At 36.0% G+C, this 197,562-nt stretch carries 163 protein-coding genes and 11 tRNA genes (1 of these 174 cut by a window edge); 57 read left to right on the forward strand and 117 right to left on the reverse strand.

Annotation, left to right across the window (positions count from 1 at the left end; genetic code table 11):
- Window positions 1-652, forward strand: the 3' portion of a protein-coding gene (locus tag ACLMCG_RS06890; RefSeq protein WP_413959292.1) for an ABC transporter ATP-binding protein. The gene continues 221 nt to the left of window position 1, outside the view; 652 of the gene's 873 nt are visible here — the last part of the coding sequence; its start codon lies off the left edge, out of view; its stop codon occupies window positions 650-652.
- Between the two features lie 2 nt (window positions 653-654).
- A complete protein-coding gene (locus tag ACLMCG_RS06895) occupies window positions 655-3,822 on the forward strand; it encodes a M1 family aminopeptidase (RefSeq protein WP_413959293.1) in 3,168 nt (1,055 codons plus the stop codon).
- 133 nt (window positions 3,823-3,955) lie between these two features.
- Here ACLMCG_RS06895 and ACLMCG_RS06900 read toward each other — a convergent pair whose 3' ends face one another.
- Window positions 3,956-6,229 carry a polyribonucleotide nucleotidyltransferase gene (locus ACLMCG_RS06900; protein WP_413959294.1) on the reverse strand — a complete coding sequence of 758 codons (2,274 nt, stop codon included), beginning with the start codon at window positions 6,227-6,229 and terminating at the stop codon, window positions 3,956-3,958.
- A 441-nt stretch (window positions 6,230-6,670) separates the two neighbouring features.
- On the opposite strand from ACLMCG_RS06900, the gene ACLMCG_RS06905 reads away from it, so the two are divergent.
- Window positions 6,671-8,092, forward strand: a complete 1,422-nt coding sequence (locus tag ACLMCG_RS06905; protein ID WP_413959295.1) for a sugar MFS transporter — start codon at window positions 6,671-6,673, stop codon at window positions 8,090-8,092.
- Window positions 8,093-8,213: 121 nt separating this feature from the next.
- A complete protein-coding gene (locus ACLMCG_RS06910) occupies window positions 8,214-8,573 on the forward strand; it encodes a DUF4260 domain-containing protein (protein WP_223600511.1) in 360 nt (119 codons plus the stop codon).
- Between the two features lie 387 nt (window positions 8,574-8,960).
- On the opposite strand, the gene rpsO is transcribed toward ACLMCG_RS06910, so the two are convergent.
- Complete coding sequence (rpsO, locus tag ACLMCG_RS06915) at window positions 8,961-9,230, reverse strand: 30S ribosomal protein S15 (protein ID WP_045494446.1); 270 nt, start codon at window positions 9,228-9,230, stop codon at window positions 8,961-8,963.
- A 173-nt stretch (window positions 9,231-9,403) separates the two neighbouring features.
- Here rpsO and ACLMCG_RS06920 point away from each other — a divergent pair, with 173 nt between their 5' ends.
- The 7 genes from ACLMCG_RS06920 (at window position 9,404) to ACLMCG_RS06950 (ending at window position 13,847) form a co-directional block, all read left to right on the forward strand.
- Window positions 9,404-9,952: a pyruvate decarboxylase gene (locus tag ACLMCG_RS06920; protein ID WP_223600512.1), complete on the forward strand. Its 549-nt coding sequence runs from the start codon at window positions 9,404-9,406 to the stop codon at window positions 9,950-9,952.
- Window positions 9,953-10,281: 329 nt separating this feature from the next.
- Complete coding sequence (locus ACLMCG_RS06925) at window positions 10,282-10,422, forward strand: bacteriocin-like protein (RefSeq protein ID WP_223600513.1); 141 nt, start codon at window positions 10,282-10,284, stop codon at window positions 10,420-10,422.
- A 32-nt stretch (window positions 10,423-10,454) separates the two neighbouring features.
- The gene (locus tag ACLMCG_RS06930) at window positions 10,455-10,601 is read left to right on the forward strand and encodes a bacteriocin-like protein (RefSeq protein ID WP_413959296.1); all 147 of its coding nucleotides are present in this window, start codon (window positions 10,455-10,457) and stop codon (window positions 10,599-10,601) included.
- Between the two features lie 152 nt (window positions 10,602-10,753).
- Entirely contained in the window at window positions 10,754-10,903 is a 150-nt protein-coding gene (locus tag ACLMCG_RS06935) for a bacteriocin-like protein (RefSeq protein ID WP_156106369.1), read from the forward strand.
- Window positions 10,904-11,246: 343 nt separating this feature from the next.
- The gene (mgtE, locus tag ACLMCG_RS06940) at window positions 11,247-12,569 is read left to right on the forward strand and encodes a magnesium transporter (protein ID WP_149388215.1); all 1,323 of its coding nucleotides are present in this window, start codon (window positions 11,247-11,249) and stop codon (window positions 12,567-12,569) included.
- Window positions 12,570-12,595: 26 nt separating this feature from the next.
- Window positions 12,596-13,336 (forward strand): ABC transporter substrate-binding protein, encoded by a 741-nt coding sequence (locus ACLMCG_RS06945; protein ID WP_223600515.1) that lies wholly within the window; start codon window positions 12,596-12,598, stop codon window positions 13,334-13,336.
- 43 nt (window positions 13,337-13,379) lie between these two features.
- On the forward strand, window positions 13,380-13,847 hold the full coding sequence (locus ACLMCG_RS06950; RefSeq protein ID WP_413959297.1) for a cupin domain-containing protein: 468 nt from the start codon (window positions 13,380-13,382) through the stop codon (window positions 13,845-13,847).
- A gap of 102 nt (window positions 13,848-13,949) precedes the next feature.
- Here ACLMCG_RS06950 and ACLMCG_RS06955 read toward each other — a convergent pair whose 3' ends face one another.
- Both ACLMCG_RS06955 and ACLMCG_RS06960 read right to left on the reverse strand, forming a co-directional pair.
- Complete coding sequence (locus ACLMCG_RS06955) at window positions 13,950-14,399, reverse strand: GAF domain-containing protein (protein WP_223600517.1); 450 nt, start codon at window positions 14,397-14,399, stop codon at window positions 13,950-13,952.
- A gap of 13 nt (window positions 14,400-14,412) precedes the next feature.
- On the reverse strand, window positions 14,413-15,840 hold the full coding sequence (locus tag ACLMCG_RS06960; RefSeq protein WP_223600518.1) for a TonB-dependent receptor: 1,428 nt from the start codon (window positions 15,838-15,840) through the stop codon (window positions 14,413-14,415).
- A gap of 54 nt (window positions 15,841-15,894) precedes the next feature.
- Between ACLMCG_RS06960 and ACLMCG_RS06965 the strand changes: the two genes are divergently transcribed.
- Window positions 15,895-16,662, forward strand: coding sequence for an MBL fold metallo-hydrolase (locus tag ACLMCG_RS06965; protein ID WP_413959298.1), 768 nt, complete (start codon window positions 15,895-15,897; stop codon window positions 16,660-16,662).
- A 93-nt stretch (window positions 16,663-16,755) separates the two neighbouring features.
- Window positions 16,756-16,835: transfer RNA gene (locus tag ACLMCG_RS06970), tRNA-Leu, on the forward strand.
- Window positions 16,836-16,873: 38 nt separating this feature from the next.
- Here ACLMCG_RS06970 and ACLMCG_RS06975 read toward each other — a convergent pair.
- Both ACLMCG_RS06975 and ACLMCG_RS06980 read right to left on the reverse strand, forming a co-directional pair.
- The gene (locus tag ACLMCG_RS06975) at window positions 16,874-18,589 is read right to left on the reverse strand and encodes a S41 family peptidase (protein WP_413959299.1); all 1,716 of its coding nucleotides are present in this window, start codon (window positions 18,587-18,589) and stop codon (window positions 16,874-16,876) included.
- 101 nt (window positions 18,590-18,690) lie between these two features.
- Entirely contained in the window at window positions 18,691-19,386 is a 696-nt protein-coding gene (locus ACLMCG_RS06980; RefSeq protein ID WP_413959300.1) for a VIT1/CCC1 transporter family protein, read from the reverse strand.
- Window positions 19,387-19,604: 218 nt separating this feature from the next.
- On the opposite strand from ACLMCG_RS06980, the gene lgt reads away from it, so the two are divergent.
- The gene (gene lgt / locus ACLMCG_RS06985; RefSeq protein WP_413959301.1) at window positions 19,605-20,441 is read left to right on the forward strand and encodes a prolipoprotein diacylglyceryl transferase; all 837 of its coding nucleotides are present in this window, start codon (window positions 19,605-19,607) and stop codon (window positions 20,439-20,441) included.
- Between the two features lie 78 nt (window positions 20,442-20,519).
- On the opposite strand, the gene ACLMCG_RS06990 is transcribed toward lgt, so the two are convergent.
- Window positions 20,520-21,275 (reverse strand): SDR family oxidoreductase, encoded by a 756-nt coding sequence (locus ACLMCG_RS06990; RefSeq protein WP_413959302.1) that lies wholly within the window; start codon window positions 21,273-21,275, stop codon window positions 20,520-20,522.
- A gap of 725 nt (window positions 21,276-22,000) precedes the next feature.
- Between ACLMCG_RS06990 and ACLMCG_RS06995 the strand changes: the two genes are divergently transcribed.
- Window positions 22,001-22,423, forward strand: coding sequence for a cold shock domain-containing protein (locus ACLMCG_RS06995; protein WP_047420468.1), 423 nt, complete (start codon window positions 22,001-22,003; stop codon window positions 22,421-22,423).
- Between the two features lie 250 nt (window positions 22,424-22,673).
- On the opposite strand, the gene ACLMCG_RS07000 is transcribed toward ACLMCG_RS06995, so the two are convergent.
- The 8 genes from ACLMCG_RS07000 to queG all read right to left on the reverse strand — a co-directional run bounded on the left by ACLMCG_RS07000 (window position 22,674) and on the right by queG (window position 32,165).
- Window positions 22,674-24,125: a TolC family protein gene (locus ACLMCG_RS07000; RefSeq protein ID WP_413959303.1), complete on the reverse strand. Its 1,452-nt coding sequence runs from the start codon at window positions 24,123-24,125 to the stop codon at window positions 22,674-22,676.
- On the reverse strand, window positions 24,106-27,228 hold the full coding sequence (locus ACLMCG_RS07005) for an efflux RND transporter permease subunit (protein WP_413959304.1): 3,123 nt from the start codon (window positions 27,226-27,228) through the stop codon (window positions 24,106-24,108). The genes ACLMCG_RS07000 and ACLMCG_RS07005 overlap by 20 nt, the downstream gene beginning before the upstream one ends.
- A gap of 28 nt (window positions 27,229-27,256) precedes the next feature.
- Window positions 27,257-28,345, reverse strand: coding sequence for an efflux RND transporter periplasmic adaptor subunit (locus ACLMCG_RS07010; protein ID WP_374200549.1), 1,089 nt, complete (start codon window positions 28,343-28,345; stop codon window positions 27,257-27,259).
- 59 nt (window positions 28,346-28,404) lie between these two features.
- Window positions 28,405-28,737, reverse strand: a complete 333-nt coding sequence (locus ACLMCG_RS07015) for a hypothetical protein (RefSeq protein WP_414136867.1) — start codon at window positions 28,735-28,737, stop codon at window positions 28,405-28,407.
- A 291-nt stretch (window positions 28,738-29,028) separates the two neighbouring features.
- Window positions 29,029-29,481 carry an SRPBCC family protein gene (locus tag ACLMCG_RS07020; protein WP_223600527.1) on the reverse strand — a complete coding sequence of 151 codons (453 nt, stop codon included), beginning with the start codon at window positions 29,479-29,481 and terminating at the stop codon, window positions 29,029-29,031.
- Window positions 29,482-29,533: 52 nt separating this feature from the next.
- On the reverse strand, window positions 29,534-30,181 hold the full coding sequence (locus ACLMCG_RS07025; RefSeq protein ID WP_413959305.1) for a murein L,D-transpeptidase catalytic domain-containing protein: 648 nt from the start codon (window positions 30,179-30,181) through the stop codon (window positions 29,534-29,536).
- A gap of 3 nt (window positions 30,182-30,184) precedes the next feature.
- Entirely contained in the window at window positions 30,185-30,868 is a 684-nt protein-coding gene (locus tag ACLMCG_RS07030; RefSeq protein ID WP_223600529.1) for a TIGR02117 family protein, read from the reverse strand.
- A gap of 358 nt (window positions 30,869-31,226) precedes the next feature.
- Complete coding sequence (gene queG / locus ACLMCG_RS07035; RefSeq protein ID WP_413959306.1) at window positions 31,227-32,165, reverse strand: tRNA epoxyqueuosine(34) reductase QueG; 939 nt, start codon at window positions 32,163-32,165, stop codon at window positions 31,227-31,229.
- Between the two features lie 175 nt (window positions 32,166-32,340).
- On the opposite strand from queG, the gene ACLMCG_RS07040 reads away from it, so the two are divergent.
- Both ACLMCG_RS07040 and ACLMCG_RS07045 read left to right on the forward strand, forming a co-directional pair.
- A complete protein-coding gene (locus ACLMCG_RS07040) occupies window positions 32,341-32,640 on the forward strand; it encodes a rhodanese-like domain-containing protein (RefSeq protein WP_047420452.1) in 300 nt (99 codons plus the stop codon).
- A gap of 63 nt (window positions 32,641-32,703) precedes the next feature.
- Window positions 32,704-33,285, forward strand: coding sequence for a hypothetical protein (locus ACLMCG_RS07045; protein ID WP_413959307.1), 582 nt, complete (start codon window positions 32,704-32,706; stop codon window positions 33,283-33,285).
- Between the two features lie 87 nt (window positions 33,286-33,372).
- Here ACLMCG_RS07045 and ACLMCG_RS07050 read toward each other — a convergent pair whose 3' ends face one another.
- The 9 genes from ACLMCG_RS07050 to ACLMCG_RS07090 form a co-directional block, all read right to left on the reverse strand.
- Complete coding sequence (locus tag ACLMCG_RS07050) at window positions 33,373-34,143, reverse strand: alpha/beta fold hydrolase (RefSeq protein ID WP_413959308.1); 771 nt, start codon at window positions 34,141-34,143, stop codon at window positions 33,373-33,375.
- 15 nt (window positions 34,144-34,158) lie between these two features.
- A complete protein-coding gene (locus ACLMCG_RS07055) occupies window positions 34,159-35,148 on the reverse strand; it encodes an NAD(P)H-dependent flavin oxidoreductase (RefSeq protein ID WP_413959309.1) in 990 nt (329 codons plus the stop codon).
- A gap of 136 nt (window positions 35,149-35,284) precedes the next feature.
- Window positions 35,285-36,652 (reverse strand): peptidylprolyl isomerase, encoded by a 1,368-nt coding sequence (locus tag ACLMCG_RS07060; protein ID WP_413959310.1) that lies wholly within the window; start codon window positions 36,650-36,652, stop codon window positions 35,285-35,287.
- A gap of 86 nt (window positions 36,653-36,738) precedes the next feature.
- Window positions 36,739-37,662 (reverse strand): PfkB family carbohydrate kinase, encoded by a 924-nt coding sequence (locus ACLMCG_RS07065; protein WP_413959311.1) that lies wholly within the window; start codon window positions 37,660-37,662, stop codon window positions 36,739-36,741.
- A gap of 27 nt (window positions 37,663-37,689) precedes the next feature.
- Window positions 37,690-38,247, reverse strand: coding sequence for a gliding motility lipoprotein GldD (gene gldD / locus ACLMCG_RS07070; RefSeq protein WP_047377138.1), 558 nt, complete (start codon window positions 38,245-38,247; stop codon window positions 37,690-37,692).
- Window positions 38,248-38,291: 44 nt separating this feature from the next.
- On the reverse strand, window positions 38,292-39,326 hold the full coding sequence (mutY, locus tag ACLMCG_RS07075) for an A/G-specific adenine glycosylase (RefSeq protein WP_413959312.1): 1,035 nt from the start codon (window positions 39,324-39,326) through the stop codon (window positions 38,292-38,294).
- Window positions 39,327-39,402: 76 nt separating this feature from the next.
- Window positions 39,403-39,864, reverse strand: coding sequence for a hypothetical protein (locus ACLMCG_RS07080; RefSeq protein ID WP_223600536.1), 462 nt, complete (start codon window positions 39,862-39,864; stop codon window positions 39,403-39,405).
- A 78-nt stretch (window positions 39,865-39,942) separates the two neighbouring features.
- Entirely contained in the window at window positions 39,943-41,304 is a 1,362-nt protein-coding gene (locus ACLMCG_RS07085; protein ID WP_309432700.1) for a DUF5458 family protein, read from the reverse strand.
- 20 nt (window positions 41,305-41,324) lie between these two features.
- A complete protein-coding gene (locus tag ACLMCG_RS07090; protein WP_223600537.1) occupies window positions 41,325-41,771 on the reverse strand; it encodes a type VI secretion system contractile sheath small subunit in 447 nt (148 codons plus the stop codon).
- Between the two features lie 350 nt (window positions 41,772-42,121).
- On the opposite strand from ACLMCG_RS07090, the gene ACLMCG_RS07095 reads away from it, so the two are divergent.
- On the forward strand, window positions 42,122-43,168 hold the full coding sequence (locus ACLMCG_RS07095; RefSeq protein WP_413959313.1) for a hypothetical protein: 1,047 nt from the start codon (window positions 42,122-42,124) through the stop codon (window positions 43,166-43,168).
- A gap of 62 nt (window positions 43,169-43,230) precedes the next feature.
- Here ACLMCG_RS07095 and ACLMCG_RS07100 read toward each other — a convergent pair whose 3' ends face one another.
- The 4 genes from ACLMCG_RS07100 to ACLMCG_RS07115 form a co-directional block, all read right to left on the reverse strand.
- Window positions 43,231-45,327: a M13 family metallopeptidase gene (locus ACLMCG_RS07100; protein ID WP_413959314.1), complete on the reverse strand. Its 2,097-nt coding sequence runs from the start codon at window positions 45,325-45,327 to the stop codon at window positions 43,231-43,233.
- Between the two features lie 312 nt (window positions 45,328-45,639).
- Window positions 45,640-47,697 (reverse strand): M13 family metallopeptidase, encoded by a 2,058-nt coding sequence (locus tag ACLMCG_RS07105; protein WP_374200550.1) that lies wholly within the window; start codon window positions 47,695-47,697, stop codon window positions 45,640-45,642.
- 76 nt (window positions 47,698-47,773) lie between these two features.
- The gene (locus ACLMCG_RS07110; protein ID WP_413959315.1) at window positions 47,774-51,172 is read right to left on the reverse strand and encodes a polysaccharide deacetylase family protein; all 3,399 of its coding nucleotides are present in this window, start codon (window positions 51,170-51,172) and stop codon (window positions 47,774-47,776) included.
- Between the two features lie 89 nt (window positions 51,173-51,261).
- The gene (locus ACLMCG_RS07115; protein ID WP_413959316.1) at window positions 51,262-52,512 is read right to left on the reverse strand and encodes a CinA family nicotinamide mononucleotide deamidase-related protein; all 1,251 of its coding nucleotides are present in this window, start codon (window positions 52,510-52,512) and stop codon (window positions 51,262-51,264) included.
- A 115-nt stretch (window positions 52,513-52,627) separates the two neighbouring features.
- Between ACLMCG_RS07115 and ACLMCG_RS07120 the strand changes: the two genes are divergently transcribed.
- Window positions 52,628-53,101 carry a hypothetical protein gene (locus ACLMCG_RS07120; RefSeq protein WP_413959317.1) on the forward strand — a complete coding sequence of 158 codons (474 nt, stop codon included), beginning with the start codon at window positions 52,628-52,630 and terminating at the stop codon, window positions 53,099-53,101.
- 70 nt (window positions 53,102-53,171) lie between these two features.
- Here ACLMCG_RS07120 and ACLMCG_RS07125 read toward each other — a convergent pair whose 3' ends face one another.
- From ACLMCG_RS07125 to ACLMCG_RS07145, 5 genes are all read right to left on the reverse strand, one after another.
- Window positions 53,172-53,714: a lipocalin family protein gene (locus tag ACLMCG_RS07125; protein WP_413959318.1), complete on the reverse strand. Its 543-nt coding sequence runs from the start codon at window positions 53,712-53,714 to the stop codon at window positions 53,172-53,174.
- A 72-nt stretch (window positions 53,715-53,786) separates the two neighbouring features.
- On the reverse strand, window positions 53,787-54,521 hold the full coding sequence (locus tag ACLMCG_RS07130; RefSeq protein ID WP_213278401.1) for a LytR/AlgR family response regulator transcription factor: 735 nt from the start codon (window positions 54,519-54,521) through the stop codon (window positions 53,787-53,789).
- A gap of 96 nt (window positions 54,522-54,617) precedes the next feature.
- On the reverse strand, window positions 54,618-55,034 hold the full coding sequence (locus ACLMCG_RS07135; RefSeq protein WP_413959319.1) for a DUF6326 family protein: 417 nt from the start codon (window positions 55,032-55,034) through the stop codon (window positions 54,618-54,620).
- Window positions 55,035-55,046: 12 nt separating this feature from the next.
- Window positions 55,047-55,739 carry a DUF4386 domain-containing protein gene (locus ACLMCG_RS07140; protein ID WP_413959320.1) on the reverse strand — a complete coding sequence of 231 codons (693 nt, stop codon included), beginning with the start codon at window positions 55,737-55,739 and terminating at the stop codon, window positions 55,047-55,049.
- Window positions 55,740-55,844: 105 nt separating this feature from the next.
- The gene (locus tag ACLMCG_RS07145) at window positions 55,845-57,638 is read right to left on the reverse strand and encodes a histidine kinase (protein WP_413959321.1); all 1,794 of its coding nucleotides are present in this window, start codon (window positions 57,636-57,638) and stop codon (window positions 55,845-55,847) included.
- A 134-nt stretch (window positions 57,639-57,772) separates the two neighbouring features.
- Between ACLMCG_RS07145 and ACLMCG_RS07150 the strand changes: the two genes are divergently transcribed.
- The 3 genes from ACLMCG_RS07150 (at window position 57,773) to ACLMCG_RS07160 (ending at window position 60,866) form a co-directional block, all read left to right on the forward strand.
- A complete protein-coding gene (locus tag ACLMCG_RS07150; RefSeq protein ID WP_413959322.1) occupies window positions 57,773-58,690 on the forward strand; it encodes an SIMPL domain-containing protein in 918 nt (305 codons plus the stop codon).
- Between the two features lie 112 nt (window positions 58,691-58,802).
- Window positions 58,803-59,483, forward strand: coding sequence for an SIMPL domain-containing protein (locus ACLMCG_RS07155; RefSeq protein ID WP_223600547.1), 681 nt, complete (start codon window positions 58,803-58,805; stop codon window positions 59,481-59,483).
- Window positions 59,484-59,675: 192 nt separating this feature from the next.
- Window positions 59,676-60,866 (forward strand): VWA domain-containing protein, encoded by a 1,191-nt coding sequence (locus tag ACLMCG_RS07160; RefSeq protein ID WP_413959323.1) that lies wholly within the window; start codon window positions 59,676-59,678, stop codon window positions 60,864-60,866.
- 360 nt (window positions 60,867-61,226) lie between these two features.
- Here the strand turns inward: ACLMCG_RS07160 and ACLMCG_RS07165 are convergent, their stop codons facing one another.
- A complete protein-coding gene (locus ACLMCG_RS07165; protein ID WP_413959324.1) occupies window positions 61,227-62,432 on the reverse strand; it encodes an NAD(P)/FAD-dependent oxidoreductase in 1,206 nt (401 codons plus the stop codon).
- Between the two features lie 115 nt (window positions 62,433-62,547).
- Between ACLMCG_RS07165 and ACLMCG_RS07170 the strand changes: the two genes are divergently transcribed.
- The gene (locus ACLMCG_RS07170; protein ID WP_223600550.1) at window positions 62,548-62,928 is read left to right on the forward strand and encodes an STAS/SEC14 domain-containing protein; all 381 of its coding nucleotides are present in this window, start codon (window positions 62,548-62,550) and stop codon (window positions 62,926-62,928) included.
- 78 nt (window positions 62,929-63,006) lie between these two features.
- On the opposite strand, the gene ACLMCG_RS07175 is transcribed toward ACLMCG_RS07170, so the two are convergent.
- Window positions 63,007-64,209, reverse strand: coding sequence for an MFS transporter (locus tag ACLMCG_RS07175; RefSeq protein ID WP_413959325.1), 1,203 nt, complete (start codon window positions 64,207-64,209; stop codon window positions 63,007-63,009).
- A gap of 182 nt (window positions 64,210-64,391) precedes the next feature.
- Between ACLMCG_RS07175 and ACLMCG_RS07180 the strand changes: the two genes are divergently transcribed.
- Window positions 64,392-65,291 (forward strand): AraC family transcriptional regulator, encoded by a 900-nt coding sequence (locus ACLMCG_RS07180; RefSeq protein WP_413959326.1) that lies wholly within the window; start codon window positions 64,392-64,394, stop codon window positions 65,289-65,291.
- Window positions 65,292-65,516: 225 nt separating this feature from the next.
- Here the strand turns inward: ACLMCG_RS07180 and lipA are convergent, their stop codons facing one another.
- Entirely contained in the window at window positions 65,517-66,383 is an 867-nt protein-coding gene (gene lipA / locus ACLMCG_RS07185) for a lipoyl synthase (RefSeq protein WP_034692098.1), read from the reverse strand.
- Between the two features lie 115 nt (window positions 66,384-66,498).
- Between lipA and ACLMCG_RS07190 the strand changes: the two genes are divergently transcribed.
- The gene (locus ACLMCG_RS07190) at window positions 66,499-67,131 is read left to right on the forward strand and encodes a hypothetical protein (RefSeq protein WP_413959327.1); all 633 of its coding nucleotides are present in this window, start codon (window positions 66,499-66,501) and stop codon (window positions 67,129-67,131) included.
- Between the two features lie 161 nt (window positions 67,132-67,292).
- Here ACLMCG_RS07190 and ACLMCG_RS07195 read toward each other — a convergent pair whose 3' ends face one another.
- Window positions 67,293-67,853: an RNA polymerase sigma factor gene (locus ACLMCG_RS07195; protein ID WP_047377164.1), complete on the reverse strand. Its 561-nt coding sequence runs from the start codon at window positions 67,851-67,853 to the stop codon at window positions 67,293-67,295.
- A gap of 187 nt (window positions 67,854-68,040) precedes the next feature.
- On the opposite strand from ACLMCG_RS07195, the gene tyrS reads away from it, so the two are divergent.
- Window positions 68,041-69,336 carry a tyrosine--tRNA ligase gene (tyrS, locus tag ACLMCG_RS07200; protein ID WP_413959328.1) on the forward strand — a complete coding sequence of 432 codons (1,296 nt, stop codon included), beginning with the start codon at window positions 68,041-68,043 and terminating at the stop codon, window positions 69,334-69,336.
- Between the two features lie 77 nt (window positions 69,337-69,413).
- Here tyrS and ACLMCG_RS07205 read toward each other — a convergent pair whose 3' ends face one another.
- Window positions 69,414-69,815 carry a hypothetical protein gene (locus ACLMCG_RS07205; RefSeq protein ID WP_413959329.1) on the reverse strand — a complete coding sequence of 134 codons (402 nt, stop codon included), beginning with the start codon at window positions 69,813-69,815 and terminating at the stop codon, window positions 69,414-69,416.
- Between the two features lie 215 nt (window positions 69,816-70,030).
- Here ACLMCG_RS07205 and ACLMCG_RS07210 point away from each other — a divergent pair, with 215 nt between their 5' ends.
- The gene (locus tag ACLMCG_RS07210) at window positions 70,031-72,004 is read left to right on the forward strand and encodes an ATP-binding protein (RefSeq protein WP_413959330.1); all 1,974 of its coding nucleotides are present in this window, start codon (window positions 70,031-70,033) and stop codon (window positions 72,002-72,004) included.
- Entirely contained in the window at window positions 71,994-72,632 is a 639-nt protein-coding gene (locus tag ACLMCG_RS07215; RefSeq protein ID WP_223600557.1) for a response regulator transcription factor, read from the forward strand. The genes ACLMCG_RS07210 and ACLMCG_RS07215 overlap by 11 nt, the downstream gene beginning before the upstream one ends.
- Before the next feature lie 47 nt (window positions 72,633-72,679).
- Here the strand turns inward: ACLMCG_RS07215 and ACLMCG_RS07220 are convergent, their stop codons facing one another.
- Window positions 72,680-73,111, reverse strand: coding sequence for a hypothetical protein (locus ACLMCG_RS07220; protein ID WP_223601703.1), 432 nt, complete (start codon window positions 73,109-73,111; stop codon window positions 72,680-72,682).
- A 246-nt stretch (window positions 73,112-73,357) separates the two neighbouring features.
- Here ACLMCG_RS07220 and ACLMCG_RS07225 point away from each other — a divergent pair, with 246 nt between their 5' ends.
- From ACLMCG_RS07225 to ACLMCG_RS07235, 3 genes are all read left to right on the forward strand, one after another.
- Window positions 73,358-73,996 (forward strand): alpha/beta hydrolase, encoded by a 639-nt coding sequence (locus ACLMCG_RS07225; protein ID WP_413959331.1) that lies wholly within the window; start codon window positions 73,358-73,360, stop codon window positions 73,994-73,996.
- Between the two features lie 120 nt (window positions 73,997-74,116).
- Window positions 74,117-75,436, forward strand: a complete 1,320-nt coding sequence (locus tag ACLMCG_RS07230; RefSeq protein ID WP_413959332.1) for a PDZ domain-containing protein — start codon at window positions 74,117-74,119, stop codon at window positions 75,434-75,436.
- A 4-nt stretch (window positions 75,437-75,440) separates the two neighbouring features.
- The gene (locus ACLMCG_RS07235; protein WP_413959333.1) at window positions 75,441-75,968 is read left to right on the forward strand and encodes a hypothetical protein; all 528 of its coding nucleotides are present in this window, start codon (window positions 75,441-75,443) and stop codon (window positions 75,966-75,968) included.
- Here the strand turns inward: ACLMCG_RS07235 and ACLMCG_RS07240 are convergent.
- The 4 genes from ACLMCG_RS07240 to ACLMCG_RS07255 form a co-directional block, all read right to left on the reverse strand.
- The gene (locus ACLMCG_RS07240) at window positions 75,961-77,004 is read right to left on the reverse strand and encodes a L,D-transpeptidase (protein WP_414136868.1); all 1,044 of its coding nucleotides are present in this window, start codon (window positions 77,002-77,004) and stop codon (window positions 75,961-75,963) included. The two genes, ACLMCG_RS07235 and ACLMCG_RS07240, sit on opposite strands and share 8 nt — an antisense overlap.
- Window positions 77,005-77,188: 184 nt before the next feature.
- Window positions 77,189-78,025, reverse strand: coding sequence for an XAC2610-related protein (locus ACLMCG_RS07245; protein WP_413959335.1), 837 nt, complete (start codon window positions 78,023-78,025; stop codon window positions 77,189-77,191).
- A gap of 9 nt (window positions 78,026-78,034) precedes the next feature.
- Window positions 78,035-78,322, reverse strand: a complete 288-nt coding sequence (locus ACLMCG_RS07250; RefSeq protein WP_413959336.1) for a hypothetical protein — start codon at window positions 78,320-78,322, stop codon at window positions 78,035-78,037.
- Between the two features lie 13 nt (window positions 78,323-78,335).
- Window positions 78,336-78,758 carry a hypothetical protein gene (locus ACLMCG_RS07255; protein ID WP_223601710.1) on the reverse strand — a complete coding sequence of 141 codons (423 nt, stop codon included), beginning with the start codon at window positions 78,756-78,758 and terminating at the stop codon, window positions 78,336-78,338.
- A gap of 180 nt (window positions 78,759-78,938) precedes the next feature.
- Here ACLMCG_RS07255 and ACLMCG_RS07260 point away from each other — a divergent pair, with 180 nt between their 5' ends.
- The 3 genes from ACLMCG_RS07260 (at window position 78,939) to ACLMCG_RS07270 (ending at window position 84,171) form a co-directional block, all read left to right on the forward strand.
- On the forward strand, window positions 78,939-79,988 hold the full coding sequence (locus ACLMCG_RS07260; protein WP_413959337.1) for a helix-turn-helix domain-containing protein: 1,050 nt from the start codon (window positions 78,939-78,941) through the stop codon (window positions 79,986-79,988).
- Window positions 79,989-80,123: 135 nt separating this feature from the next.
- On the forward strand, window positions 80,124-82,970 hold the full coding sequence (locus ACLMCG_RS07265; protein WP_413959338.1) for a TonB-dependent receptor: 2,847 nt from the start codon (window positions 80,124-80,126) through the stop codon (window positions 82,968-82,970).
- Between the two features lie 19 nt (window positions 82,971-82,989).
- A complete protein-coding gene (locus ACLMCG_RS07270; protein WP_413959339.1) occupies window positions 82,990-84,171 on the forward strand; it encodes a phosphatidylinositol-specific phospholipase C domain-containing protein in 1,182 nt (393 codons plus the stop codon).
- 237 nt (window positions 84,172-84,408) lie between these two features.
- Here ACLMCG_RS07270 and ACLMCG_RS07275 read toward each other — a convergent pair.
- From ACLMCG_RS07275 to ACLMCG_RS07460, 38 genes are all read right to left on the reverse strand, one after another.
- Window positions 84,409-84,482 (reverse strand) — tRNA-Asp (locus tag ACLMCG_RS07275).
- A gap of 406 nt (window positions 84,483-84,888) precedes the next feature.
- Window positions 84,889-86,076, reverse strand: a complete 1,188-nt coding sequence (locus tag ACLMCG_RS07280; protein ID WP_413959340.1) for a glycosyltransferase family 4 protein — start codon at window positions 86,074-86,076, stop codon at window positions 84,889-84,891.
- Entirely contained in the window at window positions 86,076-87,209 is a 1,134-nt protein-coding gene (locus ACLMCG_RS07285; RefSeq protein ID WP_413959341.1) for a glycosyltransferase, read from the reverse strand. Before ACLMCG_RS07285 ends, ACLMCG_RS07280 begins: the two co-directional genes overlap by 1 nt.
- Window positions 87,206-88,015, reverse strand: coding sequence for a hypothetical protein (locus tag ACLMCG_RS07290; RefSeq protein WP_413959342.1), 810 nt, complete (start codon window positions 88,013-88,015; stop codon window positions 87,206-87,208). Before ACLMCG_RS07290 ends, ACLMCG_RS07285 begins: the two co-directional genes overlap by 4 nt.
- The gene (locus tag ACLMCG_RS07295) at window positions 87,969-89,192 is read right to left on the reverse strand and encodes an O-antigen ligase family protein (RefSeq protein ID WP_413959343.1); all 1,224 of its coding nucleotides are present in this window, start codon (window positions 89,190-89,192) and stop codon (window positions 87,969-87,971) included. The genes ACLMCG_RS07290 and ACLMCG_RS07295 overlap by 47 nt, the downstream gene beginning before the upstream one ends.
- Entirely contained in the window at window positions 89,182-90,321 is a 1,140-nt protein-coding gene (locus ACLMCG_RS07300) for a glycosyltransferase family 4 protein (RefSeq protein WP_413959344.1), read from the reverse strand. Before ACLMCG_RS07300 ends, ACLMCG_RS07295 begins: the two co-directional genes overlap by 11 nt.
- A gap of 6 nt (window positions 90,322-90,327) precedes the next feature.
- On the reverse strand, window positions 90,328-91,464 hold the full coding sequence (locus tag ACLMCG_RS07305; protein ID WP_413959345.1) for a polysaccharide pyruvyl transferase family protein: 1,137 nt from the start codon (window positions 91,462-91,464) through the stop codon (window positions 90,328-90,330).
- Window positions 91,454-92,008, reverse strand: a complete 555-nt coding sequence (locus ACLMCG_RS07310) for an acyltransferase (protein ID WP_413959346.1) — start codon at window positions 92,006-92,008, stop codon at window positions 91,454-91,456. The genes ACLMCG_RS07305 and ACLMCG_RS07310 overlap by 11 nt, the downstream gene beginning before the upstream one ends.
- Window positions 92,005-93,474 (reverse strand): oligosaccharide flippase family protein, encoded by a 1,470-nt coding sequence (locus ACLMCG_RS07315; protein WP_413959347.1) that lies wholly within the window; start codon window positions 93,472-93,474, stop codon window positions 92,005-92,007. The genes ACLMCG_RS07310 and ACLMCG_RS07315 overlap by 4 nt, the downstream gene beginning before the upstream one ends.
- 8 nt (window positions 93,475-93,482) lie before the next feature.
- Entirely contained in the window at window positions 93,483-94,604 is a 1,122-nt protein-coding gene (gene wecB, locus ACLMCG_RS07320) for a non-hydrolyzing UDP-N-acetylglucosamine 2-epimerase (protein WP_413959348.1), read from the reverse strand.
- Between the two features lie 27 nt (window positions 94,605-94,631).
- Window positions 94,632-95,798 (reverse strand): nucleotide sugar dehydrogenase, encoded by a 1,167-nt coding sequence (locus tag ACLMCG_RS07325; RefSeq protein WP_413959349.1) that lies wholly within the window; start codon window positions 95,796-95,798, stop codon window positions 94,632-94,634.
- Between the two features lie 11 nt (window positions 95,799-95,809).
- On the reverse strand, window positions 95,810-97,105 hold the full coding sequence (locus ACLMCG_RS07330; protein ID WP_413959350.1) for a nucleotide sugar dehydrogenase: 1,296 nt from the start codon (window positions 97,103-97,105) through the stop codon (window positions 95,810-95,812).
- Window positions 97,106-97,148: 43 nt separating this feature from the next.
- On the reverse strand, window positions 97,149-99,488 hold the full coding sequence (locus ACLMCG_RS07335) for a GumC family protein (RefSeq protein WP_413959351.1): 2,340 nt from the start codon (window positions 99,486-99,488) through the stop codon (window positions 97,149-97,151).
- A 3-nt stretch (window positions 99,489-99,491) separates the two neighbouring features.
- Window positions 99,492-100,211 carry a polysaccharide biosynthesis/export family protein gene (locus ACLMCG_RS07340; RefSeq protein WP_413959352.1) on the reverse strand — a complete coding sequence of 240 codons (720 nt, stop codon included), beginning with the start codon at window positions 100,209-100,211 and terminating at the stop codon, window positions 99,492-99,494.
- A gap of 271 nt (window positions 100,212-100,482) precedes the next feature.
- A complete protein-coding gene (locus ACLMCG_RS07345) occupies window positions 100,483-102,393 on the reverse strand; it encodes a polysaccharide biosynthesis protein (RefSeq protein WP_413959353.1) in 1,911 nt (636 codons plus the stop codon).
- Window positions 102,394-102,716: 323 nt separating this feature from the next.
- Window positions 102,717-102,790 (reverse strand) — tRNA-Asp (locus ACLMCG_RS07350).
- A 33-nt stretch (window positions 102,791-102,823) separates the two neighbouring features.
- Window positions 102,824-102,897 (reverse strand) — tRNA-Asp (locus ACLMCG_RS07355).
- Between the two features lie 33 nt (window positions 102,898-102,930).
- Window positions 102,931-103,004, reverse strand: a tRNA-Asp gene (locus ACLMCG_RS07360).
- 33 nt (window positions 103,005-103,037) lie between these two features.
- A tRNA-Asp gene (locus tag ACLMCG_RS07365) sits at window positions 103,038-103,111 on the reverse strand.
- A 125-nt stretch (window positions 103,112-103,236) separates the two neighbouring features.
- Entirely contained in the window at window positions 103,237-103,554 is a 318-nt protein-coding gene (gene trxA, locus ACLMCG_RS07370) for a thioredoxin (RefSeq protein WP_047380983.1), read from the reverse strand.
- Between the two features lie 83 nt (window positions 103,555-103,637).
- Entirely contained in the window at window positions 103,638-104,813 is a 1,176-nt protein-coding gene (locus tag ACLMCG_RS07375) for a cysteine desulfurase family protein (RefSeq protein ID WP_223601725.1), read from the reverse strand.
- A gap of 2 nt (window positions 104,814-104,815) precedes the next feature.
- A complete protein-coding gene (locus ACLMCG_RS07380) occupies window positions 104,816-105,283 on the reverse strand; it encodes a hypothetical protein (protein ID WP_413959354.1) in 468 nt (155 codons plus the stop codon).
- A 24-nt stretch (window positions 105,284-105,307) separates the two neighbouring features.
- Window positions 105,308-105,895 carry an HAD family hydrolase gene (locus ACLMCG_RS07385; protein WP_223601727.1) on the reverse strand — a complete coding sequence of 196 codons (588 nt, stop codon included), beginning with the start codon at window positions 105,893-105,895 and terminating at the stop codon, window positions 105,308-105,310.
- Window positions 105,896-105,902: 7 nt separating this feature from the next.
- Window positions 105,903-106,628 carry an SDR family NAD(P)-dependent oxidoreductase gene (locus ACLMCG_RS07390; protein WP_142719026.1) on the reverse strand — a complete coding sequence of 242 codons (726 nt, stop codon included), beginning with the start codon at window positions 106,626-106,628 and terminating at the stop codon, window positions 105,903-105,905.
- Entirely contained in the window at window positions 106,628-107,947 is a 1,320-nt protein-coding gene (locus ACLMCG_RS07395; protein ID WP_413959355.1) for an FAD-binding protein, read from the reverse strand. Before ACLMCG_RS07395 ends, ACLMCG_RS07390 begins: the two co-directional genes overlap by 1 nt.
- Window positions 107,944-108,831, reverse strand: a complete 888-nt coding sequence (locus ACLMCG_RS07400; protein WP_309432609.1) for a decaprenyl-phosphate phosphoribosyltransferase — start codon at window positions 108,829-108,831, stop codon at window positions 107,944-107,946. Before ACLMCG_RS07400 ends, ACLMCG_RS07395 begins: the two co-directional genes overlap by 4 nt.
- 107 nt (window positions 108,832-108,938) lie before the next feature.
- A complete protein-coding gene (locus tag ACLMCG_RS07405) occupies window positions 108,939-109,628 on the reverse strand; it encodes an OmpA family protein (protein WP_223601730.1) in 690 nt (229 codons plus the stop codon).
- A gap of 25 nt (window positions 109,629-109,653) precedes the next feature.
- Complete coding sequence (locus ACLMCG_RS07410; protein ID WP_149835625.1) at window positions 109,654-110,145, reverse strand: lipocalin family protein; 492 nt, start codon at window positions 110,143-110,145, stop codon at window positions 109,654-109,656.
- Window positions 110,146-110,269: 124 nt separating this feature from the next.
- Window positions 110,270-111,952: a S8 family serine peptidase gene (locus ACLMCG_RS07415; RefSeq protein ID WP_223601731.1), complete on the reverse strand. Its 1,683-nt coding sequence runs from the start codon at window positions 111,950-111,952 to the stop codon at window positions 110,270-110,272.
- 86 nt (window positions 111,953-112,038) lie between these two features.
- Entirely contained in the window at window positions 112,039-112,656 is a 618-nt protein-coding gene (locus ACLMCG_RS07420; RefSeq protein ID WP_413959356.1) for a WbqC family protein, read from the reverse strand.
- A gap of 11 nt (window positions 112,657-112,667) precedes the next feature.
- Window positions 112,668-113,342 (reverse strand): signal peptidase I, encoded by a 675-nt coding sequence (gene lepB, locus ACLMCG_RS07425; protein WP_413959357.1) that lies wholly within the window; start codon window positions 113,340-113,342, stop codon window positions 112,668-112,670.
- Entirely contained in the window at window positions 113,342-114,985 is a 1,644-nt protein-coding gene (gene lepB / locus ACLMCG_RS07430; protein ID WP_413959358.1) for a signal peptidase I, read from the reverse strand. The genes lepB (ACLMCG_RS07425) and lepB (ACLMCG_RS07430) overlap by 1 nt, the downstream gene beginning before the upstream one ends.
- Before the next feature lie 125 nt (window positions 114,986-115,110).
- Window positions 115,111-115,812, reverse strand: coding sequence for a 4-hydroxy-tetrahydrodipicolinate reductase (gene dapB / locus ACLMCG_RS07435; RefSeq protein WP_047374207.1), 702 nt, complete (start codon window positions 115,810-115,812; stop codon window positions 115,111-115,113).
- 61 nt (window positions 115,813-115,873) lie between these two features.
- Window positions 115,874-116,512, reverse strand: coding sequence for a DUF5683 domain-containing protein (locus ACLMCG_RS07440; RefSeq protein ID WP_413959359.1), 639 nt, complete (start codon window positions 116,510-116,512; stop codon window positions 115,874-115,876).
- Complete coding sequence (locus ACLMCG_RS07445) at window positions 116,512-117,402, reverse strand: ParB/RepB/Spo0J family partition protein (RefSeq protein ID WP_413959360.1); 891 nt, start codon at window positions 117,400-117,402, stop codon at window positions 116,512-116,514. The genes ACLMCG_RS07440 and ACLMCG_RS07445 overlap by 1 nt, the downstream gene beginning before the upstream one ends.
- Window positions 117,403-117,471: 69 nt before the next feature.
- Window positions 117,472-118,245, reverse strand: a complete 774-nt coding sequence (locus ACLMCG_RS07450) for a ParA family protein (protein ID WP_047420649.1) — start codon at window positions 118,243-118,245, stop codon at window positions 117,472-117,474.
- A gap of 164 nt (window positions 118,246-118,409) precedes the next feature.
- On the reverse strand, window positions 118,410-119,252 hold the full coding sequence (locus ACLMCG_RS07455; RefSeq protein WP_413959361.1) for an energy transducer TonB: 843 nt from the start codon (window positions 119,250-119,252) through the stop codon (window positions 118,410-118,412).
- A gap of 730 nt (window positions 119,253-119,982) precedes the next feature.
- Window positions 119,983-121,269 carry an adenylosuccinate synthase gene (locus ACLMCG_RS07460; protein ID WP_223601739.1) on the reverse strand — a complete coding sequence of 429 codons (1,287 nt, stop codon included), beginning with the start codon at window positions 121,267-121,269 and terminating at the stop codon, window positions 119,983-119,985.
- 161 nt (window positions 121,270-121,430) lie between these two features.
- Between ACLMCG_RS07460 and ACLMCG_RS07465 the strand changes: the two genes are divergently transcribed.
- The 4 genes from ACLMCG_RS07465 (at window position 121,431) to ACLMCG_RS07480 (ending at window position 123,810) form a co-directional block, all read left to right on the forward strand.
- The gene (locus ACLMCG_RS07465) at window positions 121,431-121,895 is read left to right on the forward strand and encodes a hypothetical protein (protein ID WP_413959362.1); all 465 of its coding nucleotides are present in this window, start codon (window positions 121,431-121,433) and stop codon (window positions 121,893-121,895) included.
- The gene (locus ACLMCG_RS07470; protein ID WP_413959363.1) at window positions 121,879-122,205 is read left to right on the forward strand and encodes a TIR domain-containing protein; all 327 of its coding nucleotides are present in this window, start codon (window positions 121,879-121,881) and stop codon (window positions 122,203-122,205) included. Before ACLMCG_RS07465 ends, ACLMCG_RS07470 begins: the two co-directional genes overlap by 17 nt.
- 96 nt (window positions 122,206-122,301) lie before the next feature.
- Window positions 122,302-123,228 carry an alpha/beta fold hydrolase gene (locus ACLMCG_RS07475; RefSeq protein WP_413959364.1) on the forward strand — a complete coding sequence of 309 codons (927 nt, stop codon included), beginning with the start codon at window positions 122,302-122,304 and terminating at the stop codon, window positions 123,226-123,228.
- A gap of 42 nt (window positions 123,229-123,270) precedes the next feature.
- Complete coding sequence (locus tag ACLMCG_RS07480; protein ID WP_413959365.1) at window positions 123,271-123,810, forward strand: AAA family ATPase; 540 nt, start codon at window positions 123,271-123,273, stop codon at window positions 123,808-123,810.
- Between the two features lie 152 nt (window positions 123,811-123,962).
- Here the strand turns inward: ACLMCG_RS07480 and ACLMCG_RS07485 are convergent, their stop codons facing one another.
- The gene (locus tag ACLMCG_RS07485) at window positions 123,963-125,552 is read right to left on the reverse strand and encodes an ABC-F family ATP-binding cassette domain-containing protein (RefSeq protein ID WP_413959366.1); all 1,590 of its coding nucleotides are present in this window, start codon (window positions 125,550-125,552) and stop codon (window positions 123,963-123,965) included.
- 397 nt (window positions 125,553-125,949) lie between these two features.
- Here ACLMCG_RS07485 and hpt point away from each other — a divergent pair, with 397 nt between their 5' ends.
- From hpt to ACLMCG_RS07515, 6 genes are all read left to right on the forward strand, one after another.
- Entirely contained in the window at window positions 125,950-126,504 is a 555-nt protein-coding gene (hpt, locus tag ACLMCG_RS07490; RefSeq protein ID WP_047380929.1) for a hypoxanthine phosphoribosyltransferase, read from the forward strand.
- 132 nt (window positions 126,505-126,636) lie between these two features.
- Window positions 126,637-127,215 carry an adenylate kinase gene (locus ACLMCG_RS07495; RefSeq protein ID WP_047374143.1) on the forward strand — a complete coding sequence of 193 codons (579 nt, stop codon included), beginning with the start codon at window positions 126,637-126,639 and terminating at the stop codon, window positions 127,213-127,215.
- 63 nt (window positions 127,216-127,278) lie between these two features.
- Window positions 127,279-128,262 carry a GTPase ObgE gene (gene obgE, locus ACLMCG_RS07500; protein WP_047374141.1) on the forward strand — a complete coding sequence of 328 codons (984 nt, stop codon included), beginning with the start codon at window positions 127,279-127,281 and terminating at the stop codon, window positions 128,260-128,262.
- Window positions 128,263-128,599: 337 nt separating this feature from the next.
- On the forward strand, window positions 128,600-129,088 hold the full coding sequence (locus ACLMCG_RS07505) for a DUF6438 domain-containing protein (protein WP_309876975.1): 489 nt from the start codon (window positions 128,600-128,602) through the stop codon (window positions 129,086-129,088).
- 95 nt (window positions 129,089-129,183) lie between these two features.
- Window positions 129,184-129,822: a porin family protein gene (locus tag ACLMCG_RS07510; RefSeq protein WP_413959367.1), complete on the forward strand. Its 639-nt coding sequence runs from the start codon at window positions 129,184-129,186 to the stop codon at window positions 129,820-129,822.
- A gap of 178 nt (window positions 129,823-130,000) precedes the next feature.
- On the forward strand, window positions 130,001-131,305 hold the full coding sequence (locus ACLMCG_RS07515) for a DEAD/DEAH box helicase (protein WP_413959368.1): 1,305 nt from the start codon (window positions 130,001-130,003) through the stop codon (window positions 131,303-131,305).
- A gap of 47 nt (window positions 131,306-131,352) precedes the next feature.
- Here the strand turns inward: ACLMCG_RS07515 and ACLMCG_RS07520 are convergent, their stop codons facing one another.
- From ACLMCG_RS07520 to ACLMCG_RS07555, 8 genes are all read right to left on the reverse strand, one after another.
- On the reverse strand, window positions 131,353-132,498 hold the full coding sequence (locus tag ACLMCG_RS07520) for a hypothetical protein (RefSeq protein ID WP_413959369.1): 1,146 nt from the start codon (window positions 132,496-132,498) through the stop codon (window positions 131,353-131,355).
- A 3-nt stretch (window positions 132,499-132,501) separates the two neighbouring features.
- Window positions 132,502-133,269, reverse strand: coding sequence for a TatD family hydrolase (locus ACLMCG_RS07525; protein WP_413959370.1), 768 nt, complete (start codon window positions 133,267-133,269; stop codon window positions 132,502-132,504).
- A 4-nt stretch (window positions 133,270-133,273) separates the two neighbouring features.
- Window positions 133,274-133,795 carry a DUF4269 domain-containing protein gene (locus ACLMCG_RS07530; RefSeq protein WP_413959371.1) on the reverse strand — a complete coding sequence of 174 codons (522 nt, stop codon included), beginning with the start codon at window positions 133,793-133,795 and terminating at the stop codon, window positions 133,274-133,276.
- Window positions 133,796-134,746, reverse strand: coding sequence for a GSCFA domain-containing protein (locus ACLMCG_RS07535; RefSeq protein WP_413959372.1), 951 nt, complete (start codon window positions 134,744-134,746; stop codon window positions 133,796-133,798).
- 76 nt (window positions 134,747-134,822) lie between these two features.
- On the reverse strand, window positions 134,823-135,794 hold the full coding sequence (locus tag ACLMCG_RS07540; protein WP_110010795.1) for a polyprenyl synthetase family protein: 972 nt from the start codon (window positions 135,792-135,794) through the stop codon (window positions 134,823-134,825).
- A gap of 99 nt (window positions 135,795-135,893) precedes the next feature.
- Window positions 135,894-137,036 carry an anion permease gene (locus ACLMCG_RS07545; protein WP_413959373.1) on the reverse strand — a complete coding sequence of 381 codons (1,143 nt, stop codon included), beginning with the start codon at window positions 137,034-137,036 and terminating at the stop codon, window positions 135,894-135,896.
- 13 nt (window positions 137,037-137,049) lie between these two features.
- A complete protein-coding gene (locus ACLMCG_RS07550) occupies window positions 137,050-137,688 on the reverse strand; it encodes a DUF47 domain-containing protein (RefSeq protein ID WP_042723220.1) in 639 nt (212 codons plus the stop codon).
- Window positions 137,689-137,840: 152 nt separating this feature from the next.
- On the reverse strand, window positions 137,841-139,553 hold the full coding sequence (locus ACLMCG_RS07555; protein ID WP_413959374.1) for a DEAD/DEAH box helicase: 1,713 nt from the start codon (window positions 139,551-139,553) through the stop codon (window positions 137,841-137,843).
- Window positions 139,554-140,122: 569 nt separating this feature from the next.
- Between ACLMCG_RS07555 and ACLMCG_RS07560 the strand changes: the two genes are divergently transcribed.
- From ACLMCG_RS07560 to ACLMCG_RS07570, 3 genes are all read left to right on the forward strand, one after another.
- Window positions 140,123-140,788, forward strand: a complete 666-nt coding sequence (locus ACLMCG_RS07560; RefSeq protein WP_413959375.1) for a DUF2461 domain-containing protein — start codon at window positions 140,123-140,125, stop codon at window positions 140,786-140,788.
- 255 nt (window positions 140,789-141,043) lie between these two features.
- Window positions 141,044-141,838: an FkbM family methyltransferase gene (locus ACLMCG_RS07565; RefSeq protein WP_223601754.1), complete on the forward strand. Its 795-nt coding sequence runs from the start codon at window positions 141,044-141,046 to the stop codon at window positions 141,836-141,838.
- A gap of 9 nt (window positions 141,839-141,847) precedes the next feature.
- Window positions 141,848-143,347, forward strand: coding sequence for a lipopolysaccharide biosynthesis protein (locus tag ACLMCG_RS07570; RefSeq protein WP_213278341.1), 1,500 nt, complete (start codon window positions 141,848-141,850; stop codon window positions 143,345-143,347).
- Window positions 143,348-143,389: 42 nt separating this feature from the next.
- Here ACLMCG_RS07570 and ACLMCG_RS07575 read toward each other — a convergent pair whose 3' ends face one another.
- The 4 genes from ACLMCG_RS07575 to ACLMCG_RS07590 all read right to left on the reverse strand — a co-directional run bounded on the left by ACLMCG_RS07575 (window position 143,390) and on the right by ACLMCG_RS07590 (window position 147,985).
- Window positions 143,390-144,430 (reverse strand): hypothetical protein, encoded by a 1,041-nt coding sequence (locus ACLMCG_RS07575; RefSeq protein WP_413959376.1) that lies wholly within the window; start codon window positions 144,428-144,430, stop codon window positions 143,390-143,392.
- 112 nt (window positions 144,431-144,542) lie between these two features.
- Complete coding sequence (locus ACLMCG_RS07580) at window positions 144,543-145,397, reverse strand: glycosyltransferase (protein WP_413959377.1); 855 nt, start codon at window positions 145,395-145,397, stop codon at window positions 144,543-144,545.
- 89 nt (window positions 145,398-145,486) lie between these two features.
- Complete coding sequence (aspA, locus tag ACLMCG_RS07585) at window positions 145,487-146,887, reverse strand: aspartate ammonia-lyase (protein WP_413959378.1); 1,401 nt, start codon at window positions 146,885-146,887, stop codon at window positions 145,487-145,489.
- 72 nt (window positions 146,888-146,959) lie between these two features.
- Entirely contained in the window at window positions 146,960-147,985 is a 1,026-nt protein-coding gene (locus tag ACLMCG_RS07590; protein ID WP_413959379.1) for an N-acetylmuramoyl-L-alanine amidase, read from the reverse strand.
- A 136-nt stretch (window positions 147,986-148,121) separates the two neighbouring features.
- On the opposite strand from ACLMCG_RS07590, the gene ACLMCG_RS07595 reads away from it, so the two are divergent.
- The 6 genes from ACLMCG_RS07595 to ACLMCG_RS07620 all read left to right on the forward strand — a co-directional run bounded on the left by ACLMCG_RS07595 (window position 148,122) and on the right by ACLMCG_RS07620 (window position 151,943).
- Window positions 148,122-148,206: transfer RNA gene (locus ACLMCG_RS07595), tRNA-Ser, on the forward strand.
- A gap of 14 nt (window positions 148,207-148,220) precedes the next feature.
- Window positions 148,221-148,295 (forward strand) — tRNA-Pro (locus ACLMCG_RS07600).
- A gap of 32 nt (window positions 148,296-148,327) precedes the next feature.
- Window positions 148,328-148,401: transfer RNA gene (locus tag ACLMCG_RS07605), tRNA-Arg, on the forward strand.
- A gap of 590 nt (window positions 148,402-148,991) precedes the next feature.
- Window positions 148,992-150,266: an erythromycin esterase family protein gene (locus ACLMCG_RS07610; RefSeq protein WP_413959380.1), complete on the forward strand. Its 1,275-nt coding sequence runs from the start codon at window positions 148,992-148,994 to the stop codon at window positions 150,264-150,266.
- Window positions 150,266-151,168: an ABC transporter ATP-binding protein gene (locus tag ACLMCG_RS07615; RefSeq protein WP_413959381.1), complete on the forward strand. Its 903-nt coding sequence runs from the start codon at window positions 150,266-150,268 to the stop codon at window positions 151,166-151,168. The genes ACLMCG_RS07610 and ACLMCG_RS07615 overlap by 1 nt, the downstream gene beginning before the upstream one ends.
- Window positions 151,161-151,943, forward strand: coding sequence for an ABC transporter permease (locus ACLMCG_RS07620; protein WP_413959382.1), 783 nt, complete (start codon window positions 151,161-151,163; stop codon window positions 151,941-151,943). Before ACLMCG_RS07615 ends, ACLMCG_RS07620 begins: the two co-directional genes overlap by 8 nt.
- A 104-nt stretch (window positions 151,944-152,047) precedes the next feature.
- Here the strand turns inward: ACLMCG_RS07620 and ACLMCG_RS07625 are convergent, their stop codons facing one another.
- From ACLMCG_RS07625 to ACLMCG_RS07640, 4 genes are all read right to left on the reverse strand, one after another.
- A complete protein-coding gene (locus tag ACLMCG_RS07625) occupies window positions 152,048-152,578 on the reverse strand; it encodes a thermonuclease family protein (protein WP_413959383.1) in 531 nt (176 codons plus the stop codon).
- A 141-nt stretch (window positions 152,579-152,719) separates the two neighbouring features.
- Window positions 152,720-153,193: a hypothetical protein gene (locus ACLMCG_RS07630; RefSeq protein WP_413959384.1), complete on the reverse strand. Its 474-nt coding sequence runs from the start codon at window positions 153,191-153,193 to the stop codon at window positions 152,720-152,722.
- 1 nt (window position 153,194) lies between these two features.
- Window positions 153,195-163,457, reverse strand: coding sequence for a SpvB/TcaC N-terminal domain-containing protein (locus tag ACLMCG_RS07635; RefSeq protein ID WP_413959385.1), 10,263 nt, complete (start codon window positions 163,455-163,457; stop codon window positions 153,195-153,197).
- Between the two features lie 8 nt (window positions 163,458-163,465).
- Window positions 163,466-164,794 carry a T9SS type A sorting domain-containing protein gene (locus ACLMCG_RS07640; RefSeq protein WP_413959386.1) on the reverse strand — a complete coding sequence of 443 codons (1,329 nt, stop codon included), beginning with the start codon at window positions 164,792-164,794 and terminating at the stop codon, window positions 163,466-163,468.
- Window positions 164,795-165,372: 578 nt separating this feature from the next.
- On the opposite strand from ACLMCG_RS07640, the gene ACLMCG_RS07645 reads away from it, so the two are divergent.
- Together ACLMCG_RS07645 and ACLMCG_RS07650 are read left to right on the forward strand one after the other, a co-directional pair.
- A tRNA-Pro gene (locus ACLMCG_RS07645) sits at window positions 165,373-165,447 on the forward strand.
- A gap of 32 nt (window positions 165,448-165,479) precedes the next feature.
- Window positions 165,480-165,553 (forward strand) — tRNA-Arg (locus tag ACLMCG_RS07650).
- A 585-nt stretch (window positions 165,554-166,138) separates the two neighbouring features.
- On the opposite strand, the gene ACLMCG_RS07655 is transcribed toward ACLMCG_RS07650, so the two are convergent.
- From ACLMCG_RS07655 to ACLMCG_RS07690, 8 genes are all read right to left on the reverse strand, one after another.
- On the reverse strand, window positions 166,139-166,978 hold the full coding sequence (locus ACLMCG_RS07655; RefSeq protein WP_413959387.1) for an SH3 domain-containing protein: 840 nt from the start codon (window positions 166,976-166,978) through the stop codon (window positions 166,139-166,141).
- Between the two features lie 25 nt (window positions 166,979-167,003).
- Window positions 167,004-167,831 carry a 50S ribosomal protein L11 methyltransferase gene (gene prmA / locus ACLMCG_RS07660; protein ID WP_413959388.1) on the reverse strand — a complete coding sequence of 276 codons (828 nt, stop codon included), beginning with the start codon at window positions 167,829-167,831 and terminating at the stop codon, window positions 167,004-167,006.
- A 511-nt stretch (window positions 167,832-168,342) separates the two neighbouring features.
- Window positions 168,343-169,056 (reverse strand): 3-ketoacyl-ACP reductase, encoded by a 714-nt coding sequence (locus tag ACLMCG_RS07665; RefSeq protein ID WP_413959389.1) that lies wholly within the window; start codon window positions 169,054-169,056, stop codon window positions 168,343-168,345.
- 351 nt (window positions 169,057-169,407) lie between these two features.
- Window positions 169,408-170,994 carry a calcineurin-like phosphoesterase C-terminal domain-containing protein gene (locus tag ACLMCG_RS07670; RefSeq protein WP_413959390.1) on the reverse strand — a complete coding sequence of 529 codons (1,587 nt, stop codon included), beginning with the start codon at window positions 170,992-170,994 and terminating at the stop codon, window positions 169,408-169,410.
- A gap of 46 nt (window positions 170,995-171,040) precedes the next feature.
- Window positions 171,041-172,489 carry a SusD/RagB family nutrient-binding outer membrane lipoprotein gene (locus ACLMCG_RS07675; RefSeq protein WP_413959391.1) on the reverse strand — a complete coding sequence of 483 codons (1,449 nt, stop codon included), beginning with the start codon at window positions 172,487-172,489 and terminating at the stop codon, window positions 171,041-171,043.
- Between the two features lie 11 nt (window positions 172,490-172,500).
- Window positions 172,501-175,461 (reverse strand): SusC/RagA family TonB-linked outer membrane protein, encoded by a 2,961-nt coding sequence (locus ACLMCG_RS07680; RefSeq protein ID WP_413959392.1) that lies wholly within the window; start codon window positions 175,459-175,461, stop codon window positions 172,501-172,503.
- Window positions 175,462-175,954: 493 nt separating this feature from the next.
- The gene (locus tag ACLMCG_RS07685; RefSeq protein WP_223601778.1) at window positions 175,955-176,701 is read right to left on the reverse strand and encodes a glycerophosphodiester phosphodiesterase family protein; all 747 of its coding nucleotides are present in this window, start codon (window positions 176,699-176,701) and stop codon (window positions 175,955-175,957) included.
- Window positions 176,702-176,869: 168 nt separating this feature from the next.
- On the reverse strand, window positions 176,870-179,953 hold the full coding sequence (locus tag ACLMCG_RS07690) for a carboxypeptidase regulatory-like domain-containing protein (RefSeq protein WP_413959393.1): 3,084 nt from the start codon (window positions 179,951-179,953) through the stop codon (window positions 176,870-176,872).
- 324 nt (window positions 179,954-180,277) lie between these two features.
- On the opposite strand from ACLMCG_RS07690, the gene ligA reads away from it, so the two are divergent.
- On the forward strand, window positions 180,278-182,281 hold the full coding sequence (gene ligA, locus ACLMCG_RS07695; protein ID WP_413959394.1) for an NAD-dependent DNA ligase LigA: 2,004 nt from the start codon (window positions 180,278-180,280) through the stop codon (window positions 182,279-182,281).
- Window positions 182,282-182,381: 100 nt separating this feature from the next.
- A complete protein-coding gene (locus tag ACLMCG_RS07700) occupies window positions 182,382-184,880 on the forward strand; it encodes a T9SS type A sorting domain-containing protein (RefSeq protein WP_413959395.1) in 2,499 nt (832 codons plus the stop codon).
- Window positions 184,881-184,955: 75 nt separating this feature from the next.
- Here ACLMCG_RS07700 and ACLMCG_RS07705 read toward each other — a convergent pair whose 3' ends face one another.
- The 11 genes from ACLMCG_RS07705 to ACLMCG_RS07755 form a co-directional block, all read right to left on the reverse strand.
- Window positions 184,956-185,414: a hypothetical protein gene (locus tag ACLMCG_RS07705; RefSeq protein WP_413959396.1), complete on the reverse strand. Its 459-nt coding sequence runs from the start codon at window positions 185,412-185,414 to the stop codon at window positions 184,956-184,958.
- A 34-nt stretch (window positions 185,415-185,448) separates the two neighbouring features.
- Complete coding sequence (locus tag ACLMCG_RS07710; RefSeq protein WP_413959397.1) at window positions 185,449-185,952, reverse strand: hypothetical protein; 504 nt, start codon at window positions 185,950-185,952, stop codon at window positions 185,449-185,451.
- 89 nt (window positions 185,953-186,041) lie between these two features.
- A complete protein-coding gene (locus ACLMCG_RS07715) occupies window positions 186,042-186,506 on the reverse strand; it encodes a hypothetical protein (protein ID WP_413959398.1) in 465 nt (154 codons plus the stop codon).
- A 76-nt stretch (window positions 186,507-186,582) separates the two neighbouring features.
- Complete coding sequence (locus ACLMCG_RS07720; protein WP_413959399.1) at window positions 186,583-188,298, reverse strand: ATP-binding protein; 1,716 nt, start codon at window positions 188,296-188,298, stop codon at window positions 186,583-186,585.
- A 5-nt stretch (window positions 188,299-188,303) separates the two neighbouring features.
- A complete protein-coding gene (locus tag ACLMCG_RS07725) occupies window positions 188,304-189,413 on the reverse strand; it encodes a sensor protein KdpD (protein ID WP_223601786.1) in 1,110 nt (369 codons plus the stop codon).
- 57 nt (window positions 189,414-189,470) lie between these two features.
- The gene (locus ACLMCG_RS07730) at window positions 189,471-190,556 is read right to left on the reverse strand and encodes a porin (protein ID WP_413959400.1); all 1,086 of its coding nucleotides are present in this window, start codon (window positions 190,554-190,556) and stop codon (window positions 189,471-189,473) included.
- A 70-nt stretch (window positions 190,557-190,626) separates the two neighbouring features.
- A complete protein-coding gene (gene kdpC / locus ACLMCG_RS07735) occupies window positions 190,627-191,184 on the reverse strand; it encodes a potassium-transporting ATPase subunit KdpC (RefSeq protein WP_413959401.1) in 558 nt (185 codons plus the stop codon).
- Between the two features lie 10 nt (window positions 191,185-191,194).
- Window positions 191,195-193,234 carry a potassium-transporting ATPase subunit KdpB gene (gene kdpB, locus ACLMCG_RS07740; protein WP_413959402.1) on the reverse strand — a complete coding sequence of 680 codons (2,040 nt, stop codon included), beginning with the start codon at window positions 193,232-193,234 and terminating at the stop codon, window positions 191,195-191,197.
- A gap of 177 nt (window positions 193,235-193,411) precedes the next feature.
- Entirely contained in the window at window positions 193,412-195,106 is a 1,695-nt protein-coding gene (gene kdpA, locus ACLMCG_RS07745) for a potassium-transporting ATPase subunit KdpA (RefSeq protein WP_413959403.1), read from the reverse strand.
- Between the two features lie 6 nt (window positions 195,107-195,112).
- Window positions 195,113-195,190 carry a potassium-transporting ATPase subunit F gene (locus ACLMCG_RS07750; protein ID WP_077415921.1) on the reverse strand — a complete coding sequence of 26 codons (78 nt, stop codon included), beginning with the start codon at window positions 195,188-195,190 and terminating at the stop codon, window positions 195,113-195,115.
- 353 nt (window positions 195,191-195,543) lie between these two features.
- The gene (locus ACLMCG_RS07755; RefSeq protein WP_413959404.1) at window positions 195,544-196,866 is read right to left on the reverse strand and encodes a sigma-54-dependent transcriptional regulator; all 1,323 of its coding nucleotides are present in this window, start codon (window positions 196,864-196,866) and stop codon (window positions 195,544-195,546) included.
- Window positions 196,867-197,562 lie beyond the last annotated feature (696 nt).

Consider the following 197,562-nt stretch of genomic DNA (forward strand, 5'->3'; position numbering starts at 1 on the left):
CAAACAGAATCTTGGGTTTCTACCTCAGGATTTTGGAGTGTATCCAAAAGTATCTGCTTATGATCTATTGGAACATATAGCCGTATTAAAAGGGATTACCGACAAAAATAATCGTAAAAATCAAATTCTGGGTCTTCTTGAAAAAGTCAACCTTTCTGATTTTGCTAAAAAAGAAGTACACACCTTTTCCGGAGGAATGAAACAGCGTTTCGGCGTAGCTCAGGCATTATTGGGAGATCCGAAAATTATTATTGTGGATGAGCCCACTGCAGGATTGGATCCCGAAGAACGTAACCGGTTTAATACATTGCTTAATGATATCAGCCAGGATGTGATCGTCATTCTATCCACTCATCTCGTTGAGGACGTCAGAAACCTTTGCTCAGAAATGGCAGTGATGAATCACGGACAGATCCTCAGAAAAGGAAATCCGGGAAAATTAATCGCAGAGCTGGAAAATAAAATCTGGTCAAAACCGATTGACAAAACCGAACTGGAAACCTATGGTTCCAGCTATGAAATCATCAGCAGACAGCTTCTTGAAAGAGCACATCACATTACTGTATTTTCTGAAGAATCGCCAAAAGATTTCAGTTCCGTAACTCCTTTACTGGAACACGTTTATTTCCATACGCTCACTCAAAAACCTTAATCATGAACACTATATTTTTATTTGAAGCCGGACGCTCTTCCAAGCACTGGCTCACCTATCTTGTGGCCTTACTTCTGATAGCTCTCGGTATTTTTTGCGGAAGCCAGTTCAATCTTTCAGTAGGAGAAGGAATTTATTTAAACTCACCCTATACCATCGGTTTTATGACCGGAATGCTGAGTCTTGCCGTTATTTTTTTCGCTACTGTATATGCTTTACAGCTCTTGTTTAAAGATCAGGATTCAAAATTTGGCCATATCCTGTTTTCATTTCCGATTTCAAAATCTACTTATCTGAAAGGAAAATTCATTGCTTATTTTCTTCAGACATTTGTAAGCTTTTCTTTTCTGATGATCGGATTTCTCATAGGACAAATCATGCGTACCGGAAGTGAAATGCAGGAAAGCTTTACCATTATCCATTACCTCTATCCTTTATTGATCTTTGGCCTTATCAACAGTTTATTTATCTGCAGTTTTCTGTTTCTCATTTCATTTATTGTCAGGAAAAAACTGTTAGTTGTAGTGGGCGGGTTGCTTTTGTACGTCTTTTATATGGTTATTTTATTATTTTCCAATTCACCTTTTATGGCTGGAAGCTTGCCTCAGTCTCTGGAAACACAGCGGTTTTCAGCTTTGATTGATCCTTTTGGACTGTCTGCTTATTTCATGCAGGCCCGTGATCTTAGTTCTCATCAGAAAAATATTCAGATGGTTCCTTTTACGGGGTATCTGTTGTTCAACAGAATCTTATTTATCCTAATATCAGTTGGATTTCTTTTTCTCTCACTCAGATTATTTTCATTCTCCAATTTATCAGGAAAGAAAGTAAAAGCATCAGGAATTATTCAGCCATTATCGGAAACGAACAGATCAGAATATTCAACTGTTTCAGCTAATTTTGGTGGGCTCTCTTCTTTTCAGGCTGTATTTTCTTTTGTGAAAACTGATCTTACTTATCTGTTCAAAAGTATTGCTGTTCCTGCAGTTTCTATCCTTCTATTATTTTGTGTCGGCATGGAAATGTATGCCGAGATTGAAAAAGGGATTCGTCTTCCCCAGAAATATGCGGGCTCGGGACTTATGGCAACAACTATTTCAGAGAATTTTCATCTGCTTGGTCTCCTTATTTCAGTATATTTTCTGAATGATATTTTCTGGAGAAGCCGAACTTCCGGATTTTTTCTGATTGAAAACAGTACTTATTTCTCAAAAAACAAATTAACAGGACATTTTATCTCCATCTGCCTTCTGTTGTTTTTCTTTACTGGAATTTTAATTGCCCAGGGAATCGTTTTCCAGGCCGCTTATCAGTATTTTCACATCGACTGGAAGGCGTATCTCGGTGTTTTCCTTTTCAACACTTTCCCTCTGATGCTGTTTTCCGGATTGATCCTTTTGATTAATGACAGAATTCCTAATAAATTCATTGCACTCGGAGTTTCCATTCTCGCAGTTTTTGTATTGTCCGGTCCTGTTTCCGGGAAAATCATCTCCTACCCTCTTTTCAGAATATTTTCTGATTTTAAAGGTACTTACAGTGATTTTAACGGCTATGGAATCTATGAAAAAGCATTTGCCCAAAGACTTCTGTTTGGAACAGCTATCATCTGTACTTTATGGATGTTTAATCATTTAATCAGGAGTAAAAAAATATCTGTTGTCTCTTCCATTTTAAGTATTCTTCTTCTGATTTCAGGAATCTTTGCCGGAATATTTTTTATGAAAGGATATATTCCTGACAATGAAGACCAAAACCTCTTAAGCTCAGCAGAATATGAAAAAAATCTCAGGAAATATGAAAATCTTCCACAGCCTGATATTACTGATGTTACCACAGAAATTAAGCTGTATCCTTCAGAAAATGCCTATCAGATTGTAGGAAAATACACCCTAACCAATCAAACTGATCAGCCCATCAACAAAATACTCGTCAATTTTAATGAGGATTTAAAGCTTGAATCTGCTGCATTGACATCAGGCCCCGAAACAATGAACATTGATAAAAACACTACAGAAATTGTATTAAAACAGGCTATTCTTCCAGGTAAAACAGCTTTTCTGAATTTCAATCTGTCTTATCAATGGTTTGCTGTGAATCGTCATCAGTCTTTTAATGCTATTATTGAAGATGGATCTTTTATGAGGATCAGCAGATATTATCCCACCATTGGATATCAAAAGGATTATGAAATTCAGGATGAAAAGCAACGCAGCCAGTTCAAATTGGGAAAACTTACGGAACTGAAGAAACCGGAAGCTCCTGAAGTGGTAAAAAAGGATTTTATTAATCTCAACATGACTGTTTCTACTGAAGGGAACCAAACAGCCATAGGCACAGGAGATCTGGTAAAGAAATGGACAAAATCAGGGCGTAATTATTTTGAGTATAAAGCAGGTCAAATCCCCTTTCGTTTTGCCGTTTCTTCAGCTAACTATGAAATAAAAAGTGAGCATTATAAAGGAATTACCATCAATATCTTTTATCATCAAAAACATTTTGAAAATGCAGATCATCTTCTGGAAAATGCGAAGTTTACTTTAGAGTACTGTCAGCAGAATTTTGGGAAATATCCTTTTAGAACCATCAATTTTGCAGAGATTTCTTCTTTTACCAGAGGTTTTGCCGCAACAGCCTATCCTTCCGCCGTCTTTATGCCTGAAGATATGATTTTCCATGCTAATATACAGGCAGACAAGAAACAGGATGTCATCAATGAACTTGCAGGACATGAACTTTCACATCTCTGGTGGGGAAACAGCCAGATCAATCCTGACGACAGAGAAGGGGCTTTAATGCTTACCGAAACACTGGCTATGTATACGGAAATGATGCTTTATAAGAAAATGCACGGCAAAGAAAAAATGATGGAAAGAATCAAAGTGCATGAGCAGATCTATGACAATGAAAAAGGATTGTCTGAAAATGTTCCCATCTATAGAGCTACGGGTGATGCTCCTCATATTTCTTATTCCAAAGGCGCTGCAGCCATGGTAGAATTGAGTAATTTAATTGGTGAGGAGAATGTCAATACAGCCTTAAAAAGCTTTCTGAACAGTAATCAATATCCTAAGAAACCCTCTTCACCGGATCTGATTAATGAGTTTTATAAGGTAACATCAGATCCTTCAGTCATAAAACAGATCGACAGATTATTTAAAACCATTTAAAATTTGAGTTTTACCCTATGATTCCCAACGTAAAAAATTGGAATAGATTGGTTCACCTTTGGTTCACAATAAAGATATAAAAAGCAAAAATCCCTCAAATTGAGGGATTTTTTATGTTTAAGAATGAATCTTATTAAGCTTCGTTAGAAGGAGTCTGGTTTTCTACTGGCTTTTCGCTTTGTGGCTTTTCAGCTTGTGGCTTCTGTCCTTCAGGTCTTCTTTGTCCCTCTGGTCTTCTTTGCCCTTCCGGTCTTCCCTGTCCTTCTGGTCTACCTTGTCCTTCCGGTCTTGGAGGTCTTGGTAAAAGAACTTTTCTTGAAAGCTTCATTTTCTTACGGTCATCATAACCCATGAACTTCACTTCTACTTCATCACCTTCTGCATAAGGAACTTTGTCCAGACGAGCCCATTCAATTTCAGAAATGTGAAGAAGTCCTTCTGTACCTTTAGCAATTGCTACAAATGCACCAAAGTCCATTACTTTCACTACTTTACCTTTGTAAACTTCACCTACAACCGGTACGAAAGTAATTTCATTGATCTTAGCAACCGCAGCATTGATTTTCTCTCTGTCTGTTCCTGCAATCTCGATACGTCCGATTTCTCCGATTTCTTCGATAGCAATAACAGTATCGGTATCTTTCTGCATCTGCTGAATGATTTTTCCTCCAGGTCCTATTACAGCTCCAATGAAGTCTTTAGCGATTTCCATTACTACCATTTTCGGAGCGTGAGGCTTCACGTCTGCTCTTGGTTCAGAAATTGTTTCAGTGATTTTATTTAAGATGTGTAATCTTCCGTCTCTGGCCTGCATCAAAGCTTTTTCCATGATATCCATAGAAAGTCCCTGGATTTTGATATCCATCTGACAAGCAGTGATACCGTCTGCAGTACCTGTTACTTTAAAGTCCATATCTCCAAGGTGATCTTCATCTCCTAAGATATCAGAAAGTACCGTGAATTTACCTGATTTTGCATCTGTGATCAATCCCATTGCAATACCGGAAACAGGTTTTGTAATCTGTACCCCGGCATCCATTAGTGCCAATGTTCCTGCACAAACTGTTGCCATTGAAGATGAACCGTTGGATTCCAGGATATCAGAAACAATTCTGATCGTATATGGATTTTCTTCAGGAATTACAGCCTGCAATGCTCTCTGAGCAAGGTTACCGTGTCCTACTTCTCTTCTTGAAGTCCCTCTTAAAGGTCTTGCTTCACCTGTAGAGAAAGGAGGGAAGTTATAATGTAAGAAGAATTTTTCGTCGTGCTGCGTGATTACGCTGTCTACCATGTTGGCATCTTTCACAGAACCTAAAGTTACTGCTGTTAAAGACTGAGTTTCACCTCTTGTAAACACTGCAGAACCGTGAGCTCCCGGAAGGTAATCAATTTCTGACCAGATTGGACGGATCGTTTGAGGATCACGACCATCAAGACGGATATTGTCTTCAAGAATCATCTGACGCATTGCTTCTTTTTCTACATCATGATAATATACTTTTACGAAAGGTGTTACTCTTTCCAATTCTTCTTCATTATCAGCATATTGAGCAAGGAATTCTTCACGAACTGCTTTGAATTTCTCTCCTCTCTCCTCTTTTCCAGATGGAGTTCTTGCTACTTCATATACTTTATCGTAAGTTTCTTTCCACACTTTTTCACGAATTTCTTCGTCATGAGTTTCATGAGAATATTCTCTCTTAGGGAAAGCTTTTCCTACTTTTTCTGCTAATCTCTCCTGAGCTTCAATTTGCTTTTTAATTTCAGCATGACCAAAATTAATAGCTTCTAACATTTCCTGCTCAGAAATTTCTTTCATTTCACCTTCTACCATTACGATGGAATCTTTAGTAGCTCCAACCATGATGTCTAGCTCAGAATTTTTCAATTCTTCATAGCTTGGGTTGATAGAAAGTACTCCGTCAAATCTTACAACTCTTACTTCAGACATTGGTCCGTTGAAAGGGATATCAGTAATAGCAATAGCTGCAGAAGCCGCCAAACCTGCTAAATCATCAGGAATTGTTTTTCCGTCATAAGAAATTAATGAAATCATCACCTGAACTTCAGCATGGAAATCTTCAGGAAAAAGCGGACGTAAAACTCTGTCCACCAAACGCATTGTTAAAATTTCCTGATCAGAAGGTCTTGCTTCTCTACGGAAGAAGTTTCCAGGAATTCTTCCACCTGCATAGAATTTTTCTCTGTAATCAACTGTTAATGGTAAAAAATCTACACCAGGATTTGCTTCTTTATTGGCTACAACAGTTGCTAAAAGCATTGTTCCACCCATTTTTACTACCACAGACCCGTCAGCCTGCTTGGCCAATTTCCCTGTTTCGATAGTGATTTCTCTGCCATCAGCAAGAGTAATCATTTCTGTAAACGCTTGAGGTATACTCATAAATTTGTCTTCTTAATACTCCGTATTGAGTATGAATTAATATTTAAACTCTTTAAATTTCGTGTGCAAAGGTACTATATAATAATGAAATATTAAATTTTTCACTTGCATAAATAGGCTGTCAAAATACAAAAAATTGGCTATCAGTTGATGAAAGATTCAAAAATTTATAGCTGTAATCTCAACTTATTCGTTATTTGTGAAAACAAAAATGCGTTTTTCTGAAGATAATGCATTGAAAAATGCTGGTGTTTTTGTATTATTGTCTCAAAAAATGAAAATAACATTCTGAATTGAAAAGAAGTATACATTTCATTATAAAAACCATTAAAATTATTGCAAAAACATAGGTTGATCCCTATATTTGCCTTACTTCACAAAATGCAATGCTGTGGGCAAAAAAAGTTAAGGACTTATCCTTATACAGATAAATAAATGTTTATGATTAATAAAGAAGTACAATCGCAAAGCAGGAATTATACGGTTCCGTTGATTACCATCACCCTGCTGTTTTTTATGTGGGGATTCATCACCTGTATGAATGATATCCTGATCCCCTATCTAAAGCAACTTTTCAATCTTACCTTTTTTGAATCCATGCTGGTACAGTTCTGCTTCTTCGGGGCTTACTTCATCGGATCGCTGATTTATTTCCTTGTCTCTATTACAAAAGGAGATCCTATCAATAAATTAGGCTATAAAAAAGGAATCCTGTTCGGAATTTTTCTCGCAGCTTTTGGCTGTGTCCTGTTTTATCCCGCAGCTACGTTTTCGTATTATCCGTTGTTTTTAGGAGCCTTATTTATTTTAGGATTAGGCTTTACGGTATTGCAGATTACTGCCAATGCATACGTTTCGTTACTGGGAAGTGAAGAATCTGCTTCCAGCCGACTGAATATGACACAGGCGTTCAATGCATTCGGAACTACGATTGCTCCTGTGCTTGGAGGTCACCTTATTTTTGAATTTTTCTCATCTCCGGATGGATCATTCAGTGCGGTAGCAACGAGAATTCCGTATCTTATTTTCGCGGGTATTCTCCTGTTGGTAGCTCTATTAATTTCCAGAGTTAAACTTCCATCATTCCAGATGGGTGAAGAAGAAGTAGTAAAAGGCTGGGGAGCGCTTGAGTTCAGCCATCTTAAATTCGGGGTATTTGCTATGTTCTGCTATGTGGGTGGAGAAGTAGCAGTGGGAAGTTTCATCATCAGTTTCCTGGAACAGCCTCAAATTATGGGTTTCAATGAAATCATCAGTAAAAATTACCTTTCCTTGTATTGGGGCGGTGCCATGATCGGCCGTTTTCTTGGAGCTATCTCTTTGAACCAATCTTTAAGCCAGAGTAAAAAGGCCGTTTATATGCTTGGGGCAGCAGGAGCTGTTTTTCTTGTCATCTTCAGCATTGTAAATCTTACGTTCGCTCAGATCAGCTTTTTCCTTGTATTTATCGTTCTGAATTTTATTGCCTTTTTCATTGGTAAAGCGGCTCCGGCAAGAACGTTATCAATCTTTGCAGCGATCAATGTCGTATTATTGATTTCAGCCATGGTCAATCATGGAGAACTGGCTATGTACAGCATTTTAGGAATCGGAATTTTCAACTCTATCATGTTCTCTAATATTTATACACTGGCTATTTCAGGATTGGGTAAATATACCAGTCAGGGGTCTTCCTTAGTGGTAATGGCTATTTTAGGAGGTGCTATTGTTCCTATTTTCCAGGGATATCTTGCAGATCAGTTTGGAGTACAGCATTCATTCATTATTCCTGTATTCTGTTATCTGGTTATTCTGATCTTCGGCGCTTACTGTACCAAATATCTTGGCCATGTGGAAACCACTGAAGCCAAATCAGGGCATTAAAAATCAATCATATCAAAATGTATAAGCGGAATATCTCAAAGGTGTTCCGCTTTTTTTCGATCTTAAAATGTAACTTTCTACCATAAAAAAGAACTTATCTAATAATTAACACCAAATTATTATGAAAATACAATTAAAGCTTGAATACGCAGCATTTCTGTTGTTAGGGATCTATGCTTTTGCCCAAACGGGATATTCATGGTGGTGGTTTGCCGGACTATTCCTTGCGCCGGACATTTCAATGCTGGGGTATACGGTGAATACAAAGGTTGGAGCATTTTTCTATAATCTATTCCATCACTTTGGAGTAGCTGTGATTGTTTATTTTGCCGGAACAGCTTTATCTCTGCCCTATTTGCAGATGATAGGAGCAATTTTATTTTCTCACTCAGCTTTTGACAGAATTCTGGGCTATGGATTGAAATATCCGGATAGTTTTCAGAATACGCATTTGGGTAAGATTGGAAAGAAGGCTGAATAGGTATGTTGTAAACCACCCCGTCAAAAATTCAAAGAATTTTTGCCACCCCTCAAAGGGAGGGGAATTTTCACTCCTTCGGTTGATATTTTTGTCAGGATTGAATTTCTGTTGATGCTTTTCTTGTTGGATTAATGTGTCTGAATTCCTATGGAATGACACAATTGTGATGATGGTCTATCCATGCAGTTTGTCATTCCGTAGGAATCTAAATATCCTTTTATTATAACATGAAAATCAAAGACTTTAAGGAACTTAAGTATTCTTCTCAACCATTTAGTAATTTCTTAAAAAACTTTTGTGGCTTTTGCGGTTAAAAATCCCTTGTTATGTAAAAACAAAAAAGCAACCTCTTTCGAAGTTGCTTTTTATTTTGAAAATCTTTATAGATTATTTTCTTAAACCTAATGCAGCAATAATAGCTCTGTATCTTGCGATATCTTTCTTTTTAAGGTAATCTAATAAACTTTTTCTCTTACCTACCAATTTCACTAGAGATCTCTCTGTGTTGAAATCGTGACGGTTAGCCTTCAGGTGTTGAGATAAGTGGTTGATTCTGAAAGTGAAAAGAGCGATTTGTCCTTCTGCGCTTCCTGTGTCCTGTGCAGATTTTCCATGTTGTGCGAAAATTTCCTGCTTTTTGTCTGTTGTTAAGTACATTCCAATATTGTTTAATGATTATTATGTAACGGGTGCAAAATTACGACTATTTTTTGATTCTGCAAACATTATTGATTTCATAAATCAAATTTGATAGAAAAAAATGTTAAAAATTTCTTAATAAATTTTATGCAATCCAACGAAAAGGCAGTAATTTTGCATTCGAATTACAAATGAAAAAAATTATATTCTTTACAGCAATTACTACTTTTTTATTCATCAGCTTTACTTCGGTAAAAGCCCAGAAAACTGCTGATGACAAAATAAAAAAAGTTCTGTACTTCAATCCTGAAGTAGAGCCTGATGTTGATGAGATAAAAGATCCCACCAACAATGCGTTCTTTGACGCTGTTTCCGATAATTTCAGCAACAGAAAAAATAAAATGCTTCGTGCAGAAGTTCAGGTTCCGTTTGACAGCATAGATAAGCAGACTATCGTAGATTACTGTCTCAATAATGATGCAGATTTTGCGATTGTTTCCAAAGTGAGATATTTCAAAGTTGGGTTTGGAAAATATGTTTTCTCCAATCAGGTGGTTGTGAGCATGAAACTTTTTGGTTCTGACGGAAATCTTGTCACGGAAACGGACTATGATACCTACCGAAAAAATATGCGTCTGCTGGGTTCAACAGTCAATTCCATTAAAATTGGAACCGAAGGAGCGATAAAGGGAATCATCAAAAAACTGAGAAAGCTGAAGCCAACGGAAGCAGAGCTTTGAGTTTAAAGTTTAAAGTTTAAAGTTAGAATATAAGACCTTTGACATCAATGGTCAATTTTGCTTCGCAAGTCAATCGTGAATTTTTATTCCGCTGTTCAATTAGCTATACCAGAAAAATTCATCATTCATCATTCATAATTCATAATTCATAATTCATAATTTTTACAAAGTATTTTCTTGTTAAATAAAGCACTTATTCGCACTTCTGGGATAGGTACTTTCAGTTTAAATACATCATAAATAACTGATTAACAATTAAATATTTTCACCAAATAAGGATTTATTAAATATTTTTTACTATTTTAGTCTGACATTAAAACCAAAATATCATGAAAAATCTAAAGAAACTCAGCAGAGAAAAAGCAAAACAAGTTAATGGAGGATCCATGGAACGATGCAGCGAAACCAATCCTTGTAGTGTTGGATGGTGCTGCTTCGGAATCTGTTCACCCTTCATTTGTATCGAATAAAAAATAAACTAACTCACATAAAATCAAATCTCATGAAAAATCTAAAAAAACTCAGCAGACAAGTTCAAAAGGAAATCAAAGGCGGCGGACCTTTCAAAAGATGTACAGAACATTATGAATGTCCGGGCGGATCATGTTGTCATAACATCTGTGTTGTGGATCCATGTCCCCTGGAATAATATATGATCATTACGGACACCTGCAATTGTAGGTGTTTTTTATTTAAAACTTAAATAAAATATTGATTTATAATAAAATATTTTCACCACCAAATGAATAATATGAAAATATTTATTATTTTAGTCTAACATTAAATCTAAACTATAACTATATGAAAAATCTAAAAAAACTTAGCAGAGAGGCTGCGAAACAAATTAATGGCGGTATAGGGCCGTTCAGATGCAGTATAACAAGACCATGTTCTGTGGGATATTGCTGCAATGGAGAATGTCTTGATCATGACTGTATGATAGAGCCTTAATCTTAAATATTGATCACCATGAAAAATTCAAATCTTAAGAAGCTGAACAGGCTGGAGCAGAAAAATATTAAAGGAAGCGGAATAAAAAAGTGTGGGGACAACTCAGATTGTGGACCATACCAGTGCTGTACAAATGCTGTTTGTACGTACATCCCTACCTCGGAATGTGAACCAATTTAAAGAATATTGGAATTTAAATTTAATTTTTGAACATCTGCTTCGGCGGGTGTTTTTTTTGCCCTTATACTGAAGTGATAAACTTTAATTAATCCTTAATTTTGCCACTTTATTGCTCAGTCTTAAAAATTTGAATTATTTTTGCATATCCAAAAAATTTCACGTTTTGAATTCTAGAGACGAACTTATCTTCAACCCTGCCGATATTGCCGAAACTCTCAGCGAACTTCCTGCTGATGAGAGGCTGCTCGCGTTTCTGAAGGTTCCGAAAGAATACAAAGCAGAGGTTTTTTCACATCTTGATCCTGATTTCCAGGAAGATACAATCAGAAGTATCGGAAGCGATGAAGTTTCTGAAATTCTGAATGCCATGACTCCGGATGACAGGACTGCTCTTTTCGAGGATTTCCCGGATGAGCTTATTAAATATTCTATTAATCATCTTAATCCTCAGGAAAGAAGAATTGCTTTAAAACTTCTTGGGTACAACTCAGACTCTATTGCCCGTCTGATGACTCCTTATTATATTCAGATCCGTAAGGAATGGACGGTAAAGAGATGTCTTCAACAGATCAAAAAGGTAGGAAAAAGAGTGGAAACCATGAACTACCTGTATGTGGTGGATGAAAGAAACCGTCTGATTGATGACCTTGCTATCGGAACTTTACTGTTGGAAGAGGAAGATACTTTGGTTTCTGATATCACAGATAATCACTTTGTAGCGATTACCACCACGACTTCCAAAGAGGATGCGGTAACGTATTTCGAAAAATATGACCGTGGCGCTCTTCCAATTATTACGGAAGCTGGTGTTTTGGTTGGTATTGTAACGATAGATGACATCCTGGATCAAATTGAACAGCAAAACACGGAAGATATCCAGAAATTTGGGGGATTGGAAGCGTTAGACCTTCCCTACATCCAAACTTCATGGACTGAAATGATCAAAAAAAGGGCAACCTGGCTGATTATTTTATTCGTTTCGGAAATGCTGACTGCTTCTGCAATGGGGTATTTTGATAAAGAAATTGAAAAAGCGGTTGTTCTTGCCTTGTTTGTTCCGCTGATTATTTCCAGTGGAGGAAATTCCGGATCGCAGGCTGCTACGTTGATTATCCGTGCGATGGCACTGCAGGAAATCAGCCTGAAAGACTGGTGGTATGTCATGAAAAAGGAAATTATCTCCGGATTATGTCTTGGCGCTATTCTGGGAGTTATTGGATTTATAAGAATCATGCTTTGGCAGCAGATTGGGCTTTTTGATTATGGCCAATATTGGGTTTATGTTGGGCTGAGTGTTTCCGTTTCCCTGATTGCCATTGTGTTGTGGGGAACATTATCCGGATCTATGATTCCATTTGTTTTAAAGAAATTAAACCTTGACCCTGCCACTTCTTCTGCTCCGTTTGTAGCAACATTGGTGGATGTGACGGGGCTTATTATCTATTTTAGCGTAGCCGGGGCTTTCTTAACCGGAAAACTTTTGTAATTTTAGGCATCATCTAACATGCCAATATGAAAATCGTTTCACTTGTACCCTCTATTACCGAGGCTTTATTTGACCTTGGACTCACCGAAAATGAAGTTATCGGGAGAACAAAATTCTGCATTCATCCTCAGGATAAAATAAAAAATGTAGCAGTAATCGGTGGGACCAAAAATATCAATATTGATAAAATAAAAGCGCTACAGCCGGATCTTATTCTTGCCAATAAGGAAGAGAATGTAAAAGATCAGGTAGAAGCCCTGATGGGTGATTTTAAAGTAACCGTAACCAATGTTGAAACGATTGAAGACAATTATTATCTGCTTAAAAATCTCGGGAAACTTTTGGGAAAGGAAGAAAGAGCCCAACTTTTCAATCTTAAAATATATGAAATCCTGAATCAGGCCAAGCTGGAAACTCCTGTGAAAGCAGCTTATCTCATTTGGAACAATCCTTATATGACGATTGGATCAGATACATTTATCCATAGAATTTTATCAGAAATTGGTTTTGAGAATATCTTCAAAGATAAAACACGCTATCCTCAGATTACTGCTGAAGATCTTGCGGATGCGGACGTTATCATGCTGTCCTCTGAGCCGTTTCCGTTTAAAGAAAAACATATTGAGGAACTGCAGGCTTTTTACCCTGATAAAAAGATTATGATTGTAGATGGCGAAGCATTTTCCTGGTATGGAACTCATATTGCGAAATGTGAGAATTATTTTAAAGAATTGCTGGCTGAGATTCATCTGATGCAGCAAAGCTGATTTTTTGACCAACTTTAAACTCTAAACATTAAACTAAACTTACATGTCTGATACAGTTATATTATCTGAAGGAGCAGAATTTGATCACGTTATTCAGGAAGTTTCAAAATACATCAATCTTTATGTAATGGCTTTTGAAAAGAATGAAAGGGCTATCACGCAAATGGATAAACGTGAAAATATGTATGGTGGAAACGGAACTGTATATATGTTACAGATGTTTGATCAGAAAGAATTAGCCAATAATCGTCTGGCGGCGTATATGGTTTTATTGAATAAAGGAGATGAGTCCGGATTTCATACACACAATCAAAGAAATGAGCAGGAACTGTACGTAGTAGTGCATGGAACCGGAGAATATCGTGAAAGAACCGGCGTTGAAGGTCCTATACGAAAGAAAATTCTCAAGAAAGGAGATATTACAGCGATCAGTTCTATAGGGTATCATTCTATCGAAAATACAGGAGATGAACCTTTAATCATGTTTGTCATTACCACTTATAATCCATAAAAAGTAAAGATGGGAATCTCCGGATTATATTTCATTTCAATATTTATAAAAAACTCCGACTATAAAAGCCGGAGTCTATATTGTAATTGCATTGGAGTTCTATTATAAAACCTTAGAAACTTCGTTACAAAGCCATTCTAATAATTCACGGTCTTCATTGGTAAAAGGATCTACCGTATGGGAATCAATATCAATCTGACCGATGTTTTTTCCATCTTTAAAGATAGGAACTACAATTTCGGCTTTTGTATCAATGGAGCAGCTTAGATAATTGCTTTCTTCGTTCACATCAGGAACTACAAATGTTTCATTGGAGACCGCAACCTGTCCGCAAATTCCTTTACCGTAAGGAATAATGGTATGATCTGTTGGTGCTCCTACATAAGGGCCTAAAATCAATTCTTCCTTATCTCCGTTTTTGAAATAGAAACCTGTCCAGTTGAAATAAGAAATTTCCTGATCCAACAAGTGGCAAACTTTTTCAAGTTTTTCTTCTGTATTATGTTTAGGACTTTCAAGAATTGAGGAAAGTCTTTTCTTTAATTCTGACATTGTATATATTTTTTTAAGAGAATTGTTTTAGGGAAAGTTCTTCTTTATATCCGAACATTCCACGCTCTTTAATCATTTCTGCTACGCCTTCCGGAACCTGAGTTTCCCAGCCTTTAACACAACATGCAATTTTTCTCAAAATTTCTCTCGAGTAGATTTCCAAAAACTCCGGATTATAGTTCGTAATATCTACAATACGATTGTTATGTTTGAAATATTTATATAATTCTTTCAGGTTTTCCTCTACTTTCAGGTTTGAAGAATCCAGCAACTGATGTGTTTCGGGATCTTTATAAGGATACAGATATACTCTCATCCCGTTTCTGAAAAACTTCCCGAATGCTTCAAGGATTCCACCGGACATATTTTTGTAATATTTCTCATCAAATACCATCAACAGGTTATTTACTCCCATCGCTACTCCGATATCACCGGTTGTATAAGATGCAAAATAATCGATCAGTCTGTAATATTCAGAGAAATTGGAAATAATAACGGTGTATCCCAGTTTAGCCAGAATATCAACCCTGTCAAGGAAATCTCTTTCGTCAATATCTCCGTCTGCTCTCAGATTGGAAATAGTGATCTCGATAAGGACTTCTGTTTCTTCATGGGTACAGATAGCGTCTTTGAAAAACATATCCATCCCATTTTTAAGCATATCAATGTTTACTTTCGTTACCGGTCTGAAACTTCCCCTTACCGCGAAAATATTTTTCTTGTACAATACATCTGCCGGAAGCATATTACTACCCTGAGAATTGAAAATAACCGCATCGGTCATCCCATTTTTCACCAGCTGAAGTGACATCAGTCTGTTGTCAACATACGCAAAAGCAGGCCCGCTAAAATCAATCATATCAATTTCCAGGTTGTCTTTCGCAACATCATCATACAAAGATTCTACTAAAGTTCTTGGGTTGTCAAAATAATTAAAAGCTCCGAAAATAAGATTTACTCCCAGGTTTCCTAAAGTTTCCTGCTGAAGGGTAGCATCATTTTCTTTGAATTTTACGTGAATCACGATTTCATTGTAATCTTCATTTTCTTTGGTCTGAAAACGAATTCCTACCCAGCCGTGGCCTTTTACAGTCTTATCAAAATTGATGGTTGTTACCGTATTGGCATAAGAAAAGAATTTTCTATCAGGATTATTATCTCTTGAAATTCTCTCTTCAATCAACGCTACTTCATACCGAAGCATTTTGCGAAGCCTGTTTTGGGTAACATACCTGTTTTTTACTTCCTTTCCGTAGATGGCATCACTAAAATCTTTGTCATAAGCAGACATCGCCTTAGCAATCGTACCGGAAGCTCCCCCTGCTCTAAAAAAGTGGCGAACAGTCTCCTGCCCTGCTCCAATTTCTGCGAAAGTACCATAAATAGTAGGATCTAGATTAATTGTTAATGCTTTTTGTTTAGGAGTTAGTTTCTGATACATTAGGACATGAAATTTTTTGTAAATTTACCAAAATTAAACCAACCTCAAAACAAAATGAAGTTGAAATTTTTAGGAACCGGTACTTCTCAAGGTGTACCCGTTATTGGCTGTACATGTGAAGTGTGTACTTCTGAAAATCCCAAAGACAATCGTTTGCGTTCTTCCGTGATGGTGACTACGGAAGAAAATAAAAAAATACTGATCGACTGCGGTCCGGATTTCAGGCAGCAAATGCTTACCAACCACGAACATACCGTAGATATTGCGTTGATAACTCATGAGCATAATGACCACGTAATCGGGCTGGATGATATGCGTCCACTGATTTTTAAGAGCGGAAAAGATGTTCCCCTGTATTGCTATTCAAGGGTTGCTCATGAAATAAAAAACAGATTTCCTTATGCTTTTGCTGATGTAAGATATCCCGGAGCACCTGCTTTTGAACTTCATGAAATTGAAAATAAACCTTTTCATGTACTGGATACGGAAATCACCCCAGTAGAAGTGATTCACTATAAAATTACTGTCTTCGGATACAAATTTAAAAACCTTGCCTACATCACAGATGCCGGATTCATTTCTGAAACGGAAAAGGAGAAACTGAAGAATCTGGATGTTCTGATCTTAAACTGTATCAGGAAATTTGATCCCCATCCTGCCCATTTTATTCTTCCGGACGTCATCAAACTGTTTGAAGAGTTAAAACCGAAGAAATTATTTTTAACACATATCAGTCATCATTTAGGATTGCATAATATTGAAGATAAGCAGCTTCCACCCGGAATACACCTTGCTTACGATGGTTTGGAACTGAGCTTTTAAAAATTTTTCTTCAAAAAGCTTTTGAACATTGAAAAAAGTTCCTATATTTGCACACCAATTTGAAACAAACATTATGTTTGAAGTAAACATCAAGCCCAGGTGGCGGAATTGGTAGACGCGCTGGTCTCAAACACCAGTTCTTAGGAGTACCGGTTCGATCCCGGTCCTGGGTACAAAAAACCTCTGAAAATTTTTCAGAGGTTTTTATTTTTTACAGATTCTTTAAAATTCTTTCAAGCTCCAGATCACGTTTCTGAATAATATCATCATCAGAATATTCAATAAATTCATTAATCCTCACTCCTACCTTTTGGGTTTGAAAACCATCATAATAGAAAATACCATTCCCTGTGAATTCAAGATTGTAGCCACCAGGAAGTTTTATTGTTCTGATATCGCCATCCGCACCAGCTGTTCTTTGGCCAATGGTTTTTGATTGAGGAAAAACATTCTGAAGATTCATGGTGTTCCACTCGCTCATACTAAGAGTTTCAGGATTAACGATCATAAAAACTTTCCCTTTGTAGGGATGAACGTTTTTATTTTTAATATCAGAATAATAAGTCCCAAAATCTTCATAACTGATTGGAATATAAGTTCCGATATTTTTCACATTGGGCTTATAATATTTTCCAAAATGATTCTCTACGGGTGAGAAGTATTTATAGACATAATGAAATACAAATCCTCCCCAATCCGGATATCCGCGCATATCAAAGACGATGGCTTTTTTTGATGAAGCTTCTTTAAAAACAGCATCCATATGAGCATCCAGCTGGTCATCCGGAATATTTTCTGTAAGGCCAAAAACATCATTGATCTTAAAATAGGCAATATCCTTATGAACAATTTTATACTGTTGCTTCAGTAGATTTTTCCTTTGTATGTATTCTGTCACAAGATCCCGTTGCTGTTTGTCTGCAAAATTGACAAACTCAGTATTTACATTGTAGGTTTTGTTATCTTTTGAATTTATTTTTAAATCTTTACGAGGCTGGTCATCTGGCCAAATAAGGTTTCTCTGGTAATCTGACATCAGATACAAAAGTGTTTCAGGATTGGATACAGAAAGCAAACTTTTCTTTTCTTTAATAATCTGAAGAATGCTCTTACCATTGACCTCCATTATTCTATCTCCGACATGTATATTAGCTTTGGAACAGATATCAGGCAAAAGAAGCTGAGTTACCAGAAGATGGTCATTCAATATTACATAATCAAAGGGTGGATAATACGATCTGTGGAAAATTTCATTTTTATAATTCAACTGATCATAAAATCTGAAAGAATGGGTATCTTCCATTGTAGAAACTACTTTTGCCAGAATAATCTCAAAGTCTTTTCTTGAGGTGCAGCGAATAGTTTGGTCTACTAAATCTGAGAAATGAGCTTCGGCATTTTTCTCCATCAGGTATTTATGCGGATACAAATAATCAATTGTTCCCTGCAATTTAGCCAATGCCAGTAAGCGGTTGGCTAACGGCAGGTTTTCATCTTTTTTAAATTCGTTTGTTTTAAAATCAGATATTTTTTCTTTCTGATCAGCTTCAGCAATGAATCTATGACTATAGATATCATTCAGCAATATTTTGTTTTCTGAAGTGACTTTTTTATTTTTCTGATACCATCTGAAGTTTTGATTGGCAGAAAGAACATCTTTCGGGGCATCAATAATAGGAGTACCGGAAAATTTATGATTCAGATTTTGTGATAAAAGGGTAATGATTGCATTTTCATCGGATTTCTCATTTACTTTCCCAATAGTCTCCAAAAACAAACTGTCTGCATCTTTTTTCCCGCCGGCAATATCTGGATGGTAATATTTTAAGAAATTCCAGGTCTTCATATAATAGAGATAATTCTCTTTTTGAGCATGAACTGCTATATGTATTGCAATCACAAAAAACAAAATAAAAATATTCTTCATTTATTTAAATTTGTGATGTAAAATACACTTTTTAAGACAAATAAGATGTAAATAATTTTATAACTTTTCCCCCTCTGGCTCAAACATAAACGTCACAGTCTTTACGTTATATTGACCCCAAAAACATGCCCTACCAATGCTGTAATGCCCATTGCAACAGTTCCCCAGAAACAGATCCTTAATACCGCTACTTTAATACTGGAACCTCCCGCTCTCGCAGAGATTGCACCCAAAAGCATTAAAAATATAATTGAAAATCCGTACTGAAAATATACCATTTCTTTAAGGGGTGCCAAAAGAGAAACGCTAAACGGCAATAAAGCACCCACCGCAAATGAACCGAAAGAAGCCATTGCTGCCTGTAAAGGTTTTGCCTGTGTTATTTCATTAATTCCTAATTCATCACGGGCGTGGGCTCCCAATGCATCATGCTCTGTAAGTTCAATGGCAACCTGCATCGCTGTTTCTTTGGTACAGCCACGTTTTTCATATACTTTGGCCAGTTCTCTAAGTTCTATTTCCGGCATTTCTTCAAGTTCACGTTTTTCACGAAGTAAATCTGCTTTCTCTGTATCTTCCTGTGAACTCACGGAAACATATTCCCCAGCAGCCATAGACATGGCACCTGCAATCATACCTGCCAGTGCCGCAAGAATAATGATATGCCGGTCTGGTTCTGCGGCTGCAACCCCGATGACAATACTTGTAGTGGACAATAACCCGTCATTCGCACCCAATACAGCTGCCCGAAGCCAGCCTACTCTGTTTACATAATGTTTCTCCAACTGATGATGCATAGCTTGTTGTTTTGGTGGTATGCTAAAGTTACCAAATGTTTCATCAAGAATCATTTTAAATTATGTTCATTCTTACCTCAGATAAAGACCTCTTATGATCGGAAACAAAATTCTATCTGATGTATAAAATCAACTCATAGCATTCTGAAAATCAAATTAAAAAACACCGAAATACTTTCATTCGGTCCGGAAATTCCTATTTTCTTATCTTTGCAGGAATGAATTTATTATATATCAATTGGGATGTGAATCCCGAAATCGTCAATATTCTTGGATTTCCTTTAAAATATTACGGACTGCTATTTCTTGCAGGGCTGGTTTTATGTTTAAATATTTTAAAACGTATTTACAAAAAAGAAGGCCTTAGTTCACAGGCTCACGAAGCTTTATTTTCTTATGCTCTTATAGGAATTTTATTAGGTGCCAGACTTGGACACTGTCTTTTTTATGATTTTGATTATTATTCCCAGCATCCACTTGAAATCTTATTACCTATTCAAAAGGGAGTGGACGGAAGTTATCATTTTACAGGATTTGCAGGACTTGCCAGTCATGGTGGTGGTATCGGATTGGTGATTATGCTTCTTATCTATGCGAGAAAATTTTCTATCCCGTTCATGACGGTTTTAGATGCAATAGCGATTGTACTTCCTTTGGGTGGTACTTTTATAAGACTTGCCAATCTGATGAATTCTGAAATCATAGGAGTTCCTACGGATGTTCCATGGGCCTTTATATTCCGTCAGGTAGATAATCTTCCAAGACATCCTGCCCAGCTTTACGAAGCGATATCTTATTTTATTATCTTCCTTTCTGTCTATTTTATTTACAGGAAAAACATATTTAAAATCGGAAGAGGGTTTTATTTCGGAATCAGTATTCTGTTGATCTTCATTATGAGAATTCTGATTGAGTTTATCAAGGTAGACCAGGTAGAATTCGAGCATGGAATGAGTCTGAATATGGGCCAGCTGTTAAGCATTCCTTTTGTTCTTCTCGGTTTATTCTTTATCATCAAAAGTATAATGGAAAAAGGAAAGGTAAAAACCACTTAATTCCTGATTCCTTCTAAAATAAAAACTCACTGAAAGCTGTTTTCAGTGAGTTTCTTTTTTAATGGATGCTCCAATAAATTATCTTGTTGTATATCCTCCGTTAGCAAAGATGGTCTGCCCGGTAATCCACCAGCCTTCTGTTACCAGAAATTCTACCAGCGGGGCGATATCTTTAATATCTGTAAGTCCTCCCAATGCTGATGCTGATTTATGATAAGCAACCGCATCATCCGTTTCCTGTCCATAGAAGAAAGGAGTATCCATTGGGCCAGGTGCTACAGCAGTTACAGAAATCCCTCTTGCTCCGAATTCTTTAGAAGCAGCTCTTGTAAAATGCTCTACGGGTGCTTTTGCTCCTGCATAAGTAGAATACAATCCGGTGTAAGCAGCCAGTAATGACGTGACAATAGTACAGATTTTCCCCTTATCGTTCAGTTTTTTACCAGCTTCCTGTAAAAAGAAGTAAGCCGATTTTGAATTGACATTGAACATGGTATCGTATTCTGCTTCTGTAGTCTCTGAAAATGGTTTTTTCAGTACCATTCCCACCGTATTGATCGCAATATCAATCCCTCCAAAGCGGGAAATCGCTTCATCAAAGAATTTTGTAATATTATCTACTTGGGTAAGGTCTCCCTGGAACAAAAATGCTTCCGCTCCTAATGCCTGTACCTCAGCAAGGGTTTTCTCGCTATCTGCTCTTGAGCTTTCACTGTTGTAATGTATTGCCAGTTTTGCCCCTTTTGCTGCAAAATCTCTACTTAAAAGCCCTCCCAGGTTTTTACCTCCTCCGGCAATTAAAACAACTTTTCCTTTTACATTTTGTGTTGACATCGATTTTATTTTTAAATGTTAATGAGGCAAAGATGGATAATAAAAACAGTCTCAACATGGTGAAGTTTTCGGGAGTTTTATTTAAAAAAAGTATTATTCTGATTCTAATTTTAAATGAAGACAAAAACATTTATATTTTTTTTATATAAACAATGTTTTTTAATAGAATGCTATTTACCAGCCAGATATGACCTGAAACACCCCTATTATATTAAACAAAGCTATATAATTCACTATTACGCATCAATTTTAGGCATAACATTTGATACTTTCACAGCCGTATTATACACCACTTCATTTTTATAATATATTTTTTTATAATCCTCAGTATTCTGAGGATTTTTTTATACACTTATTCTGACTCTCATTATCCTCTTACACTCAGACTATAAAGGTATCCTGACATATCAGCCGTAAAACCATTTCTGATAATCAATCATTTAAAACCGGATAATTCATTTTATTGTTGTATATTTGTACATTAAATAACCAAGTCTATACTTTGTTTTCTGTAACGACCCGAATATTTTTTATTCAGTCTTTGCTTTTTGAGCAGCCATATTTTAAACTTTTATTCTTCTACTAAGAACAATACTTGTCGGAATTTTAAAGCTCTGTATGATTGGGAAAATCTAAAACAGAAAACATAGCCAGGCTTTATAGGGGTCTAAAACAGACCAGATTGAACCAATTAATTTATAGAAACTAAATACTAAAAATAATTTATGGCAGATTCTTTTTCTAAAAAGGAAAATTTCAAGAAAAAAATTCAAAAGCAAAAAGAAAAGGCGCTAAGACGCGAAGAACGTAAAACGAACAACAACAAAGGAGCGGAGGATGTCTTCATGTATGTAGACGAATTCGGAAGATTAACTTCTACTCCACCTGAACAAAGACAGGAAGTAAACCTTGATGATATTCAACTGGGTGCTGCTCCTATTATTGAGGAAGATCCAAGAAAAACAGGAATTGTTACTTTCCTTAGTGAAAAAGGATACGGTTTCATCACTGAAGACAATTCTAAAGAGAATATCTTCTTCCACAACAACAACTGTGTAGAGCCGGTAAAAAAAGGAAACAAAGTATCTTTCGAAAAAGAGAAGTCTCCTAAAGGATTCTCTGCTGTTGAAATTCAGATTGTTAAATAATATGTACTTATAAAATGTTTCTGCGGTACAAGCAGATTCGTTTTAAACCATATACAAAGAGACTGCCCTATTGGGACAGTCTCTTTTTTTGGAACATATAAAAAAAAGTTAACTCAACTTATATAAAGTTAGAATCTAACGCAATATCCCTTAATTATCTCAATTACCATTACGGGAACCCGTAGAACAGCATTAAAATATAAAAGAAGCTGCCTAAAAGACAGCTTCCTTTCGTAAAAAAAAGTAAAAATTAATCCAGTTTCCCGCCCAGTGCTTTAAACAGCAGGACGTTATTTCTGGTATTCTGGTGCTGGAATTGTAATAAATCCAGTTCAGCAGTCAGTTTGCTTTTCTGAGAGTTGATCAGCTCAAAATAATTGGCATATCCTGTCAGATAGAGATCGTTGGAAACCTCTACGCCGCGGTCCAGAAAACCTACTTCTTCTGATTTCAGCTTCAAAACCCGTTCATAGATCTTAGTCTGTTTAAGAATCGACTGAAGTTCATTAAAAGCAGTCGTAATACTTTTCTGGTAGTTTAAAAAAGCAATTTCCTGCTCTTTACTCGCTACTTTGAATTCATACTTCAATTGTCCTTTATTAAAAACAGGTACCATCAATCCACCCAACAATTGCCCAGCCAATGAACTTGGTTTAAAGAATGTTTCTACAGAAAAAGAATTGAGTCCAAAACCGGCTCCAAGATCAATTTTAGGATAAAAAGCAGCTCTCGCAGCCTTTGCATCAGCCTGGGAAGCCTCTAAAACATAATAATTCGCCGCTACATCAGGTCTGGAATGGATAACTCCTTCTACATTAATTGTTTTATTTAAAACTTCCATATTGGTAGGCATCAATATTTTTCCGCGTTTTACCTCTCCGCCATAGCTTCCTGTCAACGTAGTAATAGCCTGTTCTACTGTAACGATTTCTACTCTGATATGTTCAATCTCTGCCAGCCAGTTGTTATTCTGTGCTTTGAACTGCTGTACCGCCAATTCTGTAGCTTTTCCAACCTCACGTTGTGCCAGAACAATTTCAAATGCTCTTTGCTGAAGGTTGTAGTTCTTCTGGTAAATGGCAAGACGGTTATCTAAAGCCACCAGCTGGTAATATAGATTGGCAATATCCGTGAAAAGTTCTACCTGTAATAATCTCAATCCTTCTGTGGAAGCCAGATATTTCTTCTGAGCGGCAATCTTTTTATTTTTCAACTTGCCCCATGCATCAATTTCCCAGCTGCTTCTTGCACCCAGCCAGTAATTAGGGGTAAAATCCCTGTTAATTTTCTGGTTTTCTGTAATATTAGGAGAAAGGTTGGTATCATAGTTTCCTACTCCTTCCATTGTATATTTTCCATATCGGTCGCCGGAAGCCTGTACTCCCACTTCAAGAGAAGGCAGTAAATCCATTTTTGATCTTTGAAGGAAACTGTTGGCAATTTCCACTCTTTGCTGTGCAATCTGGAAATCCGGATTTGCCTGTACTACTTTGTCAAAAAGCTCAAGCAGCTGCGGATCTGTAAAGTAAGCCTTCAGATTGATCTGCTGAAATTCATCCGAAGTTTTATTTTTATCCGTTTTGATGATTTCATTGGGTAGCTCCTGCGCTTTTTTCAACTCAGTTACTTTGGGAACAGCACATGAAACCAGACTCAGTGAGGCAATTCCGTATATTATATTTCTATGATTTAATCTTTTCATCTTTCTTCTTATTTTCAAGTTTTGCAAAGAATATATACAGTCCCGGAATCACTACCAATCCGAAGATAGTTCCTATCAACATTCCTCCCGCCGCGGCTGTACCAATGGAACGGTTACCTATTGCACCCGCTCCTGATGCAATACATAATGGAATAAGTCCTGCCACGAATGCAAAAGAGGTCATCAGGATAGGTCTCAGACGTTGTCTTGCTCCTTCAATTGCTGCCGGAATGATATCGTATCCCTGTTTATTTCTTGCTACTGCAAATTCTACAATCAGAATGGCATTTTTAGCCAAAAGCCCGATCAACATGACCAATGCTACCTGTGCATAAATATTATTATCCAATCCCGCCAGCACCAATGCGATATAGGAACCGAAGATCCCCGTTGGAAGGCTTAATAATACAGGCATAGGAAGAAGGAAACTTTCGTATTGTGCAGCCAGTAAAAGATAGACGAATAAAAGGCAGATCGCGAAAATGTAAATAGTCTGGTTTCCAGATAAGATTTCTTCTCTCGTCATCCCTGACCATTCAACATCAAATCCTCTCGGCAGTGTTTCTTTGGCAACACGCTCTACGGCAGCAATGGCATCTCCCGAGCTGTAACCGTCTGCAGGCTCTCCATTAATCATCGCAGACATATACATATTGTACCTCGTCAGTACTTCGGGGCCGTACACTTTTTCAATAGTGATGAAGGTAGAGAAGGGAACCATTTCGCCTTTATCATTTTTTAAATATAAATTCAGAATGCTTTCAGGGGTATCTCTATGCTCCGGACTCGCCTGTACCATCACTTTATACATCTGGCTGAAACGGATAAAATTCGTGGCATAATAGGATCCCAGCATTGTCTGTAATGTAGACATCGCATTGTCTACTGAAACTCCTTTCTTCGCTGCCATATCATAATCCACATTGATCATATATTGTGGAAATGTAGCATCAAAACTGGTAAAACTGTTCTGTAATTCAGGAGCTTCATTCAGTTTTTTAACGAAATCCTTCGTGATCTTATCTGTATTCTCAATGGTTCCTCCGGTTCTATCGAGCAAACGCAATTCAAAGCCGCTGGTATTACCGAATCCGGGAACTGTGGGCGGTGCAAAGATCTCAATCTGGGCATCAGCTATGCTTTTTGTTTTGTCAGAAAGCTCTGTGATCAGATCGTTCACAGAAATATTTCTTTCTTTCCAGTCTTTAAGGTTGATCATCGCCATTCCGTATGATGAGCCTGCGATTTCCGTTACAATACTGTAGCCTGCAAGTGTGGTTACATTTTCAACTCCTTTAATCTTCTTGGCAATAACAGTGACTTCATCCAGTACTTTTTCAGTTCTTTCTACCGTTGCTCCCTGTGGAGTGGTCACACTTACATATACCATTCCCTGATCTTCCATGGGAATAAATCCGGTTGGCAGGAATTTACTGGTCACAAAAGTCAATCCAACAAATAAAAACAACAGTCCGAAAGTAACCGTAGTTCTTGTCGCAAATTTTGATAAAATACCTACATAACCATTGGTCAGTCTTTCAAAACCTGTATTGAAACTCTGGAAAGCCCTGTCAATAATTGTTTTCTTCTTATTGTGGTCATGAGGTTTTAAAATAATAGCACAAAGCGCCGGGGTAAGCGTCAATGCATTCACTCCGGAAATCACAATACTGATTGCCAGTGTCAATGAAAACTGACGGTAAAATACACCAACCGGACCATCAAGGAAGGCCACAGGAATAAATACGGCTGACATTACGATGGTAATGGCGATTACTGCTCCTGCAATTTCTTTTGTTGCGCTGATGGTTGCATCCATAGCATTCATTCCTTCTTCCATTTTCACGTGAACGGCTTCAACGACGACAATAGCATTATCAACCACAATTCCAATGGCCAGAACCAATGCAAACAATGTTAAAAGGTTGACAGAGAAATCAAGCATATTCATGAAAGCAAAAGTTCCTACAAGCGCTACCGGAACTGCTAACACAGGAATCAATGTGGAACGCCAGTCCTGAAGGAAGATAAATACCACAATTCCTACCAGAATAAAAGCTTCAATAAGGGTTGTCAATACCGCACTGATGGAAGCATCCAAAAACCTGGAAACATCATAAGCCATATTATACTCCATTCCGGGAGGGAAAGATGTTACTTTTAATTCTTCCATCTTTGCCTTTACACTTTCAATAACCTCGGAAGCATTAGAGCCCGGACGTTGTTTCATCATAATAGATGCAGAGGGTCTTCCGTCTGTTTTGGAAACCATTCCGTAGTTCATCGCTCCGAATTCAACTTTAGCAATATCCTTAAGCTTTAAAATAGTTCCGTCAACATCAGATCTGATGGGAACTTCTTCATATTGTTTAGGCTCAAAAAATTTCCCTTTATATTTGATCACATACTGAAGCTGGCTGGAAGTTTTCCCTGACGTTTCTCCTACTTTTCCGGGTGCTGCGGAAATATTCTGTTTTTGTAGTGAAGTAATCACTTCATCCGCAGAGATATTGTAAGCGGCCATTTTCTGTGGGTCCAGCCATACTCTCATCGAATATTCTTTCTGCCCCATGATCTCGGCACGCCCCACTCCATCAATCCGTTTCAGCTCCTGAAGGACGTTAATATCCGTAAAGTTATAGATGAACTGCTCATCCTGGCTTGGATCTGTACTCGTGATATTGAGGTACATCAGCATACTGTTCACCTCTTTTTCAGTGGTAACTCCGGCTCTAATCACCTCTTCAGGAAGCTCATCAAGAATAGTTGTCACCCTGTTCTGAACATTTACTGCTGCTACGTCAGGGTCTGTTCCTACTTCAAAGAACACCTGAATAAGAGTAAGACCGTCATTGGAAGTAACCGTAGACATATACGTCATTCCCGGAACTCCATTGATTGCCCTTTCGAGAGGAAGAGCTACCGCATTGGCAGATACTTCGGCATTCGCTCCTGTATATTTTGCCGTAACGGTTACTGAAGGTGGTACGATGTCTGGAAACTGGGTAATAGGCATCTTTAATAAAGCCATTATTCCCAGCAGTACAAATAATATGGAAATAACCAACGAAAGAACCTTTCGTCTTATAAACATTTCTACCATAATAAATAGATTTAAAGATTATGAAAGGTTAATACTTCTTTTTGATTTTGATAATATCACCGTCTTTTAAAGACTGAGTACCTTCATAAATGATTAAATCTCCTTTTTTAAGACCGTTTTCTACCATATAAGAATCCCTTAAGGTAGTTCCGATCTTAATGCTGGTCATTTTCACTTTATTCTGTTTATCCACTACAAAAACATAAGTCTTATCCTGAATGGAAAAGGTTGATTTCTGTGGGATAAGAATTGCGTTATTCTGTTGCTCAGAAATAATAAGCTTTCCGGAAGTACCATGTTTGATCAGACGGTCCGGATTCGGGAACAGTACTTTATAACGGATGGAACCTGTAGCTCTGTCGATTTCCCCTTCAGCGGTTTTCAAAGCCCCGTTGAACTGGTAATTGACCCCGTTCGGCAGTGTCAGTTCTATCTTTTGGTGACTTCCGATCTTATCGTTAGCCAAAAGCTCAAAATATAGATTTTCAGGGATTGAGAAATACGCATATACTTCATTCAGCTGAGACAGCGTAGTCAGCAACGTACCGTTTTCTACCAAACTTCCGTCTTTATGAGGAATCACATCAATTACCCCATCAAAAGGCGCCGTGATTCTTGTAAAGCTTATTTTCTGAAGAACTGTTCTCTTTTCCGCATCGGCGAAAGCATGTTTTGCTTTAGCAGAAGACAGCTTTGCCTTCACCATTTCCAGCTCGTTGTTGGCCACAAATTTTTTAGCATGAAGACTCTGAATCTGTTTCAGTTCTACTTCTGCAATACGAACATCAGCTTCAGTCTGCTTTAATGCCGCATTGGCTTTCAGAAGTTCCATCTGCAGCTCGGCATCATTGATTTTAAATAAAGCCTGCCCCTGATGTACAAATTGTCCCTCATTTACATAGATATGCTGTATAATACCTCCGATTCTGGAACGCATCTCAACATTCTTTTTAGCCTGGATATCAGTGACAAACTGGTTGCTCACCAATGTATCTTTTTCTTTGATTTCCAGTACGGGAACTTCTTTGTCTTTTTTATTATTTTTCTCCTTGTCTTTACTGCATGACACAGCGAATAATGTTGCCAAAAGGCAAATTATTACAGTTTTAAAATACATTTTTAAATGTTTAAGTTATAAAATTTCGTTAAAGTAATTTGATTTTCAATAACTTAAATCTAGTACAATTGGAGGAGATGGAGAAAGGATTTGACTCCACAAATAGTAGATACAGCAATCTCCGGAAGGGTGATTTTCGGAATAACTTTTAAAATTCCTGAAAAATCTGCAATTGCAGAATCGCTTTTTTTGACGGAATGTTTTACAATTTTAGCAGCAGCAGGCAATGCATGCGTGTTCATATCTGCCTCTTCGTAAACATCCAGAACATGAATGTTAGTAACAGGAGGAACATGAGGAATATTCCGCAATGATTTTTCTGCCCAATTCGAATTGAAAAGGGTAAAAACCAGCATGATATAAAATAAGAAAAATGACCTCAGACCTGCCATGTCAACCAGAACACATTAGTTTTTTAGTAAAAACGATAACGCTGCAAAAATAGGGATTTCTATTGGGAAATACGGCCATTGAACTGTTAAAAAAACTTAAACAATGGATGAATAATTCCATTATTTGGAATTTGGATTCCTATGGAATGACAAGAGACTGCTAAATTTATGCGTGTATTTGTCATTCCGTAGGAATCTAAAATAAGTCATTAAAGATTTTGGCTAAAGCCGTTGAAGGGTTTATTTATCTGAACGGGCTAAAGCCCGTTCCTATTGAATGATTATGTATGACTAGAATAATTTACTAAGAACCCTGAAACGATAATCAAAGATATGTTCCAGTTTCTTTTTAACGAAAAGACGATGTGCAATTTCTCCTAAAAACCCCATCGGAAGTTCATAATCTATGGTATCTCTCATCAGAACGCCTTCTTCATTAGAAATAAATTCATGATGGTGGTTCCATAGTTTGTACGGACCTTTTTTCTGAAAATCAATAAAGCTTTTTTGAAAATCAACGTGGGTGATCTCCGTCTGCCATTTCATTTTAATACCGAACAAAGGGGAAACATAATAGTCGATGAGCATTCCTTCATAGATTTCATCATCTTCCATTTCCGTCAATACAATAAAGCCCATGTCTTTCGGGGTAATCTCTGAAAGATTATTGGCTGAAGAAAAGAATTTCCAGGCGGTTTCTATATCACAATTGAGCTGTTGTTCGCGGAAAAGGGTATGTTTCATAAGGAGGAATCAGTTAACATGATTGTTATGAAAACAAAGGTATAACAAAGGTTTAATTATATATCCACATCAGTACAGGTTTCTTTGAGTACTGAATCATCGGATCAATTTCTTTCATAGCATTGTTGGAAACGGTAGGACAGCCCCATCCTTCGGGAGATCCTTTTGGAAAAACTTCATCATCACTCATCATATCCCAGGAATGAAAGACAATAAACCTTTTTAAAGCATTACTGTTTGTTTCTTCAAAGCCGTGCATCAGATATTTTATGTTGATTCCCCAGTCGCTGTACCCTCTTCCTTCAAGCTTATATTTTCCTAAGGATGAAAGGTGGCTTCCATCCTCATTACTGAATCCAGGATTTGCTTTAGAGTCATCTTTACTCCATGAATTGGAACCACAGCCATGACCTACCAGGTATTTTTTTGAGATTTTATTATTTTTAAAATCCCAGACAAAAAAGCGATTCACCCCGGAATGGAGACTCATATCGATAAGGATACAGAAATCATTATTAAGATCCTTTGAATTACAGAACCTCAATGCTTCTTCAGCTTTCATTTTAGTTCTGGAAAGGTCAGCATCAGGTTTCCTTTCGGCCACAGCAGGTATTTCAGCAGTATGCATGATACTGTTTTTTTTCTCATGAGAACATGAACACAGCCAAAGCGCAATGAAAAACAGATAAATCCCTTTCATGAATTATTTATAGTGCTGAAAAATTCCGAAATCTGATGGAGTCCAAAGCGCAGCTTTCTGTCCTGCAGCTTTTAAAGCATTATTTGACCACGTATTGCAAGTATAAAGAAAGCTATAAGTACCTTTTGCATCATAAAAGGCATCATTATCACTGTATACTGCGTTTGTAGGAATCAACATGAAGTTACCATTCTGATCTCTGTCAAATTTATCTTCTACAAATTTTACCAGGTTCTCATACTGGCTTCTGCTGATCATAATCATTTTACAGTCATCTCCTTCTTTCATGGTATTATAATAAGTACAGTGCATTGCAGAATCACTTAGCCAGAATGCAGCTTTCACAGCGGTTGAAAATTTCAGATCTGCCCAGGTAGGTGTATCAAGATAGAATCCTTTGTCGCCCCAGCCTATTCCGATGTACTGATAATCTGTTTTTTTTGATTTTGTATTGGCAAAAGGAATTTTCAGGCTCCAGTCCTGCAGATCATTTTTCACAGGCATTACTATATCTGTATGCACTCCGTTGGTATAGATATAAATCGGAATTTCTTTCTTCTGTCCATCATCTTTAGCCGAAACCGGAATATAGGGAATCAGCAATCCAAGAATTACATAAATCACTACAATTCCTAAAATAATTCCTACCACTTTCAGGAGATACATTAATATAGTTTTCACAGTCATGTTTTAATAAAATTTAATCTTTATTTTTTAGTAAAAGTATTTGTTTTAATCGAAAAATTAGCTATATTTAGTTACGAAATATTCACAAATATGCGTAAAACTATCAAATCCCAAAAAAGGTTTAAAGTAAGAGTAAAAACAGCTCCTAAAAGAATACAAAAAAAACGTTGATTTTCGGTGAGATTCTGATCTCCTGAAAATCAATTTTTCTTTATAGGAAAGGTTTTTCAAGTAACTTATTGGTATAAATCTTTACCTCCTTAGAACCAAAAATTTAAGGAATGGTCGATTATCAGCTCTGGTTTGGAACTACAAAAAATTCCAAAGGAGGGATTGTCACCGAAAGTTCCGGGAAAAATCAATCAGAAGATCTCTTTAAAAACTCAATATTTCTCTTCAAACCTGCAAATTTGGTCCTTTTTACGGGGGACTTTCTGAAGATTTCCGAGAAAATTTCCTGGGTAATTTCTTTCCATTCTCCTTTTTTGAAGTTTTTCAAAGCTTCATTGGGCTGGAAACGGCTTTGTTTGTTAGGTGCTGAAAAACGGTTCCATGGGCAGACATCCTGGCAGATATCACAGCCGAACATCCAGTCTTCCATTTTATCTTTAAAGTAATCAGGAATTTCATTTTTGAGTTCGATGGTTGCATAAGAAATACAACGGCTTCCGTCAATAATTTTCTCAGAAACTATAGCATCTGTGGGGCATGCATCAATACATTTTCTGCAGCTTCCGCAATGGTCTGTAGTGGTATGATCGGCAATCAGTTCTAAATCACATATAATTTCAGCCAGAAAATAAAAAGAACCATTTTGTTTGGTAATGAGGTTTGCATTTTTTCCTACCCAGCCAATTCCGGATTTTCTCGCCCAACTTCTTTCCATAATGGGTGCAGAATCTACAAAAACACGGAACCCGAACTCCCCTATTTCTTCCTGCAGCTCTGCAACCATTTCCCGGAGAATCTCTTTGATTACTTCATGATAATCTTCTGCATACGCATATTTTGAGATCTTATAATTTTCTAATATTGAAATTTTTTCCTCGGGAAAGTAGTTGTATGAAAGTGAAATAACAGATTTGGAGCCCTCAACCAAAAGTCGGGGATCAAGTCTTTTATCGAAATGATTTTCCATGTACTTCATTTCGCCGTTATAATTGTTCTTCAGCCACTTTTCAAGATGAGGAGCATCTTCTTCCAAGAAATCAGCTTTAGAAATGCCACAACTCTGGAATCCAAAACTTTTTGCTTTGGACTTTATCAGTTGGGAATATTTTTCAGCGCCTGCATTCATAATTTCACACTGCAAAATTAAGATTATTTTATCAATCTTCAGATTTCTGTGGAGCTTCGTCCGAACTCCTGTTTCTATCCTGCTTCTTTTCTGAAAAATTATGTTTTAATTAGGATTTTTTTCAAAAAAAAATTGCGTAATTTCGTTTCTAATTTAATGTTTAAACCCAACAACTATGTCTTTAATAGAAGTAATACAATCCGGAAACTATGAATTAATAGACGTTCGTGAGCCAATGGAGCTTGAAATGGACGGTAATATAGATGGTGCTAAGAATATTCCTCTTGGTGAAGTAGAAGATAGACAGGATGAGATTCTATCTGTTGAAAAGCCTGTGATCTTATTCTGCAGAAGTGGAAACAGAAGCGGAAAGGCATTGGATTATCTTAATGCTCAAGGATTAAAGGACGGTTATAACGGCGGAGGCTGGGCTGAGCTGAAGGCTGTTCTGGAAGCAAATCAGGGAACTTTTTAAAAGTTCCTTTTTTTATCCCTTATTTCTATGAATCTGAAAAATCAATTTGACAAGCTTTGTTGTTTGTTTACAGAAGATGAGCAATTGATTAACAATCTTTGGAAGGAGATTGAAACTAAATATTCTGAAAAAGGAAGACATTATCACAATCTTCTTCATCTTGAAAACATGTTCAGTGAACTTGAAGCGGTGAAAAGTAATATCTCAGATTTTACGGCTATTTCTTTTTCAGTCTTTTACCATGACGTTATCTACGATGCAACTTCCAAAATTAACGAAGAGAAAAGTGCGGACAAAGCAGAAAAAAGGCTTGCCGAACTTCATTTAGATAAGAATAACATTTCAATTATTTCGGAACAGATTCTTGCCACAAAATCGCACCAGAAGTCTGATCGTGAGGACACCAATTATCTTTTAGATGCTGACCTTTCTGTGTTGGGAAAAGATTTTAAAACCTATTTGGAGTACACTAAGAATATAAGGAAGGAGTATTCTATTTATCCTGATTTTCTTTATAAACCGGGACGAAAAAAGGTACTCAAGCATTTTCTGGAACTCGAAAGCATCTTTAAAACAGATCATTTTAAGGAGAAATATGAAGCCCAGGCAAAGGAAAATATTGCTGAGGAACTTCAGTTACTTTAATTCAATAGTATATCTTTAAGCTTTCCCATTGAAAAAGACATCCTGATTACAAGATGTCTTATCAATATTGTTACAGCTAATTCTCTATTAAAAAAATTTACTGATAAATTCTGCTGCTTTCTTCAATGCAAGTTCAGGAACTTCTTTATGCGGTGTATGCCCGATACCGGGAATAATATATTTTTCAGCATAACCACTTACCTGAGATACAGTTTTTTCAACCTGATCCAATGTTCCGTATTCATCGGCTTCTCCCTGTATAAATAATAATGGAGCTACGATATTTTTCAACAGATATTCAATATTCCAGGTTCTGTAGTCTTCACGTGTCCAGGTTTCCGTCCATGCTCTGAAAAGTGTTTCTACTTTATCCCCATGGTATTTCTGTAAGCGTTCCGGAAGATTGGTTGTTTTGTAAGCGTCCCAGGCATCATACACTCCTTTTAAAGTAACGTCTTCAACAAATATATGTCCTGCTTCACAGATAATAGCTTTTACTCTTTCGGGATATTTGGCAGCGGTAATTAAGGCTATTGTTCCTCCATCGCTGTGTCCGAAAAGAATAGCGTTATCAATATTTAATTCAATCAATAAGTGATTCAACAGATCAGCTTCCTGTTCCATATAATTTACCGGTCTTTCATGAGTAAGCATCGGATTTGATTTTCCATAGCCCAGGCGGTCATATGTCAGAGTGTTGCATTGTGTCGTTTCGGATAATTTGGCTGGAAAGTCTCTCCAAAGCTGCACTGAACCTAATGAATCATGCAGAAAAACAATGGTAGGTCTGCCTTCAAACGGATTACTGTGTTCTATATATAATTTTTTACCCTTTACATCAATTATTCTTCCCTCCATTGAATAAAATTATATTTAAAAAGTTGGCATTTTTACTTCTTCAAATTCTTTCAACAAATGATTGAAAACAGTTTCCACCGGAAGAACTTCATCAATCAGGGCAGAAACCTGGCCAATTTCCAGCTCGCCATCTTCCATATCTCCTTCAAACATTCCGCGTTTAGCTCTGGCTCTTCCCAATGAGGCAACCAAAGCCTCTTTATTTCTTCCGATCTGATAGATGTCTTCCAGTTCACTGAAAAATTTATTTTTAACCATTCTTACAGGTGCCAGCTCCTTCAAAGTAAGATGAGTGTCACCTTCCTGCAGTTCTGTGATTTTCTTTTTCCAGTTTTCATGGGCACTGGCTTCTGTAGTGGCAGCAAAACGGGAACCGATTTGTACACCGTCTGCCCCAAGAATCATAGCAGCCTTAATTTGTGAACCTAAAGCAATTCCTCCTGCAGCAATTAACGGCTTAGAAATATGTTTTTTTACATTTGGAATCAGACAGAATGTTGTTGTTTCATCTCTTCCGTTATGTCCACCTGCTTCAAAACCTTCTGCAACAATAGCATCTACTCCGGCATCTTCACATTTTACAGCAAATTTGGTAGAGGAAACTACGTGAGCTACTTTTATTCCTTCTTTCTGAAGGGTTTCTGTATAAGTTTTCGGGTTACCTGCTGATGTAAATACAATCTTTACTCCTTCTTCAAGAATGATCTGAATGATTTCTTCAATATTAGGGTATAACATCGGTACATTTACACCGAAAGGTTTATCTGTAGCCTGTTTGCATTTCTGGATATTTTCTCTCAGGATATCAGGATACATACTTCCTGCTCCAATTAAACCCAATCCACCGCAATTGGAAACCGCAGAAGCCAGTCTCCATCCGGAATGCCAGATCATACCTGCCTGAATAATGGGATATTTAATATTAAAAAGGGTTGAAATTCTATTTTGGGTAGCCACCATATCATGAAGTTTTTTTGCAGCGTTAAAATCTATAAAATTGCTCATGTGTAAAAATACTAAAAACAACGGTTTTCAAGAGAATATACGGTAATATTTTCATTAAGAATTTGAATGCAGCTTAAAGCAATCATCTTAGATAAAAGGCATAAAAAAACCTTCAGAATTTCTGAAGGTTTTTATTTTATTTTGCCATGGATTGTTTCTTCCAGTTAGACTTAAAGCTACAACTGTCGTAACGTCCGTCAATAGAGATAAAAGTTGTTGGTAACTTAGAGTTGACAAACTTTTCAACCATTTCACTTTTCTTTTTATTCAATGCCATCTGCTTGATTCTGCTGAAGTCAGTTTCCAGTGTAATCTGGTGAGAAGGAATCACATCTTCAATTTTAATGATCTTGATCTCCTTTCTCTTATTTTCTTCATCTTCAAAAGCTGTAGTGATGTCTCCTTTGTTCAATCCTGCTAATTCGTAGCTGATTGTTCCCGGAATACTTTCTCTTTCAATTTTATCAGAACCATCTGCTCCAGGAATTACCCCTGCATTGAATTTTGTTCTTTTATCATCTGAGAATCTAAAAGCAGCATCTTTAAAAGTCATTTTACCATCCACGATAAGACCTCTGATACTGTCTAGTTTTGCTTTTGCAGTTTTAAGCTCATCATCAGTAGGTACTCCTTTTAACAAGATATGTCTTGCATCGTACACTTTACCTGATCTTTTCAGCAACTGAATAATATGGAATCCGAATTCTGATTCAATAGGATCTGAAATTTCATTTTCCTGAAGGTTCAGTGCAGCAGCCTCGAATGGCTTTACCATCTGCCCTTTGTTTATATTTTTATATAATCCTCCGTTAGCAGCTGACCCTTCATCTTCAGAATAGATTCTTGCCTGGCTCTCAAAAGTTTCCCCTCCAAGAATATCCTGCTTGATCTTTTTCAATCTGTTGATAAGCTCTTGTTTGTGTGCTTCCGTTAAAGTAGGATAGATCATAATCTGAGCTAAAGTAACTTCATCTTTTACCTGTGGCAACTGTGATTTATACATGTTATAGAAGTCAGTAACCTCATTTGGAGTTACGTCTGCTTTCTCAGTAACTCTCTGATATTTTGCCTGTCCGTAATACTGGTCAGTATCTATCTTTTCGATAGCATTTTTCATTTCATAAGCATTTCTGAACTTATACGCGGCAAGCAATGTTTTTTCATCCGGAAATTGAGAAAGCAACTGACGGTATTTTGCATTAGCCTGTTCTTTGATTGCTGCAGAACGGTTTTCAATTAAGGTATCTTTTTTTGCTTCATATACAAGAAGCTTGTTGCTGATAAGGTTTTCCAGGAACTCACATTTATCTGTGTTGGCAGCCCCCTGCTGTTTCCCATAATTCATTTGCTCAAGTACATCAGATTCCAAAACAATCTCATCCCCGATAACAGCTGCAATACCATCCACCAAATCTCCTTGTTTTAGCTGGGCATTCATCATATTTGAAGAGAATATCATGATGAAAATCCCAAGAAGAAAAGTGATTTTTAGTTTATTTGTCATTTTACTATTTTAACAAGTTGCAAATTTAGAATTCTTAACGAATTTCACTCAATTTTTTATTATAAATATTTCTTAAAAAGACTTATTTACTGCAGTTCAACATCAAAAGTCGTTAATTCTTTGAATTGTCTCAATCTGCTGAACATATCTGCTTCGCTTACCTCCTCTATTCTTTCTGTTCCGAACTTCTCTACAGTGAATGAAGCCATAGCAGATCCTACGATAAGAGCGGATTTCATTGTATCGAAATCTATTTTCTCTTTTTTAGCAAGATAAGCCGCAAAACCTCCTGCAAAAGTATCTCCAGCTCCTGTTGGATCGAAAACATCTTCCAGTGGAAGTGCCGGGATAGCAAATACTTTATTGTCATGGAAAAGCAAAGCTCCGTGCTCTCCTTTTTTGATGATTACATACTCAGGTCCCATTGTGTGGATCTTTTTTGCTGCTTTTACTAAAGAATATTCTCCTGAAAGCTGTCTTGCTTCTTCGTCATTGATCGTAATGACGTCTGTTTTCGCAATCATATCCATTAAGATATCCCATGCAGAATCCATCCAGAAGTTCATGGTATCAAGGATAACCAGTTTTGGACGGTTGTTCATTTTTTCAAGTACGGATAACTGAACTCCAGGGTGTAGGTTTCCAAGTAACAAAATTTCGGCATCCTGCATAGAATCCGGGATTTTCGGATCAAAATTCTCAAGTACATTTACTTCTGTAGCCAGAGTATCTCTTGTGTTCAGGTCATTGTGGTATTTTCCAGACCAGAAGAAAGTTTTTCCTTCTTTTACGATTTCAATTCCTTCGATATTTACATGTCTGTCTGTGAACATATCCAGATGTTCTTGTGGAAAGTCTCCTCCTACTACAGAAACAATTCCGGATTTAACGCCTAAAATTGATGAAGTGATTCCGATATAAGTGGCTGCACCTCCTAAAATTTTGTCCGTTTTACCAAATGGTGTTTCAATTGCATCAAATGCAACACTTCCTACAACTAAAAGTTTCATATATTTTTCAATGTATATTAAAAGTAATTATTTTTTCCATTCAAAAGTGTCCAGCATGTGTTTCATATCATTTTTGATATAGTTCACAGCAGGCGCAAGAGAATCCGGTTTCGGTCTCGTATTAAAGTATAAGTAAGCAGTAACGAAGTGTTTCGTACTGTCCGTAATGTAAAACTGAAGATTAGAAGCACTCTGCCCTTTCAGTTCATAGAAATTCCCGTATACTTTCTTTTCAGGGTATTCAAAGGATTTTGTATCTATAGAACTGGCTTTGATGGTATGTTCATATACCATTTTTTCAGCTTCTTTGATATGGTCTGCAAAGTCATTTTGTATAGGGTAATAGGTAACGAAAAGCTTTGCCTTCATTTTAGGATAATTCACATAGAACCAACAAGGTTTTTTAGCAGGGGCAATAGAAGCAAAGTCCGAGTACTCAAAGGTATAGGCACAATCGTTTTCAAACTTTTGGTATTTCGGTGCAGGATATTCAAGACGCAGTTCTCCATAAGGTTTTGGTGAAGGGTCTTTTCCACATGAAATTAAAAGCAGTGATACAAAAATAAAAATGACTTTTTTAATCATTTTGCAAAAGTACAAATTAGATTTCAGATTTCAGAAGACAAATTTCAGTCTTTCAGAGAGTTTTGAATGTAATTTTCCAAAGGCTTCGGAAACGATTTTTCGTGAGAGCCTTCAACATCTGTAATCAGGTATTGATTTTCAGCGATAAAATCATTCCATATCTTTTGTGAAGTAACCTCAACATTCAATATTTCAATGCTTAAATTCTTATGGGTAAGTTTATGAGCAACCGTCTTTGAACCCGTAATGAATGATTCCATATCCGAAGAAATGGCTGCAGGAAACTCAAATAACTTCTTCCATATAAAATCATCTGCTCTCTGACGGATCAGAAACTTTCCGTTTCTGTGAACAAAATAATAGGTCAAAGCAAGATCTTCTGCTTTTACTTTTTTTGTTTTTACCGGATAATCTGAAATTTTCTGCATAGCAAATGCCAGACAGTCTTCATTGATGGGACATTCTGTGCAAAGTGGATTTTTAGGTTTACAGATTTCTGAGCCTATATCCATCATCGCCTGGTTAAAATCACCTACATTTTCCGGCATCACCAAAGCAGCCAGCTCAGAAAAATAGGTGAAAGCTCTTGAATTAGAAATATCAAAATTATCGGCAAAAAGACGGCTCAGAACACGATAAAAATTCCCGTCAACAGCAGGCATTTTCCCACCAAAACATATGCTTGAAACGGCGGCTGCTGTATATTTCCCGACTCCTTTAAGTTTTAAAATTTCTTCGTATTGTTCAGGAAAAATACCCTGATAATCATTCATGATCTGCCGGGCTGCTTTATGGATATTGATCGCTCTGGAATAATAGCCTAATCCTTTCCAATATAACAGCACTTCATTTTCTTCAGCTTCTGCCAACGTTTTTACGTCTGGAAACCTTTTAATGAAATTATTATAATGATTCAATCCCTGATTGATTCTCGTCTGTTGAAACACAATTTCACAGATCCAGATTTTGTAGGGATCTTTTGTCTGTCTGAAAGGCAAATCTCTTGCATTATTGCTGTACCATCCCAGAATTTTGCTGCCAATGTGTAGAAAATCTGAATTTCTGCTATCCTTCTTCAAAAATTTTTGTTTTGCTTTTTATGTGATACCTCATGAACTTAGATTACGAAGTATTTTCAATTGGCAAAGATAAAATTTATTTATCAGCTTTCACAGAGTATACCGGAGCAGCTTTTAGCCACTGATAATTAAGGTTTCTGTCTTTCTTTAAAAAACGGTATCCTTCCAGATTCTTCAGGTAAACGTACATGGAATCTGTGTTTTTTATCTTTAATTTATATTGGGATAAAAACAACATAGGCATTTCTACGGTGGAATCTCTTACTGTTTTTAATACTTTTCCAGATCTTACTTTGTAAAGGTAGAATGATTTACCACGGCCTTTTGAACTGTCTGCCAGTTTTACGTCTGAACTTGCAATGACCAGTTCACTGCCATCAAAGCATTCATCTTTATTCATGATGTATGCCTTTCCTTCCTGGCGTTCATCTGCAAAAAGATCATTTTCGTATTGGCCGGGACTTTGGTATTTTTTCTCACAGCTTATCAAAAGTACCATCAATATAGCGGGTAAGCCAATGATAAGTTTCTTATTCATATTAAATTTCATAGGTGTTGGTTGAAAAAAAACCGATGTAAAATTGCATCGGTTTTTGTTATATGAAGTACGTTGATGTTACTCCTGAGTATATTCTGCATCCCATTCGTTACCGTCATCTCCCTTGTGTCCGTCAAGTTTAATAACGAAACTTTTTGTAGGGAAATAAGGCGTCATACGGATATCCAGCCATACTCTGTCTTTGTTTACTCTATCCTGCTCGAAACGAACAATTTTGAATTTTTCAATCAATTTGTCTGGTCCTTTGATATTATCAAGGAAAGTTACGATCTGTCTTCTCAAATCGTCTTCGTTTTTAGCATTCCAGTTTTCAAAAGCTCTTCTGTTCAGGAAGTCCAGAAGTACTTTGGTTACGTAATCGAATACACGAACTACGGAATACGTCTGAAGACCGATATTGTCTCCTGTAAATAAGGTCTTTGCTGAGAAAGCCATAATTTTTCCGTACTCATTTACCATTGGTACAAGACCCATTTTTTCCAACTGAGAAATTTCACTTTTCTTCAATTCAAATTTTACAGCGTCTACTTCGTTGATATTCCCGTGTTTTTTACCTGCTGCTACCTGAGACATCAGGGTTTTATGGATTTTTCCTGCTAGTGAAGTAGAAGGTGGAAGTTCTACGTTTTCTTCTTCCCCTACTTCTTCAGCTTTACCACGTCCTACCAGCCAGTTACACGTCATAATAACGTTACTTCTGTGAAGTTCTCCTCCTGTAAGATTGGCAGAGTGGAATAAGTCTACTACGTCATCCGGCTTATCAAGGTTGGCGAAGTCTGTAACCATCATTACTTTGTTTTCGTTACAGATTTTTGCCCATTTCTCGATGACCTTATTGGATCCTAAATATCCTGGTATTGCAAGGATTGAATAGTTATCTCTAAGGTCAAGACGGTCGTAATAATTTTTGAATTCTTCTGAGATTGCATCAATGAACAAAGGATTATCCAGATCAGAAACCTGATCAAGGCTTGCATTTACGATACTTACGTTATCCACTTTATCCAATTCTGTATTTTTGTAGAATTGAGCTACTGTTCTATAGTTGGTTTCCAACAGACGAACGGCATCCAGTGTATTTTTTAAGTTTGTTTTTAGGTTTTGATCGGCCTGTTGTGCTTTACTTTTGCATGTATCGGCCATTTTATCTGCAGATTCGCTTCCTTCTAAAAGGTTTACCCAAAGATTGATCTTCTGAAGAAGTTCTTTTCTTTCGTCTGCTTTATTGCTGTCATTCAGGAAGATTTCTTTTCTTGCCTTTCTTGTTGGGTTCATATTGGCAATACCGTCTACAACGGATTCAACAAAGCCAAATCCTCCCATTTTATTGAGCTCTGCAAGCGGGTTGCCTTTCGGTTGTCCCGAGTGCTGCTGCTGACCCTGCTGCTGGCTTTCTTGTGCCTGTAATTTGCTATCCATGATTTAATGTAAGTCTTTAATTATTTTTCAAGTTCTTGTGCCACTTCTTTCAATACCTCTACGAACGCTGCTCTTGTCTGATCGTTCTCCAGCATATTGCGTAGAATTTTGTTTGTTTTCAGCTGACGTACTATTTTATTGTACTGCTCCTGCTCCATGCTCAGCTGCTGCAGATAATCTGACTTCTGAGTAAGGCTTTTAGGGGTAAAGTCTCCAAGGTTTTGAAAACGGAATTCTTCTTCTACCATTCCTCCGTCTTCTGTTTCGTGTTGTACCGATATTGAAGGCTGAAAATGTTTGAAAACGTCTTCCACTGTTTTTAATCCTGTTACGATTTCAGGAGTATAAGACTCTTCTGTTGTAAGCTGGCTTACTATCAGTGATTTATTTTCCTGTATTTCCTGAATAGCTTCATTAGCGTCTACTTTTACTTCGTTTCCGCCAACACCATAATTAAACATTGCCATATTATTGTTATTTTGAGATTTCTTATTCTGGTTTGGATCTGTCTTTGAGTAATTTACAGATGAATCAAATAAATTACCAATCCAGTGTTTAAATTTAAAAAAAAACTGTAACATAAAAAATTTTACTAAGATTTTTCTTGGATCATCTAAATTTATCTACATTTATTCAACATAAAATCACCATATTACGATATCACTAAGCTATGAAAAAATAAATAAAAAAATTCAAGAAAAAATAAATAAAATTTTGTCCGCTCTGTTCTTATACAAAAGTATCCAATGAATGTTAAAATAAGGATTCCTCAATGATTACAAAAAAATCTTTATATTTAATCAAAGTGAACTGTGTCATGAAAGATGTAAAAATAGCGTTCAGAAAACCCATATTTCCAGTTTCAGAAGCATTACAGAAATATCTGGAAAAATATAACAGAACAACGCAGATCAGGTTTCTGTATGAAGACCTCTTAAGGTTTAGCGATAGTGTGAGCATTCTGGATAAAGACGGTAAAGATACTTTGTGGCTTGGAGTATTGTATCCTGAATATGAGTTTAAAGAAATAGAGGCTAATTTAAATAAGATTTACACTCTTCTCCATTCTGATGGGGATACTGCTACTCTGCCTTATCTGAAAGTGGATACGATTGACTTTTGTACCTTCGGAAATTCTAAACCGTTTCGGGTTCGGGTAAGAAATATACTTAACGATAACTATACTAATTTTTATATTAAACAGGCGGATGCTTCCCGAATATTCGGACTGGAACTTGAGGATTTGCTTTCTCCCAACCGGATCAACTTTCTGGTTTACAAAAACACTTTGATTGAAGAGCATATTTTAGGAATTCCCGGTGATGTTTTTATTAAGAAACACCTGCACAACTGTACGGAACTGGAAAAGGCACAGATTTCCAAGGAATTTGTAAAATTCAATGAACGTTGTCTCATCGGGCTTCTTGGCGATATGAGATCTTATAATTATGTTGTAATTCCAATACATGATTTTGACCAGGTCATTTACAGAATTCGTCCCATCGATTTTGATCAGCAAACTTATGAGGGGAATCTGAAAGTTTACCTTCCGCAGTACTTCAAGGAAAACAGTCAAATGGTAAATATGGTACTGGAAAAACTGAAGCCAAGTTCTATAGAGCAATACCGTAAAGAAGTACGTTCGCAGATCGTAAAAAGAGTGACCAGCAGCAAAACCAGATTTGATGAACTTATTTCTATTATGAAAAAAGACAATATTGCACCGGAAGCCAATGTTACAGAACTAAAAACTGCTTTACAAAAACTCACCTACGATGTCAATTTCAAGTACTGTAAAAGCATGGGAGACATTATAGAAACCGGAATAAAGTTTGTTATCCGGAATTATAAGAAAGAATATTAAAAAAAAGAGAATCCGTCTTATGCAGACGGATTCTTTCTTTTCTAACAATTTCTAAGGTAAAATTACCAGATTTTTATTCTGTCCTGAGGAGCTTTATATAGTTTGTCCCCTTGTTTGATATCAAATGCTTTAATAAATGAATCCTGATTGACCAATGGACCAAAAGCTCTGAACATTCCCGGAGAGTGCGGGTCTGTTTTCACCTGATTGATCATATACTGATCAGTTGCTTTGGTTCTCCAAACGGTTGCCCAACTCATAAAGAATCTCTGATCCTGAGTAAATCCGCTGATCTTTCCCGGGTTTCCTTTATCTTTTAAATACATCTGAAGGGCATCGTAAGCAACAGCTACTCCACCTAAGTCACCAATATTTTCTCCACTTGTAAATTTACCATTTACAAAACTTCCTTTTACAGGTTCATAAGCACTGTACTGAGCTGCCAGCTGACCTACTTTTGCATCAAAGTTTTTACGATCCGCATCTGTCCACCAGTTGTTAAGGTTACCATCACCATCGAAACGTGAACCGCTGTCATCAAATCCGTGAGAAATTTCGTGACCGATAACGGCTCCGATTCCTCCGAAGTTCACTGCTGCATCAGCTTTAGGATTGTAGAAAGGCGGCTGAAGGATTGCTGCAGGGAATACAATTTCGTTGTTTGATCCGCTGTAGTATGCATTTACAGTTTGTGGAGACATTCCCCATTCTGTTTTGTCAACGGGCTTTCCTACTTTATCTAAGCTTCTCTGATACTGCCATGCTGCTACATTCTGAAGATTAGAATAAAGCGTTGCACCCTCTTTTGGTGATTCTACTTTTAACTGTGTATAATCTTTCCATTTATCAGGGTAAGCAATTTTTACGGTAAACTTGGATAGTTTTTCCTGAGCTTTTACTTTGGTTTCAGGTGACATCCAGTCTATGTTTGCGATATGGGATTTGAATGATTTTAAAAGGTAATCAATATAGGTTTCCATCTGCTTTTTAGCTTCAGGAGTAAAGTATTTGTCTACATACAATTTCCCGAAAGCTTCTCCAAGAACACCATTTACAAGGGTAAGCCCTCTTTTGTTCATTGGACGCTGTTCTTTCTGTCCCTGTAAATATTTCGCATAGAAATCAAATCTGATCTGTTCTAAGCTGTCATTCAGATTGCTTGCGTTTCCGTTGATGATATGGTATTTCAGGTAGTCTTTCAATAAAGGAAGATTTTTCTGTGTTACAAACTGATCCATATTCTGATAATACTTCAGTTCACCAATAATCACTCTGTCTGTATTTACACCAGCATCTTTCAGATATTTTGCAAGGTCAACATTTTTCACAAGGCCAGATAACTCAGATACATTTTTAGGGTTGTATCTTAAGTTGGCATCTCTGTTCTGCTCAAGCGTCAATAAGTAGTTGGCAAGCTGCTTTTCAAAGTCTACTACATTCTGTGCAGCCTGAGTAGAATTTTTATAACCTAACACTCCGAATAGTTTTCCAACATAGGTCTGATATTCCGCCAGTGTTTTGGTGTTTGCTTCGTTTATTTTCTGGTAATAATCTCTTCCCAATCCCAGATCCGGGCCACCCAGATACACCGCATTCATATTAGAATTCTTCATATCAGCACCCACTCTCCATCCGTAGAAAGAGTTATCACCTAATTTTGTTGCGTCCAAAAGGTATTTCTGAAGATCGTTAAGGCTTTTAATAGCATCTACTTTAGCAAGATCAGCCTTGATAGGAGCCAGCCCTTCTGCATTTCTCTTATTGGTATCCATAAAAGAGGCGTACAAATTCTGGATTTTCTGTCCTTCTGATCCGGCAGGATATGATTCTGTAAGGATTTTGTTTAATATATCTAATGAAGCATCATCCACATTTTCTCTCAAAGCATTGAAAGAACCCCAGTTTGCTTTGTCGGAAGGAATCTGAGTAGTTTTCACCCAATTTCCGTTCACGTAGCTAAAAAAATCATCCTGCGGGCGGACACTGGTATCCATATACGATAAATTGATTCCCTCTTCCTTTGCTTCTTCTTTTACCGGTTCAGCCACTTTTGCCGTAGCTTCTGTTTTATTCTCTGTCCCTGCAGTCTTTGCTGCACCACACGAATTAAGAAATACAATACCTGAAAGGGCAAGTATTCCAATATTTAGCTTTTTCATTAAAGATAATTTTTGATTTTACACAAACTTATCAAATATACAAACTTTAATGATATGTGATGAATGGTAATTGATAATTCAGGGTTTAATGTTTAATGTTCATTGTTCAAGGTTTAATGTTTAATGTTTAATGTTAGTTTAGAACCACCCCGTCAAAAATTTTTTGAATTTTTGACACCCCTCCGAGGGAGGGGAATGATGAAAGCCGTTATTACGAATAGAAGTCTTCCTATCTCCTAATCCCTAATCCCTAACTCCTATCACCTGCTACCTAAAAAAACAAAACCGCCCATTACTGAGCGGTTGTTATTTTTACCAGATTTTAATTCTTTCTTCTGGAGTTTTGTATAATTTGTCTCCTTTTTTCACATCGAATGCTTTGTAGAAAGCGTCAACGTTGATAAGCGGACCAAAACTTCTGAAATATCCCGGAGAGTGTGGGTCAGTTTTCACCTGATTTACCATATATTTCTCACTGGATAATGTTCTCCAAACCGTTGCCCAGCTTAGGAAGAATCTCTGATCCTGAGAGAATCCACTGATTTTCCCTGGATTTCCTTTATCTTTTAAGTACATCTGAAGAGCGTCATAAGCAATATTTACTCCTCCTAAGTCTGCGATATTTTCACCGTTTGTGAAAGTACCGTTTACAAAAGTTCCTTTTACAGGCTCGTATTTGTCATATTGAGAAGCAAGAGCTTTTGTTGCTTTTTCGAAGTTAGCTTTATCTTCCGGAGTCCACCAGTCTACTAAGTTACCATCAGCATCAAACTGTGCACCTGAATCATCAAATCCGTGGCTCATTTCGTGACCGATAACAGCACCGATACCTCCGAAGTTTACAGCAGCATCAGCTTTAGGGTTAAAGAATGGCGGCTGAAGGATTGCAGCAGGGAATACAATCTCGTTGTTTACCGGGTTGTAATATGCGTTTACAGTCTGTGGAGTCATTCCCCATTCTGTTTTATCCACTGGCTTACCGATTTTAGCTAAATCTTTATTGTACTGCCATTCTCCGATGTTCTGAAGGTTTTTATATAGATTTCCACCTTTTGCTTCAGAAACGATATTTAATTTTGAATAGTCTTTCCATTTGTCAGGATAAGCAACTTTTACTGTAAATTTGTTCAGTTTCTGCATTGCTTTTTCCTTAGTTGTTGAAGACATCCAAGCTAAGTTATTGATATGAACTGCAAAGCTTTTCTTTAAATAGTCGATCAATTCTACCATCTGAGCTTTTGCTTCAGCAGGGAAATATTTCTCAACATATAATTTTCCGAAAGCTTCTCCCAAAGAACCGTTAATCAATTCAAAACCTCTCTTGTTAAGAGCTCTTTGTTCCTGCTGTCCTCTAAGGTATTTACCGTAGAAAGCAAACTTCATATTTCCTAAGTTTTCACTTAAGTAAGAAGCGCTTCCGTGGATCATGTGGAATTTCAGATAATCTTTAATTACAGAAAGATTCTGAGCATTCACTAATTTATCGAAATCTTTATAGAATCCTAGTTCACTGATAATTACTTTATCTGTATTTACTCCTACTTTTTTAAGATACGCTGGAAGGTCAACTCCTTTTACCAAAGCAGAAAGTTCTGCCATCGTTTTAGGGTTGTACTGAAGCGTGTTATCACGGCTCTGCTCGTTTGTCAGATAAGTCTGTGCGATGCTTTTTTCATAATTTACGATACCTTTTGCTGCTTCATCAGCATTTTTGTACCCTAATTCTTTTAGCATCGAAGCTACATATTTCTGATATTCAGCAATAGCTTCTGTATTTTTCTCGTTTACTTTCTGATAATAATCTCTTCCTAAACCTAAAGAAGGATTTCCTAAGTAAACGGCATTCATTTTAGAATCTTTAAGGTCTGCATCTACGCCCCATCCGTAGAAAACATTCTCCCCTTCTTTTGTTACAGAAGTAAGGTAGTTCTGAAGATCAGCCATGTTTTTAATAGCATCAATCTTATTCAGATTTTCCTGGATAGGCTTGATTCCGTCTGCATTTCTCTTCTCCATATTCATGTAAGTAGCATACAGATCCTGGATTTTTTTCCCTTCACTTCCGTCAGCAAATTTATCTTTCAGAAGAGAGTTCAGGATTGTCATGGAATTGTTATCCGTATCCTCAGCCAGTTTATTGAAGCTTCCCCAAGTTGGTTTATCAGATGGAATTTTGGCAGTTTTCATCCAGGTTCCACTCACGTAGTTGTAAAAATCATCCTGAGGGCGCACCGAAGTGTCCATCAAGCTAAGGTCTAAACCTTTATCTGTGTTGTTCACTGCTACTTTAGCAGCTTTAGCTTGTGCGCTCATAGTAGTCTGAGTGCAGATCCCTGCTATTAAAAACAAAGAAAGCGTTATTTTTTTCATTATGATAACAATTTTTAGAATATGTATGATTTATTTGAAATTTGTTACTTTTCAAGGAAACAAATTTAAACAAATATTAAGAAGTTGCTATCTCTTTTACATTCCCAGTCCTTTTCAGGAACCCCCAGGACTGCATTTCGCCTTTCAATGCCTTTCTTAAACTTTTAAACAAAACAATATACATCAGCCATCTGTACCCGAATCTCTGTGGAATAATATACAGCAGATTGATTAATTTTTCGCGCTGCATAATAAATGCTACTAAAGCTAAAGAGGCATCCACCAAAAGAAAAATCAGATAATAGGTGAATATTTTATCTCCGTTTCCAGACAGAATTCCAAAAAACATAATCACATCTGCCAGCGGTGAGAAAAATGGAATAATATATTGGAATAATAAAATATTCGGCATTGCCCAAAGTCCCAATCCTTTATATTTGGGGTTAAGGAAAGTCTGTCTCTGTTTCCAGAACATCTGCATGATTCCGTAGGTCCAGCGGAAGCGCTGTTTTAAGAACTGATTCGCCGTTTCTGGAGCTTCAGTAACGGCAACCGCTCTGTTTTCATTGGCGACTGTATATCCTGCTTTTAAAATTTTCACGGTAATATCACAATCTTCAGCTAAGGTATCTGATGAATAGCCTCCAGCCTCAATAATTACAGCTCTTTTGAATGCACCAATAGCACCCGGAATTACGGTAATCGCATTGATATTCGCATACGCCAGCCTGTCAAAATTCTGACTCGTTGTATATTCTATAGCCTGCCATCTGGTAAGCCAGTTGACTCTGTTTCCAACTTTCACATTTCCTGCTACGGCAGCAATCTTTTCTTCCGGATCTGAATTTAAAAATCTAGCAACCAGATATTTTACGGCATCCTGCTGCAGTTTGGTATCTGCATCAATACACACTACATATTCTGCATCCGTCTGTGCTATTCCGAAGTTTAAAGCCGTTGCTTTTCCACCATTTGTTTTGGTGAATATTTTCAGTTTCGGATGATCAGGGAATGCTTCTAATACTTTTTCATAAGTGGAATCCTTACTTCCGTCATCTACCATAATAATGTTGAAATTCGGATAGGTCTGCTTCAACAGATTCTGAAGCGAAGAAACAATATTCACTTCTTCATTATAAGCGGGTACAATAATGGAAACTTTAGGATAAGATTCCAAGACTGGAAATCCGCCAAGTTTTTTCTCTTTTTTTCTTTCTTTAAAAGCCCAATATGCCATCAGCAATAGTCTGACTAATCCTAATACAATGAAAATGGTAAATAATGCCACCAGAAAATGGCTTATTCCGTAAATTACAGTGGCCAGCACAAGGTTAAGTTGCATGATGTAATATGACTTTGTTTTCGGAACTTCAGGCATCAGTTCGCTTCTGGTTTTATGCAGAATACTGGTCAGATTTGTAAAGTGATAGCCTTGTTTCTGAAGTGTAGGGATCAGAATTTTTAAAGCTTTCACCGTTTCTTCTCTGGTATCTCCACCTGCATCGTGAAGAAGAATGATATTTCCTCTCTCTTGTTTAAGCCCGGCCATTACACGTTTTACAATTTCATCTGCTTTTATTCCCGGCTGCCAGTCTTCAGGGTCAATATTTTCTCCGATATCAAGATAATTTTGTTGTCTTGCCAGTGCTACCGGAATGATCTCTTCTGAAGTGGTAGGCTCAGAATCGGCATTATACGGAGCTCTGAACAGAATTGTACTGTGTCCTGTTACACATTCTATCAGTAATCTTGTAAGTTTCAGTTCCAGTAAAGCTCTTTCAGGGCTTACTTTTGCTACATTTTCATGAGTGAAAGTGTGGTTTCCGATCTCATGCCCTTCACGGTAAATCCTTTTAACAAGCGGAAGATTCTTTTCTGCATTTAAGCCTACCAAAAAGAATGCTGCCGGAACGTGATACTTAGAAAGCACATCCAATATCTGCGGAGTGTATGTTTCGTCCGGACCATCATCAAAAGTCAGCACCAGTTCTTTTTGGGGAGCGCCTCCATATTTTTTCACTTCGTAAGAACTTGGATAAGTGATGTAGTTTTCGTCTGTAATTATTTTTTCTTTCGGATCAGTTTCCAGTGCAATTTTTCCGTCATGAGGAGTATTCAGAACATCCAGCACTTCTCCATCTCCGATATAATCTACCATGGTCTGCCCTTTTACATTTTCCAGGGTTTTCAGATTCAGTTTGGAAAGGCCGGCAAACGTAAGGTCTTTATCATAGAAATTCCAGACTCTGCTGTCTTCACTTCCCAGTCTCCAAAGTGCTGTTCCTGCCAATGGATATTCTGAGGAGAAACGCATTGTATTGAAAATAGAAGCCGCATCATTGAAAAATACGGTGTGGGTGAGATTTTTAGAATCTGTATAAGAATAATTTAAATTAAACGTATTGTCATTAAAATCAATGACCGCTTTACTGGCGCTGGCTTTGGTAATCGCCTGCATATAAGTTACAGACGTATTATCATCTTTATTGGAGCTCCAGTCGTAGCCATAAGCACCAAGACCCAAAATAATTTTTTGCGGAGAAGTTTGTTTTACGATTTTTCCGGTCTGTTCTTCGATCCATTTTTGAGAAGAAACCGGCCCGGCATCACTTCCGGCAGAATATTCATCGTAAGCCATCAAAACAAAGTAATCTACATAAGGATTTAATCTTGGTATGTTGTAATCATCATTATCCGTCATGATATCCATCGTCACCAGCAGCTGATTCTTTTTGAAAGTTTCTGAAAGCTCTTTCATAAAGGCAATCAGGTTTTCATCAGAATTCAGGTTCATATCCTCAAAGTCAATATTGATTCCTTTGAAATGGTATTTTTTACACTGTTGAGTAATTTTTTGGATCAGATGGGTTCTTTTCTGAGGATCATTAAGAACTTTTACCAATCCCTCTGAATGGAATTCCTGATCAGAGTTGTTACTCAACATTGGCATTGCGGCAACTCCTGTTCTTTTAATCACTTTGTATCCTTCCGGATCTACATTGGTTTTCAGATCTCCTGTTTTCGGATCAAGGAAAAACCATTCCGGGAAAACCAGATTAACGTGTCTTATATTTCGTTTCAGGGACATGAGAGACTGAGGATCCCATGCTACATAGAATGCAGACCGGATTCCACCTGGAAACTGAGCCCAGTTTCTGTTCTGATTTTTATATCTTTCTTCCCTCGCCTTCTGAATTTTGTCGAGATTGGTATGAATTGTTTTTTCCGAAATAAAGCTTCTGAAACCTTTATACTCTTTGGAAATTTTATTCTCCTGAAGATAGGGCTTATTGGCGGTAATTACGGCTTTATAATCTTCTTGAAAAGGAATTTTAGGACTTCTGTCCAGGGTCATCATCAGCCCCAAAGCAAGCAAAAGCAATATTCCTACAAATATAAAAATACGGCTTCCCCACTGTACACTTTTCCAGCGTTTTTTGCTGTTGGTCTGAAAGATCTGTTTGGAATTTTCCACGATTTTTGAAATTTATTGAATGGCTCTCAAAAAGTGTGAAAAACTCTATTAAAATTAATTAAAAAAAAATTAAAAAAACAGAAATGTATCTAACTGTTTATAAGGAGACTTACAAGATCCTGAATCACCTTTTGTGAAACGAAATTCATAAAATCTACTCTTTCCAGATGCGGCATATATAATTTAAATGTTTCTGCTTTGTCATTAATCCTTATCGTATAATACACCGTTCCGATATCTTTCCCATCTTCTCCTTTTCCAGGGCCGGCCACACCGGTTGTAGAAAGAGAGATATGGGTTTCAAATAACTCCTGACAGCCTTTTGCCATTTCCTGAGCAACCTCTTCACTTACCACCGTAAACTGATCTACGGTTTCTTTAGAAACATTTAAAATTTTAATCTTCTTTTCGGTGGCATAAGGTACTATTCCGCCATGGAAATATTTTGAACTGCCGGAAACTGAAGTGATCATTTTTGCCAGTTCACCTCCGGTACAGCTTTCTGCTGTGGAAATAGTCAGATTTCTTTCGGTAAGCATTTCTGCCAGAATATTCTCGATTTTATCCTCAGATACAGCAATTACGTGACCTTCTACTAAAGGAAGTAATTTCTGAATTTCTTCTTCTGTGATTTGCTTCAACTGTTCTTCATTATCACCGGAAGCCGTCAGACGAAGTTTCACACGGGTTCCTACCGGAAGATAAGACAGTGCAATATTTTCCGGAAGCGCCAGTTCCCAGTCTTCAATTTTGTCTGCAAGGATACTTTCAGGAATTCCCACCACGGAAACAATCCTGGTATGGATATAATGAAGTTTGAATCTTTCCTGTAAATAAGGAATAATCTGGTCTTTGATAAGCGGTTTTACCTCATAAGGAACTCCCGGAAGACTGTAAGACAGTTTACCGTTCAACTCCATCATCATGCACGGAGCCGTCCCGTAATGATTCTGAAAAACAATGGATTTGGTAGGTACAAAAGCCTGCTCTTTGTTTCTTTCGAGAATATCTGCTCTTCCTCTTCTCTCCATATATCCTTTAAGATGATTGAATGTCACCTCATCCAAAGCAATTTCATCATTGAAATACTCTGCCAGTGCCTTTTTGGTTTTGTCATCTCTGGTTGGCCCAAGTCCCCCCGTTGTAATGACTAAGTCACCTGCTTCAAAAGCAGCATTCAATGCTTCTTTAATGGTTTCAATTTCGTCTGAGATTGTAAGAATCTGAGTAACTTTTATTCCTATGTTTTTAAGTTCAGCAGCAATAAAATTAGAATTGGTATCTACCGTGTTTCCGGAAAGGATTTCATCACCAATGGTAATCAGAACAGCTTTTTCCATATGCTTTTTTGTTGAAAAAAATTCTATGCAAATGACGGAAAATTCTGTGGCTGCAGCAATATAAATTGATTTTTTCTATTTTTGACGAAATTTATTTAAAACTACAATACAAATTATGTCTAAATATGATGATGCTTCATGGCATTATGGTGGTGATTTTCCTGAGGGACTTCCTCAGAAGAACGGAGCAACGCATACAGGAATGTTCCTGAACTGGTGCATTCAGAATGATCTGATTTCTGATGAATTGAAAGAAGATGGTGAAGAGGAAATTGAAAAATTAAAGCGCAGAGAAATCACTGGTGCAGAATTCATTATGGATTCCTGCGACGGAAAATTTTCTGAATATGACCTGAACGAGCTTGGAAATCTTTTTGCAAAGGATTATTATGCGGATGATACCGATTTCGGAAACAGATACAGCTCATTTGCTGATGATTACGTTAATATTTTCGATGCAAAAGCTGAGGAAAGTGATTATGAATATGAAACCTTCTACCACATTGAGGATACCTACGAAAACTATGATCTGATGAAACAGGTTATTGACCACCGTTTTGAGGAATGGAAAGAGTATATTAAAGACTAAAAAGCGAAAGGGTAAATTTGCAAATCACTGAAAATCATTAGTTTTTCGCAAATTTACCCTTTTACCTTATCTATTGATTATGTTTTATCCAAATCAATTCATCGGTATTATAACCGATTTTTCTTGCTTTCTGAAGGAAACGCTGGCGGATACTTTCAGGAATATTAGTGGTACGGGAAAGAATCCATAAATATTTTAAACTGCTTCCTGCCACCAGAGCATATTGATAGTCTTCATCAATATCTATAACGTTATAACCAGACCATATTGGTTTAAAAAATGAAACTTTCAGACGGGCTTCTTTCGGGTCTTTTACAAACTTTGCTTCCCCGATCGATTCATTCCATACTCTTTTAATGTAGTCGTACCCTTTATTTCTGACCTGAACTGTTCCATCCGGATTCTCTGTATATTCTGCAGTAACATTATCCATATTTTTCTCGAACCTGTAATCAAAACGGGCGATCTCATACCATCTGCCAAGGTATTTTTTAAGATCAAAATTCTTTACCGCAGAAGCACCTCTGGGAATTCTTACAGAATATGAATTGAAAACGATAAGCCCTAAAGCTCCCAATGAAACGGGAAGTATAATTTTATGAATGGTTTTCATGACAGAAATATTTTGGTGGTTATCATAAAACGTCAAAAATAATGCCTTTGGTCTGTTAAGGACCCATAAATTCTATGAAAAGACTTTCAGGAAATTATCTTTAAAGCTTCCTGAAACTTCAATTTCCGTATCATCAGACAACATTACGGTTCCGCTTTTATGGTAAGATTTCACAAATCCTGTATTGATGATATGGGAACGGTGAACTCTCACAAAAGGGCTTTCCAACAGGTCATCAAAGTGTTTTAAAAAGCGGCACACCATTTTCTTTGAACCATCGGTAAGATAAACCTGTGTAAAGTTTCCATCGGCTTGTAATCTGACAATATCTTCAGTCTTTACAACATCAAATCCCTGCAGGGTTGGAAGAATCAACTGCTGTTTTTCAGGCTTTAATTTCAGGTTTTCAAGAAGAATCTTATTTCGGTTGAGTTCTTCTTTTTTCTCAAGACTTTCTACTACTTTATTCACTGCAAGAATCAGCTCCTGAATATCAATAGGTTTTAAAATATAATAACTTGCCGATTTGTTTAAAGCCTGTAATGAATATTGTGAAAACGCAGTAATGAAAATGGTTTCATAGGAAAATGCTTTGGTAGCTTCCAATACGTCAAAGGCATTTCCGAAGGGCATTTCTACATCCAGGAACACCAGCTGAGGCTGCTTTTCAGCAATCAATGGCACTGCTTCTTTAATATTTTCAGCCTCACCAAGAATTTCCACCTGTGGACAGTATTTGGTAAGATAGCTTCGTAAAACTTCTCTTGCGATGAGTTCATCGTCTACAATTACGGCTTTTATTTTCATTATATCAGATATTAGGTGGCAGGTAATAGGTTGCAGGTGCAAATTAGGAATATTTCATCAACTTTACAATCTTACCCAGCCCATGGTGAATAAAGATTATACTTTCTTCCAGTACCATGCATACTTTATGATTAATATTGTAATTATGCACTCTACCATGGCAAGGAAAACATAAAACAAATACCAATCCGAAAAAGAAATAACACCAATAAACAGCATGACCAAAGTAAAAAAAATACCAAAGATGAGGTTAAGCATCCTGTTCAGTGCCGGTTTTAGTATCAGGGAAAGAAATACCATCACCGCTGGAATTGCCAGAACAACGGAGGCAAGAAATAATTTCGGCGGGGAATCTAATAAATTGGTTCCTTCCACCAGACCACGTGCTTTCCCCGGAGTATAAAGCTCGAAATAATCACCGTACAGATAGCACAGAGTAACTGAAGCCCAAAGACCTGCCAATATGATTTTCACATTGATCTGTACATCTTCAAATTTTGTAGAATTGTTCATGGTTATGATTTTTTAATTAACTTTTTTATTTCGTATTCCAACCAACAGCAGCCAAAAACAGATACCTATTTCTCCTATTGTTGCCGGTAATGTAATATAACCTGATATCAGATAGTCTGAAAAATGAGGAACAGCAGTTCTTCCAAAAACGTTGATCAGATATCCAAAACACCCCAACATTAAGAAGATGCCCAAAACTTTGGGTAAGAATCCGGACTTATACACCAGATATCCAAAAGGAAAAAGCCACAATCCCCAAAAGATCTGCGCAATAAGGAGTCCCTTATTATAATTGCTCAGCAGGAACATTATCTGTGCCTGCAGCTGTTTCAGACCGAATATTTTCAGGTAATCGGCTCCTTCAATAATCGTAAGAACAGAAAATTTGTTTTGAAGATTGATAAAAGAAATAGGGATACTGATAAGAGCAAGAATAACCATCAGTTTTGCATAATGATCATCCACATCTTTCAATAATTTATACAGAACCAATGGGAGTAAAGTAAAAGCAATATAACAAATAATGCTGCTTACTATACTTAATCTGAATAACTGTACTGCAGAAGAAATATGTTGAAAAGTCAATGCTGGATTTTCCCAAATGATCAGCTTTGACGGAACATACATTAAACTGAAAAATCCGGTTACGATAACAATGAGATAAAAAAATCCCGCGAGTCTGGCTGTTTTAGTTGTTGTATTCATTTTGGGTTATGTTTTTATCTGTTAAGACAATAACTTAATCAAAATGGTTACAGAATTTTTTAACGGGGAGTAAAAGACAATAGGTAAAAGACTATTTTCAGGGGTTTATGGCATTTTTATTTTTATAGTGACAAGAACTCCGTTATTACTTACCTTATCTTTTACAGAGCAGCTAATATCTTTTTTGTATAGATCATTCAGAAGCTGAATTCTTTCCAGCGTATTTTTCATTCCTCTACCCTCTCTTGTTTTTTGATGCTGGGTTTTCTGTTTTTTGCTTTCTTCAATGCCTATTCCGTTGTCTTCAATAAGGATTTTAAGGTACAATTCACTTTTCTCAAAGTTTAGTTTTAAAAAACCTTTTTCTGTTCTGTAACGGAGTCCGTGCCATATTGCATTTTCCAGAAACGGCTGTATGAGCATTCCCGGAATCTGCAGGTTTTGCATATTCAGACTTTCATCTACATCGATTTCGTAATCGAATTTATCAGCAAAACGCGTTTTTTCAAGGGCAAGATAATTTTGGAGAAGGTCAAGTTCCTGCTGGAAAGGAATAAAATCTTCAGTAGAATTTTCCATCACGCCACGCATCAGTTTGGAGAACTTTGTAAGATACTGATTGGCTTCCAGCTCATTATTGGTCGCAATAAAGTGGTTAACACTATTCAGGCTGTTAAAGATAAAATGCGGATTCATCTCTCTGCGCAAAGACTGAAGTGCAATTTTTTTATTCTTTATCTGAACCTTTTTCAATGTTCTGAAAATAAAAACAATCAATCCGGTAAGCAGAACCAAAGCTCCGATCAAACTATAGTTGAATACATTTTTCTTGCGTATAAGCTCATCTTTTAATTCTCTTTCTTTTTCCAGCTGTGAAATTCTCTGTTCAGTATCTTCCAGGATTTTATTGTCTACCAGACTTCTGTCCTTGGAAACAAGATTGGGAAGTTTCCCTAGAAAATCTCTGTACAACTGAACGGAAGCATCTATATTTCCTGAGATGGCATAAAGACTGTCCAGTTTTTTTACACTTCTCTGAGCTTCCAGCGTATGACCTTTGTCCAAAGCAATTCCGTAGGCATTTTTTAACAGGTCTACTGCTTCTTTCGGATCATTTTTTTTAATATAAATATCCGCCAGTTCCTGAATCTGATTGACTTTTTCCTGCGAATTTTCTTTTACAAAATCTTCTTTCAGCACCTTCTTTTTAGCTTCAATAGCTTTTTCAAAGTTTTTGTTTTCAACGTAAAGATCTGCCAGTTTCTGATTAATAGCCAACGCTTGCTGCGGGGCTTCTTTTTTAGAAATTTTATAGGCTGTATTCAGATTTTCTTCAGCACTGGAAACATCTTTCTGCTTCAGATTAACATCAGCCAGCTGACTGTAGCTTTCTGCAAGATCACCTTGTTCGTTTTCTTTTTTACTTAAGTTAATATTACTCTGGATAGCTTCTGCCCTAAGCTCTGGTGTAGGAGAAGAAAGCCTTGTAACATCATTAGAATTAACGGCCTTACTCTTTTCACTGTAACCCATTTGTGCCACTCTGCTATAGTTGCTGATGGCAGGGGTTATTTTATTTTGCTTTTCCTGTGACTGGGCCAATCTGCGGGTTGCTTTTTCAATATTTGGCTTGTCATTGAGTTTTTCATACAGGTTTTTCGCTTTGGTATAATATTCTTCACTCTTCGGAAAGTTCCCGCTGTTAAAGAAAGTTTCACCAATATTATAATAAGAATCTGCCTGGACAGGTTCATTTTTTGTGTCCATTGCTTTTTTCAGCTTCTTTGTCTCCACCTGTACATCTTCCACCGCAGCAGAGGTAGTATTAGTGGTTTGGGAAGACATTGTGTTTCCCCAAAGCATCAGTAAAAAGATTGAAAGAAGTGTAAACATTTTCATAAAACAAAGATATACATATATATAGTGTATTCAAAAACTATTCACCAAGCGAAAATCCCCTTTCACCAAGTTTAGTCTTTGATAATGTGAGCGTAAGGCTAAGTTTGGAGCAAAATAATTCAAATTTAAAAATCATGAAAAAATTAACTCTTACTTTTTTACTCATTACGATATCTTTTTTGAGTCTTTCAAAAGCACAGGTCGGAGGAAACCAGATCTACAGAGACAGAAATAACAACGACTATTCCACTCTCAGAAATTTACCTGAATTCATCAACACCAATACCTATTTTGCTACCGATTCAACCTTAATTATCACCGTAAAAGTATTGATGAACAAAACGGCAGATCAATATAAACTTACACTGGGTTTGAATGAAGAAGCAGCCACTCCAAAAATTGCCATTGAAAATATCAACAGGAGAATCAGCGGTTTTATGAAAAGAATATCCTCAATGGGCATCAAAGACAATGATATTTTTGTAGACTTTATCTCTCAGACCAAAATCTATGACTACAACGTTAATAAAGATTCACAGACTGCTGTCCAGAAAATGGATGGATTTGAAACCAAGAAAAACATCATTATTACGGTAAACAAACACTCAATGATCGAAAAACTGATCTCTGAAGCTTCAGACTTCCAGATCTATGATGTTATTAAAGTAGATTATATCAGCAGTGATATTGATAAAATCCAGGAAGAACTTCTCAAAGAGGCTTATTCAGTTTTCGACAAAAAAAAGGAAAATTATTTTAAACTGTTTAAAAAAGAAATTATTGGAAATCCTACCGCTTCTTCAGGTTTTACTTATGTTTTCCCCAAAAGCCAATATCAGAATTATACGGCTTTTGAAAGTGCCAATGTTACGTATGGATATGATTCCAAATATGTCAGAAAGGAAGAAAGAAAATCTAAAACCTTTTATTATGATGGGACAGATTATACCGGCTTTGATAAAGTAATCAATAATGCTGATCCGGAAGTGGGTATACAATATATCATGAACCTCAACGTAAAATATGATCTGAAAAAGAATAAAGGAAACTAATCATTTTTCGGAACTCACCAAGTGAAAGCTCCGTTTCACCAAGTCTCCCGGTTTCGGGCTTCTAATCGGCGTAATTTTACATCAGTAATTAAAAATTTAAAAACAGGAAATTATGAAATTGAAACATTTTTTATTAATCGGAATTTTAACTCTTGGAAGCTTTGTAAATGCTCAGACACAAGAAGTAAAGAAAAATGCAATTGAAGTAACTGGTGTTGCGGAAATGGAAGTAGAACCGGATGAAATCATCTTCAGCATCGGAATAAAAGCAGATAACAAAAACGACCTGGCAGATAATGAGAAGAAGTTATTTGAAACCTTAAAAAATGCAGGAGTAAAAAACGAAGACATTAAGTTCAAATCAATGTACCAGAATATCTATTCTAAAACAGCCAAGTTTACTAAAAGTTATCAGTTTAAAGCCAGTACAAAATCAAGTCTGAGTAAAATTTTTGAAGACCTGAACCAAAAATGGGTAAGCAGCCTGAACATCGCAGAGGTAAAGAATACCAAAATTGCAGATTTCAGAAAAGCAGTTAAGATCAACGCTTTAAAAGCGGCTAAAGAAAAAGCAGATTATTTATTGGAAAGTATGGGCAAAAAGACCGGAAATGCTCTTGAAATTGTGGAGATAGAAGATTACACCAGTGATACAATTATGCCAGTTGCTTACAGAGGAAAAGCAAGCAATATCCAGTTGGAAATGGCTGATGCTCCGGTAGATTATTCTTTCGATAATATTGAAAATATCAAACTGAAATACAGCATCAAAACAAGATACGAAATCCTTTAAAATAACAGATGTAAAAGACAGTTCCTTTGGGAGCTGTTTTTTATTTTTTACCTCCAGCAAAACTCACCAAGTCAAAAGGCCAATTCACCAAGTTGCCTGATTTTCAACCTTAAATAGGGATAATTTTACTCTAGGAATTTAAGATGAAACGTTAGCCAATTACAATAAACAACTCTTATAAAAAATAACAATATGACAACTCTAAAAATCTTAGCACTTGCAGCGGGAACAGCTTTTTTAAGCTCCGGTAATATTCCGAAAAACCACTCTACAAAAAGTAATGTTGAAAGCCATTTACCGACACAAAAAGTAACATTGATTCCGGCGAACTCAACCATAAAGGACAATAAAATTCAGGTCGCTCTTTTACTGGATACCTCCAATAGTATGGACGGGCTGATTGATCAGGCAAAATCCAGACTGTGGAATATTGTGAATACATTGACCACTCTCAAGTATAACGGAAAGGCTCCCCAGATTGAAATTGCCCTGTATGAATATGGAAATGACGGAATTCGTGATGAAAATTACATCCGCCAGGTTACTCCTCTCACTCAGGATCTTGATCTTATTTCCGAAAAGCTATTCGCTTTGAGAACCAATGGTGGCAGTGAATATTGCGGTGCTGTTATTCGTGATGCTTCTGCCAACCTGAACTGGGACAGCAATGATAAAAGTATGAAACTGATTTATATTGCAGGAAATGAAGCTTTCAATCAGGGAAAAATAAATTATAAGGACGTTATTTCAAAAGCAAAGGATAAAAATATTTATACCAACACTATTTTCTGCGGAAGCCGGGAAGAAGGAATCCAGACGTTCTGGCAAAACGGAGCGTCTTTGGGAGGTGGAAAATATTTCAATATCGACAGTGACAGAAAAGTACTCTATATTGAAACGCCCTACGACAGCAAAATTTCCGAATGCAATGCAAAGCTGAATGATACTTATATCTACTATGGAAACCACGGTTCGGAATACAGACTAAAACAGATCACTCAGGATAAAAACGCTGAGTCACAATCAGCATCCAACTTAGTGGAAAGAGCCGTTGCCAAATCTAAAAAGAATGCCTACAAAAATGACCACTGGGATCTGGTAGATAAAGCTGAAAAGGATGCCGGATTTATTGCCAATGTAAAAGAAAGCGAACTTCCTGCCGAGCTGAAAGGAAAAAGCAAGGAAGAAATTCAAAAAACGATCACGGCAAAGTCTGCCGCACGTGATAAAATTCAGAAAGAAATTGAAGAGCTTTCCAAAAAGCGCCAGACCTATATTGACGGAGAAATGAAGAAGCGGGGTACTGATGATTCTGACGATCTGGGAAAAGCAATTGAGAGTTCTATTGTTGAACTGGCTAAAAAGAATGGGTATAGTTTGTAGTTGAACAGGCAGTCTTAAAAAAGACTGCCTATTTTTTTACCACCCCGTCAAAAATTCTTTGAATTTTTGCCACCCCTCCGGAGGAGGGGAATTGAGCCCTTTCTATTGAACTATTTGGCAAAGTATCTTTTTACTACATTTTTTAAAATAATTTAAGCAGGATTCCTACGGAATGACACAATTGGAATAGCGGTTTATTCAGGTACTTTGTCATTCTGTAGGAACCTAAGCAGTTTGCATGTATAGATTAAAAATCGAAGGTTTTCAAAAACTTAAGTGTACTTCTTAAACATTGAGTAATCTCTTAAATAACTTAAGTGTTTAAAAACTTTTGTGACTTTTGCGGTTAAAAAAACAGGATTATCTCCCGAATTTAAAATACCTTGATAGCGGATGTTTTTTGTTCTTCATAAATAGAGAAGCCATCTCCATTCCTGTTACTGAAAAAGTAATTCCGTTTCCTCCAAAACCTAATACAAAGTAGGAGTTTCTCATTTTTTTATGTTCTCCGATGTAAGGCAGACCATCTTTAGTCTCACCAAAAGTTCCTGCCCACACAAAATCAGGGTAAAAATGATAATCAGGTTTTATTTTCTTCAGATTTTTAAGGATTTCTTTTTCTTTTTTATTGAGCAGAGCATCCCGTTTTCCAGCATCATAAAAGTCTTCATCTCCTCCTCCGATCAGCATTCTCCCGTCATCGGTAGTCCGCATGTAGAGATAAGGATCATCGGTATTCCAGACCAACGTACTGCTGATATTTTTAAACTTGTCTTTATCTATTTCAGAAACAATGGCATAAGTACTTTTCAGATTCACAAAATTTTCTTTCAGCAAGTTTTTACTTTCATAACCAATGCAGTAAATGATCTTTTTTGCTTTGATCTGATATCCACTGTCTACGGTAACCAGATTAAAACCTTTATGCTCCTCCACTGCTACCATTTCTGTCTTATCAAAGATCTTCAGTCCTTTTTTTATATTGTACATAAAAAGTTCATGGGCAAACTGAAAAGCATCAATACTGGCTCCCTGCCTGGATAATATTCCGCCGTATGTGTTCTCAAATTCAAATTTCTTCAGAATCTGTTCCTCTTCCAGCCACTGCACTTCAAATCCGTTTTCTTTTCTTGCTTGATATTCTTTCTTCAGCCATTCTGCATCCTTCTTTTTTGAAGCAAAATACAAGGATTTCTTTTTTTTAAATCCGGCATTTGATTTAACCATTTTTGAAAGTTTCTCCAGTGTATCAATGGCATCACTACAGGCTTTATAACTTAAAACAGCTCCTTTTTTGCCTATTTTTTCTATCAGCTCATAAAGAGGAACATCTATTTCGTACTGCAGCATTGAAGTGGTAGCAGAAGTGCTTCCATTACAAAGTTCTCTTTTATCAATAAGAATGGTATTATATCCATCTTCTATCATTTGATGAGCAATCAGACTTCCGGTAATGCCACCTCCCACAATGAGAACATCACATTTTTCATTCGATTTTAAAGAAGGATAAGAAGCTAACAGTCCGTTTTTTAAAAGCCAAAAAGGTTCATTTGATTTAAGATCCATATTAATATTTTACACTGAAAGTAACAATATTTATACCTTTTTTAACAATTTTTCATCAAATTATGGTGCAATTATTGTTATTATTTAAAACTCAAACCACCATAAAATATTTATTATGATAACAATTATTCCAGAAGCCCCGGAAAATGTTGCAGCATTCAATGCAACGGGAGAAGTAACGAAAGAGGATTTTGAAAGACTGGTAATTCCGCGCGTAAAAGAGAAGGTAGAGCAATTCGGTGAGCTGAATTACTTATTGTATTTGGATACCGATCTGGATAATTTTACCATGGGAGCATGGCTTGAGGATTTGTTGTTAGGATTGAAAAATCTTACCAACTGGAATCGGTCAGCCATTGTTACTGACAAAGAAGGTATACGTAATTTTACCAGCATTTTCAGTGTTCTGATGCCGGGAGAGTTTAAATCTTTCCCCAAAGAAAATTTATACAATGCCCTCTATTGGTGTAAAAATGGAGATGAAGTAGAGGCATAAAAACTTATTTTTATACAAAAGAGCCTGTTTCAATCAAAAACAGGCTCTTTTTTTATTTCAATAGTAAGAATTATCTTATTACTTATCACAAGATACACATTCTGCAGCGACTTCCTCTTCATTTTGAGTTCTTGAACCGTACAGATACATATACCTTACACTTATAACCACTCCTATAAAAGTCATTCCCACTCCCACCAGCGATGGATAGTTGAATGAATACCCGTATTCCAAAGGAATTCCTCCAAAGAAAGCTCCCATTGCATTAGCAATATTAAAACCAGCCTGCATAAAAGCAGCGGCCATCATTTCGCTTTTTGGAGCAGCTTTCATCATCATAATATTGATAGGTGATGCAATAGACATCGATAAAGCGCCACACATAAACGTCAATACCAAAGCAATATTCTTATGTTCTGCAAGGAAGAAAACACCTCCAAGAGACAGCATCATTAAAAAGATCAGAAGGGCACATGTTTTTTCAGGTCCTAATTTATCTGAAACAATCCCACCTACCAGGTTTCCAACTACCATTCCGGCCCCTGCAAGAACCATCACATAAGCCATTTGGCTACTTTTGATTCCGGCAACAACAGTCATCAAAGGGGTAATATAACTTAACCATGTAAAAAGACCTCCAAATCCAATTGCTGTAATGGCAAGTACCATCCACGATTGTTTATTCTTAAGGAATTTCAACTCTTCCATGAAGTGGGTATTTTGGTTGGATTCCATGGCGGGAAGCCACAGTTTCAAAAATAATATGGCAAAAAGACCAATAGCCGCTACAATAGCAAAATACAGTCTCCAGTGGAATGTATGCCCGATATAGGTGACCAGAGGAACCATGGCCAGGTTGGCGACCGTAAGCCCTGTAAACATCATCGATATATAAAATGCTTCTTTCCCTTTTCCTGCCATTCTTGAGGCAACTACTGTTCCTACACCGAAGAATGCTCCGTGAGGAAGTCCGGACAGAAAACGGATAACCAACATACTGTTATATCCGGGAGCAATTGCAGAAAGACCATTAAATAGGGTAAAAAGGATCATAAAAGCTATCAAAACTTTTTTAGGAGGGAACTTCACCGAGTACCCGATCAGAATCGGAGCTCCGATAACTACTCCCATAGCATACGCAGAAATTAAATGTCCGGCCTGCGGGATTGTAATCTGTAATGTTTTTGCAATATCCGGTAACAGTCCCATTACGGTAAACTCCGTAGTTCCTATTCCCAAACCACCGATAGCCAGTGGTATTATTCTTTTATCAATCTTCATTATATCTAAATCTTTTTTCTGAATTAATTTCTCTCAAATTAAAAATACCTGAGTTTCTTCATTTTGAAAGTGCAAAAGTCGCAAGAAAGTTTGAATTTCACTCCTCTTTGAATGATAAAAATTTGCTCCATATTAACCTTTTTATTTAATTTTATATTCAGAAACAATCAAATGAGAACAAGATGAAAATCCAGAAAGAAATTATTGAATTTGAAAAAGGGAAATCATTCAAACTATTTGCCCCTTCCCTGAAAAACTGTTTTTTCTGGCATTATCATCCGGAAATTGAACTGGTCTATGTAGAAGCGGTGAACGGAATCCGGCATGTAGGGAAAGATATTTCTGCCTTTACAGACAGTGATCTTTTATTGATTGGATCTAATGTTCCCCACCTTAATTTTGATTATGGTATTCAGACTGAGTGTCAACAGCTTGTGCTGCAGATGCGGGAAAGCTTCCTTCAGGATATTATTCTTCCTGTTCCTGAATTTGAGAACATCAAAATTCTTTTAGAACGGTCATATCTTGGACTGTCATTTTCCGGAGAAACAAAAAATACAGTGGTTAAAAAACTACAGATCATTAAAGATAAAAACTCCTTTGAATCCCTGGTAGGATTAATTGAAATTCTGCAGATTCTCGCTGATTCAACGGAAGTAAAGGAACTTAACAAGGAAGATACCAGAATCAAGTGGTTTTTGAATGATAAAATCAGAATGGGAACCATCTACGACTATATCCACGAAAATTATGACAAGAAACCCAATGTCAATGAAATTGCCAAAATTGTAAGTCTGAGCACTCCTGCTTTCTGCCGTTATTTTAAAAAGCAGACCAATATGACCTTTACAGATTTTGTTAATAATTACAGAATCAATCAGGCTAAAATATTTCTGCTGAAGGATTATTCTGTGACCGAAGTTTGTTTTCAGGTAGGATTTGAAAGTCTTTCTTACTTTAATAAGCTATTCAAACAACATACGGGAGAGACGCCTTCCGAATTTAAGAAGAAACATTTTAAACCGATTGAAATCAATGGCCGGATTGGAGTGATTACAAAGGAAACGGCTTGTAATAAGTAGGATGTACATGATGTAATGTAAGCTATTGATGGAACAACTAAACCACCCCGTCAAAAATTCTTTGAATTTTTGCCACCCCTCCGGAGGAGGGGAATTATGGCAGCCGTTATTGTAAATGGAGTTTTTTCAACTCCTTAATCCCTGCAGCCTAACATCTACTACCTACCTCCTAACATCTGCAGCCTACCCTAAACAAAAACCGCTCATTATTGAACGGTTTATATTTTAATGAATATGTTTTTCTGCGTGGTAAGAACTTCTTACAAGAGGAGAACTTTCAACGTGTCTGAAACCTAAGCTTCTTGCAAAATCCCCAAACTCATCAAATTCTTCAGGAGTGATGAATTTTTTTACAGGAAGATGTTTTTTAGTCGGCTGCAGATATTGTCCAAGAGTGATAACATCCACATTAGCGTTTCTGATATCTTCAATCGTTTGGAAAACCTCATCTTTAGTTTCACCTAATCCAAGCATTACCCCGGTTTTGGTTCTTCTTTGTCCGGCTTCTTTCAGGTATCTTAATACTTCTAGGCTTCTTTCATATTTTGCCTGGATTCTCACTTCTCTGGTAAGACGTTTTACCGTTTCCATATTATGAGAAATCACTTCCGGAGCTACATCTACTAATCTGTCAAGATGCTTTGTAAGCCCCTGGAAATCCGGAATCAAAGTTTCCATAGTGGTTCCCGGAGAGATTCTTCTTACAGCATTCACTGTTTCACCCCAAAGAATAGATCCCATATCTTTCAGATCATCACGGTCTACAGAAGTAAGAACGGCATGTTTGATCTTCATTAATTTGATTGATCTTGCTACTTTTTCAGGTTCATCCCAATTTACATCGAGGGGTTTTCCTGTTTTTACGCCACAGAATCCACAGCTTCTAGTACAGATATTTCCTAAAATCATGAAAGTTGCTGTACCTTCACCCCAACATTCTCCCATGTTCGGGCAGCTTCCGCTCTGGCAGATTGTATTTAATTTATATTTATCAACCAAAGTTCTCAGCTCTCTGTAATTCTTTCCGGTAGGAAGTTTTACGCGGATCCATTTTGGTTTTTGAACGGTAGTGTCTTGAACTGAATTTTCCATTTCTAAAATTGAAGTTCAAAGTTAAGGAATTTTTAATGGAAACCATCAACCGGAGATATTGATGAAACTTATCATTCAAAATTTCATTTGTATATTTGATCTTCAAAATATTTTTATGAGAAAAACATTCTTCCTTTTGTTCGCGGTATGCGGAGCATTCTGTCTTGCCCAAAAACAATTTCAGCCAGCGGGTTCTACCCTTCTGGAAACGGTAGACGGAGATCTTGATGGTGATAAAATTCCTGAAAAAGTACTCATTTACACCACAAAAGATGATGGTGAACTGGGAAAAATCCGTGAGATTCAAATTCTGAAAAATGCAGGCGGAAAATGGACTCTTCTTGAAAAATCAAGAAATGCCATTCTTGAAAGTGGTGGAGGCGGTATGATGGGTGATCCTTACGGAGAAACTAAAATTGAGAAAGGAATTCTCATCATTTCTCAAATGGGCGGAAGCAGCTGGAAATGGGATGTTACAGACAAATACAGATTTCAAAACGGACATTTTGAACTCATAGGAACTTCCTCCACGTATGGAAGACCCGGAGATTACTGGAAAGATGTAGATTTCAACCTATCAACAGGGCAGCTAAACTATACAAACGAGGTAGAAAATACAGCTGAATATGGTAAATCTTCAAAGGAAACCTATATTCATAAAGGTATAAAGATTAATCTTCAAAACAGAAATCAGGAAAAGCAAAGAAAAATTATTCTTCCGAAGACAAAAGAAGAAGTTTATTTCTAGGTAATAAGTTTTGGCTAAAGCCAATTTTGAATCTTGTCATTCTGACGAAGGAAGAATCTTATTAATGAATAAGTTTATGAGATTCTTCACTACATTGCATTTCATTCAGAATGACATTTGAAAGCCCGTTTCTATTGAATATCCTGTATTGATTTATAGGTTTAATGATCATCAAATTCATTATTCTTCAGCAGTTCGGCTAAGACTTTTTTAGCACGCATTACCCGTACTTTTGTATTGGCAACGGAAATCCCCAGTTCTTCGGCAATTTCTTTGATGCTTTTTTCCTCAAAAAACCTCAGCTTGATAATATCCTGATAGTTGGCATCCAAAGATTCTATGGTTTTGATGATTTTCTTCTGTTCTTCTTCAGAAATCAGAAGTTCTTCCGGAGATTTGGCATATTGATTTTTGACTTCATCAAGATTTTCAACGGCATCTTCGTTTTCACGGTTCTTTTTTCTCCAGAAATCAATAACAGTATTCTGTGCAATGGTCAATATCCAGGTTTTAAACTGAAAATGAGGATCAAACATATCCAGTTTCGACAATACTTTTGAAAAAACATTTACGGTGATTTCATCGGCATCGTTTTCATCCCTCACCTTTTTCATGACAAAAGAGAAAACATCCACCCAAAAAACATTGATGAGTTTAGTCTGGGCCTTCTGATCTTTATCCTTGGCCTTCTGTATGAGCAGGAATAGCTGTTCGTCATTCATTAATAACAAATATAGCTTATTTGGGGCACAATTGCAAAAGGGAAAAACATCAAATCTGCTCAATGTCGGCAAAGTTATCATCAAAGTATTTTAGGTTTTTATGAATTTACTTATTTGCGGTTTCTCCTTTTTCTCTTCCTTCTGAATTTACTATCTTTGCTTCTTAAAATTTTAAAGTTAACAATCAATGAATTCCTTTATAGAAGAACTGAAATGGCGTGGTCTGTTTGCCGATATGATGCCTGGAACCGATGAACAATTGAATAAAGAGGTAACTACTGCATATATTGGTTTTGATCCTACTGCCGATTCTTTACATATCGGAAGTCTTATCCAGATAAAAATTTTAGCTCACTTCCAGCAGCATGGCCACAAACCAATTGCTTTGGTAGGAGGAGCTACAGGAATGATCGGTGACCCTTCCGGGAAATCAGCTGAGAGAAATCTTCTGGATGAGGAAACTCTTTTACACTACGTTGACTGTTTAAAAAATCAGCTTTCAAAATTCTTAAATTTTGATGGAAACGAGCCCAATAAGGCTGAATTGGTGAACAACTATGACTGGATGAAGAACATTTCTTTCCTTGATTTTGCTAAGAATGTCGGAAAGAATATCACCGTCAACTATATGATGGCAAAAGATTCTGTGAAGAAAAGACTTTCCGGAGACGCGGGTGTTGACGGAATGAGTTTTACAGAATTCACCTATCAGCTAATTCAGGGATATGATTTCCTTCACCTTTACCAAAATAACAATGTAAAACTACAAATGGGAGGTTCTGACCAGTGGGGAAATATCACTACAGGAACGGAACTGATCCGTAGAAAAGCTCAAGGTGAGGCCTTTGCATTAACGGTTCCTTTGATTACAAAAGCGGATGGTTCCAAATTCGGAAAGTCTGAAAGCGGAGAAAACTATTGGCTGGATAAAAAGAAAACATCTCCTTATAAATTCTATCAGTTCTGGCTGAATGCTACTGATGATGATGCTGAAAGATTTATCAAGTTCTACACTTTCCTTGGAAAAGACGAAATTGAAACTTTGATCGAAGAGCATAAAACAGCGGCACACGAAAGAAAGCTGCAAAAGAAACTTGCCGAAGAGGTAACAGTTTGGGTGCATGGAAGAGAAGAATATGAAAAGGCACTGAAAGCTTCTGAAATTCTTTTCGGACGTTCTACTGCTGAAGATCTGGTAAGCCTTGATGAAGAAATATTCCTTGAAGTTTTTGACGGAGTTCCTCAGAAAGAAATTGCAAAGTCTGATGTTTTAGGAGTGAATATTGTAGATCTTCTTTCTGAAAAATCAGGATTCTTAAAATCTAAGAGTGAAGCCCAAAGAGAAATTAAAGGAAATGCAATCTCTGTCAATAAGCAAAAAGTAAATGATACTTTTACGGCTAATGAAACTGATCTTATTGACGGTAAATTCTTATTGCTGCAAAAAGGTAAGAAAAGCTACTTTATTGTTAAGGTAGATTAATCTTAATACCATAGTAAATATAAAAACAGGCGCTGAGATCAATCCCAGCGCCTGTTTTATGTCCTAAAAATTTGATATTAAAATGTATAGCTTGTAGAAGCTGATAAATACTGTCCGCTGGAAGTTCCTTCTTTCTTAAGCTCTCCATCTACCCAGATCTGAACCTTCAAAGTAGCAGAAGCATCCGGTCCGATAGCATTTACTGCAACATTGGCACTGTATGCTCCCGATTCTGATGTCACCTCAGGGCTGCTCCACGTTGATCCGCTAAGACTTGATGCTGTAGTGGGGTTACCGTCAATTCCGTACACCGCTACATCAATATTACTGCCTGATGAAGCGATTGCCTTAAAAACTACTTTATGACTTTTTCCTGCTCCATTCACATTGTCATCACCATCTTTACTGCATGATGCTGTAAATCCAATAAGCATTACTGCTATTACTGCAACGAATGCTCCTCTTAACAGTTGATTCATTCTCATTTTTTTCATAATCTTTTTGTTTAAATTTTAGTTACTATATTGAATATTCTATGATTAATGATTTGATGTCTGCAAAGCTATGAGCATCACTTATGTCTATCAATCCTGAAAAATCAGTAATTTTTTCTACCTAAATTCAGGTATTTTTTATGCTAAAATTTTTAATTAAATTGAGCGTTTAAAAAAATATTTTTCAGATTTGATTTATAATGAAGAGATTACTTGCCCTACTAAGCCTATTCTTATTTTTTAAATTGCAATCCCAGCAAATCATTCCGCTTAATGAGAAATCTTATATAGACAGCTTACAAAGCATTATAAAGGGAAATCTTCCGGATACTTCAAAAGCAACGGCTTTTTTTCTTTTATCTAATTATTATAGAAACAGTGATTCTGTTTTGAGTAAAAAATACCTTGAAAATGGGAAGATACAGGCCCGAAACAATCCTTTCTTTTCAGCAAAATATTATTATTACGAGGGACAATACAACCTGGACAGAAACAAAAGGAAAGCGGGTATTTCTTATCAGCAGGCTATCAAATCTTTATCTAAATTTAAAAACGAAGAATCCGATTTTTTTCAGGCACTGGCCTGGTATAGCTATGGAGTTACCCAAAAAGACAAAGAGGGATATATTCCTTTAGTCAAAATCATGCTTGAAAAAAGTATTCCCCTGGTTGAAAAATATGAAAACAGTAGAAATTTAGGTTTCTTATATACACAGCTTGCAGTGATTCTTACTTATAATGCACAGTTTAAAAAGGCAGAAGATTATAATAACAAAGCATTGAAAATTCTTGAAAAACAATATCCGGAGTCAGCCGAATTATTTTTCACTTACCTCAATTCTGCCAACAATTTCTGCTATCAGGCCAATGGAGATAAAGCTGAAAAGTTTTTATATAAAGCAGAAAAACTCATCAGTCCCTATCCGGAATCTTCCTCCAATGCATTCTATTATTACAGTAAAACCCTTTTGTATATTACCCGCCAAAAAAATGCAGAAGCACTCCCGGTGATAGAAAAAGGGATTTTTTATGCAAAAAAATTCAATCAGAATCTTCTGGCTCAGATGTTTTATTTCAATAAGTATGATATTTTAAAGAAACTTAAAAGGTATAACGAAGCCAAGACTACTTTAGAAGATGTTTTAGCAGAAAAGTCCTTGGCCATTGATCTTAACAACAGAAAAACTTTTTATAAGCAGCTTTCTTTACTTAATGAAGAAACAGGAAATACCAAAGAGGCACTCTTATGGGAGCAGAAATATTCTAAACTCAACGATAGTCTGAATACAGAAAATGTGAAGCTGGAAATCAACAAACTTGAATCTAAGTTCAATACAGCTGAAAAGGAAAGAAAAATAGCGACTTTAAATGCTGAAAAAAATCAAAAAAATCTGGAGGTAAATAAGAAGAACTCTTACTTATGGGGAATGGGTCTTGTTTTATTGCTGGCCCTAAGCCTTCTGGGCTTTCTTTTCATCATTTTCAGAAAAAATAAAAAAATAAGCGAGCAGAAGATAGAAGATATCAAACAAAAGGAAGAATTATCACTTACCAAAGCCATTCTTGATGGTGAAGAAAGAGAAAGAGAGCGTATTGCAAGAGACCTTCATGATGGTCTGGGTGGAATGCTGGCGGGAGTTAAAATCAATTTTTCTACATGGTCGTCCAATCATCTCCACCCTGAAAAGGATCAGGAATTTTATAAAATCTTGGGCCAGCTGGACAACTCTGTGAGTGAACTCCGGCATGTAGCCAGAAATCTTATGCCTGAATCATTGCTTAATTTTGGTTTGGAAACTGCTTTACATGATTTGTGCGAATTTTACATCAGGAAAAACCTCGACATTGATTTTCAAGCGATTGATATTAGTAAAACATTACCTCTAAATATTCAGCTTAATATTTACAGAATTGTCCAGGAGTTATTGGCCAATGCCATAAAACATGCAGAAGCCAGCAGCATCTTGCTTCAATGCTCACAATCTGGCGAAAATTTTATGATCACGATTGAAGACAACGGAAAAGGTTTTGATAAAAATATAGAAAATACCACCAAAAGTATGGGACTTCGTAACCTGAAAAACAGGGTTAATTACCTGAAAGGAACAATGGAAATACATTCTGATAATCAAGGAACAGCGATTAATATAGAACTCAACATCCATGGAGAATGAGAAAATAAATATCATCATCGTAGACGACCACCCTATTGTCATTGAAGGTCTTAAAATGATGCTGAACAGCCAGCCTTTTTTTAATATAGCGGGAAGTTTTACTTCCGGTGCAGAAACGATCAGTTTTATTCAATCCGAAATGGTAGATATCATCCTCCTTGACATTACTCTGCCCGATGCCAATGGAACGGAACTCTGCAAAGAAATAAAGAAAATTTCTCCGAATACCTCTGTAATTATGTTCAGTAACCGCTCTGAGCGAAGCATCATCATGCAGTCTATACAAAACGGTGCAAGTGGTTATCTTCTCAAGAATACTTCTATTGATGAACTTGTAATATGCATCAAAGGGGCTCTTTCCGGAGATATTGTTTTCTGTAATGAGACAAAACAGATCATCAGCCGTCCTTCTCAGCACGATCTTCCAATGCCACGGCTTACCAAAAGGGAAAAACAGATCCTGCAGATGGTAGCGCAGGGAAAAACAAGTAATGTGATTGCCGAAGAACTGTTCCTAAGTCCACTTACTGTAGACACCCATCGCAAGAATCTGCTTCAGAAATTCCATGCAAAGAATTCAACAGAATTGATTAATCTCGCAGTACAGCAACAATTGATTGAAAAATAAAAAAACCACTCTTAGAGCGGTTTTTTGTATATAAATATTGCAATATTTTATGGTTCTAAGAAACTGTAATCGATAGAAGCAACTAATACTCCTTTTCCTTTTTTCTTAACAGTTCTTGCAACTTCTCCATCTATGTAAAGATTGATCGTTAACTCAGAATTATCATCCGGCATTGACGCATTAGCATCAAGATTCAACTGTGCCTGGCTGGAGTTCACAAAGAATTCCCCACTTGTCCATGGTGAAGTTACCGGTGACTGCGGAGTATTGTATATAGTGTTCTGAGCTGTGCCCACCTGTGTTACAACACTTATAATGTTTCCTCCTGTAGTGGTCTTCACTTCAAATTGAACCACATGATCCTTAAATTCTTCATCGTCATCTTTTTTACAAGAATTAACAACGGTAATTACAGAAAATAATAAAACGAATAAAAAAGAAAGTCTAAGTAAACTTTTTGAATTGTAAAATTGCTTCATTTCTCCAAATAGATTTTTTAATGTTTCAAATATAAGTTTTTTATTAATATAAAAATAACTTTTATGAAAATTTTCCAACAAAGATTTCCAAATAATATCAAATCAACAAAAATAAAAACCTACCTCTAAAGTCCAAAAATACACTTCAAAGAACCAATCCTTACACATAAAGCATCATCCGGCCAAAGTTCATTGTATGAATAATAAAAGTTAAGATTCTGAATGTAATTTAATTATCTTTGCTGTATGAATTTAGATTATCTAGTAAGGGAACCGGAAAACATTACTTCCAATACCCCTATTCTTTTTATGCTTCATGGCTACGGCAGTAACGAACAGGATCTTTTCAGCTTTAGGGAAACACTTCCCAATGACTGGATTATTGTAAGTTTCAGAGCTCCGCGCGATACTCAATTTGAAGGATATTCCTGGTATGATATTAATTTCAACGATCCCGAAAATTTTATTGATGTTCCTCAGGCAAAGGAGTCTTTAAATGCTGTATTGGAAAGTATGCTCAAGATCATCAACCATTATGGACTTACAGAAAGTAAAGCTCATCTGTGCGGTTTCAGCCAGGGAGGAATTCTATGTTATGCTTTGGCTTTAAAACATCCTGACCTTTTCAATTATGTTGCCTGTCTAAGCAGTTATCCTGAAGATAAAATTCTGGACGGTATTGTAAAAGATAAAAAGAAACTGGAAGGACTTCGTTTCTTCATTTCACATGGTTCGGATGATGCTGTGATTCCACTTGAATGGGGAAGAAAAGCAGCTGACCTTCTGTATGATCTCAGCTGTTACTTCACGTTCAGAGAATATATGAGCGGACATGGTGTCAATCAGAAGAATTATATGGATCTGATGGAATTCTTTTCCAAATAACCACAACCCGATTTGAAATAAATTCAACAAAAATCCTCACTTCATTGTAGTTTATATAAACATTTCAGCTTTTGGAATGTTTTTTTGTTAACATATTGATAATTTCAGTAAATTCAGTAAATGAAATTTAAATTGCTTTTACTGGGATTATTTCTAAGCATTTTTATAAGTGCCCAGAATTCTTTTGAGTTGATCAATACGAAAAAAGCGGTGATTCCTTTTCAGTTTATCAACAATCTTATCTTTATTCCTATCAATGTCAATGGCGCAGAACTTACCTTTTTGCTGGATACGGGAGTTTCGGAGACGATTCTTTTCAGTCTGGAAAATAAAGAACTGAAACTAAGTAATGTTGAAAAAGTTAAATTTTCAGGTCTTGGGGGAAGTTTAAGTATTGACGGCTTAAAATCTGAACGCAATTTGGGCAAAATAGGAAATGAAATTGTTAACACATCCATGTCTCTCTATATTATTATTGATGAAGAATTTAATATTTCGCCCCACGTAGGAATTCCTGTAAATGGAGTAATCGGATATCATTTTTTTAAAGATCATCCTATTTATATTGATTATGCCTCAAAGAAAATAACGGTTTATGAAAATGCTGATCTTCTAAAAAAGAAAACTAAAAGATTTGAAGAATTCCCAATCACGATTGAAAAAGACAAACCTTATCTGTATGCTGGTGTAGAAATGACCAATGAGAAGAAAGATTCAAAACTACTGATTGACCTTGGAAACAGTGATGCTATATGGCTCTTCCCTACTCTTATTAAAAACTTTGTCTACAACAGGCCCAATATTGATGATTTTCTCGGGCGTGGTTTCAATGGAGATATTTATGGTAAAAGAAGCCGTATCCATAATTTCTATCTTGGAAATTTTAAGTTTGAAAAACCTCTTACGGCTATGCCAGATGAATTTTCTATCCAGCATGTAAAATTGGTAGAAAGCAGAAAAGGTTCTGTGGGAAGCGAAATTATGCGAAGGTTTACCGTAGTTTTTGATTATCCCAACCAAAAACTGTATTTGAGGAAAAACAGATATTTTGACGACCCTTTTCATTTTAATATGAGTGGTCTCGATTTCAAACAAGATGGCCTGGAATGGCAGGAAGACAAATTAAAAATTGAGACCCAAAAATCCAACATGGCAACAACTGAAGTTTATAAAGACGCTTTCCAGTATAAGTTCAGTTTGAAACCCATATTTTCCATTGCAGGAGTAAGAAAAGATTCTCCCGCTTATGAAGCAGGTCTGAAAAAAGATGACAAAATTATAAGCATCAATGGAGAGCGAACATCAGATATGACTCTGGAAAAAATTGTAGAACTCATGAAATCCAATGAAGGAAGAAATATTACCATGATTGTTCAAAGAAAAAATAAAGAAATAATATTGCGCTTCATGCTTGAAGACCCCATTCCCTATCAAGAATAAAAATATGAATACTGAAGAAAGCACCTTAGACAGAATAAGAACCCGGCCAAGATTTAAAATGTTTACTCATCTCACGAAAGAAGAGTACGCTGAAAATCTGAAAAAATATATGGAGGAGCATAAAGATGAATTTTCAGGCAATATCAATAAAGAAGTTGCTACTATCTGGATAAAAACAGAATACGATAGCTACTGGAAACCCTGCCTTGCCTTACGGATAGAAATGGAAGATGAGCATACAGCAATACGCGGGGTATTTGGTCCGAGTTCTGCGGTATGGACGTTCTTCATGTTCCTGTATTTTTCTTTTTCTATTCTCTGGATGACTTTCTTCACAATGTATTACGTAGAAAAGCAAATAAAAAGCGCTGAATACCCTTGGGCACTGAGCGCTTCTTTTATCATGTTATTTTTTATTCTTCTTACTTATATTGCTGCAAGATTCGGGCAGCATAAAGGTAAAAATGAAATGCTTAAGCTGAGAAAGTTTGCTGAAGAATCTACTTTACAGTTTGAAAAGAAAATTAATTAGACGGAGATTCTACAGGCTTTTCATTCTGAATAGGTGTAGCCATTGCTTTTGCTGTTTTGATAGAATCTGCTACTTTTTCTCTGTTGCTTTGTTCTTTCAGCATTTTCGGAACTTCAGGCTCAAGAAGCTTGGTAAGTTCTTCAACAGATATATTGTTGGCATTAGGATCATCTAAAAGCTTTCTCCATGGTTTTCTTCCACCCCACTTATAATCCCCGAATACCATTACCGCCGTACCTTTGGCCTTCGTTGTAGCACCACCAGGATTCAGTATCCAGGTATCTGCATAGGAATACAGCCATTGCGCGTCTTTCCTTAGCAATCGAAGACATGAGTGTGAGGCAGGATATCCAGGAAGCGTGTATTCATGCCATCCGATCCCTCCAATATTGTGAATATTGAAATTATACGGAAGTTTCCATTCAGTGCTTACTGTGGAAATAGCCAGTTTCTTTTTCCAGTTGGCAAAAGTAAGTCCTCTTGTTGTTTGGGCTGCCTTTTTACCCATACTTGTAGGTCCCCATTTCACAAGGCTCCCATTGGAATATACCGCAAAAGCTTGTATCGGATATGAGAATATGACAAACTTTTTCACTCCGCTTAATACATCTAACTGCATTGGGAATGGTGAATATGCCATCAATGTTGTATCTATTTTCGCCGGAACTACCAGTGTATCGGCATTCCATTTACTTTTAGAATCCAGCCTGTTCAGAGCTAAAATAGCGGTACGTTCTTCTACATTGTATTTCTTGCTGTATTCAGCATAGATAGAATCACGCATCTTTTTATCCTTTGGAAGAACAAAAGCATTATAAAACCCATTCTCCTGCATGGCAGGTGGAATAGATTCTTTTTTTACTACAGGAACAGAGTCCTTCTTTATAGAATCCTTTTCTGCCTCCTGTACTTCAGAAGAAGAAACGGTATCTTTAAAGGTATCGCTTATTTTATCTATTTCTTTTTTACAGGAAACAAGAAAAACGGCGCATAAACAAGCATAAAGAAAGGATTTTTTCACAGATATGTTTTTCATAAATAAATCGGCCATTTAGTTTGGCTACCCAGTACAAATATCAGACCTAAAATTGAATCCTAAAAGACATTATTAAAAATACCGTAAAAAAACGGAGGTTTTATCACTGTAAATGAGGAGTTATGACTGAAAAATTTCTTAAGTTTATTGATTTTAAAGGAATTTTCACATATTTAAAAGAAGATTATTCTTCAGACTGTTCCTTCGTTGTAACCCACTCTAAAGTTCCATTTTTCCCAAAACGGTAGATATCCTGATGCCATCTTGCACCACCTCTGCATCCTGTTTTTAAAAGTTTCTTACTTTTTTCTACAGTCACATCACAAAGACATGAACAGCTTGAGCGGGAATAATCCGGTTCTTTAAGTTTTTCAAAACGTTTGCTTCCCGGATTGTACAAATAAATATCAAACATTCTGTAAACACCCATTCCTTCATCAGGAACAGAGAATGCGATATCATCATAACCGTCGAAATTATAATCATCTATAATGCTCTGTCTGGCAAAAGAAGGTTTATCAGGTGCCGGAAGTTCGATTGCCGTCTTTTTTCCGTCAGGATAAGTAATGTTAAAATCATTATTATAAAAATGATTAAAAGCAAGTAAAGCCCCATGCAGGAAATATTTTCCACTTCCGTCGTATTTTTCATCCTCTACTATTTCCAGCCTAAACTTTCTGTTGTCTTTTGCTCTTGTATAAGTAATGTTTGAAGCCTGATGCTGCATGATTTCAAACTCGTATACTCCATTGATCTTCCCTCCTATCATTTCATTCCAGATATAATACTCAATATCCGGTTGTCCGTCACTTCTCCCATCCGTATCAACTCTAAAGCTTTTTACCTGTAAAGGAATGATTTCTTTCTTTCCGGAATATTGCACAAAAGCTCCTTTTCCCTGAGCGCCGTAATAAAGAGTAAGCCTGAACTCTTTTGCTTCTCCTGTGGATTTCAGGGTAAAAGGCTGTGCGGAGTATACAGCGGAGATCATCATAATACAGAATAGCAACAATTTTCTCATAGGAATAATTTATATAACCAAATTAACCACAAATCTTACCATCCATAATAAGACAATCAACAGAAGTATTGAAAACTGAACTTTATTGACGTTTTTATTTCCGAACTTCCATACCAGGATTCTATCAATGATAATCACTATTAATACAGGAACCAGACTGAATAGTAAATACATTCCGAACAGTGCATCCGGAGCTGACGGTCCTGTCATCAGAATAATAGACGTAATCAACATTGTAATGATTGCAAAAATTCCTGCAATAAAAAAGAGAGTCCAGTTTTGAAATTGTTTTTTCATAAATAATATGGTATCAGTGGTTGGATATATTGAAATGGATATTGAATCTGTAATAATAAAACATCCAAAAAGCCAGCCATGGCAGATTCATAATCAAAAAAACAACGACTTCTTCACCACCAATCTTTCCATCTGTAATGGTAAAAAATGAAAATGCAGAAGCTGTAACAGGCAGCAGAAACCAACAGACTATCGTTTGTATTTTCCCATGAAATGGTTTTAAAAGAGAAAGCAGGCTGCTTACAGATAATATACTCAGAAATAATATCCAGAAAATGGTAAACCCATAAACCAGTCCGCTCATATCACAATTTCTGGGCACTTCTTTTACTTCTCTGGTAGTATTTAAAAACAAGATCAGAAGCACAAAGGAAATCAGTGTGGAAATCAGCCAGGTCTTAAGGATTGAGAATACAATAAATTTTCTTTTGGACATGCGTTGTATGCTTATGAGCTAAAATAGGAATAACCACTCAATATACAAAACCGGGAAATCCCTGAAAAGCTGATCAGAATTTACATTTTAATCCCCTGCATATTTCTAGACTCATATTTAATAATTTGTTAAAGATACCATGCCCATATTATCTATAATTTTGGCAAAATATCAGTTATCATGTTATATATCATTATGGTAGTTGTACTACAGGCACTTATCACCCTTACGCTGCTTATGTCCCTCATTAAAAACAGGGAATCTGTACTGAATATGTTACTATTGTACATTGGAGTGGTCGCACTGGATATGGGCTATGAATATTTTATCATCCAAAGATTTGGCTATGAATCTGTTTTGTATGAAATTCCGGGAAGCCTTCGTGTTTTTAAAGGTCTTATTTTCTTATATATCACTACGCATTTAATCCATGCAAAATGGAGAGACAAGCTTAAATATCTTATCATTCCGCTGACTTTGGTGGTTATTCATCATGCGATTGCAACTTCTGCCAAAATGCTTGATCTTTCCTGGGCGGATCTGGCGATCACATCTTACAAATCCTATTTTGTTTATTACAGTTATTACTGGATCGTCTGTCTTGTTTTGTGTATTTATTTACTGATAAGATACCGCAAAAACATTACACATCCTGTAGCCGGTAATTTCCGTTATCTGGTTGGTTATGTATTATTAGGAGTATTAATTTTCTGGATGGTCTATCAATTAGGTTGGGATACTCTGATCTATCAGAAGATCTACAGCCTTCTGTTTCTCTTTCAGTTCGGGTGGATTTTGTACGTTTATATTTTAACGTACCAGCACAAACTGCAGGAACAGCAGAATACAGCACAATTTTCTGCTCCTAAAGAAACCTATCAGTATAAAGATCTTTCAAAAATAGATTTCAATTCTGTGCAAAGTGCCATTATTTCTTTCTATCAGGAGAGTCACGTATATCTGGATGAGGAATTTACCTTAGACCAGCTCTCACATCATCTGAAAATAAGCAAAGCTGATTTAAGCATCACTTTTAATAAACATCTTCATTCCAATTTCCACGAATATACTAATAGAAGCCGTATCCAGCACTTTAAACAGATTCTGTCGGAAGATCCTTCAGCCAGTGTTACAGATCTGGCTTTTCAATGTGGTTTTAAATCCAAATCTACTTTTTATAAATATTTTAAAAAGGAATTTGACTGTCTTCCTTCTCAGCTTGTTCATTAGTTACAATTATTTAATATTAGTAATTTGTTGATTTACAACACGGTTCGCCTCGAACTCAATAGAAGGAGTTGCATAAAATTTAAATGAACCAAAACTTTTGAAGGAGCTGACATCTTTGCACCAAACTTTATAAGGATGTCACGAGAAAGACTTTTTTTAACAAAAGCAGTATTTTTTCTTCTTGGGCCATTGGCCTTTGCACAAACCACCATACACGGAACCGTAGTAGACAGTCAGGGAAACCTCCCAGATGCCCTGGTTTACATTGAAAACAGCGGACAGAAGGTAACTTCCAATACCGATGGTTCCTTTGTTCTCAGTACTATTTATGACGGCAGTTATAAGCTTGTTGTAGAATATAAGGGATATGATAATGTTTATATTCCTTTCACCATTAAGGATAAAAGGGAATTAGATCTTGGATTAATTAAATTCGGAGCCAAGTTTAAAGAAAACAACCTTCAGGAAGTAGTCGTTACCAGTGTGTATAAAGCATCACAGGCCAGAGCAATTACCATGAAGAAAAATTCCAATACGATTACTGAAGTATTGTCTGCCGATGCTATCGGAAAACTGCCGGATCGTAATGCTGCAGATGCCGTACAGCGTATGCAGGGTGTTTCCATTGAAAGAGATATGGGTGAAGGACGTTTTGTAGCGGTAAGAGGAACGCCTATACAATGGACTGCTTCCACTTTGAATGGTAACAGAATGCCGAGCGCCAGCGGTGACAATGCCAACCGTGGAATTCAGATGGATATTTTCCCTTCGGAACTTATTCAGAATGTACGTTTGTCTAAAGCTTTAACCCCTGATCTTGACGGAGATGCCATTGGCGGAAATGTGGATTTTATCACGAAAACTTCACCCAATAAAGAAACTCTGGCTATAAGTATGGCTACGGGCTATGTCAATATGTCCAAATCCCCTACTTATAACACATCCATTGTCTATGGAAATAAAATTACCGATAAGCTGAAATTCATTACCTCAGCAGTGATCTGGGAACGTTCTACCGCCATTGACCAAATGAGGAATATTTACAACTATGGACTGAAAGATAAAACAGCCTCCTACTCCATCAATCAGCTTCAGCTTCGCGATTACCTTGCGAACCGACGAACTTTGGGATTCAATTTAGGATTGGATTATGAGATAGACAGCAGGAATAAATTATATGCAAAAGCATTATACAGCCAGTATAAAGACGGCCAGTCTGTAAGGGAAACTTATTTTAATTTTGACAGTAAAAATGTACTTCTTCAGGCTCGCCATGCGGATTATCTTACGGATCTGTATTCTATGCAGCTGGGGGGTAATCATCAGATGGGACAGCGTATGGAAGTCAATTGGTCCGTATCCAAGGCACGTTCTGAGTTTAAATTCAATTCTCCTGACAACCTTGATCCTCATGAAAGAGGTTATCCTATGGTCAACTTTATGCAGCCAATGACTTATGGAAATCTTTCTGCTGACGGAAGAAAATATATGGCAATGGATGCTCCGGACGGCACTGGTGATACCGGAAGATATACTCTACCTTATAACCAGCAGACCATCGCAGCGGATAAACTTAAATTGAATCAGATTATTTTAAGCCAGAACCGCAATAGCGAAACTGATCTCAGAGGGCAAATTGATATTAAATATAAAGCAGCTGATAATTTTGAACTTAAATTTGGGACCAAATACAATAATAAAAACAAAATCGTCAACAGCTCTCTGCTTGTCTGGATGCCCAAATCATCATTGGGAATTCCCGGAACTCCGGTAACTTACCTGAATCAGCTTGAGCGTGAAGCTTTTCAGTATAAAGGAGGTTTCATGAATCCATTGGGGAATCCTTACAATGCGGTGATCATCGATCAGATTATCAACGCACAGATTGATCAGATGTACAACCCAGCCACACAAAACAGCTTAGGATTGATGCAGGTAAGCGGTAAAGACAGCAACTCAAATATTACAAGTTCCTACAGAGGTACTGAAAATGTATGGGCGGCTTACCTGATGGCAACCTGGAAAATTTCAGACCAGATTCAGATACTGGGAGGTTTCAGAAATGAATATAATGACGTTACCTTCTGGGGCAAAAAAGTTACCTCTGATAAAGACAGTAAAACGGAAGACATTAAAGATAATAAAACCTATAATGTAGTGCTTCCTATGGTGAATATGAAGTGGAATATCAGCAGTGACAGAATCCTGAGACTTGCCTACACCCGCTCTTTTGCAAGGCCGGACTTCAATGATCTGAATCCAGGAACCATCGTCAATGATATTACCAACACCATTACTCAGGGAAATACCAAGCTGGATCCTACGTTTTCAAATAATTTTGATCTTATGTTTGAAAACTACTTTGGAAAACTGGATCTGATAACAGCCGGAGTATTCTATAAAGATATCACCAATCTTATCTACAAAGACCAGTCTGTAGTAGATCTCGCAGGAAGAACGTATACTTTTACAGCTCCTAAAAACCTTGAAGCAGCCAAACTGTTCGGTTTTGAATTCGGTATCTCCAAACGTTTTGAAAGTCTTCCCGGCTTTTTGAAAAACCTCGGTTTTGAAGGAAACTATACTTATATCTCTTCCAAAATGAATATGCCGGTGTACGAAAATGGCAAACAGACCGGAACGATGTCAACTACGATCCCCAATCAGGCCAAACATATTTTCAATACCATCCTGTTCTATGAAACCAGCAAGCTGATGGTGCGTATTGCCGGAAACTACAAAGGAAATTATGTAAGCGAAATCAGAGCGGCTGCGGGTGCAGATCATTATCAGTATTTTGATAAAAACTTTACAGTAGATCTTTCTACTTCTTACAGTCTTACAAAGAAAATCCGTCTGTTTATAGAGCTTAACAATATTCTTAATGAACCCAACCGCTTTTATATGGGAACGAAAGACCGTGTGGAAAATATTTCTTATTCAGGAGTGCGCGGACAACTGGGATTCAACTTCAATTTTTAATCAAAAGTTTTTTATTCATATGAAAAAGTATATTTATGGAGCTGCATTTTGTATGACAGCCCTGCTGCAGGCACAGGATAAATGCCAGAATGTAAGAATCAATCAACTGCAGATTCTAGGAACTCACAATTCATACGCTAAGCCGGCAGACCCTAAAGTACTGGATCTGGTAACTCCTATCATCAACGGAATGATGCAGAAATACAGCAGTATGATGTCTGAAGAACAAAAAGCCAAATTTAAAGAGTATCACCCTTACGGAATGGATCTGAAGGAAGGACTGAATTATAATCACCCTGATTTCACAGAACAGCTCAACGCCAATCTGAGAGGTCTGGAAATAGATGTCTATTATGATCCTGAAGGTGGCAGATTCAGTCATCCTGCCACATACGAGATATTAGAAGCAAAGGGAGTAACAGACCTGGCCCCTTTCAATACAAAAGGGCTGGATCAGCCTGGTTTCAAAGTACTGCATATGGCAGATATTGATTTCAGAACTCATTATCCTACTTTAAAAGATGCACTTACAGCTCTTAAAACATGGTCTGATCAACATCCTGATCACACTCCGGTCTTCATGATGATTGAAGCCAAAGATTCCGGTTTCCCGATTCTTGAAAACAGTACAAAAGTCCTTTCTTTCGATAAAAAAGCTTATGATGATCTGGATGGAGAAATTGTAAAATACCTCGGAAGAGACAAGATTATTACTCCAAAAGAAGTTCAGGGTAAATACCATACACTCAAAGAGGCTGTAACCAATAATAACTGGCCTAAACTGAACGACAGCAAAGGAAAATTCATTTTTATGCTGCTTCCCGGAAGTGCAGGAACTTTATCTTCAAAAAATAATCCTTATCTCATAGATGGTTCATTAAAAGAAAGAGTTATGTTCCTGAACAGTGAGCCTGATGATTCTTTTGCAGGGTTTATACTACGGGATAACGCCATCGTAAGACAGAAAGAGATACAGGATCTGGTAAAGCAGGGTTTTATGGTCAGAACCAGATCAGATATTGAAACCTATGAAGCCAAGACCAATGATCTTACGCGATCTAAGGCAGCTTTCAGCAGTGGTGCTCAGGTAATCTCCACCGATTTTTTCCGCTCGGGAAATACTTATGGAACACCTTATTTTGTGCAACCTCCGCAGGGGAAGGATTATCTTAATAACCCTTTGAATTCTTCATGCAAATAAATAGCAAGCCGGTTCTGTTCAGAATCGGCTTTTTAATTTAATAATTATTTTATCCGAAGATAAAATAATTATTAAGTTTTATATCAAACTTTCCAATTGTTGAAAAAGGAAATCACAGCCTTTCCTTTTTTAGTAAGATTATATTCTATGTGCAAAGGTTTCTGTCTGACGACCAATCTCTACGATAATCCCATCTTTTATAAATAAAAAAGTCTCCTATTTCTAGAAGACTTTTTGCGATCCGGACGGGACTCGAACCCGCGACCTCCGCCGTGACAGGGCGGCATTCTAACCAGCTGAACTACCGGATCAATTTTTTTAAGATAAATTGACAAAACTTTTACAATCCGGACTGAACTTCTGACTTTCAGGAAAGTCCTATCCATCTGCTTTAAGATACTCTCTTATTTAGTAAGTAATCAAATAAATCACTTTCATAAACAATCTAAGAGTGCTTGTTTTTAACTGGTGCAAATATATAGCTTTTTTTAATTTTTCCAAAGGAACCTATTCCTTTTCTTTTAAAGCTGTTTGTAAAATACACGTTTTCAAATATAAAAATTTCAGATATAACTGCTCTGAATATCTTTTTTTAAAGATTTTACTTAGAACATTTAAGAAAGTCGATTATAAACACACACAAATCAACATTCTTATTATTTTTAAATACTTATTTCAGAGATATTTTCTGTATATAGGATCTACTCTTTCTCCTGATCATAAATTTTGCTCAATAACTTCAACAAATTTTTTAGACAAAATGGATTTGTCATAAACTGTTTCAGCTAATTTTCTTGCATTTTGTCCCATTTCCTTTACCAATTCAGGATTGTCTTTCAGATAGAGTACTTTTTGTACAAGTTCTTCCGGACGATTTGGGTTTACATAATATCCGCATTGGTATTTTTCGGCTATATCTTTCGTCCATCCGGCAGAGTTTACAATAATCGGTTTTCCTGCGGACAAAGAATCAAAAAGTTTGTTTGGAGAGTTGGTATATAAAATCGGGATATCTAAAAAGGAAATCATAGAAACATCCGAAAAATTGACAATCTCAGATACGTCAGTCATAGGAAACTTTCCGAGAAATTTCACATTGTTAAGATTGTTTTTTTCCACTTCGTCTATCAAAGCTTTTTCAGTAGAACCTCCTCCTACAAACAAAAATTCTATATCTTCTCTGTTGCTTAATAATTTGGCGGATTCAATAATTGTCTGAGCTCCATTTGCTAACCCCAGAGACCCAAAATGAATAATTTTAAAGGAATCTTTTTTTAAACCGAGCTTTTCCATCAGTTGATCATTTTTTCCCCTAGGCCAGAATTCGTCCATTTTAGCCATATTAGGAATCATTGATGTTTTTTCTTTTGGAATATATTTTACGACTCCATCCTGCATACCAGGAGAAAGTGCAATGACACGGGAAGCGTTTTTATAAATCGTTTTTTCCAGCAGACGAATCGTTTTTATTGTCCAACTGTTTTTTATCGCTCCCATCTGTATTGGCACTTCCGGCCAGAGATCCCTTACTTCAAAAACAAAAGGTTTATTTTTAAACCACTTTAATATAAGTGCCGGAATACCTATTGTAAGAGGAGTAGATGTAGCAATCACCAAATCGATATCTTTTTGTTTCAATCCTACCACAGACGATTTGTACATAAATTTCAGGAAAGCCTTTAACCTTCTGGAAACACTCATATTCTGGTCGTAGTCTTCTTTTATATAAACGACTTCAATACCATCAATTTTCACAACTTTAATATCCTCTGAAAATTTGGATGATGAGGTGAGCATGGTAACTTTATGCCCGTTTTTAATAAGTTCTTGTGCCAGCCAATACGACCTGGTTCCTCCTGGTTCCTGGGGAGTTACGAAATATTGGTGGATGTATAATATATTCATTATTTTTTTTCTGTATATAATTGTTGATATACTTCAGCTATTTTCTTCCAGTCATGATTTTCTAACAATTGTTCAATATCAAAACTATAATGATCTCGTTTTTGGATTAAACGTTCAAGCCCTCGTTCGATCGCAGAAACAGAAGTGTCTTCTACTTTTTCCCCGATAGAATCATCATAAAACCCGTCGATCCCTTCATTTTGCGTGTACATCACTGGTAAGCCCTGCAGAAGCGCTTCTATATAAACCAAGCCAAAGGTTTCAGCTTTGGAAGGCATTGTAAAGAAGTCGCTTCGCTCGTAGTAGGATTTTAAAACAGGCAGACTGTCTACTTTTCCTACAAACTCAAAGGAATGATCGTTTTTAATAGAATCCAGGATTCTTTTCTCATCATTTCCTCCTCCTCCAATCAGTGTTAATTTTATCCCATCCGGAATTTTGTGATTATGATTTTTAACAGCATTAATAAGGTTAAAAACATTTTTTCCCTTATTAAATTTCCCTATATAAAGCAACTGAATGCTTTTTTCACTCTCAACAATTTTCCTCTTTACAATCCTTGATTCTATCCAGTAAGGGTCTACACCGTTGGGGATCACCATTACTTTTTGCTGTACATTATTCATGATATTAGAGAGACGCGGATCTTCCAGTATTCTTTTTTTATAGACTGCCGAAATCGTTATGATCTTATCTGCATTCTGAAGTATTTTTTTACCGTAGCCTCTTTCGTGCAGAAAATATTTCAAAAATACATTAAGATCCGTATTGCGCACTGCCACTATGTATGGGATATTATATTTTTTATGAAGTTCATAGGCCACCCCGCCATCGCTATACCACGTGTGAGCATGGATAAAACTCACGGACTTGAGATCTATTTTTGCTTCAATGTCTTGTACTATTTTTTTTATTTTTTTCTGGTACAAAACCCGATCTGCATATTTTGATAAAATATGACTGTAGATAATTTGAGAACGGCTACTTTTAAAATTTATTTTATTTTTTCCTAGTCTGGAAGCTTCCCGAAACGGATTATATACAATTTGCTCTACCCCGTTATTATCCAGTTCCCTCACTAAATTTTTATAAACTGCGGATCCTGAATAATCGTTTGTAATGTGAAGTATCATTTATCTAAAATTTTTAATGTACTATTTAGTTTCTCACTGATATTAATTGTTTCTTTCGAGGGTTCCCAATAAATAATACCACTTACTTTCTTTCCTTTATAGCTATAATCTTTTATCAGTTTTAAATAAGTATCATATAAATTCTCGCTAACTACACTACCGCCTGAAATTTTATTATAAGGGTGAATTTTATACCAGATAAATGGTAACACAGGCTTTTGAACTTTTTCTGCCATTTGAAAGTTCAGATCTAAATTATTTGTGATATAGTCTTTAAAATAATTATCACCCCTTTCAAAATTAGAATACATTAGATATAATGAAGGAGCAAGATAGTCTACACTGTTTAGTAACGGCTTTAGTTTTTCAAAATCATTAAATTTCTTTTGAAAATCATAGTTGAAGTTAAACGGAACGCCATATAATACAACTTTTGCATTAGGTCTGATTTTTTTAACAAGATTTACCATATCTACCAGCTTCTTTATATTTGAAGGGTAATTAACATCAAATCTGCTTTTCTGTTTGACATCCTGGTAAATCTTATTTTCAATATCCAGTACGATTAAATCGGTACTTTGTTTATTAGGTATAATATTATTGATACCCTGAGTTAAGGTATTAAGATCAATGATATTTTTTTTATTATTATCAATGTAATGTTGTCCAAAAAAATAATAGTTTTTTATACAATTTTTACATTGTACATTATACCTTTTATTTTGCGTATATACATAAAAATCTTGTCCATTAAACCAACTAGGCGCTAAGCATAGAAGCACGATGAGCATTAAAATATTTTTCATATCTAAAAGTAATAATTGTTAAAATCAATAAATACCACAGCAAATTGTTGGAATAAATATTATTTGAAAACATACTGAAAATAAAAAACTGACAAAAAATCATCGGAATCCAACCTGTTGAATGATCATTTTGTATAACATACTTACCCTTTATAAAAAGAGTTTTGATAAATAGTATTACAAGTATCATTCCGATAAAAAAACCTGTTGCCATAAAAGCTTCGACAAAAAGGTTATGTGGATAAGAGCCTATGTATGGTTTTGTTTGTATTAAAAAATTCTTTCCAAAAAAAGGATTATCCATAAACTCTCTTAAAGCGACCTTAAATAATTTTTCACGCTCATTATCCTTTTCAAAAGTTGAAACCAATCTATCTAAAAAATTACTTTTAAACAGACTTCCAAACAATTCCATAATTTGAAAAAAGAAAACAGAAATCAAAACAGCAGGTATACTTAAATAAAAAACTCCTTTCGTTCCTTTTTTAATAACAAAGAAAAAAATTGTTGACAAAATCAAAGCTATAAATGGACTTCTACTTGCCGATACGAAAATAATTAGCGCCCCTAAAATTATACCAGCTATATAAAGAATAGAGAAAACACCCTTTTTCTCATTTGCTAGCTTATAAATCGACAATAATGCTAACATAGTACCATATTGTCCATATACAAGGACTCCTATTTCAAGATCTCCAACGTCTCTTCCAGTAATATTACTGTTATTTCTTGATAATAATGATGTAAAGAGTAAAGCATATATAGTATAATAAATTATGTTGAGTATTCTCTTAAAGTTTAATTTCTTAAAGTCTAATACCATAAAAGCGAAACAAGGTATTAACACAACTCCAAATGCAAACTGAACATATTCTGAGTAAGACTTATTAGAAGTAAGTCTTATGGGCTCAATATAAATATCTTTTAATAGGAATAAAGAGTAAATTACCCAAAAGATTATAAACAGTTTGTAAAAGCTAAAAGTTTTAAAATTAAATTTTTTGGAAAATATATTGCTAATGATAATTATAAGGCTAAAAGACAGGACAAGTACACGATAGATTATATTAATACCCTGCCCCTGTATTTTCAAAATAGAAGGTAAGAAGCTAGATATTAAAAAACCAGCTAAACAAAAGATTACATAAAAATTATAAAACTTTTTTTTAATTTGCATTATGGACTTTATTAATAAAATTGATCCAACTTATTTCCCATTTTTGTTCATTGAAAGAATACTCTACTGTTTCTTTTGCTTTTTCTGAAATTCTTTTCAAAATATCAGGATTTTCAATCAAAAAACTTATTTTCTCAATAAAATCTTTGCTATCAGGATTCATAATATATCCATTATAATCATCTAGAATAATATTGGTCATTCCCCCAACATTTGAAACAATAGGTACAGCCCCCGCAGCCATTCCTTCTAATAATGAAAAGGAAGTTCCTTCACTGCCATAAGTTGGCACTAAAGTAATATGGTGTTGCAGATTGAACCGCTCAGATTCCCCAATACCATATTTAGTAATTGTGACATTTGAGAAAGAACCGATTTCTTTTATTAATTCATTTTTTAATGGTCCTTCTCCACATATTGTAAATTCTACATTATCATATTTTGCCGTGATACTTTTTACTATATCTATCAAAATATGTACACCTCTCATCATCTCAAACCTTCTTGCAAAAAGAATTTTAATTTTATCACCAGAAATCTGATTGATGCTGATTTCCTGAGAAGTGGTGGCATAATTAGGTATTACTACCGTATTTTCTGAATAATTTCGAGGCAAAATTGTTCTTATCCAGTTTGTAAAATTATAATCTACACATACAACGTTTTTACATATAAGAAAGTCTTTTGCATTTTTGTAACATTGTAAGAGTTTATAGAAGATACCTACTATATTCTTTTTAAAGAATGTAGGAAAGGCATTATATGAAATATAATCAAATGAAATCCCATGTTGAATAGAAATTGTTTTTGAATATCCTTTTAACTTAAACGCGATCTTATCTGTACCAAAAACAATTATATCATTAACCGAAATATTATCTTTAACCTGGCTAAAAACATCTTTCGTTTGTTTTTTTAATGATTCCTTCGGATTATTTTTCTTACCTATAATATTTATCCCTTTATATTTTGACACAAAGTTTTCATCTGCCCCCTGGTAGATTACCACCTCATATCCTGCATTTTTTAAAGCTGTACCTAGACCTATTAAATAATTCTGAATACCTCCAACCGTAATCTGCTTACCCAAACGATCCATTACTGCTAAATAAAAAATATGTATTTTCATCTGATATTATTGTAATTGATTATAATATTCTTTTAATTTTAAAAACATTTGATCAGATAATGTTTTAAATGTAAGCATCTTCTGCGTTAAATATGTTTTTCGTTGTTCATAGTTTTCATTGAGTAAAGAAATCTTGGAATACAAATCTTCTACATCGAATGGATTTCCCCAACAATATGAACTTTCATTATAGGTTTCTGAAATAAACTTTAATTTCTGTTCAACTTCAATTGTTATAAATGGAGTATGTAATAATGAAGCAAAGATAGCTCCGTGAAAACGAGCCGTAATAAATAAATCACATTCTGAAATTTCTTCCAAAAAAGAATCAAATTTATCCTTTTCAGGGTTCCAAATGATCATATCCAATTTATCTTTTTTGCTATACCAATATGAATCAGATTTCGCATCAAAAAGTATGTACTTTATCTCGTATCCGTCTTTTATGAGCGTTTCTGTGGCTTGCTGTAATTTCTCATAGTATTCTCCTCCTCCATTTGCATAATCCCAGTCTCTTACAATAACTCCTATCTTCTTTATTCCCTTAGCTTCGTTTGTATATGAATCTAAAAAATGACTCTTAAAAGAATAACAAATATCAGGTGAAAGAATTGGTTTTTTAACCCCCCAATCTCTTGATTTTTTTAATGCAAATTCATCTCTTACTCCTACAAATTCTGCTTTAGCAAATAATTCACCGGTTTTTCTCTCTATGGTTGAATTTTCTATATCAAATGGTCCTACACCTACACCAACCAATGCAATATGTGAAGCATAATTGCTGATTTGGAATTTGTTTTCAATAAAGCTTCTTTTTAATATTCTTTTATTAATATAGTTTTTGATATGGTTAATATTAAATATCTTATCTTTTAATCCTTTGCTGAAAGTATTTTTTTTAAAATGATAAAATTGTGTTCCCCCTCCATACACTAATAGCTTTGTATTTACAGGTTCTTTAAGTTTATGATAGTCCACAACTTTAATACCAGGCAAGACATTATTAATATAAGAAGCAGACTGGCAAAGCATTACAATATCATTGGAAACCTCATTTAATTCCTTTACAATAGTATACATTAAGGCATCATCACCAAAATTGCCAAAACCATAACCACCTCTTATAACTATATTAGTTTCCATTTTTTTGTTTTAAATAAATATTATCTAATTCCTTATTCTTTAAATAATCGCTTATATTAGATCTCTCTTTTATTAGTTTTGCGGGATTTCCTCCCATAATAGAAAACTTTGGAACATCTTTAACAACCACACTTCCTGCAGCAATAACTGAACCTTCTCCAATAGTAACTCCAGGCACAATAATCACGCTATCACCGATCCATACATTTTCTTCAATCATAACATCCTTTATAAGTAATTCTTTATCGTAAGGTATAGCCTTAATATCATTAATATAATTATGATTTGCTGTATAAATTACTACTCTAGGGCCTATGATAGTACCCCTTTTTATTGTAATTTTTCCAAAACTTGATAAAAATGAATCACGCCCCATATATACATAATCTTCTATATGTACATTTTTAATATTCGTAAATTTAAAACCCGTGGAAATTTTACATTTTTTACTTATATTACTGCTGCTTAGCACTTGTTGAATTCTATAAGTGTGTATTTTTCCATCTATAAAATTCTTTATATGAAATAAAATTTTACCTATCATTTTATATATACTTTATACCATTTATAAAAAGTAAAGAGACTTGCTGTTAATAAAAGAACAGTGATTATAATTCTTAAAACAATATTATCTACACAGATAAAAGATAAACAACCTAATGAAATAATAATTATCAAAACAAAATGTTCCTTAGAAAGAATTAGCTTTTTACTGATAAGCTCTTTTTTCAAGTAAAAAGGAATAAAAATAACTGTATTGACAAAGTACCCTATTAAAAATCCTACAGCTCTTCCTATTGCTCCATAACTTATTAAAAAATTACATACGATTATTGTAGTTACAGCCCAGGTCATATTAGAAAAAACGCTGAACCACATAAAATTTCCTGCTGCAAAGTTTCTGGCAATACCCTGTCTTTGTGCTATAATGATCGTTGATAAAGAAACAAATAGTAATGTTAAATACATATCACTATTCTGATATTTACCTCCATACAATTGAGAAAACAAATCTGGCAAAACTAAAATTGGCAGAAAAAGTACAACTCCAATTACATAGGATTGGTTAATATTAAAGAAGTCAAACCTTTTGTTATTTTTACCAAAATTCTTCATTGTAAGTGGGTAAGTAACTTGTCCAATTACTCCAAGTAATAGAGTACCTACCTGAGAAAAATTAAAAGTAGCATTATAAATTCCTAGTTGATAGTATCCATGTACATGATTTTTTATCAACATAGAATTACAAATCAGTACCACCGGGCTTAGCATCATACTGCTTATAAAAGATGGTAAAGTGAAATTATATACTGTTTCTAAATGTTTCTTCTGCCCTTTGATTGTGAACTTTATTTTTTTTAAGTTTAATTCTCTTTGTAATAATACTGCTGAACATAGCCAAATAGAAAAATTAATTATTACAAGTGAAACAACCACACCATAAATTCCAAATTTATAAGCAGAAAATAATATCAGTGGTAAAGAAAGAATACCATTTACCATATTAACAAATGATATGCTTTTAAAATTTTCAAGACCAGCAAGAGCACCAGTTTGCAATCCGTTAAGAGATGAGAAAAAAATAGCAAAGGCACAAAGTAATACTTCCTTAGACATATTTTGATTTCCCACTATATACTCACCTACCTGTTTATTAAACACCAATGAAAGAACTAGTATCGTTACTGCTAAAAAGAATACCGACAATCTTGTTAAAGAATAAATTTCACTGGCCTTTTTCTTATCGCTCTCTGCATACAAAGCAAGATATTTTGTAGCAGTTACACCAAAACTTGCAAGACTGAATGTAGTAAATGTATTAATGTACGATTGCAATAATCCCAACTTCCCATATTCGTCTACTGTTAATATTCTTGCAACTAAAAAAAGCGCTATAAAAACAAATCCTTTAGATATAAGAGTTCCTAAAAAAGACCAAAATACTCCCTTTATTATCTTTTGTTGGTTTCCCGTTCCTAAAGCTTTCTTATATAATGATTTTATATTCACCTTTTAATTTATTTGGATGATATAAAGTCTACGATTCTTTTGCACGCCTTCCCATCTCCATATGGGTTATGAAGCTCACTCATTGATTGATAGCGTTCAACATTATCGAGTAAACTTTGTGTTTCTGAAACAATTTTATTTTTATCAGTTCCTACCAAAATAACTGTTCCGGCATCTACCGCTTCCGGACGCTCAGTTGTATCCCTCATTACTAAAACGGGTTTACCCAAACTTGGAGCTTCCTCTTGAACCCCTCCTGAGTCCGTAATGATCATATAAGACTTATTCATAAGCCAGACAAATGCAGGATAAGCAAGAGGAGATATTAAATGAATATTATCAATCCCTGATAAAATTTTATAAACAGGCTCTTTTACATTTGGATTTAAATGAACAGGATATATCACTTGTACATCTGAATTCTCAATTGCGATTTCCTTAAGTGCTTCACAAATATTTATAAATCCTTCTCCGTGATTTTCACGTCGATGACCAGTTACCAATATGAGTCTCTTTGAGGGATCAACGATATTTTTCAAATAATCGATTTCATTATTGGATATTGTATTGACTCTTTCAGTACTATCTAATAAAGCATCGATAACTGTATTACCTGTTACGAGAATATTTTCATTTTTTATATTCTCATTTAATAAATTTTGTTTCGATTGTTCAGTTGGTGCGAAATGATAGTCTGATATACGTCCGGCAACCTGACGATTTATTTCTTCCGGAAATGGTGATCTTTTATTATGTGTTCTTAATCCTGCTTCTACATGGCAAACTTTAGCTCCAGCATAAAAAGACGCTATACTTGCAGCCATTGTAGTTGTTGTATCTCCGTGAACATACACAAAATCAGGTTTAAACTCCTCCAGAATAGGACGAAGTCCTGTGATAATATCGGCTGTAAGAGTGTATAGATTTTGATTAGGCTTCATTAAGTTTAAATCATAATCAGGCTTTATTTCAAAAAAATCAAGTACTTGATCCAACATTTCTCTATGTTGAGCAGTCACACAGACTTTTGTTTCAAAATCGTCACATTTTAAAAATTCCTTTACTAAGGGAGCCATCTTTATAGCTTCTGGACGAGTTCCAAATATAATTAGATGTTTTGTCTTAATCATTAAATTAGTTTTAATGCAGTTATATTTTTAATCATTACCAAATAGATCCCTTGTGTATACTTTTTCCAGTACATCAGCAAGTTCCGATGCTTTACGATTAGAAATAATTACATCGCATTCTTTCTTGAAAAGTTCTAAATCTTTTACCACTTTGGAACCGAAAAAGGACTCGTCATTAAGTGCCGGTTCAAATACTTCCACTTCCACTCCCTTAGCTTTAATCCTTTTCATTACTCCCTGTATGGCAGATGCTCGGAAATTGTCGGAGCCTGCTTTCATGATCAGACGGTAAACACCTACCTTTTTGGGTTTTTTGGCTAATACAGAGTCTGCTATAAAATCTTTACGGGTCCTGTTTGCATCTACAATTGCCTGAATAATATTATTGGGAACAGCGTTATAATTTGCCAAGAGCTGTTTGGTGTCTTTAGGCAAACAATATCCTCCGTATCCAAAAGACGGATTATTATAATGTGAACCAATTCTTGGATCAAGACCAACACCTTCTACAATCTGGCGGGTATCCAGCTCATGAATCTGCGCATAACTGTCTAATTCGTTGAAATAAGCGACACGCAATGCTAGGTAGGTATTTGAAAACAATTTAATTGCCTCTGCTTCGGTAGGATTTGTAAATAAAACTGGAATATCCTTTTTTATGGCACCTTCTTTCAGTAATTCTGCAAAAATTTTTGCTCGCTCACTCTGTTCCCCTACAATAATTCGGGAAGGATATAAATTATCATATAAAGCTTTGCCTTCTCTCAAAAATTCAGGAGAAAACACAATGTTATTTACATTCAGTCTGCTTTTTAACTCTGCAGTATATCCCACAGGAACTGTAGATTTAATAATAATTACAGCTTCAGAATTATATTCTGCAATTTCCTTTATTACATTTTCAACACTGCTTGTGTCGAAATAGTTAGTAGTAGGGTCATAATCTGTTGGAGTGGCAACAATAATATATTCAGCTTTATCATAAGCCTCTTTTTTATCTAAAGTAGCTTTGAAATTAAGCGGTTTCGTACTTAGAAAAGCGCTGATCTCTTCATCCTCAATAGGAGATTTTTTAGAATTAAGTAATTTTACTCTTTCCTGAACAATATCTAAAGCTACAACTTCATTATTTTGGGCCAATAATACGGCATTAGACAAACCTACATATCCTGTTCCTACTACTGCTATTTTCATTTTCTAATTTTTTATAAACGATTATCGTATTTCTCTAAAATTCCTTTAACATCATATATAACTCCATCTTCTTTCAGATAACGGGAAAGATCGATATTAAGGAATTCATCATGAGAAACTGTGAGAACAACTGCATCAAATTTCTCTTTCACATCTTCCAGAGAATTTGTAGATTTTATACCATACTCATGTTTCACTTCTTCTGGGTTTGCCCATGGATCGTACGTTGTCACCCCGATAGAATAATCTTCCAGTGCAGTGATAACATCTGCTGCTTTCGTATTTCTTACATCCGGACAGTTTTCCTTAAAGGTAATCCCAAGATTCAGGACTTTAGCATCCGTAATATTGATTCTTTTCTTAATCATCGTTTTTACAACCTCGGAAGCTACAAACTGCCCCATAGAATCATTCAGTCTTCTTGCTGTAAGGATCAGCTCAGAATAATATCCTACATCCTGCGCTTTCTGTGCAAGATAGAAAGGATCCACCCCTATGCAATGTCCTCCCACCAATCCGGGCTTGAATTTCAGGAAATTCCATTTGGTTCCTGCTGCTTCTAAAACTGCATGTGTATCGATATCCAAAAGATTAAATATCTTTGCAAGCTCATTTACAAAAGCAATATTAATATCACGTTGTGAATTTTCGATTACTTTTGATGCTTCAGCGACTTTGATGGTAGGTGCCAAATGTGTTCCTGCTGAAATAACAGATTTATATAATTCGTCTACTCTTTTCCCGATTTCCGGTGTAGAACCTGAAGTTACCTTTAAAATCTTCTCTACGGTACGTTCTTTATCACCTGGGTTGATTCTTTCAGGAGAATATCCTGCAAAAAAATCTTCGTTAAATTTCAATCCTGAAACTTTTTCCAACACAGGGATACATTCTTCCTCCGTCACTCCCGGATATACCGTAGATTCATAAATGACAATATCATTTTTTTTCAAAACCTTTCCAACAGTTTCCGAAGCTTTATATAATGGCGTTAAATCTGGACGGCTATGTTTGTCTACCGGTGTAGGAACTGTAACGATGTATATATTAGCATCTTTAATATCCTCAAGATCTGAAGAACAAAACAATCCTTTTGAAGATCCCGTAAAAGGATTTTCTGTTACCAAAACCGTTTGAAGGACATCATCTTCAACTTCAAGTGTAGAATCTTTTCCTTCTTTTAATTCTGCGATTCTGCTCTGATTAATATCAAATCCCACTACAGCATATTTGGTAGCAAATAGACGAGCTAAAGGCAGCCCTACATATCCCAATCCTATTATCCCGATTTTATTCTGTATACTCATATTCTATGATCTGCTTACTTTTATGTTTATTAATTTTTGGTATTTATTTTTTCAAAAGTTTCTGCCACCAACTTTTCTTTTTATCCACGGTATATCCATAACCGTAGCCATAGTTGTAGCCATAACCTCCGACATTTTTAGCAACATCATTGATCACGAAAGAAACGTTTGATATTTTTGATTCTTTAACCAGTTTATTTGCAAATTCTATTAATATCTTTCTTGATACTCCCGATCTTACTACATATAAAGAAGCATCAGCTGTATCGGAGATACTCAATGTATCTGAAACCAGCATCAGAGGAGCCGAATCGATCACAATATATGCATAACGTGACGACATCTCACTGATAAGTTTCTGATAACGACCGTTGGAAAGAAGCTCCTGAGGATTTGGAGGGATAGATCCTGCATAAATTACATCACATTCCGGATTGGTATCTGATGTATGTATAAGATCTGCTATATTAGTCGTTTCATCATATAAATATTCCGTAAGACCAGCATTCTTAACATGCTCATCATCATATCTTTGTATCTGTGGATTTCTGACATCGGAACCAATAAGCAATGATCTTCCGTTTTTATTTCCTAACGTCAAAGCAAGATTCACTGAAACAAGGGTTTTACCTTCCCCTTTAATTGAAGAAGTTACCAATATAACTTTCGCTGAATCTTTTTTAGGAAGTATAAATTTCAGATTAGAAACCAATATTCTGAATGCTTCGGCTAATTCTGAGAAATCGTTTCTCTGTACAAGATGATTCTCAGCATCTTTAAGAGCAGGAATATCTGCCAATACCCCAAGTGATGAACTTTCAGAAATATCGGTACGGTTATAGATTTTATCGTCCCACATAAAGAAAAGATAAAATATTCCCGCAGGTACAAGCAATCCTAATAAAACCGCAGCCAAAAGAATAATATTCTTCTTAGGAGACACAGGTGCATCAATCGTATAAGCAGGGTTTACAATCTTAGCTTTTGGTACATTGACTGAAAGATTGATTGCGTTTTCTTCTCTTTTTTGTAATAAGAAAAGGAAAAGCTGTTCTTTAAGATTCTGCTGACGTTCAATGCCTCTATAAACCTTCGACTGTCCCGGAACTTTTTCTATCATTCCTGTATTAGCAGAAATCTGGCTGTTTAACTGAGCAATAGATGCCTGAATGGTTGCCTTTTGCTGGTTTATATTATCTCTTACAATTTCTTTCAATGAAGAAATTTCCTTATTCATTTCTATTACCGCAGGGTTTTCATTGGTTGCCTGCTTTAAAGTCTTGTTTCTAGTGATAACAAGAGTATTATATTGTGAGATAGCTTGTTCCAAAGAAGGATTTAGGCCTAAATTAGAAGGCATCAGCTGATTAGCTCCCTTTGAAGCTTCAGATTGAAGAGAGTTAAGAAGATCCAGCTGTGTCTGTTGCTGAAGCAATGCTTTAGTGTTCTCATTCGTATTTTGAAGAGCCATTTGTGCCTGCGCTTCTATGTCTACAATACGATTACGGTTTTGGAAATCCTCTTTTTGATTTTCAACTCCTGAAAGATCACGCGAGATCACCTCCAATCTTTTATCAATAAACTCCTGAGTGTTCTGTGCCTGTAAATTTTTATCTTTAAGCCCGTCCAGATTATACTGTTTCGTTATTTCGTTAAGAATTGCTTCTGATTTTTCAGGTACGGTACCTACAATACTAATATCCATCAGCATTGCTTTCTGGTCAGGAAGTTCAACCAGTATCTTTTTTTCCAAAGATTTTACCTTTTCTATAGGATTCCAGAAGACAATTTTATACTTATCTTTAAAAATATGTCCCGGAACTTTTTGAAGAACTACAGTTCCGAAATTAAGAACCAGATTTTTATTGAAACTACCTTTTACTGTTTTCTTATCTTTATCCTCTAAAACAAAATCATTTCCATTGACTTCTTTCACAAGATATTCTGATGAAACAAATTTCTTGACATCAGTTTTATAAGATATAATTTTAGCTTCAATAGGTACTTTTGTGAATAATTCAGAATCCCTGATTTCACCAGAATTATAATACTGTACGTTGAGATTAAGGTTTTCAACAACATTCATCAGGATAGGCCTGGAACTTACTACAGCAACCTCACTTTTAAGCTCATCTGCATTTCCCAAACCAAGCCCAAGGTTGTCAAGATCAATCAAAGCCCCGGTTAAATCCGATTGTTTTTTATCAAATTTTAGAGTTGTAGTAGACTGATACTGAGGTATAGCGTACCGAAGATATACCAAAGTTGCAATAATAAATAATAAGACAGATGCTATAAACCAAGGCCATTTGCCTAAATACTTTCCAATGATCTTTCTTAAATTCAAAGACTCTTCACTTTCCTGAAATTCTATCTTCTGCATATTTTATCTTCGTGTTAAAGCAATAATAAGCGTACCCGCCGTTAATAATGCACCAATGATCTGGAATGTCAGCGCTCTGTTTGGATTCGAGTTGGCCTGAACCTGTTTGTTTTTGTCCGGCTGTACATATAATATGTCATTTTGTTTCATATAATAGTACGGAGAGCTTACAATATCAGATCTGGTAAGGTCAACATTAACAATCTGATCAGTACCATCGTCTCCTGTACGGATAAGCTTTACATTGGTACGGTCTCCAAAATCTGTCATATCACCTGCAAGACCTAGTGCCTGAAAGATGTTAATCTTTTGAGAAACACTTTCTTTCTGCCCCGGATCTTTTACTTCACCTAAGATACTCACATTGAAATTTTTCAAAGTAATGCTCACCATAGGATCTGTAAGATACCTCTTAAGTCGAGCCTCCAGGTCTTCTTTCAACTGCACCTGCGTCATTCCTTTAGTATATACATTTCCTAAAACCGGAAAAGAGATATAACCTTCTTCATTTACAATATATTGACTTGGTTCTACATATTGGTTAATTCCCCTACTATTATCCCCTCCTACCTTGTTTGCAGTATTAAGGTTAAAAGGTTTCACAGCAATTTCATCCAGTGCAGAAACAAGAATTAAAAGTACATCCCCTTCCTGAATATGTAAGCCCTGGAACTTTGCTTTTGCAACTTCCTCTTCCATATTATGTTTCGATATATATACCATATTTTGCTTCGGTCTACATGATAGTAAAGTAACCGACAACAGTAATATATATGCAATAATAGTTTTATTCATATGTTTTTGTTCTAAGTCTACTTGAGTTAACTTCAATTTTATTTAAGATTCTATGATATTAGTTTTTATTGATGTGAAGTGTATTTTAACACCTATATTTAGATCAATTCTTTTTCTAGCAATTTTCATTCCGTTTGAAAAAAAAATAACGAAAATTATTATTTTTCACTATTTTTTTCATTAATTTCATTCATATACTTTACTCATATATCTCACGCTCAGATATTTTATCCAGAACTTCAAATTCCGAATTATTGCTTATAAATTCCGGTACAATGATTTTTAATATTTTAACGATTTGTAAACTGTCTTTATTCATTGCTGACAGAATAATCTGCTGACACAAAGTATCTATATCTTCAAATTCCATTAATGGATCCCTGGATATCATAATTTTCTCATGATGGGTAGGAATAGTTGTGGAATTATCAGTTAAAAGCTCTTCGTATAACTTTTCACCAGGTCTTAAGCCTATAAAATCAATTTTAATATCAACACCCGGGGTATACCCTGATAATTTGATCATTCTTTCTGCCAAATCCAGGATTTTAACAGGTTTACCCATATCAAAAACATAAATCTCACCGCCTTCTCCCATTGTGCCTGCCTGAAGTACCAGTTCGCAGGCTTCCGGAATAGTCATAAAATAACGAATAATATCAGGATGAGTAATCGTAACCGGACCTCCTTTTTCAATTTGTTTTTTGAAATGTGGTATTACAGAACCATTAGACCCTAGTACATTTCCAAAACGTGTGGTAATAAATTTTGTTGTGTTCTCAGGAGAATTTTGCAATGACTGTACAAAAAGTTCAGCAGCCCTTTTAGAAGCTCCCATTACGTTAGTTGGGTTTACCGCTTTATCTGTAGATACCATTACAAAACGATTAACGTTATATCTTTTTGATAAAAGAGCTAAGTTTTTAGTTCCTCCAATGTTCACAAAAATAGCTTCATGAGGATTATCTTCTATTAAAGGTACGTGTTTGTATGCTGCAGCATGATAAACTATTGAAAACTGATGATCATCAAATAGTTTTTCGATTCTGGAATAGTTTGAAATATCCGCCAGTACAAATTTGAATTTTTGGTTCGGGAATCTCTCCAACAATTCAAGCTGCAATTCATATAAAGGAGATTCCGCCTGATCAACTACCACAATAAGCGAAGAATTCAATTGAGAAACCTGCCTTACAATTTCGCTTCCTATAGACCCGGCTCCTCCGGTTACTAAAATAGTTTTATTAACATGGAAACTTCTTACCTCTTCCCCTTCTATTTTAATGGCCGGACGATTGAGTAAATCTTCAATCTTAAGCGGGCGAATACCTCTTACAACATCATCTTCCTTTATTATACTGGCTACAGGCGCTTTTAACACTTTCAACCCATTATCCAATGCTAGGGCTGTCCATTCTTCCATTTCCCGCTTTGTCATCATATCTTTGATCAAAACCGCATCAAACTGTTCTCTCAGATTATCGCTTTTAAGAAACTGCTTTTTATTATAAATCTTATGACCTAGCAGCATTGCTTTCTTAGAATCTGACCTCGCACTAATAAATCCTGCCAGCTGGTATGGATGATCGGGATTATGAATAATAGCATTCGCTAATGAAACAGAAGCACCTCCTATCCCTACAACAGCAACCCTTTCTTTGGACGAAACATCTTTAGGAATAAATATTGAAAAAATCTGTTTAGTTATCATTCTGAAAAAGAACATCAGAAAAATAGAAATCAAGAAAAATAAAAACAGAACCGGATATAAAAAAACAGGCTTACCCAATGCCAGTCCGGATATAAAATTAAGTCCCAGTAATGTAATAAGAGCACAACCCGAAGACCATAAAATTTTACAAAAATCAAAAAAAGTAGAGTGCCTTATAATTCCCGCGTATGTTTTGAACAGGAGTATAAACAGAATATTAACAATAATTACTGAAAATATTTTTTCATTTTGATACTCAATAAAGTTAAGTTTTACCTTCAGACTTTTTAAGAACAAATATGAAATTAAAACAGAAAAGAAAATGACTGAGATGTCGATAAAAAAAACCGACCATCTGGGTATATACCTTAACTCCCTGATTTTAAAAATGTCCCCCATATACAAATAAACCTAAAATACCATTTTCATTAATTCAACACTCAGTGGCTTTTATTATTGGGCGAAGGTAACAATTATTATTAATATTTTTAGTACTACAAGTTAATTTTTATTTAAAATATAAATTAACATTTTGAAACAAATTTCCAAAAATAAAAACATTAAAAAGGTTTGCAAACCAACCGCGATATACGGATACTATTTCCCTTCCAACGTTTTGTACCTGATCAATTTCCCACTTTTTTGAGCCCCATATAAAAACAAAAAAAATACTGTAAAACATACGTTTTACAGTATTTTATACTACTTTCATATGGTAGTTGCGATCCGGACGGGACTCGAACCCGCGACCTCCGCCGTGACAGGGCGGCATTCTAACCAGCTGAACTACCGGATCAATTTTTTTAAAGTAAATTGAGAAAAACTTATGCGATCCGGACGGGACTCGAACCCGCGACCTCCGCCGTGACAGGGCGGCATTCTAACCAGCTGAACTACCGGATCAATTTTTTTAAAGTAAATTGAGAAAAACTTATGCGATCCGGACGGGACTCGAACCCGCGACCTCCGCCGTGACAGGGCGGCATTCTAACCAGCTGAACTACCGGATCAATTTTTTTAAAGTAAATTGAGAAAAACTTATGCGATCCGGACGGGACTCGAACCCGCGACCTCCGCCGTGACAGGGCGGCATTCTAACCAGCTGAACTACCGGATCATTTTTTTAAAGAACGTCGTTTCTTTTTCGTGGTTGCAAAATTACACCTTTTTTTGTTATCTGCAAATTATTTTAGAAAAAATGCCTTCCAATACTGGAAGGCATTCATTATCAAACTTATTTTTTTATAAGTGAGCGCTTAATTTTTCAGCGATTACCTCTTTTGGAGCTACACCTACTAATTTATCTACTACTTCTCCGTTCTTAAAAATAAGAACTGTAGGGATATTTCTGATACCATACTGCATAGAAATCTCCTGATTGTTATCAACATCTACTTTCCCAACGATTGCTTTTCCTTCAAAATCTGATGCAACTTCTTCGATGATTGGTCCTAAAGTTCTGCAAGGTCCGCACCATACTGCCCAGAAGTCTACTAATACCGGTTTGTCTGATTTTAAAACCGTATCCTGAAATGAGCTGTCTGTAATTTCTAAAGCCATTTTTGTTTCTTTTATTTTAATTAATATTATTTTCTTTTAATCCTTTATCGGATGTTCAAAATTACGATATTTAGCGCACAAGACTATCTATGCTCAACATTAGTTTTTTCTATAGTATAGTCACTTGAAATTTCTTTCAAAGCATTCACTAATGTATCAATATCCGCTTTAGTCGTCATATGACTGAAAGAAATTCTCAATGGCGTACAATGATCCATTTCGTCTTCAGAAAGCACCATCATCATCACCATTGAAGGTTTTGAAGCTCCTGATGAGCATGCACTTCCCTGAGAAATCGCAATTCCTTTCATATCAAGCTGAAGTCCTATCAATGGATTTTTGTATGGCAATAACGCACTTAAAACTGTATAAAGACTGTTTTCTTTTTCAGCACTTCTTCCATTGAATTTAATTCCTTCGATTTCGGCAGAAAGTCTTTCGATTGCGTAATTTTTAATATCCTGCATATGGTTGGTATATTCATCCATATGGTTCAGAGAAAGCTCTAGTGCTTTACCCAATCCTACGATACCACTCACATTTTCGGTTCCGGCTCTAAGGCTTCTTTCCTGAGGCCCTCCGGTAATGATTCCTTTTAAACCTGTTGCTTTTCTGATAAATGCAAATCCCGCTCCTTTTGGCCCGTGAAACTTATGGGCACTGCAGGAAGCAAAGTCTACAGGAATCTCAGAAAAATCAAGATTCATATGAGCCATAGTCTGTACAGTATCCGAGTGGAAAAGTGCATTATGCTCTTTACATAGCTGGGCAACTTGTTTAAGATTGATGATATTTCCGATTTCGTTGTTGGCGTGCATTAAGCTTACCAACGTTTTTTTATCTGAAGCTTTTAACAGCTCTTCTAATTTCGTAAGGTCAATATCTCCTTTTTCATTCGGACGAATGTAGTTTACTTCTACTCCTTTTCTGCTTTTCATGTCCAAAATACTTTCAGAAACACATTTATGTTCCAGGGGAGAGCTGATGATTCTTTCTACTCCAAGGTGTTCTACCGAGGATTTGATGATCATATTGTTGGATTCGGTTCCACAAGAAGTAAAAATGATTTCAGCAGGAGTTACATGAAGATAGTCTGCAACCTGTCTTCTTACATTTTCAATAAGGATTTTTGCTTCCTGTCCAAAGCTGTGCGTTGAAGACGGGTTTCCGAAATTCATCTTCATAGTGCCCACCATTGCATCTATAACTTCTTCTGCAAGCGGAGTGGTTGCGGCATTATCTAAATATACTTTATCCATTATTATTTTGAATATTTTAATTCTACGGAGGTAAACTTGTAATCTGTGGGAACAGTGAAAATAAACCATGGGTTGGAGATCACCTGAATTTCCATTCCACCAGAAGGTTCTCCGGCCGGAACTTCTACATAGAGAATCTGATTTTTCACAGTTACTCCTTTGACTTCTTCAATTTTGTGGCTTCCTGATCTGAAGGTTCCCAAATTGTATAAAACGACTTTCTTATTTTTCGGAAACTGAGGATATTTGATATAAGATTCTTTTCCCAGATCTGCGATACCAAAACTTCCCTGAATAATATTACGAAACTCTTTTTCGTCATTGATTATCTTAAAACCAGGTTTATCAGTTCCTCCCTGAGATTCAGAAACAAGGAGTTCAGTATTTCCCTGCACAGCAGAAGACTTCTGAGATGAAGTGCTTGCACAGCTCATAAAGATTACTGCACATGCAATTAACAGGCTTTTCATTTTTTACAATTTTATCTCCCAAAATTAGTGAAAAAATTGGTAATGTCCCTCATTTGCCCATTTCAACATTGGCCGATCTCCTGAGGTATCCCCAAATGCAATAATTTTATCGTACTTAGAATTGTTTATTTCTTCTTTAATTCTTACCAGTTTTTCTTTCCCATTGCAGTTTTTTCCTACAAAATTTCCTGTAAAAATTCCGTTCTTAAACTCTGCCCGCGTAGAAACAAGCTCCATTTTAAGTTCCTCAGCGAAAGGCTTTACCCAAATATCTAAGGAAGCGGTTACCAATAAACTTTGTGTATTATTCCTATCGATATTTTTTATAAAGTCTAATGCATTTTCCCTCACAATTTTAGGATAGTGAAGTTCAAAAAACTGTTTAGACTTCATTTCAATCTTTTCCTGAGTCTGTCCTTTTAAAATAGATCCGATAAAACTTTTTTTCACTTTTTCCGTTTCGGCAAGCTTTAATTTCAACAGGATAAAGAGGGGTACATGTCTTAAAAATTGTATCCGGTATCTTGTAGAATCGTAGAATTTAAGATACATAAACATAGTATCCTTATAGGTCAAAGTTCCGTCAAAATCAAAACAATACAATTTTTTCATTTTCTCTTTAAAGCTTTAATTTTTTGAATATAAATTCAGGTATATTTCTGATAATCATCATAATAATACTCCAAACCGGCAAAACATATGCCACGTTTTTCTCCTTTTTAAAGGCTTTATAAATACAGGCAGCCGCTTGTTTCGGTGTTGCTGTCAGTTTCGGATTTAAGGGCAGACCTTCAGTCATTTTAGTTGCCATAAACCCAGGTTTTATCGTAAGAACGTGTACTTTTTTATCAAAAAGATAATTTCTCAAACCACTCAGATAGGCTGTAAATGCTGCTTTTGCACTTCCATAGATAAAATTACTCTGTCTTCCCCTGTCTCCTGCTACTGATGAAAGCCCAATGATCGTTCCGGATCTTCTGCTTTCAAATTTATGAGCAAAATAGTTCATTACAGGAACCAGTTTTGAATAATTAATATCTATGATACGTTCCGTATTTCTGTTATCATACAGTCCTTCTTCCGTTCCTTCTCCCAAATATCCTACGGCACAAAATAATACATTTGAATTGATATTATCAAATCTGTTGTAATCAATTTCTTTGGTCAGATCCAGTTCAATGACTTCCGCCTGCTGCAGAAATTTCACATCAATATGCCTTGCGAACCGTTCTGTAGTTTCTTTATTTGAGGTAAAAAGATAGATTTTTTCAAACTTTTCTCCTTCCTGAAGTGCTTTTTCCACAAAAGCCTGTGCCACTTCAGATGTGCTTCCCAAAACTATCATTATGAGTTGTTGTTTATGATTCTTTTGTGCTGTAAAGACACAAATTTAGGATTTTGAATATTTTTCAGATAATTGGTAAGTGATGATCTGCTCATACTGTCTTTGGTAAGATAAATTCTTCCTCCGAACTCCTGAACAATTGCATCAAGCTGGTCTACCAATTTTTTCAGTTTTGAATTGACTTTAAAATCCAAAGCCAGTGTATACCCTTCCACCGGAAATGAGTTGTAAGCCTCCGGATTATGTTTTCCAAAAAGTTTTAAAACTGCCAGGAATGATCCGTTTCCGCTCTTCGCAATCGTCTCAAGGATTCTTTTCATCCCTTCTTTTCCCGCTTCTTTAGGAATCACCATCTGATATTGTATAAAACCGGATTTTCCGTAGATTTTGTTCCAGTCATTAATAGCATCCAAAGGATAGAAAAATGTTTCGTAATCAATAAAGTTTTTAACTTCTTTCTTAGACTGTTTTTTATAGTATAGCCAGTTGAAAATTTTTACCGTAAGGGCATTCAGCACAAATCCCGGAAAATAAAAAGGAACTGTAGGCTGTAATTTTTTCTTTAATCTTAAAGGAGTTTTCGAAAACTTCTGGGGAAGCTCATGTTGAAAGGCATGCTCACCTCTCATCAGAATACTTCTTCCAATATTTTTTCCTTTCTGAAGGCAATCGATCCATGCAACGGTGTAAGTCCAGTTTTCACTTTCATCAAACAGTTTAAAGATTTCATCCAGATTATCTGCTTTGATACTTTCCTGACGAATGTATGCGGATTCTATATTTTTAAGCTTAAATTTTGCCGTAAGAATAATCCCTGTAAGTCCCATTCCACCAATGGTAGCCCAGAACTTCTCTGAATTTTCTTCTCTGGAACAGGTAATAATTTCCCCGCTCTCAGTCATGAGTTTAAATTCAATCACATATTCTGAGAAACATCCTTCTGCATGGTGGTTTTTTCCATGAACATCGGAAGCTATAGCACCTCCTACTGATACAAATTTTGTCCCCGGGGTAACATACAGAAAATATCCCTGTGGGACAGCAATTTCCAGAACATCTGAAAGCAGCACTCCGGATTCACATTCTATCACTCCGTTTAAACGGTCAAAATTGATAAACTTATTTAATTTTTTTGTTGAAAATATAGATTCTCCCAACGAAGCATCTCCATAGCATCTTCCGTTTCCTCTGGCAATAATCTCGTTGTGATTGAGTACAAATTCTTTTATTTTTTTGAAACTGTCCTCTGATCTCATTTCTTTCTCCACTACCGGGAAATTCCCCCAGTTTGTAACTTTCTGTGTGAAATTCGGCTTCATTTCTTAAAATAAATTTGAATTAAAAATGCAGCTACCCAGAGTACCAGGGTAACTTGTATATAGCGATCCCGGTACACAATTTTTGTAGGAGATTCCGTTCTGTTGTAAACCAAGGTCTGCTGAAGGTATCTTAATAAGGCAAAAACCACAAAGATTACCGTATAAAAAACTCTTTCATGGAATCTTTCCTGAACTTCCGGTGACAGGGTAAACATTAAGTAGCACACAATAGCCAGTGTAATAGAAATGGATAATGCAATGTCTGCAAACTGAACATTATACCCATCCAATGCTTTTCTTGTTTTTCCTGAAACCTGTGCGTTGATCAATTCTCCTCTTCTTTTTCCAATTGCCAGTACAAGTGCCAATACAAACGTTAAAAGAATAGCCCATTGTGAAATACTGATTCCTGTAATATAACCTCCAGCCAATACACGCAGTACAAATCCTATAGCGATAATAAAAATATCAATGATAGGAACATGTTTCAGTCTAAATGTATATGCCAGATTCATCACCACATAGAAACCTATGATGATGGCAAACTTCCAAAGCAACTCATGGAAGTAGAGCTGTGTGAAAAATACAAGAATAATGTCTGTAATGACCAGACCGATAAGAATTCCTATAGCTGTTGCTTTTGAAATAGCTCCACTAGCTAAGGGTCTTCTCCTTTTTTCAGGATGTTTTCTGTCTGCTTCGATATCATTGTAGTCATTCAGGATATACACAACACTTGCCGCAAGCGAAAATATAACAAATGCGAAAATGCTTTTGGTAAGCAGATCAATGTTGGTAATATTACCTGAAAAGAAAAGAGGGACAAATACAAAAAGGTTTTTCACCCATTGCTCTACACGGAGCAGCTTTAAATATTTCTTCATTTATGTTGTTTCAAGTACAAAAATAATAAATTCAAAATTTCTAGCATAAAAATACAAAAAAAACCGCCGGGGCGGTCTTTTACGAAAATATTTATATGTAAAATTAATTACTGCCCTTGCTTGGCATCATTAATCATTTTTTCATTTGCAGTGATCGCAAACTCAACTCTTCTGTTTTTAGCTCTTCCTTCATCAGTATCATTGCTTGCAACCGGCATATTTTTACCTTCACCTTTTGTGAACATTCTGCTTGATGCAATTCCTTTTCCTACTAAATAAGTTTTTACAGCATCAGCTCTTCTTTGAGAAAGTGCCATGTTGTAAGCGTCTTTACCTACGCTGTCTGTGTGTCCGTAGATATTGATATTGGTATCAGGGTTGTTTACTAATACTTCAGCCAGCTTATCAAGGTTAGTCTGTGCAACAGAAGTAAGGTTTGAAGAGTCAAATGCAAAGTTAACGATGCTTTCATTCATTGTTACTTTAATACCATCTCCTACTCTTTCTACCTGAGCACCTGGTAAAGTTTCTTTAATATCTCTGGCCTGCTTATCCATTTTGTTACCGATAACATTACCAGCTACACCACCGATAATACCACCTAATACAGCACCAATAGCTCCGTTTCCTCCTTTTCCTACATTGTTACCCAGGATACCTCCAAGTACTGCTCCTGAAGCAACACCTACTGCTGTACCTCTTTGTTGGTGATTTGAATTCTGAACTGCCTCACAGCTTGTCAATAATAATGCTGATGACAAGAAAAGGGCTCCTACGTATGTTTTATTAAAATTCATTTTTTTGATCTTTTATGTTGATAAATTATTTCATCCCTGTTCTCTGGAAGTTGTAAACTACTTTTACATTACCTCCTTCAAAAGGAACATCTTGCTCAAGTGAAAACTGATCTGTAGCCTGGTTGATTAACGTCATTGTATACCCTGCAGTATTTTGTTTTGCTTTAGTACCTGAAGCAATTTTTTTAAACATAAACGTATTACCACCTTTTACTTCAAATTTGATAGGTTGTGTAATTGCCGGGCAATCTCCACCACCGTTTAAAGTATACGCTCCTGTCCAGTTATTAGGAATCAGTCTCCAGTGGCTTCCCACGAAACACTGTGCGTCTGCACCTTCGTCAAAAGGTTTAATTTTATAACCTTTATCATAATCTATGCTTACAATCTGCCAGTCTCCTTTCATTTTCAGGAAGTCGGCTCTTTGATTTTGAGATGTAGCTGCTTTGTTAACAGAGGAACACGAAACTGCAAAAAGTGATGTTCCCAACATCCCTGCAAGTAGTAACTTTTTCATTTTGTTGTTTATTATTTTGTTACTATAAAGTTACAAAAAACCGTGCCAAAATTTAAAATAAAAAATAAAAAGTCCGAAAAAATTCGGACTTTTTATGGTTTCTCCTTAAAAACAGGGAGATAAATTATTTTTTAACAGCCTTTTTTACAGATTTCGAAGGCTTAGCAGTGCTTGACGGCTTTCCTTTGTAGAAATTGGTATAAGCATATTCTGCAGCTTTTTTCAGGTCGATAACACCTCCTGCCTGCGATTGATCTGTGAATCCGTTTGCAGTACTTGCATTGCTGCTTTTCACAAGCGCTTCAATGATCTGATAAGGTTTCAGATCCGGCATATATGCTAATAAAACTGCAGCTCCTCCAGCTACCACAGGGGAAGCCATAGAAGTTCCCTGAAGGTATTTGTATTCGTTTTTAGGAACGGTAGAATAAATTTCTTCACCCGGGGCGAAAACATTCACCATTTTTTTATTATAGTTAGAGAAATCGGCTCTCAAAGCACTGTTTTTATTGGTGCTTGCTCCTACTACAAGAACGTTGCTTACAAATGGTTTTTCATCAGTAACATTTTTAAAGTTGGTAGGATATGCCAAATGTTCTGCAACATCTTCATTTTCGTTACCGGCAGCTTTTACTAAAAGCACACCTTTATCTTCAGCATATTTAAAAGCATCCCAAACTACATTTTTACCTGGAGAAACAGGTTTCCCGAAGCTCATATTTAAAACTTTTGCTCCGTTATCTACTGCATATCTGATAGCGTTAGCTACATCTTTATCTCTTTCATCACCGTTTGGAACTGTTCTTACAGACATAATCTTAGCAACTTTTGAAGCTACACCGTGCTGAATTTCTTTTCCTTGCGGCAATCCAGCGATAATTCCTGCTACGTGAGTCCCATGCTCTGCATCCGGTCCTTCGTAATGGTTGTTACCATAACTTTTTTCAGAATAGTCATCATAGTTATCACCTACAATTTCTTTTCTGGTATCATAGGAAAGGTCATATTGTTTTGCTGCCGGAGCAAAGTGATCTATTGCCTCCTTCATTTCTTCTTTCATCTTCTTTTCAAATTCAGCGGAAGATTTTCCTTTGAATTCAGGGCTTTGAGAAATCTGACCCAGGAATTCCAGTGCGATTGCATCTTTTTGATCTGTAGGGGCTTTAATTGCTGAGAGTGTCTCAGCGGTTACAGGCTTACCTCCTAATAATTTTACCATATTAGGAATCAGCTCGTTCAGCATAGAATAGGTTCTGAAATTCTGTTGAGCCTCGATACTTTTCTTATTGAACATATCTTTGGCCTTCATATACATATCAAACTCATCTTTCATTTGAGCCTGATTTGCTTTATTTTTAGTGGAATCAGTTCCTTCAAAAACAGGTTTGTATTTGGCAACGACTCTTGTGACTTCCATATTATCGATATCAACATCACCGTTTTTACCTCCTATGAAGTTCCAACCGTGTACATCATCAATGTATCCGTTTCCGTCGTCATCTTTACCATTTCCGGGAATTTCATTAGGGTTTGACCAAAGGTTATTTACCAATCCGGGATGGTCTACCTGTACTCCACTATCCAAAACTCCTACCACAACGGTTTTAGGCTTTAGCCCTTTAGATTCCAAGTATTTATAAGCATTTGCTGTATTTACCCCATAAACTTTTGAAGTTGCAAAATCTTTATGATACCATGTCATCAGATCTTTATCTTCGTTTGGATCAATACTTTTAGCTTTAGATTCCTGTGCAAAAGAGAAACTAAAACCTGCTAAAAAAACTGCAGCTAATAATACCTTTTTCATATGTTGAAATTTATTTTTTTTAAAAGATACACCAATCACCAACTTCTTCTGTTCTATACTGAAATTTCACTAATAGCGATTGTATGCTAATATGATTGTTTTATATTTTTTATATACACCAGCGATTCAGGGCCTTTATTACAAATAAGGTCAAGAACCGAAAGGTCTTCCAAAAAGCCTAATTTATCAGAAAATGTCTGGTAATATTCTTCCATTTGAAACTCTGACGGAAGTTTTGCCGAAAACTTTTCTCTGAAATTAATACTTTCAGGATTTTTGATATATTCTTCATTCAAAGAGTGTGCCTTTTCTGTTTTCAATATCTGTTGGATGATTTCTATCCCTTTAAGGTTAAAATCAAGAAGGTATTTTTCCTGAAGCTCAAATATTTTTCTGAACTTATCTTCATAGTATTCAAAATAAGGAGAACTCTGATATGCCGTCTTGATTGATTTCCAATGAAGGGATCTCCAATCTTCGCGGTAAGAGATTTCAACATCTTTAAATTCTCTTTTCCCGTTATGATGGATAGGAATTATTAAAGACAATTTTCCGTTGGCTCCATAAATGTTTGCTCTGTTTCTGTAAGTCTGCTTGGGGAAACTCTCAAACTGTTCCAATGTAATTTCATTCTCAGGATTTAACAATACTGAAAACCATGAAATTGGGGGCAAATAAAATGCCGGTAATAAAATATTTTGCATAATAATATAATCTAGTTTCTAGGGTAAATTACCCGTCCTACGGCATCTTTCTCATCAATAAAGCCTAAATAACGGGAATCTAAACTTGCATTACGATTATCTCCTAAAAAGAATAATTTTCCACTTGGAACTTTTATTGGTCCAAAGTTATCTGCATTCCAATCTTTATGATAAATTTTGCGAATATCCTGATCTGTATTTGGATTTATAAACCTTTCATGGAAGAAATTATCATTAAGTTCTTTATCACTTAACTGAGTAATGAAGTAATTATCATCAATCTGAAAGACTTCACTTTCTTTAGTACCTTTAAATAGGAGATCATTTGCATAGCCTCTGTCTATTTTATAAGAATGCTTCACATTAAACTTATCTATCAATGTATTATTAACGTATAATTTTCCATCCTTAATTAAAATCTCATCATTTTCCGTTCCTATTAATCTTTGCACATAGACACCTTGAGGATAATCTAAATTATTCTGATTGTAAGCAATCATTTTAAACTTGGCATAAGGAAGGATGTTAGTCATCACAATAAATGACTTTTTTTTGATGGTAGGTTCATTGCCTGCCGTTGGTACAAAAGCATATTGCAAAACCCCGGAGAGTTTTGCAATAATAAAAAGAGTTACAATAAAGCTGCCTATTAAAAGGACTCTATTAAATATTTTACTTTTAAACACTATTCTTCAGTTTTTTTCTTTCTGAATAATTTCACGAAATACTCCCATCCGAAGAATAAGATTAAGATCATTGCTGCAATCCACCAGTAAGAGGTTTTATTGGCTTCTCCTGTATTGGTTGCTTTGAACATTCTTTCCCAACGGATTTTGAATGGTGCCTGATAAGTAGAACTGCTGTCTGCAAAAGCACCCTGAAGGCTCATCCATGTAAACATCGGCTTTCCTACAATATTTTCTTCCGGAACGAAACCAAAGAATCTTGCATCTAACGAAGCATCTCTGTTGTCTCCCACCATCATATAATAATCCTGCTGAATAGTATACTGGGTTGCTTCTTTTCCGTTGATAAAGATTTTCCCGTTCTTTTTCTCTAAGCTGTTGTGCTCATATTCAGAAATGATCCACTGATAAGTTGGAAGTGTTTCCTGATTGATTGCCACAACATCTCCTTTTTTAGGAATTCTAAGCGGGCCGTACCAATCCTGATTCCAAGGTTTGTTGATCGGGAAAATAGACTGTGTAGTATCAATTTTAGTTTTGGCTTCGTCTCTGTAATATACTGCAGCTTCACCTTTTGCTGAAACTTCTTCTTTCATATCAAGAACATGAGGAAGTTCTTTAATTTCTTTAGCAGTCTTATCCGTTAGACCTTGAAAACCATAAATAAATCCTCCGTTATCCTGTTGAAACTCCTGAACCGGTAAAAATCCATAAGCTTTATATAAGGTTGGGATATCTAATTGAGCATCGGTTGTTACAATATATCTGTGCTGTACTTCCTGATCTCCTAAAACAGTTTCCGGCTTTCCGTTTACGAAAAGTCTTCCGGCTCTCATTTCAAAAGTATCACCTGCTGTAGCAACGCAACGTTTTACGTAAGGATCTTTTCTATCGATCGCTGTATGTACAGAATCCTGAGGATAGTTGAAAACAACTACGTCATTTTTCTGAGGCTTGTTGAATTGTAAAATTCTTGTGTAGGGAAGTTTTACTCCGTCTACGTAAGATTTTGGATCATCTTTCGGGTTACCTTTCTGTCCTGTATCCATAATTGTTCCCTGAAGGAAAGGTATTGCTACCGGACGCATCGGAAGTCTGTAACCGTAGCTCCATTTGTTTACAAAAAGGAAATCTCCTACCAGTAATGTTCTTTCCATGGATCCTGTAGGAATCCCGAAAGGCTGTGTTACGAAAACGTGGATAATAGTAGCGAAAACTACCGCAAAGGTAATAGACCCAACGAATGTATCTTTCTTTTTCTCGTTTTTCTCTTCGTCTGTAAGAAACAGATCGTTTGCGTTTTCATCTTCTAACTCTACATCTTTAGAATAGTTGATCACCGCCAGATAAATAAATGGCAGGATCACGGCAAGAATCTGATCCTTGAAAAGGGTCTTCCCAAACTTTTTCACGAGATAAAGGTGGAAAACAGACATCATGATTGGCCCTACAATCGGAAGATAAGACAGGATTGCCCACCATTTCGGATGCTTTGTTTCTTTCAGAATAATGAAATAGTTATAGAAAGGGATAAAAGCAAATAAAGGGCTATAGCCCATTTTCTTGAACAGTTTCCAAGATGAAATGCCCATCAATACGGATAGTATGAGGACATATACTGTATAAGTTAAAAAATAATTCATAAATTTTTGTGCCTATTCTTATGATAAAATGATGAGTAATAAATGATAAAAGCAGTCCGCTGTTTACAATTCACTATTCATCATTTTCTGTTTATTGGTCTGCAATTTACAGAATTTGTTACAAATTAAAGTCCCAAAACGTCTTTCATTGCGAAGTTTCCTTTTTTATCTTTAATCCATTCGGCAGCTACCACAGCTCCCAGCGCAAAACCGTTTCTGTTGAAAGCAGTATGCTTGATCTCGATTTCGTCTACTTCACTTCTGTAATATACGCTATGAGTTCCCGGAACTTCATCTTCACGTACCGCAAAAATTCCTAATTGTTTACCTTCTGTCTCTTCCAGCTTCCAGGCATCGAATTTAGGATTGTTCTGAATGATTCCTTCTGCAATGGAAATAGCAGTTCCGCTTGGAGCATCTTTTTTATGGATGTGGTGAATCTCTTCCAGCTGGCAAGAGTATTCATCTACGTTTTTCATCAGATCTGCAAGCTTCTCGTTTAAAGCAAAAAATAAATTGACTCCTAAACTAAAGTTGGAACCGTATAGGAATGCTGTACCGTTTTCTACAGCCAGTTTTTCTATTTCTTCTTTCTGATCCAGCCAGCCTGTAGTTCCACAGATTACCGGAATTTTATTTTCAAGACAAGCTTTGATGTTTTCAAATGCCACTTCAGGCAATGAGAATTCAATCACAACATCCGGATTATTAAGATTCTCAGCAGTTGGGGTTTCCTTAAGACGGGCAACTACTTCATGACCTCTTTTCTGCGCGATCTCATCAATGATCTTACCCATTTTACCGTAACCAACTAATGCTATTTTCATATAATCTTTTTTATTTTTAAATATTGCTTCCCACTAAAGTCTTCTGCAAATATGTTGTCTTCTAAAATCTATAACTTAAACTGAATCCTGTTTTTGGAGCACTGTACCCATACTGATCCTGAATAACAGATGGTTTAAAAACCAAATCCGGGTCATGACGGCTTTCGTAAAGGTGCGCATCTACTACGGCATCTACAATATTCAGAATATAAATAAGTCCTGTAATTGCAATGGCATAATCTCTCTGTCTCTTCGCTCTGTCCTGCGCGTTCCCCAATGCTCTTTTATCTAAAAACGGATGGCTGTCCACAAATTCATTAGGAGTACCATTAAGTTTCGCCATGTAGTATTCACGATATTTTTTGTACTGGTTATCATTCCATACAGCAATACCAACTCCAGCTCCTACCGCTCCCCAGACAATGGGAATCTTCCAGTATTTTTTGTTATAAAACTGTCCCAATCCCGGTAAAACAGCAGAATACAATCCTGCTCTGGTGGGATTCAGTTTTATGGTTTTTATTGTAGGACCATTAGCTTTTTCAAGATCTTCAATGATCTTTGCTTCTGTTTTACCTGGTTTCACCACACGGGGTTCCTCTTTCGGAGGTGTCTGCATCCGAACGGTATCAATAGGGTTTACTTGTGAGTAAGCCAGTGCAGCGATACACAAGAAAAATGTGAAAAATATTTTCTTCATTATTTAATATGGGATAAAATATATTCCAGCTCTTCTTCATTTTTGAAGTCCAGGACAATTTTACCTTTTTTACCATTTCCAGAAGATTTGATTTCTACTTTTACATCTAAGATATCAGATATTGTCTTCTGGGCCTTTTTATAGTTATTGGAAAGCTCCACTTTTGCTTTTTTGGCAGCGGGAGATTTTGGATTCTTCAATGCAGCAGCTGCCTGCTCTGCCTGACGAACGTTTAGTTTTTCTTTGATGATAAGCTCAAACAAAACCTGCTGATCTTCTTCACTTTCAAGACTGATGATTGCCCGGCCGTGTCCTGCAGAAATTTCACCGCTTCTGATAGCATTCTGAATATCCGGATTTAGTCTTAACAGCCTGATAGAATTGGTAATGGTACTTCTATCTTTTCCTATTCTCTGACTCAGGTTTTCCTGCGTAAGACCTATTTCTTCTAAAAGCCTATGATAAGTAAGTGCAATTTCGATGGCATCAAGATCTTCTCTCTGGATGTTTTCAACAAGAGCCATCTCAAGAAGTTCCTGATCATTCACTAAACGGATATAGGCAGGAATAGTCGTTAATCCGGCAATTTTAGTTGCTCTGTAACGTCTTTCCCCGGAAATGATTTCAAACTTCTCACCGTCTTTTCTCAGGGTAATTGGTTGAATTACGCCTAAGTTTTTGATCGACTGTGCAAGTTCGTTTAATGCTTTTTCATCAAAATAAGTTCTCGGCTGCGTCGGGTTCGGATAGATATCTTCAAGCGAAACTTCTACAATATTTCCTACAAACTTATCTGCCCCTTCATCAGTAGCGGAATTGATAGTTGCTTTAGATTCTGCGCTTAAAATGGCGCCCAAGCCGCGTCCCATAGCTCTTTTTTTGTCCTTCATAGATATAATTGATAAATGATGTTTGATAAGTGGTGGCTAGCATCCACCTATTGGCCATTTATTATTAATTTAATTCTTTATTAAGTTTTCATTCTTCAAAAGAACTTCTTCAGCCAACTGAATGTACTGAACAGCTCCTTTACTTTCTGCATCATAATTCAGGATACTTTCCCCGAAACTTGGTGCTTCACTTAGCCTTACGTTTCTGCTGATAATGGTCTCAAAAACCATTTCCGGGAAGTGCAGGTTTACTTCTTCCACTACCTGATTGGATAGTCTCAATCGGCTGTCATACATCGTAAGAAGAAGACCTTCAATTCCAAGATCTTTATTGTGGATCTTCTGAACGTTTTTAACAGTATTCAAAAGTTTACCAAGCCCTTCTAATGCAAAATATTCACATTGGATCGGAATAATTACAGAGTCTGCAGCTGTAAGTGCATTGACTGTAATAAGCCCTAAACTTGGTGCACAGTCAATGATGATATAGTCATAATCATCTCTTACACTGGCTAATGCTTTTTTCAGCATATACTCACGGTCTTCCTTGTCTACCAATTCAATTTCTGCAGCTACCAGGTCAATATGTGACGGGATAATATCCAGATTCGGAGTGGCTGTTCTTTTGATACAGACTCTTGTCTCTGCGCTGTGCTCCAGTAGATTATATGTAGAATACTGAACATCTTCAACACCTAGACCGGATGTAGCATTCGCCTGAGGATCAGCATCAATGATTAATATTCTTTTTTCCAATACTCCTAATGCTGCCGCCAAGTTTACAGCAGTGGTAGTTTTACCAACGCCTCCTTTTTGATTAGCAATACCTATGATTTTTGCCATTATTAGAACTTTAAGTTTCAAAAATACACTTTTTTCTTTGCTCTCGGTGAGTGGGGAAAATCAAATTTGAGTTAAAATATTGTTAATAAGCAATTTAACGATAAAAAAAATTATCCACAAAAAAAAATCTTTGTGGATAACTATTTGAAATGTGTTTTTCCGTATTAATTATCAAACTTCATTGAGATAGGAAATTTGAAATAACTTCTTACGAATTCTCCTTTTTTGTTTTTGGCTGGAATCCATTTTCCTTTGCTTGAGATGTTTTTAATTGTTCTCATGGCTTCACTGTTAAAGTCGGCGTTGGTTCCATTAGCTTTTACCCCTGAGATGGTTCCGTCCATTTCTACAATAAAGGTAACTGTCGTTTTTACAACATCTTCTGATTCAAATCCTGAACCGTCAAAGTTGTTCATTACTTTATTTCTGAAGGAGTCTATTCCTCCTGTGAAATTAGCTTCTACACTTAATTCCGTTTCAATCTTTTTAGGATCCGCTTTTTCAACTACCGGATCAGCTTTTACCGCAGGTGGACCATCGCCTCCAATAACACGCGGAACAATCGGAATATAGGTTGTATTTGGTATTTCTTTACCTTCCGATGTTTGTGTACTTGCTACTGCATTTGTTTTATCCTCCACTTGTTTTTCATTGGTAACAATTGCTTTAGGCTCTGGCAATCTATCATCATATGTTTTTACTGCGGGAGCCGGCGGAGTGGGCTTTACAATTTGTACAGGAGGATCTTTAGGCTTTTCTACATCTTGAATCTCAATTACACGTGGAAGACTATATATAGTTCCTGTAGGTACTTCTGCTGGTTTAAATGCTGAAATCACAAACGGCGTAATAGATACTGCTGCCATTAAACTTGCTCCGATAAAAAGCGCTTTGGTTAATATTCTATCTGATTCATTTCTTAATGCATAGGCACCATATTCTTTATTGCGGTGCTCAAAGAGAACTTCGTTAAAACGAAATTCCTGATTTTGATTATGTTGTTTCATCACTACTACTTTTTAAACTGTTAAAAATTTTGATTATTAGTTTTGTTAGCTCTTATCGATAAGCAATGTTGTAATATCAAAACATCTGCCAATTTTTTAGCAAAACAACATAATATTAGAAAATTTTATGACAATGTTTAAATTTTAACATTTTTAAGTAGGAAAGTCACACAGGAAAACAGAACTATTTCCTATAAAAATAAATAAGGACAACAAACTACAAATAACGGAGTGACAGCTTAGCAGAGAAGATTATAAAAGCAGGAGAAGAAGAGTAAGAGGTATCAATAATCCCAGAGAATTGATTACTATCAGAATAATTGAACTGATCTTCGTTTTTTTATAACTTTTAGCCGCAAAATAAATCGCGCCTATACTAAAAACTAAACTGCAGACTATAAACAGGATCAGCAAAAAATCTGAACTGACTCCTATAGGCAGCCCTAAATAAACGATCAGCAAAACCGCATAAGCTATTGTAAAGTATAGACTGATTATAATATTATCCAGAAGACGCTGGGGTATTTTATTTTCTTCCATGTGATTGATTTTCCTGTTTATACTTTTGCCTTGAAACAAATGTATACAAAATTTCAAAACTGGAATAAAGCATCCTTGTCAAGGTTTAAAACCTTGACAAGGATTGATTGACAAGCTAAAAAGTAAATTTTTAAACAAAAAAAGAGACCATCCAATGACAGTCTCTTTGTTATTTTTATGTTTAAGAATATTAGAATAATTCTTTTCTGATGATGTTCTGACTTCTTTCAGGACCTACAGAAACCAAGTATACATTGATTCCTAAATATTTCTCAATAAACTCGATGTATTTCTGAGCATTGTCAGGAAGTTCATCATAGCTTCTTGCTTTTGTAATATCTTCTGCCCAACCTGGTAAATCCTGGTAGATTGGCTCGTAGTTGTACAATTTTTCTGTTGAAGAAGTGAAATAATCAATGATTTTTCCGTCTTCAGTTTTGTAATGTGTTACGACTTTTAGGTTTTCAATTCCTGTAAGAACATCTAATTTTGTAATTACCAGATTATTGATCCCATTGATCATACAAGCATGCTTTAAAGAAACAAGGTCTAACCAACCTGTTCTTCTTGGTCTACCTGTAGTCGCTCCAAATTCACCACCGATCTGTCTGATACTTTCTCCCAATTCATTGTCTAATTCAGAAGGGAAAGGACCATTTCCAACTCTTGTACAGTATGCTTTTGCCACACCGATTAAGTTCTGAAGTGATGTTGGCGGAACTCCTGCTCCTGAACAAACACCTCCTGTAGATGGAGAAGATGAAGTTACATATGGATATGTTCCGAAGTCGATATCAAGCATTAATGCCTGTGCTCCTTCAAACAATACGTTTTTACCGTCTCTGATCGCTTCGTTCAGTTCTAATTCAGTATCAACGATTCTGTCCTGAAGCTGTTTTCCGATCTCTAAATATTCGTTGTAGATTTCTTCAACGTCTAAAGTTGGCTTTCCGTAATATTTTTCAAAAAGAGAATTTTTAACTTTTAAGTTTTTCTCAATTTTATCTCTTAAAATTTCAGGATTTAAAAGGTCTACCATTCTGATCCCGACTCTTGCAATTTTATCTTCATAACAAGGTCCGATTCCTTTTTTGGTAGTTCCGATCTGAGTTCCTCCGTGTTCCTCTTCACGGTAAGTATCCAAAAGGATGTGGTAAGGCATGATGACATGCGCTCTTCTGCTGATAAAGATATGATCTGTTCTCAAGCCTTTGCTCTCGATCTGACCAACTTCTCTAATGAAAGACTTAGGGTTTACCACTACTCCGTTCGCAATGATACATTTCCCTTTGCATTGAAGAACTCCTGAAGGAAGAAGGTGCAAAACGAATTTTTCTTCACCTACATAAACCGTGTGACCAGCGTTGTCTCCACCCTGGAAACGTACTACATAGTCCGATTTTGCTGATAAAACATCCGTGATTTTTCCTTTGCCTTCATCTCCGTACTGAAGACCTACAACTACATAAGTTGACATATTTTACTTTTGTTTTTAGATTCGTGCAAAATTACTTTTAAAAAATTGGGTGAGCAAATTTGTGGTGGATTTTATTTTTTTGAGGGAGGAAAATTATATAGAGTAACATTTTTGATAACTATTTTTTTATATCTTAGTACAAACTATAACATGGAAATAAAATGGAAGAATATAAAAAAACTCTTGAAGATGAAATAGATTGGAAAATGATAGATCAATTACACAATGCAACTAATAATTTCTCATCCTCAAGCCTAGAATTTAAAAAAATTTACTTTGTATTACTTGGAATACTTACTCCTATAATCTTTAAGTTGGCAAATAACAAATTTGATATATCTTTACTCATTACCCCCCTCTGTCTTTCTATTTTTTTCTGGATCTTAGACATAATAACGTATTATTTTCAAGAAGACTTAAGAGCTAGAATGAAAGATCATTTTAAAGAATTAAAAAAAAGAAGCTCAACTATTCCTGAGAACAACGAAGAATATACGCTAGAAAACAATAGAACGCCAAAAAGCAGACTTTATCGTTCATTCTTTAATGCTTCTTCAATGTTTTATCCAATAATTATTGGGTTTGACACAATATTAATAATCTTTCATTATGCAGGAGCATTCTAAACGAAAAATATTCATTTCTTACACAACAATAGATAAAGAAATAAATATAGATTTACTATTAGAAATAGAAAAAAAAATACAAAAATTCGGTGATATATATATAGATTTATTACATAATGACAACAATCTAGAACCACAAAAAAACGTAATTAATAAATTAACTGAATCTCAACTTCTCATTGTAATAAATTCGGAAAATATTAAAAATTCCAAATGGGTAAAGATCGAAGTGGAAATAGCTAAAGAAAAAAATATAAAAACAATCTACATTAATGTAGAAGATATTCTTAATGATAATTTCAAAATTTAAATTACTCATATTTTAAATTTACATTTCCCAAAGAAGTATAACAAAGATAATTTTCTTACTTATCCCTATCTTTGATAAACTTCTAAATAAGCTATTATGCAAGTATCCAAAAAATCAGCATATTTACCATCAATTACAAACAGTAACACCCAACTTTTCTACACTCTGTTCTCTCCGGAAATACCAAAAGCCACCCTTCTCATTGTTCACGGTATGCAGGAACACAGCGGAAGATATGCAGAGATTGCAGAATATTTTGCTTCTCATGGAATTGCTGTATTGACTTATGATCATTTGGGACATGGAAAATCTGTAAAAGACAAAAAAGAGATTGGTTTCTTTCAGCTTGAAAAACCGGATGAAAGGCTTGTTGCAGATGCAGAAATGATGGCTGATTATCTTGCAGAGCAATATCCGGATGTTCCACATTTTATTTTGGGGCATTCTATGGGATCTTTTATTACACGATGTCTTCTTCAAAAGACAAGCAGTAAGTTTGCAGGAGCTGTCATTACAGGAACCGGTGGACCTTTACCGGGAATTGACTTGTTAAGAGGTTACTTGTCATTAGCTACCGCTATTGCACCTCGTTATCGTACTTTTTTGAATTCTGTTTTTACGAGCGTTAATAACAAACATTTTAAAAAAGATAAAGATTTCAGTGATACCAGCTGGCTCAGTGTAAATCCTAACAACAGAAAAGCTTTTGAGCAGGATGAACTTTGTGGAATTCCATTTACGCATAATGCCTTTTATACTTTATTTACCATTTATAAAAAAGCTACAGCGAGAAACTGGGCTGCAACTATTTCTAAGTCATTTCCTTTCCTGTTTGTAAGCGGACAGAATGATCCGATCGGGGATTTTGGAAAAGGAGTTATGCATACCGTTGACCATTTAAAAGCTGACGGTTTCCAGCATGTAGATGTGAAGATTTATCCGGAGATGCGCCACGAAATTCTTAACGAAAAAATACGGGAAGAGGTACTGAATGAAATCTACCATTGGATTGTAAAAAATTAAAATACCTTCGCTGATTTTGCGGATTCATAAACGAATAAAGTCATGAGAATACATATTTTCGGAGCTTCAGGTTCCGGGGTTACCACTTTAGGAAAAGCATTGTCTGAAGAACTCAATCTTGAATACTTTGACAGTGATGATTTTTTCTGGCTTCCAACACCAATCCCCTTTACAGAAAGACAAAACCCCGAAATGAGAAATTCAATTGTTTCAGACAAACTTCATACTTCTGAGAACTGGATTTTTGGAGGTTCAATCATTCATTGGGGTGAAAATGTATTTCCTGCATTTGACCTCATTATTTTCCTCTATCTTCCTCCTGAAGTACGACTGGAAAGGCTGCGAAAAAGAGAGTATGAAAGATATGGCGAAGAAATTACCACCAATCCGGAAAGAGCAAAAAAATTTCAGGAGTTTATGGATTGGGCTAAAGATTATGATCACCATACGGGTATTGCCAATAGAACGTTGAAAGCCCATTTGGAATGGCTGTCTGGGATGAATACTCCTTTGATTGAACTTTCAGGAGATTATGACCTGCCTAAAAAGATGGAGATTATTCTGAATACAATAAATAAATAGTTTTTAAAGTTTATAGAAAATAAAAACCTGAAAATCAATTTCCAGGTTTTATTATGATAAGTTTTGGCTAAAGCCAATGGAATTTTATTGGTTTTAAAAGACGGGCTAAAGCCCGCCTCTATTGAATATTTTCCACGTTATACAAAAAACACTTAGCCAAGCATCAATTCCCGATCAATTCCAATCTCTTTCAGAAAAACTTCGTCGTGGGAAATCACCAGCAATGTTCCATGATAATCTTTAATGGAATTGGTGAGAATTTCCACATTCTGAAGATCGAGGTTATTCGTGGGTTCATCAAGAATGATCATATCCGGAGCTTTATTGCTGATGGAAAGCCCGCAAAGAAGTAATCGTAAACGTTCACCACCACTCAACATACCACATTTCTTGTCCCAGGTATCTTTACCGAATAAAAATCTGGACAGTAATGTTTTAACCTCAGATTCCTGTAACGCATTATCATTAAAAGTCTGGACAAAATCATAAAGAGTAGAGTCATGATCAATCAGTGAATATTCCTGATCAATATAAATGCTGTTAAAGTCTGCCCTGTCTATTTTTCCTTCAGAAGATTCAGTATCTCCCAGCAGAAGTTGTATCAGACTCGTTTTTCCAGAGCCATTCGAGCCTTTGATTGAAATTCTTTCTCCACTTCGGATCTCAAGATTGAGATTTTCTTTCCATAGATTTCCTTTTCCATAATTGAAGTTAATATCTTCAGCAGTAATTAAAATCTTCCCTGAATGCAGATTGGAATCATTAAAGTTCACTTTCATCTGCTCAGAGTTCTTTAGGGAGGAGCGAAGATCTCTCAAACCATCTGAAATCCCACTGATTTTCTCTGCATGCACACTTTTCAGCTTTGAACTGTTTTTTTCAGCATTATTCCGAAGAGTGTTCATCATAATTCGTGCAACGCCCGATTTTTCCTGTTTTTGTTTTCCCTTCGCATCAAGTTTTTGCTTGCGTTCCAACGTTTCCCTTTCTTTTTCTTTGGCTTTTTTCAGCGCCCGTTCTTTTGCATGGATATCATTGTGTAAGGCTTCCTCCTCCACTTCCTTTTGCTCCGCATAAAAAGCATAGTTTCCTCCATACCTGGCAATTCCCTGATTACTTAATTCAAAGATGGTATCAACCAGATTCAGTAAAGTCCGGTCGTGGCTTACGATAACTACTGTAGCATCTGTTTTATCAATAAGTTCATACAGTAATTTTCTTCCCTCTAGATCCAGATGATTGGTAGGTTCATCCAATATAATGATCTCCGGCTGACTGATCTGAATTCCCGCAAGAAAGACCTTGGTTTTCTGGCCGCCACTTAACTCTTCCAGTGTTTGATTTAGATCAAAATCGTCAAGTCCCCAATGTTCCAATGCCTGCTGGCAACGCTCTTCAATGTCCCAGTCGTCATTAAGAATTTCAAAATAAATTTCATCCACCTCTCCATTGGTGATTTTTTGGAGTGCATTCAGTTTCTGATTTATTTTCAGACATTCAGCAATGGTAAGATGATTAAAATTTCCAAACATCTGAGGAACATAAAAAACAGAATCCGAAATAGTAATATTCCCGTTTAAAGGCTGTATTTCCCCCGCAATAATTTTCAGCAGGGTTGATTTTCCCATGCCGTTGCTTCCCACCAAAGCAGATTTGGTATGAGATGGTATTGTTAAATTGGTATAATTAAATAGAAGATCTCCTCCCGGAAACCCAAAGGATATATATTGTAGTAAAATCATGATTTCTTTCTTAAAAAATAGTTGAACACCAGTAACATCTTAGTTACTGTTTTAATTGAATCTGAAAGAAATGATATCCTACATGTCCGTATTTTGGGTTGAAAGAACAAAGGTAGTCATTTTTTACAATATTCATTTTCCCATAAATTATTAAGATATTTATCATCTCTTTTTTCTTCCACTCTTAAACACCATGTATTTATTCTCTTCCGAAGAATTCATTTTTCTAAGGCTATACCTTTCTATGTCACTCAATAACTTATACTTATTCCGATTTAAACAACTTTCATCATAATCCCCCACTTTATTATCCCGAAACCGTCAAACTTTCAAACTAATAAAAACAGGAAAGTATTTTAATCAAAAATCCGTAACTTTGCCTCCTACTAAAAATTTTATGGAAAGCATTAAAGTTCACGACAAAACTTTCGTTCCTTATTTAAAGGATGCCGAAATTCAGGAAATTGTAAAAGAGACAGCGTTAAGAATTTATGAAGATTACAAAGATGAAGTACCTGTATTCATTGGCGTTTTAAATGGGGTGGTGATGTTCTTCTCAGATCTTTTAAAATATTACCCGGGGGAATGTGAAATTGCCTTCATTCAAATGAGTTCTTACGTAGGAACTGAATCTACAGGGATTGTTTATCAGAAAATGGAACTTACCAAAGATGTAAGAGACCGTCACATCATTCTTGTAGAAGATATCGTAGATACAGGAAACACTGTTGAGAGTCTTTTCAAATATTTCAAGGAAACACAACGTCCTAAATCTGTAAAACTGGCGAGTTTCTTACTGAAACCTGAGATTTACAAGAAGGATTTCAAACTGGATTATATCGGAATGGAAATTCCAAACAAATTTGTACTTGGATACGGACTTGATTATGATGAATTGGGAAGAAACCTACCTAATTTATATCAATTGGAAGACGGACAAATCAACCATTAATTATTGTCATTAGCTACCGGCTATTGGCTGTTAGCTTTAAAACTTAATCGAAATAAAAGTAAAATATTAACTTAAAAAAGCTAAAAGCCAACAGTGTATTGTATTACTAACGGCTGGAAGCGTATCAACATTATGATAAACATTGTTCTGTTCGGCCCTCCAGGAAGTGGAAAAGGAACACAAGCTCAGAATCTAATCGAGAAATTCAATTTAAAACAGGTTTCAACAGGTGATCTTTTCAGATACAATATGAAAAATGACACTGAACTTGGGAAACTGGCTAAGTCATACATCGATAAGGGAGAATTGGTTCCGGATCAGGTAACAACAGATATGCTGATCGATGAGATCAAAAAACCTACTGATACCAACGGTTTTATTTTTGACGGATATCCAAGAACAACTGCACAGACAGAAGCTCTGGAAACCATCGTTAAGGAAGTACTGAACGACGATATTGATATCTGTCTTTCATTGGTAGTAGAGGACAAAATTTTGGTTGAAAGACTTCTGAAAAGAGGAGAAACCAGCGGAAGATCAGACGACAGCAATGTAGAGATCATCGAAAACAGAATTAAAGAATATTATACTAAAACAGCAGAAGTTGCCGAGCTTTATAAGCAGCAGGGTAAATATGTAGAGGTAAACGGTGTTGGAGAAATTGACGAGATTTCCCAAAAACTTTTCGCTGAAGTAGAGAAAATTAAATAATCGGGATACGGGTACGGGATAAGAAATTTCCTCCCGTAGCTCACAACTCGCAACACAAACTATATGTCTAACTTTGTAGATTACGTAAAGATCCATTGTAAAAGCGGACACGGAGGTGCTGGTTCTGCCCACCTTCGCCGTGAAAAGTATATTCCTAAAGGTGGTCCTGACGGTGGCGACGGAGGTCGTGGCGGACACGTCATCATGAGAGGAAATGCTAATGAATGGACTTTGCTTCCACTTCGATACACCCGTCACATAAAAGCAGAACGCGGTGAAAACGGAGCGAAAAACCAGCTTACAGGAGCTGACGGTTCTGATATTTATATTGATGTTCCCATTGGAACGATCGCTAAAAATGAAGAAGGTGAAATTATCGGAGAAATCCTTGATGACAAGCAGGAAATCATTTTGATGCAGGGAGGAAAAGGTGGAAAAGGAAACGAACATTTCAAATCTTCTACCAATCAGACCCCAAGATATGCTCAACCCGGAATGGATGGCGAAGAAGGCTATGTGGTCTTCGAGCTTAAAATTTTGGCTGATGTAGGACTTGTTGGGTTTCCAAATGCCGGAAAATCTACACTTTTAGCATCTGTTTCTGCGGCAAAACCAAAAATTGCCAATTACGCCTTTACAACCCTGACTCCTAACCTTGGAATTGTGGACTACAGAAATTACAAATCTTTTGTAATGGCTGATATTCCCGGAATTATTGAAGGAGCAGCGGAAGGAAAAGGATTAGGACACAGATTCCTGAGACATATTGAAAGAAACTCTATCCTATTGTTTTTAATTCCTTCGGATTCTGAAGATCACTTCCAGGAATTTAAAATTCTTGAAAATGAGCTGAAGGAGTACAATCCCGAACTTTTGGATAAGGATTTTATTATTTCCGTTTCAAAATCTGACCTTTTGGATGATGAACTGAAAAAAGAAATTGCAGCAGAGTTTCCTGAAAACAAGCAGCCTTTATTCTTTTCAGGAGTTACCGGAGAAGGTCTTATGGAGCTTAAAGATGCCATCTGGAAACAACTGCACGGATAGAAATACATTGATTTATTAGTTTTATTTTAAATAGAACTGCATCATAAAAACAGCCTCATAAAAATCTGAGGCTGTTTTTTATGTTTACAATTCACTTATTTTTCTATATAATATTTAAACCATTAAGAAGAATTTAAGAGATAAAGTATAGTTAAGATAAATCATTCTGATTCTTAAGCTTAAAGCGAAGCTTATCTTAATGTCCTTAACATCTTCATCCTATCTTAATGGTTTAAATAAAAGATTAAGTAGATTTATTATTTTATATTTAACATACAAACACAGCAAAATGAAGTTTTTGGAACAATTATTGGGAGACCATCTGAAATTTTAAACTATGAAATATTTATTGACCCTTTGTGCATTTGTATTTTTATTTTCCTGTACGTCTCAGAAAGTAAACTCCAAATATTCTACTATTGAATATGAGGCTACCCCGTGTTTCGGATTCTGTCCAGTTTTTAAAATGACGATCAGTCCGGACAGAACAGCCGTTTTTGAAGCAGAACATTTTAATTTTAATGATAAGCCTTCAAAGGATGAATTTTCAAAGCCTCGTGAAGGAACTTTTAAAGGAACAATCAAGGAAGAGGATTACAATAAATTAATCAGCTTACTGGATGGGCTCAATGTAAAAAGCTTAAACGATAAGTATGGTGAGAAAAATATCACCGATCTTCCAACCTCTTATTTAAGAATCAAATTCGCTGACGGCACTTCTAAAAATGTGGAAGATTACGGAAAACATGGAAGTGAAAAACTTTCAGAAGTCTATCAATTTTTTGAAAACTTAAGAAAGAATCAACAATGGAATAAAGTGAAATAGTTTCACTAAAAAATATTTAATTTATCTTTGTAACAGTAATTCCTTCATTTGGAGGAATTTTTTTTTTGTAAAACTATTAACCATTTAAAATAAACATGAAGAAGAACATTTTTTTCATTGCAGCATTTGCTTTCTCAGCAATATTTAATGCACAAGAAACCACAAAAGATCCGGCCTCTGTGAGCTTTGGGGTAAAGGGAGGATATTCCTTATCCAATATGAAGTTTTTCGGAACCGGGCTGGATTCAAAATCCTATTTTTACTTAGGTATCGCAGCAGAGCAGCCTTTATCTTCTAAATTTGGCTTACAGGCTGAATTACTGTATACTCAATTGGGTGGTAAAGATGCTTATCCCTGGTATCAGTTGGTAGGCAATGAGGTGGTAAGCATGGGTAACATGAACTTTAATTACAAATTCAACCAGATACAGGTTCCCATTTCAGTAAAATATTATATTGTTCCAGAGCTTTCTGCTTCTGTAGGGATGAACTTAGGATTTAACATATCATCCAAAGTAAAAATGAATACTGTTTTTGATGAGGCTGAAACCCACAATTACGAATCTTTAAAAACCCTGAATTTATTTCCATTTGTAGGGGCAGAATATAAGATTAATCAAAAGTTTTTTGTTGATGCCAGATATAATTTCAATTTTATAGAAATGAATAAAAGCAATGCAGTTCCTGTTAAAATAGGATTTCTGCAGGCTGGTGTAGGATATAGATTTAAATAAACTTCAGATATTTAACAGAAAAAAATGGCGGCTCACATTCGGGTGGCCATTTCTGTTTTTCAATAGGCAATAAGTCTAAAAAAGTGGAATAAGATACTTAAAAATATTTAGACTACCTTTGCAGAATGTAATTCTTTCAGACTGAAGGAATTTTTATTTAAATTTTAAAATAATTCATTTGAATTTTACAGACTTAAACTTAATAGAACCTATTGCAAAAGCAATTCAGGAGCAGGGATACACGACTCCTACTCCTATCCAGGAAAGATCTATTCCTGATATATTAGACGGCAGAGACTTTTTAGGCTGCGCGCAGACAGGAACTGGTAAAACAGCTGCTTTTTCTATTCCTATTCTACAGAATTTATCTAAAAATAAAATTCCCAATAAACATATAAAAGCGTTAATCCTTACTCCAACCAGAGAACTGGCCATTCAGATTGAGGAAAATATTAATGCTTACGGTAAATATCTTCCATTAAAACAACTTGTTATTTTTGGAGGGGTAAAACAAGGAAATCAGGAGGCTGCTTTGAGGAAAGGAGTTGATATTCTGGTAGCTACCCCAGGAAGACTTCTTGACTTTATTGCTCAGGGCATTATCAGTTTGAAAAATCTTGAGATCTTTGTTCTTGATGAAGCAGACAGAATGCTGGATATGGGATTTGTACATGATGTAAAAAGAATCATCAAACTTCTACCTCAGAGAAGACAGACTTTATTCTTTTCTGCAACAATGCCGACTGAAATTCAGAAACTGGCTAACTCTATCCTGAATAATCCGGTAAAAGTAGAGGTAACTCCGGTTTCTTCTACAGCAGACACCATTAAACAATCTGTATATTTTGTAGAAAAAGATAACAAGCTGGATTTGCTTTCTCACATTCTGCAAAATGACATTTCAGATTCTGTATTGGTATTTGCAAGAACGAAACACGGAGCAGATAAGATTGCCAGAAAACTTCAGAAAGATAATATTTCTGCAGAAGCCATTCATGGTAACAAGTCTCAGAATGCAAGACAGAATGCATTAAATAACTTTAAATCCGGAAAAACTAGAGTTCTTGTAGCAACTGATATTGCAGCAAGAGGAATTGATATTGATGAATTGAAATTCGTAATCAATTTTGAGCTTTCCGATGTTTCTGAAACATACGTACACCGAATTGGAAGAACAGGAAGAGCCGGAGCTGAAGGAACATCTATTTCTTTTGTAGACGGGCTTGATCTTTTGAATTTAAAGAATACTGAAAAGTTGATTGGGAAGAAAATTCCTGTAATCAAAGACCATCCGTTCCATACTGATAATTTGGTTGCACAAAAAAGGGATTCTAACAACAAACCAGTTCATGCAGGTGGTGACAAACCAAGAACAGGCAACAGTAATAATTCAAGGCCAAATAACAACCGTAAAAAGCCTTCTACAGGAGCTTCGGTAGGATTTAAAAAGCCTAAGAATAAGAATTTCACCAGAAAAAAATAAAATAAAAGTCCTTTTTTGAAAAGGACTTTTTTATTGATAGTTTATCATTATTCTGTTTTTTGTTTTGTATAGCAATACCCGATAGTACAAAAAGGTAAACAAGCGGCCAGATAGGTTGTAGAAAAGAAATTATTCTGATAAGAAAATCCTAAGGTCATATACTGCTCACTTACAAAACTCAACATCACGAAAAAAAGAAGATACGCTGAACAGTAAAATACTGTTTCTATTTTTTTCACATAAAAGGAAAGTATGATCGACAGTATAATAAAGAACAGCATAACAAATTTATTGCTTTGTCCCTGAAGATTAAGAGGATTGTATTGCAGCACATGCTCAATACTTTTACCAGGCAGCAGAACGGATGCCATTAGTAATGCTGCTGTCAATAAAAAGCTTATTCCAAATTGTATTTTATTTTTCCAGCTGGTTTTAAAAAAAGGATTTAATAAAAAAATAATCAAAGGAATAGTCACTGCACTTCTTGTAAGACATAAAATTCCTATACATATTCCCAACAGAACAGGTCTTTTAAAATAATTGTCTTTAAACTTTCTGCTCCAAAAAAGAATGAAGGCTGCAACGGCAATAAAGGAAGAGATAAAATCGCTTTTACAAACCACTTCATAAATATAGGCCAGGGAAATCCCAAGCATTACTATCGCGAGAAATCTATGAAAATTGCCCTTAAATTCTAGAAAAATGACATAGGAAAACAATAAAAAAGCTGAAACCTGAAGATATCCGACATTCCCTAAAAAATAAAAAACACTTGATAAAAGCAATTGTCCGGGAAGATAAGATGATAAATTTCCCATGAAATTTGGAGTATCATAGATGTATTCTCCTTTTGTCCAATGCTTCACAGAAAATTCTAAAGTTGCCCATCTATCGATATTCATTTTATAAGGATCCGTCATCACATGGCACATGGCAATGTAAACAACAGTTATAGCAGCGATAAGGAGATATACTGATTTCTCAGTCCATATCTTTTTCAGCCAAGACCATTTTCCTAAAGAAAATAATAATAAATTGCCTCCTGAAAAAAGAATAATTAAAATATTAAGAGGAACAAAAGACTGCCTGATTCCATATTTTGTCAGAAATAAAAGATTGATTATGAAATAAACAGCAAACAGCAATATACCATTCAACCGATTGTTCCTTGTAAAATTTAACAGGGCATTCATTAATTATGCTATTTTAAAAATATTTTTAGCATTTTCTGTAGTAATGCGGTCTATCTCAGAGAAATCTTTCCCATAAATATCTACCAGTTTTCCAGCAACCAGATCAAGATAAGAGCTTTCATTTCTTTTTCCTCTGTGGGGAACTGGCGCCAGATAAGGAGAATCTGTTTCCAGAACAATTTTATTCAATGGAATTTCACCCAGAAATTGATCTATTTTCCCATTTTTGAACGTTACTACTCCACCGATTCCTAAAATGAAATTAAGATCAACAGCGTGGTGTGCCTGTTCAAGATTTCCTGAAAAGCAGTGGAAGATTCCTCGCAGCTTCGGGTGTTTTTTTCTTTCCAGCACTTCAAAGGTTTCGTCGAAGCTTTCTCTTGTATGAATTACAATCGGAAGATCTTTTTCTATGGCCCAGTCAATCTGCTGTTCAAAAGCTTTCACCTGAATATCCAGCGTTGTTTTATCCCAATACAGATCAATCCCAATCTCTCCAATTGCAGGAAAATGTCTCTGATCCAGATAGTTTTTTACGATTTCAAGTTCTTTTTCCCAGGATTCAGGTTTTACATAACAAGGGTGTAATCCCATCATTGAAAAAATCTGTTCCGGATATTCTGTTTCCAGCTGCAGCATCTTCTCATGGGATTCGGAATCAATTGCAGGAAGATAAAATTCTGTAATTCCTTTGCTTAAAGCTCTCTGAATAGCTTCTTTTCTGTCTTCATCAAATTCTTCTGCGTATAGGTGTGTATGTGTATCAATCATTTTTTTAGTATTTTAACAGATCTTCATAAGGGTTTTTAAGCCCCAGCAACATTCCAAAAGCCGGCTCGGTTTTTATTCCCTGTTTTTTTAGTTCTATTATTTTTTGTTTAAATTTTTCTCCTTTTTCCTGTAATATTTTGTATTCGGAAACCATATGAAGATAGGCATTCTGCTCTGTCGTAGGCTTATTCTGTCCAAAAACTTCGATGGGAAACCCTTCCAGCATAAAATTTAGTGTAATACATTTTTCACCATTTATATTGGGATATTCAACTTCTACGTCTTGAGGCATAAGCTGACTAAATAGTAAATCATCCAGAAAGTCTTGTTCAAATTTTAAATCCACCTCAAAAATAAGATCCAAATCGCTTCCTTTGACATCAATCTCCAGAGGAACAGTTCCTGCTAAAATTGGTGAATAATCTTTCAGTTTCTCAAAGACACGATACTTTGTAAGAATTTCATAAGCTCTTTTTTGTCTGTCATTTCCATCTTTCAGATAGTCAATTCTTGTAAAATCAAGCATTTAAAATATTTTATGTTTTACCTTTTTACGTTGAATTTCAATTCTTTGATCTAATTTCTCCCTGAATTCTATAAACTTAGGGTCTTTCTTATCACTCGTCTTATGCTCCAGTGCCTTGATAATCTTAAAATTTTCTTTGATAAAATTCTGTGTCTCTCCTGAAAAATAGGCATTTCCAAATTTCTCAAAAATATAATTAACCGCCTGTGTGCTTGGGTGAATCATATCTTCTTTATAAAAACGATAGTCCCGAAGATCATCCATCAAAATCTCATAGACCGGCAGATAATGACAGTCTTCAAAGAGAGAAATGGACTCGTGGATAGCGGTAATTAATTTGGATTTACTTAACTGATTTTCAACCATTCCATCTTTGGTATGTCTTACAGGTGAAACGGTAAACAGGATCTGCACTCCTTCTTTACAAATATCTTTAAGATCGAGAATTGTCTGGTAGATAGAACTCGTAAGCTCCTGATGGGAAAGCAGTCTTTTCTCAAAAAACTTTTGAGGAATTTTGTGACAGTTGGCCACCAGCTTTTTCTTGGGAAGAAACTCGTAAATAAATGAGGATCCGTAGGTAATTATAATCCAGTCAGCTTCCTGAAGAAAGGCATTTCCGGCTTCAATAGCCCCGTTTATTTTATCTAAGGTCTGATGAATATACCGGGTATCAAAACTGGTGTGATGATCCAGAGAAATATATTCTTCATTATAGGTAATCAGCTCCTCTTCTTCGTAAAACGCAGAATCATGTAATCTATTGAGCGCGTTATTGATTGAAAAAGGATTAAATATCGTCCCAAAGGGGTTATTAAGGGTTTGAAGTTGTCCATCCTTAAGTAAATCAGTCATTTCAGAGGCAAAACATGAACCTATTGAAAATATCTTATCTTCAATCTCAATCTTGTTATCTGATGCAGGAATATCAACTTCTGTTCTGAATTTCATCGTATAGGTATTAGGTGGCAGGAAATAGGTAGCAGGTAAATTGCTGTTACCTGCTACCTACCATCTACTACCTCTATTAACTTTCTCTTCTCAACAAATAATTTGCCAGCTCGATAAAAGGTTTTTTCTTTTCCTCAGGAACATCTATTTTCTGAAGATAGCTTTGTCCGATTTCGTTATGTTTTTCGATCAGACGTAATGCTTTTTCATCTACTTTTGTTCTTCTGAATATCTTTTCTACTCCGTATACTTTATCAACGTTTTCCGTCTTTTTAGAATACCAGTAATCCAGTTCTTTTCTTTCTTCATCGGTAGCATGTTCTCTTGCTAACAAATACAGAACGGTTTTCTTATTTTCATAAATATCTCCTGCATGCTTTTTACCGAACTGTGCCTGATCACCGAATACATCAAGATAATCATCCATAATCTGGAACGCAATCCCGATATGTTTTCCGAAATTGAAAATAGCTTTAGCATCTTTAAAATCTGCTTTTGCAATCAAAGCTCCGATCTCAAATGATGAAGCACTTAAAACTCCTGTTTTATAAGTAATCATTCTGATGTAGTCATCAAAAGTAACGTCTTTCTGAGTTTCAAAGTTGATATCGTACTGCTGTCCTTCACAAAGCAGAAGCCCGGTGTGGGTAAATATTCTGATACATGCTTTAAAGATTTCAGGTTCCAAGTCCTCAAAAAACTTATAGGCTTTAAGCATCAGTCCGTCTCCGGAAAGAATTCCTACATTAAGACCGTGTAAGGTATGAATGGTAGGTTTATTTCTTCTTAAAGGAGCTTCATCCATAATATCATCATGGATCAGCGTGAAGTTATGGAAAAACTCGATAGCCAAAGCCGGCTTAATTGCCTGCTTAAGATCTCCGCCGAACATCTCGCAAGCCATCAGCACCATAATAGGACGAAGACGCTTTCCACCATGGGAAATAATATAGTTCATCGGCTCATACAGCTCCGAAGGTTTATCTTTAAAAGTATATTTAGTGATGGCGTCCGCAACAATCTGCTGGTATCTGTCTAAAAATTCCATAAAATCTTTTAATTTGAACAAAAATACGATTTTTCGAGGCTTTATAAAACAAAAAACTTTGCCCAAACGGACAAAGTTTATATAAATATTTTAATTTTTTTAAGAAAATAAAGAGACTACAAGATAAGTAACTCCTGCTACAATTGCAGAGATTGGAATGGTTAAAATCCAAGCCCAAAGTAAGCTTACCGTTATTCCCCATCTTACCGCTGATATTCTTTTTGTTAATCCTACCCCAATGATGGATCCTGTAATCGTATGTGTTGTAGACACAGGAATAGAAAGATGTTCTGTAATAAATAATGTAATAGCTCCTGCAGTTTCTGCACTCACCCCTTCTAATGGTGTTACTTTCGTAATTTTTGTACCCATAGTCTTGATGATCTTCCATCCTCCGCTCATAGTACCTAAAGCAATTGCTAAAAAGGATACTAACGGAACCCATAAGTAATGCTGAGCAAAATAATTAAAACGTTCACCGGAAGCGATGTTCAAATATAAAGGATCATGAATCATATCTACATGATAGAAAATGATTGCAGCTCCAATAATACCCATAACTTTCTGAGCATCATTTAACCCGTGAGTCAAACTAAATAATGCTGAAGATGCCAGCTGTAATCTTTTGAATGACTGATCTGCTTTGTGAGGGTTTGATCTCTTATAAAGGTGTACAATAATGAGTGTAATGATTATAGAAATTAACATCCCGATAAAAGGAGCTAAGAAAATAAACAGGAAAATAGGAATTACTTTATCAAACTTTACGACACTTTGGTGGGTGACCTGAATGAAAGCTTCTTTAAGGGTCTCCCAAATCCCAAGATTAGGTTGTACAGCAGCTACATCATGATAATCCATCATAAAAGCATGCATTAAAGCAGCTCCTAAAAATCCTCCGATCAGCGTATGCGAAGACGAAGAAGGAATTCCAAACCACCATGTCAAAAGATTCCAGGCAATGGCCGCAACCAAACCTGAAAATATAACTTCTAGATTGATAAAATTCTCATTAACTGTTTTGGCAATTGTATTACCAATTTTAAATTCTCCAATAACATAGGCAGCTAAGAAGAATGCTGCAAAGTTCCAAAGCGCTGCCCAAAGTACAGCCTGGAATGGAGTTAAAACTTTTGTAGAAACAATAGTCGCAATTGAGTTGGCTGCATCATGAAAACCATTGATATAATCGAAGATCAGGGCCAACGCAATAATAACTACAAGTAAAATCGGAAATTCCATTTTTTGCTATGTATTAGGCGTATTTAATCATGATGTTCTCAATTGTATTGGCAACATCTTCTGCTTTGTCCGTTACAATTTCAAGATAGTTCAATACAGATGAAACTTTAATAATGTTAATTGCATCATTAGTTTCAAATAATTCTACCATTGAATTGGAAAGCAAATCATCAGCAATATTCTCAATAGAGTTCACTTTAATACAAGCTTCTTTCACCTGCTCCATATTTTTGAACCCTTTAAGGTTTTTCATAGCATTCTGAATTTCAAGACATGCTTTATGGATCAATAAAGAGAAGTCTGAATAAGCCTTCATCTCAGGTGATTTGTATAGGAAAATATATTTTGTGGAAGCGTAGATATAATCAGCGATATCATCCAGTCCTGTTGCCAATGTGTGGATATCCTCACGGTCAAAAGGTGTAATGAAGTTTTTCCCTAATTCTACGAAAATTTCGTGAGTAAGTTCATCATTCTTGTGTTCGAAGTCACTCATTTTCTTCAACATAGAATCGTCATTAAGATCGAAATCTTTGATTCCTGTGTTGAAATCTTCTGACATTGCAACTAGATTTTCAGTTACTTTTTCGAAAAGTACAAAGAAGATTTTATCTTTTGGTTGAAAAGCGTGGAAAATATTACCAATTCCCATTTTTTAGTATTTATAATTCGTGTGCAAATTTCTTAAAAAAGGATTGTACGTGAAACTATATGACATTAAGTTTTGTTAACATTCGCTTAACTCCTGATTATCAAATAAAAAAACCGGCATTAAAGCCGGTTTTATATAGTAATTTGTGAGATTTAGTTTGCTACTTCAGCTCTCATATCTTTTCCTTTGAACTTCATGGATTGAATATTGCTCAAGACATTGTCTTTAAACGATTTTTCAACTTCGAAGAAAGAGAATTTCTCTAAGATTTCGATATCTCCGATTTCAGCTCTTTTTTTGGATTTTCCATCACCAGTAGCCTTATTGATAATATCTAAAACATCAAGCTTCTTCAAATGGTCTTTTTTCCCAAGATTAAAGAAGAATCTTACCATACTCTCATCTCTTCTTCTTGGCTTTCCACCACGATCTCTGTCTCTTCCGCGATCTCTGTCTCTGCTGTCTCTGTCACGTCCGCGGTCTCTGTCTCTGTCTCTATCACGTCCACGGTCTCTTCTTGAGTAGTCATCATCTCTGCTGCTCAATTTCTGCTCAACAAGATCGTGTTTGTCTTTGTAATATAAAGCAAGATCCTTCAATTGGAACTGTAGCAACTGGTGCACCAATTCTTCTTTTGTAAATTTGCTTAGATCCGGGATTAGGCTATCATCAAATTCGAAAAGATCCTCGTGTTCCGTTAATAATTTTTCGAATACACCTCCTACCTGAGCTTTGATAATATCATCACCCGTTGGAATGAATTTTTCGTTAATTTCAATTTTTGTTGCAGATTTGATCTGTTTCAGTTTTCTGCTTTCTTCAGGCTTTATTAAGGCCATAGAAATACCATCTTTTCCAGCTCTACCTGTTCTTCCGCTTCTGTGAACGAATACTTCAGGATCATCTGGTAAAGAGAAGTGAATAACGTGTGTAAGAGAGTTTACATCCAATCCTCTTGCTGCAACGTCTGTCGCTACAAGAATATCAATGTTTTTCAATCTGAATTTCTTCATTACTGTATCTCTCTGCGCCTGAGAAAGATCACCATGAAGAGCATCAGCTGCATACCCGTTCTGCATCAGGAAATCTGCAACCTCCTGAGTTTCCATTCTCGTTCTACAGAAGATAATGGAGTACTGATTAGGGTTGGCATCGATTAATCTCTTCAACGCTTCTTTTTTCTGACGGTACCCTACTACATAGTATTCGTGCGTAATGTTCTTCTTCACTTCGTTGATAGAACCTACTGAAATACGGTGTGGTTTTGTAAGGTAATTTTTGGAAATTCTTTCCACCTCTTTATTCATCGTTGCAGAGAATAAAAAAGTTTGTTTAGTTTCCGGAGTTTCGCTTAGAATGGTTTCCAATTCGTCTTTGAATCCCATAGAAAGCATTTCATCGGCTTCGTCTAATACTAACCAATGAATCGCAGAAAAGTCAAGTGCTTTTCTGTTGATAAGATCAATTACTCTTCCCGGAGTTCCCACAATAATCTGTGGTTTATCCTTCAAAGATCTCATCTGGTCTACAATACTACTTCCACCATAAACTGCAGTAGTTTTGATGTCTTTCATGTACTTAGAGTAATTCTTTATGTCCTTCGAAATCTGAAGACATAATTCCCGTGTCGGACAAAGCACCAATAATTGGATTTTGCGACTCGTATCGTCAATCATATCCAAAATCGGAAGCGAAAACGCTGCTGTCTTGCCTGTCCCTGTTTGCGCAAGTGCGATCAAGTCGCGAATATCTGAAAGAATAAAAGGGATAGTCTGTTTTTGGATTTCTGTTGGGCTTTCGTAGCCCAGTTCGCCAATTGCCTTAAGGATATCAGGACTTAAATTGGTTTCCGTAAATAAATTCATTAACTATTTTAAAATTTTTGCAAAGATACAACAAATATTTGACTTGTTTTTGAATAAAGTTTTAAATATACAATCTTAAATTCAGAATCTTTTAATATTTCTTTGATTTTTTGAAAATTAAATGTAAAAAAAACAGCCTTAAACTAAGGACTTGTTAAACATTATTTTTTTTTATTAAATTGGATTGATTTTTTCTGTGAAATTTATGAATTTTCAAAAATAAAACCATAGAACGTAAATTTTTCTCTTTTTATATTATTATGCAAAACATTACATCTATCACAAAAGGCCACTCTAAAATGACATAAAAATATCGTCAAATGAATAAAGAGAACTTCACGTATTTGGTACTTGGCAGCGCCTTACTGACCAACCTATTTTAATCACCAATCCGCCACTGCTGATTCCTTTATCATCCAATATCCGGGTATTACCCATACTGAAAGTTTTAAAACCTGAATAGATTTTGTACATTTGAATTGTGGTACAAATTTCCAATTCTAAATTTCCAGATTGAAAAGCCTACCCAAATCTGACTTAGCAACAACACTAAAAACACCTCACACAATATGTCTGCAAGCATTTCTTCCAAAACATTTGATTTTTTAAACAAATTAAACAAAAACAATAACCGCGAGTGGTTTAATGAAAATAAAAATCTTTACACTGAATCTCAGCAAAATGTGGTGTCATTTCTTGATGAACTGATTAAAGATATGTCAGGTTTTGATGAAGAACTTGCTAAAATTGACAGTAAAAAAGCGCTGTTCAGAATTTACAGAGATACGAGATTTTCAAAGGATAAGTCGCCTTATAAAACTAATTTCGGAGCTTCACTGGGAATGGGAAAAGGCAATCAGAAAGGTGGTTATTATCTTCACATGGAACCCGGAAAATCCTTTTTAGCCGGAGGGATTTATATGCCTGAATCTTCAGTTCTGAAAGAAGTACGCAAAGAAATATCGTTATATGGTGATGATTTCCTCAAAATTCTCAATAATAAAGATTTTAAAAAGCACTTTCCGGAACTAGACCAGGACGACAAACTGAAAAAAATCCCACAAGGTTTCGAAAAAGAAGATCCTATGGGAGAATATCTTAAACTTAAAAACTTCATTGTAGTATATTCTTTAAAAGACGAGGAGGTACTGGATAAAAATGCAGTGGAAAATATGACTAAAGTTTTCAAGGTGATGAAGCCCTTCAATGATTTCCTAAACACTCCTTTTCTTTAATTGATCCTGAAAACAGACGTTTTTCCTGCAGGTAGCACCGATTTTCAAAGATAATTAAGCCTTCTGTTTCTGAATATTTTACAAAAGTTCGGGGGATAAAAATACCTCTGTGACAAATTTAAAATCTATTAAAAGCAACAGATTACAAAAACAGAAACCAAAGATAACGATTGAAAATCAACCTATTATATTTAACATTTTTTAAGAAAAGTTTTACATTTTTGCTTATCTTTGCTGTTCGTCAAAAAGCTTACGATGTCTTTATACCAAAAAATCGCAGAAAAACTACAATATATAAGTCCGAATTTCTATAAAAAAAGATATTTCAAAACGTTAAATAATCTTAATAAAAATAATTTTTCGGAACGCAATGTAGAACCGGAACTGGTATGGATCAAAGAATACCTTCCTAAAAATGCTGTTATATTAGACATTGGTGCGAATGTAGGAACTTTCCTATATCAACTGGAAAACGCATTGAACCATGATAACATTTATGGTTTTGAACCCAATAAAAAGCTTTGCAGACGATTGAAAAGACTGTTTCCAGCCATGCATGTCTTTCCTCTGGCTCTTTCTGATGAAAACAGTATTGCCGAGTTCAAAGTACCCATTATTAACGGAAAAACGGTTGCTTCCCGCGGTACTTTAAACACTTCTTACAAAGAGAAAGGAGAAGAGAAAAGCTATACTGAGAAAGTAAAAGTGATCAAACTGGATGAATGGGCTGCACTTGAACATTTCAACAGACTTGATTTTATCAAAATAGACGTTGAAGGAAATGAAATAAAAACTCTTTCCGGAGCGAGAGAAACTATCAGACAGTTCAAACCAACTTTGATGGTTGAAATGGAACAAAGACACCACCAAACTCCTATATGGAATGAAATATCTGAAGTGATGAGCTGGGGATATGAAGCGAAATATCTGAACAGAAACAGCTTTACCCTGGAAAATCTTACAGAGGATATTATAACACAAAATACAAACGACGAAAAAAATAAAACCCAGTACATCAACAATATTATTTTCATACCTAAAAACATTTAAAACGACTTTATGAGTGTAGTAGCGAGACAAGGCTTCAAATATTCCATTATCGGTTATATTGGTTTTTTGCTGGGCACAGTTTCCGCAATATTCATATTTCCGAATGATTTTGAATTTTACGGAAAGCTTCGCTACATTCTTCCTACTGCAGAGATGCTGGTTCCTTTTGTGGTCCTGGGAATTTCCTATTCCAACGTGAAGTTTTTTCATACAGTAGAAAGAGACGGCAAAAAACAAAACATGCTCTCATTGTCGTTGCTCACTGTTTTCATCAACTTTCTAATTTTCACGGTTGTATTTTTTATACTTCCCTATTTTTATCCAAAATTCAGGCACTCGGAAGCATGGAAGATCAAAGAAATGATCTTACCACTTATTTTAATCCTTTCATTTTGTGCTATTTTCAATAAATACACTTCCAATTATAAAAGAATTGTGGTTTCCAATATTTTCGACAATCTGTTTCCGAAAATTGCAAATCTGGGAGCTTTCTGTCTTTTTTTCTTTGCTTTATCACAGAATATCACTGCTGCAACGTCACAGAAAATTGCTTTTGCATTCTTTTTTGGAATCTTCTTTTTAATGCTTTTGGGGTATATTTACTACACCAACAAACTGGAAAAAATCAAGCTTGATTTTAATACGGATTATTTTAAGAAAAATAATTTCTGGAAAGAATTCTTCAATTACAGTTTCTTCGGATTCCTGGGAACTTTTGGAAATTACCTGGCCATCAACAGCTTTATGATCGGAGAATTTATGGGAATGGAAGAGGTAGGAATCTATTCTGTTTTGTATGCGCTGATCTCATTAATCTCTATTCCACAGCTTGGATTATTTAATATCTCCGCCCCTATCATCAACAAAACTCTGGCAGACGGGGATATGGTAGAGCTGGACAGGTTTCACAAGAAAACATCTTTAACGTTATATTTCCTTGGTGCTGTCTTATTCTCATGTATTATGGTGGGATTCCCGTATCTGACACAATTTATGCCTAAGAACGGAACAATGCTCAGAGAATACGAACCTGTAGTATGGATCTGGGGTTCTGCCGTATTGATAGATCTCGCAACTGGTTTCAACGGAAATATTATTTCACTTTCAAAATATTACAGATTCAATATTCTGGTAATGCTTTTACTGGCCGGGCTGACTATTGGGCTTAACTATTATTTCATTAAAAATACAGACCTTAAACTGATTGGAATTGCTCTATCTACAGCTATTTCTCTTTCCATCTACAATGTAGTGAAGATTATTTTCAACTATTTTGTATTTAAAGTTTCACCGTTGAGTATTGAAATGATCTTTGTTTCCATTATCTGTACGTTGGCGATTACCGTGGCTATTGTTCTTCCCAACTTCAACAGCAATCTGATCAACCTGGTTTATAAGCCGGCAGTTGTTCTGATTCTTATCTATATCGGAAATTACTTCACCAAGATTTTCCCGATTGAAGATTATCTGAATATGAAGTTTATCAAGAGTGTATTTAAGATTAAATAGTTTTTTAACGAATAAAGCGAAGGCATTTACCTTTTTTCTTATTTATATCAGACTGGTTAGGAATTGTTCCAGTTTTTTCTGCACCACTTCTTTGCTATAAGTTTTATAAAAGTCAAATGGAGTCTCTGATAGAGCCCTTAACTGTTCAAGAACATTTTCTTTTTCAGGAATGATAAAATCTAGTTTTGAAGGATAATTTCCCGGAAAAACAGCCAATTTTCCGTAAGCGACAGCATCACCTAGGTTTCCCGTCATTTTAGTCACTCCATACGTTTCTTTCATGCTGAAAAACTCTGTATCCTGCTGAATCGGACACCATAAAACATCTGCTTTCCGCATCCATTTTTCAAAATTTTCAGAGGAAACTCTTTCGGAGAAATAAGTAATATTGATATTTTCAGGCAGTCCCCGAGACAGTTGTTCAAGCTCTTTTAATTCATGCCCCTTTGCTTTTCCAAGGAATACAAACTCACAGCGTTTATCTGACTTCAGACCCTGAATTGTCTTGAAAATATAAGTATAATCCCTTCTCTTCTGTGAAACTCCTCCCGGAATAACGACAATCAGATTATCATTTTTAATTTTATCAAAATCTCTGGTATAAAACAGTGGCAAAAACTGATGTCTTTCTGAAATCAAAGCTTCATCAAGTACTAAAAGTGATTGGGAGGCCTGATAAACTTTAGTGTTATAAAACAATCCTTCTTTAAGCCACAATTTCAGTCTGAAAATAACGTCTCCTTTGAAGATACTTTTCATCAGGTTCAGTTTTGAAACTTTTGTAAAATTAAGATTATGGGTAATAATTGCTGTATTGTACTTTTTTGTTACTGCTAAAAATGTATTAAAATAACGATGTACAGTTCCAATTACAACCAGATCATATCCTCTTCCCTTTAGCTGGTCCAGAATCATAGAACTGTCTGATAGGAACACAGCTTCATTGCTTTCAATAACCTGATCTTTAATCCTTTTTGAAAAATAATAGTCTACGGCAAAATCCTGAGAACCTTTTATAATATCCATGAAGGCCTGAGCAATTTCTGCGTGGGTATCTATTTCTATGTAAGCTATTTTTTTCACGAGGGGGAGTTACATTCTTAAGTTTCGGCTAAAGCCGATGGATTTTATTTTTTTGATTAAACGGGCTAAAGCCCGTTCCTATTGATTTACAAATAATAAGTTATGTTTTTTTTTACATTTTCAGCCATTTTTTTTTCAGCATTCTCCAACGTTGATAATTAACAGCTTTTTGCTCTTCTTTTGTAATTTTAAGCTCCATTTTTTTTGATCTGCAATTTTCATAGGAATTGATAATATCGAAGAAAAATGATGGAGACTTGCTTTTCATCGCTTCTTTTGAGGAGGCAATATAAGCCAGAAATCTATTCAGGCCTAAGAAATAAAAGTACCTGCCATAATAATCCGCCGGATGGATTGTGTAATCAGCTCCTTTTACTTTAATCAGCTTTACATGAAGTTCAGGAAAAACAACTTCCTTCCATCCCAGATTTTCCAGCAGTATGGAATCTATATTATCCCATCCCAATGTCTCTCTTAAACCACCGATCTGAATGAAACACTCTTTACGGTAAGCTTTCATAGGGCCTCTTACATGATGTTTATTGGAATTTCCTTCATAGATCCAGTTTCCGTCCTTTTCTATGTATAAAAGACCTCCTACGAGTCCATATTCCGGGTTGTTTGCAAAAGCTGTTTCTACTGCTGACAGATAGTTTTCGGGAAGGATGATATCGGCATCAAATTTACAGATGATATCAAATTCATCCATCTGTTGAGTCCGGAGACCATTTTTAAAAGCATGAACTACTTTAGATCCGGGCTGATGTTCAGATTTCTGAAGATTGATCGTTTCAAAACGGGAATCAGTCTTTGTATATTTCCTGATGATTTCAGGGGTTCTATCTACAGAACCGTCATTCACTACTATTACTTTGAAATCTTTGCAACTTTGTTTTTGTAAAGAATCCAGTGTAAAGGAGAGGTTATCTTCTTCGTTATGGGCAGGAATTATGATTAAAAACCTCACGGGGATTATAAGTGATTAATGATGAATAATCAATGATAAGAAGCTTTTTAAGACATCAATTATCATTGATTAGTCATCGTTTAAAGATTTTATTTGTTATGCGGTTTCAGCATATTTTTCGGATCAAGGATTTCGTCCAGTTTCTCCTGGGAAAGAATTCCTTTTTCAAGAACAAGGTTGTAAACGCTTTTTCCGGTTTCCAATGCTTCTTTGGCAATCTGTGTAGATTGTTTGTATCCGATATAAGGGTTCAAAGCTGTTACAATACCGATGCTGTGCTTCACCATGTTCAGGCAGATTTCTTTATTGGCAGTAATTCCAACTACACATTTCTCACGAAGGGTATCTAATGCGTTGCAAAGGAAATTGATGTTTTCCATGATCGCATGAGAAAGTACCGGCTCCATTACATTAAGCTGTAATTGCCCTGCTTCTGCTGCAAAAGTTACGGTAAGATCATTCCCGAATACTTTGAAACAAACCTGATTTACCACTTCCGGAATTACCGGATTTACTTTACCCGGCATGATAGAAGATCCCGGCTGCATTGGCGGAAGGTTGATTTCAAAAAGACCTGCTCTCGGACCCGAAGAAAGTAATCTTAAATCGTTACAGATTTTTGATAATTTCACCGCAAGGCGTTTCGTTGCTGAAGAGTAGATTACATAAGATCCGGTATCTGGTGTTGCTTCCACTAAATCCGGAGCTGAAACAATCGGGTATCCTGTAATCTGAGCTAAGTTTTTAGCACAAAGTGTGGCATATCCTACAGGAGCATTTAATCCTGTACCGATAGCTGTTGCCCCCATGTTCACTTCTACAAAAAGACTGGCATTGTTATTCAGTTTAGAAATATCTTCTTCCAATGTAGCAGCATAAGCTTCAAATTCCTGTCCCAAAGTCATTGGAACGGCATCCTGAAGCTGTGTACGGCCCATTTTGATCACATCATGAAACTCCTGTCCTTTTGCACGGAATGCCGCAATAATTTTTTCAAGTTTTTCTACCAGCCCGATATTCATCTGCAGCAATCCCATTTTGATGGCTGTAGGATAAGCATCATTGGTTGACTGGGAAAGGTTGATATGGTCATTTGGTGAACAGAATTCGTATTCTCCTTTATTTTTTCCTAATTTCCCCAATACGATATTGGCAATTACTTCATTTGCATTCATGTTGATGGAAGTTCCTGCCCCACCCTGAATCATATCTACCGGAAACTGCTCATGATATTTCCCGTCTACAATTTCATCACACGCTTCTGCTATTTTAAAATATAGGTTTTCGTCCAGAAGTCCTAATTCATAATTGGTTTTTGCGGCTGCTTTTTTCACAAAAGCTAATCCTTTTATGAAATCCGGATATGAAGACAAAAGCTGTCCTGAAATTTTAAAATTGTTGATAGCTCTTTGTGTCTGAACCCCATAATAAGCATCTAAAGGCACATTCAGTTCGCCTAATAGATCACTTTCTTTCCTGAAATTTTCCATTACAGATATTTTACTGTTTTTGATCGTTTAAAGATAGCAAAAACGCATCTAACCGATGCGCTTTAATTTGAATTATTTTACTGGATATTTTTGATTTAAAGCTTGCAGTATTGCCCATGTTTCGGCATCCATGATTCCGTCATAATTCTGTGGACGGAAGTGGTACTGAAATGCTTCAATTGTTTTTTTAGTTGCATCATCCCATTTTCCGCTAAGATCCAGTCCGTATCCAAATTTCTGTAATGAAGTCTGAATAAGGAAAATAAAGCTGGGTTCATTATATTTTGCAGTGATGTCTGCCTGTGCTGCCTCAAGATAAGTCTGCTTAGCTGCTTCATCATACCACATCCCAATCTGGTATTCATCATACAGTTTTTTCCATGGGAACATAGGTCCCGGATCCTGTTTTCTTGTAGGAGCAATATCTGAATGAGCAAGCACAAAAGTCGGCTGAATCTGATATCTTGTCACAATATCTTTAACCAATGCGGCCACTTTTTTTACCTGATCATCACTAAAAGGAGCAAAAGTTCTTTTTCCTGCAGCATCTGTAGTATAACCGGAATTTACAATTTCAATACCGATTGAGGTATCATTAAGATTTTTGTCATTTCTCCATGAGCTTACGCCTGCATGGTATGCTCTTTTGTTTTCGTCAACCAACTGATAGATCTCGTTATCTCCTGTATTATTTACCAGGTAATGAGCACTCACTGCCTGCTGGGTAAGAACAGTAATCGATTTATCGTCTGCAAGAGCTGTATAATGTAATATTAAGTATCGTTGTCTGAAGTTTTGGGCTACTGCAGGGAAATAAGTCTTTACAATTTTATATCCTGCCGGTTTTGCAGATACAATAGAACCATAACTTACCGTATTATCATTTTTTGTTGGATCCGCTATATTAGTAGTAAAAAAATCTACTCCACGATCAGATACTACTTTTGGTTTCGGAGCAACCTGAGGGGTTGTCTGAACCGTTGGTTTCGCCTGTGTTATTGGGGTTTTCGGTTTGTAAGTATTTTTTTTCACATTTTGCTGAGAAGTACATGAAAAAACAAAAGTGCTTAATCCGATGATATATAATGTCTTACGCATCAGTTTGGTTTTTGGATGATTTATTACTTCAAAAATACACAAAATTTTCTTGAATTTTATTTGGTAAATAAAGAAATCTGTTCTATATTTGCACTCGCAATAACGGAACAACGATCATTAAAAAATAAACAAAAACGGAGGGTTGCCAGAGTGGTTAATGGAGCAGTTTGCTAAACTGTCGACGCGAAAGTGTCGCAAGGGTTCGAATCCCTTACCCTCCGCTCATTTATATATTCGGGGCGTAGCGTAGTCCGGTCATCGCGCCTGGTTTGGGACCAGGAGGTCGCAGGTTCGAATCCTGCCGCCCCGACTGTTTTAGTAGTTTTCTCAAAACTACTTAATGGGTGCGTAGCTCAGCTGGATAGAGCATCTGCCTTCTAAGCAGACGGTCAAAGGTTCGAATCCTTTCGCGCTCACAAAAACCTCACAATTTTATTGTGAGGTTTTTTGCTTTTAGAAGGTTACACATCTTAGTTTACAATCCAACAACGTTAATGAATAAAACAGGATAGAGCATCCCGATTTCAATCGGGACGGCAAAGATTCGAATCCTTTCGCGCTCACTAAAGAGACAACGTTAAAAAAAACCTCTGTTTTTATCAATAAAAAAACGCCACATTTTAAGTGACGCTTTTGGCAATATAAGCCTCCAAGGAATTGAACCTATAACAATAATAGAATTACCATTAGATTAGGTTTATGAATCTATAATACACTACTAAAGCAGACAGCACAAATACGACTACTAACATCGGAAACATTTTATACTCTCTTAATTTTAAACTAAAAAAACTGTCTTAAAAATTGAGACAGTTTTATTTTTTCAGATTCATCCCATTATATATTTCCCGACATAAGGAAAAATAAGACGAATTGACATCATTTTCCTTCCGGCATTATTTTCGACAAAACAGTAAACAGTTTTACATAAAGCTTTTATTTTTTATTAAATTTAAAACCAAATAAGAAAATGAACAGGCATTTAGCAACTGTATAATTTTGATGGATGAAAAAAATACTTTACACTTTTATAATTTCTGTAATTGCGGTTTTAATCCTGAATAAAATTGTTTTTAAAGATGTCCCTGAAAAAGAAAAACAGGAACTTCTGAAAGACGTCCAGCAATATAAACATCCTATAAAAAGTATTTCTATGGCATATCCGGACAACAGTGACCTGAAAGTACTGGATGCTGTGCTTAAAGACAACAGGATCGTCATGCTGGGAGAAAACGTCCATAGCGACGGCGCTACGATGCAGGCCAAAAGCAGACTCATCAAATATCTCCATGAGAATCTGGGGTATAACGTTGTATTGTATGAAACCGGACAATATGATACCTGGATAATGAATGAGGAAATGAAAAATCACAGTCTGAAAATTCCTTTGGCTTCCATAGGAGGATTGGGGCTTTTCGATTTCTGGTGGGACAACAGGGAAACTCAGCCTCTGATCAACTATTATCAGAAAACGAAAACCTCAGCTAATCCGATAGAATTGGGCGGGTTTGACATTCAATTTTCCGGAATAGAGCTGTATGACAGACGTGGTAAGCTTTTGAAGGATTTTTTAAGTAAAAATTCGATTGACATTAAGCGATTTCCTCTTTTAAACAAAAATCTTAATCAGATCTCTAACTTTATGTATAAAGGATTTGCCGGAAGAATTTTACCCGGAAATCAGAAAAAAGACTTCCTCAATGAGATCACCCGACTGGAACAGGTGGTTTCAAAGCTTGAAAAGACGACTGAAAACAGAATCTATACCCGGTATTTACATGATATGAGAAGTAATTTCGATAAAACATGGAAATATGAACCGGGATCTATGCAAAGTATGCAGTTCAGAGACTCTCTGATGGCCAGAAATCTTATTCATCAGATTGATTCTGTGTATCATGACCAAAAGATTATTGTGTGGTGCGCAAACCTCCATACTTTCGCAAGCCGTTACAGCAAAGATTATTTACCTCTGGGCGCATATATCAAAAGTAAATACGGAAAGACTTCTTATATGGTTGATTTTTCGTCCTATGCTAAAGATAATAAAGCCGGAACTCCTATGGATAGGCCTGGAAAGCTTGCCATCGAAAATACATTTCATGCAACGAAAACACCCTATTTTTTTATCGATCTCAGAAGTATTCCGGAAAGCTCTGTGCTGAAGAAAGAGTTTGTATCCACCATCAACCAGGGAACAGATCAGAAAAAGGTCTGGAGCCGGTTTTTTGACGGAATATTTTACATAGACAACAATACTTTTTTAACCTCTCACGAATAATGGAAAGCATTACTACTAGAAACCTCAGTTATATCATAGGTTCTAAAACTATTCTGAACAATATCAACCTCAATATTCCTGAAGGCAGTATTTACGGATATCTGGGAAGAAACGGCGCGGGAAAATCAACTACGATTAAACTTCTTCTGGGACTTTTGGAATCCTCGGCAGACAATATTTTTATTCAAAATAAAAGCTTACAGCAAAACCGGACAGAGATTCTTGCCAGCACTGGAAATCTGATTGAATCTCCTTGTTTTTATACCAAACTTACCGTCTTTGAAAACCTTAAATACCTTGATATTATCTATGGCAAAGGGAACAAAAGGATTGATGAGGTACTGGAACTGGTAGATCTGCATAATGAGAAGAAAAAGAAGGCAACAGCTCTATCGATGGGAATGAAACAGCGTCTGGGAATTGCGATGGCTATTTTTCATGATCCGAAACTTCTGATTCTGGATGAACCTCTTAACGGACTTGATCCTCAGGGAATTTTTGAAATGAGAAAACTCTTCCAGCATCTGAATGAAGAGGGAAAAACGATATTTCTTTCAAGCCATATTTTGAGCGAGCTTGAAAAAACGGCAACCCACATCGGAATTATTGAAGGCGGACAAATGATTTTTCAGGGGACAAAGAATGAACTTTTAAGCAATGTGGAAAAAGATGTTGTTTTAAAAGTTAATCCTGTTGAAAAAGCATTATCTCTACTGCAAGATACTTTTTCCGCAACACTGAACAATACGAACAAAATTTCGGTAAAAATCAATGATGATAAAGAATTCAACGGACTTCTCACAACGCTGGTCCAAAACGGAATTGAGATTTATGACATAGAGTCTCAAAGCACGAATCTTGAGCAGATCTTCATTAATTTAATTTCTAAAAAACATGACTAATACGAATACTTTCTTAAAAGCTTTTTCATCCGAGCAGTATAAACTCTCGAAAAACAAAGAGATTTTCGGGATTCTGCTGCTTCCTGTTTTAATCATCTTTGCGATTGATCTGTATATGGTGTATGATGTGCTCCGTTCCGGAGTGGAAGAAACAGAGGGAACAGTAAATCCCTGGAAAATGTCATTGGGAAGGACTGTATTTATGTTTTTCTATCTTCTCTACCCTATTCTGGTATCGCTTTTTGTACATGCCTGCTGTGATGTGGAATACCGGAACAATAATTATAAAATTCTTTTCACACTTCCGGTTTCAAAGACCAAAATATTTCTGTCAAAAGCTCTGTTTATCCAGATCACGGTTTTCTTTTCTGTGCTTTTTTCTTACCTCACGTTTTTGCTGAGCGGATATCTTCTTGGGATTACCTTTCCACAGCTTGGATTCCAGAACTATGATTTCAGGGAAGTGATATTTTATATCTTTTTGAAGTTTTTCATTACGCTTTCTGCGATTGCGATGGTACAATTGACTTTAAGTCTCCTATTTAAAAACTTCATTTATCCTATCGGGTTCGGGGTATTCATGCTGCTCTTTGCAACGATTATCCATCAAAAATCATTTGCTGATTTTCTGATTTACACCGGAGGCTACAAATCAATGGAAAACTTCATGAACGAAAATATTGTTTTTGAAAGAATGGATTATTGTAACATTGCTGCCATTTTTATCTTTATGGCTATAAGTTTTTATCTTTTTGTAAAGAAGAAAGGAGGGTGAAAATTGCTGGAAGCAGGGAGCTGGATAATAGAAGTTCATACAATGTCAATCGATAGATATCAATTAACTTTCCTCTCCCATCTTCACGCTTCCTTGCCCAATATTTACGCTACTGTTTTTGTTTTTATTTTTGTTCCCGTTTTGGCGGCCTCGATTTTCTTATTATTTCTAAGCTCACGCTTCATTTTACGGTAATCCCAGGGTGCAACAGCATTCACATCCTGCCAGAGACCGACTTTTCTATATTGTGCATTTTCCTGAATTTTACCTAAAGAAGCATCTTTGGAGTAAGAAAAATACCACCATCCCATTCCTGCTTTGATAAGCTCTTTGGAAAGGTATTTCCCATCATCATAATAAACCTTTGCAATAGATCTCCCATAGCGGTCAGTGTTCGTTTCAACAAAGCTTACCGTTTTTCCAAATACCTGAGCAGAAGTAAACTGTTTGGCATTTTTCCCAAATGCCTGCCCGCTTTCCGGACAATCGACTTCAGCCAGCCTGATTTTTTTTTGCTGGTTTCCTTTTAACAGTAAAGTAATGGTATCTCCGTCTGAAATTTTAATCACTTTTCCGGTAGTCTGTGAGAATAGAAATACAGGGAAAAGTACGTACAGCAGCATTAATCGTTTCATGGGGCAAATATAGGAATTAGTGGGTCTTGTTTAATTAAAAAAACCTCGCATTTTGCGAGGTTTTTTTAATATTGAATTAAGTTATTTGATTTTTTTGCTTCAAAGTCGGAGACTTTGCGAAGCGGGGCGGAATCTAAAATTCTATTTGACACTATTCTTTAAAGTATTCATAAATTCCTCATAACCAATTTTTAAATAATAGCTTTTACGTGTCATATGATTAATTAAAAAACATTCATTACAATATTCACTAAATTTTAGTATATATTTTAAATTCATATTATCATAAAACAATAATACGTGGTTATATCCAGCAGGACAAGTAGGCTCTGGTAAATAATAATCATACTTATTTTTAAATATTAATGAATCAATTTTCAAACTTGGCTTCATAGATTCTTTGAAAGAATAATCCATTTTCTGAATTTTTGAATAAAGACTATTATCATACTTAGATAACCTACTCATATATATTTTATTACCAGAAGCTGCATCATCCCATGGTTTTTTATTATACTCATAAACCTCAACATGATCATATTGATAAGAACTTAAATATTCCTTTTTACAACAGGAAAAAAAAAATAATAGTATAACAAGCTTAAAAATATTCATATTAATTGTTTTTTAATTTATTAATATCTGCAGAATTAGGCTTCCAATTCCATTCAAAACTTTTAATAACTTTTCCATTCTTATATACATTCCATCTTCCTTTTTCTTTTGTTGTTTCATCATAAGTTCCTTTAATTCCATTCTGATCATAAATAACTGTCTTGGTAGCACCTACAACAGTTAAGTTTGGATTTTCTACAGATAGAACTTGTGCCGCAGATCCTTTACCGTCTCCACCATAGCAGCCTAACAAAATTAAATTATGATTTTTTTTATCTAAAAAAGATGAATCTATCTTATCAATACTTAATATTTCTTTAAGCTGTTTTGTATCATATGCAGGTTGATATTTATTTCCTTCTTCCTGAGTTTTATCATATAAACTTAAATATGTTCTTGATATACTTCCATTTTTGTAATAGTGACCATGAGAAAACAGATATGTCGTATTAGGCTCTGCATTCTGATTAAGAGCTGCATTACTTATAAATCCTCTAGCAATAGTTTTCTGTCTTAGTTCCTCACCTGATCGTTGAGGTATATATTTTGCCAAAGTACTAAAATTTTCATTTAAAAGAATTGAGCCATCTTTAATTGCTAATGTCTGCTTACCATTAGGATCAATATATTTAATCGGATTCTGATATGTATAAATATAAGGATTTAGATTACCCCAATAAAATACTCCTCCATTATGTTCGCCATCACCATAAAACTGATTCTCCATTGCTGGGTTGTAAACTGCCAACGGATCCACCCCATACCAAATACTCGCTCTTGGGTTATAATATCTTGCTCCGTAATAATACAACCCTGTTTCTCTGTCAAGCTCTTTTGCATTAAACTTATATGGGTTATCATATACACCTGTTTGCTGCTCCAGCATCGTCTCACCGAATGGTAAATTTAAGAAAAACTGTGTACTCTGAGCACTGGAATTGGTAACAAATGTTGCTGTTCCTAAATGGTCATTATGTAAATAGTATAATCCTAACTGGCTGGCTGGTCCGTTTAAAGTATTCAACTCTGATAAGGAAATATCTCCTACACCTGCTTTTTCAAGGTATGTTTTAAAGTCAACAGAAGGATCAGGTTCTCTCATTGTGGTTCCCTGCTCTGATGTTCTAAGGTTTAATGGCACAAAAATATTGCTTCCATCCATCACTCTGCTGGCAAATCGGGTTGCTCCCTCAAAATAATGTTTGGTATACTGTCCGTTTAAGGATACCGTTACATACGGATTAGGATACAAAGTATAATCAGTTAAGCTTAAGCTACCCGGATCTACCAACTCTCCGTTCTGATACAACTGAGAACTTCCATGAAGATTGTACTTTATTGTTCTTTCTCCTTTGTCGTCGTACGCATAATACTGGTATACTCCGGAGTCGTCACTATAGAATGCTTTCAAACGATCCTGCTCATCCCAGAACATCTTCTTAGAACCAAATTCATCAACATGCTCAATGGTATTCCCATTTTCATCATAGGCGAAAAGTTGCTGCGTACCACTGATATTACCATCAATAATTGTCTTCACTTTATGAGTTTCCGGAATATACTTATAGTTATTAGAATAAGTATTCAATGGGTTCGGCTGCTGGTCGATCTGATGCACCTGCTCCTTCAATACAATTCCTCCACTTTCGTTATATGTTACCTTTCTAAGCTCAAAATGTGAGTTACTTTGTGCATATGGAGAAGTATTGGGTGTTGTAGGAGTTCCCCCTTTATCATTAAGACCCATATCACTTTCCGTACCAATCAATCTGTTTAAAGTATCATATCCATATTTGAAAGCATAGGTTCCTCCCATCTGATTCGGAGTTACTCCTACGTCATTGGCAAGACGGATAATATTTCCTCTCTTATCATATTCATAGCTGTTGGATAAGAATGCATTGGAATTGCTCCATAATCCAAAGTGATTTAACCTTCTGTTGGTAGCAATATATGAATAATCTGTTCTTGTTCCATTTCCATAGTTGGCTGCTGTTCTCTGCTCATAAAGGTCATATTTGATATTCTGAATATAATTATAACTTCCGTTGGTTACCGTTTTAAGGTTTCCCCCCAGGTCATAACTGTAAGTAAGCTGTTCTCCATCCGGATAGGTCAGCTTTTTCAAACGGTTCCAACTGTCATAGACATAATCCGTTTTGAATTCCATCGTTTGAATATTGTATCCGAATATTCTGCGGGTTTCTGATATTACTTCACCCAGCTTACCATAATTGTAATTGGTATAACCTGTCCCGTCTGTTTTTGTCGTAATCCTTCCGGAATTATTTCCTGAATTGGCAGGCATATAATTGTAATGAACGTTATTAGGATTAGTAACTCCGCTCGGAAGATCAGGAAGTATAATATCTGTCAGTCTGTTCTTATCATATTTATAATGAATCTGATGGGTTTGTATAGTAGGATCATTTGCCAGATTTGGAGTTCCAAACCAGGTAAGATGTCCTGCAGCATCATATACATAAGTAGTAAGCCCTTTATCAGGATGTAACATTTCTGTTCTTCTTCCGGCAAGGTTATACTTATAGGTCGTTTTAATACCCTGCGGATCAGTTACGTTAAGCAGTTCACCTATTGTATTGTATTCAAATTTTGTAGACAGCGGGTCACTACTCAGATAATTTATTTTCTCAACAACTTGTCCTTCCGCATTGGTAAAAGTCTCTGTTCTGGTAACATCCAATTCTTCGATACTTTTAAACAGATTCCCTTCTATTTCGTAGCCAATTGATTTTTCAACGTTGTCTTCATATTTAATATTCGTAATCCTATCAGAGTGGTCGTATGTATTTCTTACGACATTCTGAGCAATTGACAGGTTAAGATTATCTGTCATCTGATCTTCCTGTACCGGATGATACTGTTCTATTGTTCTTCCGAATACATCAAAAACAGATCTTCCTGAAACAGATCTTTTTTCCACACCACTTACATCAATATCTTTCTTCACCTGTATCACTCTTCCCATGAAGTCTGAATAGGAATCCGTATTGATAAGATTATTCGTATGGTCTGCATCATAATGTGAGGTTCTTGCACGGAATATTTTAATATTCTGATCTGAACTCGGCATACCATAATGATCATAATAATAAGAGTGAGTTATTGTAGAAACATTTGCAGGACTATAAGGTTCAATGATGGATATAGGCCTTCCATAGTCATCATACCCATATTGTATTACATTTCCTGTGATATCTGTACTTTTTGTTAATACATCCAAATAAGGACTGTACTGACCAAAGGAAATATATCCAAAGGCATCTGTTGTCCTTATTACATACTTACCAGTTTCATCATCATATTCGTAGGATATAGAATATCTGTTCTGTGATTCATCAGGCGGATAAGTTACGGTTTTAACATTACCGGAAGATTCATAAGTATAATCTGTTATGATATCCTGAGAACCATCAAATACAATGTATTTTCCTATATCTCCTGTATTAACATTTACATCCTGGGTTTTTCTCTTCCTTAAAAGAATAGAACCTGCTCCGTCATATACATTGATCTCTTTTGGTACTGCGATCATATTCTTATTCAGTCCGGTCCAATAAGTGATCACAGATTTATACGAATTGGTAGGGCTGGTATAGATATAATTTGAAATCAATCCGGTATTATAATCATACTCCATTTTTTCCGTAGTTTCTATTTGCCCGCCATTTTCAAATCTCGTATTGATCTTTGTATTCAACAAAACGGCAGCCATTTTTCTACCTTCTGTTCCCCCGGTATCAAAACTTTCGGTTAAGTAATTAGGGTCTATTTTGGTTGTATTATCTTTAAATTTATATAAACGATAGTTATAGATCACTTTGGAAATTAACTCATCATTTCCCGAAAGGATTTTACTTTCTTTAATTAATCCATTTAAGAAATAACTTGTGTTATAATACGTCTCCTCAGCTTTACGGTAAGGATTTCCATCGATATTTATTTCTTCACGTGTTACTTTTCCAAAACCAAAATTATCTCTTTCTCTTCTGTCATAACTGGAATTTTCAAATTTATATCGGGTTACAATATCTTTCTCTGTACTGGAAAGCGTATAGTCTGTACTAAAGACATCCGGGTTTAATATTTTAACCTCTTTAACCACCAGCTTTGCATGTGGATCCCCATAGTTCGGCTGTGTAAACTGATAGTCTATAATGTACTTCCCTTTGGTTATGTTTTGAGTAACAGATTTCAGTTTATTGGTTTTCCCAATCAGAGAGTAATTGACTATAAATCCATTATTATTATCTACGACAAGGTCTACAAATCCATCTCCGTTCATATCTCTGAAAGCCTTTTGGGTATCAGAAACATTGATCCCCAGGTTGGCAGTGGCCCCTGCCCCTACTTTTATGAAAAGATTCAGGATCGGAGCAGGAGGAATAATCGGGATAGGCCCTATATTCAGCATAAAATGCCCCCCAAAAGAGAAGTAACCATTATACGAGCCACTTTCTTCGGTGAAATCCACATTTCCTACTGTTTTAAGTAATGGAATTGCAGCATCAAATTTATGTCCTAAATTATAACGAACACTGGTTGATTTAACACATCCTGCTAAGCCATCACAGTTTTTTACCTCTAGAATATCAATGAGACCATCTCCGTTTATATCTTCATATACAACATCAGCGGTCCCTTTTGAAGCCGAGCCTCCCAAACTTGCACTGATCCCAAATCCAAAGCTGCTTAATGCACTCATATTTGCTGAAGACCCTAAACCTCCGCCAATAGAAATATTTTCACTTCCTATCGGATGAGATCGGTAAGTAAGCATATTTTCAACAGGTTTCCGCGTTAACAGTTTTTTCCCCAGGTTGAGCATTACCCCCATATTCAGATCGCCTCCAGCTACCACTCTGTCAGGAAGTCCATCTCCATTAATATCCATCCAAAAATTTCTTCCTGAATCAAATGAGTTAAAATACTTAGTAACTCCTGCACTGACAGATCCTGATCCTGACCAAGGCATTGAAGCATCTCCTTTTGAAGTTGTTCCTAAAAGACCATTTACACTTATTCTTCCACTAGCCGAGAAAAGATTGTAAGAGAATCCCAGAGAATTCATCTTCTGATAAGTATTAGAATCAGTAGGGAAGCCTCCCGAGGCAACCAGGCTTATATCCTCTAAACTTCCGACTGAGTTCGTCATTTGAATAGATTCCGGATAAACCATATCAGGATAACCATCACCATTAATGTCTGAGAATGTCTGAGTTTCGATACTTCCGTTCCCCCAAGGTACAGTTTCAGATTCGGCTGCAGATCCACTTATATTCCCTGATGCTACACTTAATGTATTCGTTGTATTACGGGTGTAGCTGCTCTGTTTTCTACTGATAGCCTTCATTGTGGTATCCAATGAAAGTACTCCTGTTACCAGAGTAGTAGGTGTTACCGATGGTGTATTAGGTATAGGATTATTGAAATAATTTACAGTTTCATCATCCTTGAAAGAACTTGCAGAAGCAAACTGATTGTCTCCGGCTCCCACCCAAATACTTTTAACGGTGTAATTCGTACCCCCTGTATTTACCAGTGAACTATGTGGTTTCATTGGAGAAACAAATTGGGAAAGTGTATTATTTCCTGTATTAGGATTTGCATTAGGTAAGTTATCAATACACTTAGCCAACTCCTCTGCAGTTAAAGGAGGCTGCTGAATACATTGTGGATAAGTATTTTGAGCTACATTACCCGGAGTCATAGTTTCTGCTTCAATTGGCTTTCCATAGGTATAAGCTTCTATAATTCCCGGATTGTATAAAAATTGCCCCCAGTTATTATAGACAGTAGTTTTTGGGTTATACATTGCTGTATTTACCGAAGTCGGCGGTACAGAGGTAATCAGCTCACCACTTCCGTAAATTTTGAATGGTTTCCCTTGGAAGTATTGAGAATATTTATTAAATAAAGCATAATCACCGTCTGTTTTACAGTATACCTGAATATTTACAAGATGGGGTTGACCAAATTCAGGTATTGTCAAATCTCCCTTATAAAAATTGATAGGACTTATTCCTGGAACATCAAAAGCGCCAATCATATCCTCTTCTTTAATCACAGAGTTAGCTCCGTTAGCAGCTACAGTTACTTTTCTTTTTCCCATAACTGTAGATCCGGTTTTGATTACGTAATAAAACGATCCGGTTGAAAGAGTAGAAAAGTTTGTAACCCCTTTGTCTATCTGAACACCATAAGCTCTTTTCCCACTAACGATATTAGGATTATCCTGTGTACTTCTAAGGTCTATTCTTCCTCTTAGTTGTGTTACGGCATATGAAGGATATTGAGCAACGGGATATAGTTCTACGTTGACTGAAGTATTATTATTTGAAACGGCATTATAATTTACTTTGATTTTATCCTTCCAGTTACTATTTAAAAATGATGCATGAGAATCAGATTCTACAATAAACTTCAAGTACACTGGTTCACTTGAATTCACATTCAAAGTACCTGTAAAAGCCTCAGTAATAAAAGGATCATACGACTGAATATATTCTGAAGAATGAAGCACTGTAACAGCACCAGTATTAGCGTTCTCCGCAATTATTTTAAAGGTAAAGCTATCAGTACTAGAGTTAAAATTAACACTTTCCACTGTAATATTTGCTGTCCCCGTACCATCCAGATACACTGATGATAATAAATTATTGGTCAGGAAATTGCTTCCATAATTTCCATTATTCAGCTTAAACTGATCCTGAAATATAAACTTGCTTGACAAAGGGGATCCTGTTGAGGGATCAACATAAATAACTTCCGGATTAGAGTTTACCTCTAAATTCTTATTCTGGCTTTTATGCAATCTTATATAAACTTTCTCACCACTTTTTACAAAAATCCTGTTGGAACTATTAGCAGCTCCTACCTGATTGGATACCGTATTAGATCCCGGGGAAATAGTATTCATTTCTGTATAATAATCATTATACTTCGAGATCGAGATATTTTTCGCAAGGCCCCCGGGATTCAGTTCCGTAAGATAAACTCTTGTATTAACAGAAGCACCCGAAGACATATAAGGGGCTTCCACCGAATAATACATTTTTATGGGTAAATCATTCGGATCTCCAGTATAAGGAGGTACGGATATATTATCTTTAATCGTGATATAACCATCCTGTGAGGCTATCCATACTTTTACAACATCAGTAATTGGTACTGCCGGAACATCTGGAGTAACAATAGGATCAACCGGTGGTAAAACCGGAGGTGCTATTGGTTTATCCTTCACTACCATATTTTCTGTGAATTCAGAATGTTTGGTCATTTCAGGCTGTTGTGATATCTTATTATATTTATTAAACCATACCTGCCCATTATTGACAATATCAACTAATCCGTCAGAGTTAGCATCAATCAGATAGGTGGATGTGGTTCCTCTGGATGTAGATTTAATCTGGGATTTGCTGTATACAACTGCTCCCATATCCCATCCTGAATTGTTGGTTTTGGTTTCAGTATAAGTAAAGTTATTATTATAATTCAATAAGGGCTTTGCTGGTAAAAATGATAAATTCCCATATTGGTCCAGTGTTCCCTGACTGAATTTCAGTTCAGAAGAAGTTCTGTAAATCATATCCTGAATACCATCTCCATTAAAATCAATAAGCTGCTGTGCATTTTTTGCTTCAGCAGTAGAATATCCAAAAGGGAATCCAAACATCAGATGCCCATATGCATCATTGGAAGAATAAAAGAAATTCAACCCAGCAGCCGGTCTGAAGTTTAATCCATTTTCAGAGGAAATATTTCCATTGATTTTGGAGGGTTTTAGGATGTTTTCGATCAGTCCATTATAGACATTTTCAGAATTCTGTACCTGTACCTGGGTATCAGGTCCAAATATCTGATTATTTTCTACCGGGTTATAGTATTCAAAAGAATAGTCATCGATAATAGGAAGCGGATTAACAAGCTTAATGTTGTATACCTGACTGTATAATCTTTTTAACCTTGTTTTATTAAATTGTCCATCTTCGTATTCTACACCATATGTTCGTATTCTTTCTGTTTTATGTTTTATATCAATTGATCTTAAAAGATACGGTTCCACCCTTTTTACCCCCTGTTTAGCATTGATACTGATATCTTTTCTGCTAATCCCGGTTTCAGCAATAAAATTAACACTATAATCCTGATTCTTTCCATAGGTTATTTTTTGAATATGAAAATAAACTCCTCCAGTTATATTATTGTTTATTCCAAGATCTAATGTATTATTCTGATAAGTGAAAAGCATTTTGTTGCCATGGGCATCTTCTATCATTCTCAATCCCCAATGAACAATCTGGCCTTCACTATTTTTTATAACAGAGTTATCACTTCCGCCATAATAGCTTTTAGTACCATTGGTAGAGGTAACTGTCCATGAATAAGTGCTTATGCTATTTCCCTCCCTTTCTATAAGTGTAAAATCATGATTCTTTCTAAGATAAAACTGTTTTTTTCCTGTTGCATTTCTTGATTGCCTTGCAGTTGTAATATCCGTAGATGTTTCACTTACATTATTATGTCTGTGAGGCAGGTAGCCCCCAGGATAAACAAGCATTTCGCCATCCAAGGTATATAGTTCTGTTTCCTGGCTACCAAACATAGGCGTTCCCCATCTGGTATCTACTGTAATCGCAGATAATCCCTGAAGATCCCATCCTTCACCCATCCATCCGTTACCGGCGCCACTATTGTATCCTATTGCTAAAGACGGCTGTAATCCTCCCAATCCTGCAGGAACTTTAATAGGGTAATTCATATTGGCATCACCTTTCTGATTTGCTGTAGGTGCATTCATCAGTTGCATGCCAGCCATTGGATCAGCTGCTTTCAATCCGCTGATACTCGTAGGCGAAAAGGCTGTTGTTTGGGGAGATTCCGGAGCGGAAATAATTCCGTTGATATAATCATGATCTCCATCTCCTTCTACCATTACCGTTTTATTTTTCTCATCAACAACTGACTTATCTGCTACCCATTGTTTCTTGGCATAATCAAAATGGAAAATTTTAATGTCTTTAGGAGAAAACAATCCCAGCCTTTTCGTATCGTAAGGAATGGTGATCTTTGCTTTTTTCTCCAGCTTCCCGGAAATTACAGAAAATCTGTAAGCGGCATTATTCAAGGTTACATTTTTAAGTCCCTGAGATACCGCAGGAATATCTTTTTCTCTTAATTTCAGAACTTCAATGTAAGCCAATTCTGATGTTCCTTTTTCTATAGAAACATTCATATTTTCATAGCTTATACTGAATTCTTTATCTTTTGAAATTTCAACACCTTTTGGTTTTGCATAGTAATGGTCAATTACTTTAAAGGCTTTTGTTGAAGCTGGAATTTTGTAAGCATTAGTTATGCCTCCTGCAATAACAGAGAATGAACCCTCTGCCTTATTTTTCTCTGAAAGTTTGACAACTTTTTCAAACTCACCATTTTTTACAGCAACAACTTCATTATTAACTACCACATCTGATAACGATGCTGTCTTTCCTTTTACATACAACTGATCTCCTGACAGTACAGAACTTACGATTAGATCATTATCAGACTTTTTATCTTTTTCAAAAACAATACGTAAGTTTTTTACTTTGTATTTTACCCCGGCTGAAGGTGAAGTAAATAATATGGAATTGGAACCTGTTTTTATAAGTTCCGAATTGATTTCCTCTTTTTGATGACTCCATTTTGCGCTTGGAACAATAACTCCTCCTCCTATTGCAATATTATGATTAATAGATCTGGATACTGACTCATGGGAAGCCAATCCAAACAGATCGTATTCAAGATATGCTACAGTGTTTTTTTCCGCAGATGGAATGTCAATGGTAAAGAAGTTATCAGAAACTTCATCTTCTTCCTGATCCGTGAAAGCTCCAATAGTTCCTTCTTTTTCCTTTGATGGATAAAAATTCTTATTGTCGACAGCAACATCATTTTTAAACTCAGAGAATCCTAAATTTTCCTTTGCTGAATTTAAAAATACAGAATGATTTTCATCTAAAATATTCTTTTCAGATAATTTTTCAGATTGTGTAAATTGATTAAAAGGATTTTCTTTTGCATCCTGATCAAGTAAATCAACTTTTTTATCAGTCCATTTACTTATCAGCTCTTTTTTGAATACCTGTACCTTCTGCCTGTCTTCTTTGGTAAAGCTCGCAAAGACAAACATCAACGCAAAGAAGCCTATCAGTAAACAAGACTTCCTCGTAACAGGAAATTGATCCGTATTTATTTTCATGGTTTAGTTTAATCAACAATTAATTTGAACGTTTTTATGATTTTTTTATCTTGGATAAGATTAATAATGTAAGCACTTTGAACTTCCAGCTGACCAGTGTAATGATTTGATTTTCGGTCAATATTATCAAATTTGACCAATCTTCCTGATCCATCATAAATGGAAATTCCAAGTCCTTCCATAGGAGGGAAAGTAACTGTAAAAGTTTGTCCTTTTTTAACTGGATTCGGATAAAGATTAATTTTAGTTAGATTCAGTGATAACTCTCCGTTAATTAATAATCTGGAATCTGGATTTTCATTCGCTCGTTCATTCTTAGCACTTTTCAATGGACTTACTGCAAAAGTGAAATGAGCTGTATCACCACTATCAAAATCATTAAGGAAATCAACTTTATTAAAAATGATATAATTTGCAGCTTCAGATCCTTGAACTTTCTGAATACTTCCGTCAGGTTTTTTCAGGAACATCCAATAAGCAATAGGTAAAGACCTTGGATTCACCGTTTCTTTTAATATTCTTACACTATAATCAGTTTTAGGAACTCTATTACCTATAAAATTGATTTCCCAGTTTTTTTGCAAAACATCAAAGGTACCGTCGTTTTTTAAAGTCAGTTCATTATTATCATCAGACCAAATAACAAACTGATTATTCTCAAAAACAGCCTGATTCTCGACATTTGTTCTTTCAATAGAATTTTTCCCAATTGTCAAAAACAGATCAGCCTGATTGGAAGACTGTTTTTGATAGAGTTCATTCCCATTGTCTCTTCCTAATCCAGTGGGTTTATATCTAAATTCTTTATGTTTTTCCGGATCCCAGATTACCTTTCCATCACTGCTATAATATTTCCCCTTTTCCAGTGAAATTCCGTATTTAATAGAGAGATAGGAGTGTATTTTACCAAGATCTGAAGATTTTGCTTTTCTTGGAAAAAATATCATCTCATAAAGATTCTGATCTTCAAATTTAATTTTCAAGCTATCAGACTTATCACGGTTCGGATCTGCAACTGCTACAAACGAAAAAACACTTGGTCTTTTTCTAATTTCAACAGTTTTTTCTCCACCAGTTTTAAAGTTGCTATTTCCTAGCGAAATCTTTTTCTCAGTATTTTCCCATATCAATTCATCTTCCTTCGATCGGTGGACCGCTGTAAGAGTATGGCTCTTATTTTTACTGTATTTAATATATTTCTTGAAAAGCTTATCCTTGATACCACAATGAAAATTGAGTAAATTTTCATCTTTGCACTTCGTTACTTCGCGAAGTGTTGGATTGGCTTTTTCCCATAGTTGGGCGTCAGATCCCACCAGTTGAGAATAAACAGACACAGAACACGATAAACAAATTATCGCGAATGCCCTAGAATAAAAAGGGTTATACATATTAGATGTTTTTTGCCAAATAAATAGTCAGCAATAGCCAACTGAAGTTTAGTTTGAAAATTAACCAAAAAAAGATAACTATCTTAAAAATTCAGAATAAGGTAGTAGAAAGAGATGAAAATGGCTGATTTTTTCATAGTATTATCGTGGTATTAATTTTTTTTTGCAAATTTATAAAAGAAATAGATACCACAAGTTTTTTTTTAACATTTTTTAACAGAGAGAAAAAAAATTATAATTTCTTTCATGTAGCAGAACGATCACTGAGAAATTCATTATTGTGAACAGAACCCATGAATAAACGGTTTCAAATTTCAAAAAGGAAAGAAAGAGAAAAAAAATGAAAATTTTTTCATCATTTTTCAAACACGATAAGTCAATGGTTATTAACCAGGTAAAGTTAATAAAATTCTATTCACCAAAAATTAATTAAAAATTATTCTTCATTTTATTTTTTTATTTAAAAAAGTATTGTACCTTTGCAACCGCAAAAACGAAGTAAATATCGTTACTGATGACACCCTCGGGGCGTAGCGTAGTCCGGTCATCGCGCCTGGTTTGGGACCAGGAGGTCGCAGGTTCGAATCCTGCCGCCCCGACTGTTTTAGTAGTTTTCTCAAAATTACTTAATGGGTGCGTAGCTCAGCTGGATAGAGCATCTGCCTTCTAAGCAGACGGTCAAAGGTTCGAATCCTTTCGCGCTCACTTAAAGACTTACTAGAAATAGTGAGTCTTTTTTTGTTTTATAAATTGACAAAAAAGTTCCAAATATTATTCTTCACTCTTCTTTATAGTTTTAAACAGAAGCCTGGCAATATAAATAAACGATAATAAGCTTATCAAATTTCAATTAATCCCATTATTATAACGAATCATAAGGAACAATTAAAATCAATGCCATTAATAAGGCTTTTCCTGCCTTAATGAAACAGAATACTTATCCGCAAATAACAAGAGAGGCTATCCTATTCGTTTCACTGGTTAAAAACACCGTTTCACCAACTAATTTTGCAGCATCAGCTTATCTTTTACTTTTATAGACGAAAAGACCTGTTACTTTTACATGGTAAATGTTGCCGCAAGGTCACTTAGTTAGTTTAATTAGTATTAAGGAAACATTGATTAAGGATCAATAAAAATCTTTTTGTGCACTTTAATTCCCTGTAGCCTTTATGGCTCAACTATACACTTAATCATGTTTGGTAGGATTGGTTTGTTCCAATCCTATTTTTTTACATTTATACAATAAAAAACCGCTGTGGTTACAACGGTTTAATTTATTTTGAGATATTATTTTAACTTATAAGAACTTCCGTTCCAAAGATAGGTTCTGGAAGAATGCTTTTTCTTCTCTCTGTCTTTTTCATCTACTTCCATATCTTCTACTTTAAGGATAAACGCATTGGGAATCCCTCCTTTATCATTAGGGAAAACATATTCTTCACTGTGATAAAAAGCTCCGGCATCCCCTACGTTCATCAACTGTGGAAGGGTAATCAGTTTTTTATCTTTAAAAAGAACATACTGATCATAGCTTGCTATTCCACAGGCTTCACCGGAAACCATTGCTTTAAGGGTAAATTCAACATTCTGTAGTTTATGGCTGCTTTCTATATTGAAGGATGCAGAGCTTAGCTCCTCTCCCTTCCCAGTATCAAAATACACCTCATCAATAAGTGTATTTCCTTCCAAAACTTTTATCCCGGCAATATTTTGTTTTTCGATCTGGTTGTATTCTTTATTTTTCCTGTCAATCGTTTTGGAAAGCCCGAAAAGGAAATCATACCCATTTTTGTTACGATACCCTACACAAAGATTACCACCCCAGATATATCCTTCCAAAGTATTTTCTCCTTTCTGATAAGAGATTTTATACCAATTGGCAGCTCTTTCACCTAATTTCAGAACAGTTTCTTCTTTTTTAAGAATCATTACCTGCTGATTGGTCTGCAATGAATCTACAACCTGAGTATTCACTCCCGGGTCTAGTCTCACACGAGTCCAATCTGTAAAAATCTTTTGCGCTTTATTTTCTTCAAAACCAAAGACCCCATCTGCATATACTTCATTTTCCTGCGCTGTAAAAAACTGCAGCATCAGTATCAATAAAGCTGTCAATAAAGTTTTCATATTCGTATTTTGTTTTTTGTGTGTGTTATTTTTCAAGCAGAAGACTTACCCATTCTTCACGCTGTAGTTGTTTTTTAAGCTCAAGACCGCTTTCTTTACATACTTCAAGGATATCATCTACGTCAAAGAAGCACAATCCTGAAAGCAATAATTTACCGCCTTTATTCAATACTGAAACATAAGTTGGGATATCTGAAATCAGGATATTCCTGTTGATATTAGCTAAAATAATATCAAAATTCTCTTTTCCTAAGTTTTCAGCAGTTCCCTGCTCAATATCTAATTCTACACCGTTTCTTACTGAGTTTTCTTTTGAGTTTTCTACTGACCATTCATCAATATCAATAGCTTTTGTATCTCCTGCTCCCTGCTGTTTTGCATAGATTGCCAATACAGAAGTTCCGCATCCCATATCCAATACCTTTTTGCCATTGAAGTCAATATCCATCATTTGCTGGATCATCAGGTGGGTTGTAGGGTGATGTCCTGTTCCGAAAGACATTTTAGGCTGAATGATAATTTCATGCATTCCCGGCACCGATTCGTGGAACTCTGCTCTGATCAATACTTTATCATCAATATTGATTGGAGAAAAATTCTTTTCCCATTCTTCATTCCAGTTGATATTCGGCATTTCTTCAAAAGTGTATTCGATTTTTACGTTTTCGTTTTCAAAGATAGGAAGGGCCTTCAACTGATCTTCCTGAAACAATTCTGTCTGGATATATCCTAAAATTCCGTCAATTTCTTCTGTAAAGCTGTCAAAACCTATTTCTATAAGCTCTGCCATTAAAATTTCATTCCAAGGCTGCAATGGAGAAATTTTGAAATTGAATTCTAAATAATTTTGCATGTGACTAATTTGCTGCAAAAATACTAATGTTATTATTGTTAAAAAAATGATGAGGTAATTTTTGGCTGAAACCGGGGATTTTTTTGATTTTTATCCACAGATTTTTTGAAATGTAGTCTCAAACGTCAAATTATTTGGTTTTTGTCATTCTGAATGAAATGCAGTGAAGAATCTTATATTTTTATTATCTATTTTTTCCCACAGATTGCACGGATTTCAACAGATGATTGCATATACTATATTCAATAGGGGTGAGCTTTAGCCCGTCTTAAAAACAAACACAATACCATTAGCTTTAGCCAAAACTTATTATAAAAAGATATTTCCGTATTATTTTTTTTAAATGTGAAAAATTCCAGGTTTTGGCTAAAGCCATATAGAGCTTACGAAAAGAAAAAGCGGGCTAAAGCCCGCTTCTATTAAATTTTTGTTATCCAAGGAAGATCAAGAGTTCTTTTCTGAAAGCTTTAAACTCTAAACCTTGAAACTTGAACTTTAAATTTTAAACCTCTTATGGGTTTGTCGAGAAGATTGAACCATTTGCGATCAATGCTCTTCTGTTCATTTTCAGAATATCTCTTACCCATTCTGCAAAGTCTTCCGGCTGTAATACTTTATCAGGATTTCCGTCTGTAAGTCCGCCCTGGATGCTCATATCCGAAGCAATGGTACTTGGAGTTAATGTAATTACACGGATGTTTTGTTTTCTCCATTCAGCCATCATGGATTGTGATAAAGATACTACTGCTGCTTTTGAAGCGGCGTATGCGGACATATTTGGTCCTCCTTTCAGACCTGCAGTAGAAGCTACATTGACGATATCTCCTTCTCCTTTAGCTTTCATAAATGGGTGAGCTGCTTTCGCTGCATAATATACTCCAAACAGATTGGTTTTAATTACCTGCTCCCATGTTTCAGAAGGCATTTCTTCAATACTTCCGAAGTCTCCGATTCCTGCATTGTTGATCAGAATATCAATGCCTCCCAATTGTTCTGCCAAAGATTCTATTCCAGCTTTTACCTGAATTTCATTGTCTACAGAAAAAACTGCGTATGAAGAATTTACTCCCAGTTTTTTGATTTCTTCAACCGTCATTTTCAGGTTTTCCTCATTTCTTCCTGTAATGGCAACGTTTACTCCTTCATTGGCTAATGCTAATGCTACAGCTTTTCCCAGTCCTCTTCCACCACCTGTTACGATGGCATTTTTTCCATTTATATTCATAGTAATGATACTTTTCTTTGTACAAAGTTACAAAAGAACATTTTTACGAAGCTGTGAAAACACAGATTTAACTTATATTTTATTCAACCACAAAAGTCACAAAAGATGATTAACATTGAGAATATTTGAAAGTAATCATCCTGCATAAAAGTTCATATAAGATGAAAAAGTATATTTTTTTATATAAAGCCTAAGTGTACTTCATTGTACTCAAAGTCATAGCTTAAAAAATTGAGTGTTTAAAAACTTTTGTGACTTTTGTGGTTTCCCAGAACCTCATCAAAAAATTAAAACCGGCTCATGGAGAACCGGTTTCAAAATCTAAAAAAGGTATAGTAAAAAAAATAAAGATTAAGGAATCTGGATTGAATTCTGTACTTCAAACTCTTCTGAAGCTGAGAATTCATTTCCATACATATCAACAGCCTTCACCTCCACTTTATGCTTTCCTAATGGTAGTTTCTTAGGAAAATCGGCTTCCCAGATGTGCTTTGACATTTCGGGATTGGAAGGTCTTCTTCCGGGGAAAATCTTCTCTGTAGCATCCCATTTGAAAACTGAAAGGGCAAAATTCGGGTCTATGGTTTCATCGTACTCCATTTCTTCCCATTTTCCGCCATCTATTCTGTATTCTACTTTGTCTTTTTTGCTCCCCATGAAGAAATTAGCCAATATTTTTGCAGAGGTTCTTGAGGAAGGAATGACTTTCGGAATATATAATTTGATCTGATAATCATCCGGTTTTCCGGCTGTTTTGTATTTTACTTTATACTGATTGTCTTCAAAACTGATGAATGAATATCCTTTTGCTGTTCCGTCTCTCATTGTGGAGGTAGGAAGTCCGGCATCATCAGGTGTTCCTGAGTACCAGTCACCACAAGTAGTTCCTACATTATATTCGTGCAGTTCTTTTATTCCGTTCCAGCCTGCTTTTTTTCCATAGAAAATCTGCTGTTGGATATGTGTATGTGCTGATAGAAGTAATACATTCTGGAAAGGATTCAGAAAATCAAATAATTTCTGACGGTCCGCATTTCTGAAACTGTCTTCATTATTATGCTCCAGTGGAATATGGAAAGAAATAACGATCAGTTTATTTTTATCAACCAGTTTCAGGTCGTTTTCAATAAACTGAAGCTGATCTTCGCGGAATCCTCCCCAATATCCTTTACCATCTCTCGGATCAGGATAAAGAATATCATCCAAAATAATGAAGTGTACGTTACCATAGTTGAAAGAGTAATTGGCAGGACCAAAATTTGATTCAAATGTTTCATCGGAAAGGCGATCTTCTTTCGCATCATAATTCATATCATGATTTCCCATCACATTATACCAAGGCAGTCCGACTTCTTTCATGACGTCTGCATAAGGCTTCTGAAGACTTAAATTATCTCCTACCAGATCTCCTAAACTGATTCCCAGTACTGCATTTTTCTTGGTATTTTTCACTTCATTTACGATTCCTCTTTTGAAGTAATCCAGTTCTTTTTCTGTGTAAGGCTGCGGGTCTCCGAAAACAAGGATATCAAAGTTTTTATTTTCGTTTTGCTTATAAAGCGGAAAGTTCAGCTCTTTCGGAAGATCTCCTGTAGCAGCAACTCCTTTGTATTTGAAATCTGCAGGAGATCCTTTTGGCTTATGATGATAATAAAATTGTGGAAGGTTGTTCGTATTTAAAGCAGTCTGATATCCTGAAGGCTTGATGACAAAAATAGTCTGATCTTCCTGAACCGGAAGACTGTACCGTCCGTTTTTATCGGTAAGAACTACATGAACACCATTAGAAACGGCTACACCTTCAATTCCTTTTTCGCGGTTTTCTTTCTTTTGGTTTTTGCTGCTGTCTTCGTATACATATCCTGAAACAGAAGTTTGAGAGAATGCCATTGCTGAAACCAGGATGCAAGGCACTAAAAATTTTATATTGATACTCATTATCTTTTAATCTTTAAATTATTTTCAATTTTTTAAATTCAGTCTGTTATTTATTCCACCACATTTTTACGTTGATATTGTCTCCTCCCATCGACTGTACGGCTGCATTATAGTTATCTGTATTCATCACTTTTGTAGTGGTAGGATACATAAATCTTACAGGCATTTGCCCTCCGTTCTGAAGTCCTCCGTTGTTAGGAAGTACAGGCAGTTTTGTACGTCTGTATTCGTACCATTGCTGATGGTCTACAAAAAACAGGGAGATATATTTCTGAAGCATCAGCTTTTGCAGAGAACCGTCGTAAGCTACGTTTGCATTGCTGAAGTAATTGGCCGGAACTGTTGCTCCCCATTGTTCAATGATAGATTTCACTCCGGTTTCGTAATAGGTTTGCTGATTTCCTGCAATAATCCCTTTGTTGACTAATTCTGCCAGGATAAACTGAACCTCAGAATAGGTCATGATTAAGATTTTTAATGGTGCTTTTGCCAGGTTTTGATTAAGGTTTGAAGGCTGATAATTGAAGGCTGTTCCCAAAGCATATCCTGAAGGCGCTCCTTTATACCCAAGATCTTCTCCTGAACCTGCTTTAGCTTTCGTAAAAAACATGCTCAGTCTTGGATCATTGTTATCTTTCATCGCATTTACAAAAAACTCGCCTGCTGATCTGTAGGCCGTAAAATCCTGAGGACGGGCAATTGGAGGTAAATATGGAGATACTCCTGAAAGCGGAAGCACTGCGCTATCTGTATTGTTTTGAAAAACAGGATATTGTGCAGGGTTGTTGACAATTTCCTGGATTCTTTCATGTACATTTACTTCACCGTTTCTGCTCAAAATTCTGGTCAATAATCTTAATGAAAGAGAGTTACAGAATTTTTTCCAACCTAAGATACCAGTCTGGCTGTTGGTATTGGCATTGTAAAACAAATCTGTTTCTGCTAATGCCTGATTTGGATTGAATAGTGAATTGGCTGTCTTCAGATCATTTAACAACTGAATGTAGATATCTTTCTGCTTATCATATTTTGGCCTTAAAATATTTTCTTCAATCTTCACTGCTTCAGATAAAGGTACATCACCAAAAGCATCGGTAAGATTGGAAGCTATCCAGGCATTTAAAACCATTGATATCGCCAGATAATTACTATTCTGTTCTTTCTCTGCATATTTTCTCAGATCACTTACCTGCTTCAGCCATCTATAAGAGGTATTCCAGTAACCGTTACCACTTTTCTCATCCATATAGTATCTGCTGTAGGTATTTCCTTCATTCGGAAAGTCTAAAGCGATCTGCATGATATCAAAAGTGAAATCATCAGCTCTGTTATAACCATAGCTCGCCATTTCATATTGAATAGGAGCAAGAAGACTTCCCACCGAAGGATCTTTTATTTTGCTGGTATCTGTATTGATTTCTTCAAATGTTCTGTCGCAGGACTGAAGCATGAAAACAGAAGCGGCCAATGTCAGATTTATGATTAATTTTTTCATTTTTAAAGATTTTAGAATTTAAGATTTAACTGAAAACCGACTGTTCTTGCGGTTGGAAGCTGTCCCATTTCAACTCCTGGAGTAATGGTTGCATTATCCAACGTCGCGACTTCAGGATCAAACAATGGGAACTTCGTCCACATCCACAGGTTCTTTCCGAAAATGGCAATCGTAAGATCATCCAGACCGATAGATTTTATGGTTTCTTTCGGGAAAGAATACGCAATTCTGGCATCTCTCAGCTTAATAAAATCTGTACTGAAGCTGTTGGTTTCCACATTGGCTCTTCGATAGTAATCTCCGTAATAGGAAGATACCAGCACTCCTTTTGTATTCGTACTGAAAGATCCGTCAGGGTTCTGAACAACACCGTCTCCTACAATCATTCCGCCAGGATTATCTCTTCCCGGCAGGGTAGATTTCAGTTTACCCTGTTCAGACATTTTATGATGTGACTGAGAATAAGCAATACCACCGTACTGACCATCAAATGAGAAACTTATTGTGAAGTTTTTGATCTTAAAATCATTCTGAAGACCAGCACGCCATTTCGGGAATGCATTGCCAACTTTTTCAATATCTGCAGGTCTTCCCGGAAGCCCATTGTCCCCGTAGATGACTTTTCCGTCCGGAGTCCTTAATAATTTAAATCCATACATGTCACCAAGAGAACCTCCCACTTCCATTTTATAGAAGACAACATCCCCTACGTTGGAAACAATTCCGTCAAATCCTTCAGGCAGAGTCATTACTCTGTTTTCGTTGGTAGACCAGTTTCCACCTACTTTCCATGAGAAATTTTCACCTTTTACGGCAAGGATGTCTGCTGAAAGCTCAAGACCTCTGTTACGGATTTTCCCTGCGTTGATTACCCTTTTGGAATATCCACTTTCGTAAGGCAGAGAAACAGGGATAATCTGGTTTTCACTTACGTTCTGATATGCGGTAAGATTAATATTCAACCTGTTTTTGAAAAGACTGAAATCCATACCGGCTTCAATATTTGTATTTTTTTCAGGTTTAAGCGAAGGATTGTTAAAAGTTGTAGGAGCTATTACGCTTCCTGTAATATTACTTCCTGTATAATAATTATCCAAAAGATAAGGATCACTGTCTATCCCTACTTTCGCCCATGAAGCTCTCAGTTTCCATAAATTCAGATTATTACTTTTGAGGTTAAAAATATCTGATAGAATGAAGCTGGTACTCACTGAAGGATAAAAGAAGGATCTGTTTTGCTTCGGAAGTGTAGAACTCCAGTCATTTCTTCCGGTAACGTCCACAAATATTTTATTGTCATATCCCAGAGTAAGCAATCCGTAAACACTATCAACATGTTTATCTCTTGGCGCTGGATATTTAACCGGAATATTAAGCGCATTGGTAAGGCTGTACTCACCGGCAGTTTTCAATCCTATGGCCTGGTAATCAGTCATCAGGTATTCGTTATAACGGATACTTCCCCCTGCAGAAGCGGAAATACTGAATTTATTCCAATCTGCTTTGTAAGAGAATAAAAGGTCATTGTTGTATTCCTGATTTTTGATGAATTGTTCTCTGTAGAACCCTTTCAGATAATTGGCAGAACTCCATGGTCTTTTGGTGGTTCTTTTTTCATTCAGAATTTCAATACCAGACCTCAGCATTAAACTGAAATTCTTATTAAACTGGTAATCTGCCGTAATGTTTCCTGTAATGGTCTTTTTTCTGACCCCATTCAACATTTCGTAAGCAATCATATAAGGATTGTCAATAAAGGAGCTGAAAGGATGAATTTGGTCAACCTGCTCCTGCCCCGGTTTCCAGATCGGTTTATACCATTCAAGATCCACATTGGGATTCTGGAAGATCATGAAATAGGAAATCGACTGGTTGTTGTATCCCGTCGCAGGAAGGTTGTCACTCGTAGTAGTGTTATAAGCAAATTTTGTTGATATTTTTAATTTTTGGGTAAGCTGATGAGCAAAAGATAAAGCAAAATTGAACCTGTCAAAACCTGTATTCGGCATCATCCACTCGTTATTAAGATAGGTAAGTGAAGATCTGAAGCTTGTTTTTTCGTTTGAGCTTTCTACTGAAATACTGTTCGAGTAGTTAGAACCTGTCTGCCAGAAACCTTTGATGTTATTTTCGTAAGGTCTCCACAACTGTCTTTCCTTGCTTTGCCCCATTACATTGGGATCATACTGGAAGTAATATTGTCCGGCAAATTTAGGCCCGAAAGCACTACTTGTACCTCCGGTACTTGGTCCGTCCGGGGAAAGGCCATATGAGTAGTAAAAACTTCCAGCATTTGTTGCCAGTGTTCCCTGTCCGTATTCATACTGGTAGTCCGGCCATTTCAATACGGAATCAAAGCTTGAAGAAGAATTGAAGGTTACTCTCAGTTTTCCATTCTTTGTTTTTCCTGATTTTGTAGTGATCATTAAAGCTCCGTTGGCGGCACGGGATCCATATAATGCGGCTGCAGAAGCTCCTTTCAATACAGTTACAGATTCGATATCGTCCGGGTTAATGCTGTTTAATCCGTTTCCAAGATCAATTGGAACATCACCTCCGGAACCAGCTCCATAGGCTGCCGTACCGGAACCTGTGGTAGAATTTCCCATTGGAACGCCATCCACTACAATCAGGGCATAGTTATGATCCATCATAATGGATTTTTCTCCTCTCAAAGTAATTCTGGAGGTTCCAAGCGGCCCTGCTCCGGCAGTCTGGATTTTAAGACCCGCCACTTTACCTTCCATTGATTGTGCCCAGTTGTTGTTCTGAGTTTCTTCAAATGTTTTGGCAGCTACTTTTTCTGCAACATATCCTAAAGCCCTGTCATGTCTCTTGATGCCCAAAGCAGTTACTACTACTTCATCAAGTCCTTTAACCGTGTCTTTTTTAGCTTTCTGCTGAGCTGCCAGATTAGCACTGACAAATCCTAACAGTGACAAAACCAATAGTTTTTGTGTCTCTTTACGCATTTACTTTTTGTTTGCGCAAAATTAGAACGACATTACAAGGATGGTCTTAACACAGTTTTAACGTTTCTTAAAAATTTATTAAACCATATGTTAATCCATCCTTAATAACATTAGATAAATACCTAGTTAATAAATACTTAAGCAATTAAGTATTTTTAATACTATTCTACAGCTATATTTGTTTACCTTTATTGTCTTTCTTTGAGTCAATACCACGTAAACAACATAATAAACTGATTTACAAAACGATAACACATGCTTAATTGCACTTTTTTAAAATATCCTAGAAAAGTACGGAGCAAGTTCCTAAAAAAAGAACAGAGAACAGTCTGCCCCCTAAAAGAGACAGACTGTGTAAATTATTGATTATTGTTGAGGTGGCTGGGAAATACCTTAAACCACCCCGTCAAAAATTCTTTGAATTTTTGCCACCCCTCCGGAGGAGGGGAATATTTCGTCTTTCAGATATACTATTTGTGAAAGATTTCAATCATTATTTATTCTTTAACTGATCAGGAATATTGGTTGTTACAAACCCGATCCCCTGTTTTTTCAACTCATCGTATACTGCAACGTCATTTACGGTCCATGAGTTTGTAATTAATCCTAATGTTTTAGCTTCAGCAATCCAGGTTGGATTTTTCTGGAAAACACTGTAATGATAATCCATACCATCCAATCCTTCTTTTTTGATCTGTTCAGGAGAAAGCTCACCGTTCAGATACTGAACTTTAAAGGCTGGAGCCAGTTTTTTGATCTCTTTACAGATATTCAGACTGAATGAAATAAACTCACTCTGAGATTCCAGCTTCATGTCTTTGATCATTTTTATCGTTTTCTGCGTGATTTCATTTTCAATTTCCGGAGTCTTTGCTGGTTTGATCTCAACGATCAGTTTCAAAGATTTATCTTTTTTTCCCTGTTTTAAATAATCTTTTAATGTTGGGAATTTTTCTCCATTGGATAATTTCAATGCTTCCAGTTCTTTGAATGTAGCTTCAGAAATTTCCATTTTACCATGATGTTCATCGTGATTGATCACCAATACACCATCTTTTGTCATTCTTACATCAAATTCAGACCCATATATTTTTAATTTCTGGGCATTTTCCAATGATTGAATTGAGTTCTCCGTTGTAGGAGGCTGAGTCTGGAAATATCCTCTATGGGCAATAATCTGGGTTTGTGCTTTCATCATAACTGTACTTAAAACTGCTAACCCTAAGATAAAATTTTTCATAATATAATTTAAATTATTAAAAATAAAGTTGTGAAACTTCCTGATAAAGGTAGTTATTAATAAATGAAAACCACAAAGACATAAAAGATTTACGGATTACAGCTAAGTGAGATTTACAATAGCTGACTCATTTTCTTTTATGTCTTCAATGATTGAAAAAGATAATTATTAGAAGGAATACTTCGCACCGATCTGAATCTGGTATGGATTTCCAGACATTGGAACCAAACCTCCCCCACTTACGTTTTTGGTATATTCATACTGCATGGTATCCTTGTTAAATCTGGTTACTTTATACAAGGAAGTATTTCCATATGAGTTGTTTACACCCCATTCTTTATTAAGCAGGTTCGCCACATTGAAAATATCTACAGAAAGTTCAAAAGCTCCTACTTTATCAAATTTAATTTTTTTCGCTACACGAACGTCCCAAACTCCATAGAAACCGTTTTTACCTCCGTTACGTTCTGCAATTTTCCCGTTGTATTCGTTGATATAATCTTTCAGAGCCTGTCCTACCTGTGGATCATCCAAAACGGATTGCGTAAGATTCGGGAAGATAAAAGCAAGGTCATTGGAATCTACGAAATCACCATTGATGTTTCCTCCTGTTGTTGCTGAGAAACGGGTTCCTCCGATTCCTGAATATCTGATCCCTAATGTAAATCCGGCGATTGTAGGAGAGTTTCCATAGATCACGACTTTATTTCTGAATTGGTTATCAGAATAGGTCATTCTTAAATCTCTCGGATCGCTCTGAATCATGGTGGATAATGTTGCAGAGTTGGCTACGTTTCCGTTGTAAGAAGTATTGTCTTTGATATCAGACCATGTATAACTTGCGGTGATTTCTCCATCTTTCCAGTAACGATAACTTGTATCTATTACGAATGAAAACTGGTTTACTTTACCATCACTCACCAACTCCAGTACTCTTCCGAAATTATTATTGATTCTTCCCTGTTTCCAGTCGAAGCTTACACTATTATTGGCATTATTGGTAATAGCACCTGTAGGAATAAATACTCCTCTTCCGCCTTCATTAGCTAATGTGAAGAAAGGATTGGCTACCATGTTTCTGTCATAGTAAAAATAATTATTTCTACCTAAAGCCATATATCCTGCGATCCCTGCTCTGAACCTTTCATTAAAGAAATGGGTATAAGAAATATTGGCTTTATAAACAATTGGGATTTTTGCATCCTTACCCGTATAGTTAATGGTTGGAATCTGGTACTGGGAAAGAGACGGAGCAGAGTTATAATCATTTCTGTAGCTGTTGAAATCCGGGAACGGAACATCTTTACCCGTTACATCCACTGTAGCCAGATGCTTTCCATCAAATACAAGGTTGTTAATGATCATATAGTTGTTGATATCTGAAGAGAAAATTCCGGCTCCGAACTTCAGGAAGTCCTTATTTCCTTCATTGATGTTCCAGTCAAACTGGAATCTTGGCTGGATCACAAATGATTTGATTTGATTATCGGTTCTGATTCCCATTTCATCAAACAGTTTCTGGTTGAATTTTGCTTTCGGATAACCTCCGTAATCTAATCTTATACCAGCCATTAAATCAAGACCTTTGGCCACTTTAGTCTGAAACTGCCCATAAAGACCGATGTTCCAGATATTTGATCTTACAGACGGATCTTCCATTAAAGGAACTTCTCTGTAGAACCGGTAAGGAGTCATTGCGTCAAAGTTGCTCATTCCCTGAAAATGGAATCTTCCGTTCACTTCACTTCCATATATAGATTTTGCTGATGTATACATAAGATCAGCCCCAAATGTATATTTTACTTTATCTGTGTTGTAATATAAGTTATCTACAATTTGAAACACATTATTTGTAAAACCTTCCTGGGCAAAGCGGTGCCCTCCGAACTGAATATTCGTAGATCCTGCACTGGAAGATACTCCTTCAACAATAGCTCTTGGAACAGGTTTTCCTAATTGATTATTTTGGTAACTGTCCTGAAAAGTATAAAGATACTGCGCCTTTAATTCATTGGTTAAATTAGGCTGCAAATTTGATCTTAAGGTTAATAACAAACTGTTGTCAAGGTTTTTATCATTTCCGTAAGATTCAAAGAAATTGATATTGGTATTATCACCAAGACCGTTTTTATTTAGATCGTAAGTAAAGTTATTCCTAAGCGTTAATAAGTTCTTTTCATTGATCTGCCAGTCAAGACGTAAGAAGGCAGCATCAGAGTTTCTTACTTTATCAAACGTTCCAAATTGCGGACCGCTTCCTACCCCATATTTTGCTCTGGCAATATCCACAAATTGATTAAGCGTCTGCGTAGTAGTATTGAATCTCTTCTCGTCATCCGGAGATTTGATATCTGCAATCACCAAAGGTCTTGAATCCAGCTGATGATCCCATGCTACGAAGAAATGTAATTTATTTTTAATAATTGGTCCTCCCAATGAAAATCCGAACTGAGAAGTAGAGAAATCATTATCTCTTTTGTTTCCTCTGATGTCATACGGACTGGAAAGCCAGTTAGTTCTTAAATATTCCCAGGCACTTCCAGAAAATTTATTGGTTCCTGATTTGGTAACAGCACTTACAGTTCCACCTCCGCTTCTTCCCAATGTCACATCATATTGGTTGGTTGTAATTTTGAATTCACGTACTGCTTCAATAGAAATAGAGAAAGGAGCACCGCTTCGGCTGGTAGTGGATCCTGCAGAAGTTGGATTTTTTGCAGTCATCCCGTCAATTGTAAAGTTGGTGGAAGATCCAAGCTGTCCTGAAAGGTTTCCTCCTTTTCCGCTTAATGGTGACAGTTCAGCAAGGTTGGTAAAGTTTCGGCCGTTCACGGGAAGCATGCTGATGTTTTTTGCAGAGATTGCTGTAGCTGCTCCAAGGTTTCCGATCTTGTTTTTAAGGTTTCCGGTAATTTTTACTTCTTCAATAGTCTTTTCGTTCCCAAGATCCATATTCACGGTAACCTGATCTCCGAAGTTCACATTGTAACCTTCTTTTTTATCATCGTTTACAATAACTGTATAAGGCCCGCCAAGAGGTATTTCCTTAAAGATATATTCTCCTTTTGAGTTGGTTTCCGTTTCCGTTTTGAATCCTGTAGACTCGTTCACGATCGTTACTTTCACTTTTTCCTGAGCCGTACTTCCCGGCCCGGTAACTTTCCCTACAATAGAAGCCTGCGTGGTCTGTGCATACGCCATTGTTCCAAGCCCTAAAAACAATAATCCCAGTACAATCTTTACTTTTTTCATTTCTTCCGAAGATCTTTATGATTAATTTTTTGATGTTCGCCAGGAAACCTCTTTGATTTTCATGTTAATAGATCATGTTGAGGTTTCTTTCAATCAGATGTGCAAAGGTATTTTGACTTTAAGGGCTGGGTGTTTAAGAAAGTTTTAACATTTTTTTAATTAAATCAGAACGTTATGTTAAATTACTTTAAACACACGTTTTATTTCTAACAGAACCAAGCTGTTAAGACATATTACGTATTTTTAATTTTCCTGTACTATTTAATTCTGTTATTTTTTAAATGCAATTACTTTAGTTATTTTTGCTCAAAAGATAGAAACCCAATGTCTGAAAACATTCAACAAAAGATAGAACAGCTCCGCAAAGAGCTTCACCAGCATAACGACAATTATTATCAACTGGATACTCCTACTATTACGGATTTTGAATTCGACATGCTTCTGCAGGAACTTCAGGATCTGGAGGCAAAATACCCGGAATTTTACGATGAGAACTCACCTACGGTACGTGTAGGTGGTGGTGTTACCAAGGTTTTCCCTACCATTCAGCATAAATTCAGAATGTATTCACTGGACAACTCCTATGATTTTGACGATCTGGAAGACTGGGAAAAGAGAATCATCAAAACAATTGAAGATCCTGTAGAATTTGTTGCTGAGCTAAAATATGACGGTGCCTCTATTTCTATTCTTTATGAAAACGGAAAACTTTCACAGGCGGTTACCCGTGGTGATGGTTTCCAGGGAGATGAGATTACCCCGAATGTACGTACCATTTCAGATATTCCTTTGACATTAAAAGGTGATTTCCCGGCTCAGTTTTTTATGCGTGGAGAAATTTATCTGACCAGAAAAAACTTTGATAAAATCAATAAGCTCCGTGAGGAAGAAGGCCTTGATCCCTTCATGAATCCAAGAAATACAGCCAGCGGAAGTTTGAAAATGCAGGACAGCGCTGAGGTAAGAAAACGCGGACTTTCTTCTGTACTGTATCAGTTTATTTCCGAAGATATCCCTGCGGAAGCCCATTGGGAACTCCTTCAGAAAGCGCAAAGCTGGGGCTTCAAAACCTCTCAGCAGGCCAAATTATGTAAAACGATGGCTGAAGTACAAGAGTTTATTACTTTCTGGGACACAGAACGTCATAATCTGCCATTTGAAATTGATGGTATCGTTTTAAAAGTGAATTCGTTACAGCAACAGAGACAGCTTGGTTATACAGCTAAATCTCCCCGTTGGGCAATGGCGTATAAATTTAAAGCAGAAAAAGTAGAGACAGAACTTCAAAGTGTTTCTTATCAGGTGGGAAGAACGGGTGCTATCACTCCTGTTGCTAATCTTAAACCTGTTTTACTGGCCGGAACCATCGTAAAAAGAGCTTCTCTGCATAATGAAGATATCATCAAAAAACTGGATCTTCATGAACATGATTTTGTATATGTAGAAAAAGGAGGCGAAATTATTCCAAAAATTGTAGGGGTAAACACTGATAAAAGAACAGAAGAGAGCAGAGAAATTGAATATATCAAACATTGCCCTGAATGTGAAACAGAACTGGTAAAAATTGAAGATCAGGCCATTCATTTCTGTCCGAACGAACTTCACTGTCCGCCACAGGTTGTTGGAAGAATGATCCACTACGTTTCCAGAAAAGCCTTGAATATTGACAACCTTGGAAGTGAAACCATTGAACAGCTGTACAGAGAAAAACTGATCGAAAATCCTGCAGATTTCTATGTATTGACGAAAGAACAGCTTCTTCCGTTGGAAAGAATGGCTGAGAAATCAGCTCAGAACATCATCTCAGGAATTGAGAAATCCAAAGAAATTGCTTTTGAAAAGGTATTATATGGAATCGGGATCAAACATGTGGGAGAAACGGTTGCCAAGAAACTGGTCAAAAACTTCCCTACTATTGAAGAATTAAAGAATGCTACTGTTGAAGAACTTTGCCAGGTAGAAGATATCGGGACTAAGATTGCAATCAGCATCGTTGATTTCTTCCAGAATTCTGAAAACGTATTGATGATAGAACGTTTAAAATCTTACGGAGTACAGCTTGAAAAAGGAGAAACTACCAATGAAGTTTTATCCAACGTTCTGGAAGGAAAAACATTCCTTTTCACCGGAAAATTGTCATTATTTACCAGAGAATCTGCCGAGGAAATGGTAGAAAAACATGGCGGAAAAAATATTTCTGCGGTTTCGAAAAACCTCAACTATCTTGTGGTAGGTGAAAAAGCCGGAAGCAAGCTGAAAAAAGCTCAGGATATCGGAACAATTACAATTCTGGATGAGCAGCAGTTTCTGGATTTGATTGAAAAATAACAATTATTTTTAATAATTATTTACTAAACCATTAAGATATTCCTCTTAATGGTTTATTTTTGTTTTCAAATTACAACAAATAACCATTAACTAATAATACATGAAAAAAATCTACCTCATCATTTCTATGATGATTTTTGCAGTGTTTCAGGCGCAAAATGTGAATATTCCTGACACGGCTTTTAAGAACTTTTTGTTAACAGCTAATTACAGCAATGGCTATGCAAAGGATCAATATGGAAACAGTATTCCCGTTGACACCAATAATGATGGTATCATTCAGCAAAGTGAGGCTAGTAATGTGGTAAAACTATCTGATCTTTATTATGGAAACAGATCCTATATACAATCTATTGAAGGAATTAAAAGCTTTACTAATTTAACAGAATTATATCTTTTTGGTACTTCTGTTTCTGCAGTTGATTTAAGTAATATGACTAGCCTGATTGCTTTATCAGTAACTACGAATCCGCAATTAGCGTCACTTAATATTTCAGGTTGTACATCTTTGGTAACGATGACCTCCGAAAATAATAATATTATGAACTACAATCTGCAGAGCAATTCATTGAAAACTTTATATATCAGCAATTTAAATTCTACTCAGCCTATCAATAGCATTAATCTTAGCCTTTGCCCTAATCTGAAGTCTTTGGAGATCAATAAGACCAATATTCAATCTTTGGATTTTAGTAATATGAGTAATCTGGAATGGCTTCAAATAAGGAACAGTTCTTCAACCAATAGTATTAATTTAACAGGTTGTACGAATCTTAATAATCTGGGGATTTATAGCTGCAGCGCTTTAACAACACTTCAGTTACATAATCTACAAAACCTAGATACTGTATATCTTTCACAAAGCCCGATCTCCACATTATCTCTGGTCGGTACAACGAACATAGAGTCTCTTGGCTTACAATCTACAGGTCTGACAGCTATAGATCTTTCCATTTTTCCAGCTTTAAGACAGTTTGGTACTTTAAATAATAATCTTACAACACTGGATTTAAGTATGAATCCTTTATTGGAAAACATCACGATCTATGACAATGCACTTCTGAAAAATATTAATCTGAAAAGCGGAGGAACTGTATTGAACGTCACATCATGGTTTCATATAAATAATAACAATCCTAATCTTAAATATATTTGCTGTGATGATGGTGATTTCGCAGCGATCAGTAATTATTTATCTTCTTATTCTCTCAATACTATTAATTTAAATTCATATTGTTCATTCACACCGGGCGGTACTTATTATAAAGTTAATGGTACTACAAAATACGATATTAATAGCAATGGCTGTGATCTTAATGATGTTAACAAACCTTTCCAAAAATTTTCGATTACAAGCGGTTCTGTTTCCGGAAATATGATTGCTGATTCATCAGGAAATTATTCTATTCCTTTACAAACAGGTGCTCATACAATTACGCCAATTTCAGAAAATCCAGCCTATTGGACCATATCTCCAAGTACTTTAACAGTAAACTTTCCGGCACAAACAAGCCCTTTGATTCAAAATTTCTGTTTAACAGCGAACGGAACTCATAATGATCTTGAAGTCATGATTATTCCTGTAACAGCTGCTATTCCAGGATTTGATACCAAATACAAAATTGTTTACAAAAACAAAGGAACTGTGGCTCAATCAGGAAATATTGTTTTCAATTTCAACGACAATCTGATGAATTTCCTGAATGCAACAATTTCTCCCGCTACACAGTCTACAGGAATGTTAACCTGGAATTTCACCAATCTTCTTCCTCTTGAAACCAGAGAAGTCACCGTAACACTGAAATTAAATACCCCAACACAGACTCCATCGTTAAACAGCGGTGATATTCTGCATTACACAGCACAAATCAATGGAGCTGCTGATGAAACGCCTTTGGACAATAATTTCACGTTAAACCAATCGGTAGTCAATTCTTTTGACCCGAATGATAAGACTTGTCTGGAAGGAACTACTATTACACAAACCCAGGTTGGAGATTATGTGCATTATCTGATCAGGTTTGAAAACACAGGTACCGCAAATGCACAGAATATTGTGGTAAAGGATGTTATTGATACTTCTAAATTTGACATATCAAGTTTAGTTGCATTGAACGGAAGTCACAATTTTGTAGCAAGAATTACCAATCCGAATACGGTAGAGTTCATCTTTGAAAACATCCAACTGCCTTTTGATGATGCGAATAATGACGGTTATGTTTCGTTTAAAATCAAAACAAAATCTACCTTAAATCTTGGAGACAGCTTCAGTAATACGGCCAGAATCTATTTTGATTACAATCATCCGATTATTACCAATACTTACATCACAAGCGTTCAGAATGTATTAGCAATAGCAGAAGCCAATAAGGAAAATACTATTATTTCTGTTTATCCGAATCCGGTAAGAGATATTCTAAATATTCAATCTAAAAATGAAATTATAAAAGCTGAAATCTATGATGCAGCCGGAAGAATTATCAGTTCAACAAATGTAAAAGGAAACTCAATTCCTGTTTTTGAACTTTCTAAAGGAAACTATATTCTCAAAGTTTTCACGAGAGATCATGCAATTGTACAGAAGTTTATCAAAGAGTAAGCTCACGAATGCTATAAAAAAAGCTGCGAATAATTTTCGCAGCTTTTTTATTTATTAAGAATTAATATTTTCGATTTACTTAAAAACAATAATAGTATATGGAGAACTTTCTCCGGTCTTTGGCAAGATCAGTCTGATATGTTCTTTATTCCTGTAGTAATCCACATAGGGTTCTTTGGTAATGATCTTTCCTTTCTCCGTTTCTTTATATCCGGCTGACAATATCAGTTTAAGATATTGATCGTATTCTTTCTTTTCTTTAAACTCAAATTCAATTCTGTCTTCTGATTTTTCTTCTTTATATTCGAACTTTCCGATTTTCGAGGTATAGTCTAGGGCTTCGTATTCGGTTAAAAGGAAGCTTAAGCCTTCTGTTCTGTCATAAAATTTGAACTGAAGCTGTTTCATTTCCTTTTTAAACTCCTCCATTGTCAGTTTATTGAATCCTTTAAGCTGTTCTACTGTAAAGGTTTGTGCAGAGACCTGAATACTCAGTACAACTGAAAATAATAAGAATCCTAATGCTTTTCTCATTTTTATTTTAGCGTAAATATAAAGAATAGGATTGTCAGTTTTGTAATCTCCAGTTATTAAGGACAAGAGTAATAATAACATCATTCCATAATTCAAAATTTGAAAGTTTCGGCTTTATTGGAATAATTGAAGTTTTAGCCCATTCCTTTTTTCCTACAGTATACATCATTGCATCATATAAAAGATTTTTTCCAAATGGATTGCTTACCTGAAGCATCATTCCTTTATGTTTTCTATCCTCAGTATCTTGTGAAAATTCTATTTCTATGGTTTTCGACGGATTTATATTGTCTTTCACTACCTTCATAGATTCCAGTTTTCCATCTTTAACATCTGCTTCGATAAATAAATGTTCACCCGGGTAAATTTGTAAAGTATTTTCCTTGACAAAATAAGGAGATTTTTTTACTTCTTGCTGATAATACCTCACAGAATCCACCGGAAGTTTTAAAGTAAAGTTTTCACGAAATTCTTGTTGACTAAAGCAAAATTTCGATATTATAAGTCCAAAAAAAAGAGCGATTGTTTTAATATTCACAGGTTTAGGTTATTTAATTTTATAGCGCTAAAATATAACAAATAACAATAATCCTTACAACTGGTAGTCTGAAATAACTGCTTAAACTACTATTCCTTAATCAAAGCTTTCCGAAACAGCAAAATTTCTGCCTTATTTAGTCTTTCCAAAGAAATTGTGCGCTTTGTATTGGGCATCCAGTCAGGATAAAGAATGAGTTCCACATAATTGTCATGTATATGAAATTCTCTCAGAACTTCCGGATTTTTTGTATTTCTTCTATCTGATCCAAATCTCAGATTAATACACTTACCGGGAACAATGTAAAAATCTTTAGGAAACAAAAATATAGAATTCTGATTCATGAAAATTTCAAAACTACACCATCGAAATTTTTTACTATAGCTAAGACCTCCTTTAGTTACTGAAACAATGGTACCATGGATATTTTTAAAAATTACCGCATCCGGCTGCTGATATTTTTCAATAATTTTATTTTTCTGCACATAAAAGAAAATTCTTGAGATGATAAAAACTGCTATACCTGCCAATGGCAAATAGAAAAAAGGATCCATGAATAAAAGAATAGAATTACAAATTTTTAAATAAGAAAATCAGATATTTTCCTGTTTAAAGGTATAACAATAATCCTTATGAAACCGGCAGTCTGAAATAAAATGTACTTCCGTTATTCAGAGAACTCTTCACTCCTATTTCTCCATGTTGTTTTTCAATGAAATTTTTTGAAATAGCCAAGCCCAAACCTGTCCCATTCTGATGTTCGCCGGGAACTTGAAAATAACGGTCAAAGATCTGGCGGTGGTATTTTTCATCAATTCCACTTCCGGTATCAATAATACTGAACTGAATGAATGAGTTTTGTTTTTCTACCACAATCTTAATATTTTCATCCTGAAAAGAGTGTTTCACCGCATTGGTAAGAAAATTATTCATTACCCAGACTGTTTTATCAAAATCAGCATTTACAGCATCGCTTTCTTCCAGAAGATATTCTGTGCTGATGGAAATATTTTTCTGCTCGGCAAGCTTTTCAACATTTTTTACTGCAGTTTGTACGATTTCTTTAGGGGAACATTTCTCTACAGTCAATCTGATATTTCCGGATTCTACCTGAGAAAGATTAAGCAATTCCCCTGTGATATCCAATAACCGCTGCCCGTCTTCATTAATGCTTTTCAATAATTCCTGCTGCTGCTCATTCAGTTCTCCGAACTTTTGGTTTCCAAGAAGCTGAACACCCATTTTGATTGCAGAAATCGGAGTTTTTAGTTCGTGGGAAATCGTTGCAATGAAGTTGGTTTTAGCAAAATCAAGTTCTTTAAAAGGGGTAATATTTCTCAACAAGATTACCTTTCCGATATATTTTTTTTCTTTTTCGCCTGTCTTTACAATATTGATGGGAATAATATCCTGTTCGAAGTAATTTTCTTTATTATCACGAACAATTTTAATCGGATCTTTTACCGGATGATCTATATTTTTCAGCAATTCACGCATCAGATCATTGTTAATAGCTACTTCATGGGCCGTTTTTCCAATAATATCCTCTTTATGGAGGTTTGTGATCTTCAATGCTTCATCATTGATCATGTAGATAAAATGGTTTTCATCCAGCCCAATCACCGCATCGTGCATGTTATTGACCAATGTTTCGATACGTTTTTTATCCATCAGCTGCTTAGAAAGTGTACTGCTTTCGTACTCCTGAAGTTTCTCCGCCATACTGTTGAAGGACTCCGCCAGGCTGTTGAATTCTTCACTTCCTTTAAAATGAACCCTCTCATTATAATTTTTATCAGCAATCTGTTTGATACTGAAGGTAAGCTGATTGATTGGTTCTGCAATAGTTTGAGGTAAATTGAAAAGCAGAATAAAAGCAATCAGAAAGCATACGGTTCCTAAACTTACAATCCAAAAAGTGGCATTTTCTGCTGTAATAATCGCGATATCACTCTTTCTTTCTATGCCTTTCATATTCAAAGACATAATTTTGGCCAGATCCTCACGGATTAGTTTTTCTTTATGGATATCCGGTGCTTTCAGATAGCTGCTGAAATGCATATTGAGGTTTTGAGTGGCTTCTTTTTCTCCAAATTCTGTAAGATTTTTTTCCTGCAGCTTGTTATTTTTTCGAAAATCTGCTATCGCAACGGTACTGTCTGTACTGATATTATCCAGCGCCAGAAGCATATTCTTGGAAAACTCCAGACTATTATAATTGGCTGTAAGGATTTTTTCAGTATCGGATTTTAATTTATTGATGTATACAGAACCTATCACTGAAAGCAGAACAATCAGCAGAAATAAAAGGCCAACGCCTAAGGTAAGTTTCGTTTTAAGTTTCATTACTTTTAAGATAAAATAATAATATCTATCTGTCTTTCATTCAGCCTGTTCATGAGGGTATAGATCCAGCTGTAACCCAACAGCCGCTGCCAGAAACTGGCATGAGGTTTTCCAATGCAAACCGTAGTGATATTGTGGGCAATCACATACTCAAGAATTCCGTTATGAACACTGCTTTCTTTGATACGGACTACTTTGGCACCCAATTCCTGTGCTAAATTAAAATTATTAATTAAATACCGCTGTTTATCCAACGCTATTTTTTCAGGATTTTCTGAAGGTTTCTGAACGTATAAAACAGTCCATGGACTGTTATAATAGCTGGCTAACCTTGCTGTTTTCCTGATAATCGTTTTGGCAATTTTCTCGTTGCTGCTAATGCAGGCCAGGAATTTTATGGGTTTAAAATTTTCAGTTTTGATCTCTGTTTCTACCTTTCTTTCTACATGGGTGGCTACTTCTTTTAAAGCCAGCTCACGAAGCTGCAGAATATGCCCGCTTTGGAAGAAATTACTGAGTGCCGTCTGAATTTTTTCTTTTTTATAGATTTTTCCTTCTTTCAGTCGAGTAAGAAGCTCATCAGCAGTAAGGTCAATATTAACCACTTCATCCGCAAGCGCCAGTATCTTATCCGGAACCCGCTCTGCTACTTCTACTCCTGTGATTTTCTTGACTTCTTCATTCAGGCTTTCAATGTGCTGAATATTCATCGCACTGATAACATTGATACCGTTATCAAGAATTTCCAGCACATCCTGCCATCTTTTTTTATTTTTGGAACCTTCTACGTTGGTATGCGCCAGCTCGTCCACTAAAACTACTTCAGGATGTTCATTGATAATGGCCTGAAGATTCATTTCTTCGAGGTTTTTTCCTTTGTAAAAAACAGATTTTCTTTCAATTTCCGGAAGACCTTCTACAAGGGCTACCGTTTCTTCTCTGCCATGAGTTTCAATATAACCAATCTTTACATCAATGCCATTTCGCAAAAGAGAATGCGCTTCCTGAAGCATACGGAAGCTCTTTCCTACGCCTGCACTCATCCCGATATAAATTTTGAATTTTCCTTTACGGGACTTTTGGATCAGTTCTAAAAAATCTTTTGCTGATGACATTGATTTTATTCTTTTTAATTTTACTTTAAACACGTTCAACTGTGGTTAAGCTGATTCTTAAAACCAGGCTGCAAGACTTGTTGTAATGAAGAAATTCCCTTTTCTAAATTCATCATTTTTAGCAAAAATGGCATCTTTGGCAGTAAAACCTCTTGCTTCTGTACGGAAAATTACATTTTTAAAGATAGCATAATCTACATTGAGGGAATATCCGAAGGTCTGAAATCCATTAGGAGTTCCGGTATTGATAATAACTCCGTTTTTATCATTGTAATATTCCAATCTCCCTGCCAGCGCCCATTTGTTATCTAATTGATATTTCATTAATACATTCGGGCTGTACCAGATATTATACTGCTCACTTCCTTTTGATTTCTGTTCTGCACCGATATCAAATCCCAATACCGCAGAAAACTGATCTGTCAACTGAAAGCTTCCATACAAATCATGGAAGTACCGCATTCTTTTGTCTTCTTTTGCTTTATCATTTCCTATGAATGAACTGCTGTTCAGAGTGATTTTATCATTGGGTTTATAGGTCACCTGATGTCCGAAAGAAATACTCTGGTTTCCTTCCGGTTTGGCAATACGCTGCCATCCGTTCAGTACCAGCCCGCTTAAAAACCATTTTCCATTATCTGAGGTGTAAGAAATTTTGGCTCCGGTTTCAAAATACGGCGAATTTTCAGCAGCAAAACTTCTCGTAAGGTTAATATTATCTTTTCCTATAGCACTTTCCCAACCGATATGTGAAGGCATGATCCCTGCGTCAATCCAGAGGTTTTTATTTTTAGAAATTTTGATTCCTATATTGGCTTCATTTACATAACGTAGGGCATTTTGTTCAGCGGCCATATTATCCTGAGCGTAAGTTCCTGCCATTAAAGCAACATTGGCTCGGATATTTTCACTTTGGTAATTGGCTTTAACTAATCCCAGATTAAGATTCATTTCATTGTGTCTGTTATATGAGTAGAGAAAATTTTGACGCATATGATTTCCAGGTTCATTAAAATCGTAGGTGTAAAAGAGTTCTGCATAAGCGGAAAACGTAACTTTATTTCCTGTTTTCAATGAATCTGATGATTGTGCTTTGGCTAAAAACAGCCCTGATAGTGCACATATAGCTAGATATTTTTTCACTTTAGTTTCAAAGGTGTATTCATCATGTCTAGGTTTAAAACCTTGACATGATTATTGATTATTAAATTTATTATTTTAATTGATCCAAAGCAATATTAAGCTTCAGGACATTTACTTTTGATGGTCCGAAAAGTCCTAATAACGGCTTCTCAGTTTGAGTATTAATCAAGTTTTTGATCTGCTCTTCTGAAAGGTTTCTCGCTTTTGCAACTCTTTTTGCCTGGTACAAAGCTCCTTCTTCAGAAATATCCGGATCCAGACCACTTCCACTTGCCGTAACAAGTTCTACAGGAACTTTCGTATTTCCCATTTCAGGATTTTTCATTTTTAAAGTATCAATTCTTTTCTGAACTGTTTCCAGATATTCTTCATTGCTGGGACCTTTGTTGCTCCCACCGCTTCCTGCTGCATTATAATTGACTGATGAAGGACGGCCGTGGAAGTATTTTTCGGATTTGAATTCCTGTCCGATATTGGCATAAAACTTCTGTCCTTTATCATAGACAATTTCTCCGTTTCCTTTGTTGGGAAGTATTTTGGAACCTCCATATACAACACCAAGATAAATACCTGTAACCACCAGCATCACAAGAGTTAATCTGAATGCTGAAACAATATGATTTTTCATTTTTTTAATTTTAATAGAATAAACTGATTACCAAGTCAATGATTTTGATTCCAATGAAAGGAACGATGACCCCGCCCAGACCGTAGATCAAAAGGTTTCTTCTCAATAAGGCACTTGCACCGATCGGCTTATAAGCCACTCCTTTTAACGCCAGCGGAATCAGGAACGGAATGATCACTGCATTGAAAATAACCGCTGATAATATGGCTGTTTCCGGGCTGTGAAGGTTCATAATATTCAACTTTTGGAGGGAGGGAATAAAAGTGATAAAGAGTGCAGGGATAATGGCAAAATATTTCGCCACATCATTCGCAATACTGAAAGTTGTCAATGTTCCTCTTGTCATCAGCAGCTGTTTACCAATTTCTACGATTTCGATCAACTTTGTAGGGTCATTATCAAGGTCTACCATGTTTCCGGCTTCTTTTGCAGCCTGAGTTCCACTGTTCATGGCTACACCTACATCGGCTTGTGCCAGTGCCGGAGCATCATTAGTACCGTCACCCATCATGGCCACCAGCTTACCTTCCTGCTGCTCTTTTTTGATATAATTCATCTTATCTTCAGGCTTGGCTTCTGCAATAAAATCGTCTACTCCTGCTTTTTCTGCGATAAATTTTGCAGTCAGAGGGTTATCTCCGGTTACCATTACCGTTTTCACTCCCATCTTTCTCAGTCTTTGGAAACGTTCCTGAATTCCGGTTTTGATGATATCCTGAAGCTCAATAACGCCCCATACTTTTTCATTCACAGAAACTACCAGAGGTGTTCCTCCGTTTTCAGAAATTTTGGTTACCGCATCCTGGGTTTCCTGTGGGAAGATATTCCCGGCTTTTTCAGTCAGTTTTTTTATCGTATCATAAGCTCCTTTACGGATTCTTGTTTCGTCAAAATCGATCCCTGAAGTTCTGGTTTCTGCTGTAAAATCAATATAAACAGGATTAGCAACTAATAAATCTTCAGATTTCAAAGCACTTAATTCAATGATTGATTTTCCTTCCGGAGTTTCATCAGCTACAGAACTTAATGCGGAAGCTTTAATAAATTTCTCAAGTTCGATTCCGTTTGCAGGATGAAACTGAGTTGCCTTACGGTTTCCGATAGTGATTGTTCCGGTTTTATCAAGCAACAGAACATCAATATCTCCCGCTGTTTCTACGGCTTTACCACTTTTGGTAATCACATTTGCTCTCAAAGCCCTGTCCATCCCCGCAATTCCAATTGCAGAAAGCAGACCACCGATGGTTGTCGGAATAAGACAAACGAAAAGAGATATAAATGCCGCTATGGTAATCGGAGTCTGCGCATAGTCTGCAAATGGTTTGAGAGTGAGAGTAACGATGATAAATGTAAGGGTAAATCCTGCCAGAAGTATGGTTAATGCGATTTCGTTAGGTGTTTTCTGTCTTGAAGCCCCTTCTACAAGGGCAATCATTTTATCTAGGAAGGATTCTCCCGGTTTTGTGGTTACTTTTACTTTAATTCTGTCTGAAAGAACTTTTGTACCTCCTGTTACAGAACTTTTATCTCCTCCGGATTCACGGATTACAGGCGCACTTTCTCCGGTAATTGCTGATTCATCAATGGTTGCAAGACCTTCAATAATCTCTCCATCCATCGGAATCTGATCCCCGGCTTCACAAAGGAAAATATCACCTAATGTCATTTCAGCAGACATCTTCAATCTTGTTTCTACCTGAAATCCCGGCTTGTTATCAAGTACCAGTTTGGCCGGAGTTTCTTCTCTTGTTTTTCTGAGGGTATCAGCCTGAGCTTTTCCTCTTGCTTCTGCTATAGCTTCTGCAAAATTGGCAAACAGAACTGTGAAAAATAAAATAATAAATACTAAAAAGTTATAGGAAAAACTTCCCTGGGTTTTATCACCAGTCAGGCTGAACATGCTTACTATAAACATGACAATGGTTCCGATTTCCACCAGGAACATTACTGGATTTTTAAACATGATTTTCGGATTCAGCTTTACCAAGGACTGTTTTATCGCTTCGTTTACCAAATCTCTTTGAAACAATGTTTGTGACTGATTTTTCATTTTTTTGAAAGAATTTATATCATTGTAAATCAATAGTAACCATTAAGGTCTGCCAGATCATGAGGATAGATATGGATAATATTAAGTGAACGTTTCAGTAAGTTGTCAGACTAGCTTCCTAACTTTTCGGCTTCCTTAATGGTTGAAAATTGATTTTAATTTTTAATGTTCACATTTTTATTTTGAGAAATACTGAATCTGCTCTGCAATAGGTCCTAAGGTCAATGCAGGGAAGAAAGATAATGCTGCTATCAGTAAAATCACCGCCAGGGTCATAAAGCCGAAAGTAGCCGTATCTGTTTTCAGTGTTCCGGAACTTTCGGGGATATATTTTTTCTGTGCCAGTAATCCTGCAATAGCAACAGGACCTATAATCGGAATGAATCTTGATAATAAGAGAACAATTCCCGTTGAAATATTCCACCAAGGTGTATTGTCTCCAAGTCCTTCAAATCCGGATCCGTTATTAGCTGCAGAAGAAGTAAACTCATACAGCATTTCACTGAAACCATGGAAGCCTGGATTATTCAATGTTTTTGCTCCGAATTCCGGTAAATAAGCCGTTAAAGCTGTTCCCGCAAGAATTAAAAAAGGATGGAATAAAGCGACAATCATAGCAATCTTCATCTCTTTGGCTTCAATCTTTTTGCCCATGAATTCAGGAGTTCGCCCAACCATCAGACCACTGATAAACACCGCCAGAATGATAAAAATGAAATAGTTCAGAATTCCGACTCCGCAACCTCCGTAGAAACAGTTGATCATCATGGCAAGCAGCTCATTCATCCCCGAAAGCGGCATTGTACTGTCATGCATAGCATTCACAGATCCTGTAGAAATTACTGTAGTGGCAATACTCCAATACCCTGATGCAGCACTTCCGAAACGGATTTCTTTCCCTTCCATAGCTCCAAGACTGCTGTCTGCTCCCATTTGTGTAATCAGAGGATTTCCACCTGTTTCATTCACGATATTCGGAATGGTAAGTGCCAGAAAACCGACTGTCATTACGGTAAAGATCACCCATGACAGCTTTCTTTTATTCAGATAAAAACCCAGTGCAAATACCAATGCAAACGGAATGATCATTTGAGTGACCATTTCTGTCATATTGGTCGTATAATTAGGATTTTCAAGCGGATGTGCTGAGTTCGCTCCAAAAAATCCTCCACCATTAGTTCCTAAGTGTTTGATTGCAACAAATGCAGATACAGGTCCTCTGGAAACATCAGCCTTTTGACCTTCGAGTGTAATGATATGATCTTTTCCTTCAAAAGTCATCGGACTTCCGCTGATAGAAAGAATTAAAGCAACAATTATACTTATCGGAACCAGGATTCTTATCATTGATTTTGTGAAAAAATCGTAGAAATTACCTAATTCTGTGCTTGTTTTTTCTTTAAAAGCTTTAAAAAGAACCGCCATTGCTGCCATCCCTGTTGCTGCCGTTACAAACTGCAAAAACATCAGATAAAGCTGGCTCAGGTAGCTTACTCCTGTTTCTCCCGAATAGTGCTGTAGATTACAGTTTACTAAAAAAGAAATGGTCGTATTAAAAGCCAGATCGGGTGACATATTCGGATTCCCGTCAGGATTTAAAGGAAGCCATGCCTGATTGAGTAAAAGAAGGAATCCAATGATGAACCATATAAGGTTGATCGCCAGCATAGCGTACATATTCTGCTTCCAATTCATCTGACGGGCAGGATTAATCCCCGAAACTTTATAAATTAACTTTTCAATGGGTTCAAAGACCGGATCAAGAAAAGTCTTTTTGTATCCATAAACATTAGCTATATATTTTCCTAAAAAAATTCCGATAACTAACGTGACAGCAAACATTGCTATAATGCCTAAAATTTCTGTATTCATGATTGTTTAAAATTTTTCAGGTTTTATTAAAACATAACAGATATACACAAAGGCAAGTATTGAGAGGAAAAATAAACTCCACATAATTTATATTCTATCAAAAAATTCAACTGATTTACATAAAAGCCAAAACAACACTGCAAAAAGCAGAATTAAACTTATAAGCATCATATCTTAATCATTAGGGTTAAAAGAGTCAGTAATACGTACGATACAATCAGCAGACTAAAAGTAGAATGCTCCCGTTTTTTAAACGTTTTTCTTGAAATTGTCATTTTTAAATATTTTATTCAGAGACTATATGCCAAAACAAGGTCCATTTAAAGAATTAAATATTTAAATAATTAAATATCAACACTTTAAACTACACGCAAGCACTCAATAAAAACAGAAAAGCCTATCAAAATGATAGGCTCTTTATTAAAATGATAATAGTTTTATTTTAATCCGTATTCTTCCAGTTTACGGTATAGCGTGGCAATGCCAATCTCAAGTAATCTGGCTGCTTCTGCTTTATTTCCTTTTGTATATTGTAATACTTTTTGAATATGTATTTTTTCCAGGGAACGGATGCTCAGCGAATCACTTTCCGGAGCGGCTTTCTCAGAATAATGAGGAAGACTGTCCGCGTCAAGGATGTTGTTATCCATCAAAATTAAACTTCGCTCCACGGCATTTCTCAACTCACGGATATTTCCCTTCCAATCATTAACCTCCAGCGCTTTATAATAGTCCGGACTTACCTGAACAGACGACAAATGAAGTTTATGAGAAAAAAGGTCAATAAAGTTATTCGCAAGTGCTTTCAGATCTTCTTTTCTATTGCGCAAAGACGGAAGAGTGATTTCAAATACATTCAGTCTGAAATAGAGATCTTCTCTGAAGTTACCCTGCTTTATTTCATCTTCCAAATCTCTGTTAGTAGCTGCGATTAATCTGAAATCAGATTTTGAAACTTTCGTCTCACCCATTTTGATAAACTCTCTGGTTTCCAAAACTCTAAGCAGCTTGGCCTGAAGTTCTACCGGCATCTCGCCAATTTCATCCAGAAACAAAGTACCCCCATTTGCTTCTTCAATCAATCCCTTTTTATCCTTAATAGCTCCTGTAAAAGCTCCTTGTTTGTGCCCAAAAAGCTCACTTTCCAGAATCTCCTTACTGAATGCCGAACAGTTGATTGCCACAAAGCTGTTTTTCTTTCTGTCACTCCCTTCATGAATCGCACTGGCAAAGACTTCTTTACCCGTTCCTGTTTCTCCTGTGAGCAAAACAGCAGCGTCCGTTAAAGCCACTTTTTCAGCCAATTTCTTAGCCTGCAGAATTAGAGGTGATTTTCCTATGATTTGGTCAAATCCCTTAGTAACAACTTGCTGTACTATTCTGGATTTGTTATCCTTTACCTTTTCAAGAGCTTTATACACCAATGGGATAATTTTTTCATTATCATCACCCTTTACCAGATAATCATATGCTCCATTCTTCATAGCCTGCACTGCATCAGTAATATTACCGAAGGCTGTCATCAGAATAATTTCCAGCTGAGGATATTTGCTTTTAATAGACTTTATCAATTCTACTCCAAAAGCATCAGGCAGACGGACATCGCTTAAAACAACATCAAAATCATATTGCTCCAGCATTGTCATCGCTGAACGTGCTGTAGAAGCTTCTTTTACATTAAAATTTTCTTGGGAGAGGATCATTCCCAGTAACTTTAGGAGTTTGATCTCATCATCGATGATCAGAATGTTTCCTGACATTATAATTATTTTTGGAAAACTGATACAAACTTATTGAATTTATTCGAAGAAAATAGGGATTATAGAGAATAGTTTTCTGAACGACTCTGAAATTTCAGGAGCATTCTCCCGCTATCCATTCCTACTCCTCGCGCCAGGGCTTTCCCAGACTATAGCCGAAGCATCCACGCCTGCTGCGGGGTAACCATTACTATCGGAGCTAGGGAAGACGAATGATGAATTATAAATTATAAATTATGAGTTATTGGGTACAGATTAAGAGTCATCAATTTTATATAGTGATCTAATATCCCAACTATGTCATTCCGAAGGAATCCAGCCGCATTGATTAGAATCTAAAAGATTCAAAGGAGTAGCACAGAGTTTTTAATATTTAAGTGATCTGATAATCTTAGATATACTTGATGATAGAATCTAAAATGGCTTGTTTAGACTCCTTCGGAGTGACAAGGGAGTGCTATCAATGATAAGTGATAAATAATCAATGATGAATGATCTGTAGTATTGGATGAAACAGGAATCATTAATCATTATTGATTACTCATTGCTCATGTTTGGAGTTGGGTTTTCTTTCGAGTTGTGCTGGGTTTGCTTTGGATTGAAGTTGTGTATAAAGCAAAAAAAAAATCCTTTATCATAAGATAAAGGATTTTTAAAAATAAAATAAAAACTGGCGGCGGCCTACTCTCCCGCTTT

This window comes from Chryseobacterium sp. S90 (assembly GCF_047444895.1).
Taxonomy (GTDB): Bacteria; Bacteroidota; Bacteroidia; order Flavobacteriales; family Weeksellaceae; genus Chryseobacterium.

Coding starts and splice junctions, on each gene's coding strand:
- ACLMCG_RS06895 (WP_413959293.1), top strand. CDS start 655: ATGAACACTATATTTTTATTTGAAGCCGGACGCTCTTCCAAGCACTGG.
- ACLMCG_RS06900 (WP_413959294.1), bottom strand. CDS start 6,229: ATGAGTATACCTCAAGCGTTTACAGAAATGATTACTCTTGCTGATGGC.
- ACLMCG_RS06905 (WP_413959295.1), top strand. CDS start 6,671: ATGATTAATAAAGAAGTACAATCGCAAAGCAGGAATTATACGGTTCCG.
- ACLMCG_RS06910 (WP_223600511.1), top strand. CDS start 8,214: ATGAAAATACAATTAAAGCTTGAATACGCAGCATTTCTGTTGTTAGGG.
- rpsO (WP_045494446.1), bottom strand. CDS start 9,230: ATGTACTTAACAACAGACAAAAAGCAGGAAATTTTCGCACAACATGGA.
- ACLMCG_RS06920 (WP_223600512.1), top strand. CDS start 9,404: ATGAAAAAAATTATATTCTTTACAGCAATTACTACTTTTTTATTCATC.
- ACLMCG_RS06925 (WP_223600513.1), top strand. CDS start 10,282: ATGAAAAATCTAAAGAAACTCAGCAGAGAAAAAGCAAAACAAGTTAAT.
- ACLMCG_RS06930 (WP_413959296.1), top strand. CDS start 10,455: ATGAAAAATCTAAAAAAACTCAGCAGACAAGTTCAAAAGGAAATCAAA.
- ACLMCG_RS06935 (WP_156106369.1), top strand. CDS start 10,754: ATGAAAAATCTAAAAAAACTTAGCAGAGAGGCTGCGAAACAAATTAAT.
- ACLMCG_RS06945 (WP_223600515.1), top strand. CDS start 12,596: ATGAAAATCGTTTCACTTGTACCCTCTATTACCGAGGCTTTATTTGAC.
- ACLMCG_RS06950 (WP_413959297.1), top strand. CDS start 13,380: ATGTCTGATACAGTTATATTATCTGAAGGAGCAGAATTTGATCACGTT.
- ACLMCG_RS06955 (WP_223600517.1), bottom strand. CDS start 14,399: ATGTCAGAATTAAAGAAAAGACTTTCCTCAATTCTTGAAAGTCCTAAA.
- ACLMCG_RS06960 (WP_223600518.1), bottom strand. CDS start 15,840: ATGTATCAGAAACTAACTCCTAAACAAAAAGCATTAACAATTAATCTA.
- ACLMCG_RS06965 (WP_413959298.1), top strand. CDS start 15,895: ATGAAGTTGAAATTTTTAGGAACCGGTACTTCTCAAGGTGTACCCGTT.
- ACLMCG_RS06975 (WP_413959299.1), bottom strand. CDS start 18,589: ATGAAGAATATTTTTATTTTGTTTTTTGTGATTGCAATACATATAGCA.
- ACLMCG_RS06980 (WP_413959300.1), bottom strand. CDS start 19,386: ATGCATCATCAGTTGGAGAAACATTATGTAAACAGAGTAGGCTGGCTT.
- lgt (WP_413959301.1), top strand. CDS start 19,605: ATGAATTTATTATATATCAATTGGGATGTGAATCCCGAAATCGTCAAT.
- ACLMCG_RS06990 (WP_413959302.1), bottom strand. CDS start 21,275: ATGTCAACACAAAATGTAAAAGGAAAAGTTGTTTTAATTGCCGGAGGA.
- ACLMCG_RS06995 (WP_047420468.1), top strand. CDS start 22,001: ATGGCAGATTCTTTTTCTAAAAAGGAAAATTTCAAGAAAAAAATTCAA.
- ACLMCG_RS07000 (WP_413959303.1), bottom strand. CDS start 24,125: ATGAAAAGATTAAATCATAGAAATATAATATACGGAATTGCCTCACTG.
- ACLMCG_RS07005 (WP_413959304.1), bottom strand. CDS start 27,228: ATGGTAGAAATGTTTATAAGACGAAAGGTTCTTTCGTTGGTTATTTCC.
- ACLMCG_RS07010 (WP_374200549.1), bottom strand. CDS start 28,345: ATGTATTTTAAAACTGTAATAATTTGCCTTTTGGCAACATTATTCGCT.
- ACLMCG_RS07015 (WP_414136867.1), bottom strand. CDS start 28,737: ATGGCAGGTCTGAGGTCATTTTTCTTATTTTATATCATGCTGGTTTTT.
- ACLMCG_RS07020 (WP_223600527.1), bottom strand. CDS start 29,481: ATGAAACATACCCTTTTCCGCGAACAACAGCTCAATTGTGATATAGAA.
- ACLMCG_RS07025 (WP_413959305.1), bottom strand. CDS start 30,181: ATGAAAGGGATTTATCTGTTTTTCATTGCGCTTTGGCTGTGTTCATGT.
- ACLMCG_RS07030 (WP_223600529.1), bottom strand. CDS start 30,868: ATGACTGTGAAAACTATATTAATGTATCTCCTGAAAGTGGTAGGAATT.
- queG (WP_413959306.1), bottom strand. CDS start 32,165: ATGAATGCAGGCGCTGAAAAATATTCCCAACTGATAAAGTCCAAAGCA.
- ACLMCG_RS07040 (WP_047420452.1), top strand. CDS start 32,341: ATGTCTTTAATAGAAGTAATACAATCCGGAAACTATGAATTAATAGAC.
- ACLMCG_RS07050 (WP_413959308.1), bottom strand. CDS start 34,143: ATGGAGGGAAGAATAATTGATGTAAAGGGTAAAAAATTATATATAGAA.
- ACLMCG_RS07055 (WP_413959309.1), bottom strand. CDS start 35,148: ATGAGCAATTTTATAGATTTTAACGCTGCAAAAAAACTTCATGATATG.
- ACLMCG_RS07060 (WP_413959310.1), bottom strand. CDS start 36,652: ATGACAAATAAACTAAAAATCACTTTTCTTCTTGGGATTTTCATCATG.
- ACLMCG_RS07065 (WP_413959311.1), bottom strand. CDS start 37,662: ATGAAACTTTTAGTTGTAGGAAGTGTTGCATTTGATGCAATTGAAACA.
- gldD (WP_047377138.1), bottom strand. CDS start 38,247: ATGATTAAAAAAGTCATTTTTATTTTTGTATCACTGCTTTTAATTTCA.
- ACLMCG_RS07080 (WP_223600536.1), bottom strand. CDS start 39,864: ATGAATAAGAAACTTATCATTGGCTTACCCGCTATATTGATGGTACTT.
- ACLMCG_RS07085 (WP_309432700.1), bottom strand. CDS start 41,304: ATGGATAGCAAATTACAGGCACAAGAAAGCCAGCAGCAGGGTCAGCAG.
- ACLMCG_RS07090 (WP_223600537.1), bottom strand. CDS start 41,771: ATGGCAATGTTTAATTATGGTGTTGGCGGAAACGAAGTAAAAGTAGAC.
- ACLMCG_RS07095 (WP_413959313.1), top strand. CDS start 42,122: ATGAAAGATGTAAAAATAGCGTTCAGAAAACCCATATTTCCAGTTTCA.
- ACLMCG_RS07100 (WP_413959314.1), bottom strand. CDS start 45,327: ATGAAAAAGCTAAATATTGGAATACTTGCCCTTTCAGGTATTGTATTT.
- ACLMCG_RS07105 (WP_374200550.1), bottom strand. CDS start 47,697: ATGAAAAAAATAACGCTTTCTTTGTTTTTAATAGCAGGGATCTGCACT.
- ACLMCG_RS07115 (WP_413959316.1), bottom strand. CDS start 52,512: ATGGAAAAAGCTGTTCTGATTACCATTGGTGATGAAATCCTTTCCGGA.
- ACLMCG_RS07120 (WP_413959317.1), top strand. CDS start 52,628: ATGTCTAAATATGATGATGCTTCATGGCATTATGGTGGTGATTTTCCT.
- ACLMCG_RS07125 (WP_413959318.1), bottom strand. CDS start 53,714: ATGAAAACCATTCATAAAATTATACTTCCCGTTTCATTGGGAGCTTTA.
- ACLMCG_RS07130 (WP_213278401.1), bottom strand. CDS start 54,521: ATGAAAATAAAAGCCGTAATTGTAGACGATGAACTCATCGCAAGAGAA.
- ACLMCG_RS07135 (WP_413959319.1), bottom strand. CDS start 55,034: ATGAACAATTCTACAAAATTTGAAGATGTACAGATCAATGTGAAAATC.
- ACLMCG_RS07140 (WP_413959320.1), bottom strand. CDS start 55,739: ATGAATACAACAACTAAAACAGCCAGACTCGCGGGATTTTTTTATCTC.
- ACLMCG_RS07145 (WP_413959321.1), bottom strand. CDS start 57,638: ATGAAAATGTTTACACTTCTTTCAATCTTTTTACTGATGCTTTGGGGA.
- ACLMCG_RS07150 (WP_413959322.1), top strand. CDS start 57,773: ATGAAAAAATTAACTCTTACTTTTTTACTCATTACGATATCTTTTTTG.
- ACLMCG_RS07155 (WP_223600547.1), top strand. CDS start 58,803: ATGAAATTGAAACATTTTTTATTAATCGGAATTTTAACTCTTGGAAGC.
- ACLMCG_RS07160 (WP_413959323.1), top strand. CDS start 59,676: ATGACAACTCTAAAAATCTTAGCACTTGCAGCGGGAACAGCTTTTTTA.
- ACLMCG_RS07165 (WP_413959324.1), bottom strand. CDS start 62,432: ATGGATCTTAAATCAAATGAACCTTTTTGGCTTTTAAAAAACGGACTG.
- ACLMCG_RS07170 (WP_223600550.1), top strand. CDS start 62,548: ATGATAACAATTATTCCAGAAGCCCCGGAAAATGTTGCAGCATTCAAT.
- ACLMCG_RS07175 (WP_413959325.1), bottom strand. CDS start 64,209: ATGAAGATTGATAAAAGAATAATACCACTGGCTATCGGTGGTTTGGGA.
- ACLMCG_RS07180 (WP_413959326.1), top strand. CDS start 64,392: ATGAAAATCCAGAAAGAAATTATTGAATTTGAAAAAGGGAAATCATTC.
- lipA (WP_034692098.1), bottom strand. CDS start 66,383: ATGGAAAATTCAGTTCAAGACACTACCGTTCAAAAACCAAAATGGATC.
- ACLMCG_RS07190 (WP_413959327.1), top strand. CDS start 66,499: ATGAGAAAAACATTCTTCCTTTTGTTCGCGGTATGCGGAGCATTCTGT.
- ACLMCG_RS07195 (WP_047377164.1), bottom strand. CDS start 67,853: ATGAATGACGAACAGCTATTCCTGCTCATACAGAAGGCCAAGGATAAA.
- tyrS (WP_413959328.1), top strand. CDS start 68,041: ATGAATTCCTTTATAGAAGAACTGAAATGGCGTGGTCTGTTTGCCGAT.
- ACLMCG_RS07205 (WP_413959329.1), bottom strand. CDS start 69,815: ATGAATCAACTGTTAAGAGGAGCATTCGTTGCAGTAATAGCAGTAATG.
- ACLMCG_RS07210 (WP_413959330.1), top strand. CDS start 70,031: ATGAAGAGATTACTTGCCCTACTAAGCCTATTCTTATTTTTTAAATTG.
- ACLMCG_RS07215 (WP_223600557.1), top strand. CDS start 71,994: ATGGAGAATGAGAAAATAAATATCATCATCGTAGACGACCACCCTATT.
- ACLMCG_RS07220 (WP_223601703.1), bottom strand. CDS start 73,111: ATGAAGCAATTTTACAATTCAAAAAGTTTACTTAGACTTTCTTTTTTA.
- ACLMCG_RS07225 (WP_413959331.1), top strand. CDS start 73,358: ATGAATTTAGATTATCTAGTAAGGGAACCGGAAAACATTACTTCCAAT.
- ACLMCG_RS07230 (WP_413959332.1), top strand. CDS start 74,117: ATGAAATTTAAATTGCTTTTACTGGGATTATTTCTAAGCATTTTTATA.
- ACLMCG_RS07235 (WP_413959333.1), top strand. CDS start 75,441: ATGAATACTGAAGAAAGCACCTTAGACAGAATAAGAACCCGGCCAAGA.
- ACLMCG_RS07240 (WP_414136868.1), bottom strand. CDS start 77,004: ATGAAAAACATATCTGTGAAAAAATCCTTTCTTTATGCTTGTTTATGC.
- ACLMCG_RS07245 (WP_413959335.1), bottom strand. CDS start 78,025: ATGAGAAAATTGTTGCTATTCTGTATTATGATGATCTCCGCTGTATAC.
- ACLMCG_RS07250 (WP_413959336.1), bottom strand. CDS start 78,322: ATGAAAAAACAATTTCAAAACTGGACTCTCTTTTTTATTGCAGGAATT.
- ACLMCG_RS07255 (WP_223601710.1), bottom strand. CDS start 78,758: ATGTCCAAAAGAAAATTTATTGTATTCTCAATCCTTAAGACCTGGCTG.
- ACLMCG_RS07260 (WP_413959337.1), top strand. CDS start 78,939: ATGTTATATATCATTATGGTAGTTGTACTACAGGCACTTATCACCCTT.
- ACLMCG_RS07265 (WP_413959338.1), top strand. CDS start 80,124: ATGTCACGAGAAAGACTTTTTTTAACAAAAGCAGTATTTTTTCTTCTT.
- ACLMCG_RS07270 (WP_413959339.1), top strand. CDS start 82,990: ATGAAAAAGTATATTTATGGAGCTGCATTTTGTATGACAGCCCTGCTG.
- ACLMCG_RS07280 (WP_413959340.1), bottom strand. CDS start 86,076: ATGAATATATTATACATCCACCAATATTTCGTAACTCCCCAGGAACCA.
- ACLMCG_RS07285 (WP_413959341.1), bottom strand. CDS start 87,209: ATGATACTTCACATTACAAACGATTATTCAGGATCCGCAGTTTATAAA.
- ACLMCG_RS07290 (WP_413959342.1), bottom strand. CDS start 88,015: ATGAAAAATATTTTAATGCTCATCGTGCTTCTATGCTTAGCGCCTAGT.
- ACLMCG_RS07295 (WP_413959343.1), bottom strand. CDS start 89,192: ATGCAAATTAAAAAAAAGTTTTATAATTTTTATGTAATCTTTTGTTTA.
- ACLMCG_RS07300 (WP_413959344.1), bottom strand. CDS start 90,321: ATGAAAATACATATTTTTTATTTAGCAGTAATGGATCGTTTGGGTAAG.
- ACLMCG_RS07305 (WP_413959345.1), bottom strand. CDS start 91,464: ATGGAAACTAATATAGTTATAAGAGGTGGTTATGGTTTTGGCAATTTT.
- ACLMCG_RS07310 (WP_413959346.1), bottom strand. CDS start 92,008: ATGATAGGTAAAATTTTATTTCATATAAAGAATTTTATAGATGGAAAA.
- wecB (WP_413959348.1), bottom strand. CDS start 94,604: ATGATTAAGACAAAACATCTAATTATATTTGGAACTCGTCCAGAAGCT.
- ACLMCG_RS07325 (WP_413959349.1), bottom strand. CDS start 95,798: ATGAAAATAGCAGTAGTAGGAACAGGATATGTAGGTTTGTCTAATGCC.
- ACLMCG_RS07330 (WP_413959350.1), bottom strand. CDS start 97,105: ATGAGTATACAGAATAAAATCGGGATAATAGGATTGGGATATGTAGGG.
- ACLMCG_RS07335 (WP_413959351.1), bottom strand. CDS start 99,488: ATGCAGAAGATAGAATTTCAGGAAAGTGAAGAGTCTTTGAATTTAAGA.
- ACLMCG_RS07340 (WP_413959352.1), bottom strand. CDS start 100,211: ATGGTATATATATCGAAACATAATATGGAAGAGGAAGTTGCAAAAGCA.
- ACLMCG_RS07345 (WP_413959353.1), bottom strand. CDS start 102,393: ATGGGGGACATTTTTAAAATCAGGGAGTTAAGGTATATACCCAGATGG.
- trxA (WP_047380983.1), bottom strand. CDS start 103,554: ATGGCTTTAGAAATTACAGACAGCTCATTTCAGGATACGGTTTTAAAA.
- ACLMCG_RS07375 (WP_223601725.1), bottom strand. CDS start 104,813: ATGGATAAAGTATATTTAGATAATGCCGCAACCACTCCGCTTGCAGAA.
- ACLMCG_RS07380 (WP_413959354.1), bottom strand. CDS start 105,283: ATGAAAAGCCTGTTAATTGCATGTGCAGTAATCTTTATGAGCTGTGCA.
- ACLMCG_RS07385 (WP_223601727.1), bottom strand. CDS start 105,895: ATGAAAAAATTGTATTGTTTTGATTTTGACGGAACTTTGACCTATAAG.
- ACLMCG_RS07390 (WP_142719026.1), bottom strand. CDS start 106,628: ATGATAGTTTTGGGAAGCACATCTGAAGTGGCACAGGCTTTTGTGGAA.
- ACLMCG_RS07395 (WP_413959355.1), bottom strand. CDS start 107,947: ATGAAGCCGAATTTCACACAGAAAGTTACAAACTGGGGGAATTTCCCG.
- ACLMCG_RS07400 (WP_309432609.1), bottom strand. CDS start 108,831: ATGAAGAAATATTTAAAGCTGCTCCGTGTAGAGCAATGGGTGAAAAAC.
- ACLMCG_RS07405 (WP_223601730.1), bottom strand. CDS start 109,628: ATGAATTTTAATAAAACATACGTAGGAGCCCTTTTCTTGTCATCAGCA.
- ACLMCG_RS07410 (WP_149835625.1), bottom strand. CDS start 110,145: ATGAAAAAGTTACTACTTGCAGGGATGTTGGGAACATCACTTTTTGCA.
- ACLMCG_RS07415 (WP_223601731.1), bottom strand. CDS start 111,952: ATGAAAAAGGTATTATTAGCTGCAGTTTTTTTAGCAGGTTTTAGTTTC.
- ACLMCG_RS07420 (WP_413959356.1), bottom strand. CDS start 112,656: ATGCAAAATATTTTATTACCGGCATTTTATTTGCCCCCAATTTCATGG.
- lepB (WP_413959358.1), bottom strand. CDS start 114,985: ATGAATTATTTTTTAACTTATACAGTATATGTCCTCATACTATCCGTA.
- dapB (WP_047374207.1), bottom strand. CDS start 115,812: ATGAAAATAGCATTAGTTGGTTACGGTAAAATGGGTAAGATCATTGAT.
- ACLMCG_RS07440 (WP_413959359.1), bottom strand. CDS start 116,512: ATGAAGAAAATATTTTTCACATTTTTCTTGTGTATCGCTGCACTGGCT.
- ACLMCG_RS07445 (WP_413959360.1), bottom strand. CDS start 117,402: ATGAAGGACAAAAAAAGAGCTATGGGACGCGGCTTGGGCGCCATTTTA.
- ACLMCG_RS07450 (WP_047420649.1), bottom strand. CDS start 118,245: ATGGCAAAAATCATAGGTATTGCTAATCAAAAAGGAGGCGTTGGTAAA.
- ACLMCG_RS07455 (WP_413959361.1), bottom strand. CDS start 119,252: ATGAAACAACATAATCAAAATCAGGAATTTCGTTTTAACGAAGTTCTC.
- ACLMCG_RS07460 (WP_223601739.1), bottom strand. CDS start 121,269: ATGTCAACTTATGTAGTTGTAGGTCTTCAGTACGGAGATGAAGGCAAA.
- ACLMCG_RS07465 (WP_413959362.1), top strand. CDS start 121,431: ATGGAAGAATATAAAAAAACTCTTGAAGATGAAATAGATTGGAAAATG.
- ACLMCG_RS07470 (WP_413959363.1), top strand. CDS start 121,879: ATGCAGGAGCATTCTAAACGAAAAATATTCATTTCTTACACAACAATA.
- ACLMCG_RS07475 (WP_413959364.1), top strand. CDS start 122,302: ATGCAAGTATCCAAAAAATCAGCATATTTACCATCAATTACAAACAGT.
- ACLMCG_RS07480 (WP_413959365.1), top strand. CDS start 123,271: ATGAGAATACATATTTTCGGAGCTTCAGGTTCCGGGGTTACCACTTTA.
- ACLMCG_RS07485 (WP_413959366.1), bottom strand. CDS start 125,552: ATGATTTTACTACAATATATATCCTTTGGGTTTCCGGGAGGAGATCTT.
- hpt (WP_047380929.1), top strand. CDS start 125,950: ATGGAAAGCATTAAAGTTCACGACAAAACTTTCGTTCCTTATTTAAAG.
- ACLMCG_RS07495 (WP_047374143.1), top strand. CDS start 126,637: ATGATAAACATTGTTCTGTTCGGCCCTCCAGGAAGTGGAAAAGGAACA.
- obgE (WP_047374141.1), top strand. CDS start 127,279: ATGTCTAACTTTGTAGATTACGTAAAGATCCATTGTAAAAGCGGACAC.
- ACLMCG_RS07505 (WP_309876975.1), top strand. CDS start 128,600: ATGAAATATTTATTGACCCTTTGTGCATTTGTATTTTTATTTTCCTGT.
- ACLMCG_RS07510 (WP_413959367.1), top strand. CDS start 129,184: ATGAAGAAGAACATTTTTTTCATTGCAGCATTTGCTTTCTCAGCAATA.
- ACLMCG_RS07520 (WP_413959369.1), bottom strand. CDS start 132,498: ATGAATGCCCTGTTAAATTTTACAAGGAACAATCGGTTGAATGGTATA.
- ACLMCG_RS07525 (WP_413959370.1), bottom strand. CDS start 133,269: ATGATTGATACACATACACACCTATACGCAGAAGAATTTGATGAAGAC.
- ACLMCG_RS07530 (WP_413959371.1), bottom strand. CDS start 133,795: ATGCTTGATTTTACAAGAATTGACTATCTGAAAGATGGAAATGACAGA.
- ACLMCG_RS07535 (WP_413959372.1), bottom strand. CDS start 134,746: ATGAAATTCAGAACAGAAGTTGATATTCCTGCATCAGATAACAAGATT.
- ACLMCG_RS07540 (WP_110010795.1), bottom strand. CDS start 135,794: ATGGAATTTTTAGACAGATACCAGCAGATTGTTGCGGACGCCATCACT.
- ACLMCG_RS07545 (WP_413959373.1), bottom strand. CDS start 137,036: ATGGAATTTCCGATTTTACTTGTAGTTATTATTGCGTTGGCCCTGATC.
- ACLMCG_RS07550 (WP_042723220.1), bottom strand. CDS start 137,688: ATGGGAATTGGTAATATTTTCCACGCTTTTCAACCAAAAGATAAAATC.
- ACLMCG_RS07555 (WP_413959374.1), bottom strand. CDS start 139,553: ATGAATTTATTTACGGAAACCAATTTAAGTCCTGATATCCTTAAGGCA.
- ACLMCG_RS07560 (WP_413959375.1), top strand. CDS start 140,123: ATGTCTGCAAGCATTTCTTCCAAAACATTTGATTTTTTAAACAAATTA.
- ACLMCG_RS07565 (WP_223601754.1), top strand. CDS start 141,044: ATGTCTTTATACCAAAAAATCGCAGAAAAACTACAATATATAAGTCCG.
- ACLMCG_RS07570 (WP_213278341.1), top strand. CDS start 141,848: ATGAGTGTAGTAGCGAGACAAGGCTTCAAATATTCCATTATCGGTTAT.
- aspA (WP_413959378.1), bottom strand. CDS start 146,887: ATGGAAAATTTCAGGAAAGAAAGTGATCTATTAGGCGAACTGAATGTG.
- ACLMCG_RS07590 (WP_413959379.1), bottom strand. CDS start 147,985: ATGCGTAAGACATTATATATCATCGGATTAAGCACTTTTGTTTTTTCA.
- ACLMCG_RS07610 (WP_413959380.1), top strand. CDS start 148,992: ATGAAAAAAATACTTTACACTTTTATAATTTCTGTAATTGCGGTTTTA.
- ACLMCG_RS07615 (WP_413959381.1), top strand. CDS start 150,266: ATGGAAAGCATTACTACTAGAAACCTCAGTTATATCATAGGTTCTAAA.
- ACLMCG_RS07620 (WP_413959382.1), top strand. CDS start 151,161: ATGACTAATACGAATACTTTCTTAAAAGCTTTTTCATCCGAGCAGTAT.
- ACLMCG_RS07625 (WP_413959383.1), bottom strand. CDS start 152,578: ATGAAACGATTAATGCTGCTGTACGTACTTTTCCCTGTATTTCTATTC.
- ACLMCG_RS07630 (WP_413959384.1), bottom strand. CDS start 153,193: ATGAATATTTTTAAGCTTGTTATACTATTATTTTTTTTTTCCTGTTGT.
- ACLMCG_RS07635 (WP_413959385.1), bottom strand. CDS start 163,457: ATGAAAATAAATACGGATCAATTTCCTGTTACGAGGAAGTCTTGTTTA.
- ACLMCG_RS07655 (WP_413959387.1), bottom strand. CDS start 166,978: ATGAAAACTTTATTGACAGCTTTATTGATACTGATGCTGCAGTTTTTT.
- prmA (WP_413959388.1), bottom strand. CDS start 167,831: ATGCAAAATTATTTAGAATTCAATTTCAAAATTTCTCCATTGCAGCCT.
- ACLMCG_RS07665 (WP_413959389.1), bottom strand. CDS start 169,056: ATGAATATAAATGGAAAAAATGCCATCGTAACAGGTGGTGGAAGAGGA.
- ACLMCG_RS07670 (WP_413959390.1), bottom strand. CDS start 170,994: ATGAGTATCAATATAAAATTTTTAGTGCCTTGCATCCTGGTTTCAGCA.
- ACLMCG_RS07675 (WP_413959391.1), bottom strand. CDS start 172,489: ATGAAAAAATTAATCATAAATCTGACATTGGCCGCTTCTGTTTTCATG.
- ACLMCG_RS07680 (WP_413959392.1), bottom strand. CDS start 175,461: ATGCGTAAAGAGACACAAAAACTATTGGTTTTGTCACTGTTAGGATTT.
- ACLMCG_RS07685 (WP_223601778.1), bottom strand. CDS start 176,701: ATGAAAAATTTTATCTTAGGGTTAGCAGTTTTAAGTACAGTTATGATG.
- ACLMCG_RS07690 (WP_413959393.1), bottom strand. CDS start 179,953: ATGAAAAAAGTAAAGATTGTACTGGGATTATTGTTTTTAGGGCTTGGA.
- ligA (WP_413959394.1), top strand. CDS start 180,278: ATGTCTGAAAACATTCAACAAAAGATAGAACAGCTCCGCAAAGAGCTT.
- ACLMCG_RS07700 (WP_413959395.1), top strand. CDS start 182,382: ATGAAAAAAATCTACCTCATCATTTCTATGATGATTTTTGCAGTGTTT.
- ACLMCG_RS07705 (WP_413959396.1), bottom strand. CDS start 185,414: ATGAGAAAAGCATTAGGATTCTTATTATTTTCAGTTGTACTGAGTATT.
- ACLMCG_RS07715 (WP_413959398.1), bottom strand. CDS start 186,506: ATGGATCCTTTTTTCTATTTGCCATTGGCAGGTATAGCAGTTTTTATC.
- ACLMCG_RS07720 (WP_413959399.1), bottom strand. CDS start 188,298: ATGAAACTTAAAACGAAACTTACCTTAGGCGTTGGCCTTTTATTTCTG.
- ACLMCG_RS07725 (WP_223601786.1), bottom strand. CDS start 189,413: ATGTCATCAGCAAAAGATTTTTTAGAACTGATCCAAAAGTCCCGTAAA.
- kdpC (WP_413959401.1), bottom strand. CDS start 191,184: ATGAAAAATCATATTGTTTCAGCATTCAGATTAACTCTTGTGATGCTG.
- kdpB (WP_413959402.1), bottom strand. CDS start 193,234: ATGAAAAATCAGTCACAAACATTGTTTCAAAGAGATTTGGTAAACGAA.
- kdpA (WP_413959403.1), bottom strand. CDS start 195,106: ATGAATACAGAAATTTTAGGCATTATAGCAATGTTTGCTGTCACGTTA.
- ACLMCG_RS07750 (WP_077415921.1), bottom strand. CDS start 195,190: ATGTGGAGTTTATTTTTCCTCTCAATACTTGCCTTTGTGTATATCTGT.
- ACLMCG_RS07755 (WP_413959404.1), bottom strand. CDS start 196,866: ATGTCAGGAAACATTCTGATCATCGATGATGAGATCAAACTCCTAAAG.